The organism is Zobellia galactanivorans (genome assembly GCF_000973105.1).
Lineage (GTDB): Bacteria > Bacteroidota > Bacteroidia > Flavobacteriales > Flavobacteriaceae > Zobellia > Zobellia galactanivorans.
In genome coordinates this window covers 1,573,138-1,803,823 of the sequence record NC_015844.1, presented here as the reverse complement: position 1 = coordinate 1,803,823, position 230,686 = coordinate 1,573,138, and the positions used below count along the sequence as shown (strand labels likewise).

192 protein-coding genes (1 of these 192 cut by a window edge) are annotated in these 230,686 nt (G+C 43.0%); 103 read left to right on the top strand and 89 right to left on the bottom strand.

Annotated features, from left to right (window positions below):
* Positions 1 to 138: 138 nt before the first annotated feature.
* A complete protein-coding gene (dinB, locus tag ZOBGAL_RS07215; protein ID WP_013992882.1) occupies positions 139 to 1,239 on the bottom strand; it encodes a DNA polymerase IV in 1,101 nt (366 codons plus the stop codon).
* A gap of 28 nt (positions 1,240 to 1,267) precedes the next feature.
* Between dinB and ZOBGAL_RS07210 the strand changes: the two genes are divergently transcribed.
* Positions 1,268 to 1,942 (top strand): NAD(P)H-binding protein, encoded by a 675-nt coding sequence (locus ZOBGAL_RS07210; RefSeq protein WP_013992881.1) that lies wholly within the window; start codon positions 1,268 to 1,270, stop codon positions 1,940 to 1,942.
* Positions 1,935 to 2,402, top strand: coding sequence for a CYTH domain-containing protein (locus ZOBGAL_RS07205; protein WP_013992880.1), 468 nt, complete (start codon positions 1,935 to 1,937; stop codon positions 2,400 to 2,402). The genes ZOBGAL_RS07210 and ZOBGAL_RS07205 overlap by 8 nt, the downstream gene beginning before the upstream one ends.
* Before the next feature lie 2 nt (positions 2,403 to 2,404).
* On the opposite strand, the gene ZOBGAL_RS07200 is transcribed toward ZOBGAL_RS07205, so the two are convergent.
* From ZOBGAL_RS07200 to ZOBGAL_RS07105, 20 genes are all read right to left on the bottom strand, one after another.
* Positions 2,405 to 3,013: a TetR/AcrR family transcriptional regulator gene (locus ZOBGAL_RS07200; RefSeq protein WP_013992879.1), complete on the bottom strand. Its 609-nt coding sequence runs from the start codon at positions 3,011 to 3,013 to the stop codon at positions 2,405 to 2,407.
* A gap of 13 nt (positions 3,014 to 3,026) precedes the next feature.
* On the bottom strand, positions 3,027 to 4,430 hold the full coding sequence (locus ZOBGAL_RS07195) for a TolC family protein (RefSeq protein ID WP_013992878.1): 1,404 nt from the start codon (positions 4,428 to 4,430) through the stop codon (positions 3,027 to 3,029).
* Positions 4,431 to 4,437: 7 nt separating this feature from the next.
* Positions 4,438 to 7,584, bottom strand: a complete 3,147-nt coding sequence (locus ZOBGAL_RS07190) for an efflux RND transporter permease subunit (RefSeq protein ID WP_013992877.1) — start codon at positions 7,582 to 7,584, stop codon at positions 4,438 to 4,440.
* 37 nt (positions 7,585 to 7,621) lie between these two features.
* On the bottom strand, positions 7,622 to 8,707 hold the full coding sequence (locus ZOBGAL_RS07185) for an efflux RND transporter periplasmic adaptor subunit (RefSeq protein ID WP_013992876.1): 1,086 nt from the start codon (positions 8,705 to 8,707) through the stop codon (positions 7,622 to 7,624).
* Positions 8,708 to 8,789: 82 nt separating this feature from the next.
* Positions 8,790 to 9,272 carry a GbsR/MarR family transcriptional regulator gene (locus tag ZOBGAL_RS07180; protein ID WP_013992875.1) on the bottom strand — a complete coding sequence of 161 codons (483 nt, stop codon included), beginning with the start codon at positions 9,270 to 9,272 and terminating at the stop codon, positions 8,790 to 8,792.
* 105 nt (positions 9,273 to 9,377) lie between these two features.
* On the bottom strand, positions 9,378 to 9,773 hold the full coding sequence (locus tag ZOBGAL_RS07175; RefSeq protein ID WP_013992874.1) for a hypothetical protein: 396 nt from the start codon (positions 9,771 to 9,773) through the stop codon (positions 9,378 to 9,380).
* A 10-nt stretch (positions 9,774 to 9,783) separates the two neighbouring features.
* Complete coding sequence (gene pheS, locus ZOBGAL_RS07170) at positions 9,784 to 10,803, bottom strand: phenylalanine--tRNA ligase subunit alpha (RefSeq protein ID WP_013992873.1); 1,020 nt, start codon at positions 10,801 to 10,803, stop codon at positions 9,784 to 9,786.
* Positions 10,804 to 10,881: 78 nt separating this feature from the next.
* Complete coding sequence (locus ZOBGAL_RS07165) at positions 10,882 to 12,762, bottom strand: SulP family inorganic anion transporter (protein ID WP_013992872.1); 1,881 nt, start codon at positions 12,760 to 12,762, stop codon at positions 10,882 to 10,884.
* A gap of 91 nt (positions 12,763 to 12,853) precedes the next feature.
* A complete protein-coding gene (locus tag ZOBGAL_RS07160) occupies positions 12,854 to 13,480 on the bottom strand; it encodes a carbonic anhydrase (RefSeq protein WP_013992871.1) in 627 nt (208 codons plus the stop codon).
* Between the two features lie 103 nt (positions 13,481 to 13,583).
* A complete protein-coding gene (locus ZOBGAL_RS07155; protein ID WP_046287392.1) occupies positions 13,584 to 14,213 on the bottom strand; it encodes a carbonic anhydrase family protein in 630 nt (209 codons plus the stop codon).
* A gap of 243 nt (positions 14,214 to 14,456) precedes the next feature.
* Entirely contained in the window at positions 14,457 to 14,777 is a 321-nt protein-coding gene (locus ZOBGAL_RS07150) for a hypothetical protein (protein WP_148560695.1), read from the bottom strand.
* A 120-nt stretch (positions 14,778 to 14,897) separates the two neighbouring features.
* A complete protein-coding gene (locus ZOBGAL_RS07145) occupies positions 14,898 to 15,194 on the bottom strand; it encodes a hypothetical protein (protein ID WP_013992868.1) in 297 nt (98 codons plus the stop codon).
* Positions 15,195 to 15,253: 59 nt separating this feature from the next.
* Positions 15,254 to 16,012 carry an SH3 domain-containing protein gene (locus tag ZOBGAL_RS07140; protein WP_013992867.1) on the bottom strand — a complete coding sequence of 253 codons (759 nt, stop codon included), beginning with the start codon at positions 16,010 to 16,012 and terminating at the stop codon, positions 15,254 to 15,256.
* Positions 16,013 to 16,016: 4 nt separating this feature from the next.
* Positions 16,017 to 17,756, bottom strand: coding sequence for a BatD family protein (locus ZOBGAL_RS07135; protein ID WP_013992866.1), 1,740 nt, complete (start codon positions 17,754 to 17,756; stop codon positions 16,017 to 16,019).
* 38 nt (positions 17,757 to 17,794) lie between these two features.
* Positions 17,795 to 18,652, bottom strand: coding sequence for a tetratricopeptide repeat protein (locus tag ZOBGAL_RS07130; protein ID WP_013992865.1), 858 nt, complete (start codon positions 18,650 to 18,652; stop codon positions 17,795 to 17,797).
* Positions 18,653 to 19,702 carry a VWA domain-containing protein gene (locus tag ZOBGAL_RS07125; RefSeq protein ID WP_013992864.1) on the bottom strand — a complete coding sequence of 350 codons (1,050 nt, stop codon included), beginning with the start codon at positions 19,700 to 19,702 and terminating at the stop codon, positions 18,653 to 18,655.
* A 60-nt stretch (positions 19,703 to 19,762) separates the two neighbouring features.
* The gene (locus ZOBGAL_RS07120; protein ID WP_013992863.1) at positions 19,763 to 20,761 is read right to left on the bottom strand and encodes a vWA domain-containing protein; all 999 of its coding nucleotides are present in this window, start codon (positions 20,759 to 20,761) and stop codon (positions 19,763 to 19,765) included.
* Positions 20,762 to 22,345, bottom strand: coding sequence for a BatD family protein (locus ZOBGAL_RS07115; protein ID WP_148560694.1), 1,584 nt, complete (start codon positions 22,343 to 22,345; stop codon positions 20,762 to 20,764). It lies immediately after the preceding gene.
* Positions 22,346 to 22,425: 80 nt separating this feature from the next.
* The gene (locus ZOBGAL_RS07110) at positions 22,426 to 23,292 is read right to left on the bottom strand and encodes a DUF58 domain-containing protein (RefSeq protein WP_013992861.1); all 867 of its coding nucleotides are present in this window, start codon (positions 23,290 to 23,292) and stop codon (positions 22,426 to 22,428) included.
* An 88-nt stretch (positions 23,293 to 23,380) separates the two neighbouring features.
* Positions 23,381 to 24,382, bottom strand: a complete 1,002-nt coding sequence (locus ZOBGAL_RS07105) for an AAA family ATPase (RefSeq protein WP_013992860.1) — start codon at positions 24,380 to 24,382, stop codon at positions 23,381 to 23,383.
* Positions 24,383 to 24,540: 158 nt separating this feature from the next.
* On the opposite strand from ZOBGAL_RS07105, the gene ZOBGAL_RS07100 reads away from it, so the two are divergent.
* Genes ZOBGAL_RS07100 through ZOBGAL_RS07090 form a run of 3 tightly spaced genes read left to right on the top strand, consistent with a single transcriptional unit; the run spans position 24,541 to position 27,323 of the window.
* Positions 24,541 to 25,416, top strand: coding sequence for an aldo/keto reductase (locus ZOBGAL_RS07100; protein ID WP_013992859.1), 876 nt, complete (start codon positions 24,541 to 24,543; stop codon positions 25,414 to 25,416).
* Positions 25,417 to 25,434: 18 nt separating this feature from the next.
* The gene (locus ZOBGAL_RS07095; RefSeq protein ID WP_013992858.1) at positions 25,435 to 26,190 is read left to right on the top strand and encodes an SDR family NAD(P)-dependent oxidoreductase; all 756 of its coding nucleotides are present in this window, start codon (positions 25,435 to 25,437) and stop codon (positions 26,188 to 26,190) included.
* The gene (locus tag ZOBGAL_RS07090; protein ID WP_013992857.1) at positions 26,187 to 27,323 is read left to right on the top strand and encodes an ATP-binding protein; all 1,137 of its coding nucleotides are present in this window, start codon (positions 26,187 to 26,189) and stop codon (positions 27,321 to 27,323) included. Before ZOBGAL_RS07095 ends, ZOBGAL_RS07090 begins: the two co-directional genes overlap by 4 nt.
* Before the next feature lie 4 nt (positions 27,324 to 27,327).
* Here ZOBGAL_RS07090 and ZOBGAL_RS07085 read toward each other — a convergent pair whose 3' ends face one another.
* The 3 genes from ZOBGAL_RS07085 to ZOBGAL_RS07075 all read right to left on the bottom strand — a co-directional run bounded on the left by ZOBGAL_RS07085 (position 27,328) and on the right by ZOBGAL_RS07075 (position 33,494).
* Positions 27,328 to 28,275 carry a carbohydrate kinase family protein gene (locus ZOBGAL_RS07085; protein ID WP_013992856.1) on the bottom strand — a complete coding sequence of 316 codons (948 nt, stop codon included), beginning with the start codon at positions 28,273 to 28,275 and terminating at the stop codon, positions 27,328 to 27,330.
* 184 nt (positions 28,276 to 28,459) lie between these two features.
* The gene (locus ZOBGAL_RS07080) at positions 28,460 to 30,262 is read right to left on the bottom strand and encodes a RagB/SusD family nutrient uptake outer membrane protein (RefSeq protein WP_013992855.1); all 1,803 of its coding nucleotides are present in this window, start codon (positions 30,260 to 30,262) and stop codon (positions 28,460 to 28,462) included.
* A gap of 19 nt (positions 30,263 to 30,281) precedes the next feature.
* Entirely contained in the window at positions 30,282 to 33,494 is a 3,213-nt protein-coding gene (locus ZOBGAL_RS07075; RefSeq protein ID WP_046287391.1) for a SusC/RagA family TonB-linked outer membrane protein, read from the bottom strand.
* 305 nt (positions 33,495 to 33,799) lie between these two features.
* Here ZOBGAL_RS07075 and ZOBGAL_RS07070 point away from each other — a divergent pair, with 305 nt between their 5' ends.
* From ZOBGAL_RS07070 to ZOBGAL_RS07055, 4 genes are all read left to right on the top strand, one after another.
* On the top strand, positions 33,800 to 34,936 hold the full coding sequence (locus ZOBGAL_RS07070) for an SPFH domain-containing protein (RefSeq protein WP_013992853.1): 1,137 nt from the start codon (positions 33,800 to 33,802) through the stop codon (positions 34,934 to 34,936).
* A gap of 56 nt (positions 34,937 to 34,992) precedes the next feature.
* A complete protein-coding gene (locus ZOBGAL_RS07065; RefSeq protein ID WP_013992852.1) occupies positions 34,993 to 36,075 on the top strand; it encodes a hypothetical protein in 1,083 nt (360 codons plus the stop codon).
* A complete protein-coding gene (locus ZOBGAL_RS07060) occupies positions 36,072 to 36,797 on the top strand; it encodes a metallophosphoesterase family protein (RefSeq protein WP_013992851.1) in 726 nt (241 codons plus the stop codon). The genes ZOBGAL_RS07065 and ZOBGAL_RS07060 overlap by 4 nt, the downstream gene beginning before the upstream one ends.
* A 65-nt stretch (positions 36,798 to 36,862) precedes the next feature.
* A complete protein-coding gene (locus ZOBGAL_RS07055) occupies positions 36,863 to 37,861 on the top strand; it encodes an acyl-ACP desaturase (RefSeq protein ID WP_013992850.1) in 999 nt (332 codons plus the stop codon).
* A 358-nt stretch (positions 37,862 to 38,219) separates the two neighbouring features.
* Here ZOBGAL_RS07055 and ZOBGAL_RS07050 read toward each other — a convergent pair whose 3' ends face one another.
* Positions 38,220 to 38,783 (bottom strand): hypothetical protein, encoded by a 564-nt coding sequence (locus ZOBGAL_RS07050; protein ID WP_013992848.1) that lies wholly within the window; start codon positions 38,781 to 38,783, stop codon positions 38,220 to 38,222.
* Positions 38,784 to 38,806: 23 nt separating this feature from the next.
* Entirely contained in the window at positions 38,807 to 39,724 is a 918-nt protein-coding gene (locus ZOBGAL_RS07045; protein WP_013992847.1) for an OmpA family protein, read from the bottom strand.
* A 344-nt stretch (positions 39,725 to 40,068) separates the two neighbouring features.
* Between ZOBGAL_RS07045 and ZOBGAL_RS23530 the strand changes: the two genes are divergently transcribed.
* The gene (locus tag ZOBGAL_RS23530; RefSeq protein ID WP_158499720.1) at positions 40,069 to 40,209 is read left to right on the top strand and encodes a hypothetical protein; all 141 of its coding nucleotides are present in this window, start codon (positions 40,069 to 40,071) and stop codon (positions 40,207 to 40,209) included.
* A gap of 130 nt (positions 40,210 to 40,339) precedes the next feature.
* Here ZOBGAL_RS23530 and amaB read toward each other — a convergent pair whose 3' ends face one another.
* From amaB to ZOBGAL_RS07015, 5 genes are all read right to left on the bottom strand, one after another.
* Positions 40,340 to 41,893 carry an L-piperidine-6-carboxylate dehydrogenase gene (gene amaB, locus ZOBGAL_RS07035; protein WP_013992845.1) on the bottom strand — a complete coding sequence of 518 codons (1,554 nt, stop codon included), beginning with the start codon at positions 41,891 to 41,893 and terminating at the stop codon, positions 40,340 to 40,342.
* Positions 41,894 to 42,027: 134 nt separating this feature from the next.
* The gene (locus tag ZOBGAL_RS07030; RefSeq protein ID WP_013992844.1) at positions 42,028 to 42,381 is read right to left on the bottom strand and encodes a DUF1304 domain-containing protein; all 354 of its coding nucleotides are present in this window, start codon (positions 42,379 to 42,381) and stop codon (positions 42,028 to 42,030) included.
* A gap of 15 nt (positions 42,382 to 42,396) precedes the next feature.
* A complete protein-coding gene (locus tag ZOBGAL_RS07025) occupies positions 42,397 to 44,010 on the bottom strand; it encodes a CHASE domain-containing protein (RefSeq protein WP_013992843.1) in 1,614 nt (537 codons plus the stop codon).
* Between the two features lie 92 nt (positions 44,011 to 44,102).
* Positions 44,103 to 44,642, bottom strand: a complete 540-nt coding sequence (locus tag ZOBGAL_RS07020) for a 3-hydroxyanthranilate 3,4-dioxygenase (RefSeq protein ID WP_013992842.1) — start codon at positions 44,640 to 44,642, stop codon at positions 44,103 to 44,105.
* Between the two features lie 142 nt (positions 44,643 to 44,784).
* Positions 44,785 to 45,261, bottom strand: a complete 477-nt coding sequence (locus tag ZOBGAL_RS07015) for a CAP domain-containing protein (RefSeq protein WP_013992841.1) — start codon at positions 45,259 to 45,261, stop codon at positions 44,785 to 44,787.
* Positions 45,262 to 45,605: 344 nt separating this feature from the next.
* Here ZOBGAL_RS07015 and ZOBGAL_RS07010 point away from each other — a divergent pair, with 344 nt between their 5' ends.
* Entirely contained in the window at positions 45,606 to 51,119 is a 5,514-nt protein-coding gene (locus ZOBGAL_RS07010; RefSeq protein WP_013992840.1) for an alpha-2-macroglobulin family protein, read from the top strand.
* Positions 51,120 to 51,197: 78 nt separating this feature from the next.
* On the opposite strand, the gene ZOBGAL_RS07005 is transcribed toward ZOBGAL_RS07010, so the two are convergent.
* The 3 genes from ZOBGAL_RS07005 to ZOBGAL_RS06995 form a co-directional block, all read right to left on the bottom strand.
* Positions 51,198 to 51,617: a lipocalin-like domain-containing protein gene (locus tag ZOBGAL_RS07005; RefSeq protein ID WP_013992839.1), complete on the bottom strand. Its 420-nt coding sequence runs from the start codon at positions 51,615 to 51,617 to the stop codon at positions 51,198 to 51,200.
* A 222-nt stretch (positions 51,618 to 51,839) separates the two neighbouring features.
* Positions 51,840 to 52,886 (bottom strand): acyltransferase family protein, encoded by a 1,047-nt coding sequence (locus tag ZOBGAL_RS07000; RefSeq protein WP_013992838.1) that lies wholly within the window; start codon positions 52,884 to 52,886, stop codon positions 51,840 to 51,842.
* 50 nt (positions 52,887 to 52,936) lie between these two features.
* On the bottom strand, positions 52,937 to 53,473 hold the full coding sequence (locus tag ZOBGAL_RS06995) for a CvpA family protein (RefSeq protein WP_013992837.1): 537 nt from the start codon (positions 53,471 to 53,473) through the stop codon (positions 52,937 to 52,939).
* 82 nt (positions 53,474 to 53,555) lie between these two features.
* Between ZOBGAL_RS06995 and ZOBGAL_RS06990 the strand changes: the two genes are divergently transcribed.
* The 4 genes from ZOBGAL_RS06990 to ZOBGAL_RS06975 all read left to right on the top strand — a co-directional run bounded on the left by ZOBGAL_RS06990 (position 53,556) and on the right by ZOBGAL_RS06975 (position 59,670).
* Positions 53,556 to 53,912 (top strand): hypothetical protein, encoded by a 357-nt coding sequence (locus ZOBGAL_RS06990; RefSeq protein WP_013992836.1) that lies wholly within the window; start codon positions 53,556 to 53,558, stop codon positions 53,910 to 53,912.
* A 114-nt stretch (positions 53,913 to 54,026) separates the two neighbouring features.
* A complete protein-coding gene (pbpC, locus tag ZOBGAL_RS06985; RefSeq protein WP_013992835.1) occupies positions 54,027 to 56,372 on the top strand; it encodes a penicillin-binding protein 1C in 2,346 nt (781 codons plus the stop codon).
* Between the two features lie 102 nt (positions 56,373 to 56,474).
* On the top strand, positions 56,475 to 57,956 hold the full coding sequence (gene glpK, locus ZOBGAL_RS06980) for a glycerol kinase GlpK (RefSeq protein WP_013992834.1): 1,482 nt from the start codon (positions 56,475 to 56,477) through the stop codon (positions 57,954 to 57,956).
* 46 nt (positions 57,957 to 58,002) lie between these two features.
* Entirely contained in the window at positions 58,003 to 59,670 is a 1,668-nt protein-coding gene (locus ZOBGAL_RS06975) for a glycerol-3-phosphate dehydrogenase/oxidase (RefSeq protein ID WP_013992833.1), read from the top strand.
* A 93-nt stretch (positions 59,671 to 59,763) separates the two neighbouring features.
* Here ZOBGAL_RS06975 and ZOBGAL_RS06970 read toward each other — a convergent pair whose 3' ends face one another.
* Complete coding sequence (locus tag ZOBGAL_RS06970; protein WP_013992832.1) at positions 59,764 to 60,759, bottom strand: NAD(P)H-dependent glycerol-3-phosphate dehydrogenase; 996 nt, start codon at positions 60,757 to 60,759, stop codon at positions 59,764 to 59,766.
* Between the two features lie 174 nt (positions 60,760 to 60,933).
* Here ZOBGAL_RS06970 and ZOBGAL_RS06965 point away from each other — a divergent pair, with 174 nt between their 5' ends.
* A complete protein-coding gene (locus tag ZOBGAL_RS06965) occupies positions 60,934 to 61,845 on the top strand; it encodes a hypothetical protein (protein ID WP_013992831.1) in 912 nt (303 codons plus the stop codon).
* A gap of 249 nt (positions 61,846 to 62,094) precedes the next feature.
* On the top strand, positions 62,095 to 63,684 hold the full coding sequence (locus tag ZOBGAL_RS06960) for a SulP family inorganic anion transporter (RefSeq protein WP_013992830.1): 1,590 nt from the start codon (positions 62,095 to 62,097) through the stop codon (positions 63,682 to 63,684).
* Positions 63,685 to 63,722: 38 nt separating this feature from the next.
* On the opposite strand, the gene ZOBGAL_RS06955 is transcribed toward ZOBGAL_RS06960, so the two are convergent.
* From ZOBGAL_RS06955 to ZOBGAL_RS06945, 3 genes are all read right to left on the bottom strand, one after another.
* Positions 63,723 to 64,838, bottom strand: coding sequence for a glycoside hydrolase family 88/105 protein (locus tag ZOBGAL_RS06955; protein WP_052725658.1), 1,116 nt, complete (start codon positions 64,836 to 64,838; stop codon positions 63,723 to 63,725).
* Between the two features lie 108 nt (positions 64,839 to 64,946).
* Positions 64,947 to 65,432 carry a c-type cytochrome gene (locus ZOBGAL_RS06950; RefSeq protein WP_013992828.1) on the bottom strand — a complete coding sequence of 162 codons (486 nt, stop codon included), beginning with the start codon at positions 65,430 to 65,432 and terminating at the stop codon, positions 64,947 to 64,949.
* 75 nt (positions 65,433 to 65,507) lie between these two features.
* Positions 65,508 to 66,470, bottom strand: a complete 963-nt coding sequence (locus ZOBGAL_RS06945) for a YheT family hydrolase (protein ID WP_013992827.1) — start codon at positions 66,468 to 66,470, stop codon at positions 65,508 to 65,510.
* A 66-nt stretch (positions 66,471 to 66,536) separates the two neighbouring features.
* Between ZOBGAL_RS06945 and ZOBGAL_RS23035 the strand changes: the two genes are divergently transcribed.
* Together ZOBGAL_RS23035 and ZOBGAL_RS06940 are read left to right on the top strand one after the other, a co-directional pair.
* Positions 66,537 to 66,812 (top strand): UBP-type zinc finger domain-containing protein, encoded by a 276-nt coding sequence (locus tag ZOBGAL_RS23035; RefSeq protein WP_084724340.1) that lies wholly within the window; start codon positions 66,537 to 66,539, stop codon positions 66,810 to 66,812.
* Between the two features lie 3 nt (positions 66,813 to 66,815).
* Positions 66,816 to 68,489, top strand: a complete 1,674-nt coding sequence (locus ZOBGAL_RS06940) for an FAD-dependent oxidoreductase (protein WP_013992826.1) — start codon at positions 66,816 to 66,818, stop codon at positions 68,487 to 68,489.
* Between the two features lie 55 nt (positions 68,490 to 68,544).
* Here the strand turns inward: ZOBGAL_RS06940 and ZOBGAL_RS06935 are convergent, their stop codons facing one another.
* A complete protein-coding gene (locus ZOBGAL_RS06935; RefSeq protein WP_013992825.1) occupies positions 68,545 to 69,519 on the bottom strand; it encodes an NAD(P)H-dependent flavin oxidoreductase in 975 nt (324 codons plus the stop codon).
* A gap of 122 nt (positions 69,520 to 69,641) precedes the next feature.
* On the opposite strand from ZOBGAL_RS06935, the gene ZOBGAL_RS06930 reads away from it, so the two are divergent.
* On the top strand, positions 69,642 to 70,118 hold the full coding sequence (locus ZOBGAL_RS06930; RefSeq protein WP_013992824.1) for an acyl-CoA thioesterase: 477 nt from the start codon (positions 69,642 to 69,644) through the stop codon (positions 70,116 to 70,118).
* Here the strand turns inward: ZOBGAL_RS06930 and ZOBGAL_RS06925 are convergent.
* Together ZOBGAL_RS06925 and ZOBGAL_RS06920 are read right to left on the bottom strand one after the other, a co-directional pair.
* Positions 70,093 to 70,995, bottom strand: coding sequence for a DMT family transporter (locus ZOBGAL_RS06925; RefSeq protein WP_013992823.1), 903 nt, complete (start codon positions 70,993 to 70,995; stop codon positions 70,093 to 70,095). The genes ZOBGAL_RS06930 and ZOBGAL_RS06925 overlap by 26 nt on opposite strands.
* Positions 70,992 to 71,345, bottom strand: coding sequence for an arsenate reductase family protein (locus tag ZOBGAL_RS06920; RefSeq protein WP_046287388.1), 354 nt, complete (start codon positions 71,343 to 71,345; stop codon positions 70,992 to 70,994). Before ZOBGAL_RS06920 ends, ZOBGAL_RS06925 begins: the two co-directional genes overlap by 4 nt.
* Before the next feature lie 87 nt (positions 71,346 to 71,432).
* Between ZOBGAL_RS06920 and ZOBGAL_RS06915 the strand changes: the two genes are divergently transcribed.
* Positions 71,433 to 71,894 carry a DinB family protein gene (locus tag ZOBGAL_RS06915; RefSeq protein ID WP_013992821.1) on the top strand — a complete coding sequence of 154 codons (462 nt, stop codon included), beginning with the start codon at positions 71,433 to 71,435 and terminating at the stop codon, positions 71,892 to 71,894.
* 3 nt (positions 71,895 to 71,897) lie between these two features.
* Here the strand turns inward: ZOBGAL_RS06915 and ZOBGAL_RS06910 are convergent, their stop codons facing one another.
* The gene (locus ZOBGAL_RS06910; protein ID WP_013992820.1) at positions 71,898 to 72,638 is read right to left on the bottom strand and encodes a DUF3298 and DUF4163 domain-containing protein; all 741 of its coding nucleotides are present in this window, start codon (positions 72,636 to 72,638) and stop codon (positions 71,898 to 71,900) included.
* Between the two features lie 87 nt (positions 72,639 to 72,725).
* On the opposite strand from ZOBGAL_RS06910, the gene ZOBGAL_RS06905 reads away from it, so the two are divergent.
* The 4 genes from ZOBGAL_RS06905 (at position 72,726) to ZOBGAL_RS06890 (ending at position 78,592) form a co-directional block, all read left to right on the top strand.
* Positions 72,726 to 73,880: a cystathionine gamma-synthase gene (locus ZOBGAL_RS06905; protein ID WP_013992819.1), complete on the top strand. Its 1,155-nt coding sequence runs from the start codon at positions 72,726 to 72,728 to the stop codon at positions 73,878 to 73,880.
* Between the two features lie 107 nt (positions 73,881 to 73,987).
* Positions 73,988 to 75,331: an NADP-specific glutamate dehydrogenase gene (gdhA, locus tag ZOBGAL_RS06900; RefSeq protein WP_013992818.1), complete on the top strand. Its 1,344-nt coding sequence runs from the start codon at positions 73,988 to 73,990 to the stop codon at positions 75,329 to 75,331.
* 128 nt (positions 75,332 to 75,459) lie between these two features.
* A complete protein-coding gene (gene recO, locus ZOBGAL_RS06895) occupies positions 75,460 to 76,179 on the top strand; it encodes a DNA repair protein RecO (RefSeq protein ID WP_013992817.1) in 720 nt (239 codons plus the stop codon).
* A 1-nt stretch (position 76,180) separates the two neighbouring features.
* On the top strand, positions 76,181 to 78,592 hold the full coding sequence (locus ZOBGAL_RS06890; protein ID WP_013992816.1) for a TonB-dependent receptor plug domain-containing protein: 2,412 nt from the start codon (positions 76,181 to 76,183) through the stop codon (positions 78,590 to 78,592).
* Positions 78,593 to 78,668: 76 nt separating this feature from the next.
* Here the strand turns inward: ZOBGAL_RS06890 and ZOBGAL_RS06885 are convergent, their stop codons facing one another.
* Positions 78,669 to 79,076 (bottom strand): hypothetical protein, encoded by a 408-nt coding sequence (locus ZOBGAL_RS06885; RefSeq protein ID WP_013992815.1) that lies wholly within the window; start codon positions 79,074 to 79,076, stop codon positions 78,669 to 78,671.
* Between the two features lie 191 nt (positions 79,077 to 79,267).
* On the opposite strand from ZOBGAL_RS06885, the gene ileS reads away from it, so the two are divergent.
* The 4 genes from ileS to ZOBGAL_RS06865 all read left to right on the top strand — a co-directional run bounded on the left by ileS (position 79,268) and on the right by ZOBGAL_RS06865 (position 84,418).
* Positions 79,268 to 82,666 carry an isoleucine--tRNA ligase gene (ileS, locus tag ZOBGAL_RS06880; RefSeq protein ID WP_013992814.1) on the top strand — a complete coding sequence of 1,133 codons (3,399 nt, stop codon included), beginning with the start codon at positions 79,268 to 79,270 and terminating at the stop codon, positions 82,664 to 82,666.
* Positions 82,667 to 82,670: 4 nt separating this feature from the next.
* On the top strand, positions 82,671 to 83,054 hold the full coding sequence (locus ZOBGAL_RS06875; RefSeq protein ID WP_013992813.1) for a TraR/DksA family transcriptional regulator: 384 nt from the start codon (positions 82,671 to 82,673) through the stop codon (positions 83,052 to 83,054).
* Positions 83,055 to 83,124: 70 nt separating this feature from the next.
* Entirely contained in the window at positions 83,125 to 83,739 is a 615-nt protein-coding gene (locus tag ZOBGAL_RS06870) for a DUF4097 family beta strand repeat-containing protein (protein ID WP_046287387.1), read from the top strand.
* A gap of 37 nt (positions 83,740 to 83,776) precedes the next feature.
* Positions 83,777 to 84,418, top strand: coding sequence for a lipoprotein signal peptidase (locus ZOBGAL_RS06865; RefSeq protein ID WP_013992811.1), 642 nt, complete (start codon positions 83,777 to 83,779; stop codon positions 84,416 to 84,418).
* Between the two features lie 3 nt (positions 84,419 to 84,421).
* Here the strand turns inward: ZOBGAL_RS06865 and ZOBGAL_RS06860 are convergent, their stop codons facing one another.
* Positions 84,422 to 84,985, bottom strand: coding sequence for a 5-formyltetrahydrofolate cyclo-ligase (locus ZOBGAL_RS06860; RefSeq protein WP_013992810.1), 564 nt, complete (start codon positions 84,983 to 84,985; stop codon positions 84,422 to 84,424).
* A 442-nt stretch (positions 84,986 to 85,427) separates the two neighbouring features.
* Here ZOBGAL_RS06860 and uvrC point away from each other — a divergent pair, with 442 nt between their 5' ends.
* The 11 genes from uvrC (at position 85,428) to ZOBGAL_RS06805 (ending at position 101,423) form a co-directional block, all read left to right on the top strand.
* Complete coding sequence (uvrC, locus tag ZOBGAL_RS06855) at positions 85,428 to 87,215, top strand: excinuclease ABC subunit UvrC (protein ID WP_013992809.1); 1,788 nt, start codon at positions 85,428 to 85,430, stop codon at positions 87,213 to 87,215.
* The gene (locus ZOBGAL_RS06850; protein WP_013992808.1) at positions 87,199 to 89,490 is read left to right on the top strand and encodes a patatin-like phospholipase family protein; all 2,292 of its coding nucleotides are present in this window, start codon (positions 87,199 to 87,201) and stop codon (positions 89,488 to 89,490) included. The genes uvrC and ZOBGAL_RS06850 overlap by 17 nt, the downstream gene beginning before the upstream one ends.
* Before the next feature lie 187 nt (positions 89,491 to 89,677).
* Complete coding sequence (gene hppD / locus ZOBGAL_RS06845) at positions 89,678 to 90,820, top strand: 4-hydroxyphenylpyruvate dioxygenase (RefSeq protein ID WP_013992807.1); 1,143 nt, start codon at positions 89,678 to 89,680, stop codon at positions 90,818 to 90,820.
* Between the two features lie 487 nt (positions 90,821 to 91,307).
* On the top strand, positions 91,308 to 92,087 hold the full coding sequence (locus tag ZOBGAL_RS06840; protein ID WP_013992806.1) for a DUF3108 domain-containing protein: 780 nt from the start codon (positions 91,308 to 91,310) through the stop codon (positions 92,085 to 92,087).
* Positions 92,088 to 92,092: 5 nt separating this feature from the next.
* Entirely contained in the window at positions 92,093 to 93,064 is a 972-nt protein-coding gene (locus ZOBGAL_RS06835) for a tryptophan 2,3-dioxygenase family protein (protein ID WP_013992805.1), read from the top strand.
* A 1-nt stretch (position 93,065) separates the two neighbouring features.
* Positions 93,066 to 94,361, top strand: a complete 1,296-nt coding sequence (locus ZOBGAL_RS06830) for a M23 family metallopeptidase (RefSeq protein ID WP_013992804.1) — start codon at positions 93,066 to 93,068, stop codon at positions 94,359 to 94,361.
* A 79-nt stretch (positions 94,362 to 94,440) separates the two neighbouring features.
* Positions 94,441 to 96,078: a glucose-6-phosphate isomerase gene (gene pgi, locus ZOBGAL_RS06825; protein ID WP_013992803.1), complete on the top strand. Its 1,638-nt coding sequence runs from the start codon at positions 94,441 to 94,443 to the stop codon at positions 96,076 to 96,078.
* A gap of 171 nt (positions 96,079 to 96,249) precedes the next feature.
* On the top strand, positions 96,250 to 98,805 hold the full coding sequence (locus tag ZOBGAL_RS06820) for a TonB-dependent receptor (RefSeq protein WP_013992802.1): 2,556 nt from the start codon (positions 96,250 to 96,252) through the stop codon (positions 98,803 to 98,805).
* A gap of 91 nt (positions 98,806 to 98,896) precedes the next feature.
* Positions 98,897 to 99,337, top strand: coding sequence for a hypothetical protein (locus ZOBGAL_RS06815; protein ID WP_013992801.1), 441 nt, complete (start codon positions 98,897 to 98,899; stop codon positions 99,335 to 99,337).
* A 44-nt stretch (positions 99,338 to 99,381) separates the two neighbouring features.
* Positions 99,382 to 99,975, top strand: a complete 594-nt coding sequence (locus ZOBGAL_RS06810) for a 3-keto-disaccharide hydrolase (protein ID WP_046287803.1) — start codon at positions 99,382 to 99,384, stop codon at positions 99,973 to 99,975.
* A gap of 317 nt (positions 99,976 to 100,292) precedes the next feature.
* On the top strand, positions 100,293 to 101,423 hold the full coding sequence (locus tag ZOBGAL_RS06805) for a toxin-antitoxin system YwqK family antitoxin (RefSeq protein WP_013992799.1): 1,131 nt from the start codon (positions 100,293 to 100,295) through the stop codon (positions 101,421 to 101,423).
* Between the two features lie 56 nt (positions 101,424 to 101,479).
* Here the strand turns inward: ZOBGAL_RS06805 and ZOBGAL_RS06800 are convergent, their stop codons facing one another.
* The gene (locus ZOBGAL_RS06800; RefSeq protein ID WP_013992798.1) at positions 101,480 to 102,526 is read right to left on the bottom strand and encodes an endonuclease/exonuclease/phosphatase family protein; all 1,047 of its coding nucleotides are present in this window, start codon (positions 102,524 to 102,526) and stop codon (positions 101,480 to 101,482) included.
* 121 nt (positions 102,527 to 102,647) lie between these two features.
* On the opposite strand from ZOBGAL_RS06800, the gene ZOBGAL_RS06795 reads away from it, so the two are divergent.
* Both ZOBGAL_RS06795 and ZOBGAL_RS06790 read left to right on the top strand, forming a co-directional pair.
* On the top strand, positions 102,648 to 105,377 hold the full coding sequence (locus ZOBGAL_RS06795) for a carboxypeptidase-like regulatory domain-containing protein (RefSeq protein WP_013992797.1): 2,730 nt from the start codon (positions 102,648 to 102,650) through the stop codon (positions 105,375 to 105,377).
* 10 nt (positions 105,378 to 105,387) lie between these two features.
* Positions 105,388 to 106,767, top strand: coding sequence for a DUF5689 domain-containing protein (locus tag ZOBGAL_RS06790; protein WP_013992796.1), 1,380 nt, complete (start codon positions 105,388 to 105,390; stop codon positions 106,765 to 106,767).
* Between the two features lie 6 nt (positions 106,768 to 106,773).
* Here ZOBGAL_RS06790 and ZOBGAL_RS06785 read toward each other — a convergent pair whose 3' ends face one another.
* The 3 genes from ZOBGAL_RS06785 to ZOBGAL_RS22630 are packed head-to-tail and all read right to left on the bottom strand — an operon-like array spanning position 106,774 to position 109,837.
* Positions 106,774 to 107,169 carry a response regulator gene (locus ZOBGAL_RS06785; RefSeq protein WP_013992795.1) on the bottom strand — a complete coding sequence of 132 codons (396 nt, stop codon included), beginning with the start codon at positions 107,167 to 107,169 and terminating at the stop codon, positions 106,774 to 106,776.
* 57 nt (positions 107,170 to 107,226) lie between these two features.
* A complete protein-coding gene (locus ZOBGAL_RS06780) occupies positions 107,227 to 107,643 on the bottom strand; it encodes a response regulator (protein ID WP_013992794.1) in 417 nt (138 codons plus the stop codon).
* Entirely contained in the window at positions 107,624 to 109,837 is a 2,214-nt protein-coding gene (locus ZOBGAL_RS22630; protein WP_013992793.1) for a PAS domain S-box protein, read from the bottom strand. The genes ZOBGAL_RS06780 and ZOBGAL_RS22630 overlap by 20 nt, the downstream gene beginning before the upstream one ends.
* 349 nt (positions 109,838 to 110,186) lie before the next feature.
* Between ZOBGAL_RS22630 and ZOBGAL_RS06770 the strand changes: the two genes are divergently transcribed.
* The 4 genes from ZOBGAL_RS06770 (at position 110,187) to ZOBGAL_RS06755 (ending at position 113,708) form a co-directional block, all read left to right on the top strand.
* Positions 110,187 to 111,677 (top strand): catalase, encoded by a 1,491-nt coding sequence (locus tag ZOBGAL_RS06770; RefSeq protein WP_013992792.1) that lies wholly within the window; start codon positions 110,187 to 110,189, stop codon positions 111,675 to 111,677.
* Positions 111,678 to 111,822: 145 nt separating this feature from the next.
* Positions 111,823 to 112,296, top strand: a complete 474-nt coding sequence (locus ZOBGAL_RS06765) for an ankyrin repeat domain-containing protein (protein ID WP_013992791.1) — start codon at positions 111,823 to 111,825, stop codon at positions 112,294 to 112,296.
* Positions 112,297 to 112,308: 12 nt separating this feature from the next.
* Complete coding sequence (locus tag ZOBGAL_RS06760) at positions 112,309 to 112,923, top strand: NUDIX hydrolase (RefSeq protein WP_013992790.1); 615 nt, start codon at positions 112,309 to 112,311, stop codon at positions 112,921 to 112,923.
* An 8-nt stretch (positions 112,924 to 112,931) separates the two neighbouring features.
* A complete protein-coding gene (locus tag ZOBGAL_RS06755) occupies positions 112,932 to 113,708 on the top strand; it encodes an amidohydrolase (protein WP_013992789.1) in 777 nt (258 codons plus the stop codon).
* Here ZOBGAL_RS06755 and ZOBGAL_RS06750 read toward each other — a convergent pair.
* Together ZOBGAL_RS06750 and ZOBGAL_RS06745 are read right to left on the bottom strand one after the other, a co-directional pair.
* The gene (locus ZOBGAL_RS06750) at positions 113,692 to 115,287 is read right to left on the bottom strand and encodes an Ig-like domain-containing protein (protein ID WP_316932904.1); all 1,596 of its coding nucleotides are present in this window, start codon (positions 115,285 to 115,287) and stop codon (positions 113,692 to 113,694) included. The genes ZOBGAL_RS06755 and ZOBGAL_RS06750 overlap by 17 nt on opposite strands.
* 53 nt (positions 115,288 to 115,340) lie before the next feature.
* On the bottom strand, positions 115,341 to 116,048 hold the full coding sequence (locus ZOBGAL_RS06745) for a ComF family protein (protein ID WP_013992787.1): 708 nt from the start codon (positions 116,046 to 116,048) through the stop codon (positions 115,341 to 115,343).
* 57 nt (positions 116,049 to 116,105) lie between these two features.
* On the opposite strand from ZOBGAL_RS06745, the gene ZOBGAL_RS06740 reads away from it, so the two are divergent.
* Positions 116,106 to 117,002 carry a hypothetical protein gene (locus tag ZOBGAL_RS06740; protein WP_013992786.1) on the top strand — a complete coding sequence of 299 codons (897 nt, stop codon included), beginning with the start codon at positions 116,106 to 116,108 and terminating at the stop codon, positions 117,000 to 117,002.
* 37 nt (positions 117,003 to 117,039) lie between these two features.
* Positions 117,040 to 118,590, top strand: a complete 1,551-nt coding sequence (locus tag ZOBGAL_RS06735; RefSeq protein ID WP_013992785.1) for a glycine--tRNA ligase — start codon at positions 117,040 to 117,042, stop codon at positions 118,588 to 118,590.
* On the opposite strand, the gene ZOBGAL_RS06730 is transcribed toward ZOBGAL_RS06735, so the two are convergent.
* Positions 118,587 to 120,668, bottom strand: coding sequence for a TonB-dependent receptor family protein (locus ZOBGAL_RS06730; protein WP_013992784.1), 2,082 nt, complete (start codon positions 120,666 to 120,668; stop codon positions 118,587 to 118,589). The genes ZOBGAL_RS06735 and ZOBGAL_RS06730 overlap by 4 nt on opposite strands.
* A gap of 86 nt (positions 120,669 to 120,754) precedes the next feature.
* Between ZOBGAL_RS06730 and ZOBGAL_RS06725 the strand changes: the two genes are divergently transcribed.
* Positions 120,755 to 121,522 (top strand): exodeoxyribonuclease III, encoded by a 768-nt coding sequence (locus tag ZOBGAL_RS06725; protein ID WP_013992782.1) that lies wholly within the window; start codon positions 120,755 to 120,757, stop codon positions 121,520 to 121,522.
* A gap of 130 nt (positions 121,523 to 121,652) precedes the next feature.
* Positions 121,653 to 122,693, top strand: a complete 1,041-nt coding sequence (locus ZOBGAL_RS06720) for an NADP(H)-dependent aldo-keto reductase (RefSeq protein WP_013992781.1) — start codon at positions 121,653 to 121,655, stop codon at positions 122,691 to 122,693.
* Between the two features lie 128 nt (positions 122,694 to 122,821).
* Here the strand turns inward: ZOBGAL_RS06720 and radA are convergent, their stop codons facing one another.
* The 5 genes from radA to panC form a co-directional block, all read right to left on the bottom strand.
* The gene (radA, locus tag ZOBGAL_RS06715; protein WP_013992780.1) at positions 122,822 to 124,183 is read right to left on the bottom strand and encodes a DNA repair protein RadA; all 1,362 of its coding nucleotides are present in this window, start codon (positions 124,181 to 124,183) and stop codon (positions 122,822 to 122,824) included.
* Positions 124,184 to 124,252: 69 nt separating this feature from the next.
* Complete coding sequence (locus ZOBGAL_RS06710; protein ID WP_013992779.1) at positions 124,253 to 125,395, bottom strand: alpha/beta hydrolase; 1,143 nt, start codon at positions 125,393 to 125,395, stop codon at positions 124,253 to 124,255.
* A gap of 27 nt (positions 125,396 to 125,422) precedes the next feature.
* On the bottom strand, positions 125,423 to 126,388 hold the full coding sequence (locus ZOBGAL_RS06705; RefSeq protein ID WP_013992778.1) for a lysylphosphatidylglycerol synthase transmembrane domain-containing protein: 966 nt from the start codon (positions 126,386 to 126,388) through the stop codon (positions 125,423 to 125,425).
* A gap of 2 nt (positions 126,389 to 126,390) precedes the next feature.
* Complete coding sequence (gene panD, locus ZOBGAL_RS06700; protein ID WP_013992777.1) at positions 126,391 to 126,741, bottom strand: aspartate 1-decarboxylase; 351 nt, start codon at positions 126,739 to 126,741, stop codon at positions 126,391 to 126,393.
* Between the two features lie 17 nt (positions 126,742 to 126,758).
* A complete protein-coding gene (panC, locus tag ZOBGAL_RS06695; protein ID WP_013992776.1) occupies positions 126,759 to 127,601 on the bottom strand; it encodes a pantoate--beta-alanine ligase in 843 nt (280 codons plus the stop codon).
* Positions 127,602 to 127,705: 104 nt separating this feature from the next.
* Here panC and ZOBGAL_RS06690 point away from each other — a divergent pair, with 104 nt between their 5' ends.
* The 7 genes from ZOBGAL_RS06690 (at position 127,706) to ZOBGAL_RS06660 (ending at position 139,079) form a co-directional block, all read left to right on the top strand.
* Positions 127,706 to 128,515: a glycogen/starch synthase gene (locus ZOBGAL_RS06690; RefSeq protein ID WP_013992775.1), complete on the top strand. Its 810-nt coding sequence runs from the start codon at positions 127,706 to 127,708 to the stop codon at positions 128,513 to 128,515.
* 5 nt (positions 128,516 to 128,520) lie between these two features.
* On the top strand, positions 128,521 to 130,356 hold the full coding sequence (locus tag ZOBGAL_RS06685; protein ID WP_013992774.1) for a DUF4270 domain-containing protein: 1,836 nt from the start codon (positions 128,521 to 128,523) through the stop codon (positions 130,354 to 130,356).
* 187 nt (positions 130,357 to 130,543) lie between these two features.
* The gene (glmS, locus tag ZOBGAL_RS06680; RefSeq protein ID WP_013992773.1) at positions 130,544 to 132,391 is read left to right on the top strand and encodes a glutamine--fructose-6-phosphate transaminase (isomerizing); all 1,848 of its coding nucleotides are present in this window, start codon (positions 130,544 to 130,546) and stop codon (positions 132,389 to 132,391) included.
* 199 nt (positions 132,392 to 132,590) lie between these two features.
* Positions 132,591 to 135,377 carry a TonB-dependent receptor gene (locus ZOBGAL_RS06675; protein ID WP_013992772.1) on the top strand — a complete coding sequence of 929 codons (2,787 nt, stop codon included), beginning with the start codon at positions 132,591 to 132,593 and terminating at the stop codon, positions 135,375 to 135,377.
* A 20-nt stretch (positions 135,378 to 135,397) separates the two neighbouring features.
* A complete protein-coding gene (locus ZOBGAL_RS06670; RefSeq protein WP_013992771.1) occupies positions 135,398 to 137,041 on the top strand; it encodes an SGNH/GDSL hydrolase family protein in 1,644 nt (547 codons plus the stop codon).
* Positions 137,042 to 137,222: 181 nt separating this feature from the next.
* On the top strand, positions 137,223 to 138,731 hold the full coding sequence (atpD, locus tag ZOBGAL_RS06665; RefSeq protein ID WP_013992770.1) for a F0F1 ATP synthase subunit beta: 1,509 nt from the start codon (positions 137,223 to 137,225) through the stop codon (positions 138,729 to 138,731).
* A gap of 69 nt (positions 138,732 to 138,800) precedes the next feature.
* Positions 138,801 to 139,079, top strand: coding sequence for a F0F1 ATP synthase subunit epsilon (locus tag ZOBGAL_RS06660; protein ID WP_013992769.1), 279 nt, complete (start codon positions 138,801 to 138,803; stop codon positions 139,077 to 139,079).
* Between the two features lie 209 nt (positions 139,080 to 139,288).
* On the opposite strand, the gene ZOBGAL_RS06655 is transcribed toward ZOBGAL_RS06660, so the two are convergent.
* The 12 genes from ZOBGAL_RS06655 to ZOBGAL_RS06590 form a co-directional block, all read right to left on the bottom strand.
* Complete coding sequence (locus tag ZOBGAL_RS06655; RefSeq protein ID WP_013992768.1) at positions 139,289 to 144,274, bottom strand: T9SS type A sorting domain-containing protein; 4,986 nt, start codon at positions 144,272 to 144,274, stop codon at positions 139,289 to 139,291.
* Between the two features lie 4 nt (positions 144,275 to 144,278).
* A complete protein-coding gene (locus ZOBGAL_RS06650) occupies positions 144,279 to 146,342 on the bottom strand; it encodes a fibronectin type III domain-containing protein (RefSeq protein WP_148560693.1) in 2,064 nt (687 codons plus the stop codon).
* A 1-nt stretch (position 146,343) separates the two neighbouring features.
* Positions 146,344 to 151,356, bottom strand: a complete 5,013-nt coding sequence (locus ZOBGAL_RS06645) for a hypothetical protein (protein ID WP_013992766.1) — start codon at positions 151,354 to 151,356, stop codon at positions 146,344 to 146,346.
* A 321-nt stretch (positions 151,357 to 151,677) separates the two neighbouring features.
* Complete coding sequence (locus ZOBGAL_RS06640; RefSeq protein WP_013992765.1) at positions 151,678 to 151,986, bottom strand: hypothetical protein; 309 nt, start codon at positions 151,984 to 151,986, stop codon at positions 151,678 to 151,680.
* On the bottom strand, positions 151,968 to 157,325 hold the full coding sequence (locus ZOBGAL_RS06635; protein WP_046287384.1) for a fibronectin type III domain-containing protein: 5,358 nt from the start codon (positions 157,323 to 157,325) through the stop codon (positions 151,968 to 151,970). The genes ZOBGAL_RS06640 and ZOBGAL_RS06635 overlap by 19 nt, the downstream gene beginning before the upstream one ends.
* 74 nt (positions 157,326 to 157,399) lie before the next feature.
* On the bottom strand, positions 157,400 to 159,832 hold the full coding sequence (locus tag ZOBGAL_RS06630) for a TonB-dependent receptor (protein WP_013992763.1): 2,433 nt from the start codon (positions 159,830 to 159,832) through the stop codon (positions 157,400 to 157,402).
* Between the two features lie 623 nt (positions 159,833 to 160,455).
* Complete coding sequence (locus tag ZOBGAL_RS06620) at positions 160,456 to 160,698, bottom strand: hypothetical protein (RefSeq protein ID WP_013992761.1); 243 nt, start codon at positions 160,696 to 160,698, stop codon at positions 160,456 to 160,458.
* Positions 160,699 to 162,288: 1,590 nt separating this feature from the next.
* Positions 162,289 to 162,711 carry a hypothetical protein gene (locus tag ZOBGAL_RS06610; protein WP_013992758.1) on the bottom strand — a complete coding sequence of 141 codons (423 nt, stop codon included), beginning with the start codon at positions 162,709 to 162,711 and terminating at the stop codon, positions 162,289 to 162,291.
* 2 nt (positions 162,712 to 162,713) lie between these two features.
* The gene (locus ZOBGAL_RS06605; protein ID WP_046287382.1) at positions 162,714 to 163,226 is read right to left on the bottom strand and encodes a hypothetical protein; all 513 of its coding nucleotides are present in this window, start codon (positions 163,224 to 163,226) and stop codon (positions 162,714 to 162,716) included.
* Between the two features lie 244 nt (positions 163,227 to 163,470).
* Positions 163,471 to 163,680: a hypothetical protein gene (locus ZOBGAL_RS06600; RefSeq protein ID WP_013992755.1), complete on the bottom strand. Its 210-nt coding sequence runs from the start codon at positions 163,678 to 163,680 to the stop codon at positions 163,471 to 163,473.
* 274 nt (positions 163,681 to 163,954) lie between these two features.
* Complete coding sequence (locus ZOBGAL_RS06595; protein ID WP_046287381.1) at positions 163,955 to 164,491, bottom strand: GNAT family N-acetyltransferase; 537 nt, start codon at positions 164,489 to 164,491, stop codon at positions 163,955 to 163,957.
* A complete protein-coding gene (locus ZOBGAL_RS06590; protein ID WP_013992753.1) occupies positions 164,488 to 166,299 on the bottom strand; it encodes a M61 family metallopeptidase in 1,812 nt (603 codons plus the stop codon). The genes ZOBGAL_RS06595 and ZOBGAL_RS06590 overlap by 4 nt, the downstream gene beginning before the upstream one ends.
* Before the next feature lie 143 nt (positions 166,300 to 166,442).
* Here ZOBGAL_RS06590 and ZOBGAL_RS06585 point away from each other — a divergent pair, with 143 nt between their 5' ends.
* Genes ZOBGAL_RS06585 through bioD form a run of 3 tightly spaced genes read left to right on the top strand, consistent with a single transcriptional unit; the run spans position 166,443 to position 168,598 of the window.
* Positions 166,443 to 167,594: an aminotransferase class I/II-fold pyridoxal phosphate-dependent enzyme gene (locus ZOBGAL_RS06585; protein ID WP_013992752.1), complete on the top strand. Its 1,152-nt coding sequence runs from the start codon at positions 166,443 to 166,445 to the stop codon at positions 167,592 to 167,594.
* A gap of 1 nt (position 167,595) precedes the next feature.
* Entirely contained in the window at positions 167,596 to 167,979 is a 384-nt protein-coding gene (locus ZOBGAL_RS06580) for a putative signal transducing protein (protein ID WP_013992751.1), read from the top strand.
* Between the two features lies 1 nt (position 167,980).
* The gene (bioD, locus tag ZOBGAL_RS06575; RefSeq protein ID WP_013992750.1) at positions 167,981 to 168,598 is read left to right on the top strand and encodes a dethiobiotin synthase; all 618 of its coding nucleotides are present in this window, start codon (positions 167,981 to 167,983) and stop codon (positions 168,596 to 168,598) included.
* Between the two features lie 6 nt (positions 168,599 to 168,604).
* On the opposite strand, the gene ZOBGAL_RS06570 is transcribed toward bioD, so the two are convergent.
* Positions 168,605 to 170,230, bottom strand: a complete 1,626-nt coding sequence (locus ZOBGAL_RS06570; protein WP_013992749.1) for an ArnT family glycosyltransferase — start codon at positions 170,228 to 170,230, stop codon at positions 168,605 to 168,607.
* Between the two features lie 75 nt (positions 170,231 to 170,305).
* Between ZOBGAL_RS06570 and bioA the strand changes: the two genes are divergently transcribed.
* The 7 genes from bioA to ZOBGAL_RS06535 all read left to right on the top strand — a co-directional run bounded on the left by bioA (position 170,306) and on the right by ZOBGAL_RS06535 (position 177,603).
* On the top strand, positions 170,306 to 171,607 hold the full coding sequence (gene bioA / locus ZOBGAL_RS06565) for an adenosylmethionine--8-amino-7-oxononanoate transaminase (protein WP_013992748.1): 1,302 nt from the start codon (positions 170,306 to 170,308) through the stop codon (positions 171,605 to 171,607).
* Between the two features lie 9 nt (positions 171,608 to 171,616).
* Positions 171,617 to 172,804 carry a beta-ketoacyl synthase N-terminal-like domain-containing protein gene (locus tag ZOBGAL_RS06560; RefSeq protein WP_013992747.1) on the top strand — a complete coding sequence of 396 codons (1,188 nt, stop codon included), beginning with the start codon at positions 171,617 to 171,619 and terminating at the stop codon, positions 172,802 to 172,804.
* Positions 172,805 to 172,876: 72 nt separating this feature from the next.
* Positions 172,877 to 173,455, top strand: coding sequence for a hypothetical protein (locus tag ZOBGAL_RS06555; RefSeq protein WP_013992746.1), 579 nt, complete (start codon positions 172,877 to 172,879; stop codon positions 173,453 to 173,455).
* A 4-nt stretch (positions 173,456 to 173,459) separates the two neighbouring features.
* Positions 173,460 to 174,896: a flotillin family protein gene (locus ZOBGAL_RS06550; RefSeq protein ID WP_013992745.1), complete on the top strand. Its 1,437-nt coding sequence runs from the start codon at positions 173,460 to 173,462 to the stop codon at positions 174,894 to 174,896.
* 140 nt (positions 174,897 to 175,036) lie between these two features.
* Complete coding sequence (gene bioB, locus ZOBGAL_RS06545; protein WP_013992744.1) at positions 175,037 to 176,131, top strand: biotin synthase BioB; 1,095 nt, start codon at positions 175,037 to 175,039, stop codon at positions 176,129 to 176,131.
* A gap of 70 nt (positions 176,132 to 176,201) precedes the next feature.
* Positions 176,202 to 177,068: a cupin-like domain-containing protein gene (locus ZOBGAL_RS06540; protein ID WP_046287380.1), complete on the top strand. Its 867-nt coding sequence runs from the start codon at positions 176,202 to 176,204 to the stop codon at positions 177,066 to 177,068.
* Between the two features lie 37 nt (positions 177,069 to 177,105).
* A complete protein-coding gene (locus tag ZOBGAL_RS06535; RefSeq protein ID WP_013992742.1) occupies positions 177,106 to 177,603 on the top strand; it encodes a DUF6646 family protein in 498 nt (165 codons plus the stop codon).
* A gap of 13 nt (positions 177,604 to 177,616) precedes the next feature.
* On the opposite strand, the gene ZOBGAL_RS06530 is transcribed toward ZOBGAL_RS06535, so the two are convergent.
* From ZOBGAL_RS06530 to ZOBGAL_RS06515, 3 genes are all read right to left on the bottom strand, one after another.
* Positions 177,617 to 178,090, bottom strand: coding sequence for a regulatory protein RecX (locus ZOBGAL_RS06530; protein WP_013992741.1), 474 nt, complete (start codon positions 178,088 to 178,090; stop codon positions 177,617 to 177,619).
* A 133-nt stretch (positions 178,091 to 178,223) separates the two neighbouring features.
* On the bottom strand, positions 178,224 to 179,771 hold the full coding sequence (locus tag ZOBGAL_RS06525) for an Rne/Rng family ribonuclease (protein WP_013992740.1): 1,548 nt from the start codon (positions 179,769 to 179,771) through the stop codon (positions 178,224 to 178,226).
* Positions 179,772 to 180,069: 298 nt separating this feature from the next.
* Entirely contained in the window at positions 180,070 to 180,360 is a 291-nt protein-coding gene (locus tag ZOBGAL_RS06515; protein ID WP_013992739.1) for an HU family DNA-binding protein, read from the bottom strand.
* A gap of 179 nt (positions 180,361 to 180,539) precedes the next feature.
* Here ZOBGAL_RS06515 and mutY point away from each other — a divergent pair, with 179 nt between their 5' ends.
* From mutY to gldD, 4 genes are all read left to right on the top strand, one after another.
* Positions 180,540 to 181,586: an A/G-specific adenine glycosylase gene (gene mutY / locus ZOBGAL_RS06510; protein ID WP_013992737.1), complete on the top strand. Its 1,047-nt coding sequence runs from the start codon at positions 180,540 to 180,542 to the stop codon at positions 181,584 to 181,586.
* Between the two features lie 132 nt (positions 181,587 to 181,718).
* Complete coding sequence (locus tag ZOBGAL_RS06505; protein WP_013992736.1) at positions 181,719 to 182,183, top strand: single-stranded DNA-binding protein; 465 nt, start codon at positions 181,719 to 181,721, stop codon at positions 182,181 to 182,183.
* A 170-nt stretch (positions 182,184 to 182,353) separates the two neighbouring features.
* Positions 182,354 to 183,673 (top strand): gliding motility-associated protein GldE, encoded by a 1,320-nt coding sequence (locus tag ZOBGAL_RS06500; protein WP_013992735.1) that lies wholly within the window; start codon positions 182,354 to 182,356, stop codon positions 183,671 to 183,673.
* Positions 183,660 to 184,214, top strand: coding sequence for a gliding motility lipoprotein GldD (gene gldD / locus ZOBGAL_RS06495; RefSeq protein WP_013992734.1), 555 nt, complete (start codon positions 183,660 to 183,662; stop codon positions 184,212 to 184,214). The genes ZOBGAL_RS06500 and gldD overlap by 14 nt, the downstream gene beginning before the upstream one ends.
* Before the next feature lie 31 nt (positions 184,215 to 184,245).
* Here gldD and ZOBGAL_RS06490 read toward each other — a convergent pair whose 3' ends face one another.
* Positions 184,246 to 184,668, bottom strand: coding sequence for a hypothetical protein (locus ZOBGAL_RS06490; RefSeq protein ID WP_046287800.1), 423 nt, complete (start codon positions 184,666 to 184,668; stop codon positions 184,246 to 184,248).
* A gap of 108 nt (positions 184,669 to 184,776) precedes the next feature.
* Positions 184,777 to 185,187 carry a hypothetical protein gene (locus tag ZOBGAL_RS06485; RefSeq protein WP_013992732.1) on the bottom strand — a complete coding sequence of 137 codons (411 nt, stop codon included), beginning with the start codon at positions 185,185 to 185,187 and terminating at the stop codon, positions 184,777 to 184,779.
* A 231-nt stretch (positions 185,188 to 185,418) separates the two neighbouring features.
* Between ZOBGAL_RS06485 and ZOBGAL_RS06480 the strand changes: the two genes are divergently transcribed.
* From ZOBGAL_RS06480 to ZOBGAL_RS06465, 4 genes are all read left to right on the top strand, one after another.
* On the top strand, positions 185,419 to 186,264 hold the full coding sequence (locus tag ZOBGAL_RS06480; RefSeq protein WP_231854803.1) for a DMT family transporter: 846 nt from the start codon (positions 185,419 to 185,421) through the stop codon (positions 186,262 to 186,264).
* Between the two features lie 160 nt (positions 186,265 to 186,424).
* Positions 186,425 to 187,600, top strand: a complete 1,176-nt coding sequence (locus ZOBGAL_RS06475; protein WP_013992730.1) for an imelysin family protein — start codon at positions 186,425 to 186,427, stop codon at positions 187,598 to 187,600.
* Positions 187,601 to 187,669: 69 nt separating this feature from the next.
* On the top strand, positions 187,670 to 189,094 hold the full coding sequence (locus ZOBGAL_RS06470) for a di-heme oxidoreductase family protein (RefSeq protein ID WP_013992729.1): 1,425 nt from the start codon (positions 187,670 to 187,672) through the stop codon (positions 189,092 to 189,094).
* 4 nt (positions 189,095 to 189,098) lie between these two features.
* On the top strand, positions 189,099 to 190,214 hold the full coding sequence (locus tag ZOBGAL_RS06465; RefSeq protein WP_013992728.1) for an imelysin family protein: 1,116 nt from the start codon (positions 189,099 to 189,101) through the stop codon (positions 190,212 to 190,214).
* Positions 190,215 to 190,374: 160 nt separating this feature from the next.
* Here ZOBGAL_RS06465 and ZOBGAL_RS06460 read toward each other — a convergent pair whose 3' ends face one another.
* Both ZOBGAL_RS06460 and ZOBGAL_RS06455 read right to left on the bottom strand, forming a co-directional pair.
* Entirely contained in the window at positions 190,375 to 192,444 is a 2,070-nt protein-coding gene (locus ZOBGAL_RS06460) for a M16 family metallopeptidase (protein ID WP_013992727.1), read from the bottom strand.
* A 61-nt stretch (positions 192,445 to 192,505) separates the two neighbouring features.
* Positions 192,506 to 193,828, bottom strand: a complete 1,323-nt coding sequence (locus ZOBGAL_RS06455; protein WP_013992726.1) for a M16 family metallopeptidase — start codon at positions 193,826 to 193,828, stop codon at positions 192,506 to 192,508.
* Between the two features lie 170 nt (positions 193,829 to 193,998).
* Between ZOBGAL_RS06455 and ZOBGAL_RS06450 the strand changes: the two genes are divergently transcribed.
* The 6 genes from ZOBGAL_RS06450 (at position 193,999) to ZOBGAL_RS06425 (ending at position 201,373) form a co-directional block, all read left to right on the top strand.
* Complete coding sequence (locus ZOBGAL_RS06450) at positions 193,999 to 194,463, top strand: DUF4199 domain-containing protein (RefSeq protein WP_013992725.1); 465 nt, start codon at positions 193,999 to 194,001, stop codon at positions 194,461 to 194,463.
* 185 nt (positions 194,464 to 194,648) lie between these two features.
* Positions 194,649 to 195,293, top strand: a complete 645-nt coding sequence (gene rplU, locus ZOBGAL_RS06445; protein ID WP_013992724.1) for a 50S ribosomal protein L21 — start codon at positions 194,649 to 194,651, stop codon at positions 195,291 to 195,293.
* Between the two features lie 82 nt (positions 195,294 to 195,375).
* Positions 195,376 to 195,636: a 50S ribosomal protein L27 gene (rpmA, locus tag ZOBGAL_RS06440; protein WP_013992723.1), complete on the top strand. Its 261-nt coding sequence runs from the start codon at positions 195,376 to 195,378 to the stop codon at positions 195,634 to 195,636.
* A 316-nt stretch (positions 195,637 to 195,952) separates the two neighbouring features.
* Positions 195,953 to 197,278, top strand: coding sequence for a tetratricopeptide repeat protein (locus ZOBGAL_RS06435; protein WP_158499719.1), 1,326 nt, complete (start codon positions 195,953 to 195,955; stop codon positions 197,276 to 197,278).
* Positions 197,279 to 197,433: 155 nt separating this feature from the next.
* On the top strand, positions 197,434 to 200,298 hold the full coding sequence (locus tag ZOBGAL_RS06430) for a TonB-dependent receptor (protein WP_013992720.1): 2,865 nt from the start codon (positions 197,434 to 197,436) through the stop codon (positions 200,296 to 200,298).
* A gap of 58 nt (positions 200,299 to 200,356) precedes the next feature.
* Complete coding sequence (locus tag ZOBGAL_RS06425; RefSeq protein ID WP_013992719.1) at positions 200,357 to 201,373, top strand: phytase; 1,017 nt, start codon at positions 200,357 to 200,359, stop codon at positions 201,371 to 201,373.
* A gap of 196 nt (positions 201,374 to 201,569) precedes the next feature.
* On the opposite strand, the gene ahcY is transcribed toward ZOBGAL_RS06425, so the two are convergent.
* The gene (ahcY, locus tag ZOBGAL_RS06420; protein WP_013992718.1) at positions 201,570 to 202,886 is read right to left on the bottom strand and encodes an adenosylhomocysteinase; all 1,317 of its coding nucleotides are present in this window, start codon (positions 202,884 to 202,886) and stop codon (positions 201,570 to 201,572) included.
* 82 nt (positions 202,887 to 202,968) lie between these two features.
* On the opposite strand from ahcY, the gene ZOBGAL_RS06415 reads away from it, so the two are divergent.
* From ZOBGAL_RS06415 to ZOBGAL_RS06370, 10 genes are all read left to right on the top strand, one after another.
* Positions 202,969 to 203,601 (top strand): 4'-phosphopantetheinyl transferase family protein, encoded by a 633-nt coding sequence (locus ZOBGAL_RS06415; RefSeq protein WP_013992717.1) that lies wholly within the window; start codon positions 202,969 to 202,971, stop codon positions 203,599 to 203,601.
* Between the two features lie 101 nt (positions 203,602 to 203,702).
* Positions 203,703 to 203,963, top strand: a complete 261-nt coding sequence (locus ZOBGAL_RS06410) for a thiamine-binding protein (protein ID WP_013992716.1) — start codon at positions 203,703 to 203,705, stop codon at positions 203,961 to 203,963.
* Positions 203,947 to 204,585: a nicotinamide riboside transporter PnuC gene (gene pnuC, locus ZOBGAL_RS06405; RefSeq protein ID WP_013992715.1), complete on the top strand. Its 639-nt coding sequence runs from the start codon at positions 203,947 to 203,949 to the stop codon at positions 204,583 to 204,585. The genes ZOBGAL_RS06410 and pnuC overlap by 17 nt, the downstream gene beginning before the upstream one ends.
* The gene (locus ZOBGAL_RS06400; RefSeq protein WP_046287377.1) at positions 204,540 to 205,106 is read left to right on the top strand and encodes an AAA family ATPase; all 567 of its coding nucleotides are present in this window, start codon (positions 204,540 to 204,542) and stop codon (positions 205,104 to 205,106) included. The genes pnuC and ZOBGAL_RS06400 overlap by 46 nt, the downstream gene beginning before the upstream one ends.
* Positions 205,103 to 206,641, top strand: a complete 1,539-nt coding sequence (locus ZOBGAL_RS06395; RefSeq protein WP_013992713.1) for a DUF4301 family protein — start codon at positions 205,103 to 205,105, stop codon at positions 206,639 to 206,641. Before ZOBGAL_RS06400 ends, ZOBGAL_RS06395 begins: the two co-directional genes overlap by 4 nt.
* A 234-nt stretch (positions 206,642 to 206,875) precedes the next feature.
* A complete protein-coding gene (locus ZOBGAL_RS06390) occupies positions 206,876 to 207,184 on the top strand; it encodes a hypothetical protein (protein WP_013992712.1) in 309 nt (102 codons plus the stop codon).
* A 359-nt stretch (positions 207,185 to 207,543) separates the two neighbouring features.
* A complete protein-coding gene (locus tag ZOBGAL_RS06385) occupies positions 207,544 to 207,822 on the top strand; it encodes a hypothetical protein (protein ID WP_231854802.1) in 279 nt (92 codons plus the stop codon).
* Positions 207,823 to 208,327: 505 nt separating this feature from the next.
* Positions 208,328 to 208,633, top strand: coding sequence for a hypothetical protein (locus ZOBGAL_RS06380; protein WP_013992710.1), 306 nt, complete (start codon positions 208,328 to 208,330; stop codon positions 208,631 to 208,633).
* A 73-nt stretch (positions 208,634 to 208,706) separates the two neighbouring features.
* Entirely contained in the window at positions 208,707 to 209,012 is a 306-nt protein-coding gene (locus ZOBGAL_RS06375) for a hypothetical protein (RefSeq protein WP_013992709.1), read from the top strand.
* A gap of 178 nt (positions 209,013 to 209,190) precedes the next feature.
* Positions 209,191 to 210,573, top strand: a complete 1,383-nt coding sequence (locus tag ZOBGAL_RS06370) for a sigma-54-dependent transcriptional regulator (RefSeq protein ID WP_013992708.1) — start codon at positions 209,191 to 209,193, stop codon at positions 210,571 to 210,573.
* On the opposite strand, the gene ZOBGAL_RS06365 is transcribed toward ZOBGAL_RS06370, so the two are convergent.
* Entirely contained in the window at positions 210,548 to 213,043 is a 2,496-nt protein-coding gene (locus ZOBGAL_RS06365) for a hybrid sensor histidine kinase/response regulator (RefSeq protein ID WP_148560692.1), read from the bottom strand. The genes ZOBGAL_RS06370 and ZOBGAL_RS06365 overlap by 26 nt on opposite strands.
* A gap of 116 nt (positions 213,044 to 213,159) precedes the next feature.
* Here ZOBGAL_RS06365 and ZOBGAL_RS23905 point away from each other — a divergent pair, with 116 nt between their 5' ends.
* From ZOBGAL_RS23905 to ZOBGAL_RS06350, 4 genes are all read left to right on the top strand, one after another.
* Entirely contained in the window at positions 213,160 to 213,294 is a 135-nt protein-coding gene (locus ZOBGAL_RS23905) for a hypothetical protein (RefSeq protein ID WP_013992706.1), read from the top strand.
* A 122-nt stretch (positions 213,295 to 213,416) separates the two neighbouring features.
* On the top strand, positions 213,417 to 215,549 hold the full coding sequence (locus ZOBGAL_RS06360) for a TonB-dependent receptor (protein ID WP_013992705.1): 2,133 nt from the start codon (positions 213,417 to 213,419) through the stop codon (positions 215,547 to 215,549).
* A 133-nt stretch (positions 215,550 to 215,682) separates the two neighbouring features.
* Entirely contained in the window at positions 215,683 to 216,660 is a 978-nt protein-coding gene (locus ZOBGAL_RS06355) for a Gfo/Idh/MocA family protein (protein WP_013992704.1), read from the top strand.
* 56 nt (positions 216,661 to 216,716) lie between these two features.
* Positions 216,717 to 217,376: a hydrolase gene (locus tag ZOBGAL_RS06350; RefSeq protein ID WP_046287799.1), complete on the top strand. Its 660-nt coding sequence runs from the start codon at positions 216,717 to 216,719 to the stop codon at positions 217,374 to 217,376.
* Between the two features lie 5 nt (positions 217,377 to 217,381).
* On the opposite strand, the gene ZOBGAL_RS06345 is transcribed toward ZOBGAL_RS06350, so the two are convergent.
* Positions 217,382 to 217,819, bottom strand: coding sequence for a hypothetical protein (locus ZOBGAL_RS06345; RefSeq protein ID WP_013992702.1), 438 nt, complete (start codon positions 217,817 to 217,819; stop codon positions 217,382 to 217,384).
* 146 nt (positions 217,820 to 217,965) lie between these two features.
* Between ZOBGAL_RS06345 and greA the strand changes: the two genes are divergently transcribed.
* Together greA and ZOBGAL_RS06335 are read left to right on the top strand one after the other, a co-directional pair.
* A complete protein-coding gene (gene greA, locus ZOBGAL_RS06340) occupies positions 217,966 to 218,442 on the top strand; it encodes a transcription elongation factor GreA (protein WP_013992701.1) in 477 nt (158 codons plus the stop codon).
* 14 nt (positions 218,443 to 218,456) lie between these two features.
* Complete coding sequence (locus ZOBGAL_RS06335; protein ID WP_013992700.1) at positions 218,457 to 218,849, top strand: HIT family protein; 393 nt, start codon at positions 218,457 to 218,459, stop codon at positions 218,847 to 218,849.
* Here ZOBGAL_RS06335 and ZOBGAL_RS06330 read toward each other — a convergent pair.
* Positions 218,846 to 219,193 (bottom strand): hypothetical protein, encoded by a 348-nt coding sequence (locus ZOBGAL_RS06330; RefSeq protein WP_013992699.1) that lies wholly within the window; start codon positions 219,191 to 219,193, stop codon positions 218,846 to 218,848. The two genes, ZOBGAL_RS06335 and ZOBGAL_RS06330, sit on opposite strands and share 4 nt — an antisense overlap.
* 85 nt (positions 219,194 to 219,278) lie before the next feature.
* Positions 219,279 to 220,427, bottom strand: coding sequence for a sensor histidine kinase (locus tag ZOBGAL_RS06325; RefSeq protein ID WP_046287375.1), 1,149 nt, complete (start codon positions 220,425 to 220,427; stop codon positions 219,279 to 219,281).
* A 144-nt stretch (positions 220,428 to 220,571) separates the two neighbouring features.
* Between ZOBGAL_RS06325 and ZOBGAL_RS06320 the strand changes: the two genes are divergently transcribed.
* From ZOBGAL_RS06320 to aat, 4 genes are all read left to right on the top strand, one after another.
* Positions 220,572 to 221,456, top strand: coding sequence for a flavin reductase family protein (locus ZOBGAL_RS06320; RefSeq protein WP_013992697.1), 885 nt, complete (start codon positions 220,572 to 220,574; stop codon positions 221,454 to 221,456).
* An 87-nt stretch (positions 221,457 to 221,543) separates the two neighbouring features.
* A complete protein-coding gene (locus tag ZOBGAL_RS06315) occupies positions 221,544 to 222,209 on the top strand; it encodes a hypothetical protein (RefSeq protein WP_013992696.1) in 666 nt (221 codons plus the stop codon).
* 101 nt (positions 222,210 to 222,310) lie between these two features.
* Positions 222,311 to 222,688 carry a DUF3127 domain-containing protein gene (locus ZOBGAL_RS06310; RefSeq protein WP_013992695.1) on the top strand — a complete coding sequence of 126 codons (378 nt, stop codon included), beginning with the start codon at positions 222,311 to 222,313 and terminating at the stop codon, positions 222,686 to 222,688.
* A gap of 107 nt (positions 222,689 to 222,795) precedes the next feature.
* Entirely contained in the window at positions 222,796 to 223,476 is a 681-nt protein-coding gene (aat, locus tag ZOBGAL_RS06305) for a leucyl/phenylalanyl-tRNA--protein transferase (RefSeq protein WP_013992694.1), read from the top strand.
* Here the strand turns inward: aat and ZOBGAL_RS06300 are convergent.
* Genes ZOBGAL_RS06300 through ZOBGAL_RS06290 form a run of 3 tightly spaced genes read right to left on the bottom strand, consistent with a single transcriptional unit; the run spans position 223,447 to position 225,301 of the window.
* Positions 223,447 to 224,133 carry a DUF2490 domain-containing protein gene (locus tag ZOBGAL_RS06300; protein ID WP_013992693.1) on the bottom strand — a complete coding sequence of 229 codons (687 nt, stop codon included), beginning with the start codon at positions 224,131 to 224,133 and terminating at the stop codon, positions 223,447 to 223,449. The two genes, aat and ZOBGAL_RS06300, sit on opposite strands and share 30 nt — an antisense overlap.
* Positions 224,114 to 224,704: a hypothetical protein gene (locus tag ZOBGAL_RS06295; protein WP_013992692.1), complete on the bottom strand. Its 591-nt coding sequence runs from the start codon at positions 224,702 to 224,704 to the stop codon at positions 224,114 to 224,116. Before ZOBGAL_RS06295 ends, ZOBGAL_RS06300 begins: the two co-directional genes overlap by 20 nt.
* Positions 224,705 to 224,737: 33 nt before the next feature.
* Positions 224,738 to 225,301 (bottom strand): DNA-3-methyladenine glycosylase I, encoded by a 564-nt coding sequence (locus tag ZOBGAL_RS06290; protein WP_013992691.1) that lies wholly within the window; start codon positions 225,299 to 225,301, stop codon positions 224,738 to 224,740.
* A 318-nt stretch (positions 225,302 to 225,619) separates the two neighbouring features.
* Here ZOBGAL_RS06290 and ZOBGAL_RS06285 point away from each other — a divergent pair, with 318 nt between their 5' ends.
* Positions 225,620 to 226,246 carry a thioredoxin family protein gene (locus tag ZOBGAL_RS06285; protein ID WP_013992690.1) on the top strand — a complete coding sequence of 209 codons (627 nt, stop codon included), beginning with the start codon at positions 225,620 to 225,622 and terminating at the stop codon, positions 226,244 to 226,246.
* Here ZOBGAL_RS06285 and ZOBGAL_RS06280 read toward each other — a convergent pair.
* The 5 genes from ZOBGAL_RS06280 to ZOBGAL_RS06260 form a co-directional block, all read right to left on the bottom strand.
* On the bottom strand, positions 226,223 to 226,906 hold the full coding sequence (locus tag ZOBGAL_RS06280; RefSeq protein ID WP_316932903.1) for an energy transducer TonB: 684 nt from the start codon (positions 226,904 to 226,906) through the stop codon (positions 226,223 to 226,225). The genes ZOBGAL_RS06285 and ZOBGAL_RS06280 overlap by 24 nt on opposite strands.
* Positions 226,907 to 227,023: 117 nt before the next feature.
* On the bottom strand, positions 227,024 to 227,737 hold the full coding sequence (gene truB, locus ZOBGAL_RS06275; protein ID WP_013992688.1) for a tRNA pseudouridine(55) synthase TruB: 714 nt from the start codon (positions 227,735 to 227,737) through the stop codon (positions 227,024 to 227,026).
* A 42-nt stretch (positions 227,738 to 227,779) separates the two neighbouring features.
* Positions 227,780 to 228,574: an undecaprenyl-diphosphate phosphatase gene (locus ZOBGAL_RS06270; RefSeq protein ID WP_013992687.1), complete on the bottom strand. Its 795-nt coding sequence runs from the start codon at positions 228,572 to 228,574 to the stop codon at positions 227,780 to 227,782.
* Position 228,575: 1 nt separating this feature from the next.
* On the bottom strand, positions 228,576 to 228,845 hold the full coding sequence (locus tag ZOBGAL_RS06265; RefSeq protein ID WP_013992686.1) for a DUF3098 domain-containing protein: 270 nt from the start codon (positions 228,843 to 228,845) through the stop codon (positions 228,576 to 228,578).
* 88 nt (positions 228,846 to 228,933) lie between these two features.
* Entirely contained in the window at positions 228,934 to 229,812 is an 879-nt protein-coding gene (locus ZOBGAL_RS06260) for a cell division protein FtsX (RefSeq protein WP_013992685.1), read from the bottom strand.
* 80 nt (positions 229,813 to 229,892) lie between these two features.
* Here ZOBGAL_RS06260 and ZOBGAL_RS06255 point away from each other — a divergent pair, with 80 nt between their 5' ends.
* A protein-coding gene (locus tag ZOBGAL_RS06255; RefSeq protein ID WP_013992684.1) for a leucine--tRNA ligase crosses the window boundary here: on the top strand, positions 229,893 to 230,686 show its 5' portion. It continues 2,143 nt past the right edge of the window; the window shows 794 of its 2,937 coding nt (coding positions 1-794); it begins with the start codon at positions 229,893 to 229,895; the stop codon falls past the right edge of the window.

The following is a 230,686-nucleotide window of genomic DNA, read 5'->3' as shown; positions in this document are numbered from 1 at the left end:
GTAGTGGATCAAAATGCAATCCAATAGTTGAAATGCCGCCGAATACCCAAAGATTCTAATACAAAACGTTTAAAATATAGGTCTTTTGGTTATTTGTTTGAAATTCCGTCAGTTTTGAAGTGAAATGCGCTTCAATTGCTAGAACTCGAACTTCAGTTGAACTGAAATGGATTCCTTGTCCGTTGTTTTTTCTTTTTTCTCCGTATTGAGGTTGGCGAGGGAAATACCGAGCAGGCGTACCGAGTTCTGTAGCTTTTCTTGATACAAAAGTTCCTTGGCCGTTTCCAATATAAGGCTCTTGGAGGATATATAATAAGCAAGGGTCTTGCTTCTGGTATTAAGGGTAAAATCGCTGTATTTGATTTTAAGTGTGACCGTTTTACCGGCAATATTGGCTTTTTTCAAGCGTTTTTCAAGCTCTTCGGCAATATGGTCTAGCCGTTCGAGCATAAATATTTCGCTACTCAGGTTTTCGTTGAAGGTACGTTCGGCTCCTACGGACTTTGGAATACGGTGTGGTTTTACGGGACTGGTATGAATACCGCGGACCACGTTGTAATAGTAGCTTCCGTTTTTTCCGAAATTCCCTTCCAGAAATTCAAGCGTTTTTAGTTTTAGGTCTTTACCGGTAAAGATGCCCAGTTTGTACATTTTTTCGGCAGTGACCTTTCCCACACCGTAAAATTTCCGGATTTCAAGCTCTTCCAGAAACAGCGATACCTCTTCGGGGTTTACGGTTTTTTGTCCGTTGGGTTTGTTGATGTCGCTGGCGACCTTCGCAATGAATTTATTGATGGAAATACCTGCGGAGGCGTTCAGGCCGATAGTGTCGTAGATTTTTTGCCTAATTTCCTTGGCGATCAATGAAGCGGAGGGATTTCCCTTCTTGTTTACGGTAACATCGAGATAGGCTTCGTCCAATGACAGGGGTTCTACCAAATCGGTATACTCGTAGAATATGTTTCTGATTTGATGCGAGATTTCCTTATAACGCTCAAAACGGGGTTTAACAAAAATAAGTCCGGGACAATTACGCTGTGCCAAAACGCTGCTCATGGCACTACGAACCCCGTATTTTCTAGCTTCGTAGCTGGCCGCGGCAACAACGCCCCTTTTTGAGCTTCCGCCAACGGCAATGGGCTTTCCACGTAAGTCAGGATTGTCCAGTTGCTCTACGGAGGCATAAAAGGCATCCATATCCACATGAATAATCTTTCGTAATGGAAAATCGTTTGGCATACAGCAAAATTAGGTTATATTTAGTTGGATGGAAACACAAAGAAAGACAGCAATAATACTTGGGGCCACAGGTCTTACCGGAGGCATTTTGTTACGGCTTTTGTTGGAGGACGACCGGTACGGGAAAGTTAAGTTGTTCTCTCGTTCCAGCACAGGGCTCTCCCATCAAAAAATAGAGGAGCATTTGGGCGATTTGATGCAATTGGAACAATTTGAAGCCGACTTTACGGGTGATGAGGTGTTCTGTTGTATCGGTACCACAAAGTCAAAAACACCGAATAAGGAAGCCTATAGAAAAATCGATTATGGCATTCCCGTAGCGGCCGCCAAGCTTTCTGCCAAAAACGGCATTTCAAGTTTTTTGGTAATGTCCTCTATGGGGGCAAATGCCAAGAGTAACGTTTTCTACAGCCGTCTAAAGGGCGAAATGGAGGAAGCAGTACTTGGTGAAAATATAGAGAACACCTACCTCTTTCGACCTTCGTTGATCGGGGGGAAACGCGAGGAAAAACGAATCGGCGAGTTGTTGTTCAAACAATTGATGAAAGTTGTGAACCTTGTTTTGGCGGGTCCGCTTGAAAAATACCGCTCCATTAAGCCCGAAACCATAGCGAAGGCTATGATACGTGTGGCCAATGGAGCGTATACGACACCTATAATAGAATCCGATAAGATTAAAAAAATAGCTGGGGAGAGTGATTGAAATTGAACGTAAATTTTTGGTCACGTCAAGGGCGTACCAAGGACAGGCCACATTGAAGGAACGAATTGTTCAGGGGTTTTTGAACACGCATCCCGAGCGTACCGTAAGAGTGAGGATCAAGGCCGATTCGGCATTTTTGACCGTAAAGGGAAAATCGAACGAGGCCGGAACTATGCGATTTGAATGGGAAAAGGAAATTCCCGTGCCGGATGCCGAACGGTTATTGTCGATCTGTGAACCAGGGGTTATCGATAAGGTGCGCTACAATGTTCCCGTGGGGCAACATATTTTTGAGGTAGACGAATTTTATGGTGATAATAAGGGCTTGGTCGTGGCCGAAATAGAATTGGCCTCTGAAGACGAGGACTTTGAAAAACCCGAATGGTTAGGGCAAGAGGTGACAGGTGAGGTTAAATACTACAATTCGCAACTGGGTAAAAACCCCTATACATCTTGGTAGGCTTACAATAGAAAGATCGAGTCGTTTTTGTTGAGGTATTCCTTTGTGGCAATACCTCTTAGGTTGTTGATTATGATGTGGTCCAAGAGCTCTTCGGGCGTAAATTGTTCGTAGAAATTCTTGTTTTCGGCATGCACGATGTATTCCATGCGATTGTAATAAAGTTCATAGGTCAGGTCTATATCGACGTCTTTTCTGATTTGTCCTTTCCCCTGTCCGTTTAAAAGTAGATCTTTCACCAGAACGGAAACGTCGTTTTCACGAAAATCGTTGAACAAACGGTACACATTGGGGTAGTACTTTTTTAAACTTCTTAAAAAGGTGGGACTGAAAGATTTAAAGGTATCCAACCCTATCCTATAAATGGCTATTACAGCTCGGATAGGGTCGGATTTTTCCTTTTCTACACATTCGTTTATTTGATACCTTAATTTGTTCAAAAGGGCTACCAAACTTTCTTGAATGATTTCTTCCTTGCCCTTAAAGTTCTCGTATATCGTTTTTTTAGAGATACCGAGTTCATGGGCCAGGTCATCCAAGGTAAAACGCTTGCTTCCAAATTTTGTAAACTTGGAAAGGGCAAATTCTAAAAAGCGGTCCTTATTGAACATGGGTCAATACATTTTAGTGCCATCCACCACCTAGGGAACGGTATAGCTCTACTGTTGCGGATAATTGGGCCAACTTGTTGCTGACCAAGTTAAGTTCCGCGTTCAGGGAGTTTTCCCTTGCGGTCAACAGGTCCAAATAGGTCAGGTATCCACTGTTCAACAATTCTTCTGAATTGCTTTCCGCACGTTTGAGGGCCACTACCTGTTTGGTAACATAGGCTTCTTTTTCAACGGCAGTGTTATAATCGTATAGCGCATCCGACACTTCTTTACCTGCGGTAAGCAGGGTCTTTTTAAAGTTAAGAAGGGCTTGTTCTTGCTGGGCCTTTGCCACTTCGTAGGCGGTTCTGACTTTTCGGCCGTTCAAAATGGGCTGTGTAAGGCCACCAATAAGGTTGGCGAAAATAGAACTGCTGTCGATCCAATTATCGATTTCCAGACTTTGAAAGCCTCCTTGCGCCGATAAGGTAATGGAAGGATAGAAGTTGCTTCTGGCCACATTCGTCAGCTCAAAACTATTTACCAAACCGAATTCGGACTGCATAATATCGGGTCGGTTGCGCAACAACAAGGCGGGTACCCCAAGTTGCATATCGCTGGTCAGTTCTTGGTCGTCCAATGAACTGCGGTCATAGGTTTGTGGTTGTTCTCCCAAAAGAATGCTCAAGGCCGTCTCGGTCTTAAAAAGCGAGTTTTTAAGATCCAACAGTTGGCTTTGGGCGCTGTACAATTGTGCGGCCGTTTGATCCACACCCACTTGGTTCGCCTGCCCTGCCTCTTTAAGGGCGGTAATGGTCTCCAAGCTTCTCATACGGTTTTCAATGGTCTCCACGGTTACGGCAACTTGCTTGTCTAAGGCCAACAATTGGTAATACGTGGTGGCAATTTGCGACACCAGACTGGTTTTAACGGCTTGGTGGGCCGCTACGGTCTGTAGGTAGCTGGCATCGCTTGCCCGTTTGGTGCTTCTTATCTTTCCCCAGATATCGGCTTCCCAAGATAGGGTTCCCGAGGCCTCGAATTGATTATAGGGTTGGGAAAAAATACTTCCGAACTGACCGTTTTCACTGGTTCTTGCCGTTCTTGTCGCGCTTGCGGCACCGTTAATGGTGGGTAGGTAACCTGCCTTCCCTTGTTTTACATAAGCTTCGGCTGCCGAAATGTTTTCCAGCGCAATACGAATGTCAAGGTTGTTCGCTAAACCTCGTTCGATATAGGTCTTTAAATACGAATCCGTAAAAAGGTCCTTATATGATATCGAAGCAAATGACACGCTGTCTTGTGGCAGCTGGTCGGTGCGATATAGGTTTTCGGTCTCGACGGCCGGCCGCTCATAGTTTTTTGCCACAAAACAGGATTGTAGCAAGAGCGGAAGCATGGCTACCAATAAGAATTTATTTATTGCAAATTTCTTCATGATTTCTCTAGTTCTTTGATTCTTCAATAGTTTCTTGCGGCGCACCGGTGATACGCTCCTGGATGGTTTGGAAGATGACATATAGGGCGGGTATTATAAATACACCAAATATGGTTCCTATCAACATACCACCAACAGCACTCATACCGATCGAGCGGTTTCCTACGGCTCCAATACCTGTAGACAATGCCAATGGCATCAGTCCGAAAATAAAGGCGAAGGAGGTCATTAATATGGGCCTAAGTCGTGCTTTTGCACCATCAATGGCCGACTCAAGGATCGACATGCCGTGTTTTCTTCGCTGCAATGCAAATTCTACGATAAGAATGGCATTTTTAGAGAGCAGACCGATCAACATGATCAAGGCGATTTGAAAATATATGTTATTCTCAAGACCTGCCATACTTACAAAGCCAATGGCACCCGCAATGCCTACCGGAAGCGATAATAATATCGAGAAGGGTAGTATATACGATTCGTACTGTGCACTCAATAGGAAGTAAACGAAGATCAAACTCAATATAAAGATGATGGTCGTCTGGCTACCCGCACTGTTTTCCTCCTTGGTAAGTCCCGAATACTCATAAGTATAGTTGTTCGGCAGCACTTGGGCCGTAACTTCTTCAATGGCTTTAATGGCATCACCTGTAGAATAACCAGGGTTCATGGCTCCGTTAATTTTTACGGAACTTAAAAGGTTGAACCTGCTCACTACTTCCGGGCCGTAAATTTTCTTTAATGAAACAAACTGAGATACGGCAACAGATTCACCATTGGCATTGGTGACAAAAATGTGGTTCAACGAATTTTCATTGGCCCTATCTTCGGGTTTTGCCTGGATCATAACACGGTACTGCTTACCGAATTTATTGAAGTCCGTGGTATATAGTCCACCGTAATAGCCTTGCATGGCACTAAAGACATCGGTTACCGCTAAACCGGCCATTTTGGTTTTCTCTACATCTACCTCTACTTCGTATTGAGGGAAGTTGGCGTTGAAATTTGTAATGGCGTATTTTACTTCTGGTCTTGCGTTTATAGCCGCTAAGAATTCATTGGTAACCTTGTTTACGGTTTGCCAATCGTCGGCATCTTTGCTCTGTAGGTTCATCTCAAAACCGGTGGAGTTACCAAAGCCTCGTATACTTGGTGGCGTAAAGAAGAAGATTTTGGCATCTTTTAATCCGGCTGTTTTAGCGAACAGGCTTCCTACTACGGCATTCACCGATTCGGCATCACCTTTACGTTCGCCCCAATCTTTAAGACGGAGAACCGAGAATGCGTAAGAACCACCGTTAACACTGTTCAAAATACTAAATCCGGTAATGTTCATCCTAGCCTTTATGATATCCATAGATTGATAAATGGAATCTAACTGCTTCACGGTCTTTTGTGTCTGCTCTAAAGTAGTACCGGGAGGCATGGTAACATCGGCAAAGACAATGGCCTTATCTTCGTTAGGTATAAAACCGGTAGGTGTCGATTTGAATAACAAAAGTGCTATTACTACAAATATGACAAGAGACAATCCGGTTACCCATTTTCTTTTGGCGATAAATTTCACCGAACCGACATATTTATTGGTTATGGCGTCAAAGCCGGTGTTGAAGGCCGAAAAGAAACGTTTTGTAAGTCCTTTTTTATGTTCTTCCGATGGATTATGGGGCTTTAGTAAAAGCGCAGCCAAAGCAGGGCTCAAGGTTAAGGCGTTTACCGCGGAAATAAGAATGGCAATAGCCAATGTTATACCAAATTGTTGGTAGAACACTCCTGATGAACCGCTGATAAAAGATACCGGAATAAATACGGCCGACATGACCAAGGTAATGGAGATAATGGCACCTGATATTTCTGACATGGCCGATTTAGTCGCCGTTTTGGCATGGGTGGCACCTTCTTCCATTTTGGCGTGTACGGCCTCCACTACCACAATGGCATCATCCACCACAATACCAATGGCCAGAATCATGGCGAACAAGGTCAACATGTTGATGGAATACCCGAATAGGGAGAGGAAGAAGAACGTACCAATAATCGCTACGGGAACGGCAATAGCGGGTATTAAGGTAGATCTAAAGTCTTGTAAGAATAGGAATACTACCAAGAACACCAATAAAAAAGCTTCGATCAATGTCTGTATAACATGTTCTATAGAGGCACTTAAGAAGTCTTTGGTGTTATAAGGAATTACATAGTCCAATCCTTTGGGGAAATCCTTTGAACTTTCCTGTAGAATCGTTTGAATTTCGTCGATAATGGCATTTGCATTCGATCCTGAGGTTTGGAATATACCAACAGCGGTACCGGGCTTGCCCATACCTTCGTTCTTTGTACCATAATTAAAGGCGCCTAACTCTATTTCGGCAACATCTTTAAGCCTTAAAAACTGTCCGTTTTCTTGAGCCTTGATTATGATGTTTTCATATTCAGCTTCATCTGAAAGGCGCCCTTTATATTTTAGTACATATTCGTAGATTCCATCGGCATTTTCCCCGATTTTCCCCGTTGCGGCCTCAAGGTTCTGTTCCCTAAGGGCATTTTGAATATCTGAGGGCATGAGTTTGTACGCCGCCATCTTTTCTGGGTTGAGCCATACGCGCATAGAATAATCCTTAGAACCGAAAACGGTAACGTTACCAACACCTTCGATACGTTGTAATTTCGGTACGATGTTGATTCTAGCGTAGTTCTCAACAAAAGTGGCGTCATAATCTTCGTTATCCGAGAATAGGGAGAAGAACAAAAGGGCACTCGTCTGGGACTTTTGTGTGATAACACCCGTTTGTACTACGGCTTGTGGTAAAACACTGTTGGCCCTGGCAACCCTGTTCTGAACGTTTACCGCAGCAATATCGGGGTCGGTACCCAATTTAAAGAATACGTTGATCGTAGCGGCACCATCGTTACTGGCACTAGAGGTCATGTACAACATGTCTTCAACACCGTTGATCTGCTCTTCCAAAGGAATAACAACACTCTTTAGTACCGTTTCCGCATTTGCACCTGTATAGGTACTCTTAACCTGTACGGTTGGTGGTGCTATTTCTGGATATTCTTCAATGGGCAAGGTCGTTAGGCCTAGTATACCTAGAATAACTATAATAATCGATATCACCGTAGATAGTACGGGACGATCTATAAATTTCTGAAACATTGTTCTTTATTTATGTATTATGATGAATAGCGGATGCTTACTTGACCGGGCTAATGGTCATTCCGTCTTTGATTTTAGTCACACCTTCAAGAACAATGGTAGTTCCCTTTTCAATTCCATTTTCTACAATGTATCCTTTTTGGGTATTGGCAATGATATCTATAGGCATTGTTGTAATGGTGTTATCGTCTTTTAAGACGTAAACCAGTTTTTTTCCTTGTAAATCTATTGTTGCCGCCTGTGGAATTTCATAGGCATTCTTGTAAATGGTTGGAATCTTGATCTTACCGGTGCTACCGCTGCTAAGAATATTATTTTTGTTTTCAAAATCGGCCCTAGCGGTCACACTACCCGTAGTACTGTTGATAATGGTGTTGATCATGGCGATTCTACCGGGCTCTGGGTATTCTTTACCATTGATCATTACAAGCTTTACCTCTGGGGCCTTTTCAAGATCCATTTGGTTTTTATCGTTTTTGGGCATAGATTCCTTCAACTTTAAAAGCTCTTTTTCATTTAGGGAAAAATAGGCGCGAACCTGGCTTATATCGGAAACGGTAGTCAAGGGCTTGCCCATGTTAGAACTTACCAAGGCCCCGGTCTTAAAAGGAATTTCCCCGATATAACCGTCAACAGGACTGGTAATACGTGAATAACTGATATTGGAAGCTACACTTTCGTAGTTGGCCTTGGCCTGTTCCAATTGGGCTTTTGCAGTTTCAAGCTGAACCTCGCTAATGATGTTCTTTTCAACCAAGGGCTTAAGCTTGTTTACTTCTACTTGGGCCACGTTAACCGAAGCCTTGGCAGCATTGGCATCTTGGTTTAAGGTTTGGGTCTCCAATTTGAAAAGCAATTGTCCTTTTTTTATTTTTTGACCTTCCTCTACGTACACGTGTTGAATGAAGCCAGAAACTTTTGGCCAGATTTCTACGTTTTGCTTGCCTTCTAAGGTGGTAGAAAACTCATTGTAAATGGTGATGTCCTGTGGAGTCAACTCACCGACCTTTAAACTCGGGGGAGGAGGGGTGGCACCACCGGCAGGAGGGGTTGGGGTGGTTCCAAAGCAGGAGCTTAGGAGAAGTCCTGCACTTAATAATCCTAATATAGATAGCTTTTTCATTTTTAGATGGATGTTATAATTCTTGTTAAGGTTTTGTTAATTCAGAATGTTCGGTAGTAAGCGAACTAAAATGGTAAAAAAATTATTGTTTTAGGTTTTTCAAATCGGCGATTGTCTTTCTATAAATTTCACGGGTGTCTTCCAGGCATTTCATGTAGATGCGTTTTTTCTCTTTGTTTTCTTCATGTTTTTGTGGGTTGTGGACTTTATTATATTCCGCAACTTTTTCTATCATCTGAGACTCATTCTCTATTTTTTTGAGCGTTTGATTTAACTTCTTGATAAAAAAGGCATCTTTCTCCGCTACTTTAAAATAGCGTTTCCGGTCACCCGATTTGGTGAAATAATTTATAAATCCAGTTTGTTGTAATAAGTTCAATGACGTGGAAATAGAGCTTTTGCTTGCACCTCTTTTGGTCAAGCAGTCGTCAAAAGTGAGGCCTTCTTCCTCGGTTACCACTAAATTTGCAAAGATTCTAGCGGCCAAAGGAGGTAGGGAATATTCAAATTCAAAGTGAACCCCTAGTTCCTCGATCAATATCTGTTTGCATTCTTCTTTGTCCATAATTAAAAAATTGAAAGGGCAAAGGTAGTATTAGTTCGGTGTCAAACAAACCAAAAGAACTTAAATTTTCTAAAAGAGGGTTAAATATTCGTTAAGAGGGGTGGTTTAGCGAGGAAGTATACCTTCTAAATCGATAAGGGGAATGGGTTGTAGATCCCTTTCGTTTATCGTGTTCTTGGGAAATACGAACCGTTTTTCAAAAAGCTTTCCCTCGGCAAAGAAAGTAACGAAAAACTCATTGTCAAGGGCAAGGATGTCTTCTTGTAGCACCTCTATCTTAGCAAAAGACTTGGCTGCAATGAGGCCTAGGCCATGGCGCATGGTCGAAGTTTTGCGTTCGTCGTCATAGCCCTTTGAGACTATAATGGTCATTTCTATGGCGTCGGTACGGTTGTTTAGAATATAGGCGTTCCAGTCTTTGGAGAGAAACTCTTCGTTCCACTCCCGAACAACCGCAACGTGAACGTCTTTGGCAATAGGTATCTCTATATCTTTTTTCACCTAGATAAAATTACAGTGCACTTTTGAACTGTTCAAGGAAGCGAACATCGTTTTCGCTCAACAGGCGAATGTCCGAAATTTGGTGCAAGAGAAGCGCGATACGGTCGATGCCCATTCCGAAAGCAAATCCGGAGTACTCCTTTGAGTCGATTCCGCAATTGTCGAGTACGTTTGGGTCTACCATACCACAGCCCATGATCTCTAGCCATCCAGTGCCTTTGGTCATTTTATAATCGGTTTCGGTTTCTAATCCCCAATACACATCTACCTCGGCGCTGGGCTCGGTAAACGGAAAGTATGAAGGACGTAACCTGATTTTCGATTTTCCGAAAAGTTCGGTAGTAAAATATTGCAGGGTTTGCTTTAGGTCGGCAAAGGAAACATCCTTATCGATATACAAGCCTTCTACCTGATGGAAAAAACAGTGCGAACGCGCGGAAATAGCTTCGTTACGGTATACCCTACCCGGTGATATGGTACGGATTGGGGGGGTGTTGTTTTCCATGTAACGTACTTGAACCGAAGAGGTGTGGGTACGCAACAATATATCGGGATCGGTTTGAATGAAGAAAGTATCCTGCATATCCCTTGCCGGATGGTATTCGGGCAAGTTCAAGGCTGTAAAGTTGTGCCAATCGTCTTCGATTTCTGGGCCTTCGGAAACGTTGAAACCTATTCTTGAGAAAATCTCTATAATTTGGTTCTTGACTATAGATATAGGGTGGCGTGCACCCAGTTCTATGGGTTCGCCCGGCCGTGTCAAATCACCGTAGATGCCTTTTTCGTCGCTTTTGCTTTCAAGGGCGTCACGTAAGGTATTGAGCTTTTCGTTGGCGGCCTGTTTTAACTGGTTTATGGTCTGACCGAATTCTTTTTTCTGCTCATTGGGAACGTTTTTGAATTCTGCGAAGAAATCATTTAACAGTCCCTTTTTACCTAAGTATTTGATACGGAAGCTTTCGAGTTCTTCCTTGTTGGTAGCGGTAAATTTTTCTACCTCTGTAATATGCTTTTTTATGGTATCGATCATGATGTTCGGCTAATGCCGCAAATTTAGGACATTTGCGGCATTACCGAATACATAATTCATCATAAATTGGTCTAAATTCTACAACGCGGCTTCAACTTTCGGTGCTATAGTCTTCTGTTCCAAGTACTGTATACAGTCGTCAAAGGTGTCGAAAATGTGTTCCGTGGGTATTAAATCGGGTATAAGGTCTACCCGTTCCATCATGTAACGCGGTTGCTTCAGTACGTCTACGAACAATACCTCAATTTTTGAGTTGTGCAGGTCGATCAATACGTCTTCTAACGTGTAGAGTCCTGATTGATCCATATACTGCATACGGTCCATACGAATGATTACTGTTGAGGCGCTACGCGGTATTTGGTCGGCCAGTATTTGAAATTCGCTGGTAGATCCAAAGAACAAGGGGCCTTTAAGGTGTTTGATAAAAACCGATTCTTTTAGGTTTTGGGGGAAACGGGCTTCATCTGCCCAACCTTGTTCTTTTTCCAATGATTTTACATCCGAGCGTTCTGCGGTAAGGTCGCCCATCTTCTTCATGAACATTAAGGAAGCTATGACCAGGCCTACACCTACGGCGTATACCAAGTTCCAAACGGAAGAAAGAACCAATACAATAATCATAATCACTACTTCGGAACTGAATTTGATCGGTCCTAGACTCATGTCTTTTGGTAAACTAGGTATCGCTTTCAATCCTTTATAATCCATTACCCCTATACCCACGGTTACAAGAATACCGGCAAGTACGGCGGCAGGTATCTGTGATGCGACCGGACCTAAGGCCAAAAGAACGACCAATAGCAGAACACCGGCCACCATACCGGATAACTTGGTCTTACCACCGGCATTAATGTTGACAACGGTACGGATAGTTGCGCCCGCTCCTGGGATTCCGCCAAATATGGCCGCAATAGTATTTCCTATTCCCTGACCTACCAATTCCTTGTTGGGTTGGTGCTTGGTCTTGGTCATGTTATCGGCCACCACAGAGGTCAATAAGGAGTCGATGGCCCCCAGTAGGGCCAATGTTAAGGCGGTAAAGATGTAAGGGGTTACCGAGTTGAGATCAAAGTTGGTAAAGATGCCGAGGTTGGGTACGGGAAAACCACTTGGAATTTCTTCAATGGGTCTATAGTTCAAGCCGAAACCATAGGCTACGCCGGAAACTACGATAAGTGCTACCAAAGCACTCGGTATGGCGGTAGTTATTTTTTTGAAACCATAAATAATGATAATCGTGGAAAGGGCCAAGATAAACTCTAGCCAATTGATGTTTTGCAAAGCTCTGGGCATAACTTTAAGGGCCCCTAATACGCCTGAAGCTTCACTTTTTGCCAAAGTACTGGCTTCTTTGAGCATTTCCTCTTGGGTTATGGTCTCCGCACGTTTAATGGTCTCCTCGAAATCTTCTAGAACGAGAATGCCCTCCCCGGCTTCCTCCTTTAGAATATTCTCCAATATAAGTTCTTCGGCCATTGGTTTGTACTGATCTACGAACTCTTTATCCTCATTAGGGTAATAGCCTACTGCAGGCAATATCTGGGTAACTAAAATGATAACACCGATAGCGGTCATAAAACCGGAAACTACCGGATACGGAATGTAGCGGATGTATTTTCCTATGCCGAGCACACCAAGGCCGATTTGCATAAGTCCGGCCAATAAAAATACGGTCAAGATGGCGGGTAGCGCCTTTTCGAGACTACCGTCGTTTATGGCGATAATTCCCGCTATGACGACCATACTTACGGCCGTCATGGGAGCTGTAGGGCCTGAAATTTGCGTATTGGTACCGCCAAAAAGGGCGGCAAAAAAACTAATAAAAATAGCGCCGTAGAGTCCGGCACTGGGTCCGAGACCTGAACTTACACCAAAGGCCAATGCCAAGGGAAGGGCAACGATACCTGCCGTTATGCCCCCAAATAGGTCTCCTTTAAAGTTTGAGAAAAGATTTTTCATACAATTACTTTTAATGCTGATGATTAGTATATATTTTGCTTTCGAATGTATGGGCCTGTTCAACGTTTTGGCCCCTACCGAATGATATGGATCAATCTAAATGATAGATTTCCATAATGTTTTTGAGATAGCCTTCAAAGTCTATTTTTAGATCTATCAATTTTCCGGTATGGACGTCAAATATCCATCCGTGTACTTTCAACCCGTGATCGCGAAATGCTTTTTGCACCACGGCCGTTTTGATTAGGTTTACGCATTGTTCCTTTACGTTCAGTTCAACCAACCGATCGTATTTTTTGGTCTCGTCTTCAATGGCGTTGAGTTCTTCTTTATGAAGGCGGTATACATCGCGTATATTACGTAGCCATGGGTTCAAGACACCTAAATCTGCCGACTGCATGGCGGCTTTGACCCCTCCGCAGGCGTAATGTCCACAAACGATGATATGTTTTACTTTCAAGTAATCTACGGCATACTTTACCACCGAGAGAACGTTAAGGTCTATACTGATTACCATATTCGCGATGTTGCGATGCACGAACACCTCGCCCGGCTTGGCGCCCATAACCTCTTCTGCGGTAACTCTACTATCGGAGCACCCGATGTAAAGCAATTCTGGATTTTGGCCTTCGGCCAATTGACCAAAATAGTCTGGATCTGTTGCTAGTTTTTCTTTGATCCATTCTTCGTTGTTCGCAAAAACAGTATCTAGGTTCATATTGTAATTTTTTACAAAATAGCGTTATTTCTACAGTATTATCTGAAAAAGGCCAATACGCCAACATTGGCCTTTTGAAACAAAGAACTCTTTTGGCCCGTGATTATTCGTAAAAGACCACTTCGCCATTGGACAAGTCGTACATGGCACCAATTATCTTGATTTCTCCCGTTTTTTCCATTTCGGCCAAAACCGGACTTTTTTCGCGTACGTTGTCAATGGTCAAGAGCACGTTCTTTTCTGAAACCTTATCTACAAATTCAAGGTTCTTCGAGTTTCTAAGACTTTCGTCGGCCGGCTCCTTTACGGCTTCCACCGCAGGTTCGATCTTGTTGATCAAGGCGGTAAGGTTGCCCAATCTGGCGTGATCACAAGCGCCTTTGATGGCCCCGCAACTGGTGTGGCCCAAAACAACGATCAATTTGGTGCCGGCTAGTTTACAACCGAATTCCATACTGCCCAAAATATCTTCGTTCACGAAATTACCGGCAATACGGATACTGAAAATATCACCTAGGCCCTGATCGAAGACCAATTCCGCGGAAACCCTCGAATCGATACAGCTCAAGATGGTTGCAAAGGGAAATTGCCCTTCACTGGTGTCGTTGACCTGCTCGAGAAGGTTTCTGTTGGCTTTCAGGTTATTTTGAAAGCGTTCGTTGCCCTCTTTTAAAAAATTTAATGCCTTTTCTGGAGTCATTGTGGCTTGTGTCTCCCTTGTATGTGCTTTCATGCTTATCTAATTTAATGCTTTTTCTAATTTGTTTTGATAGTCGAAGGGGCTATATTTTTAGCTTTCGACCGCTATGATGTCGGGTTGGTTCCCGTTTAAATATCGATTGACTTCCTTTTTGCTTTACCAAAGGTACTTGAATACCGAGTGGATGTGTAGTACGATTCTGTTATGAATAATACATTTTTGTCTTAATTCGAGCGCGACTTGTAATCTCAATAGGCCGGGCATAGCTTGTATTTTTCAATGATTTCCAAACCTTTTTTCGATTGAAAAATGATTGACCTGCACTAGGCTGAGGAAAGTATTCGGAGTTGAAAAATCGCTTTCTTCCGCAAGAAGTGTTTTGATATGGTGTTCCCCATAAGATATACCTTCACTTTGAAGAATATGGGAATTTTGATAGTTTTTTACTGGGGCTCCTCCTTCTACCTGTACCGCTGACCTGATTTTAGATTGGTTTAGTGCATTGATTGAAATACCGATTATCGTTCCCGCAATCGATACGGAAAGGAAGGGTAGGTCAGTGATGTTGGCAAGGCCCATACTTAGAGGTATTGCCATAAAAAATGTTGCGATGCTCGGCTGAATATCGCGGCTTGAAATTTTGAACATATATTAATCCGGTCCCCAATATACATCAAGGACAAATTTGTAGTTAATCGAATAGTTTTATCGAGAGGATTAACTCAAATGTTCTGGAGGGGGCAGAAGAATTTCAATAGTGAAATCGATGTAGCCCATAAGGTGATAGTGTCCCATAACAGACTGTTCTGACTGGGCTATTAAAGAAAAATCAAAGTAGTTTTCGTTGACTATTTTTTCCTCAAAGGGAGATTTTTTCCCCATTTCCTGCTGCTCTTCCTCATTGAGGTTGGTTACTATTACAGGATTGTCAACATCTAGCAAAGTTATAACGCTCGGAGCCGTAATGGCAAATAGCCAAAGAGAAAGCAAAAGAAAACGAGCAAAAATTTTCATAGAAGTTTGTAACAAACGCAAATATAACACCAACCTTTTTAATCCTCGTTAAGGAAATATTAAAAATCTTTTAAGATTTTTATGTCCTCAGTCTGAATCCAACCTGTAGTACCGTCAGGAATGCGAATCTTTTTCCAGTCGTTGAGTTCTTCTAGAACATTGACTTTGGTGCCCTCATGTAGTGTAAACGCTTCAAGGCTTCTTTTATTGGGTTCGGATTTTACGCTGGCCTCTTTTGCAAAGACAATGGCGGGGTCGTCGGCCTCGAATTCACTGTGTTGCAAAAAGGCGAACACGACCGAGGTGAGCATGGCTAAAAGCGAGATCATACTGAAAATAAAGGCCAATCGTTTTCTCGAAGAATAGTGAAAATAGTAGAAAGCGATGTACAGCAGTACAAAGAGTATCATAAAAACAATGGAGGCATAGGCCCATTGGTCAAAAGAGAGAATGCCGATCGTACTGTCGTAGATCTTTGTAAGCCCTGTGGCCGGCATACGGTCTATGGCATCTAATGTCATATTTTGGGCATAGCCTAGATTGTTCTTTATTTCGCTATCATTGGGTTTTAGCAAAAGGGCCTTCTCATAATAGTAGATACTCGGGGCAATTTGGTTGAGCTTGTAATAGGCGTTGCCTAAATTGTAATAGAGTTCCGCAGAGTGTTGCCCGTTCTGCAATATCTCTAAGTAGCTGTCTACCGCTCTTTGATATTCGCCCACGTTATAGGCTTCGGTGGCCTGGTCGAACAATGCCTTGTTCTGGCCTGACACCGTAAGGGTCACAAAAGCTATTACTATGAAAAATATCTGTCTCACTTTATTATAATTGTTTATCTAGATGTGAGATTACCTCACTGGCCTTATCGTAATCTTGCTGCATCTGTACCTCTGAAAAAGGACTGTAACGGGCCATTTCGCAATTCTTCAGCAAGGCGATAAAGCCATCGTTCGTAGTGTCATCAACTTGTTTTTCGTTGAGCAAGGTGGCAATTTTATCTTTGCTGAATTCCGATGTCTCTATCTTTAGCTTAGCCTTTAAATAATTGTGCAAGGCCTTCTCGAGGGCGATGTAAAAGCCTTCTTTATTGCCAAGTTCCTTTTTGGCCTTAGAAAGGTATTTCCGTGCAAGTTTGTTCGCTTTACGTACCTTGTTCCCCACGACATCACTGGCGATGGCCTCCCGTTTTTTACCTAGTATTATGGCAATAGGAATCAATATCAACGGTAGTAGTAACCAAAGATAGTATTGGGTGGAACCAAAAAAGAAATTAGATGTTATAGGCGACAGGTTGGGGTTCAGCTTCAGGAAGTTGAATTGGTTCCCGACGGTAACGGCCTGTTTTTGACCTCCTGTCGCAACGGCAGTGCCGATACTTGAATTGGTCGGTCCCTCTTTTACATTGATCAAGATCTCATCGGAGGTAAGGGTCTTGTACGTTTTTGCTTTGGGGTCAAAATAGGTGAACGATATGCTCGGTATAGGGTATTTCCCCTTAAACGAAGGAACGATAGTATAGTTGTTGCTCACCTTGCCCTGTGATCCCGATAGGGTGGTGCGTACGTTCTCGTTGAACTCAGGTTCGTAAACTTCCAATGCGCTGGGTAGGTTCGGCTCGGGAAGTTGAAAGAGCTTTAGGTTTCCCTTACCGCTCACTTCTACCTTCGCCTGTAAGGATTCTGAAGCGTTCAAAGTGGTTTTGTTGGTGCTTACCGAAAAATCAAAACTACCTACGGCACCACTAAAGTTGACCGGCTTCCCTTTTTCGGGCAGTGGCTTTACATTGATGGTGCGTTTTCCCGCAGAAACGGTTTTGTTCGTTTGGGTATAGATACGTCCTCCGAAAAAATCGCGTTTGTTGGTGGGTACGTCTACCGTAACTTCCAGCGAAAGCGGTTCTATTTCCAATTTACCCGATTTCTGGGGATATAATACCACGCGCTTTAATACTACGTAACGGTAGGGTTTGCCCTTGTAGGTGCCATTTTCCGCCACGGGTCTTGAAACCGGAATGTCTTGGCTCCAAAAGTTGTTGTATTTGGGGTTGTCGAGCGGTTGATAGTTCGATACGCTTATGGAAGGACTCACATAAAGTTTGTAGACTACGCTAAGGCCTTCGTTAAGATAGGGGTCCGTTTTAGATACTTCGGCCACAAGATGAAGGCTTTCGTCGGCCACATCGTCTACGGTCATCTCGTCACTGGGCTTGTCAACGGCCGCGGTTACCTCTACCTTTTTGGGAAGGGACTTGTAGGTTTTTCCCGCGATGACAATAGAGGCCTGCTTAATGGTTACGGTTCCCCTAGTGGTGGGTGCCAAAGTGTAGGAGTATGTTTTTGAATAGCTGCGTACCCCATTGATCCATGACGAACTTATCGATTGTGAAGGTCCCATGAGCACCCGGAATCCTTCAAAGTCGGGAGGATTGAAATTGTCACCGTCTTTGTTCATGGTGAAATCGACCCGTAAGCGTTCGTTGATGCCCAGCTTCTCCTTGCTGAGTTTCATTTCAAAGGTAACGGCATCGTCTTGTGCGTTCATCGAAAAAACGACGAGCAGCATAGCGATGATTGCAATCAGATTTCTATGTACAGCGCTTTTTACCAATCTTTTTCGTTTTTAACCTTAACGCCTTTTACTTTTTGGGCGTCTATTTTTTCTTGAACTTTTTTCTCTTCGTTTTGCATGGCCTCCAACAAATTTTGGATCTGTTGTTTGCTTAACTGGTTAGGCCTGGGCTGTTGTTGCTGTTCTTGGGGCTTATCTCCTTGTTCGGGCTGCTTTTTCTGTTCTTCCTTTTCATCGCCTTCACCCTCTTTGTTTTCGTCTTTCTGTTCTTCGTTCTCGTCGCCCTCGTCTCCCTTGTCGCCTTCGTTTTCTTTATCTTGGTCTTGGTTGTCTTCTTTGTTGTCGCCCTCTTTCTTGTCTTCGTTCTGGTCTTTTTGGTCGTTTTTGTCCTGCTGGTCTTTATTATCTTGGTTTTGGTCGTTCTGCTCTTGTTCTTTTTCGAGCATTTTTTTGGCCAAGGCCAGATTGTAACGTGTTTCGTCGTCGGTAGGGTCGTTTCGAAGGGCTTCTTTGTAGGCCTCTATCGCTTTTTGATATTCCTTTCTTTTCATGAACACATTGCCCATGTTGTGGTAGGCGCGGTGTTTGTCTGCCTTGTCCGTAGCGAGTTCACCGGCTTGTTTAAAGCGTCCGAAAGCTTCGCTATAGGTTTCTTTGGCGTAGTAGGCATTTCCTAAATTGTAGGGTGCGGCCGAATTTTCGTCGCTTTTGGCAATGGCCTTTCTATAATCGGCCTCGGCTTCTATAAAATTGTCTTCCGAAAGGGCCTTGTTGGCCTCCCAGGTCAAGTTTCTCGATTCGTCAAGGGCCTTTGCGCGTTCTTTTTCCCCATCCTGTGCAAAAGAAACGAAACCGATGCAGAACAATACCAGTATAAGTGAATGTTTCATCTATTCTATCTCTTTTTCGTTAAACAAATTCAGCTTTGCAAGCCACTTTGTACGTTTCTCTAAAATAAAGACATCTAAAATCAAGAATAAAAGGCCAATGCCTAAGAACCATTGAAACTGGTCTTTGAATTCGGCAAACTGTTTGGCTTCAAATTCCTTTTTGTCCATTTGTAACAGTTGTTCTGTTATTCTTTCTACCGCAGCTTCGGTATTTGTACCGTCTATATACTCTCCGTTGCCTTCTTCGGCAATATCGATGAGTACCTCTTCGTTCAATTTTGTAATGACCACTTCGCCTTGGGCATCCTTTTTAAGGCTCTCGACCACGCCATTGCGTTTTATGGGAATGGGTGCTCCCTTGGCCTTTCCTACGCCGATGGTAAATATGCGGATACCTTCCTCTTCTACTGCTTTTTCTACAGCGTCTTTGGTATTGCCTTCCGAATGGTCCTCGCCATCGGATATAATGAACAATACCCTGTTGGTCTGCTCTTCATCGTTATAGAACGTAGTGGCCAGTTCAATGGCCTCGTTGATGGCCGTTCCTTGGGATGTAAGCATGTCGGTGTTCATGCTTTGCAAGAACATTTTTGCCGCACCGTAATCAGTGGTAATGGGCAATTGGGGAAAGGCTTGCCCGGCATAGGCGATAATACCGATCCGGTCGCTCGCCAATTGGTTTATGATCTCGGATACCAAGCGTTTGGCCTTTTCCAAACGGTTGGGCGCTATGTCTTCGGCCAACATACTCTTAGAGACGTCTACCGCAAAAACGACATCGACACCTTCGCGTTTTACCGTCTCCAATTTCGTGCCAATTTTCGGATTGACCAATCCGAGGGTGATAAAAGTTAGGCCCAAAAGGAAAAACAAAAGCTTAAGGGTCGATTTAAATGTAGATTTGTCAGGTGACAGCCGCTTGAGCAATTGGCTATCGGCAAATTTGTTTTGGGTTCGCTTCTTCCAAAGTTGAACCACAATGAACAAGACGACAATGACCGGTATAACGGTCAGCAAATAAAAGTAAATCTTTTCGTCTAATTGAATCATTCTTGTTCTGTTCGTTTTCTAAAATTCAGTGAGGTACGATGGGGTTTCAAAAGGACGTGCTTAGATAAAACTTCTAAAAAGTGTATTTCTGAGTAGCCATTCGAACACTAACAAGGCTATTGCCAAAAATATCCAAGGCCTAAATTTTTCCTCGTACTTGTAATATTTAAATTCTTCTATTTCGGTTTTTTCAAGCTTGTTGATTTCGTCGTATATAGCTTCTAACTTTTGGTTATCCGTAGCCCTAAAATACTTTCCTCCCGTAACTTTTGCAATATCTTTTAACAAATCTTCGTCGATTTCCACTTGGCGCATACCGTAGCGGAATGAACCATCGCTGTTGTAGGCAATGGGGGAAAGTGCGTTTCCGTTGGTGCCTAGACCTATGGTGTAGGTCTTGATGCCGAATTCCGTGGCCAAGTCGGCGGCGGTCTGCGGTTCAATAAAACCAGAGTTGTTCACCCCGTCGGTGAGCAGGATGATGATTTTACTGGAAGCCTTGCTTTCTTTCAGGCGGTTGACCGATGTGGCCAGTCCCATGCCTATGGCCGTACCGTCGTTCAACTGCCCATATGTAATTTCTTTTAATGCCCTTAAGACGATTGATTTGTCACTGGTAATCGGGGTCTTTGTATAGGCTTCGGCGGCATAGGCAACCAGACCGATACGGTCGTTGGGCCGTTCCTTGATAAATTCGGCCGCTACTTCTTTTAGGGCGGTCAAGCGATTGGGCTTGAGGTCTCTGGCCAACATACTTGATGAGACATCGATGGCCATGACAATGTCGATACCCTTGGTCGTTTTTGTTTTGGTGGAAATATCCTCGGTCTGCGGTCTCGCCATGGCTACTATTACCGCCGTCAAGGCCAGAAGACGTAGAATGAACAACAAAGGTTTTAGTTTAGAAAGAACATCCGTATGGCCAAAACCCTGTATGGTCGGAATCTTTAGAGAGGCTACATGCTCGTTGCGCTTGTAGAAATACCACAAGATGGCCAACGGAAGCAAAAGTAGCAACCAAAAGAATTCCGGATTTGCAAAGGTTACGTTATCCAACATCTATAATTCCGTTTTTACTTCGACCGAACCTAAAATACGATCGACAATTTTTTGTGCATAGGTGTCTCCGTCCAACCAATTTAGAATAACCTGTTGTTGGAAGCCTTTTCCGCCAAATAGCAAAATGGCATATTTTCCGTCTACAAGCTCTTTCGACTGGGGTATGGGGAACTTTCCGCTACCGAAAACCTTAATGCCCTTTACACCGGTCAAGGTGGTGAACTCTTCCTGTTTGGTAATAATGTTCTTTGCACCTTGTTTTTCAAGGTTTTCTATGAATGACTCAATCGATTTGTTGAATTCGGGTTCTACTTCTTGGGTCAAGGTGGTCGAGCTAGCACCAACGGTAAACAAGCTTTCCGTATTACTGTATGAGAACATTTGAAGGTCTTTTATGTTGGCCTTCATTTCTGGACTGAGCTTGGTCTCCTGTCTTTTCAGTACGTGGGGTGTCTCTAGGTTGATCGGTGGATAACCATATGAACTCGCTACCCATTCGCCTTCCAGGAGTTTTTTGGTCGGATGCCCCAAAAGGGTGTCTTTTACATAGGTGAAACCGTAATACGCGGTAACGGCCGATGTGCCGATTACAAGAAGGCCAAAAAGGGCCAAACTGGCATAGACTAATTTTTTCTTCTGCTTCTTCCTTTCGAGTTCCTCCTTGAATTCCTCCTGTTCCATCAATTCTTCTTCCGTGGGTTCAGGTAAGGCCTCATGTGTTTTTATTACGATTTCCTCTATGGCCTTGCGGTCTTGTTCGGCTACGGAACTTTCGGGTTTTGATTTGGCAAATTTTACTAAATCCGCAGTCTGCAGAATGCGTTTGAACTGAAGCAAGGTGTCGTCTTCAATTTGAAGTTCGCCTGCATCTTTAAGTAGCTCAAGTTTATTGATCAGTTCATCGGTAGTACTCTCCAAGGCCGAAACGTGAACATCTTCCTCTAGGTAAGAACGGACAATGTCGGTAAGTTCGGAGTAGTACTGCTTGTACTCGTCTTGAATGATATATCTCGAGTTTTCCAGTTTTTTTAGCTCTAAGAGGGCACGGTCATAAGGGGGTAACAACGCCACTTTCTCCTCCTCGGTCAAGGGCTTTTTCTTAAAAAAGAACCAATATACTAGGGCACCTATAAGCAATAGGCCTAAAAGAACGCCTAGAATCCATAGCCATAGTTTAGCGTTGCTTTTTTCAACCTCCATTAAAGGTTTGATGTCGTACATCTTTTGCGCCAAGGTATCTACCGCTACATTGGCTACATTGATGGTCGTGGTGGAGTCGGTCAAGAAACCGTTGCCGTTAATGTCTATACGTTGGGCCGGTATTTTGTACGATCCCGAATCAAATTGGGTAAGGGCGTAGATTTTTTGCAGGGTCATTCGGTCGTTCTGCCGTGTTGTATCGGTAGCAAAGGCTTCTACGGTTTCCAAGGGCGAAAAGGTCTGGCCTTCGGGAAAAATAACCTGGGCCGTAGTGTCGGCCTCGACGGTAACGGTAAATCTGACCTGTTCGCCAATTTTAATCGACGTGGTATCGACCTCGGTGCTTACCTTGGGGCTTTTTTGGGAGAATGCTGAAAAAGCCATCAACAAAAAGCATAGCAAGGTGAATCGCCTTATGGGCAATAGTTTGTTATTTCTTTGGTTTAGCAAGTAATTTTTTAGCATTAGCCTCTGCGCTTAAAATAGCCCAATAATTTTTTTACATAACTTTCGTCGACCCTACAATCCAACACGCCACAGCCCGATTTCGTGAACGTTTCCTTGAAGTAATTGACACGCTGCCGGTAGTATTCGCCATAGGCCATACGTACTCTTTTAGATTGGGTGTTTACCAATCTTATCTTGCCGGTTTCGGCATCCTGCATTTGTACCATACCTAAATTAGGTATGTTCTCTTCGCGTTCATCAAAAACCCTGATACCCGTAAGGTCGTGCTTGTTCCCTGAGATCTTCAAGGTCTTTTCATAGTCTTCGGCAATAAAGTCGGATAGTACAAAAACAATCGCTTTTTTCTTCATTACGCTGCTCAAAAACTTCAAGGCTTCGGCAACGTTCGTACGATTGCTTTTCGGTTTGAATTCCAACAATTCCCTAATAATCCGCAGCACATGGCTTTTTCCTTTTTTAGGAGGAATATACAGCTCTACTTCATCGGAAAACAGAATGAGTCCTGCTTTGTCGTTGTTCTGAAGGGCGGAGAAGGCCAAGGTGGCCGATATTTCCGTAATTACATCTTTTTTGAACTGATTGGTCGTGCCAAAATGTTCAGAGCCACTTATGTCGACCATAAGCATCATGGTCAGTTCGCGTTCTTCTTCAAAAACCTTGATGTAGGGTTCGTTGTAACGCGCTGTAACGTTCCAATCAATATTTCGTACGTCATCGCCAAATTGGTATTGGCGTACTTCGCTAAAGGTCATACCCCGACCCTTAAAAGTGGAGTGGTATTCCCCACCGAAAATATGATCGGAAAGACGCCGTGTCTTGATCTCGATCTTACGTACTTTTTTAAGTAGCTCTTTCGTATCCATTCTTCAGTAAACAGTTTTCAGCAAGCAGTTTCAGGGGTAGGGACAAAACGTCAAATACTACCGACCACATCTGCCAACTGCCCACTTTTTAGGGTACTTCGATCTCGTTAACGATCTTGTTGATGATTTCTTCGGAAGTAATATTTTCTGCTTCGGCCTCGTAGGTGATACCAATTCTGTGCCTTAACACATCGTGAACCACGGCCCTTACATCTTCGGGGACTACATATCCCCTTCTCTTGATGAAGGCATAGCATTTTGCCGCATTGCCCAGGTTGATACTACCCCTTGGGGAAGCACCGAAGCTGATCAATGGTTTTAAATCGGGCAAATTATATTTTTCTGGGTATCGTGTGGCGAAAACGATATCGAGAATGTATTTCTCTATCTTTTCGTCCATATACACATCACGTACCGCTTTTTGGGCGCTTAGTATCTGTTCTAGGCTTACTACCGGTCTTACCGTTTCGTAGGCTCCTAGAAGATTCTGCCGCATGATCATTTGTTCTTCGTTTAGCTTCGGATAATCGATTACCGTCTTGAGCATAAAACGGTCGACCTGTGCTTCGGGTAAGGGGTAGGTACCTTCTTGCTCTACGGGGTTCTGCGTGGCCATTACCAAAAACGGCTTGTCCAGTATAAAGGTCTCGTCGCCAATGGTGACCTGCTTTTCCTGCATGGCTTCCAAGAGTGCCGATTGTACCTTTGCGGGGGCACGGTTAATTTCATCCGCCAGCACGAAATTTGCGAAAATAGGACCTTTCTTTATCGAAAAGTCGTTTTCCTTCATGTTGTAGATCAAGGTACCGACTACATCGGCAGGCAAAAGGTCGGGCGTAAACTGAATTCTGCTGAAGCTGCCCTTAACTGCCTTTGATAGGGTGTTGATCGCCAAGGTTTTTGCAAGCCCGGGTACACCTTCCAATAAAATGTGGCCTTGACCAAGAAGTCCGATCAGTAAGCGTTCCACCATGTGTTTTTGGCCAACGATTACTTTGTTCATTTCTAATATCAACAGGTCGATAAAAGCGCTCTCCTGAGCAATTTTTTCGTTTACCGCATTAATATCTACCGTAGTATTTTCTTCCATATAACGCTACAAATTTTGGTTTGGGTCGGTTGTTGTTAGAATAGACATGCAAATTGAAAATTTATTAGTTGCTTAGCTGTTAACGATTGGTTAAAAAAAAAGTACGAGCCCTCTTTTTGTGAAGTTTTTAAGGGATTTCTTTTTAATTTAACGCACCTATGCAAAAGAACAAATTTTATTCTAAAGTTATAGCGGGAACTATGACTTGGGGAAGTTGGGGAAAAGGTTTTTCAAAATCGGAAATGATCGAAGTGATGAATCACTGCGTCAATGTAGGAATCACAACTTTTGACCACGCCGATATTTACGGTGGGTATACGACCGAAGAAGATTTCGGGAAGGCCTTTGTCGAAGCTGGAATTTCTAGGGAAAACATCCAGTTGATTTCCAAGTGCGGTATCCAACTCGATGCCGATGCCCGGCCCAACCGGGTGAAGCACTATCAATATGATGCCGAATACATCGTTTGGTCAGCGGAACAATCGCTTAAAAAACTGCGGACCGATTATTTAGACCTTCTTCTCTTGCATAGGCCCAGTCCGTTAATGCGGCCCGATGCCGTGGCAGAGGCCATCGTAAAATTAAAGGATCAAGGAAAGGTCAGGGCCTTTGGGGTGTCTAATTTTTTGTCATCGCAAATAGCTTTGATAGAAACGGAAACGCCCATTGCGGCAAATCAAATAGAGTTTTCGTTGACCCATAACGGGCCCATGTACGACGGTACGCTCGATGATGCATTGGTAAATAAGAGAATGGTCATGTCTTATAGTCCGCTCGGTTCCTTTTTTAGGGAAAAAGATGAGGTGTATAAGCGCGTTTCAAGAGCAATGGAGCCTATGTTGCCCAAATATGGGGCTACTGAAGACCAATTGCTTTTGGCTTGGGTAATGAGGCATCCTTCAAAAGTATACCCGGTAGTAGGTACCACTACAAAACCACGTATATCGGCGGCGATAGAGGCTACAAAAATAGAAATGGAACTGACCGATTGGTTTGTCTTGTTAGAGGCCGCCCAGGGACACGAAGTACCATAAACGAAAAGAATAAAAACCATGAACAAAACTGTATTAATAACCGGAGCCACGAGTGGCATAGGTAGGGCAACGGCAATTCTCTTTGCCGTTCAGGGCTTTAGGCAGGTGCTCTGCGGAAGGAGGCAAGAACGTCTTGATGCCCTTGAGGTTGAGTTGGGCAAAAATTGCGAGGTGCACACGTTGAACTTCGATGTGCGTGATAAAGATGCCGTTTTTGAGGCAATTGGCTCGCTTCCAAAGGAGTTTTCGAAAATAGATGTATTGGTCAACAACGCGGGTAACGCCCATGGTCTTGATCCTATAGACGCAGGTGATATTGACGATTGGGACGCTATGATCGACATTAATGTTAAGGGACTATTGTATGTTTCAAAAGCGATTATTCCGAGCATGGTGGAACGCAAGTCGGGGCATATCATCAATATCGGTTCAACGGCGGGAAAGGAAGTGTATCCCAAAGGAAACGTGTATTGCGCGAGCAAGCATGCCGTAGATGCGCTTACCAAGGGAATGCGCATGGATTTGAACCCCTATGGAATCAAGGTCGGGGGCATTAATCCGGGGGCTGTCGAGACGGAATTTAGCAATGTCCGCTTTAAAGGGGACGATGATAAGGCCGATTCGGTTTATGAAGGCTTTGACCCCTTATTGCCCCAAGATATTGCCGAAATCATACATTTTGTAGTAACCCGGCCCTATCATGTAAATATTGCCGATTTGGTGGTCATGCCAACCGCACAGGCCTCCGCAACTATATTGAACAGGTCGTTATGATCAATAAACGCTTACTTGTAAAAAACCTACTTGCCCACAATGATGAGAATAGTTTTTATGATAAGAAGCGTTTTATAAGCATTGGGGAAAAAGAAGGTAAGGCCAAGTTTTTAAAGCACGTTTGCGCCTTGGCCAACAGCAACCCTAAAAATAATTCTTTTATCGTTATCGGGGTGGAGGATGAAGACAACAAAATTGTAGGGGTCGATTTCTTTGATGACAGTAAGATCCAAAACTTGGTCAATGCCTACCTAGACAATCCTCCCTTGATTTCGTACGAAAACATTCCCTTTCCTAATTTAAAAGAAGGCAAGGTGGTCGGCCTGGTTACTATCAGGTCTAATGGAAAGGTATGCGCCCTGCGCAAAAACATTTGGAAATACTATGGGGGCATGGTCTTTTTCCGGGAAGGGAGTATCAGTATGCCGAAGGCCTATGGAGTAGAATTGAAAGATATCAATTCCGATACGGTGGCCACCATTGAGCAGCACGCCCGTAACAATATTGAACTAACCTTAGATGGTGTAATCGACTTCATCAATAACCGACATAAAAACCTAAGTAGTAACTACAAGGTTTTTAAAGAGCAGTTTGTGGTCTGTTGGGCAGGGAATAAAAAGAAGGTGAAAAATGAGGTTTATTTTTCCAGGGTCGATATTGAGTTGATCAATGAACAGGTGAAACTGTTTTATTCGGCCTTGGATGAAATCCGTATTGCCTATACGGAAGACTCTTTTACTACTGTGGAATATGTACAATTGGGGCTTGGTACAAAGCAAAGATATTTTCCTTTGGAAGAGATGGTCATTCATTTTTTTGATAACGGAACGTACAAAATAGAGAGTAAACTCATCTTTGAGCCCCCGCAATATGATAAGAAGTCACTTTTTCATATCTGGAATGCGAATAATGCCCTTTTGCAAAAAATCCGAAACAATATAAAACTGACGCCTTCCGATAAAATAGACCTCAAGAGTCTGCCCGATACTTATCTTATTTGTTACCTGAACGGTTTTGACGAAGCCAAGAAGCAGATGGAAGCTTCCCGTTCCTTATTGAGAAAAGATTACCCTAAAGTTTATACGGGCATTAAGGAGTCGTTGCGTATCATTAGAAAGGTGACCTACAACTAGCTGTCTATTCCCCGAAAACCATGCTGTTGTCGGGAAGTGAAGGAATGGCCCCGTAACCGGTAGTGGTAATGGCTCCTGCCTTATTGGCCATGGCAACCATTTCGATCAATTGCCCATAATCGGATAGGATGAGGTGTGGGTCTCCTATGTTGGCAATTTGGTACAACAAACAGCCGATAAAGGCATCGCCGGCGCCAGTGGTGTCTATGGCCCTTACTTTTATACTGGGTACTATGGTCTTCTTTTTAGGGGTGCTGACCAAGGTGCCTTCGCTCCCCAAGGTAAGGGTAATAAGGGGTGACCCTATTTCATGTATGGTGTTACAGGCACGTTCAAGGTCGGACTCTCCCGAGATAAGTTGGGCTTCCTCTTTACTGAATTTGCATAAATGCGATTTTTCAATGAAGCGCAAACACTTTTTAACAAAGGTGCTTTCTTCTCCTTTCCAAAGGTCTTTCCTGAAGTTAGGGTCAAAGCTGATGAAGGTGTTTTGGGTCAGGGCATCGAAGAGGTAGCGGTCGTAGGCTTCCTCTAGCCCTCCTCCTAGCAAAGCGGTGGCCGCCCCAAGGTGTATAATGCCATTCTGTAGCTGTTTTTTCAATGTGGGGTCGTATTTCAGCTTCTTGTCGGCACCCCTGCTAAAAACAAAACCGCGTTCCCCATCTTCGGCCAAGGAAACAAATGCCATGGTCGTAAATGTTTTGGAACGCTGCACCAATGAAGTGTCCACTCGATTTTCTTTCAATACGTTCAGCAAAAAGGTTCCGAAGGGGTCATTACCTATGGCTCCTATAAACTGGCTTTTACCCCCTAATTTAGCTATGGTGCAGGCTACGTTGGCGGGAGCTCCTCCCGCTTTTTTCGTGAATTCGGTCGCCTTTGAAAGGTCGTTGCCTTGTTTTATCGCTACAAAATCTATGAGTAATTCTCCAATGCAGTATACGGTTTTCATAGGCGTTCTTGAAGTGATGGGTGTTTAAAAGGGGCTCTCTTGTTTCGTAAAAGTACTTAAATTATAGGGTTTAAGAAGTATCTTGTTTTTTTGATGTGTGTGGCGATTCGAGAATTCATTTGCACAAAAAAGCCACTTCACGAACGAAGTGGCTTTTAGTGAAAATTTCAAGGTCTTGTTGCGATTAGTACCCTGGGTTTTGTGAAATATTCGGATTTTGATCTATTACATTTTGGGGAATAGGGCTCATGTACTGACGTGCTTCGAACTTAGGGGTGAATTTTACCTCTGGCTCGACACTATAGGTCCAAACTCCCGAATTGTCGGATGGTACTGTGTTTCTAATGACCATGTTGTGTCTAGCAACGCCCATTGTTTCTTCTTGTTGCATCCATCTTTTGTTGTCGTAGTAACGCTTGTTTTCAAAACAAAGCTCGACTCTACGCTCAGTGTGTATGGCATCCCTCATTTCATCCTGGCTTAGACCGGCAGGAAGGTCGGGGAGATCGGAACGGTTCCTGATTTTATTGATGGCGTCATACACCGTTTGATCTGGACCGACCGCTTCGTTCTGGGCCTCGGCGTAATTGAGCAAGACTTCGGCGTATCGGTAAAAAAGGTCGTTTTGCCCACTGGCATCATTACCGGGTGCTGCATCGGGATTCAAACGCTTCTTTTGGTAGTATCCTGAATCGCCCACATCGTTTGAGCCCGCAAGGTCTATTTGGTTAAGGTTGATGCCAGCTTCATCAATACGGGTATAGATGGTGTCTTCTTCTGGCATCCAATCCAATTTGTAAGGAGCCCCATCATAAACGATAAAGTCATAAAACCTTTTTTCCCGGTTTTCGTATGGGTTTTGTGGGTCATATCCAGAGGTTGGGTCGGAAATCGGTTTTCCATTTGCCATGGCAAATTGATCTACAACCTCTTGTGTGGGATTGTAATTTCCCCAAGTCATATATTGGTCTAAGACATATGTTGGGCCTCCACGTCTTTCATAGTTAGATCCCATACCTCCAATATTGGCAACAATCTGTCGGTCCCAAATCACCTCGGAGTTATATTCATTAGAGGCTCTCCACAAATTAGGAAGGTCGTCGAACAAGTCGTAAATGCCTTCGTACTCGTCTATGAATTTCTTGTTGGTAGCAGCCGCAGTCGCCCACCTGTTGGGGTCAGCCGTTGCAAAATGCACAAAATTACCTGTATCGGGAAGATAACCGGACCCACTGTTGAATAACGGACTGGCGCCAAATAACTCGATCCACCCTTTCAGGGCTAGGGCAGCGCCCAAAGTAGCTCTTCCCGCATTTTGGTCCCCACTATTGTATTTGATTTCGAGATGGCCGTTGTCAACTATACTGCCTAGCTCGTTAACTATAAAATTGAAGGTCTCTTCAAAAGTGGCCCTAGGGGTTAACAACTCTTCCTCGGTCATTGTATTTCTGTCGAGGGGTTCGGTTAGAATCGGTAGACCGCCTATATGCATGAAAAACTCGCTATAGAAATACGCCCTTAAGAACCTCAATTCATCCGTTCTTTGGTTGTAGTATTCAGGGGTAAAGTTGTCTTTATTGGCCTCCAGTTCTTTTAATCCGGTATTACATTTTCTGACTTTTACGAAAAAACTCTCCCAGGTATATCCGTTGGTAGGTCCGTAAGTCCCTCCCCATGGGCTGGCATTACTTGAACCCGGCGCTTGGCAAATACCTTGTCGCCAGTTAGATGCTGTGTAATAGTGGCTAATGTTATAATCATCCGTATAATAATCCAGTTGCTCGGCAAGCGTACATATGCGAGGTATTTCGCTGTATACGTCATTTACAAAGATATCGGCGTTGCCTTCGGTTTGCCACTGGGTTTGGTCTGTAAGTTTAGACTTGTTTTCGTTTTCTAGAAATTCTTCCGAGTCGCACGAAAAAGATATCGATATAAGCAGGAGGCAGGCTGCTTTTAAATAAGTTATATTATGTAAGTATTTCATGATTTTTATAATTTTTTGATTAGAAGGAAATATTCATTCCAAATGCCAATGATTTCATTATTGGATAGGAATTTTCGCGATCATCGTATCCCAATTCAGGGTCTATAAAATCTAACTTGCTTATCGTTAACAGGTTTTGGCCTGTAAGGGTGAAACCAATTGAAGAAACGTTGAGTTTTTCACTTACACTCTGTGGCAAGGTGTAACCCAAAGACGCGGTCTTTAAACGAAGATAGCTCGTGTCTACCATCCAAAAATCAGAACTCTGAGTGTTGTTAGAGTAGGGAGATGGGGTAGCTCTTGGGTATCTGGCACCTTGGTTATCTGGAGTCCATCTATTATTGAAATATTCATAGGAAGTGTTACTTCCGTTATTCGCAAATGGAGAGGTCAAGAATGTCTGAATATTAATATCTGAACTGGCCGTGCCTTGAAAGAATAAGGATAAATCAAATCCTTTGTAGCTAACAGCGGTATTAAGTCCGTATGTAGTGGAAGGATATACAGGTTTTCCGATTACGGTCTGGTCATTAGAATCAATTTTTCCATCAGGAACACCATCTGGTCCGCTCAAATCCGCATACTTAACATCTCCAGGGTGTAAGTCTCCGAATTGCTCTACGTTATATCCATCGGCTGCGTTTATAATACCATCATTATTGATGTCTTCTGCGGTAGAGAATAGACCTAAAGATTTGTACCCATATGGAGTTCCAAAAGGTCTTCCTACTTTGGTTCTGTTTGGGTTATCACGTTCGGCATCACTTTGGAAAACTTCGATCATGTTATTTTCGGAATAGCTCATGTTGGCGTTTACCGACAACTGCAGGCCGCTGTCCCATTGTTTTAGCGTTCCGATGCTGAATTCAAAACCATCGTTGTTCATTTCCCCCTTGTTTTCTTGAGATAAAGAGAGACCGTATTCAACCGGCAATGTTACTTGAGGCGTTAAAAGCATACCTGTTCGGTCTTCATGGAAATAATCGAATTCTACGTTCAGTAATCCATTGTACATAGTAAGGTCAAAACCAATATCTAGTTTTGTGGAAATCTCCCAGGTAATATTAGGGTTAGGTTCATTTTCAATTTTGGACCCCTGAACTAAAACGCCGTTGCCATAAGCATAAGCATTTCCTCGTAAATCATATCCTGCGAGGTATTGGAAATCAGCAAGCTCGTTATCAATGTAAGGAAGGTTTCCTGATTTACCCCAAGAACCTCTTAGTTTTAAGTTGTTTACGTTGTTTACGTTTTGCATGAATTTCTCTTCTGAGATACGCCATGCTGCGGAAAAGGCGGGAAAATAGCCCCATCTATTTCCTGGCGCAAAAGAATAATGTCCGTCATACCTACCTGAAGCCTCAAAAATATATTTGTTCTTATACGTGTACCCTAAACGGTATACATAGCCAAGTTCAGAGGCTGTGCTTGAAGATCCGGCATTGTCATAATCTAGCTTATCGGAACTACCCAAACTCAACTCGTCTATTTCAATGGCAAAATTATTTCTTCTTGTGTTGAAGTAGTCGCCTTTGGTTTCACGTGCTTCCGCTACGAACAAGGCTGATACCGCATGGTCGCCAAAGGTTCGGTTGTAATTGATGTATCCTTGGTACGTGAACTTTTTGGATCGCTCATTTTTTAATTGAAGCCAAGTATAAGGAGCCCCGTTACCTTCTTGCAAGGAAATGGCTTCTGTGTAGGTGTATGGCTGTTGGGAAAGGTCTATATTGTAATATTTATAGGGAACGTGCCAAAGTTTGTCGTTTCCTTGTTCGTTGTCAAAGCTGAAGACGCCCTTTATACTCAATCCTTCTATAAAAGGCAGTTGTTGTTCTATGTATACGGAACTTAGAAGGGTATTGTCTTCCTCCCTATTATAGCCATCCGAATTAAGGACACCTAGAGGTGAATTGGCTGAAGATTCGCCCCACTTGTCTCCTTCTGGGTAAAGTAAGGTTTGGGTAGGGACGAATTTGTAGAAACTTCGCATTAGGTGGGTCGGTGACTCATCGGCATCGATACCGTCTGTGTTTTCTATCGTACCGAGTAATGACATACCTACTTTGGTATTGGCACTTAGGTTGGCATCTATATTAAGATTGTACGAATATCTTTTGTAGCCTAAGGGTTCAAAAATACCTCCTTGGTCATAATAGCCTAATCCGGCATGGTATTGAATATTGTCGGTTCCACCGCTTATTTCGGCATTGGTAATTTGAATACCTGAGTTTTTCTTGAATATTTCAGGGAAATTGGCATCGGGATACCTGTAAGGGTCTTCTTTGTGCAAAGAGGGGTAATTGGCAATTAAATTTGGGTCGTTGGGAGGCGTAGAACCAGTGGGGTTCAGGTTAAAGTAGCCTTCGTTCTGCAATGCCATATAATCTTGGGCATTTAGCATTTCAGGAAGATAGGTGGGTTTTTGAAAGGCATAAGAGGTGTTGATACTGACCACGGGTTTTCCTGATTTCCCTTTCTTGGTGGTAATTAATATTACACCGTTCGACCCGCCAATACCAAAGGGAGCTACCGCAGCTGCATCCTTTAAAACGGTAATGGTTTCAATAACGTTGGGGTCTATCTGTCCAATATTGTCCCTTCTAATACCGTCTACCACTATTAAAGGTTTATTGTTACCTGTAGTTACAATACCTCTAATATGAATATCAGGATTGTCATTTCCAGGTGTACCGCCATTGGGGCGCATACTTACCCCGGCCATTCTACCCGCCAAGGATTGTGTAATGTTTGCCGCGGGCACCTCTGCGATGTCGGAACCCTTTAGGGTACTGATGGCCCCGGTTACCGTGGCCCTTTTTTGGCTGCTGTAACCTACTACTACAATTTCATCAAGGGCGGCCGCATCTGAGACCATGGTGATGTCGACCGTAGTTTTGTTGGAAATGTCAACTTCTTGGGTCTTATACCCAATGTAGGAAATACTTAGAATGGTGTTTTCTCCATCTGTCTTTATGGTGAAATTACCGTCAAAATCAGATGTCGTACCCGTTGTAGTTCCCTTTAAGACAATACTGGCCCCGGGTAAGGGTGCGCCCATATCATCGTAAATGGTACCCGATATGGTGGGTTGTTGAGGTGAGGTTTCACCTTCGGTGGTTCTGGCATGTGCGCTCAAAATAGTCAGTAAGCAGATTGCTGTAGTGAGCATTTTTTTGGGTCCACTGGCTAAGAATCGAGCCATAGAGGATAGTCGCTCTTTGGTTTTCATGTTGAGAAGAGTTTAGTTGTTGAATGTTCGTGTTAGGGTATAAACCTAGTTAAATTCTTGTTAATTATGAAAATAATCATGCAAAAAATTCCGCTTGGGGCAAAAAATTGCACCTTATTTTACGGGCTTGACAATTCAATTTTATTGGGAAGCGTCCATTTTTGTGCAAAAAAGTGATTGCTTTGGAAGCCACTTTTGTAAGTAAGATGGGGTGTTTTGTGGTATACCCGCCTAAATTGCCCTTCCCTTCTTTGTGCCTTTTCTAGAAATCCACTACCTTATTAAAAAATTTAAAACAGGGTGTAATGGACATATTCAACGAAATAAAAAACAAACTAAGTCATGAGTTTATCGATATCATTGAATGGTTAGACCCGACCAATGATACTATTGTACACCGTTTTGAACGCTATCAGAACGAAATAAAGAACAATGCCAAGCTTATCGTTCGAGAAGGGCAGACCGCGGTATTTATAAATGAAGGCCAGCTGGCCGATGTGTTCAAGCCCGGTACCTACACCCTAAACACGAAGAACCTACCTATATTGACTACCCTGAAAGGTTGGAAATATGGTTTTGACAGCCCTTTCAAGGCTGAGGTCTATTTCGTGAATACCCGTTTGTTCACCGATGAAAAATGGGGGACCAAAAACCCCTTTATGCTGAGCGATGATCGTTTCGGACTAGTGGAAATACGTGCCTTTGGAACCTATAGCTTTAGAATAAGCGATGCGGGGAAATTTGTTGTAGATGTAGTCGGAACGGATGCTAATTTTACGAGTTACGAGATTAATGAGCATTTAAAGAGTTTGATCGTTACCCGTTTTACCGATACGGTCGGCGAGGCCAATTTGCCTATAGAACTCTATGCGGCCAATACGAGCGAATTATCGGAAACCTGTCAAGAGGTGATGCAACCCGAATTCGGAAGGGTCGGTATAGCGTTGGAGCGCTTCTATATTGAAAATGTTTCTATGCCTGAAGAGCTTAAAAAAGAGATTTTCGAGTATAGTAGGTTAGATAAGTTGGATATGGTGAAGCTTTCCCAATTTAAGGCCGCAAAGGCCATGGAAGCCGCGGCGAAAAACGAAGGAGGTACGGCAGGAGCTGGAATGGGCATGGGTATGGGCTTTGTTCTGGCCCAACAAATGGGCAATATGATGGCGCCACAAGGCCAAAACCCCGTCTTTGGAGCGCAAAAAACCGATGCGCCCGCCCCTCCGCCAATGCCTGCCCATACCATGTATTATTACGGACTTAACGGCCAGCAGAGTGGCCCCGTGACTTTTGATAGGCTCAAAGAACTGTTTGCCAATAGAACGATTAACAGGGAAACCTTGGTTTGGAAACAGGGCATGCAAAACTGGACGGCCCTAAAAGACGTGGACGAACTCAAATCTTTTTTGGGAGGTAATACACCTCCACCCCTGCCAACGGCCTAAAACGTCATTTCTTTAGGGTGAACTCTCTTGTTTAGTGGAAATGACCTAAAATACCAATGGAAGATACCAAACGATCCGAACATAAAAAGGCATGCGCCAACTGTGGTGCAGAACTTAAATTCAAGCCAGGTACGCACCAGCTTGTTTGCGAGTATTGCGGGTACGAAGAGTTTATCGAACAGGCCAAAAGCAGCTTAGAGGAACTTGAGTTACAGCATTATTTAAAAGTGGTGGGCGATAACGCCTATACCAAAACCATTGATGTACTGCACTGTAAAAATTGTGGGGCCAATCAGCATGTTCAAGAAAATTATAAATCGCTACAGTGTATCTATTGTAGTGAACCCCTGATTATAGAAGATGTTGAAGAGGAAGGCTGGATACTGCCCATGGCCTTGGTTCCTTTTCAAATCGATGCCCAGAAGGCGAAAGTCTTGTTTAAAAACTGGGTGAACGGTCTTTGGTTCGCCCCGAACAAGTTAAAACGTGCCGCACTCGACCCCGAAGGTCTTCATGGTTTGTACGTGCCCTATTGGACTTTCGATGCCAATCTTTCTGCCCGGTATGAGGGGCAGAGGGGCGATTATTATTACGAAACTCATCGGGTTAAGACGAAGAATGGAACGCAGACCCGGCAGGTTCGAAAAACCCGATGGTCTAGGGCGTCGGGTTCCGTTAATGGTTTTGTAGATGATATCTTGATCAATGCTTCCCAAAAGAAACGACAGGAAATCCCCCCTAAGGTGGCCCAGTGGGACGTAAAGGAGCTGGTAGCCTTCAATTCCAAATACCTCTCGGGCTTTGTAACGGAAAAATATTCGGTTTCCTTAAAGGAAGGGCACCACTTGTCTTTTCAAGAAGCCAAGGAAATAGCATACAGCTGGATCCGTCGTGATATCGGTGGTGATACCCAACGCATTACGCAGTCCGATATCACTTTGACCGATGAAACCTTCAAACACATTCTGCTGCCGGTATATATCAGCTCGTATCGGTACGACAACAAAGAGTATAATTTCTATATTAACGGCCAAACCGGAAAACTCAGTGGTACTCGACCCTATTCTTTTTATAAAATATTTTTTTTGGTACTTTTTATTGTGGTAATCATTGCTATTATTTCGATTTTTGCAAAATGAGAACTTTTGTAGTAGGTGATATTCATTCAGGATTAAAAGGATTAAAACAAGTATTTGAACGGGCGGGTGTAACACCCGACGACCAACTTATTTTTTTGGGCGATTATGTCGACGGGTGGAGCGAAGCTGTCGAAACCGTCGATTTTTTAATTGAATTGGGCAATTCCCACAATTGCATTTTTATACGGGGAAATCACGATGAGCTTTGCTTGGAGTGGTTGCGCGATGGCAAAGACAACCCACTTTGGCTTCAACATGGCGGCGGGGCTACCTTGGCTTCGTACGAGAAGGCCGATGCCCAAACTAAACGGAACCATATTCAGTTCTACGAAGGTTTGAAAAACCATTATGTCGATAGTAATAAACGTTTGTTTTTACATGCAGGATTTACTAACTTGAAGGGGATTGAATACGAGTATTTTAAGCAGACCTTCTATTGGGACCGTACACTGTGGGAACTGGCTCGTTCGCTCAATCCGAAATTGGAGCGGTCTAACCCAGACTACCCCAAACGGTTGACGCACTACAAAGAAATTTTTATTGGCCATACCCCTATTTCCAAAACCACGGTTGCCCAGCCTACAAGGGCCGCCAATGTTTGGAACGTAGATACGGGGGCCGCATTCAAAGGCCCGCTTTCTATGCTCGATATCGATTCGAAAACTATATTTCAAAGCGATCCGGTACATCAGCTATATCCTGGTGAACCCGGAAGAAATTGAAATTAGATATCGTATTTTTATATTTTAATTATATTATTGACGAACTTTGTTAAAAACACACACATATGCCTGAAAAGAATATTCGATTAGAGGTGATGCAGGCGATAGAGCCACAAGTTGAGGGATTTATGGATTCTTTTCTGATTCCCGTAGAAGATATTTGGCAACCTAGTGACTTTTTGCCCGATTCCGAAAGTGAAGGCTTTCTTGAAGAAGTTCGCGAACTTCGGGGCGAGTCTAAGGAACTAGGATACGATTTTTGGGTGACCATGGTTGCCGATACCATAACGGAGGAAGCATTACCGACCTATGAATCTTGGTTGATGGATGTTGAGGGAATTGACCAACACGGACCAAATAAGACAAATGGGTGGTCAAAATGGGTAAGGGCCTGGACGGCTGAAGAAAATCGTCATGGTGATGTACTTAATAAGTACCTCTATCTATCGGGTAGGGTAAATATGAGGGAAATTGAATATACTACCCAGCACCTGATCGCCGATGGTTTTGATATCGGAACCGATAGGGATCCCTACAAAAACTTTGTATATACTTCCTTTCAAGAGTTGGCTACCAACATTTCGCATAAAAGGGTAGGCCAAATGGCAAAGAAAAAAGGAAACGCCCTATTGGGTAAGATGTGTACCATAATTGCAGGCGATGAAATGCGACATCACTTGGCCTATAGGGAGTTTGTAAAAACCATTTTTGGTGAAGACCCCTCGGGTATGATGTTGGCTTTTGCCGATATGATGAAAAAGAAAATTGTTATGCCGGCCCATTTCTTACGTGAATCCGGTGGAACCATAGGTGCGGCTTTTGAAAACTTCTCTAACTGTGCACAACGCCTTGGGGTATATACCGCTCAAGATTATGTGGATATTCTTAGAAAATTGAATGCTTATTGGGAGTTGGAAAAAGTAAGAAGCCTTAATGATGAGGCAGAAAAAGCTCGTGATTACCTGATTAAATTGCCAGAACGATTGGAGCGTATTTCAGAGCGAATGAAATTTCCTGAAGATCAATACCGGTTCAAGTGGGTTGAGGCCAACGGTATGATATAGGTTTTATGGTTCGTCATAAAACAAAATAAGAAAATCCGGTCTATCTCTAGGCCGGATTTTCTTATTAAGTAGGTTTTAACTTGTTGTAGGTCAAGCTCCGATTTGGGATACGTAACTTGTTTTCGGTTAAGCTCTAGGATTGATTTGGGGTCATTACTATCACTTAATTACAATGTAAATCTACCTTGACATTTTCTTTTTTCTAATTATTTGTTGTGAACGGAGCCCAATTTGTTGTGAAAAATATGAGCGGTTCGCTTTCTTCGATAAACGGTATGGTCCGCTTGTTATGGAGCGATATGATGGGGTATAAAAAAACCCCGCATAGCGAGGTTTGGATTTGAAATATAAGGAAGGTTTATAACTTTCCGTGGTCGTGTTCATCTTGCCATTTTGCAAGTTCCGTCCATTTTCCTTCATAGCACATCTTGGCCTGCATTGGCCAAGACGCCGGGTCATGGATCTTGTAGCGATCACCACCGCCTTTTAGAACTTCTTGGCAGCGGGCAACGGAGGTTTCCGAAAGATCCTTCCATGTTTTGATACCCTCGGCATGAAAGAGCCCTTCTATTTTAGGTCCAATGCCCTCTACGACCTTTAGATCGTTTTCTTTTACGGTTTTACCGATTGCCGCTTTTGCCGCAGCAGCGTCGAAGGGAATAAGGATTGGAACGGCGGCCATGGGCGTAGCGCCCAATGAAGATGAAACATCCTTGGTTTCGGGCATGGTGATCAGTTGTTGCTTGCAGGCCTCAAGTTGGGCCCGTAGTCTCGAATTATCGTCATTACAGCGCTTTAACTCGTCAGAATTATCGATAACCTTCGTGTTCGACTTGCCTAAGAGATACCCTAAGATTCCACAAATGATCCCGACAAGAAGTGGGATCAACCAGCACATCATATTTATATTTCCAGATTCCATTTTATTTTAGTTTTAATTATTGATTATTTAATAGATATTACGGTTCTTCTGTTCTTGGCCCTTCCCTCTTCGGTAGCATTACTGGCTATGGGGTCGTTGGGTCCCTTTGATGAGCTTGCTATTCTATCGGCGGCAATCCCGTTTTGAACAAGATAGGCTTTGGCAAAATCGGCCCTACCTTGCCCGAGACGGAGGTTGGTCTGTCTACCTCCCTTGCTATCGGTATATCCCACGATGTTGCATTTGGCATTTTCGACCTTGTCAAGGTACCTTACGATGTCCGCGATTTTTTGGCGCTGTTCTTCGGAAGGATTTATAGAGGCTTCCGCCGTATCAAAATAAAGCACCAAAGGATCTGATGTTATTTTTTCGTAAAGTGCCTTTATTTCATCATCGTCATTACCTGATTTTTCGCTAAAAGCATAGGCAATGGGGCCTTTGAATATGTTGCCGTCGGCTACCATATCGCCCATCAATTTCCCTTGAATGTCGATTTGTGAGGACGGAATTTCAAGTGATGTGAGGTGGTTTTTGACCGAGTTTGCCCGTGCGAGGCCCAAGTTCGGAAAAGCGGTGTTGTTGTCTTCGTCACTTTGGTAATATCCGGTAAGGGTCAATACCTTGTCTTTATGGGTGGCCAAATAGTCCTTTAGGCCCGGGCTGATACCACGGGTAACGTTTTCCGATACCGGTTCTAAAAAACGGGGGCTAGATCGATTAAAGTTATAATTGTCTTGGGTCTCATAGTTAAAGTCGCCGTCACTCAGGGCAAAAGGATATGAACTGGCCTTAGGAGGTGCCGGGGTAGGTGCTACCTCTTGTTTAGCTTCCTCTTGTTGTTGAACCATTGGACTACAATAACTACAGCAGTTGATGTAAAAATAGATACCTACTATTATGGTAATGATGATACCAAGTAGGTATAGGGTTGAACGTTTCATCGTAATGGAGTGTTAAGTGTTTAGACTACAATGTATTAAAAAAAACAAAACAAATGTTAAAACCGACTAATTAATAAGTAAAGTATTACAAAATGCATTTCGGTTTTCGATGAAATACGGTTGTAGAAGGGGAGATATGTTAACCTTTTCTATTTAGGCCACATTAATAGGTGGAAGATAGGGTTGCCGATTGCTATTCCCAACGGATTGACACGGCGACCGATTATACAGGAAATCTAACTAGTTGTGTATCTAATGGATGGGCCTATACATTATTACTTTGGGGACAAGACTTAGATATATACTTTTATAAGGCAGAAAGGATAATTCTAAAACGAGAAGTTATGAAAACTGAAATTATCAAAATAGCGAATTTTATGTGCATGTTCATTGTGTTGGGCACGCAAGCTCTACTCCACGGAAGTTGGAAAATGCCCAAGACCGCAACCGTACGCGGTAATAGGGAAGGAATTAAAGGTATGTAATGAAAAAGGAAAGTGTATACAAAGATGTTTGAGTTAGTCTAGTGTTTAAAAACCCGCTATTTTTTTGCTTGTCTATTCGGGGGAAGGTCAAGTAATTAACGGCGGGTTTTCACATAAACACATTTCACTTCTATAAATCGAATTTGATGCCTTGCGCCAAAGGAAGCTCGGTAGTATAGTTAATGGTATTGGTCTGCCTGCGCATATAGACCTTCCAGGCATCGGAACCTGATTCGCGACCGCCACCGGTTTCTTTTTCCCCTCCAAAAGCACCTCCAATTTCAGCACCTGAAGTACCTATATTTACATTGGCAATACCACAATCGCTACCTGCAACCGATAAGAAGTACTCGGCTTCACGAAGGTTGTTGGTCATAATGGCCGAAGACAGGCCTTGGGCCACGTTGTTTTGAATATCGATGGCGTCTTCAACGCTTCCCGAATATTTCAAAAGGTAAAGTACCGGGGCAAAGGTTTCGTGTTGTACGATTTTAAAATCGGGTTGCGCCTCGGCAATGGCCGGTTTTACATAGCAGCCACTTTCGTAGCCCTCGCCTTCGAGAACACCTCCATCCACAATAATTTTTCCTCCTTCTTCAACTACTTTATCAAGGGCATTTTTATAATGGGCCACCGCATCGGTATCGATTAGTGGGCCTACATGGTTGTTTTCGTCCAATGGGTTGCCGATTCTAAGTTGTTTATAGGCTTCTACAAGGGCCGTCTTGACCTGGTCGTAAATACTTTCGTGAATGATGAGCCTTCTGGTGGAGGTACAGCGTTGACCTGCCGTTCCTACCGCACCGAATACCGCGCCGATTACCGTCATCTTAATATCGGCATCGGGGGTGACGATTATGGCGTTGTTGCCACCCAGTTCCAAGAGCGATTTGCCTAAGCGGGCCGCTACGTTCTGGGCTACGATTTTGCCCATACGGGTAGACCCTGTGGCCGATATCAGGGGGATTCGTGTATCGGTGGTCATCATCTCACCTACGCGGTAGTCACCGTTGATCAGGCAAGAAATACCTTCGGGCAAACCGTTGGCCTTAAAGACCTCTACGGCAATATTTTGACAGGCCACCCCGCATAAGGGTGTTTTTTCAGATGGTTTCCAAACGCAAACATCACCACAGATCCATGCCAAGGCCGTGTTCCATGCCCAAACGGCAACAGGAAAGTTGAAAGCCGAAATAATTCCGACCACACCCAGTGAATGATATTGCTCGTACATTCGGTGACCTGGGCGTTCGGAATGCATGGTAAGACCGTGCAACTGCCTCGAAAGACCTACGGCAAAGTCACAGATGTCGATCATTTCCTGTACTTCTCCCAAGCCTTCTTGGTAGCTTTTTCCCATTTCGTACGATACCAATTTGCCTAAGGCTTCTTTTTTCTCCCTTAACTTTTCTCCAAATTGCCTTACGATTTCACCTCGTTGCGGTGCCGGCTTGCTTCGCCATACCTTAAAGGCCTTGGTCGCGGCGGCCATCACTTGTTCGTAATCTTCTTTAGCGGTCGTCTTGACTTTAGCGATCAGGGCCCCGTCTACTGGCGAGTATGATGAAATAATTTCTCCGGAACCAAAATGTGAGGAGCCTGTTGAGGTACCGTGGTTTATATCCATTACACCTAAATCCTTAAGTGCTTTTTCGATACCGAATTGCGATGCTAAATGTGACATTTTATAACTTTTTATTGCGTTATTGTTATATTTTTTGATAAAGGTACTGCAACTATTCCAGAAAAGTAAATTTTAATCGCATGTATACCGGCTAGGAATGCAATCAAAACTAAGGGACCATTATGCGGCCTAGTTTAGATTAAGATAAGGACAATGGCCAATAGGGCGGGAAGGGCCTGTATGTATAGGATTTTTTTGTCTACCGAATAGGCTCCGTAGATTCCGGCGATAGCAACACAGCTTAGAAAGAAGAGCGCGATGTTTTGTTGCCAGAGTGGGTCGGTTATAAAAAAGGTCCATGCTAATCCAGCGGCGAGAAAACCATTGTAGAGCCCTTGGTTGGCGGCCATGGGTTTGGTGGCCTCAAAGAGTTCGGACGGAAACTTTCTAAAAATATTTTTCCCCTTGGTTGTCCAAGCGAACATTTCAAAATACAGGAAATAAAAGTGTAGGATCGAAATAAAACCAATAAGTATTTTTTCAGCCATAACGCTTCTGTTTTTCTATGTTTGGTTATTAAAAATAACACTAAAGTTGGTGCCGGTACTGTCTGAATTATACGAAAGCTCGGCTGAAATCTGTCGGCAAAGTGCCTTTATGATATCGAAACCTATGCCTTCGGCGTTTTCGATGGCAAAGCCTTCGGGAAGGCCTTTACCGTTATCGCGTATGGTCAATGAGATATTCGATTTGTCTAATTTTTTTACGTCGATACGGAGTTCGTTGTAATTTTTTTTGTCGGGGTAGGCGTGCTTTACCGCGTTGGTCACAAGTTCGGAAATGATCAAGGCCAGCGGAACCGCCTTATCTAGGTCAATCGATATTTCCGGGCAATCGATCTTGTAGCTGAAAGAGGGTGATATTTTATTCTGGTACTCCATAAGGTCTTTCAGGTACTCATGCAGGTTCACGGCCTTTGAATCTTTGTCTTGATAGATTTTTTGATGGGTGAGCGCTATGGCCGATATGCGCGCTTGACTGTCTTCTAAGGCCGTTATGGCCTCTTTGCTTACCAATTTGCGTTTCTGCATGTTGATCAAGCTAGAGGTGATCTGAAGATTGTTCTTTACCCTGTGGTGGATTTCCCGTAACAAGTTTTCCTTTTGTTTGTTCGATTCCTCAAGTTCGGCCGTACGCAATAGTACACGGGCTTCAAGGCGGTCGTTATGATTGTCCCTCCTTCTGGCCAAATGGGCCAAGAGCAGTGTTGTGGCCAGGCCGAGGATAAGAACTACATAAGATTCGAAGACGTGCGGAAAGGAGAGGTACTCTTGTTTGGGCACGAAATGAACGTCCCATTTGCGATCTATTGCATTGATGCTTTTTTTGATAACGGTTTTCTCGTACTGATCTTTATGGGTCTTGCTGGTGTGTACATTTGAAAACAATAAGGTGTCGCCGGCTTCGTGATCGTGGATGCATAGGTTGAATACCTTAATTTCAGATTTTAAGGTTTCGGAAATCAACTTATCCATGCGGTATACTCCAAGAACAATTCCCTTGTTTTCGGGAGATATGGCCGAGCTTACCGATTTTAAGGCAAGGATTCCCCCGACCCCGTCAGCTTCCGAAATCAATTGGATGGGGCCTGAAATGGCAGGTTTGCCGGTTTCTATGGAACGTAAGATGGCCTCTCTTTTTGTACTATCGGAAAAAACGTCGTAACCCAAGACCTGTTTAAATGGTACTACGGGGTTTAAGGTGGTAACCGGGTAATGTACATTATTTGATGTTGTGGGAACGAGCTGACCGCTAGAGTCGATTTGGGTAATCGTTCTATATTCTTCAAATTTTGTCCTCAGCGAGTCTTCGACCTTTGGAGCCCAGGCCAAGGCCTTGATACCGTTGAGTTCTTTGATAAAAGGGTCGGTAAAGCGCTCAAAAAGCTTTTGGGGTATATAGCTTTTATTCTCGTAGAAAAAAGCCATTGACTCGACTACCAAATTTATTTTGTTGAGCTCGTCTTCAAGTTTTATCACCGACTTGGTAACGGCACTGTCTACGGCCGACTTGTTTTGAAGTAGGTACCTGTTATTGATCGAAAAGAAAATAAATAAGGCTAAACTACTTCCGATAAGGAGAACGGCCAAGTATTTTAGAATTTGCAGAGTGGTCATAAGAGGTTGGTATGGGGAATCCTAAAAACTTCGGCGACGCTAATGCCATTACCAAAGAACGACAATTTTATGTTGATAAGCCAACAAAAACGTCAATCATCAGCGATAAATCTCTCATCTACGGGCATTACCGTCCCACAATTGTCGCAAGTGCGAAGTGTTTCAGAGTTGTAAAAATGCTTGAAGTGTTTTAGGAAATCTACTTCAATATCATTGAGTTTAAAGTAAACGTCATAAAGCTTATGGTTGCAATTGTCACAGAACCATAGAAGTCCATCCTCAACATCCATGTCGGCGCGCTTTCTTTCGATGACCAAGCCTATGCTTCCTTCATGGCGAACCGGGGAATGCGGTACTTTTGCGGGGTGTAGGTACATGTCGCCAGGACCGAGCTTCATGGTTTTCTTTTGTCCGTCTTCTTGTATGTGTACTTCTATTTCGCCCTCCAATTGGTAGAAGAGCTCTTCGGTTTCGTTAAAATGATAGTCTTTTCTGGCATTTGGGCCAGCTACTACCATAACAATATAATCACCGGCGTCTTTATACAGGTTTCTATTGCCTACCGGAGGTTTTAGGGTATGTCTGTTTTCATCAATCCAGCGATTGAGGTTGAAGGGAGCTTTTATGGGCATTTTGTTCAAAATTTACGATCACTTCTCCTTCCCAAATAAAATTGAAAATGGGAATAGTGGTTGTTACAATCTCAAATTTATGAAAAAACTCGTCCTTATCCCTATAAATATCAGACGATAATGCTCGTTTAAAGCTGAAAAATCACCTATAAAAGATTTGTGTAAAGTACATTTTGCCATTGCTGCCTTTCTTGACACTTACCGCGGTATGGGTAAACTCCCCTTCTATGGTTCGCTTATGACTGGCACTGCTTAGCCAGCCATCTAAAGCCTGTGAAGCGTTGGCGTAATCCCGACCTACGTTTTCGGCAACAAATTTAGCAGCTTCTTTCGCGGAAATATCCGAAGCCCTAGTACTAAAATTATCGTGGTTAAGGGTGCCTTTGGCAATCATGTAATCGGTATGTGCGTTGGCGTGGGTGTAGGCCACGGCGCTGAACTCCAGTGAGTTTTGTCCAATGGAGACGCGGTGTCCGTTCACGGCTTCCAATAATTCTTTTTCTACTGCTTCGGCAGTCTCGGCCTCGGTAATATTTGTAGTGTCAACAGACTCTTTACTGCAAGAGGCCAAGGTACATACAAATAAAACGAGTGCAGCAAAGTGCATTCTCATTTTCATACAAAGTTCTATTTGTAAGTAGGCGTATTCTAGAAAAGTAGGAAGGAAGAATGGGGTATTCTCGTGTTCTAAACGTGATAAGGGGAGTTATCGTCTGGCTAATATCTAAAATATTATGATTGCTAGGCTCTATAATTTACTCTTTTCGATGAAATACACCCTTCAATTTTGCGTTGTAAGTCAAACCGTACGATAGGCCCGTTATTTGATCTACGGTAGAAATTTTAATTGTTCGGCGAATTTGAAATGCTTGGTACGGTCCTTGTTCAGATGCGACTTAATTCACGGTAAACCGTGATGGATTCCATAATTCTATCCGCTAATTTTGTAAGAAATAGGTTTTTATGAAAATCAACATCCGTTTTTACGTTTTGCTCCTTTTGTTAGGAATCGCTTCTTGTACTTCAAAGAAGGAAGGCGCCCATATGCAATTAGACGATATCAGCAAGTTTCAAGACTATGTTACCCAAGTCTCACATGGAGTTATTTCGGCGCATAGCGATGTTCGCGTGGTACTGACCGAACCTGTAGCGTCTTGGGAGAGCGGAAAGGAGCTTGAACCTGACCTTCTTACCGTGGAACCGAAAGTCAAAGGAAAGATCGTGGCGCTCGATGCACGAACTATTGCCTTTACCCCCAACACCCAATTTGAACAAGACACCGAATACCGTTTTACGCTCGATCTTGAACGTATCAAGAAAGGGCTTCCTGAAGAACTCGAAGAGCTTAATTTTAGCGTAAAAACGTTAAAGCAGCAATTTAATGTTTATACCAACGCCCTTCAGTCTTACTCTTCCTCGTTGCAATATGTAACGGGGCAGCTTCGTATGGCCGATGTTCTTCCTCTGGAAAAAGCAAAACAACTTATAAGCGTAAAACATAATAGTAAGTCCATTCGTGTACGCTTCGACGATGCGGTACAAAAGGGAACCCTGTTCGCTTTCACCATCGATAGTATACAGCGACTTGAAAACGATTCGGAACTTGAGGTAGAGTGGAACGGAGATAAGTTCGATATTGAAAGTAGCGGCAGTAATACCATACGAATACCGGGAAAAAACAACTTTACGGTCTTAGATGCAACCGTAGAAACCGGTGAAAATGCCCGGGTCTTGATCAATTTTTCAGACCCCATAAAAAAAGGACAGAATTTTAAAGGTTTGGTGGTGTTGGAACAGGACGATGATCCCAAATACTCCGTTGACGGCAATACGCTTAGGGTGTATCCGTCCAAAGATATACAGGGTACGGTCAATATCGATGTTTTTGAAGGTATAGAAAGTACGGAGGGCCGTAAACTGAAATCGAAATTTACCGAGCGCGTGGCTTTTGAACGGTTAAAGCCCCAAGTGCGACTGATTTCCAACGGTACCATACTTCCTTCTTCAAATAATCTAAAGATCAATTTTGAAGCGGTAAGCCTGAAATCGATAAAAGTTTCCGTATTTAAGATTTATGAAAATAATGTCTTGCAGTTCCTTCAGGGGAACAATTTAGGGGGGCAGGGCAATTTACGGGCCGTAGCTAGGCCGATTGCACGTAAAAAAATTGTGTTGGACAACGCCGCCGGCCATAGCGAAAAATGGAGAGCCCATGCCATAGACTTAAAAAACTTGATTTCGCCCGAAACGGGTGCCATGTACCGCGTTGAATTCGACTTCGGCCCCGAAGACAGCGCCTTTAAATGCGATAGTACCAATTTTGACCTTTCGTCCGATGAAGAGGAAAATTACGATGAGGAAAGCGAGGACAGCTCGTGGGACAATGTAGAGGATTATTATTATAACGATTACTACTACGATTATAACTGGAACGAACGTGATAACCCTTGCGATCGCTCCTATTACTACAATAAGAAGATCGGGACGAATATTTTGGCTTCCGACATAGGCCTTACCGTTAAAAGGGGAACGAATAAAAGTTACTTTGTAGTGGCAACAAATATTCTGGATGCCATGCCTATGGCCGGGGTAAAGGTCACCTTTTACAACTACCAGCAACAAGCCCTTGGACATGTGATTACCGATGCGGAAGGGAAGTCCATTTACGATGCCGATGCCATGGCCTATTTTGCCGTAGCCGAAAGCAACGGTCAAAAAACCTATGTAAAGCTCAATGATGGCAATACGCTATCGGTAAGTAAGTTCAAAGTGGCCGGAGTGCAATTGCAAAAAGGATTGAAAGGCTTCATTTTTGGCGAACGCGGGGTCTGGAGACCGGGCGATGAAATTTACCTATCCTTTATCTTGAACGACAATGCGAACAAGCTTTCCGCGGGGCACCCCGTTAAATTGGAGCTGTTTGACCCCTACCACAAGGTGGTGCACCGGGAGATGAAGACGAGCGGCCTCAATAATTTCTATCAGTTCAATGTCAAGACCGATGCAAACGCGCCTACGGGAAATTGGATGGCCAAAATATCCGTCGGAGGGGCCTCCTTTAGTAAGACACTAAAAATAGAGACGATAAAACCCAATAGGTTAAAAATAAAGACCGATTTTGACGAGGACCTTCTTAAGGGAGACAAACCTATTTCGGTAGACATGTCGGTCAATTGGTTGCACGGCGCCGTGGCCAAAAACCTCAAGGCCGATATTACGGCAAAGTTCAGCCCTGCCTTAACGGAGTTCGATAAGTTTCCTGGCTATGTTTTTGATGATCCTACCCGCAATTTTTCGGTAGAGGATCAGGTCGTCTTTACCGGTAAGGTAGATGAACAAGGTAAAGCCCGGTTTACGATTGCCCCTCAGCTGAAGAGCAAGGCCCCGGGTATGTTAAAGGCTGCTTTTATTACCAAGGTTTATGAAAACGGAGGCGATTTTAGCACCGATGTCTTTACTAAAAAGTACGCGCCTTACAGCACCTACGTAGGTTTGAACGTGCCCAAGGGAGATAAAAGCAGGGGAATGCTGCTTACCGACACCCCGCATAATTTTGAAATCGTTACCGTTGATGAAAACGGAAAAGCCAAAGCGGTCAAGAACCTGAACGTTACGGTGCACAAGGTCAATTGGCGATGGTGGTGGGATACTTCTGCCGATAACCTGTCGAATTTCAGTAGCAGTCAATACCACGAAAAAGTTTTTGAAAAGACGATAAGCACAGGTTCGAACGGAAAGGCGGAGTTTCAGTTTGAGTTAAAATATCCAGAATGGGGTAGATACCTTGTTTACGTAGAAGACCCGAACGGAGGGCATGCTACCGGAAAAACAGTATATATCGATTGGCCGGGATGGGCCGGAAAATCTAGAAAGACCGACCCTTCGGCCGCAACCATGTTGGTTTTTTCAACCGATAAGGAAACCTACAATGTTGGGGAGTCGGCTACGGTTACCTTTCCGAGTTCCGCCGGTGGCCGGGCCTTGGTTACGGTAGAAAACGGTTCTGAGGTGCTTGAAAGCCTATGGGTAGGGACAACCCAGGGCGAAACCAAGTTTCAGTTGCCGATAGAGGCGGCTTACACGCCTAACATTTATGTGCACATCTCCTTGCTACAACCCCATGCCAGTACGTTGAACGATAGCCCTATTCGATTGTACGGGGTGGTGCCGGTTTCCGTAGAGGATCCCGAAACAAAGCTAAGTCCGGTAATATCAATGCCCGAAGTGCTTAGGCCCGAAGAGACCATCACGGTAAAAGTAGCGGAAAAGAGCAAAAAAGCCATGACCTATAGCATTGCCATTGTCGATGAAGGACTGCTCGACTTAACACGATATCAAACACCGGATCCATGGAATACATTTTATGCGCATGAGGCATTGGGGGTAAAGACCTGGGATGTTTTTGACGAGGTCATAGGTGCGTTCGGGGGCAAGGTCAACCAAGTCTTCGCTATCGGCGGCGACGGGGAACTGGCAGGAGCCAAAAATAAGAAGGCCAACCGCTTTGAGCCCATGGTGGTCCATTTAGGGCCTTTCAGCCTTAAAGAGGGGGAAAGTAAATCGCATCGGATCAAGATTCCGAAATATATAGGTTCGGTACGTACCATGGTCATTGCCGAAAACGAAAAGGCCGAAGCCTATGGTATGGCCGAGAAAACCGTTCCGGTGCGCAAACCTTTAATGGTACTTGCATCTTTGCCCAGAAAGATTACACCAGGTGAAAAAGTGACTTTACCCGTTACGGTTTTTGTTATGGAAGAAAAGGTGAAGAACGTAACCTTAAGGTTGAAGCCCGACCCATCTTTTGTTATTTCGGGGGATGCGCAACAATCGCTTAGCTTTGCCCGGCCCGATGAAAAGATGGCCTATTTTGAACTGAAGGTTGCCGATTTCAAGGGAATAGGAAAAGTAGTGGTGGAAGCTTCCGGAAACGGGGAAAAAGCCTCTTTTGAGATTCCTATCGATGTGGTCAATCCGAACCCGGTAACATCCGACAAGCAAGAAGTAGTGCTGGAAGCGAATTCCTCAAAAAACATTTCCTTGGAAACCTTTGGCATATCTGGAAGCAATTCGGCCCAGATAGAATTTTCTACCCTACCGCCAATGGACTTCAACGGGCGTATGCAATACTTGATACGATACCCACATGGATGTGTCGAACAAGTTACTTCGGCCGCATTTCCGCAACTCTATCTGAACGATATTTTTGATTTGGACGGAAACAAAAAGAAAAGGATCCAACAGAATATCGTACGTGCGGTAAAAACTCTGGGAGGCTATCAAAATGCCACGGGCGGTTTCTCTTATTGGCCCGGTCAGAATTATTCTAACGATTGGGGCACAAGTTATGCCGGCCACTTTTTACTGGAGGCCGAAAAGAAAGGCTATGTTCTTCCCTTGGGTTTTAAATCGAGTTGGCTTCCCTATCAGCAGAACAAGGCCAAACAATGGCGTTCGGGTTCGGGTGCGAGTGCCTTGGCGCAGGCCTATCGCTTATATACCTTGGCCTTGTCGGGTAATGCCGATGTGGCCAGTATGAATCGATTGCGAGAGCAAAACGGCCTGTCGAACGATGCGAAGTTTCGTCTTGCGGCAGCCTATGCCCTTATCGGACAGCATAGTGTGGCCGAAAATATTCTAAAAACGGCCCAAACCAATTTTAACGACCATAAAGGGAATACCTACGGTTCTGAAGATAGAAATCGCGCTATGGCCCTAGAAACCTACGTGCTCTTAGACGAAAAGACAAAATCACATAGCCTTGCCGATGATTTGGCCAAGCGGCTTTCGTCGAATCAATGGATGAGCACCCAAACTACGGCATACAGTTTGATCGCCATGGCCAAATTTGCAAAAATGGTGGGCGGTAAAGGTATAAAAGCGAGCTTGACGGTCAACGGAAAACAGGAAGATGTGAGTACTTCCAAAAGCTTGGCCAATCGTGAAATCGCCATTAAAAAAGGAAGCAACCAGCTCATCCTTGAAAATAAGGAATCGAATACCTTGTTCGTAAGCCTTGTCAACCAAGGGGTACTGCCGGTAGGTGAAGAGAAGGCTATCCAAAGAAACCTAGGGGCGCGGCTAACGTTCAAAGGGAGAAACGGCAATGTTTTAGATGTATCGCAAATAACCCAAGGAACTGATTTTGTTGCGGAGGTGAGCTTGACCAATACTACGGGGCAGGCAATCAAAAACATGGCGCTTACCGAAATATTTCCGAGTGGATGGGAAATTGTAAACACCCGCTTTACCGATTTTGGCGACTTTGCCGATAACCAAGTCACCTATACCGATATTAGGGATGACCGAAGTAACTTCTACTTTGATATGGAAGCCAATGAAACCAAAACGTTCAGGGTACTTTTGAACGCCTCGTATTTAGGACGTTATTATTTGCCCGGTATACAGGCCGAAGCCATGTACGACAACGATTATGTAGTGCGAACCCAAGGTCGATGGGTAGAGGTGGTGCAATAAATGTACCTTCTGAAATTCAACAACAAAAAAAGACCTTCCAGAAGGTCTTTTTTTTGTTTAGGTGCCGTAGTTAGGGGGCTATTTCTTTTTGTATTTCTTTTTATATGTTCCATTTCCTTCATCAAAGGTAAGGGTCAGGATGTCACCTGAAATACTGAATTTGGCAACAGTAATATCTGGGTTGTTTTCGGTACCATAGTCCAATCGTACCTTGCTGTCGAATTGATAGGTCCAAGAGCCCGAGGAATGGGTGCCTTCTATGCACTCATCGCCTGCTGTACTGGCAAAGTGGTATTCATAATCAAAAACATTACCGTTTTTAAAGCGAAGCAGGTCCATACGCGCACATTCATCGGCGGGTTCTTCGCCATTGTCATCGGCATAGGCAATATATGACCAAGTACCCAAAATGTCGCCATCACCTCCGGAGTCATCTTTTTTACATGAAGTAAACATACAGCCTAGGGCTATGGCGAATAGTAAAATCGGTTTTTTCATCTTGTTTCCGTTTGGTGAGGCCTTAAAACGGACCAATTTTTGGGAAATTATATATGAAGACGTCTTTTAGGGGAAATACAGGGTTTTATGGGTGAAGTCGAAATGAAAAATCGATGTCTTGCACACTGTCTAGCCCTAGGCCACATTTGTATTTTTATATTTGAGAGAGGTCATTTAGGCTTCCCAAGTGTTGGAAAAGGTAGCGGAAGGTCAAAAAAATGTTTAATAGCCCGTAATGTATCTCGCATATTTGGGCATGATTTTCTTAAGCAATAAGGCCAAGAACATACTGCCAAATATGAGGGCGGTCCATACCAAGAAATAGGTAGCCCAGGGGTGCGGAATCGGAATTTGGAATTTTGCCTTTAAAACCGTGAATAATTGCAGTACATAACCATGAAGAAAATAGATGGCAAAACTTGTGGAGGCCAATATTGACAATAATTTGTTTTGATTGTTTTCAAAGCGATGTAAGAAAAGCATAAAGAAAACACACAGTATTGACTTTTGAAGTAATATAAGGTCGATGCCATCATATTCAAACGCGTGTTTTTGATAGTTGTCGTACCTGCCGAGCGATGCCTGTAATGCCGCAATCGAGAGAACGATTGTCAGGAGTAGTAGTTCTTTGTTTTTGAGGTTTTTGTAAATAAAGGTTTTGTTCTGTGAACAGAGGATGCCCAATAGATAGGGGGGCGTAAAGTATACCACGGACTGAAGTACGTTAAGTTCGTCTACCGGTCTGTGTATGAGAAGTGCGATTACAAATAATAGAAAGAGTATTGAAAGCTGATAGGTCGGTTTCAGTTCAATAAATTTGATATGGATGGGATACATTATAAATAAACAAACGGCAAAGGGAATGTACCAATAGGCTACCAAGTGTGCACCCGTTATGTAATAGAGGATTGTAGGAATGAGGTATCCGTTTACAAAACCGTCTGATCCTAAAGGGAAATATTGGCCCCAGAAGTTGGGTTCTAGCTGTAATTTGAGGAAGATGGGGACAATCGATAAAATGGTATAGGGAATTAAAAGGCGTCTTAGTTTTTGTGTCAAAAATTGCCTGGTTTTTTCCCTGAGATAAAAAACGTGATGAAACAAAAAGCCTGAAATAAAAATAAAATTTATGGTGCTTCCTGCGGTAAGATTGGCAAATAGGGCTTCCGGGAAGGTGTCGATTTTAATCTCTGAAATAGAATAGCAATGTGCCGAGACAATAAGCAAAATAGAAATCCCCCTATAAATATTGATTGAGTTTAAGTACATAGAAAAGTCGATTGTGGGGGGAGCACATCATGGGTATTGAAAATTCGGTTTTAGATAACTACACTTTCGATTTCTTCGGTTTCTTCCTTTGGTTCAATGGGGCTATCTTCCTTTAAAACCTTCGAAAATACGAAAGCCCCAATTTCTTTAATGGGTCCGTATAATACCGATTCTTGCATGGTCTCATCTTTTACGACCCCGGCAGAATTGTTGACGCGTTCAAAGAATATAAGCAAGGCCCCTAATATCACGGCCACTTTAACCACGCCAAAAATGCCTCCAGCAACTTTGTTAAGTAGTCCTAACATGGCAAAGTTGGCAATTTTGGTCAAGAACTTGCCGGCCAGTTGTACTGCCAATACGATTACGATAAAAGTAATGACAAAGGCGGCAATATTAATGTACCGTTCGTTCCAATCCATGTTTTGTGAAAGGTAGTCGCCGGCGTAATATGAAAAATGAATGGCGCCATAAATTCCCGCAATTAAGGCGACAATAGAGGCAAGTTCCACAAAAAGCCCGTTTTTTAAGCCTTTCCAAAGGCCGTATAAAAGCAGTAATCCTAAAATAATATCCAAGAAACTCATAAGGGTAGTCTTTACACAAAAGTAGTGTTTTGATTCGTACCTTTGTGGGCTACAGCGAAGTAAACAAAAAACGCGAGAATAGATGTCTAGAGATGAAGAATTAAAAGGAAGATGGAGTGCATTGGTAGAGAAGTTGTCGGCCCAGTTCGCCGATGGTGACCCCTTAGAGCTCGATGCCATTATCTATTTGGTTGGCGTACAGGAATTAGGACAGTACCATCGAAAATACAGGAAAGACGACAAATTAGACCTGATGCACATTGCCATCTGTCGTTTGTTGGAGCCCTATGGCTATTATGAATTCGATTATTTTGATGAGGAAGGATGGCCTCACTACCATGTCAAGGAAGAATTGCCGCCTTTGAAAGCGGGGGAACAGGCCGTATTGATGAAGGAAGCCGTTGTCGGCTATTTTCTAGAGAAGGAATACATTGTTTGATGCCTTCGAAAATACGTCCTATAGGCGACTTGTCTTTAGGGGTGCATAAGGGAAGTAAAGGTTTCAAAAGATAGGCCTTCTGTTAGTTTGATGGCGCAAGTACGATTTTAAGAGATGAAAGGTTTGATCCAGTTTTTTAAGAGACACCCCATAAAACTTACCTTGTTGTTTGTGGCTGTGGTGGCGTATTACTTTTGTCTTCCCCGGAACCTCTTTGATGCACCAACGGCCACAGTAGTGGAAAGTAGGCAAGGAAGCTTGTTGGGCGCCCGCATTGCCGACGATGGCCAGTGGCGTTTTCCTGTTGCCGATAGTGTTCCGGAGAAGTTTGAGCAATGTATTTTGCAGTTTGAAGATGCCCATTTTTATGAGCACTTTGGCTTCAATCCGATTTCAATGCTAAAGGCCCTACGGGAGAATGTTGCCCAAGGAAAGGTAGTGAGGGGCGGTAGTACGCTCACCCAACAGGTCGTACGTCTGTCAAGGGGCCAAAAAAAGCGTTCGTATTTTGAAAAGCTTATCGAGTTGGTATTGGCTACCCGCCTAGAAATACGGGAGTCAAAACGGAACATTTTAAAACTCTACTGTGGGCATGCACCTTTTGGGGGCAACGTTGTAGGACTTGAAATGGCGGCGTGGCGGTATTTCGGACTCAGGCCTTATCAGTTGTCTTGGGCGGAAAGCGCAACATTGGCGGTGCTTCCTAACGCCCCAGGCCTTATTTATCCGGGAAGGAATCAAGATCGACTTTTAAAAAAACGCAATCGGCTGCTGAAAAAGCTGTTTGACAATAAGATCATCGATCGAGTTACTTACGACCTTTCCTTACTTGAGCCACTTCCTGCCAAACCTTTTTCCTTGCCCGATAAGGCTCCGCACCTAGTGCAGTATATGTCAAAAATCAATAAGGGAAAACGTATGGTAAGCAGTGTTGATGAAAAATTGCAACAGCATGTGAACGCCATCGTTAAAAAACACCATGCCAACCTCAAGCAAAATCAAGTGCACAATGCTGCGGTAATGGTAGTCGATGTACACACACGTAAGGTTTTGTCATATGTGGGGAATACGCCTACCGATGCTGAGCATCAAAAAGATGTCGATATGGTACGGGCCAACCGCAGTACCGGAAGTGTACTCAAACCATTGTTGTATGCGGCTATGTTAGATGCAGGAGAGCTATTGCCCGATATGTTGGTGGCCGATGTGCCTACCCAAATAGCGGGGTATACCCCTGAGAATTTCAGTGAAAATTATAGTGGGGCGGTCGCGGCCAAAAAAGCGTTGGCACGTTCGTTGAATATACCTGCGGTGCGACTTCTACAAGCGTACGGATTGGAAAAGTTTAGAGACCAACTCGATGTTTTTAAGCTAGGGGGTATAACAAAATCTGCCGACCATTACGGACTTACCCTTATTTTGGGAGGGGCCGAAAGCAATCTGTGGGATCTTTGTAAAACCTATGCGAACTTGGCCGGAACCCTTAACCATTTTAATGCCACATCGAGCGAATATTACACCGGGGAGTTTACCGATTTGGACTTAAAAACCGACGCAACGGTCGATTATGGAAAAAAATCCCTTGAAAAAACGGTTTTCGATGCCGCAAGCATTTACCTCACTTTTGAAGCTATGAAGGAGGTAAACAGGCCCGAGGGCGATGAATCTTGGCAGTTCTTCGATAGTAGCAAGGAAATTGCCTGGAAAACCGGAACGAGTTTCGGTAACAAAGATGCATGGGCCATAGGTGTTACTACCGACCATGTGGTCGGTGTGTGGGTCGGGAATGCCGATGGCGAAGGACGGCCCAACGTAAGCGGTGTTTCAAGTGCCGCTCCACTTATGTTCGATGTTTTTGATGTCTTGCCCCGTAGCCAGTGGTTTCAAAAACCCTTCGACGAGTTTACCGAAATCAACGTATGCGCCGAGAGCGGTTATTTGGCAACCGACCTTTGTCAAGTAAAGCGGATATCTATTCCTAATAAGGAGAATTATGTAAGTTCTTGTCCGTATCATCAAATGGTCCACTTAAATGCCCAACGGCAATTTCAGGTCAACTCTTCATGTGCCGACGTGTCGAATATCGTCTCGGAACCATGGTTTGTGTTGCCTCCCCTAATGGCCTATTATTACCGCTCGGCAAATCCTTCGTATCGCGAGCTACCTCCTTTTCAGGCCAATTGTCGCAATGACGGCGACCCGCCCATGCAGTTTATCTACCCAAAAAACGGAAGTCGTATCACGCTCGCCAAGAATTTTGAGGGGAAGACGAACGAATTGGTCGTAAAATTGGCCCATATAAAAGCGGGCGCCGATGTTTATTGGTATCTCGATGAAACTTTTGTGGGGCAGACCCATACCTTTCATGAAATCGCCCTATTACCCAAGAAAGGCCGTCACAAGATTATGGCCCTAGACGGTTTTGGTAATGAAGTTTTCGTTACCATTACCATTGAATAAAATTCCTACTTTGTAGTTGCGTAATATTCGAGTATATTTATATATCTTTGCTGTGCTACACTATGCTACTATTGTGTGGTTTTGGCTTTAAAACTTTCGCAAATGAAATACATTATATCTCTAGACCAAGGTACCACCAGTTCTCGCGCATTGCTTGTAGACCAAGAAGGCAAGATTCAGGGCATGGTGCAGAAAGAATTCAAACAGATCTTTCCAAAGTCGGGTTGGGTAGAACACGACCCCAAAGAAATTCTTGAAACCCAATTAGGGGTGTTAAAAGAATTGTTGAAGAACGAAGGTGTTGCCGCAAGTGACATTTTGGCCATTGGGATTACCAATCAGCGTGAGACCACAATGGTATGGGACAAAACTACGGGCGAGCCCGTTTATAACGCTATTGTTTGGCAAGATAAACGTACGGCAGATATTTGTGAGCATTTAAAAAAGAGTGGATTATCAGAGCACGTTGGGCAGACTACCGGACTTGTAATTGATTCTTATTTTTCCGGAACCAAGGTAAAGTGGATTTTAGATAATGTAGAAGGGGCACGTGCAAAAGCCGAAAATGGTGATTTGTTAATGGGTACTGTAGATACTTGGTTGGTATGGAATATGACCAATGGTGCAAACCATGTTACAGATTATACCAATGCATCACGTACCATGATTTACGATATCGTAAACCTAAAATGGGACGATAAGATGCTCAGGGCCCTTGGCATTCCAAAATTGATGCTTCCCGAAGTAAAACCATCGGCACATCATTTCGGTGATTATGAAATCGATGGGGTTAAAATTCCGATTGCCGGTATTGCCGGTGATCAACAGGCCGCTTTGTTCGGACAGGCCTGTTTCAATAAGGGGACGGCAAAAAACACCTATGGAACCGGTTGTTTTATGTTGATGAATACAGGGGAAAAACCTCAATTTTCCAAAAACGGACTCCTTACTACCATTGCTTACGGATTGGATGGAAAAGTGAACTATGCACTTGAAGGAAGCATATTTATTGCAGGTGCAGCCATACAGTGGCTTCGCGACGGATTGGAAATTATTAAAGATGCCAAGGAAACAGAAGCGCTTGCCGATTCCGTTGAAGGTGAAAACCCGGTTTATGTGGTTCCCGCTTTTGCAGGTTTGGGAGCGCCCTATTGGGATATGTACGCCAGGGGAGCGGTATTTGGATTGACCAGGGATACGGGTAAGGCACATTTGGCCAAGGCTACTTTAGAATCATTGGCTTACCAGACCAAAGATATTTTAAAAGCGATGGAAGATGATTCTGGAATTCAGTTGAAAAACCTTCGTGTAGATGGTGGTGCTTGTGCCAATAACCATTTAATGCAATTTCAGGCCGATATATTAGATTCTGAGGTTCACCGCCCAGAGGTAATAGAGTCTACAGCTATGGGTGCCGCGTTTTTGGCAGGCATTCAAGTGGGGCTGTGGAAACAAGAAGATGTGGATCAAAATAGACCTATGAACAGAATCTTTAAGCCTACCTTTGACCGCGTAAAACGGAAACGTCTTTACAAAAAATGGAAGCAGGCCGTAGAGCGAACCAAAGGATGGGAAGAACAATAAAAGAAAGACACAGCAGTATAATACCGCAATACAGTAAAAGAATATTATGAAAAATATTAGGTTTTCAAATTTGGATAGGGCAAAAACGATTGCCGAGCTTACCTCCAGCACCTACGATCTTGTCGTTATCGGTGGAGGTATTACAGGCGGGGGGATTGCCCTTGATGCCGCCTCACGTGGACTCAAAGTGGCCTTGGTCGAAAAAGGGGATTTTGCCTCCGGAACCAGTAGTAAATCGACCAAATTGATACATGGCGGACTGCGATATTTAAAGCAATTCGATTTTTGGCTGGTAAAGGAAGTCGGATCTGAACGTGCCATCGTCCATAAACTGGCACCACATTTGGTCCTTCCCGAAAAAATGTTGCTTCCCCTTATTGAAAATGGTTCATACGGTAAGTGGCTGACTTCAATCGGTCTGAAGGTATACGACATTTTGGCCCAGGTAACCGGTGACGATAAGCGTCAAATGCTTGAGAAAAAAGAAGCTTTGAAGCTTGAACCTTTGCTTCCGAAGAAAATATTGAAAGGCGCCGGCTATTATGCCGAATACCGTACCGATGATGCGCGATTGACCATTGAGAATATCAAGTCGAGCCTATTGTTCGGGGCACAGGCCTTAAACTATGCCGCGGTTGAGGATTTTATTTACGAGGATGAAAAAGTAGCGGGGGTTCAAGTAAAAGACGGGGTCTCAGGGGCTACTTTCAATATTAAATCGAAATACGTGATCAGTGCTGCGGGCCCATGGGTCGATGAATTGCGAAGTACCAATAACTCTAAAAAAGGAAAGCAATTACATCTGACCAAAGGGGTGCATTTGGTCTTTCCTAAAAAGAAATTACCGATAAAGCAATCCGTTTATTTTGATGTGCCCGACGGTAGAATGATGTTTGCAATACCGCGCGGTAAGGTGACCTATATCGGTACTACCGATACCAATTACAATAAGGACAAGGATAACGTTCGCACAGACTTGGCCGATGCCATCTATCTCATATCCGCAGTGAACAACATGTTTCCCGATATCAATCTGGAAATGGACGATATTATATCATCGTGGGCAGGTCTGCGTCCCTTGATCCATGAAGAGGGAAAATCGGCTTCCGAACTTTCTAGAAAAGATGAAATATTCACTTCCGATACAGGCCTGATAAGTATTGCCGGAGGTAAGCTTACCGGGTATAGGAAAATGGCGGAAAGGGTCGTTGATCGCATAGCCAAAAGAATGGAAGAAGAAGAGGGTACCGAACTAAAAGAGTGTTATACCGAGAAGATATTTCTTTGTGGCAACGTAGATTTTAAAAAGTTCAAGCATGTTGAAAAATACATCAGTGAAGTTTACGGCCGTATCAAAGGGGATGGTTTTACCAAACACGATGCTTGGTTCTTGGTTACCACCTATGGAAAGCAGACCGAAATGATTCTAGAAAATTACGAAGGTTTTAGCGATACCGATAAATACGTACGTTTGGCAAAGGCCGAACTGCGTTTCTGCATCGACTATGAAATGGTGCAGAATCCCATGGATTTTTTCATTAGAAGAACGGGCCGACTGTACTTTGATATTGATAGCGTGAGAACGCTAATGGAGCCTATTCTGGAAGAATTTAAATCCATTTTTGCCGTAACCGATGAACAACTGGTCTCATGGCGAAAGATTTTGGAAAACGAATTAGACGAGCATTCTAATTTTTCCCTAGATCGTGGATAACCTATTTGGGTAATTTTAAAAATAAGTTGAGTTGGAAATCGGGCCGTAGTTGTAAACTGCGGCCCGATTCTTTTTTACCTTTATCTGGTATGGTTAATCTAATTTATCGGTAAGGCCCTTGAAGACTTTACTGGCACTTTTTCCTTCGTAGAGAACGGCGTATACGGCATCGATAATCGGGGTTTTGACCTTCTTCTTGAAGCTCGATTTCAGTTTGTAGGCACTGGCCGTGGCATAATAGCCCTCGGCTACCATACGCATCTCCATTTGGGCGCTTTTTACGGTGTATCCCTTGCCGATCATATTACCGAACATGCGGTTACGGCTAAAGGTAGAATAACCGGTTACTAACAGGTCTCCCAAATAAGCCGACTCGTTGATGTTGCGGTCTATTTTGTGTATGCGCTTGGTAAAGCGTTTCATCTCCCGAATGGCATTGCTCATGAGTACGCTCTGAAAATTGTCGCCGTAGCCAAGGCCATGGGCTATACCGGCTGCTATGGCATAGATGTTCTTTAGCATGGCCGCGTATTCCGTACCGATGATATCATTGGTGGTCTTGGTCTTGATGTAGCTACTGCTCAGGTTTTTGGCTACAAATTTGGCTTTTTTCGTATCTGCACAGGCTATGGTCAGGTACGATAGACGTTCTAGGGCAACCTCTTCGGCATGGCAAGGCCCGGCAATAACGCCAATGTTCTCAAAGGGTATTCCGTATTTTTTGTGAAAATGCTCGCCCACGATCAATCCTGTTTCGGGTACAATGCCTTTGATGGCCGAAAACACGATTTTATCTTTTAGCGAACCTTTGATTTTTTGCAACTCGCCCTCAAGAAAAGCCGAAGGTATGGCAAATATGAGAATGTCAGAATTGCTGACCGCCTTGTTGATGTCGTCGGTAAGCTCAAGTTTATCGGTGTCAAATGTTACCGATGTTAGATAATTGGGGTTGTGTTTTTGAATGTTGATAAAACCTACGGCATCTGAATTTCGCATGTACCAACCCACTTTTTCTTGGTTCACACAAAGCATTTTTACAATGGCCGTAGCCCAGCTTCCGCCGCCTAATACTGTAAATTTTTTGGTCATGGTGCTATGATAAATGACTTAGTTACTATGGTATGGTTGGTTGTGGGTATTGGGGTTTCACTAGGTACAAAACTAGTTAATTTAAAAATTGAAACCTTAAGTGCTGATTAACAGTTTGTTAAAAAACTTGGCACGGTGATTGATTTTTGAAGTGTGAACTATAATACCAAGATTATGAAAGCAAAACTACTTTTGACCTCCGTACTTATGGGCGTTTTAATGACGTCATGCTACACTGAAGTTATCGTTGAAGATGAATATATAGATGAACCCGTATACAATACAAGTCAAGTGCTACACGCATATGACCTGTGGTATGTTGATATAAACGCTACTAGGGGAAATGGGGAAGTACCTTTTTTACAACGGGCGTTTACGATTTCCTTTGATAGGGGGACCTTGTACGCTAACAATAATATTGTAGGGATAGGAAAGACCGGAAACGGTTTTGGAATCGATGTAGGTTTTTACGATACGGTACGTGGTGCCGTGGAAATCGATCACGATGTAGATGGACAATGGTTTTTAGATGTGTTTGCCGTAAACGGTAATACCATAGAACTCTATGATGCACGCTCCGATACTTCGTATTTTTTAAAGGGATATCAGGTGGGTAACTTTGATTATGACATGGTGTTCTATGATAACATCAACTATTTCTTACAAGAATATGATGCTTGGGAAAAGACATATACAAGTCTTGAAGGTGCCTTGAACGAATTTGACAACGAGAACTTTTTACAGTTTAATCCGGGCTATTTTAGATCGTCGATCGATGCCCCTGGAACACGCTTGGTAGACCTTCAGTGGGATTTTGAAGGGAATTACTCGGTGTATGACATAGAAAACGATGAAACGCTCAAAACTTTAACACTGGACTACCGTTTATCGAGCAATGATTATTTTGAATTGTACGTTATTAATGATAGTACTATCGAGCTGTATCACCCCCGTAGCAAAACGGTTTACGAATTTAGGGGAAGAGGCTATCAACAGTACTTAAAAGCCGGAAAAGGCGCAGTTGAAAAAAAGAGAAAAAAGACTTCCAATCCCATTATGAAGGTGAAAAGAAGTAGAGATATATAAACGTTTTTTGGTTGGTTATTTAGTTAGGAATCGCCCTGGGCAGCAATGCTTGGGGCGGTTCTTTTTTTATAGGATCGGTTTTTCTGTTATATTTCTTACGGGCTATTCTTTGTAAGGAAATAAGCTTAAATAGTAATATTTTGATGTTCAGATATTTATAGTTGTAATTTCTTCAAATGCATTTAATCCCCTAGTCTATGGCTTATAGGGTATTTTGGTGTATTTTTGCCCGCTCAAAATCCTACTGTCGTGAAGAAGTATTTCAATTTATTCGATTTTAAGCAAAAGGTAGATTACAAGACCGAGATTCTATCGGGTCTTACCGTGGCCTTGGCCTTGGTTCCCGAGGCCATTGCATTCGCCCTTATTCCGGGGTTTTCTCCGTTAACGGGTTTATATGCGGCCTTTATTCTTTGTTTGGTAACTTCTATTCTCGGAGGTCGTCCTGGTATGATTTCCGGAGCCACGGGCGCCGTAGCCGTAATTTTTGTCGGATTGATTTTAGAGTTGAAACGCACGTTTCCGGGTATTGAGCCCGAAACCATATTGAACTATGTTTTTGCTACCGTCATCATTGCGGGAGTACTACAGATTCTGGCCGGTGTACTAAGGTTGGGTAAATTCATTCGCTTGGTGCCGCATCCGGTAATGTTTGGATTTGTTAATGGTTTGGCCATTATCATTTTTATGGCACAGTTTCCTAACTTCTATCAAAAGGGTACGGATCAATTGTTGACCGGGCCATCTATGTATATTATGCTAGGACTTACGTTGTTGACCATGGTTATCATTTGGGGTTTTCCAAAGTTGACCAAGGCCATCCCCTCTTCATTGTTGGCCATTGTTGTAGTCTCTGCAATAGTTATCGGTTTTGGCGTTGACACCCTTACCGTGGCCGATACCATGGGTGAAGGAGAAACGATCAAAGGTGGTTTTCCCCCGTTGTCCATTCCCCAATTGCCAATGACGCTTAAAACACTTAGTATAATTTTCCCTTACGCCGCCATTGTTGCAGGTGTTGGCTTGATTGAAAGTTTGTTAACCTTGAATATTATCGATGAAATTACGGATACCAGGGGTAGCGGAAACAAAGAATGCGTTGCCCAAGGAACGGCCAACATCCTTTCCGGTTTCTTGTCAGGAATGGGCGGTTGCGCTATGATCGGTCAGAGTTTGATCAATACCTCTTCAGGAGCTAGGGCACGTTTGTCAGGTATTACTGCAGCGATTATGCTATTGGTTTTTATCATGTTTGGCTCTAGTCTTATCGAACAGTTGCCTATGGCCGCATTGGTCGGGTTAATGTTTATGGTGGCCATTGGTACTTTTGAATGGGCGAGCTTTAAGACTTTTGGAAAGATGCCAAAGTCCGATGTAGTGGTTATGGTCTTGGTAACCTTGATTACCGCCATTACCCACAACTTGGCCATTGCCGTTCTATTAGGTGTGATTATCTCTGCATTGGCCTACTCTTGGGAAAATGCCAAGCGTATTCGGGCTAGGAAATATACCGATGAAAACGGAGTAAAGCACTATGAAATATACGGCCCCTTATTCTTTGGCTCAACGACCTTATTTTCTGAGAAATTCGATATCGCGAACGACCCCAAGGAAGTGGTTATAGACTTCAAGGAAAGCCGTGTGGCCGACATGTCGGGTATAGAGGCCTTGAATAAGATTACCGAACGTTACGCCAAAGCTGGTAAAAAGGTACACCTTCGCCACCTTAGCAAAGATTGTATCCGTCTATTGGCGAACGCCGAAGATATTATCGACGTTAACGTTATGGAGGACCCTACCTACAAGGTTGCCGTTGACAAGCCTGAAATCGAAATCTAATATTTAGAGCGGCCGTGATCTATATGATACGTTGGTGTTTATTCGCCTCCGTAAAGTTTATATACTTCAGAGCCTGCACTTAAGAAAGCCCCTGTTCCGTATACTTCGGTTTTATCGGGCCAAGCTTTTCCTGGGGCTGCGCCAATAGGTTGCACATAGCCTAGCATACCGTCTTTTGTTACATGGCTTACCATGGCGTTCCAGCCTTTTTTTACGGCCGGTTCGTAAGTCTTTTTGTCCAGTATCCCATTGTTGATACCCCATGCCAGGCCGTACACGTAAAAAGATGATCCGCTTGTTTCTGGGGTAGGGTAAAACTCTTGTCCCAACAGGCTCATGGCCCAATGCCCTTCAGAAGTCTGTATCGCAATTAATTTTTCGGCCATTTTTTTATAGATGTCCAAGAAATAGGCGTAGGCTTCACTCTGTGGTTCAAGTTCGTTCATGATATTGACAAGACCGGCAAATACCCAGCCGTTTCCTCTAGACCAAAATACTTTAGTGCCATTGTCCAATTTGTCGAAGTATCGTTCGTCACGGTAATATAGGCTCTCTTCCTTATCAAAAAGAAAATCGGTGGAAGCCTTAAACTCGGAAAGCATGAAATCTAGGTATTTTTCTTCGCCCGTAACCTTATACAATTTAGCCCATACAGGGGGAGACATAAAAAGGGCATCACACCAGTTCCAACGGTCTTGGTGGTATGGGGTAGCCCAATTTAAGACACTTTGTGAGGGGTGGTACATTAAAAAGTTGAATTGCTCTTTGGTAGGGGCAATCATTTTTTCGTCTTTGTATTTTCGATACAGCTCAATATACATTTGACCAACCGTATGGTCGTCTGCGTGGTATTTTCTTCTGTACAATTGCCAGGCGTTTTCTTCACCTATCTTCTTTAGCCATTCGTAATAACTATCGTTGTCTGCCATAGCGGCCCATTTGACCATGCCTACATAGAGTGCGCCATTGGTCCAGTCCAATGGGTGATGTGGCTTCTTATGGTCGCTGTACAATCCGTCAAAGTGGTCAATTTGCCAATCGGCAACACGTTGCATGGTTTCCTTTACTTTCTTTGGCTTTATCTTTTGGGAAAAAGACGTGCCCGTACACGAAAAAATAATAATGGCAGTAAAAAAATGGCGTAGTAGTTTCAATGTAAATGTTTTTTTGGATGGGTTAAGAACCTCTAATATATTCAAAAAAAGTATGCCGTTACCCTAAGATAGAAGGATAACGGCATAATAGTATAAAAAATGTCGACCTTACAGGGTGCGCAAGTATTCCGCAACCGCTCTTGTATCTTCGTCAGAAAGATTTTGGTTCAACATTATGGCGTTGTTGTATTCTTTTAGAAGTGCTTTAGCAATCGGGTCTTCTTTCAACATTTTATCAGGGTTGGCGATCATGTTCATAACCCAAGCCGGACTCCTTCTTTCGTAAACACCTTTTAGTGCTGGGCCTATCAAACGTTTATCGACCATGTGACAAGCCGTACAAACCGCTTTGAACTTGGCTTCACCGGCAGTGGCCAACTCGGCATTGATATCGGCATCAAAGGAAATATCTTTATACGGGCCTACACCTTGGTTGTCCATGTCTACCGGAACACCTTCGGATTTAGCTTCTACCGCTTTGGTTTCGGTTTTGGTACGGTTCATTTCAAAACCGCCCTTTTTTTCTTCTTTTTTTTCTTCGCCACAACTGGCTAGTAGTGCACCTAGTGCCAATACGCTTAATAATTTTTTCATTTTATGCCTTATTTCAATATTCAAGCCTTTATTGTGGCTTTTTGTTTGCGGCACTAATATAGCGAATCACTAAATTTAAACCATGTCTTGCACAAATTTAATTGCTGTTTTTTCGGAGTAATAAAAGTTTGAAGAGCTTACGAAGCCCACATGACCCCCATAATCGGGAAGGTTTAAATACAGATGCCGATTTTTGTTGGCTTCGGCCACCGGATAACATTCCTCGCCCAAAAAAGAATCGTTTTTGGCATTGATGATTAAGGTAGGGATTTTTATGTCGGGCAAGAACTGTCTGCAACTGCATTGTTGGTAATAATCAATGGCGTTTTTAAAACCGTGTGCCCTGCTCGTATAGATGTCGTCAAAGTCTTTTAAGGTTTTAATATTCGTGATATCCTCCATTGATATGTTATTGGGAAACATCTTTTGTTTGGGATATAATTTTTCGACCAAATGTTTTTTGAAACGTTTGGCATAGAGGTAGTTGTTGGGCGATAGGAGCGCTCTGAGCGAGCTGTAAAGGTCACAGGGAACCGACACACCGATTACCGCTTTTAGCTCAGGGGGCAAGTCCCTTGCTTCTCCGGCATATTTTAGGGCCATATTTCCGCCCAGACTAACGCCTTTTATATAAATTTCAGAATAGTTTTTGTTTTTTACGATATGTTGAACAACGGCGTCGAGGTCTTCGGTGGCACCGGAATGGTACGAACGAAACAAGCGGTTGGTTTCACCGCTGCATCCCCTGAAATTTACGGCGCATGCATCGATACCATCTGCATTAAAGGCTTTGGCGCTTCCTGTGATATAGGGGCGTTGGGCATTGCCTTCTAGGCCGTGCAATAGTATCACCACTTTTTCTGAGGCAATTTTGGCATAGCTCCAGTCCAAATCCATAAAATCCCCATCGTCAAGCTCAATGCGTTCTCGGGTTTGCTGTACTCCTTTTATGCGTCTAAAAAGACCGGAATATACTGTAGAGAGATGTCCGTTCTTAAATATAAAGGGGGGATTGTAATGTGAGGTAACTAAAGGCATTTTGGCAAGATATATAAAATGATATTAAGGAAAACGGCCGTGTGAAACTTTATTGTAAATTTAAGCATGTCAAAAATAGCCCAAAAATGTGGTCATTTAAATCAGATCACGGAAGTAAAACAGGCAAAGGCACAGGAATGTGCCAAATGTTTGGAAACCGGAGATAGTTGGGTTCATTTACGTACCTGTCAATCTTGCGGCGTTACACTTTGTTGTGACAGTTCACCCAATCGACACGCCAGCAAGCACGCCCATTCAAGTGGGCACCCCGTAATAAGTAGTGCAGAACCTAACGAAAGATGGCTTTGGTGCTATGAAGATGAACAAATCGCTAGATATTAAATTATGAATGATCCCAGATTTCCGCAATTGCCCCAAAGCCATGTCAATATTTTAAAGGGATATGGGAATATTGAACACTATAACGAAGAAACGGTAGTATTCGATTTAGGCCAACTGAGGTATGATTTCTTTGTTGTACTCGAAGGAGAAATTGCCATACTCAACCCTAACAATGAAAAAAAAGTAATAGTTGTACATGGTAAGAACGAGTTTTCGGGAGATAGTGGAATGTTATCTGATCGCGGAGCGCAGTTTAGGGCCGTTGCCAAAGCGGGTTCGGAGCTTCTTAAGGTGAGTCCCTATAAATTAAAAGAGGCCATAGCCAAACATAGTAATCTAAGTGATTTGCTGCTTAATGCTTTTTTGCAGCGTCAAGATACCATTTTGAACGAGTACGTAGGAGGTATCAAGTTGGTAGGGTCGGGCAACTCAAAAGAGGCCTACGCCATTCGCGATTTTATGGATAAGAACTATATCTGGTATAACTTTTTAGATGTAGATCAAACTTCGGAAGCCAATGATTTGCTCAAAAATTTTGACCTTTCCGAAAAGGATCTGCCTCTTATGATCTGCAACGGAGGCCAGCTTCATATGAAACCTTCCTTAGATGAAGTGGCCCGTTTTTCTGGGGTGTTAATGGATTTTGAAGACAAGATATTCGACCTGTTGGTCATCGGCGCAGGTCCATCGGGCTTGGCGGCCAGTGTCTATGCGGCTTCTGAAGGATTAAGTGTCGTTACCATAGATAGCAATGCCCCGGGAGGCCAGGCCGGAAAGAGCTCTAAAATCGAGAATTATTTGGGATTTCCTACGGGAATATCGGGGCGTGACCTTGCGAATCGGGCCTATGTACAGGCGCAGAAGTTCGGTTGTAATATTTCCATTCCCCATAGGGCGGAAAAAATAGAGCATACGGGCAACCATTTTGTGCTTTCGGCCACTAACGGAAAAGTAATAAAGGCAAAGTCGTTAATGGCGGCTACGGGAGCCAATTATCGGCAATTACCTATTGATGCCATTCAAAAATACGAAGGTAGCGGGGTGTATTATTCCGCTACGGGGATGAACGCATCGGCTTGCAAAAGTGAATTGGTAGGCGTTGTGGGAGGAGGAAATTCGGCGGGTCAGGCTGCATTGTTTCTTGCCGATTATGCCAAAGAGGTACATGTGGTATTACGGGGAGGTGACCTCGGGGCGAAAATGAGCGATTATCTCGTACAGCGCATTGAGGCGGCACCTAATATTTACGTGCAATTGAACGCCCAAGTAACCGAATTGAAAGGAGATCATCATTTGGAATCGCTTGTATTGCGTAAAAAGGATGGCCAGGAAACCGAAATGAACATTACCAACCTGTTTACCTTTATAGGGGCCAAACCATGTACCGAATGGTTGGAGGGCATTGTGGCCACCGATGAAAAAGGTTTTGTTTGTACAGGGCCGGGAATTAATGAAGAAGACCTGTATATGTGCGATATCTACAGCCAACGGAAACCACAGTCCCTAGAGACTAGTATACCGGGTTTTTTCGCGGTGGGCGATGTGCGCAAGGGTTCTGTAAAGCGGGTTGCTTCCGCGGTAGGCGAAGGGTCGATGGCGGTAAGTCAAGTCCATCGGTTTTTGGCCGATTTGAGGGCTAGGGAATCGGCAGGTGTAAAAGCCTGGTCAATAAAATAAGGGACCGCCGAGAGAGTTGATTCCACGAGGGTCCCTTGCAAACTTTTAATTGGTTTTACTTCGGATATTTTTCCAATACCTTTATTTGTTCTTCAATGGCCGATTTGAATTCGCTTTTTAGTTGGGAAATCAACTCTGAAACCGGAAGCGTATTGTCGATCAAGGCCGAACCTTGACCTGCCGACCAAATGGTCTTCCATGCTTTGGCCTCGGTATCGAGCTCTTTCCCAAAATCGATTTTCCTGTCCTTTTTAAGGTCTTCCTCGGTCAGTCCCGCCGCTTTTAGGCTTGCCCCTAGAAAATTGGCATGAACCCCTGAAATGGCAGCCGTATAGACTACGTCATTCGCTCCGGCATCAATGATCATCTTTTTGTATTCGGGAGATGCCTTGCTTTCTTCGGTATTGATAAAGCGCGTGCCCATATAGGCCAAGTCGGCGCCCATTTGTAGTGCAGAGGCAATATCGCGCCCCGTACTGATACATCCTGAAAGAATGATGGTCTTGTGAAAAAATTTCTTTATTTCGGAAACCAATGGCATTGGGTTGGTCGTACCTGCATGCCCGCCTGCACCTGCGGCAACTAGGATCAAGCCATCGACCCCAGCTTCCTGGGCCTTTTCCGCATGACGTTTTTTGATGATATCGTGAAATACGAGTCCGCCATAACTATGAATGGCATCAACCACCTTGGAGACCGCCCCAAGAGAGGTGATGACCAGGGGGACTTTATGTTTTATGCAGAGTCTTACATCGGCCTCGAGCCTTGGGTTGGTCGGGTGTACAATAAGGTTTACGCCATAGGGCGCTGGCTTCTTACCGGTTTCTTTTTCAAAATTTTCAAGTTCGGTTTTGATCTCGATAAGCCACTCTTCAAAACCCTCGCTAGTGCGCTGGTTAAGGGCGGGAAATGTTCCGACAATACCGTTTTTACAACATTCTACAACTAGTTTTGGGCTTGATATCAAAAACATGGGGGCTGCAATGGCTGGCAGCGCCAATTCGTCTATAAATGAAGGTTTAGCACTCATATGTATCGGTATTAGATAGAATTAAATTAGCAGTAAACTTTAAGGCTAGAAATTCCTTTGTTTTTCAAAACTATGGTATTTTTGCTATTCTTATGCATGCATAAGAAATTAATTCGCAAAATATGTATCTAAAAGAGTTTGAAATTCGCTGGAGCGATGTTGACGCAAACCGGCATTTGGCCAATTCTGCTTATCTGAATTTTATGAGCCACACACGGATGAGTTATTTGACCGAAATCGGTTTTAGCCATCGAACACTACTGGAGAGAGAGATCGGTCCGGTGGTTTTTTACGAACATATGTACTACTTCAAAGAGGCTTTTCCCGGTAAGCCCGTAAAGGTTTCCATGGAAATTATGGGAATGAGCGAAGATGCACAGTTCTTTGAATTCCATCATAATTTTTACGATTATAAGGGAAGGAATTTTGCCCATTGTGAAATGATGGGTGCCTGGATCGACCTGAAGACCCGTAAGCTCACCGGTTTGACCAACGATTTGTTGGAAAAATTCAGTGCTATTGAAAAGGCCGAAGGGTTTAAGGTATTGACCAAAGAGGATACTAGAAGGTTCGCTAAGGCTCCAAGGGATTTGGTTTAGGTTTTTTACTGGCCAAGTATACGCCTAAAAATACCAAGCAACCAGCGAGTATTTTAAGTGTCGTAAGTTTGTCCTGCCCTGTGGCCACCGCAAAGAGTATGCCTATTAAGGGTTGAATGTATACAAAGGCACTTAGGGTAGAGGCTTTCAACTGGGTCAAGGCAAAAATGTTGAACAGATAGGTGCAAAATGTAGTTCCTAAAACTACAAATGCAATTTTCCACAAGGCTTCAAAAGGTAGGTTGGGCCAGTCTATGGCCATAAGTTCATGATATCCGAACGGAAGACAGATAAATATGCCGATGGTAAAAAGCCATTTCATAAAGGTAAAGGGGTGGTACTTGGCAATTAAGGTTTTTGCTCCGATCAGGTATGAACCGTAGAATACCGAATTCATAAAAATCAGAAAATTTCCCAAGGGAATATTGGGGGCGTCCGCTCTTAGTTCCGTTCCGAAAAAGATAAGTCCAAGTGCGCCTAAAAGGCCTATCAAGATACCTATCATTTTTTGGGGTATGATTTTTTCCTTGATCAAAACCGCCGAGAGCAATACCACTATAATCGGTGTGGTGGTGATTAAGACAGCGCTATTGATAGGGGTAGATAAAGAAAGGCCCTTGAAGAACACCAGCATATTGAGGCCCATGCCCAAAAGCGCGCAGATGAACATTCTCGGATAATCCTTTTTTTCAATCTTTTCCTTGGGGCCAAAGAAGGAAACGCTCCAAAACAATATTGATGCGCCAATGACCCGCAACATGATAAACCCAAAGGGCTGTACATGGTTCGGCATTACCCCTTTGGCAATCGTATGGTTCAAGGCGTAGATTATGGTTGCGCCGATGGCGGCCAATATGGCTAGTGTGCGCCGGCTCAATGGTGTAAGGCGACTTTGGCTTCTTCAACTGTTTTTTTGCTGTTCCCCACAAAAATTTGCCCGTCTACAATGATGACCGGCCGTTTTAGAAAAGTATAGTGCTTTAGGATCAAATCTTTCAACTCGCTTTCCGAAGGCTGCTTTTCGTGTAGTCCCAGTTGTCGGTAAAGGCGGGCGCGTTTGCTGAACAAGGCTTCGTAGCTTCCGGCAAGTGCTTGCATTTGTTCTACCTGTTCGGGCGTCATGGCCTCCGTTTTGATATCTTGAAGGGCAATGCCATCTAAGGGCGCTAATTCCTTGAGTATTCTTTTACAGGTGTCACAGGTGGAGAGGTAGTAAATCTTTTTCATTCTTCTTAACATAAATTCACTTTGCAAAGAAACCCAATTCAGTTCAATTGTACTATTTTTGGGGCCTACTATTAAAATTCAATTGCCGTGGAGAAAATTTTTGATGTTACTCTAGAGAACAGAAAACGTCTTTATAAGATACTTACCGAAACCCCTAAGGAGCAACTGCTTGAAATACCCAAGGGTTTCAACAATAACGTTTGGTGGAATATTGCCCATACCGTAATCACTACACAAATATTGGTATACAAATTGGGTAAGCTTCAAATGCGGGTTCCCGGTGAGCTTGTTGAAAAGTTTATGAAGGGCACCAAGCCTGACGGAACTGCCACCGAGGAAGAAATGAAGCTTATTGCCGATTTCTTGATCTCTACGGTAGAATGGGCCAAGGAAGACTACGAGGCAGGTCTTTTTCAAGACTACACTACCTATACTACCAGTGCGGGGGTTACCTTAACATCGGCTGAAGATGCACTTACCTTTAACTTGTATCACGAAGGATTGCATGCCGCTGCCATTATCGCCTTGCTCAAAGTGGTAGGAAAGTAATATTTACGATTTGTTTTTGGCCAAATACGGTTTTATTTCTGAGAATGGTAAGGTTAGAACTATGGGGCCATCCGCATAGGACGCCACCTCATAAGGGTTGTATAACAACCTTATGCCTTCTTCGGTAAACCCGATGTTTTCAGGCAAGTGGAATACATCGCTCTCGAACATAAACCCGGTACTATTGATCGGACTGTCTTGGGGGATGTGTTCTTGGTCCCTGAATTTTTGTTCGGCGAACTTTTCAAAATCTTTACGGTCTTGAAAAAGTTGCCAGTTCTCCAGTTCTTTGGCTTTGTGCTTGTCAAAATTCAAAAAACGCTGAGAGCCGTAACCGTGGGCGCCTCCGGTGAAAATATAGGAATTTAGCTCAATGGTAAGAAAGTCGTTGTCTTCATACGACACCTTACCTTCTATATTGGCCTCCCAACGGGTAGCCTCTTCGGGGTATAGCTTTTTAAGCTCCCAATAGCCATTGCTAAAAGATTCAACGGCATCTTTTATCGATGATGCCTCTAGCTCATCGTCGTAGTTTAGGGTTTCAATGATTTCTTCTTTCAGGGCGGTATTGATCGTCTTGGCCATCTTTGAATTCTCAAGGGCTTTTGGAATCTGTATTTCAACCGTCGGACACTCCGAACAGCGTGTCTCATCGAGGTTTAAGGTCTCAAAGGTCAGTTTGTTTTCTTTTTGGCAGCCGACAAATACCAAAAGTAAAATGATATAGGTAACTTGGGTTCTCATAGTGAAATTTAGTTGGGGTAGAATAAAAATAAGCTGGATTGTCCAGCATCAAAGATAATGATAGATTTGAACGAATAAATATAAAAAATGGGCGAAAAAACGTTAAAATTCAACAGTAAGACAATACACGGAGGGCAGCAGCCAGACAAGGCCTATGGCGCCGTTATGCCTCCTATTTATCAAACATCTACCTATGCACAGACCACTCCTGGTGGACATAAGGGCTACGAGTATTCGCGAAGTGCCAACCCCACCCGAACGGCATTGGAGAATTCATTGGCCAGCATTGAGAATGGCACCTATGGTTTGGCCTTTGCAAGTGGCTTGGCGGCTATTGATGCCGTTATAAAATTACTTGGCCCGGGTGATGAGGTGGTTTCAACAAACGACTTATACGGGGGAAGCTACCGATTGTTCAAACAGATATTCGAGAAATATGGCATAAAATTCAATTTTGTCGGCATGCAAGATACCGATACCATCGAAGCGGCCATTACAGGAAATACGAAGTTGATATGGGTCGAGACCCCGACCAACCCTATGATGAATATTATAGATATTAAGGCGGTGGCCGCAGTTGCCAAAAAACACAATGTGTTGTTAGCGGTAGATAATACATTTGCCACACCGTATTTGCAGACTCCCTTGGATTTGGGGGCGGATATCGTTATGCATTCCGCGACCAAATATTTAGGCGGGCATAGCGATGTGGTCGCAGGGGCCTTGGTCGTTAAGAACAAAGAACTGGCAGACCAACTTTATTTCATCCAGAATGCTAGTGGGGCGGTATGTGGACCTATGGATAGCTTTTTGATTTTGAGAGGTATAAAAACATTGCATGTGCGTATGCAGCGCCATTGTGAGAACGGCGAAGCCGTTGCGCGATATTTGGAAAATCATCCCAAAATCGAAAAGGTGTATTGGCCCGGTTTTGAGAGCCACCCCAACCATGAAGTCGCCAAAAGTCAAATGAACGGATACGGGGGCATGATTTCCTTTGTAACAAAGGGCAGTAGTTATGAGGAGGCTATAAAGATAGTTGAGCGGCTTAAATTGTTCACCTTGGCCGAATCCTTGGGAGGGGTGGAGAGTTTGGCAGGACATCCGGCCAGTATGACCCATGCGAGTATACCCAAAGAAGAACGGGAGAAGAGCGGGGTGGTCGATGCTTTGATCCGCTTGAGTGTGGGTATCGAAGATAAGGACGATTTGATAGCCGATTTGGAGCAGGCTATAGGATAAGCGTCACGGGGGATTTTTTGAAAAATCGGCTTTTTTATTCTTAATAATAACATAATTTTACCGAGACTATCAAAATCTAACAAAATAATTCTATAGGACATCTGTTTATGGATTCAAAAATTAAAGACTTCATGGATGAAGTCAAAAAGCGAAACGGACATGAGCCCGAGTTCATTCAAGCGGTGCAAGAGGTTGCTGAGACGGTAATCCCATACATTGCGGAAAATGAAATATACAAGGGCAAAAATATCTTGACCCGAATGGTAGAGCCCGAAAGGCTGATATCGTTTAGGGTGGCATGGGTAGACGATGAAGGTGTTATCCATGTGAACAGGGGATATCGCGTTCAGATGAACTCAGCCATTGGTCCATATAAAGGAGGTTTGCGTTTTCATCCTTCCGTAAATGCCAGTATCTTAAAATTCCTAGCTTTCGAACAGGTGTTCAAGAACAGTCTTACGACCTTGCCTATGGGCGGTGGTAAAGGAGGCTCCGATTTTGACCCGAAGGGCAAGTCAGACGATGAGGTTATGCGCTTTTGCCATGCGTTTATGACGGAGCTTTGCCGTCATATCGGCCCGAATACCGATGTGCCTGCGGGAGATATCGGTGTTGGCGCCCGTGAAATCGGGTTCTTGTTCGGTATGTACAAGAAAATTAGAAATGAGTTTACCGGGGTATTGACGGGAAAGGGACTCTCATGGGGAGGCTCTAGGATCCGTCCGGAAGCTACAGGGTATGGAACCGTATATTTTGCAGAAAGTATGCTCAACACCAAAAATGAAAGTTTTGAAGGTAAAACCGTGGTTATTTCGGGATCCGGTAACGTGGCGCAATACGCGGCGGAAAAAGTGTTGCAGCTAGGCGGTAAGGTGGTTACACTTTCCGATTCTGCCGGGTATATCTACGATCCAGAAGGTATCGATGTCGAGAAATTGGACTATGTAATGGATCTTAAGAACAATAAACGCGGTAGGATTTCGGAATATGTGGAAAAATACAGTGGGGCGCAGTATCATAAGGGTAAGACGCCTTGGAACGTAAAATGTGATATAGCCCTTCCTTGTGCTACCCAGAACGAGTTAACAAAGCACGATGCGGAAGCTTTGTTGAAAAACGGTTGTATCTGCGTGGTCGAGGGAGCCAATATGCCGTGTAATGCGGATGCCGTGCATAAATTCCACGAAGCCAAAATTTTGTTCGCACCAGGCAAGGCTTCTAATGCCGGGGGCGTGGCAACCTCAGGTCTGGAAATGTCGCAAAACTCATTGCGTATCAGCTGGACAAGGGAAGAGGTCGATGAACGACTCCGTGATATCATGAAGGAAATTCACGATTCTTGCATCAAATACGGTAAAGAAGACGATGGCTACTGTAACTATGTAAAAGGCGCGAACATCGCTGGTTTTGTAAAAGTTGCCGATGCCATGTTGGCCCAAGGGGTGATTTAATAGGTAACTTAATAATAGTAAATAGACGAGACCCGTAGCTTTTGAAAGTTACGGGTCTTTTTAGGGTTGACCGTGTTTTCCACTACGTAGATTTTAAAGCTATATTTGTGCTAAACCCTATCACATAAATGCAGCTAACCACCAAAGCTATAGTACTTTCTTCGCTTAAATATGGCGACACGAGCTTGATCGTAAAGGCTTTTACGGTTTCCGATGGGGTAAAACCCTATTTGCTGCGAGGGGTTCTGGCATCTAAAAAGGGAAAATTGAAATCGGCCTATTTTCAACCCTTGACCCAGTTGGAGATTGTTGCCAACCATAGAAATAAGGGAGCCCTCGAAAGTATACGGGAGGCGAAGATACATTATGCGTACCAGACGCTGCATTCCGATATCTCAAAAAATGCCATGACCATGTTTCTCTCTGAAATGTTGGCCAACAGCATTCACGAGGAAGAGCCCAACCCTTCGCTTTTCGAGTTTATAGAGGTAAGCTTGCAATGGCTTGATACACAGGTTGATTTTGCTAATTTCCATATTTACTTTTTGATTCGGCTTACCAAATATTTGGGCTTTTACCCAGATACCGAACAGATGGGCGCAAGTAGTTTTGATTTGCTCGAAGGGGAGTTTACCGATACGCCATCGTTGAACCCTATTCTTAGTGGGGAAAATCTTACCTACTTTAAAACCTTCTTGGGCATAAATTTTGATGGGATACATCATATCAAAATGAATAAAGGCAACCGTCAAGAACTTTTACAATCGCTTGTGCTGTTTTACGAGTTGCATTTACAGGGGTTTAGAAAACCAAAATCCCTGGCCATCTTAAACGAAGTATTCAGCTAGTATGAACAAAGTTCTGTTTTTGCTTATTTTTTTGTGTACCCAAGTTGTCTTTTCCCAAGAGGTAACGGTCTTGGATTTTGATACCCGTGAACCTATTTCCAATGTGGCCATATATAATTACGATCGAACGAAAACGGCATTGACCGACTTTGACGGTAAGGTAGACTTGAAGGTGTTCGGGGTTGACGAACGTATTACCTTTCGGCACTTGAGTTATCAACTCGGAAGAACTACAAAAGCCCAGATACAAAGGCATGGAGACCGATTTTTTTTGAGCATGAAGGCCGAAGAGCTTGATGAGGTGGTGATGTCGGTGTCGAAGTGGGAACAGCAGAAAAAAGATATTCCCAACAAGATTGCGGTCATCAACGCCCGTGATATCGCCTTTACTAACCCACAGACTTCGGCAGACCTGTTGCAAAGCAGTGGAAAGGTATTCGTTCAAAAGAGTCAATTGGGGGGAGGGAGCCCTATGATACGGGGCTTTGCTACCAACCGCTTGTTGTTGTCGGTAGATGGGGTACGTATGAACAATGCCATTTTTAGGGGAGGGAATCTGCAGAATGTAATCTCCATTGACCCATACACCATACAGAACACTGAAGTTATCTTTGGTCCGGGCTCTGTAATTTATGGTAGTGATGCCATAGGCGGGGTAATGAATTTTTATACCAAAAAGGCCGAATTTTCAACCTCCGACAGTCTTTCGTTCTCAGGTGGGGCCAAGTATCGTTTTGCTTCGGCCAATTCTGAGAATACCTTTCATTTCGATTTTAATTTGGGAAAAAGGAAGTGGGCGTTTTTGACCAGTGCTTCCTATAATGATTTTGGTGATTTAAAAATGGGGGCCCACGGTCCGGAATCCTATCTTAGAAAAAACTTTGTCGGCAGCTTGAACGGTACGGATGTCTTGCTTCCTAATGAAAATCCTAAAAAACAAACCCCAACAGGCTATAGTCAACTTAACCTAATGCAAAAAATAGCCTATACACCTAACAATACTTGGGAGCACAAGCTTGGGCTACACTATTCCGAAACCTCCGATTACGCTAGGTACGATCGCTTGATACGCCCGAATAAGGCAGGTGACGGACTTCGGTCGGCGGAATGGTTCTATGGGCCACAAAAATGGTTTATGGGCAATTTGCAGATGAGCAAAAGGGGGAAAGGTATTTTTTACGACGGATTAAAAATAACTACTGCCTACCAACATTTTGAGGAGAGTAGAAATGATCGTGATTTTGGAGATCTGCTACGTTACACCACCGAAGAAAAAGTAGATGCCCTTTCTGCGAATGTCGATTTTGAAAACAAGAAAATCGGAGACCTTCGCTTGTACTATGGAGGGGAATATATCTTCAACAAGGTCGGGTCAACGGGAGAGCAGGTAAATATTGAAACCAAGGAGCTGGTCGAGGGCGCTTCGCGCTATCCCGATGGCGCCACTTGGCAAACCTTGGCCGGTTATGTGAACGGGGAGTATAGGGCAAAGCCTAATTTTACCCTTTTGTCGGGCCTTAGGTACAGTCACGTCTGGATCAATGCCGTTTTCGACAAAACCTTCTACCCCTTCCCTTTCGATGATGCAATGCTTGATAATGGGGCATTGACGGGAAGCATCGGTTTTAGTTGGTTCCCAAAGGCCGATTTACAGATTACCTTGAACGGCTCTACCGGTTTTAGGGCGCCGAACCTTGACGATGTAGGCAAGATATTTGACTCGGAACCTGGGGCGGTAGTGGTGCCCAATCCCGATTTGGAACCGGAGTATGCCTATAACGTGGAACTGGGGGTACAGAAAAACTTTAATGACCGGGTGGTGCTTAAAAGTGCCGCTTTTTATACCTACTTGGTAGATGCATTGGTACGAAGGGACTATAAGTTCAATGGGGAAGATGCCATTATGTACAATGGGGAACTCAGTAGTGTGCAGGCCATACAGAATGCCGCTAAGGCCTATGTATACGGGCTTGAGTTTGGGGCTGAGGTGTTTTTTGGGGATAAGCTCTCGGCCGTGGCCAACCTTACGCTTACGGAGGGTATCGAAGAGGAAGATGACGGTACGGAATCTCCGGGAAGGCATGTGGCACCTACTTTCGGCGATTTGCACTTCATTTACAAAGGCCAGAAGCTAACGGCCGATTTGTTCCTGAATTATAATGGCGAGATTTCCTATGGTGATTTGGCGACTTCCGAAAGAAGTAAAACATATATCTATGCGGTCGATGAAGAGGGCAATCCTTTCTCCCCTTCTTGGTACACCCTCAATTTACGCGCACAGTATGCTATTACCAACGCATTAAAAACTTCCCTTGGAGTTGAAAATATTACGGATCAGCGTTATCGTTCATATTCTTCGGGTATTGTGGCGCCAGGTGTTAGCTTGGTATTGGGAGTCGACTATCGGTTTTAGTGCTGGCCTGTTAAAAAAAAATAAAGCCCCCCGACCAATGGCCAGGGGGCTTTCGTTGTTATATGTATAAGGTATATTAGTTGACGGCAGCCTTGGCTTTGTCAGCAGCACTGTTGGCGGCGTCTTTGGCCTTGTCCGTAGCATCGTTGGCGGCATCTTTAACATCACTGGCAGCTTCATTGGCTTTTTCCTTGATGTCGTCACCAGCTTCTTCAGCTTTTGATTTTAGGTCGTTGGCGGCATCTTCTGCACCAGCTTTGATTTCTTCACCGGCTTCTTCGGCCTGCTCCATAGCTTCGCTACCAGCTTCTTTGGCGTCTTCCATGGCTTCGGTGCCCATTTCTTTGGCATCCTCGCCAGCTTGTTCCATTGCGGCACCAGCTTCGTCGGTAGCGCTTTTTGCTTTGTCTGCGGCGTCTCTACAAGAAACGAAAGAGATACTTAGGGCAAGCATCAAAACGGAACTTAAAATTACTTTTTTCATGATTTTGTGTTTAAAGTTTTTGTTTAATTGTTTTCTGAATATACGTATGAAACGACATTTTAGACGCTATATTTTAACATTTTCTTACAAGCTTGTTTAATACGGCGTATTTCAATTCTTTCAAATCGACTTAATTCGGGTAAAAATTGCTAATTTTGCAGCCTTAAATTAATGCAGTAGAGCCACTTATTATGAAGTTTGCGGAATATAAAGGATTGGATTTGCCCAAAGTAGCTGAAGATATACTCGATTATTGGAAGCAAAACCAGATTTTCGAGAAAAGTATTTCCTCTAGGGAGGGTAAACCTAGTTATGTTTTTTATGAAGGTCCGCCGTCGGCAAACGGTATGCCAGGGATCCACCATGTCATGGCGCGAACGATCAAGGATATCTTTCCGAGGTACAAGACCATGAAGGGTTTTCAAGTGAAGCGTAAGGCCGGTTGGGATACACACGGATTGCCTATTGAACTGGGTGTAGAGAAAGAATTGGGGATAACCAAGGAGGATATCGGTAAAAAAATATCCGTAGAAGAATATAACGCGGCCTGCAAGAAGGCGGTTATGCGCTATACCGATGTGTGGAACCGAATGACCGAACAAGTAGGCTATTGGGTAGACATGAACGACCCATATATTACCTACAAGCCAAAATATATGGAGTCTGTTTGGTGGTTATTGAAGCAGATATACGACAAAGGCTTGATCTATAAGGGGTACACGATACAGCCGTATTCACCTAAGGCGGGTACGGGCTTAAGTTCGCATGAGCTTAACCAACCGGGTACATATCAAGATGTGACCGATACTACGGTAGTGGCACAATTTAAGACGATAGAAGAATCGCTGCCCGATTTTCTCCAGAATGAGGGTGATGTATATTTCTTGGCGTGGACGACCACCCCATGGACACTGCCTTCGAACACCGCGTTGACCGTAGGGCCCAAAATAGATTACGTTTTGGTGGAAACTTATAACCAGTACACTTTTAAGCCCATGAACGTAGTTCTGGCCAAAAGTTTGGTAGGGAAGCAGTTTTCAGGGAAGTTCGAGCAAGTGGAAGCCAAATCCGATTTGTTGGCGTACCAAGCCGGAGATAAGAAAATACCTTTTTACGTAGTAAAGGAATTTGTTGGTAAAGATTTAGTGGGTATTCGATATGAGCAACTCCTTGAGTATGCCCTTCCTTATCAAAACCCTGAAAATGCATTTCGTGTAATTGCCGGTGATTTCGTAACTACGGAAGACGGTACCGGTATTGTACATACGGCCCCTACTTTTGGTGCCGATGATGCCTTGGTGGCCAAACAGGCTGTGCCCGAAGTTCCGCCCCTATTGGTATTGGATGAAAATAAAAATCCGGTTCCATTGGTAGATTTGCAAGGGAAGTTCCGTCCTGAAATGAAAGAGTTCGGGGGCAAATATGTTAAAAACGAATATTATACGGCAGGGGAAGAGCCCGAACGTTCGGTCGATGTGGAAATTGCCATAAAGCTCAAAGAAGAGAACAAAGCATTTAAGGTGGAGAAGTACGTACACAGTTATCCCAACTGCTGGCGTACCGATAAGCCTATTTTATATTACCCCTTAGATTCATGGTTTATTAAGATCAGCGATGTGAAGGATCGTATGTTCGCCTTGAACCAAACCATTAATTGGAAGCCGAAATCTACCGGGGAAGGCCGTTTTGGTAACTGGTTGGCGAATGCCAATGACTGGAACCTTTCTAGGTCTAGGTATTGGGGTATACCACTTCCTATTTGGAGGACCGAAGACGGAAAAGAGGAAATGATCATTGGATCTGTGGCCGAACTGAAGTCGGAAATGGCAAAGGCTGTGGCTGCCGGTGTAATGGAAAAGGATATTTTTGACGATTTCGTGGTTGGTGACCTATCTGACGAAAACTATGAAAAAATAGACCTTCACAAGAATATCGTTGATCAGGTGGTTTTGGTTTCCACTTCGGGCAAACCGATGAAGCGCGAAAGTGATCTGATCGATGTTTGGTTCGATAGTGGTTCCATGCCTTATGCCCAATGGCATTATCCATTTGAAAACAAAGACTTGATCGATGAGGGCAAGACCTATCCTGCCGACTTTATTGCCGAAGGGGTCGACCAGACAAGAGGGTGGTTCTATACCTTACACGCCATAGCTACAATGGTTTTCGATTCCGTAGCCTATAAAAATGTAGTGTCTAACGGACTTGTGTTGGACAAGGAGGGCAAAAAAATGTCAAAGCGCTTGGGCAATGCCGTGGATCCCTTCGATACCATGAACGAACATGGGGCGGATGCTACACGTTGGTACATGATTTCGAATGCGAACCCTTGGGATAATTTAAAGTTCGATACCGAGGGTATCGTTGAGGTGAAGCGCAAATTCTTCGGAACACTTTACAATACCTATTCGTTCTTTGGCCTTTATGCCAATATCGATGCTTTTGATTATTCAGAGGCGGAAATTCCGCTGAACGAAAGACCTGAAATCGACCGGTGGATCTTATCGGAACTACATTCGTTGATTAAAACCGTTGACGAAGCCTATGCCGATTACGAGCCTACCAAGGCTACACGTGCCATTTCAGATTATGTTCAAGAGAATTTGAGCAACTGGTACGTACGCTTGTGTAGAAGACGCTTTTGGAAAGGAAGTTATGAAAAGGATAAGATATCGGCTTACCAGACTTTATATACCTGTTTGGAAACCGTAGCCAAACTTTCGGCACCCGTGGCACCCTTCTTTATGGACCGATTGTACAAAGATTTAACGAATACGACCAAAAAGGAAGCATTTGAAAGTGTACATTTGGCCGAATTCCCGAAGTATGATGAGGCAGTCGTAGATAAGGACCTAGAAAGTAAGATGGAAAAAGCACAGACCATTTCGTCCTTGGTACTCTCGATCCGTCAGAAAGAAAAGATAAAGGTCCGTCAGCCCTTACAAAAGATAATGATACCTGTTCTTGATGAAAATCAAAAGCACGAGATCGAAGCGGTGGCCGATTTGATCATGTCGGAGGTGAACGTAAAGGAAATAGAATTGCTTGATGATGCATCGGGCATTTTAGTGAAGCAAATTAAGCCGAATTTCAAGGTGCTAGGCCCTAAATACGGTAAGGATATGAAGAAAATTGCCCAGGCCGTTGCGCAATTGGGTCAAGATGATATCCAAAAAATTGAGCAGAATGGCGAAATTTCGCTTGACATTGACGATAAAATTATTACATTACAACTGCAAGATGTAGAGATAGCCTCGCAAGATATCGAAGGTTGGTTGGTTGCAAGTTCTGGTACGCTTACCGTAGCGCTGGACGTAACAATCAATCAAGATTTGAGGGAAGAAGGTATAGCTCGAGAGCTTGTAAATAGAATTCAGAACTTGAGAAAAGATTCTGGGTTCGAGGTGACCGATAAGATTGATATCAAGATTCTTAAAGACGGTTTTGTTGAAAAAGCGGTATCGAATAACCTCGGTTATATCAAAACCGAAACGTTGACTGCCGAACTTGTTTTTGAAGAAAGCTTGGATAGGGGGACTGAGGTTGCCTTTGATGAAGTTAAAACTAAATTATTTATTGAAAAACATTAAGATAATGGCAGAAGATTTAAAAGTTAGATATTCGGACAAGGATCTGGCCGAATTCAGGGAGTTGATCGAAGACAAGATCGAGAAGGCTAAGAGTCACTTGGAGTTATTGAAAAGCTCATATATGAACGACGGTAATAATGGTACGGACGATACTTCGCCTACCTTTAAGGCTTTTGAAGAAGGGTCCGAAACCATGAGCAAAGAGGCGAACACCCAATTGGCCATCCGTCAAGAGAAATTTATTAGAGACCTTAAGAATGCGCTTTTGCGTATCGAGAACAAAACATACGGCATTTGTCGGGTTACCGGTAAGCTTATCGCCAAGGAACGTTTGAAGTTGGTTCCCCATGCTACTTTGAGCATCGAGGCGAAGAACATGCAAAAGTAATTTTCTGCTCTGTAAAAATTATCGAACCCACGAGAAGTGTATTCTTGTGGGTTTTTTTATATCTGTACCTATGAGGTTGTTCGTGTTTTTATTTTTGTCCTTCCATCTTTTGTCGGCCCAAAAGGTGGTGAGAAAATCATTGGTAAACAGCGAAATCACCTCAATTAACATTGATGTGACCAATTGCTACAAATTAGCGGTGGAAACGGCACCAGGGGCCGAAATGTCGGTAGAGGCCACCATAGACGGGGAGTACATGAAAGACCTTTTGGTTTCGGTAAAAAAAGAGGGTAACTCTATTATGGTCAGTAGTGGGTTCCAACCCAATTTTCACAATCCTAACGATAAGCTTAGTGCCCATAAAGTGGTTTCAATAGAATTGAAAGTGGTGTTGCCTCAGTACAAATACGTGACCGTGTTCGGTACAAGCTGTAACGTGTTGATGAGTGGAGACTATACGGATCTGAACGTTTCTTTAAACGACGGCCGCTGTGCGCTTTCAAACGTTTCTGAAAACGTGAACGTGCATACCCAAAGCGGGAGCATATTGCTTGCCGCGAAAAGCGGGAATATCCATGTGATTAATAAATACGGTAGTGTTGAAAGGGATAATATTCCCGTTGGGGATACGAAGTATACGCTTACTACCGTTACAGGGGATATTCAAATTACGAAAACCGAATAATATACTTATTTTTGCGGATTCAACTTGTATACGTACCATGAACTTAAAGAAATCGTTGCTCATTATTATAGCTGTTTTAATCATAGATCAGCTGAGCAAAATCTATATCAAGACCAATTTTCAACTGGGCGAGTCGGTTGAGGTTTTCAGTTGGTTCAAAATATTGTTCATTGAGAACTCTGGTGCGGCCTGGGGAGCTAAACTAAGTGATTTCCTTCCTATATCGGAACCTTCCGGTAAGTTGGTGCTGACCGTATTCCGTTTATTTGCCGTTGCCGGAATCGGATATTGGCTGTACGATACCGTACGTAAAAAATCTTCCCAAACACTCGTTCTTGCGGTGTGTCTGATCTTTGCCGGTGCATTGGGCAATATAATAGATTCGGTTTTTTACGGCGTAATATTTAGTGATAGCTATCAACAGCTGGCTACTGCCTTTTCCGATGAGCCTTACGGAAGTCTTTTTTACGGAAAGGTCGTAGATATGCTCTATTTTCCTATGGTAGATACTACCTGGCCTTCATGGGTACCCTATTTGGGCGGGTCTAGTTTTCGCTTCTTTGAACCTGTCTTCAATATTGCCGATATGGCTATAAGTACAGGTGTAGGTATACTTTTGGTATTTAATAAGAAAGCCTTTGGCAAAGCAGGTGATGAGTCTGTAGAAGAAACGGAGTAGTTTTTAAAAAGAATACGTTTTTACGGGCGTTACGCAGTAATCTAAACCCACATCGTTGCTATTGGTGTCCTCTATTAATTCTTCTTCTGGAGAAAACAGGGATAGGCCTATCTTGATGACATCGGGTCGGCATTGGGCTAAAAAGCCATCGTAAAAGCCTTTGCCGTAGCCCACTCGGTTGCCTTTTTTGTCAAAGGCCAGCAAGGGAATGAAAACAACATCGATTTTATTTAGCGGTACCTCAATACCGTCAATGGGTTCGGGTATATTCCAATGGTTTTTCTGGATACGGGTAGAGTCGGTCAGCAGATAGTGTTGTAAAGTTGCGCCATCGGCCATTTTGGGCAAGACGATATTCTTGTCTTTCCCTTGAAGGATAGTCAGAATGAAAGAGGTATCTATTTCCTTATTTTCGGTAATCGGCAAAAAGATATGGTAATAACTGAAAGACCATATCGGCAAGTGGAGTAATGCGTTGGCAATACTTAAACTAGAATCGGAGAGGGATTCTTGATCTAAAGAAGCTCTTTTGGTCTTGTAAAGAGATCGTAAATCGTTCTTAAGCATTGAGCGTAATCTCTTTTGAAATGGGAAACTTCGAGTACGTCTATTCTTTTACAGACACTGCGTAATATATCTTAAAAGATATCATTAAGATAAGATACAGGCCGAGGGTTATGATATATTTATCCATGTGGTATGTGATTTTGATGTTTAAATCTAAATAAAAAAATGATTGAAAACACTTTTAAGTGCAAGTTTTTATCGGTGAAATACATTTTTTAGTGTTTTTTTAACAGAAATGGGTCAAATCATGTGCAACAGTGTGCAAATATTTTCTTAAAACAAACAAAACAAAGAGGTTTCCTACTTTTGCTTCTTACGTTAAAAATAGCCTTAGATGTTTCGTTAAAAAAGCGTAAAAGACCTAGTCCTTTTAATAAAACGTAGTAATTTAACGTGGTAGAACCACGATGGTCTGCCGCTACAATTGATAAACGAATTTATAATGCCCCAAGTACCTATAGACGTACAGCTTAGTACCTTGCCCAAAAGTCCCGGTGTTTATCAATTTTATGATGCTGACGATAAAATATTATATGTAGGAAAAGCAAAAAACCTAAAAAAAAGGGTCTCCTCTTATTTTACCAAAAATCACGAGTACGGTAAGACGAGAGTGCTGGTCAAAAAGATCCGAAGGATCAAGCATATCGTTGTGCCGACCGAATCCGATGCCTTGCTTTTGGAGAACAACCTTATTAAAAAATATAGGCCGAGGTACAACGTCTTGTTGAAAGACGATAAATCGTATCCGTGGATATGTATCAAAAATGAACGCTTCCCCAGAATATTTCCTACGCGGAAAATGATTAAGGATGGAAGTGAATATTTTGGTCCGTATACCAGTATGAAAACGGTTCGGACCTTGCTTGATTTGGTCAAGGGGGTGTATCCCCTGCGAACATGTAACTACGACCTTTCCAAGGAAAAAATAGAGAGTGGCAAGTATAAGGTCTGTCTCGAATACCACCTCGGCAACTGTAAAGGTCCCTGTGAAGGCTTGCAGGATGCCGAAGAGTATCACGCCCAAATTGAGGATATCAGAAAAATCATAAAAGGTGATTTTAAATCATCGTTGAGCTATTTTCGAACGCAAATGAAATCCTTGGCATCGGAAATGAAGTTTGAGGAAGCCCAGCAAGTAAAGGAGAAAATAGAGATACTTGAAAACTATCAGGTGAAATCTACTATTGTTAACCCGAAAATCAATAATGTTGACGTGTTTTCCATTATTTCTGACGAATCCCACGGTTATGTGAATTTCTTGCAATTGTCGCACGGGTCCATAATACGTTCGCATACGCTCGAAATGAAGAAGAAACTCAATGAGACCGATGCGGAGTTGTTGGCCTTGGCCATTATAGAAATCCGCCAGCGGTTTAATTCCCTTTCAAGGGAGATTTATCTGCCGTTTGAAGTGCCGGTCGAGTCTCATCTTAAAGTTACGATACCAAAATTGGGTGATAAGCGGAAAATTTTAGATCTATCGGAGCGGAACGCCAAATTCTATAGGCAAGAACGGTTCAAGCAGATCAAGATCATCGATCCCGATCGGCATACCAACCGTATTATGGCCCAGATGAAAAAGGACCTGCACCTGTCCGCAGAGCCAAGGCATATAGAGTGTTTTGACAATAGCAATATTCAAGGAAGCAATCCTGTGGCCGCCTGTGTAGTCTTTAAGGATGGAAAACCTTCAAAAAAAGATTACCGGCATTTCAATATTAAGACCGTTACGGGGCCCGATGATTTTGCTTCTATGGAGGAAGTGGTTTTTAGGCGCTACAAGCGTTTGTTGGAAGAAGAAGAGCCCTTGCCGCAACTCATTGTTATCGATGGGGGAAAGGGGCAATTGTCGTCGGCCTTGAAAAGTCTCGATGCTTTAGGGCTTAGGGGGACAATTGCGATTATAGGCATTGCCAAGCGTTTAGAGGAGATCTTTTTTCCAGAAGATCCGATTCCGTTGTATCTTGATAAAAAATCGGAAAGCTTAAAAATAATACAACAGCTCAGGAACGAAGCCCACCGTTTTGGTATAACTTTCCATAGGAATAAAAGGAGTAAGGCCGCTATAGATTCCAAGTTGGAAAGTATAGATGGTATCGGGGCAAAAACAGCGGAAGAGCTGTTGAAAAAATTCAAATCGGTAAAACGTATAAAGGAAGCATCCATAGAAAACTTGACCGAAGTGGTGGGTGTGTCTAGGGCCAAAAAAGTTTATGAAGCATTTCATTAAATATTACTGTGGGTTGCGTTTCGTGAGAACATGTATGTTCTTATTATGCCTGTTTTTTGTGGTTGGGCCTGCTATGGCGCAGCCATCAGGGGAAGATGGTATAAAGGTAGGCCTGGTTCTCAGCGGTGGTGGGGCCAAGGGTATGGCACATATCGGCGCGATAAAGGTGATAGAGGAAGCGGGTATAAAAATCGATTATATCGGGGGCACCAGTATGGGGGCTATCGTCGGGTCTTTGTACGCGGCGGGTTATACCGGTGATCAATTGGATTCCATTTTTAGGGCAACGGATTTTACCAACCTGATACAGGACAACCTGCCCCGTAGCGCAAAAACGTTTTATGAAAAGGAAAATTCCGAAAAATATGCAATAACCCTTCCGTTCGATGGATTCAAGGTTTCCGTGCCTCCGGCCTATTCAGGTGGACAGAACGTGTATAACGAACTTGTGAAGTTTTTGTACCCGGTAAGAAATATAACCAAGTTCGACGAGTTGCCGATCCCGTTCGTTTGTATCGCAACCGATGTCGAAACGGGCAATGAGGTTATTTTAAAGGAAGGCTACCTTCCGGAAGCGGTAATGGCAAGCGGAACCTTGCCCTCGCTTTTTGAACCGGCAAAAATTAACGGAAAAGTGTTGATCGACGGTGGGGTGGTCAATAATTACCCTATTGACGAGGTGAAAGAAATGGGGGCCGATATCGTCATAGGGGTCGACGTGCAGCACGGACTCAGAAACCGTGAATCGCTATTGACGGCAACCGAAATCTTATTACAGATAAACAATTATAGAACGGTGCTCGATATGAAGGAAAAGTCTAAAAAGACCGATATTTATATCAAGCCCAACATGAGTGAGTTTTCTATGATGGATTTCGATTTGCACGATGTGCTGATTAAAAGTGGGGAAGATGCGGCGCTCAAAAATATAGATGCCTTAAAAGCATTGGCCGAAAAACAAAAGGAAAAGCCTTCGGAGCGGGCTAAAATTGTGCCTTCGGATACCTTGTCCATAGACCGTTTGATCATTCGTGAAAGTCCTAATTACTCTCGAGGTTACGTAAAGGGTAAGCTTAGGTTCGATACCGATAAGCCTACTACGTTCTCTAAACTTCAGCAAGGGATCAGCAATCTTGCGGCGACCGGAAATTTTCAAACCATTCACTATCAATTACGCGATAATGACGATGAGCGAATAATCGAGCTTGACCTCGACGAAACCAAGACCAAATCGTTTATCCGCCTCGGGGCCCATTACGATAATCTCTATAAGACCGCTGCAATACTCAATTATACAAGGAAAAGCCTGATTACCCGAGATGATGTTTCTTCCTTTGATTTTATTGTAGGCGATAACCTTAGGTACAATCTACAATACTATGTCGATAAGGGGTTTTACTGGAGTTTTGGCTTCAACTCAAGGTTCAATAAGTTTGAAAAGGAGGTTAATTTCGATTTATTGCGCGAAAACTTTGATGTTCAGGCCGGATTGAATGTAAATACCATTAACATGGATGTTACAGATCTTACCAATCAGGTGTATGTCCAAACCGTACTTCGGGAAGAGTTTGCCTTTAGAATGGGCTTGGAACACAAATTTTTAAAATATACCACTAAAACCTTGAGGCGAGATGTAAATTTACCTGCCGGTCAAGACCAAGATGAGCGGACCATATTTGAAAAAAGTAATTTTTACAGTGCTTTTGGGCAGTTGACCTTTGATACGTACAACGATAAATACTTCCCCTCCAAAGGACTGTATTTTGACGGGGATTTCCACTTTTATGTATTGTCTTCCGATTTTAACGACAACTTTAAGGAGTTTTCAATAGCCAAGGCCAGGGCGGGCTTGGCCATACCCTTGATCGGCAATCTGTCTTTGAATACGGAAATTGAGGGAGGTTTTAAATTGGGGACCTCAAATGTCACCTCTTTCGATTTTGTACTTGGGGGTTACGGAACGAACCTTATCAACAACTTTCGGCCCTTTTTCGGCTATGATTTTTTATCGTTGCCCGGAAACGCCTTTGTAAAGGGGTATGGTCGCCTCGACCTTGAGTTTGCGCCCAAAAACCATTTTATGTTCACCGCCAACTATGCCAATGTTGATGATGACCTTTTTAGAACTGGCGAATGGTTTGACCTGCCCATTTATTCGGGGTATGGTGTCGGTTATGGATGGGAGTCTTTTTTAGGTCCGCTACAAGTACACTACACCTGGACCCCAGAGGGTAGTCAGGGGAATTTCTTCTTTAGTTTTGGGTATTGGTTTTGATGAGGTTTGCCGGTCTTTATTATTTTTTGCGATATTTGTAAGTATGTTAGAGCTACGAGTTGATATTACCTCGCACTTGAGGGCTATGTGGTAAGTGAAATGAATTGGGGCGGGTTTCCGCTAAGGGCATTTTATTGCCTTAAAGGCCTTTGGTTATATTATTTCACTTTCATTTAAAAATACGCTTATGTCAACTTTAGATAATACCTCGTTACAATTACCAAAAGAAAACCCGCAGGCAGAAGATTTTCTTCCGTTATTGGGAACCGATTATGTAGAACTATATGTGGGTAACGCCAAACAGGCCGCCCATTATTATATGTCGGCTTGGGGCTTTCAGCCACTAGCGTATGCCGGTCTGGAAACGGGCCTGAAAGACCGTGTCTCTTATGTATTGGAGCAGGGGAAAATACGTTTGATACTTACTTCGCCTTTAAAACCTGGAGGCGAGATCAATAAACATATAGATTCTCACGGTGATGGCGTAAAGGCCATAGCCCTTTGGGTAGATGATGCGCGCCATAGTTTTAATGAGACCGTGAAACGTGGGGCGGAAGCCTATTTTGAGCCTAAGACCTTACAAGATGGGGAAGGGGAGGTTGTACTATCGGGTATTCACACTTATGGGGAAACCGTACATGTTTTCGTAGAACGAAAAAATTATAAAGGGGTATTTATGCCAGGCTTCAAAGCTTGGAAGCCTTATTACCAGCCAACCAACGTAGGCCTGAAGTATGTGGACCATATGGTCGGTAACGTGGGTTGGAACGAAATGAACAAGTGGTGTGAATTCTACGCCAAGGTCATGGGCTTTGCCCAGTTGGTGTCTTTTGACGATAAAGACATATCTACGGAATACACGGCCTTGATGAGCAAGGTTATGAGCAATGGAAACGGTCGTATAAAGTTTCCGATAAACGAACCTGCGGACGGCAGAAAAAAATCACAAATAGAGGAGTATATAGAATTCTATAATGGTGCGGGGGTACAACACATGGCCCTTGCTACGGATAATATTATAGAAACCGTCTCTTCTTTACGTGACCGCGGTATTGAGTTTTTGACCGTACCCGCGAGCTACTATGAAGACGTTTTGGATCGTGTGGGTGAAATTGATGAGGATTTGGTACCGCTTAGTGAGCTGGGGATTCTTATCGATAGGGATGATGAGGGCTACTTGCTTCAGATTTTTACAAAGCCTATTTTGGATCGCCCGACAATGTTCATAGAAATTATTCAACGTAAGGGGGCCAAATCGTTTGGCAAAGGAAATTTTAAAGCCCTTTTTGAAGCGATTGAAAGGGAGCAGGAATCTAGGGGTACCCTGTAAATTCGAAATTTTTCCACGGCCAAACTTTGAGCTTTGAAGGCCGCTATTTTAAGGCATAGCACAGCACAACTTCTTAATGAAATGCCAAAATCCTTGCTGTAAGTAAAAAGAACTGTTAATGTAATAGTTAAAGTAAGTTAAAAGGGTTTGAGGTTTAAAGGTTTGCCTTAAATTTGTTGGCGTAAGGGGTGGTTCCCTTACAACTTTAAGTATTGGTTTTTCATAATTTAAAGTTTGGTTGGTTATTTAGGAAAAGCCCTGACATATAATGTTGGGGCTTTTTTTCTGTATAAAGGGGTCGTTCCTTTGTTTTCGCCCCGAGGAGTTGTTTTATGTAAATTCGGGACCTAGTTTTTAGGTCGCGTCAAAAACTAAATAGTCAGGCATAGCGATACATGCAATACTTTGGAATAAATTTTGTTTAAGTAATTGTGAGTCCGTGATAATATACAAGTGCATTTTGTATTTTTATCGTAATACTATAGCTATGAAAAACGCCTTTGCCCTATTTTTGCTCTTTACTGTTTTTTCTTCCTATTCCCAGCAAAGTAAATCTGCTTTTCAACCCGGTGAGTGGTTGAAGTTTAGAATGCATTACGGTTTTTTGAATGCCAGTTATGCGACCTTGCACTTAAAGACTTCTGATATTGATGGAATTCCGGTATATCACGTCGTAGGAAAGGGCCGAACAACTGGGTTTGCCAGTGTGTTCTTTAAGGTAGACGATACCTATGAAAGTTATTTCGGGAAGGAAGACGGTCGCCCGTATAGGTTCATTCGTAAAATTGACGAAGGTGGTTATACCAAGGATATTGAGATAAATTTCGATTATAAGGAAGATAAAGCTGTCCTGTACGATAAAAAACACAATAAAAAGTATAAATTTGAACTAAAGGACAGTATTCAAGATTTGCTATCTGCCTTCTATTATCTTCGAAACAACTACGAACCAAGCGATTTGGTAGTTGGGGAAGCCATAAAATTGAAAATGTTGTACGATGATGACGGAATTTTCAATTTTAAGCTTAAATATTTGGGAACAGAAATACTTAAAACCAAGTTCGGTAAGGTAGAATGTTATAAATTTAGACCCTTGGTGCAGTCCGGTCGTGTTTTTAAAGAAAGGGAGAGCCTTTCGTTATGGGTTTCGGCAGACGATAATAGGATTCCTATCCGTATACAAGCAGATTTGGCGGTGGGGTCTATTAAAGCCGACCTTGACGGTTATAACGGACTAAAACACCAGTTCAAGATAATAATGGACTAAGCCTGATGAGAGATAAAGAGCGAATAGATTCACAAATTTCAAAACTAGAAGAAAAATATAAAGATTCTGGTCAAGATTTGAGCTCTTATTTAGATGGCCTTTTGTACCAACGTTACCTTACCTATTGGGATTATATCCATCTTGATACGCTGTTAAGTCTACAAGTTCCCCGTACCTACTTTCCCGATGAGGAAATTTTTATCATGTACCATCAGATTACCGAGCTTTATTTTAAGCTTATTTTGCACGAACAAAAGCAGTTGGTAGATGATAAATCACAGAATATTGATTTCTTTATAGAAAAGGCCAGGCGGATCAATAGTTATTTCAAAGCCCTGATTTCTTCTTTCAGTATTATGATCAAAGGTATGGAGCGCGAGCAGTTTCTACAGTATAGAATGGCTTTGTTGCCTGCTAGTGGATTTCAGTCGGCCCAATACCGAATGATCGAGATTTATGCCACGCCTTTAGAAAATTTGGTGCATCACACCCAACGCGACAATTTTTCGTCGGCGAACAGTATAGAGGAACTGTACGAGGAGATATATTGGAAAAAGGGGGCTACGGATTTGGCTACCGGGGAGAAGACCTTGACATTGAAGCAGTTCGAGTACAGATATACGCCGCGATTGATACGAATTGCCAAACAAATAGAAGGAAATACCATATATCAAAAATATCTGCAATTGCCTGAGGGCAAGAAAGATAATAAAGAGCTGATAGATGCGTTAAAGACTTTGGATATGAATGCGAACGTCAACTGGCCTTTGATGCATATGGGCTCTGCCCATCGTTACTTGGCAAAGGACAAAGAGGAAATAGAGGCCACTGGTGGAACCAATTGGAAAAACTATTTGCCGCCAAGTTTTCAAAAAGTCATATTTTTTCCTGAGATATATTCTAAACAAGAGTTAAATGATTGGGGCAAAGAGTGGGTAGACCATATCTTTAACCCAGAAAAGAAACAAACACATTAGCATGCAAAAATATTGGGGCCTTTTTTTAATCGTTTTATTATCCTTATCCTGTAAAGATGATCGGCCAGTCCTTAAGGAGCCGGTCGATAAAGAGTTGGCTGTTGTAGTACCCGAAAAACCCGTAATGAAACAGTTTGGGTTCAATCTAGATGAGTTCACCGTGCAATTGGACACCGTGAAAAATGGTGATAGTTTTGGGGAGCTCATGTTACAGCATAAAGTGGAATACCCCAAGATTGCCAAGATAACCCAAGATTTTAAAGATACTTTCGACGTTCGGAAAATCCGTGTGGGCAAACCCTACCTGATTTTAAAGTCGAAGGATACTACGGAAGCGGCTCAGGTCTTTATTTATGAGAACGATGCGATCAATTATACCGTTGTCGATTTAAGGGATACCGTAAAGGCCTATAAAGACAAAAAGGAAGTTACTTATGTAGAGCGTGAAGCTTCTGGGGTAATTGAAACTTCTTTGTCGCAGGCTATTCTAGATCAAGGGATAGACTATACGGTAACCAATAGCCTTTCTGAAGTGTATGCTTGGACCATTGACTTCTTCCGTCTTCAAAAAGGAGATAAATTCAAGGTAATCTACAAGGAAAAATACATAAACGATTCGATATATGCTGGAGCCGGCCCAATTGAAGCAGCTTATTTTGAGCATAATGGAAGACCGATTTATGCCTTTTCTTACGAGAACGATTCTTTAAAAAACATTCGTGATTATTTTGATGAGGAAGCAAATAATTTAAGAAGGACCTTTTTAAGGGCTCCGGTTCAGTTTAGCCGTATCTCATCGAGGTATAACCTTAAGCGTAGAATAAAATATTACGGAAACCGCATCAGGCCCCATAAGGGAACCGATTATGCTGCGCCTTTAGGAACGCCTATTTTGGCCACTGCCGATGGTACGGTTACGGAATCTACAAGAAGGGGTGGTAACGGTAAGTATGTAAAAATCAGGCATAACGGAACCTACTCTACGCAGTATCTGCACATGAAAAAGCAGAATGTAAAACGTGGTCAGTATGTAAGACAAGGCGATGTGATCGGTTGGATCGGTATGACAGGTAATACCAGTGGTCCACATGTTTGCTATCGTTTCTGGAAAAACGGTAGGCAGGTAGATCCGTTGAAAGAAGAACTTCCTTTGGCAGAGCCTTTGGACGAATCGTTGCAGCCCGAATACTTCGACTACATCGGTCCGATAAAGGATCAACTTGACTGTATGTCTTACCCGGAAATTCCAACGGAAGAAATTATAGAGGCCGAAGATTTGGCGTCGGCAGAAAAATAAGGTCTGTAGAGGTTTTGGTTTAGTTTGAATATGGCTTATTTTCGCCATGGACAATTGCTAACACCTAAAATAAACCAGAATGTCTTTACAGAGCACGAACCCTACGGAAACTCCTATTTGGGAGAAACTTACCCAACACTATACAAACAGTCAGGCGGAAAAGGTAAAAGACCTTTTTGCGTCCGATCCGTCGAGGGCGGAGAAGTTCACTTTAAAGTGGAACGATTTCTTGGTCGACTTTTCAAAAAACAGAATCACGGAGGAAACGATGGAGTTGCTTTTGCAGCTGGCCGAAGAAGTGAATTTGGCCGAGGCGATTAAAAAACAATTCGATGGTGACCTGATCAACCAAACCGAAGGGCGTGCGGTACTACATACGGCATTAAGGGCCAAAAAGTCCGATACCATTCTCGTTGACGGCAAGAATGTTGTAGAGGAGGTCTATCAGGTGAAGGAACATATAAAGGCGTTTACTGATAATGTAATTTCAGGAACAGCCACAGGATATACCGGCAAGGCGTTTACCGATGTCGTAAATATTGGTATTGGTGGGTCTGATTTAGGTCCCGCAATGGTCGTTGAGGCCTTAAAATTCTATAAGAACCACCTGAAACTTCATTTCGTCAGCAATGTAGATGGCGACCATGTCAACGAGGTGTTAAAAGACCTAGATCCAGAGACCACTCTTTTTGTTGTGGTGTCGAAGACCTTTACCACGCAGGAAACCCTCAGTAATGCTACTACCATAAAAAAATGGTTCTTAAAACATGGCAGACAAGAAGATATTGCCAAGCATTTTGCCGCGGTATCTACAAATACCGAGGCCATTGCCGAGTTCGGTATTGCTGCCGAAAATGTATTTCCGATGTGGGATTGGGTCGGTGGCCGTTTTTCCTTATGGAGCGCTGTAGGACTTTCGATTGCTTTGGCAGTGGGTTTTGATCATTTTGATGAGCTGCTATCGGGAGCCAATGAAATGGACGAGCATTTCAAAAACACCGATTTTAAAGATAATATTCCCGTTGTATTGGCGCTATTGAGCGTTTGGTACAATAACTTCTATGGGGCCGAAACCGAGGCCATCATACCCTATGCCCAATATTTGAGTAGGTTTTCCGCCTATTTGCAACAAGGTATAATGGAGAGTAATGGTAAAAGCGTAGATCGCAATGGTAAACGTGTTGGTTATGAAACCGGCACCATTATATGGGGCGAACCGGGAACCAATTCACAACACGCCTTCTTTCAGTTGATCCATCAGGGAACAAAAATCATCCCTGTTGATTTTATTGGTTATAAGAAGTCCTTGCATGGTGATGTGGATCACCACAATAAACTCATGGCCAATTTCTTTGCACAGACCGAGGCGTTAATGAACGGTAAAACCGAAGAGCAGGTGCGTGAAGAGTTGGAAAGTAAGGGAATGAGTGAAAACGAGATGGAAAAATTATCGCCTTTCAAAGTCTTTGAAGGTAACAAGCCCACCAATACAATTCTGATAGACCAATTGACGCCTAAGAGCTTGGGTAGCTTAATTGCGTTGTACGAGCATAAAATATTTGTTCAAGGCGTGATTTGGAATATCTTCAGTTATGATCAATGGGGTGTTGAATTAGGCAAGCAGTTGGCGGGTACAATTTTGAAGGATATTCAAGGTTCGGAAATTGCTGATCATGACGGTTCTACTTTGCAACTTTTAAGATATTTTAAGAGTTAAAATGAAGTTTTCTCAGTTTTTGTAAATGTGGGCGTAACTTCCTGTTTTTAAGGGGTAATTCGTCTTCATATTAGTATATTTGCGAAAAGGTTATTTAACCTTCCCTTAACATTCGTACACCTAAAATGCAGCACTTTTGCAGCAAACTGAAAAAACGTAAAAACAGAACAAATGAAAAAAATGTACTTCGCTTGGGTCGCATTTCTAATGACGACTATCGCATTTTCACAGGGAACCATTACAGGTACTGTTATTGATGGCGAACTTAATGAACCACTTCCAGGGGCTAGTGTTGTTCTGCAAGGAACGACCAACGGAACCTCGACAGATTTTGATGGTCAGTTCAAAATTGAAACGACCAAAAACACAGGAACGCTTCTCGTTTCTTATATTGGATATACATCTAAAAAAGTGGCCTTTACCAGTGCTGGTGATATCGGTCGGATTGTGTTGGAACCAGATGCGGAGCAATTAGGTGAAGTTGTTGTAATTGGTACAGGTATTATCGATTTAGCAAATGATAGAGAAACTCCTATAGCAGTATCTTCTATTCCTGCTAAGCAAATTCAAGAGAAGATTGGGACGCAGGATATTACCATGACAATGGTCAACACTCCATCTGTATACGTCGCTGGACAATCTAGTGGTTATGGGGACTCTCGAATGTCAGTTCGTGGTTTTGGTCAAGATAACACCGCCTTTTTGTTAAATGGACAACCAATAAACGGTATGGAAGATGGATTAATGTACTGGTCTAACTGGTCTGGTCTGGCTGATATAGCGAATGGTGTTCAGATTCAAAGGGGGCTTGGTTCTTCTAAACTAGCAATATCTTCTGTTGGTGGTACAGTTAATTTTGTTACCAAGGCTACTGATAAAAAAGAAGGTGGTTTTGCTTCTTTTGGTATGGCAAATGATAGTTATTATAAAGGTACTTTAGGTTATAGTACAGGAATGAATGAAAATGGTTTTGGAGTAAGTGTTATGTTGAGCCATTGGCAGGGTAACGGGTATAATGATGGTACCGAAGGGTATGGTCAAAATTATTTTATTTCCTTTGGCTATGCCCCAAGTGATCGTCATAATTTGAACTTTTTGTTGACCGGAGCCCCACAATATCATGACCAGAATTACTCAAAACCTATTTCTACATATTTGGAGTATGGACGAAAGTATAATAATAATTATGGTTATCTGGGGGATAAGTTTATTTCTGAGCGTGGTAATTACTATCATAAACCTGTAGCTAATTTAAACTGGGATTTTGATATAAATGATAAATCACAGCTTTCAACAGTTTTATATGCTTCTTGGGGTAGAGGAGGAAGTGTAGGTAATGTTGGTAGCAGAGTGCGTACGGAAGACGGTTATATAAATTGGGGAGCTATAGTCGCTAATAATGAGGCAAGTGCAGATGGATCGTCAACTTATGCTTTGCGTAACTCGGTCAATAATCATTCTTGGTATGGTTTGGTAACCAACTACAATCTTGAATTGAGCGATAATCTTGATTGGAATGTAGGTTTTGATTTGCGTACTTACAAAGGGTCTCACTTTAGGCAAATTCACGATTTGTTAGGTGCTGATTATTTTGAAGATAATGGAAATGTAAGGTATCCTTCTGGAAATCAAATTACAGCAACTTTTAAAGCTAATCCATGGAGCGCGCTTACTAATTATGCGGATGAAGGTGAAAGGTATGCGTGGGATTATGATGAGAGAATTAATTACGGTGGAATATTCACCCAACTTGAGTATGCTGTTGATGATTTCTCATTGTTTGTGCAAGGAGCAGCATCTTCACAGTCACATGTTCGATGGGATAGGTATCAATATGATGAAGCTAACGAAGAGTCTGAGAAAGTGACTAATCCTGGCTTCAATGTAAAAGCGGGAGGAAGCTATAAAATTGATGGGGTTCATAGTATTTATGCAAATACCGGATACTATTCAAGACAACCTTATCATGATAATATTTATCTGAATTTTGGAAATGAGATAAACCCACTTACAGAGAATGAGAAAATATTCGGTTTGGAAGCGGGTTATGGACTACGTCTGAATAATTTCTCTGCTAATATAAACCTATATAGAACTTCTTGGGAAGATAGAGTGGTTACTTCTGCGACTACCGACGATATAACTGGTGAGCAAATCTATACATCTAACTATGGGGTAAAACAGCTGCACTCGGGTATTGAGATAGATGCTAAAGGTCATATCAACCAATTAATGTTGCGAGGGTTTTTATCCATAGGTAATTGGGAATACTCGGGGGATTCAAGAACTGTTGTGAGAGACGAGGATAGAAACCTTTTATCTGAGGTAACTGAAGATGTTGATGGAGGAAAAGTTGGTGATGCTGCTCAATTAACTTTTGGTTTAGGTGCTGATTACCAAATACTGGAGAACTTTTCGGCAGATGCTGATTATAGATTTTATGATAAGCTTTACGCGGATGTAGGTGCTGTCAAAGAGAATTTGGAACTACCTAGTTTTGGTATTCTTGATTTAGGGGCTACCTATAATTTCCCAATAAGTGCAGAAAATAATCTAAGTTTGAGGGTTAATGTTAATAATGCATTGCACAAAATATATATATCTGAACTAACCTCTGCAGATTTGCCAGTTGCGGGTGAGCAAACCTATGATGGGATTGCATTATCTAACTATGCTTATTTTGGTTTAGGTAGAACTTGGAACGTAAGTCTTAGGTATAGCTTTTAATTAAAAAGTAATACGGGATATAACCCTGCCCATCGGCAGGGTTTTTTTATGCTCAAAATTCAGTACATTTAAAGCTTAAAATATAACTACTATGTACGAAATTATTCAAGTTGTTCACTCTTACTTGGCTTATGTTGTTCTTGGCCTTTTATTCTTTGCGGTCGCCAATGCCATAATGGGCTTGGTAGGCAATAAAATGTTTACCATGGAAAAGGACTTGCGCCTAAGTCTTTTTACCTTGATTCTAGCCCATATTCAGCTGTTGATAGGCCTAATCTTATATTTTGTCTCTCCGAGCGGATTACAGGCAATTCAAACCCTTGGTATGGGAGGACTAAACGCTGCGTCACGATTATTGGCAGTAGAGCACCCGTTCATTAACATTATCGCCATTGTCTTGATTACCATAGGTTGGTCACGTCATAAAAAGTTTGTGGAAGGGAATAAAAAATTCAAGAGCATTGCCATTTTCTATGGTTTGGGACTTGTATTGATTCTCAGTCGTATTCCTTGGGGCCAATGGCTCAATTAGTTCCAGGCGAATATCACTTTAAAAACCAACTTAAATTTTATAAAATGAAACACATTACCCTAGCCGTATTGCTGCTTTTTACGTTCACGACCTTTGCTCAAGAAAAAGAACTTTTTAACGGGAAGGACCTTGAGGGATGGACCGTCTATGGCACCGAAAAATGGTATGTAGAAGACGGGCTGTTGATTTGCGAAAGTGGTCCCGATAAACAATATGGTTATTTGGCCACGGATAAGCACTACAAAAATTTTGAGTTGACCTTAGAATTTAAACAAGAGGCAAACGGTAATAGTGGTGTCTTTATTCGCTCAACGGTCGATGGTACCAAGGTAAGCGGTTGGCAGGTAGAGGTAGCTCCTCCTGGGCATAGTACCGGAGGTGTGTACGAATCATACGGTCGTGGCTGGTTGATAAAACCTGAAGCCGAGAAAGATAAAGCCCTGAAAATGGGAGAGTGGAATACCATGAAAATTAGGGTCAATGGAGATACCATTACCTCATGGTTGAACGGTACCGAAATGATTACGCTTACCGATGAGACCATTGGTGCGGGAGAAGGTTCTGTAGCACTTCAGATTCACGATGGTGGTGGTATTAAAGTGAAATGGAGAAATATTAAGATTAAATTACTTCAGTAAAAACGAGTCTACAGGCTTGATTAGATGCTCCGTCGAGAGCGGAATAATCAATTTTTTTTAAGTAGAATAGCATTTGGTCGATGTCTTGAAGGTAGGGTCTTCTAAGGGTGCTTTCAAATACCGGTAAAAATTATTTTTTGCTAGAATCCCTAAAATATTTTCAGACATTAAGACGTTATCCAATAGGTGTAAGCAGAATAAACTTACACCTATTTTAGTTTTTTATGTCAAATTTGTAAAGGAAGGGCAAATGTGAGTTGTTCGGCCTTTATTATTTACTGGCCTTTTTATAAATAACAGATAATTGTAATCTCATTATGAAATCCAATAGTAAAAAATCACCTAAAGGTATTTTGGTTTTATTTTTAGTAATGTTCGTAACGACTATGGCTATTGCCCAGAAGAACGGGGCAAAGACTATAGAGTATGTGCGTACGGCTAAATTTGGGAAGGAAATCGTTTATTACGGGGAAAACAATGAGGTGCTCAATGGTACTTTTAAAATAGCCGAAAGGTCGGGTGCTTACAGTGAAGCCAATTTTATAGATGGAAAACCGGATGGAAAATGGATGGCTTACGATAGTTCTGGGAAACTTGAGTTTTACTCTACTTTTGCTATGGGAGTGGGTCATGGTAAAGGAGAATCATATGCCCAAGATGGTAGCGTACTTAATACATATATGTATAAGAATGGGGAAAATGACGGGGAATGGACCTATCGAAATGCCAAGGGAGTATATAAAATAGAGAATTACAAAGAAGGTTCAAAAGAGGGAAAATGGACAAGTATTACTCGAGATTCTAACGGTAAGGTAACTTCAACGACAACGGAGTATTATAAGGCAAATCAACCAACTGGAAAATGGGAGAGCAAAAATGGAGACGGTAAGAGTATTTGGTTAAAAGTATATACAGGTCCCAAATCATATACCGAAACCAAATATTTTGAAAATGGAAAAGTGCGATCGTTGGAGACTTATGCCGACGGGAAGAGAAACGGTAAACAGGAATCGTACTATGCTAACGGTTTTAAAAAAGAAGAATCCAAATACGATCAAGGTCTCAAGGTCATGGAAAAAAAGTACCATGACAATGGTAAATTGGCCTTTTCCGCTACTTATAATGCTAATGGACCTATTGGGGTTAGGGAGGAATATAATAAGAAAGGGATAAAAACAAGGCATACCCCTTATGTTGACGGACGTTTGCAAGGCGTAGATATTACCTATAATTTCAATACAGGTAACAAATATATTGAAAAAGAATATAAGGTTGACATCGTAGATGGTATCTATAAGGAATATTATCCTAGTGGGGAATTGGCCAAGGAAGGGCAATATGTCAAGGGGCAGCGAGAAGGGAAATGGAAGTATTACAAAGCGGGAAAAGTAACTAGAGAGATTCAATTTGAAAACGGCAGTCAGGTTTCCGAAAAAAGATTTGATTAGCGGCAGTCCCTAATGTCATACATTGAGTACTTTAATGGCCTTTCCGGTTCGTTTTTTTAGGGGTGTAATATCGGTTTGATTAAATATATATAGACCGGAAAATGGTCCGAATACCCGCCCGTATAACTGCCTCCCGAATAGGTCCGTTTCGGATACCCTTTGTATCGACCCTTTTTTGTGACCAGGTAAGGGGCGTTGAAAATCCCTGCTTTCCAAAATTTATAACCTCCTTCCGAAGCTTGCAACAGGTTTTGGGTGAAGAATATCTGGTCAAACAAATTCCATTGGTCCCTATAGGCCAAAGAACCTATTCCTTTTTTGTATAATTTCTCCATGGGGTTGTATAGGTCGTTACCTTTCAGTTGACTGACTTTGCCAACGGTTTTGAGCACTTTTTTGAAGCTGTCGTTGGTCGGATCATCGTTAAAATCGCCCATGCTTATAATTTTGGCATTCGCATCTAGCCGCTGAACCGAATCCATAATGTGTTTGTTGAGTTTGGCGGCGGCCATTCGGTTGGGTCTACTTCTCGCTTCTCCCCCACTACGCGAGGGCCAATGGTTTACGATAAAAAATAGTTGCTCGTCATCCAATAGGCCGCCGACTATGAGTTGGTCCCTAGTATAGTTTCTTTCGCCGTCCTCGTTAGTCAATACCAAACGATGACTTGAAGATGAGGTGGGCAAGAATACCTTTTTTTTGTAGAGTAGGGCAACATCTATACCTCGTTCGTCGGGCGAATCGTAATGTACGACGCCGTAATTTTTTGTAATCAAATTTGGGTGATGTAGCAGGTCTTCTATAACCTTGCGGTTTTCAACTTCACAAACACCGATGATATCTGGTGAAGTCTTACTGATGTTAGATCCAATTTCCGATAGAACCTGGGAAAGGTGGTCAAGTTTCTTTCTATAACGTTCCGGGGTCCATTGGTCTTTTCCTTCGGGTGTGCGGTCGTCATCGAATGTAAGACTGTCGTTTTCGGTGTCGAATAGATTTTCGAGGTTGTAGAATGCAATGGTGCGAATACGGTAGGGTTTGTTTTGCTGTGAATTGGCCAAGAATACGAGCAAAAGAAAAACAAGGGTAATTCTAAATTTCATAGTATCAGCGATATAAAAATTTCAATTAACGAAAAAACAGTGATTATTGTAGGGTATTTTTGTAGGAATTTATAAAATTTTTATATATTGAAAGGGTTTGTGGAATATTAAATCTTGGTTAATGCGATTTTCCTTTGTCGCTTTTTTCATGGTTTTCTGCTATGGCCCCGCATGGGCTCAAACGAGCTTTTCCGTAGAGGGAAAAATTGTCTCCCGTCGGTCGGAATTGCCAATCACCAATGCTAAAATCGGTCTTGAGGGACTTCTGATATCTACCCAAGCGGATGACCAAGGAAGGTTCGGGCTTAAGGTTCCCGACGCAGGCGAATATATTCTAACGATTACGGCCGCCGACTATTCGGTAAAACGGCTTCCTATTTCCATAGAAAATGAAAATATTGATTTAGGAGCACTTTATTTAGAAGAGGATATTCGGGCGGAACAAGCCGATAACCTCATTTCCTTAAGCGATTCCGAGCTGTTGGATGATGAGGTCAACTCTAATTCTTCGGCCTTGCTAAGGGCTACTCGAGATGTATTTCTTAATAGGGCCGCCTTTGATTTTGGACAAGCTTTTTTTCGTGTACGGGGCTATGATTCGCAATACGGAAAAGTGCTTTTGAACGGAATCGAAATGAACAAATTTTACGATGGCAGGCCCCAATGGAATAATTGGGGAGGAATGAACGACGTTACGCGAAACCAACAGTTCTCAAATGGCCTGGAAGTATCCGATTATACTTTTGGAGGTATTTTTGGGAGCACCAATATAGATACACGTCCTTCCGGTTTGCGGCCGGGCACCAGGTTGTCCTCTTCATATTCCAATCGAACCTATGCCGGTCGCCTTATGGCTACTTATACATCGAGACTCCATAAAAATGGCTTGGCCTATACGGTATCGGGTTCGAGAAGATGGGCAAAGGAAGGGTATATAGAAGGGACCTTGTACGATGCTTTTTCGCTTTTTGGCGCTGTGGAATACCAATTCGACCAAGACCATAGCATTGCGCTAACTGCGCTATGGGCTTCAAATCGTAGGGGGCGTTCATCGGCCATTACCCAAGAGGTTTTTGATTTAGGGGGGAGTACATACAACCCTTATTGGGGAGAACAAGACGGTGAGATCCGAAATTCTCGGGAACGTATGATCGCAGAGCCTATACTTATGTTCAACCATTACTTCAGTTCCGATAAGTTTAATTTAAATACGGGCGTTGCCTATCAGTTTGGAACAAATTTTAGAAGTAGATTAGGTTACTTCAACGCCCCGAACCCCGACCCGACATATTATCGCTACCTCCCCAGTTTCTATATTAATAGTCCTATTGGGGCCAATTTCATCAGTGCCCATACGATAAAGGAAGGTTTTTTGAAAAATGCGCAAATCGATTGGGACCTGCTCTATAGTGCGAATGCACAGGGGCAGGCGGCCTATGTGTTGTATGACGATGTTTCCGACGACACTCAATTGAGTTTCAATACCACTGGAAACCTGTCTCTGGCCGATGGGCTTTTTGCTGATTTTGGTGTGAGCTATAAAAATCTGGAATCTCATAATTATGCAAGGATCGACGATTTGCTGGGCGCGGATTATCATATGGATGTCGACCCCTTTTCAAATACCTTGAACGATAGTAATGGTACGGTCGAGAAACGGGAAGATGATGTGTTCGGTTATAACTATCGAATGACGGCCGATGCCCTTGAATCGTTTGTTCAGTTTAGGTATGAGCGTAAAAAATGGAATGCCTTTGCCGCAGCAAAGTATGCCGCTACCCAATACCGTCGTAAGGGATTTTTTCACAATGGGCGCTATCCCGATAGTTCATTGGGGGAGAGTGATGAAATTACATTCAATACCTATGGCCTTAAATCGGGGTTGGCCTATAAATTGACCGGAAGGCACTGGTTTGCCGCACACGGGGCATACCTTGTGAAGCCTCCGGTATTGCAGAATGTTTTTGTCAACCCGCGTGAGAATAATAGTGTCGTACCCGACATTCAGGCTGAAACGAATACGAGTCTTGATCTTAATTATTTTTATCGCCTTCCCCAAATGACCGGTAGGCTTACGGGTTTTTATACCCGCTTTCAAAATACCACCGATGTGAATTTCTTTTTTGTCGATACCGGTGTGGGGTCGGACTTCGTTCAAGAGGTCCTCACGGGGCTTGACAAACTGCATATGGGCGCCGAACTAGGATTGGAGTATAAAGTGTCGTCTTCTGTGAAATTAAGCGCTGTAGCGGCCGTAGGTAAATATGTCTATGCGAGTGACCCGAATGTAACGATCAATTTTGATACCGCGGGCAGGGAAGAGGATCTGATCAACCTAGAAGGTGCCGTGGATTTAGGGGTGGCCAAAATCAAAGATTACAAATTGGCACAGGGGCCGCAACAGGCCTATGCAATAGGTATAGAGTATCGTGACCCGAAATATTGGTGGGTAGGGGCCACAGCAAATTATTTGGCGAACAACTACACCAATATTTCTACGGTTTCCAGAACCCGAAGCTTTTATTTGAACCCTGAAACAAATGAGCCTTTTGTAGATGCTACGGAAGAAAATGTTCATAAGATATTGGCGCAAAAACCCTTGGACAATTTTTATCTTCTGAATCTAGTCGGAGGCAAATCTTGGTTAAAAAACGGAAAATATATCAGTGTTTTTGCCAGCATCAACAATGTATTTGACGGTGTGTTCAGAACAGGTGGGTATGAACAAAGTCGCAATGGGAATTACGGACAGTTCAAACAGGATAATTTGAGTGGCACCCCATCTTTTGCCCCAAAATATTGGTACGGTTACGGTCGCACTTACTTTTTGAATTTAGCGTACAGCTTCTAAAATACAGTAAATGAGAAACACATTTTGTTGGAAGAGGGTGTTTATGGGATTTTCGGCGCTTATGGTCGTATGGCTTGCCGCTTGTGTAAAAAACCGCAGTTATGATGTGCCTCCTGTCGCTTGCCTTTCCAATGTAAAGGCCAATGCCACTTATTCCGAAGTGAAAAATTTGTATAAGGGTGAGACGATCCAGATTCAAGAGGATCTGATCATAGAAGGCTTTGTCGTTTCTTCCGATGCGGCGGGTAATTTTTTTAGTGTATTGTATTTTCAAGACAGTCCCTCAAATCCGACACAGGGCTTTCAAATTGAGATCGACCTCCGTGATTCGCATTTGTTTTATCCGGTAGACAGTAAGATCGGAATCAAATTAAAAGGCTTGTACTTAGGTAAGAGTAAAGATGTGTTCAAATTGGGAGGAAGCTTTATGTCTTTCGGGAATATTTCCGTGGGGAGACTGCCTGCAGCTGTCGTAAATGAACATATTTTTAGGTTTTGTAATGGGGATGCCGTCATCGAACCTACCCAGATTGTTATTTCGGATATAGAAAAAGAACAGACCAATACCTTAGTGACCTTGAACGATGTGGAGTTTGTGGAAAATGTATTGGAGCAGAATTTTGCCGAAGTCGGAGAGGAGACCGAACGTCTTTTAACCGATTGTGCCGATAAGGAGATTGTGGTCTTGAATAGCGGTTTTTCCGATTTTCAGTCAGAGACACTTCCTGATGGTAGGGGTAGATTAACGGGAGTTTTGTTACGTGAGAACGATAGTTATATGATGCGTATCCGGAACTTGGACGATATCGACTTTGATCAGGAACGATGTGCTGAGTTGATAGATGAGTTTACTTCTGAACAAATTCTTATTTCCGAATTGGCCGATCCCGACAATAATGCTTCCGCCCGGTTTGTGGAGCTCTACAACGCTTCCGATGGGGCACTGAGCCTAAAGGGATGGACGTTGGAACGATATACCAATGCAAATACCGAAGTGGGGTCGAAAATCGACTTGTCTCCCTTGACCATAGATGCTGGTGGTTATGTGGTGATTTCCCCTAATGCAGCGGAGTTTAAGTCCGTTTATGGTTTTTCGCCCGATTTGGCCGTAGGTACGAATAGTCCGGCAGATTCAAACGGTGACGACAACCTGCGATTAGTAGATCCCTTTGATACCGTTATTGATGTTTTTGGGGTTGTAGGGGAAGATGGTTCTGGGACCGATCATGAGTTTGAAGATGGCAGGGCCGTACGGAAACCGGAAATCTTAAAGGGTAGTACCACCTACGATTTTAAGGAATGGCACATATTTAACGACTCTGGAGATGCGGGAACAACCCGTCTGCCCCAAAAGGCCCCCGATGATTTTACCCCAAAGAATCAAGGTTGATGGTTGTTAGGGTAGCAGAATACGTACTAGGGTTTCTGCGAAGACCGGTTTAATAAGGTAGTTTTTCTCTAGATTGAAGGTTCTGGCCTTTTCAACATCTTGGTCGCTGATCGATGAGGTCATCATATAAATGGTCGGTTTTTCCTTGTCTTTAGGCCAAATCTCGTTCATCTGCGAGATAAAATCCCAACCGCCCATAACGGGCATGTTTATATCCAATAGAATAAAGGTGGGAAGTTCGGCATCTTCTTCTATCATTTTTTTAAAACCTTCAATAGCCTGAAGGCCGTTTTCATAAATAAGGGGGTCTGGTATAGACTTCATGGATTGTAGCCCCCGTTTGAGGCCGAAAACCGCAATGGCGTCATCGTCTATGATACATATTTTTTTATAATTGCTCATTTTTTGATATGGTTTGGATATGAAAAATAGACTGGTTTTATGTCATACCAAATAACATCAATTGAATCCACCGGTATTCTTGAGAATTTTGTGGAGATCCTCAATAGTGATGGGCTTTAGTATATAATTGTTGACAATGTCATAGTCCTGAATTCTTGCAATATCACGAGGGTCTACAGATGAACTGATTATATAGATTAGGATATCTTCTTGGTTGTTGTTGGGCTTTTCGGTGAAGTGGTCTAAAAATTCCCAACCGTTCATTATGGGCATATTTAGGTCGAGAAAGATGATCGAAGGGAGTTCCTTTCCATTATCCGTTATTTGCTGTAATCCTTCTATGGCGTCTTGCCCATTGTTGTAAACAATAATTTCGTCGCTGAAATCAACCTCTTTCATAATGCGCTTGGTGCCATAGATGAAAATAGGGTCGTCGTCAATAATACAGACACTTCTAATTTTTGTAATGTTCATGGTTCTCAAAATAAAGTTTAAATGTACTGCCTACACCTACTGTGCTTTCGACCTCAATCTTTCCGTTCATGGCTTCTATTTGGTTTTTGGTAATGAACAAACCAATGCCCTTGGCGTCTTTATTGCGATGAAAAGTTTTGTACATGCCAAAGATTTTTTTTTGGTGTCGGGTCAAGTCGATGCCCATCCCGTTGTCTTTGAATGATATTATTATAGCATCGTGAGCTAACTCGGCACTTATTTGTATAAGCGGCTTTCTTTTGGGCGAACTGTATTTGAGCCCATTGGAAATTAGGTTAAGAACAATGCTGTCAAGATACGCCGGTATAGCTTTGATGGTCAAATCCCTAGGTATCTTAAGTTCAAAGGTAGCGTTCTTTTCCTGAATCAATTGACTGAGGTTGTTTTCCACATTTTTAAGCGTGTCGTATAAATTAACGGGCTTCTTTTTTTCATGTGCCCCGATTTTCACTTGTACCACCTCGTTCAAGTGCATTATGGTCTCATTAAGGCTGTCTGACGCGCCTCTTAGCATGGTCAACAGATTCTTCCGTTCCTCATCGTTCTTTTCTTTTGTCAAGAAATTGGTCAACATAGATAAATTGCTTGAGTGCGACCGTAAGTTATGGGAAACGATATGCGCAAAATTTAAGAGTCTCTCATTCTGTTCAGAAGTGATGCTCACCAAACGGGTGAGTTTCTTTTCCGTTCTTATTTGCGGGGTAATATCGGTAACCTGGGAGACATAATGAAGCACTTTTCCGTTCATATCGGTAACCGCTGTTGCCGTTAAGATGCCGTAAACGATATGGCCGTTTTTATGAATATACCTCTTTTCAAGTTTATAGCTTGGTTTCAGGCCGCTGACAATTTGTTTTAACAAATGGACATCGTTTTTGAAATCATCGGGGTGGGTGATTTCTAGAAAACTCATTTGGGTCAATTCGTCCATAGTGTAGCCAAGGCAGTCACATAGGCTCTGGTTGACCTTTTCAAAGGAACCGTCTAATGCCACAATGGCCATACCTGTGTTCGAATGCTCAAATGCGCCGTAAAAAGAATCTTCACTCTCTTTGAGCCTCATTTGGGTATTCTTCAATTCGGTAATGTCATAGTTGGCCCCGACTATTTTTACGACCTTCCCGTTCGAATCTTTTTGCGTTACGCCGATGGCGCGCATATGGCGTATATCGCCGTTGGGCCAAACCGCCCTATATTGGGCGTCTAAATTTTTTGTTCCTGATATGGCCTTGGCAATTTCAATGTCTCCATCCCTTCTATCGTCTGGGTGAATACTATTTTGCCAAGTCTCATAGCTCAGGTCGTTTGGGTTGTACTCTAGTCCAAAAAGCCTGAACATGATGTTGTCCCATACCATGGTCTTTGAAACTAGGTCGTATTCCCAAATGCCAACACCTGCTCCTTGGGTGGCCAAAGCAAGGCGTTCCCTTACTTTTTTAAAACCAAGCTCAATCTTCTTTTTGTGATTGATATCTTGAAAGGTGCCGAATATCCTGACACACTTTCCGTTGGCCATTTCTACCTCGCCCTTGGCCCTTACCCATATTTCGTTTCCCTTAGCGGTAACAAGAATGAGTTCCGTGTCCCAAGGTGTGCCATCGGCAAAAGCGTTTGATATAAGGCGGGTAATCTCTTCCCGATGTATGCCTTCCTTGTAAAAATTGATTCCCGTTTCAATATCGGGTTGAAAATCGTTAGGCACTTCGTGAATTTCTCTAGTGATATCCGTCCAAAAAAGTTGGTTCGTAGACAAGTCAATTTCCCAGCCGCCGATCCGGCCAACGCGTTCAGCCTTTGCTAATATTTCTTCCCGTCGCTTTGCTTCGGTTACGTCTTCCAAGAGTATAATAAGGCCTCCGATCTCTCCGGAGTCATCCGTCCAAGCATTGATTTTCCATTTTAACCACTGAAGCGTACCATCTGGATAGATGAATTTTTGGCCTTCACATACGTTTTTTGCTCCCTTTGATAAGCACTCTTCCAATATCGAGTTGAGGGCCTCTGGTGTACGGGGCAAGACATCAAGGTAATTTTTTCCGGCAATCGAGCTTTGATCTTTACAAAAATCGTTGAGCCAGACCTGGGAATAGGCAACAAAGCATAGCTCGGTATTTAAAATGGCAACTGCGCTAGGGGAGTCTTTTATTAGGGATGTGATTGATAGTGTTTGCAAGTTGGGGGGTTTATGTTAAAAATATGAGCGCTACACTTTGTTGTGAGAATTTACCGTCCCAGTCGATGTCTGTATTCCAACAAGAGTTATGTAGCTATAATCTAAAAAGATACTGAAAAACTTTCTAATCTGTATGAACAAAGCCTGAAAACCTTCAATAGGGGCAAATTCATGTTCTATTAACGCACTGCTTAGTATCTTATTTAATAGTAAAAATCTATGTCAAGATAATTATTTAATATAAAAATTTTATAGTTGTCTTTGTGTTTTAGGTAAATTTACAAATAGAATTGCTTGATTATCAATTTAATCACTCATTATACAACATATATAAACAACAATTAGAACCATGAAGAAAAAACTAACTACATCAGCAGGAGCACCGGTATCTAATAATCAACGATCAAAAACCGCAGGAGAACGAGGTCCGGTAGTCGTTCAAGACTACAAGCTTTTAGAGAAACTTGCACATCAGAATAGGGAAAGAATACCCGAACGTGTAGTGCATGCCAAAGGTTGGGGCGCCATGGGTACCTTCACCGTAACACACGATATATCAAAATATACTTGTGCGAAAATATTTTCCGAGATAGGAAAGAAGACGCCCGTTCTCTCAAGGTTTTCTACCGTGGCCGGAGAAATGGGAGCAGCCGATACCGAACGTGATGTTAGGGGGTTCTCGGTCAAGTTTTATACCGAAGAAGGCAATTGGGACATGGTGGGTAACAATACCCCCGTTTTCTTCTTAAGGGACGGTTATAAATTCCCCGATTTTATCCATACCCAAAAAAGACATCCTAAAACCAATTTGCGTTCGCCGGAAGCCATGTGGGATTATTGGTCACTTTCACCTGAAAGCCTTCATCAAGTAACCATATTGATGTCGGACAGGGGTATCCCTATTACGCCAATGCATATGAATGGCTACGGCTCACACACGTATAGCTTTTGGAACAATGATGGCGAGCGGTTTTGGGTAAAGTTCCATTTCAAGACCCAACAAGGACATAAGCATTATACGAATGAAGAATCGGCGGAAATCATCGGTCAGACCCGGGAAAAGTATCAAGAAGAACTTTTTGGGGCCATTGAAGCGGGCAATTATCCGAAATGGACATTGAAAGTGCAGATTATGCCCGAAGCCGATGCCGAAAAAACACCTTATAACCCTTTCGACCTTACCAAGGTATGGCCACATGCCGATTACCCTTTAATCGAGGTAGGTGAGCTAGAGTTGAACAAGAATCCCGATAATTATTGGCAGTTTGTTGAGAATGCGGCGTATTCGCCCTCTAATGTTGTACCGGGTATAGGCTTTTCTCCCGACAAAGTATTACAGGCCCGTATTTTTAGCTATGCCGATGCACATAGGTATCGTTTGGGAACCCACTACGAGGCACTGCCTGCAAATGCACCTATCAACGAACTGAACCACTATCATAAAGACGGGGCAATGCGCTTTTTTACGAATGATTTTGGTAATCCGGATGCGTATTATGAGCCTAATTCAAAAGGAGGGCCGGAAGAGGTGCCAAGTGCAGAGGAGCCGCCAATGAAAATAAGTGGTGATGTGATGCGATATGAAGAAAACGATACTCTGGGCGACTATAAGCAGCCGGGAGATTTGTTCCGTATGTTCGATGAAGGCCAAAGACAACGTTTGTTCAATAATATTGCTACGGCCATGGAAGGCGTTTCCGAAGAAATAGTGCAACGTCAATTGAAACATTTTTACGCAGCCGACCCAGCCTATGGGGCAGGGGTTGAAAAGGCGCTAAGTGACCAAAAAGGAGGACTCGACCCTAATTCAAATGTAAGGCCCGAAGAGGTCGGGGCATAGTTCCTGAACCGAACGGGGATTTCCAAAATAGAAATCCATTAAAATAACACTAGGGTCACGGCACATACCGTGGCTCTTTTGTTTAAATTTATAAAACGAAAGTTTATGGTTGAATACCATAAGACAAATAAAGACAAGTGAGATTATGAGCGATAGGTTTTTTAATGAAATACGCCTGGGCAACCTAGAAGCGGTAACCCATATGTTAAATGATAATCCCGAATTGGTAGATGCCGTAGATCAAAGGGGCTCTACCCCCCTTATTTTGGCTACGTATTACGATCAAATGGAAATAGCCGAATTGTTGTTGGACAAAGGTGCTAAGATCGATGCCATAGATGGGTCCGGGAACACCGCGCTAATGGGGGTGTGCTTTAAGGGATTTGCGGGCATTGCAGAAATGTTGATCGAAAGAGGGGCGAATGTGAACGAACGGAATTCTATGGGGGCTACCAGCCTTATTTATGCCGCTACCTTCAATCGGCCGGAAATTGCCAAACTCTTGCTGGAACACGGGGCCGATACTACGGCTAAAGATGCTAGGGGCAACACGGCCCATGATCATGCAAAAATGCAAGGTGTGCCCGAATTGATAGAGTTGTTGGCCGCTGAGCTTTAATTTAGGGAGGGAATGAAGCAATTAGAGCAAATTAAACGTATAAAGGCGCTGGCGGAAACGGGACTTGTATATGCCGAAGATGAATACAACCGCGAACGCTATACCGAACTCAAACAGCTTGCCCTTGAACTTTTGGCCTCGGTAGCTGATAAACCTTTGTCGGTTTTAGATGATTTTTATATGCCGGTTACGGATTATCCCACCCCTAAAGTCGATGTACGTGGATTGGTCCTTAACGAGAAAAATCAGATTTTGATGGCCAAGGAAAGTGTAGACGGCAAATGGACCATACCCGGTGGATGGGCGGAGGTGGGTTATTCGCCCTCGGCTTGCATTATGAAGGAGATAGAAGAAGAAACGGGGTTGATTACCAATGTGGTAAGGCTTATGGCCGTTTATGATAAGCAATCGCATCCGCATCCGCCACAGCCTTTTTACGTATATAAACTGTGTTTTTTATGCCGACTTAGCGGGGGCAAGCTTATCCCTGGTTTCGATATGCGTGGGGCCGCTTTTTTTGATATTGACGATTTGCCCGAAATATCAAAAGACCGTATTTTGGTTTCCCAACTTAAACAATTGCACGCCATGGCAATTGAAAATAAAACGGAAGTGTATTTTGATTGATGTTTTCTATGGATAAACTATTGAAGGTAGCCTTGGTACAAACCGCACTGGTATGGGAAGACCCCCGTGCGAATCGATTGGAACTGGAAAAGAAATTAGGGGGGCTTGCTTCAGATGTTGACCTGATTGTGCTTCCTGAGATGTTTACCACCGGTTTTACCATGAATCCGCAGCACATAGGAAAAGAAGAAGGGCCCAAGACCCTTGATTGGATGAAAACGATGGCGCGACAAAAAAACGCCGCCATCACCGGTAGTTTGGTGTACTTCGATAATGCAGTCTATACCAACCGACTCTTCTTTGTAGAACCTGATGGTACAACTTCGGTCTATGATAAACGGCACACCTTTACCCTTGCGGGGGAAGATAAGGTGTACCATGCGGGCAATGAACGTTTATTGGTGCGTTATAAAGGATTTAGAATATGCCCGTTGATCTGTTATGATCTCCGTTTTCCCGTATGGGCCAGAAATACCGAAGACTATGATGTATTGCTCTATGTTGCCAATTGGCCGGAGCCTCGAATCAATGCGTGGGATGCTTTGTTAAAAGCACGGTCTATAGAAAATATGGCCTATTGCATTGGTGTAAATAGAATCGGGGCTGATGATTCGGGACATCAATACCCAGGGCATTCTGTGGTTCTTGACGGTTTGGGACAAGAGATGGTGTTTAGCACAACTGAAGAAGTCGTGACCGTTACCTTGTCGAAAAAACATATTAAGGAAGTTCGCGACAAACTAAAGTTCTTGAACGATAGGGATTCTTTTATTCTGGAAGAATAAAGGTTTGTTCCATTTCCCAATTGGCCCTTACCTCAATAATGTCGGGGTAGTAACTAATTTTTTCGGGTTGTCGTTTTTTAAGAAAATTACCGGTATCCCATTTCCCGTTACCGTTGGCATCAAAAATGACCCGAATTAGGTATTTAGCGGGTTCAAGGTGGTTGAATTCAAAAACTTTTGGCTCGGTGGCTATAATTTCCCTTTTTAAGACGCCTTTTTCGTCGGTCAACTGAACGATTAAAGGGTAGTCTCCTCCTGTGATATTAAACCTCAAGTTTCCGTAATCGGCATAGCTTCCTGTAGATAGGTAATATGATATGGTGTCATTCGACTGTCCGAATAAATCGCTGATGGCCCCGGGAAGAAGGTCCAATTGGTAGCTTTGGTTCGGTTCAATGGTAAAATCGATATCTATTTTATTCTCTACCGTGTCTAACTCGGTTTTGAAATTGACGGCAAGTGAATCTTGGTCCGTCATGAAAAATAGGGTTGAGTCGATTGTGGTGATAGGGGTATTGGCGGCAATGTAGAAAGGGTCGCTGAAATTGAGTGTGCCGTTCTGATTGGGGCGCAACTGTAAAGAGTCAACACCTACTTTTCGACTCTTTACGGTAAAGGTGTCTATTACTTTTAATTTTTCGTTGGTGGCCGTAAACACGATAGAATCCATTTCATAGGGCGTAAACCAAAAATTAAGGGTGTCTTTGTTTTTTTCCTTTAATATTTTGGTCTTTACGGTATCGGGCAAGACGGTTAAGGGCTTGATCTCGACCCCGGAGGCATCCCCGTAATAACCGAAAATGATACGGTTTTTGGCCACTAAACTCGGTACGGACATACTGTAGTTGGGTACTTCCTTAAACAGGGTCAACACATAGGTAGAATCTGTGGGAAGGGTGATCGTGTCTTGAAGAAAGGCTATTTTGTCTACGTTTTGATCGAAGATGTTATTTTTTGCCTCGTCTTTTAGGGCAAATAGTTTGTACTGTCCTTCCTTTAGGTTTTTCAATCTAAAAATAACGGCACTGTCCAAGGTATTGGTGATGTAGTTGGGCGGTTTTTTAAAGATGGTAGAATCGGTATAGGCCGTATCGATTTTGTAGAGCATCACACTGATGAACTCGTCCGCTTTTTTCTTAAAGGCATCTTTTACCGCACCCGTAAGGGCAAGGGAATCGATATAGTCTCCCGTGGAAAAAACATAGGTTAGAAAACTACTGGGATTGCCTTCGTTGTTGTCTTGAATACTTTGACCGAAATTTAAGGTGTAGGTGGTGTTTTCGTGTAAGGTGTCCTTGAATTTTATCTCAACATATTTACTGGCCCCGCCCTGTGGTGTTATGTCGGGTTGGTATTTTAGCGGAGGCGAGACGATCAATTGTTCCTGAATATCCTTTAACTTGATGAATTCATCAAAATAAAGACGAATACGACTGGCCTTAAAGTTGGTAGTCATACTGTCGGGCTCCGTCTTGGTAAGCGTAGGTGGGGTAATATCTTTCGGGCCACCGCTCGGGCTACCTCTTCGCGCGCACTGCCATAATACCGCAACGATTAAAAATAAAAATAAAAAAGACACAAAACGACGCACCATATTGCTCAACTATGACACAAAGAAACAACTAATTTTTCTTAATTCCATAACTTGTGTACTACGGCCATACTGGCTACGTACAAGGTGGTTCCCGGCGCTTTGGCCAATGCCCGGGCGCACAGTTCCATAGTGGCGCCGGTGGTGATTACGTCGTCTACCAACAGAATATGTTTGTTCTTGATGAATTCAATATCGGTTACCGTGTAAAGCATCTTGTCGCTTTGCCATCTCCCGATTCTACTTTTTTTAGTCTGGGTTTTGGTGTTTGCGGATTTGACCAAAATATGGTCGACATAGGCCGTTTTAAGGTGAAAGGCCAATCGCTTGGCGAAGGAGGCAACCTGGTTATAGCCGCGTTTCTTTAGTTTTTTTCGATGTAGTGGAACAGGTATGACCATGTCGATGGTATCGGTGAGCTCGTGGTTGTCTTTCAAGATTTGCCCGTACCAATCCCCGAGAAATGTGCCTATTTGCTCTTGATTTCTGTACTTTAGGTAGTGAATCAGTTCGCGGACGATGCCCCTGTTTGAGAAAAAAAGCATAGAACTGGCCTTTTTTATGTTAATTCTACCGTAAAATATACGGTCTACGGGGTTTTCATCGTTAAAAGAATAATCGGTAAGCGGCAAATCGTTTCGGCAAATGGTACAGAGGAGTTGCTCTCCTCCGTATAAATGAGCATTACATCCAAAACAGACCCGTGGAGCTAAGATTGAATTGATATCATTTAGTATATTTGTTAACATTTTAAACTTCAATTTCTTAGCCAAACCAAGCTTACCATAAAAGCCCAACACGCCCCAATGGACGTTCAAGATACTAAATTCAACTATAAAATAATACTTACTGCATTGGTTGCCGTTATAATAGGCATTTTGATAGCCTTTTATTACAGCTATGCCCAATCAAGAAGTCAAATTGCCTTTTTGGAGCAAGAAAAGGAACTGCTTGTAAAAGATTTGACCTTAATGAAGACCGACGTAGATCGGCTTTCGGCACTTAACGAGGTCAACGAAATAGAACTGGAAAGCTCTAAATATAGGGTGCAACAATTGTTGGATTCTGTTGGGAGGTTAAACTTTACGGTAGAGAAGCTAAGGGAGTACAAAAGCGAACTTAGGCGCTTAGAGGCCAAGAACGATAGCCTGAAGTTAAAGAACAACTTCTTGAAATATAACAACATGGTGTTGTCCGAGAAGTATCAAGAAACCAAAAAACAGATAGAGTTACTGCGCGGAAAGAGCAGTTCTTTGGCCGAGGCCGAGGCCATGCAGCGCAAAAAAATAACCGAACTGAACAAAGAACTTAAGGCGAAGCGATATTTGGCCTTGAACAATCCCGAAGGAAGCGGTTTTCGCTTGCGTTCGGGCAAACCCATAAAGACCAACAAGGCCTCCTTGATCGAAAAATTACGCGGCTGCGTTACTGTAGCGCCCGATGGCAATGAGCCTAATTCGGAAAAAGTCATCTATTTCCAGTTTTTGGATCCCAATATGCGCGTACTGGAAGATAATGCCAATACCATTTCGGTCAACGGAAACATTTACAGCAAGAGGGTGCAGTTTTTATTCAGTGGCGAAGAGACCAATATTTGCGACTTTATTACGCTTCCTCAAGGCTCTCTGAAGGAAGGGGTCTATAGGCTGAATATTTTTGAAAATCAAAAACTCCTCACTTCATCCGAATTTGAGCTAAAATAAATTTTCTGACATTGGGCTAATATCCTATTTTTGCCGCATGGCAAAACAAGAAGACGATTTTAAGAAAGTAATATCCCATGCAAAGGAGTATGGGTACGTATTTCAATCAAGTGAGATTTACGACGGACTTAGTGCCGTTTACGATTACGCACAAAACGGTGCGGAACTCAAAAAAAATATAAGGGAGTATTGGTGGAAAGCCATGGTTCAGCTCAACGACAATATTGTCGGGATCGATGCGGCCATATTTATGCACCCCACTACTTGGAAGGCTTCAGGACACGTTGATGCTTTCAACGACCCATTGATCGATAACAAAGACTCCAAAAAAAGGTATCGTGCCGATGTATTGGTTGAAGACCATGTGGCAAAAATCGAGGCCAAAATAGAAAAAGAGGTGGCTAAGGCGGCCAAACGCTTTGGCGATAAGTTTGACAAGGAACAGTTTTTGGCTACCAACCAAAGGGTAGTCGATTACCAAGAGCAGGCCACTGCCATTTTGAAAAGATTGGGCAGGTCTCTCGAAAACGAAGACCTTGCCGATGTTAAGAAGTTGATAGAGGAATTGGATATTGCCTGCCCTATGTCAGGTTCAAAGAACTGGACCGAGGTAAAACAGTTTAACCTTATGTTCGGTACAAAATTAGGGGCAACGGCAGACAGCGCCATGGATCTGTACCTTCGCCCCGAAACCGCACAGGGTATTTTTGTCAACTTTTTGAACGTTCAGAAAACCGGACGGATGAAAATTCCTTTTGGAATCGCACAAACCGGAAAAGCCTTCCGAAACGAAATTGTTGCCCGTCAGTTTATATTCCGCATGCGTGAATTTGAACAAATGGAAATGCAATATTTCATTAAACCGGGTACGCAGCAAGAGTGGTACGAAAAGTGGAAGGAGAATAGAATGAAGTGGCACCTTTCATTAGGTCTTGGTGAAGATAACTATCGTTTTCACGATCACGAAAAATTGGCCCACTACGCCGATGCCGCTGCAGATATAGAATTCCGTTTTCCATTCGGGTTCAAAGAACTGGAGGGAATTCACTCACGAACCGATTTCGACTTGTCTAGCCATGAGAAATTCTCAGGAAAGAAACTTCAGTATTTTGACCCGGAAACAAGGGAAAGCTATGTGCCTTATGTGCTAGAGACTTCCATAGGTCTTGATCGTATGTTCTTGGCGGTCTTTTCAAACTCTTTGGTCGAGGAAGAACTCGAGAACGGATCAACTAGAACCGTACTTAAGCTTCCTGCGGTCTTGGCACCGACCAAAGCGGCTATCTTGCCATTGGTAAAAAAAGATGGTCTTCCCGAAGTGGCCCACGAAATTATTGAAGACCTGAAATGGGATTTTAACGTCACTTACGATGAAAAGGATGCGGTAGGACGTCGTTATAGGAGACAAGATGCCAATGGTACTCCTTTTTGTATTACCGTCGATCACCAGACCTTGGAAGACCGAACGGTTACCATTCGTCATCGTGATTCTATGGAACAAGAACGTGTGTCCATTTCTAGCTTAAAAGAAATTATTCATAAAGCCGTAGATATGAAGACCTGGCTTATGAAAATGCAGAAACTCTAGAGTTTCAGCTTAAGGTTAAGGCCCCCGTACCAATTTCTTCCGTTTCCAGGGTAGAAGTATCGGGGCTCCCTTCCTCCAAAACCGGTAGCGTTTATAAGTACCGATTGGGCATATGCGGTATCGAAGATATTGTTCACGCCCAAGTTTAGGCCTAGGTCCAAACGGTCTGAAAGCTGCCTTCTATAGCCTATTTTCATATGTGCTAGTTGAAAAGGGGCACTGTATAGGGTGTTGGCGTCCGTCAATGAAATTTTATCCACATACTGGTAGGTCGTGTTCCAGAAGAAGCCGTTCTTGAGCTGAATTTGCAAGCCAGAACTAATTCGGTGTTTTGGTACGCCGGTCAAGGGGTTTCCCGAATAATCATTGTCGCCGTCAATGAATTCCATAAAACTAAAATCGCTGAGCGTATAGTTGAAAAATGGGCGTAGACGTATCTGGCGACCTAGTTCTATGGTGTAGTTCAACTCTGTGTCGATACCTTGGTGTCGGGTACTTCCGGCATTTTTTCCAATATATTGGTCTTCGCCAATGCGTTGGTCTACCAATAAGTTTTTTATGTTCATACGGTAGAGGGCTATATTGATGTAGAGTTTCTTTTTTAAGAAATAAGTATCTCCGCCCACTTCATAGTTTGTACCCGTCTCTTGGGCAATATCTGGGTTGATAACTCCATCCGGGGTCAGTGATTTTTCTAAACTGGGGTTCGAGAACCCTTTACTTATATTGGCAAATATATTTAAGCCTGAGGGGAGGCGATAGTTTAGGTTTAGGTTAGGGAGGGCAATGGTATTGAAATCTCGTTTTGCACTTTTGTTTTGGCTTCCTAGGTTGAACTTATCGCGAAAATCGTAATGGGTCTTGTTGATATTCAGGCCGAATTGGGCCTTAAAAGCTTCCGAAAGGGCCAGTGTGAGCGTTCCGAATACGTTGAATTGCCTTCTGAACTCTTTGTTGTCGCTAATGCGGCTTCCTTCTAGGCTTCCCTTACCGTTGTTTTCCTCGTATAAATTTTCAATTGTGGCCCACTGGTATTCATCTTTGTAAAGCTCTCCTCCAAAAGTGTATTCGGCTGGGCGCCGAAGGAGGTCGAATGTTCCATAAAATCGGGTTCTGAAACCATAGCCGTTCGTAATTTCATCTAGAATATTGAACGGTCTGGGTTCGTAGTGGTCGAGATAGGTGTAGAAGATGCTAGTACTGTTTTTGAGATGGGGGCTGAGGTCATGGGTGTACGACAGGCCTGCCAAGGTGTATTTGTTGGCTTCGTAGCCTTGGGCGGCATTCCAAGTGAAATCGGCTTGTTTGGGATTTGTTTCAAAGGCCGTTTGGCCCAATGAACTTGGAATTTCGGCGGAATAATCGATATGGTTCAGTAAGACGGAAATCTTTTGGTTCGGTTTGATTTTATAGGAAGCGTTTAAAAGGATACCGTCTCTTTCGAAGGCATTGTTTTCACGATAGCCATCGTTTTCCATATGTCCATATTGTAACTGAAGGGAAAGTTTGGAATCGGTATGTGAAAATTTGAGGTTGTCTTTTAGAAGTCCGTAAGAGCCCACGGTAAGTTTGTTGTTCAAGAAAGTGATATCGGCGTCGCTTTCTTCGGAAACAAGTATGATGGCACCTCCAAGCCCTGCGCCATAAGCCGTGCCCTTGGGCCCTTTTATAACTTCAATGGCCTCTAGGTTTTCAAGGTCGTAGGCTTCAATGGTAGAGGCTCCTGTGCCATTGGTAATGGGAATATCGTTGTAGTAGAGGTGTAGCTTGTCCGTACCGAATTGTGAGCGGGCGCCAATGCCCCTAATAGTAATCCTATTGGTATTGAGGGCTCCGGAAAGAACAAAGACCCCGGGAATTTGATTGATGGCCGACACCATGTCTACCGGACTGTAATTTTGAAAGGTTTTTGGTCCGATCAAGCTGGAGGCTACTATGCCTGTGGCGTTCTTGACGGTGAGGGTATCGGTCAGTACAATTTCATCAAGTATCGTAACACGGTCTTTTTGAACGTCGTCTTGTGCGTGAATATGAAGAGGTAAAAGGAAGGAAAGGAAAACAAAAAAGAGATGCTTCATAAAGGCTTTTGTTGTGGGAAAAGTAAAAATAGGAAACTTAGCGGCCATCTTTGTCAACAATGTGTATTTTCGTAAAAAGCATACCTGTGAAAATAATTTCTTATAACGTAAATGGCATTCGAGCCGCATTGAACAAAGGTTTTTTAGATTGGCTGCAAGCCGTAGATCCCGATGTAGTCTGTCTACAGGAAATCAAGGCCATGGAAGAACAATTGGACCTTTCGCTTTTTGAGGAGGCGGGCTATAGTAATAACTACTGGTTCAGTGCCCAGAAAAAAGGTTATAGTGGTACTGCGATTTTATCAAAGAAACAGCCTGATGCGGTTCAGAAAGGGACAGGTATCGATTATATGGATTTTGAGGGGCGCAATATCAGGGCCGATTTTGGGGATATATCCATCATGAGCATGTATTTGCCCTCGGGGACCAACTTGGCGCGTTTGGAACATAAACTCATGTATATGGCCGACTTTCGGAAATATACCGATGAACTTAGAAAGACCCACCCGAACCTTATTGTTTTGGGTGATTATAATGTCTGTCATCAGGCCATAGACATTCATGATCCGGTGCGCAATAAGAATGTTTCGGGCTTTTTGCCAGTCGAGCGTGAGTGGATCGGTAATTTTATGGATAGCGGTTTTATCGACAGTTTTCGTCATTTTAATAAGGAACCCGATAATTATACCTGGTGGAGTTACCGCGCCAATGCGAGGAACAACAATAAAGGGTGGAGGTTAGATTACGGAATGGTGGCCGAACCTTTGAAAGATAGGCTAAAGCGCTCCGTGATACTTTCAGAGGCAAAACACAGTGATCATTGCCCCATTTTGGTCGAGGTGGAAACGCCCTGATGGGGGGCTTTTAGGTCTACTAAGGAAGACTGTGTGTATTCGAATTTTCGGAAACATGCGATTCGCTTTGTTTGCTAACCTATGAATTGCTTAAATTTGAGACTTTTTCAATCAATACCCCAAAGAATACATGGAATATACTACTTTGCCCCACACCGATATTGAGGTCAGTAAAATTTGTCTCGGCACTATGACCTGGGGCAACCAGAATACGGAAGCGGAAGGTCATGAGCAGATGGATTTTGCCTTGGATAAAGGGGTCAATTTTTTTGATACGGCCGAATTGTACCCGGTTCCTGCGCACCCAGACCGTCATTCCGATACCGAAAAGATCATCGGTACCTGGTTTAAGAAAAATGGCAATCGCGATAAGGTGATTTTAGGAACCAAAATTGCCGGAAAGGCCGATTTTACGAAATTTATCAGAACCACAGGCTTTACACCTGACTCCATCCGTAGTGCGGTCGATGCCAGTTTAGAGCGTCTTCAGACCGATTATATCGACCTTTATCAACTGCATTGGCCGGAAAGGAATACCAATTACTTTGGAAAAAGAGGGTATACGCACGATGTTTCCGACCATTGGGAAGATAACATTCACCAAGTTCTTGAGACCTTGCGAGATTTGATACGCGAAGGAAAGATCAGGCAGGTCGGGATTTCGAACGAAACGCCATGGGGAACCATGCGTTTTTTAACCGAAAGCAAGGTGCATGCCAGTTTGCCTAGGGCGATTACCATTCAAAACCCCTATAGCCTGTTGAACCGTCAATTCGAAGTGGGACTGTCGGAAATATCCATTCGCGAGAAAGTCGGACTTTTGGCTTATTCCCCTTTGGGTTTTGGTACCTTGTCAGGAAAATATTTGGGAGGTATGCAGCCGGCCACGGCAAGAATTACCTTGTTCCCCAATTATAAGCGGTATAGTAGCGAGCAGGCGGTAAGGGCCACTGAAAAATATCATAAACTGGCCCAAGAACACGGGCTCTCAATGGCACAAATGGCTTTGGCTTTTGTAAATACACGACCGTTCGTTACCAGTACCATCATCGGTGCTACCTCAATAGAGCAGTTAGACCAAAATATAGCAAGTATAGACTTGACCCTAAGTGAAGAGGTGCTCAAGGGCATAGATGAAATACATAACGCCATACCCAATCCGGCACCCTAAACCGTAATTATGTTTTTTTTAAAAGTAGGCCTCGGGCAATTGATCGTAATCGTTGCGGTAATCTTGATTATCTTGGTTACTGCCCGTATACTCCGCGATAAGCGATAGAGGAAGATATAGTTTCGGGATTAGCCGAACAAAGCGCTGACCATGTCTTCGATTTTTGAAACGAGATGGATTTCGATTTTCGTGTTTTTCAGGGTGATTTTGTTATTCTTGGAGACATAAATTGATGTGAAGCCAAGTTTTTCCGCTTCCGAAATCCGTTGGTTGACCCGTTGTACGGGCCGTATCTCGCCTGCAAGTCCTACTTCCGCAGCAAAGCACACCCCTTTTTCAATGGGTATATCCTCGTTGCTCGATAGTATGGCGGCGATGACCGCAAGGTCTATGGCGGGGTCGTCTACAGATATCCCTCCGGTAATATTCAAAAAGACATCTTTCGCCCCCAATTTGAATCCGGCCCTTTTTTCAAGTACAGCCAATAGCATATTGAGCCGTTTGGCGTTATAGCCCGTGGTAGAGCGCTGAGGCGTACCGTAGACGGCCGTACTCACCAAGGCTTGTATTTCTATCATCAGGGGGCGCATACCCTCTACGGTGGAGGCTATGGCCGTTCCGCTTAATCCTTCGTCGTTTTTGGAAATCAATATTTCGGAAGGGTTGTTGACCTGTCTGAGTCCTCCTCCCTGCATTTCGTAGATGCCTAGCTCGGCCGTTGACCCGAAGCGGTTCTTCAGGGCCCTAAGAATGCGGTATACGTAGTTGCGGTCACCTTCAAACTGCAATACGGTGTCGACCATGTGTTCCAGGATCTTTGGTCCCGCAATAGAGCCGTCTTTGGTAATGTGGCCAATTAAAATGACGGGGGTGTTGGTTTCTTTGGCAAACTTGATGAGTTCAGCGGTGCATTCACGTACCTGCGATATGCTTCCTGCGGCCGATTCTATATAATCGGAATGAAGGGTTTGAATGGAATCGATGACGACAATGTCGGGTTCGGTGGCCTCTATTTGCCTGAAAATGTTCTGGGTCTTGGTTTCTGTTAAAATGAAACAGGTTTCGCTATTGGGGTGGATCCTATCCGCCCGCATTTTGATTTGTTTTTGGCTTTCTTCCCCTGAAACATAAAGCGTTCTGTACGGAAGTTTTAGTGCGATCTGCAAAAGCAAAGTACTTTTACCTACGCCGGGTTCGCCTCCCAGTAAAACCAATGCCCCTGGAACGAGCCCCCCTCCAAGAACACGGTTGAATTCTAGGTCAAAAGTGTTTAGGCGAAGCTCCTTGTTCGTGCTTATTTCGTTGACACGTAAGGGTTTAGCTATTTTTGAAACAGTTGTAGTGTTTGCCTTCCAGCTTGTTTTTTCTTCCTTTTGAATGACTTCCTCAACTACGGTATTCCATTCTTTACAAGCGGAACATTGTCCCACCCATTTGGCGTACTGAGTGCCGCAGTTCTGGCAGAAAAAGGCTGTTTTTGTTTTGGCCATACTTAGTTTTTAAGTTGGCCTTAAAGGTAAAACTTTGTTTGATATTTGCGGGGTGTACCTTGTTGTTATTTAGTATCCGAAATCAGCCTTCAAGGCATCGATTTTTTCCAAGGCCATCTCTTTGGTCAAGAAATCTATTTCATCCATGGCAAAGGCCTTTTCAAAGGTTTTGAACGCTTTTTTGGGTTCGCCGATCTGCTCGTAGTATTCACCCTCAAAATAGAAGCCCATCATGGTTTCCGGAAACTCTTTTTTACAAAGATCGGCAAGAGGTTTTAAGGATTCTACGTCTTCCTTTTTTCGGCATGCGGCGTATATGGCCATGATGTCGTTAAGGTCTACTGTTTTTTTGAATCCGAATAAATCTTCTATGCTTTGATACTTGGTCTCTAGATATTGAAATGCAGGATCTTCGGAAGTCAATATTTGCGTTTTATACTCTTTTGGACTAATAGGCTTGAACATGCCGAAAATGTTGTCGAATGCTTTTCCTAGTCCGTAAGTGGCTATAGAAATATGGTCGGCACCTTCGTATTGTAGAAAAGTGTAATGGAGCGATTCTTTGTCAATGGCCTTAATGGCCTTGTCCATTTGAAGAATGCGCGGGGTGTTTTCGTTTTTCTCGGTTTCGACTATTAGCTGATAGAATATCTGTTTGTCAAAAGAGGCCAAGCGAGCGGGCACCCTAGTTTCCATTTCGGGGGCCAAGTCGGGAGATATGTTTATATAGGCGTTGAAGAGGGAACTCTCTTTAAATAACCAGTAGTTGGTGAAATTGGCCGTAATATCATATCCGACGATCATTTTGAACGGGGCTGTGCTATAGGTGAGGTCGAGGAAGGGTATCATTTCCATCCCCAAAAACTCAAAGAAATTCTTGGCTTTTTCAGAAGGGAGTCCGGTGTCGGGTTCATAGGCGCAATCGTCAAGGCGAATGCTCTTCTTGCCTTGTTGTATACCTACAATGATACTGGCGGGCATACCGTGGAATTTATTGTAAAACTTAGCGTTGGCCACTACCTGGTCGAACAGGTATTCGCCATCCAGTACCACGATTAGGGGGTATTTTTTTTCTTTGTCGTAATCTTCTGGAATGTAGTATTTTACATCTCTTCGTTCTTGTAGTTTGAACGATTCGAAAATCTCTTGGGTAACCTGGGCATTCAGGCTAGCGCATAGTAGGAATGCAAAAAAAGTAAGTTTGCGTAACATGGTTTAGTTTTTGGGTACAACGAAACCTTATCGGTTTCTGTTGAATAACGGTAATACCAGAAAAGATATTGCCCCAAAAACTACGATCATGAGAGTTTGTGCGATCCACATAATCCAACCGAAGGCATCGCCCGATACGGCGCTGATGCCAAAAATGGCCAATGCACTGCTCACGGCAATGGGGTAAAGGCCTATACCGCCATTGGTGGCGGTCATTGCGAAGGAGCCCGCTACAAAAGCAACCATAAGTTGGCTCAGTGATAAATGTATGGTTTCGGGCACGGTAAATTTAATTACCCACAGCATACCGACATAACAAGCCCAAATGAAAAGGGTGTGGAATACGAAGGCCCACTTTTTTTTCATTTTAAAGATGCTAAAAACACCTTCCATCAGTCCCTTGATAAAGCCTTTGATCTTCAGGGCGATCCTATGTGATGATTTTTTGATGAAAATAAAAAAGAGAACCAGTCCGAACAGTCCCGCGCCCATTAAAAGCAGCAGTCCTTTTAAGTTAAATCCTTTGTTTTGTAAAAAGCCTAGAATGCTGTCGGTCTGTAAGAGTAAGGTGAGGCCAATAAGCATTAACAGCATGATGACATCTATGACCCGTTCGGTTACAATGGTGCCAAAGCCTTTTTCGAAGGGTACGTCCTCGTAAGTGGTCAAGGCGGTGGCCCGAAGGATTTCCCCGGTTCTGGGGATGCCTAAATTTGCAAAATAGGCCATTAGGATAATAAAAATGTTATTGATGATTTTGGGCTTGTACCCCAAGGGCTCCAGTAGGTAATTCCAACGTACGGCACGGGAAATATGCCCGAGTATGCCGAGTACGATTGAAATGCCGACCCAGAAAAGGTCCGCGTCCTTAATGTAATATAATATCTGCTCCCTGTCTTCTGGTGAAGTCTTGTAGTAAGAGTACCAAACTAAAAAAACTCCCAAGGCTATTGGGAGTACTGTTTTTAGTGTTTTTTTGAGTTTTTGGTTCAAGTCTACTTCAACAAATTAGTCTCTTCATTGGGGAAAACCAACGCGGGGTTGAACGTTTTGGCTTCTTCGATATCCATACGTGCATACGTAATCAGAATAAGTATGTCGCCTACGGCTACCTTTCTGGCCGCGGCCCCGTTCAGTGTAAGTTCTCCACTGTTTCGTGGGCCCGGTATGGCGTAGGTCTCTAGGCGTTCGCCATTGTTGTTGTTGACGATCTGTACTTTTTCGCCACGAATAATATTGGCGGCATCCATCAAATCTTCATCAATAGTTATGCTGCCGATATAGTTCAGGTCGGCCCCGGTAACTTTTACACGGTGTATTTTAGATTTTACAACTTCTATTTGCATGTGACAAAGATAATTAATTATAGGGCAATATTGTCTATAAGTCGGACTCCGCCAGCATAAACGGCGATAAATGCCCTATATTTTAGGTTTTCGTTTTTTATTGTAATCGGACGTAGCGTGTTTACATCGGTTATTTCTATGTATTCCAGTTCTAGGTCTTCGTGTTGGTCAAATTCTTTCTTGACCCAATCCACTACATAACCAGCACTTTTCGTGCCAAATTTTTCCTTGGCAGCAAGTAGGGTGCTGTAGATGAACGATGCCTTTTGTCGCAATTCGGGCGATAACCTTTCATTGCGCGAACTCATGGCCAGTCCGCTAGGTTCCCTGACAATCGGGCAGCCTATGATTTCTACGGGTATTTGTTGCTGTTCGACCAGTTTTCTGATAATCTGTAGCTGCTGGAAATCTTTTTCGCCAAAATAGGCGCGATCGGGTTTTACGAGCAAAAGAAGTGCCTCTACTATAGTGCCTACGCCATTAAAATGGTCTTCTCTAAAGGCACCTTCCATAACTTGGTCCAATCCTTCAAAATCATAAGTCTTGGCTTTGACGTTCTTATCGTAGACTTCTTCGGCCGATGGGGCGAATATGATGATGTTTTCGGAGGTAGCTGACAGTAGGTCGAGGTCGGCCTGCAGCGTTTGTGGATATTTTTCTAGGTCTTCTTTGTTGTTGAACTGGGTGGGGTTTACAAAGATGCTCACCACCACGGTCTCATTTTCGGCAATGGCCTGTTCGACCAATGATACATGACCTTTGTGGAGTGCTCCCATGGTAGGAACCAATGCTAAACGGTTCGTTTTTGGGAGTGCTGAAACGTGCTCGGTCAGCTCTTTTTTCGTTTTGAATACCAACATAGGTTTGTTTTAAAAGCGAGCAAACTTACTATAATTACGGCTAATGTGCATAATTTTTGTAATTTTGCACGCACGTTGCACCAAATACATAAAACATTGCAAATATGAATGGTAAAAAGATATTGTTCGTATCATCGGAGTTGGTACCCTATCTTCCGGAGAACGAAGTTTCCCTAATGTCTTATGAAACGCCAAGGATGGTCAACAGCAATGGTGGCCAAATTCGCATATTCATGCCTCGGTACGGAAATATTAATGAGCGAAGGCATCAACTTCACGAAGTTATACGTCTGTCAGGGATGAATCTTGTGATCAACGATATCGATATGCCGCTTATTATAAAAGTCGCTTCCATACCGAGAGAGCGTATTCAGGTGTATTTCATAGACAATGACGAATACTTCAAGCGAAAGGCGACCTTTACCGATGCTGAAGGCACTTTGTTTCCAGATAATGATCAGCGCGCCATCTTTTTTGCAAAGGGTGTAGTTGAGACCGTCAAGAAATTGAATTGGTCTCCCGATATTATCCATGTCCATGGTTGGATGGCTTCTTTATTGCCATTGTACCTAAAGAAATACTATGCAGACGAACCTTTGTTCAATGCCAGTAAAATTGTGACATCGGTATATGGTAAGTCCTTTGAGGGCGAGCTTGATTCCGACATGATCAAAAAAGTGGCTTTTGACGGTATTGCCGAAGAAAGTATAGCTCCGCTAAAAACTCCTACATATAATAATTTGTTAAAGGTTGCTGTAGATCATTCCGATGCCATTATTTTAGCGGCGGAAGATATTCCAGAAGATTTACAAAGCCATATATCCAACCTTGAAAAACCTGTGTTGCCGTACGTTACCCTTCAAGAATTTGAAGAGGCATACGCCAATTTTTATAACACTGAAGTTTTAAATTAGCCCGAATGATTTTTTTGAACAGATTGAAGCTCCCTGCGCTGGCAGTAATAGTATTTGTCACCATTTTTGCATCATGTGAAGAAGACTTGACAACCATCGGCTCGGGCGTAGTCGGGGGTGAACCGTTCAAAAATAATAAGGCTAGCTACGATGTCTTTGCCTATAATAAAAAAATAAAGGCCGTATCTGCGAACCGGTTGGCCATTTACCAATTAGGTGTATACGATGATCCCCTTTATGGGAAAACCGAGGCAAGTGTGACCTCTCAAGTGTTATTGCCCAGTGCGAACCCTATTTTTGGTTCGTATACCCAGGAACAAGAAGAAGAGGAGAATCCGAGTTCCGTTTTGCAGATTCCCGAAAATGAAACGATCGATTCGGTGTATCTTTATATTCCTTTTTTGACCAACCCTTCAGGTGATGCCGATTTAGACGGACTTATAGATGCATTGGATAAAGATCCAACGGATCCCAATAGCGATACCGATGGTGGTGGTCTTACCGATAACCAGGAAAAAACAAAAGGTTCGAACCCGTTAGACCCCAATGATGACGAAGACGATGCCGATTTTGTAAAGGACCAGTTTCGTAAGGCTTTCGATTTGGACAGTATTTACGTAGGTGGAAAACTGTACGATGAATTGGAAGATCCGGTGCCTAGCTTTAACCTGAAAGTGCAGCGGTCTACATTTTTTATGCGAGACCTGGATCCTTCGGCTAATTTTGAGGAAGCGCAAGAGTATTATTCAAGTCAGGAATTTGCGCCGACTTTTGTTGATGAAGTGATTTATGATAGTGCCGAGTCGGAACCTATCGTGGTCAGTTCAAAGCAGATTCAATTGAAGAAGCGAGACGATGAATCAACTGAAGATGTTGATGAATCTACCCAGTATAGTTATTTGTCGCCTGGTATCCGCGTGGCTTTGGACAAAGATTTTTTCCAGGAAAATATCTTGGATAAGGAAGGGTCGACCGAACTCTTCAGTCAAAGCAATTTTAAGGAGTTTTTACGAGGCTTGCATTTTTCGGTTTCCGGAGTGGAGAGCGATGTTATGTTCTTGTTCAACATAAGGGCGGCGAACATTACAATTTCCTATAGTTATGATAGTGCCGATTCCGAGGGGAATGTTACTCCTCAGGGTAAGCAAAAAGACGTTGTCTTGGGCTTTGTAAGGGAATCGTATAGTTCTCAGGGCCAGCTTACCGGAATAGATGGTAATGCGGTGAATACTTTCGTTAATGAGGCCTATCCTACTGAAATAGCGGAAAGTCTTGATACGGGCGAAAATGCATCGAAGATTTATTTAAAGGGTGGAGCGGGTAGTTTTGCCGAAATCAAATTGTTCGATAGTGCAGGTAGTCGCGAGGTAATCGATGAGATCAAGTCTAAAAATTGGATTATCAATGAGGCCAATCTTGTATTTCATGTGGCCGATGATAATCTAGGGGAAGAGCCTAGCCGACTTTATTTGTACAATATGGATACCAATACCGGACTGCCTTTGTCGGCTAGTGATGCTGATGGTCAATCTGCTGAATATGACGGGTATTTGGTCAAATCGAATTCAGATGGGAGTTCTACGTATACGATAAATATTACCACCTACCTTAATAGTTTGGTGTCGGGCAGTGCCGAGAATGTGAGCTTGGGACTTACCGCTACGGCCAATGCGTTTATTACGGCAACTGGCAATGCAATGCTAGAGAATGGTGGCGAACAACAATTACCCGTGGCAAATACCTTGACACCTTTGGGTACCGTTCTTTACGGTAGCTCAGTCGACGGTGCTGACTCCGATAAGAAATTGGAGCTTGAAATTTTCTATACTGAAACCAACTAATTGTTTTTAAGTCGACTACGATAACAATAACTCGTGAGTTTGTTGATATGGGGCATGCTTTTTGCTTTATCATACCAATTAACGATAAATTACGTTTTATAGGAGTATTCTGAGGGGATTTGGGCAGCATCCATTACATTTGCGCCGAAGTATATGTATTTCCCCAACTTTAATTAACTTAGATAGTATGTGTGGAATAGTAGGTTATATAGGTCATAGAGAGGCTTATCCGATTATAGTAAAAGGTTTGCAACGTCTTGAATATAGAGGTTATGACAGTGCCGGTGTTGCAATCTTTGACGGCGAAAAAATAAACTTGGCTAAGACCAAGGGTAAGGTGGAAGACCTTAAGAAAAAGGCGGAAAGTACCATTTCATTGAAAGGAAATCTAGGTATAGGTCATACACGTTGGGCTACCCATGGGGTACCCAACGACATCAACTCCCACCCACATTATTCCAATTCGGGTGATTTGGTAATCATTCACAACGGAATTATCGAAAACTACGAATCGGTAAAGAAGGAGCTCACCAAAAGGGGCTACACTTTTGAATCGGATACCGATACCGAAGTTTTGATCAACCTGATCGAAGAGGTGCAAAAAACCGAAGGTGTTAAACTGGGTCAAGCGGTTCAGATTGCGTTGAACGAAGTGGTTGGCGCATACGCCATTGCCGTTTTTGACAAAAAGAAGCCCGATGAAATCGTGGTGGCCAAATTGGGAAGTCCATTGGCAATAGGTGTTGGTGACAATGAGTTTTTCATTGCTTCCGATGCTTCACCCTTTATCGAGTTTACCAACAATGCCGTATACCTTGAAGATGAGGAGATGGCAATTATTCGATTGGGAAAGGAAATCAAACTTCGTAAAATAAAGAATGACGCCGTAGCGTATCCGAATATTCTTGAGTTGAAAATGAACCTCGAGGAAATTGAAAAGGGAGGTTACGATCATTTTATGTTAAAGGAAATTTACGAGCAACCAAGAGCTATTTTAGATACGTATAGAGGAAGGTTACGTGCATCGCAGGGTCTTATAAAGATGGCGGGTATTGACCAAAACCTTGAGAAGTTCATGAATGCCAATCGCATCATTATTGTGGCGTGCGGTACCTCATGGCATGCAGGTTTAGTGGCCGAATACATTTTTGAAGATTTGGCAAGGATTCCTGTTGAGGTCGAATATGCTTCTGAGTTCAGATATAGAAATCCGGTGATTACCGATAAGGACATTCTTATTGCCATATCACAATCGGGAGAGACGGCAGATACCTTGGCCGCCATTAAATTGGCTAAAGAAAAGGGAGCCTTTGTTTTCGGTGTATGTAATGTAGTAGGTTCTTCTATTGCACGAGAGACCGATGCGGGTGCTTATACCCATGCCGGTCCTGAAATCGGGGTGGCTTCAACTAAGGCTTTTACGACCCAGATCACGGTACTTACCTTATTGGCCTTGAAATTGGCGAAAGAAAAAGGAGTGTTTTCCGAGTCTAGGTTCCATGAGTTTTTGACCGAGCTTGAGACCATTCCGGCTAAAGTAGAGAAGGTTTTGGAGAGCAACGCCCTTATAGAGATTATTGCCGATGTGTATAAAGATTCTACCAACTGCCTCTATTTAGGTAGGGGGTATAATTTCCCAGTGGCCTTGGAAGGAGCGTTGAAACTTAAGGAAATTAGTTATATCCATGCCGAGGGGTATCCAGCCGCAGAAATGAAACATGGACCTATCGCGTTGATTGATGATCAAATGCCGGTTTTCGTTATTGCTACTAAAAAAGGGCATTATGAAAAGGTGGTCAGTAATATTCAAGAGATAAAGTCGAGAAAAGGAAAGATAATCGCCATAGTTACTGAAGGTGATACGCAGGTGACCGAACTCGCCGATCATGTGGTAGAAGTTCCAGAGACCCTTGAAAGTCTTTCTCCCTTATTGAACACCATTCCATTGCAATTATTGTCTTATCATATTGCCGTTATGCGTGGCTGTAATGTAGATCAGCCTAGAAACTTGGCAAAATCGGTTACTGTAGAGTAGGCGCTTAAAACCATATAATTATCAGCATTTAACAGGCCTTGACGTACGTCAAGGCCTGTTTGTTTTGGTAAATATGTAATTTCAAGGGGTGTTTTTTAGCAAATATATACTATGCATGCATAATTTTTTTCATTTTATGATTATTGGTCGAAAAAAAAATGTAACTTCGGGTTACTAACATATTTAACTTAAACTTAACATGAGAGCAATACTATTTTTAGCCTTGCTGTTGGCGACTAGCTTTGGATTTTCGCAAACGACGGTAAACGGAAAAGTGGTAGATCAGAACAGTCAACCCGTACCAGGGGCCAATATCGTTATCGAAGGAAAGGCGATTGGTGCCACAACGGATTTTGACGGAAATTTTAGCTTACAAACCTCTGAAGTACCCCCTTTTCAGTTAAGAATTACGAGTATCGGATATTCCGATGTTACTGAGGAAGTCACCTCGAACAATCAAACCTTGACCATTGTAATTAATGAGTCGCAAACATTTTTGGATGAAGTGGTTATTTCTGCTTCAAGAACGCCCGAGCGTATTTTTGAATCTCCGGTTACAGTAGAAAGAATTGGAGTTTCTGAAATAAAGAACGGTACTGCCGCAGATTTTTATGGAGGTCTTGAGAATCTAAAAGGAGTTGATGTTAACACCAACAGTTTAACCTTTAAATCTGTCAATACAAGAGGGTTTGCGTCTTTTGCCAATACGCGTTTTATGCAGTTGGTAGATGGTATGGACAACTCAACACCGGCATTGAACTTCCCTATCGGGAACTTGGTGGGTTTAGTTGAACCTGATGTTTTAAGTGTTGAATTATTACCGGGAGCATCATCTGCACTTTATGGGGCAAACGCCTTTAACGGTATTTTGTTTATGCGAAGTAAAAATCCTTTTGATTATGAGGGTATCAGTGTATCCATCAAACGAGGGATAACTTCCCAAGAAGCTGCCGGTGACAATGCGTACACCGATGTCGGTATTAGGGCTGCATATAAATTCAGTGATAAATTTGCGGGAAAAGTCAATTTCGGATATTTGAAGGGAACCGACTGGGCGGCGAATAATATAGATGATAAGAATACACCGGGAGGTACAAGGGATAACTTGAACTATGACGGTGTTAATGTATATGGAGATGAGGTTGCTACAAACATTAAGGATGTTGCGCTTACTTTAGAGGGCTTAGGCATCTTGCCTGCCGGTGCCAATGCCTTGGTTCCTTCGGAAATCGTAAGTAGAACGGGTTATGATGAAGGTGATCTTACCCAGTATAATGCAGAAAGTATAAAGGCCGATTGGGGTTTATATTATAGACCGATTGAAGATAACAGTTTGGAGATTTCTTACGTAGGTAAGGTGGGTACAGGTACTACTATTTACCAAGGTACCAATAGATATAATATTGATGGATTTTTTCAAGAACAACATAAGTTTGAAGTCAAGAATGACAATTTTTTCGTAAGAGGGTATTTAGTTGGTGATAAGGCTGGAGATTCTTATGATATGGTGTTCACCGGTATCAATATTAACCAGATTTGGAAAGATAATAATACTTGGTTCGGAGAATATACAGGGGCCTATGTTCAAGCAACCTTGGCAGGGGCTACAGATGCCGAGGCGCATGCTGCAGGTAGGGCACAAGCGGAGTCGGGAAGATACTTGCCCGGTACCCCTGAATTTGAAGCGGCCTTCAATAAAGTTATTAAAGACCCGGATTTGAGCAAGGGGTCCCAGTTTTACGACCAATCTAAATATTATCATGCAGATGGTAATTATAACTTCAGTCATTTGATTGATTGGGCGGAAATTCAAGTCGGTGGTTCTTTTAGGGAGTATAGTTTAAATTCCTTAGGTACGATTTACACCGATATAGATGGCCCAATTGATTACTCCGAATTTGGAATTTACTCGCAGGTTCAAAAGACCTTGCCTTTTGAAGGGGAAAAAAGTTTGAAGCTAACGGGATCTATCCGTTATGATAAGTCTGAGTTCTTTGACGGATTTTATTCGCCAAGATTGTCCGCTGGTTATACCATCAGTAGAAACCATAACATTAGGGCTTCTGCCCAAACCGGATTTAGAAACCCGACTACCCAAGATCTTTTTATTGGTCTAGATGCGGGAAGGGCCATTCTGGTGGGGTCTGCGCCGGAGAATTTGAATCGATATTCAAGAGATTACGATATCAGCGCTACCGGGCAACTTCAGTATCAACAACCATCATCGATTACGCAAACTGGTGCGGCAGCATATAATAATTCGTACTCTGCGGCTTCTGTAGCGGCTTTGGGTGAAACAGGGGATCCTTCGGTTCTGGAAATTGCCAATCCCGATTTAGTTAAACCTGAAAAAGTTACTTCTTTTGAAATTGGATATAGAGGTAAAGTTGATAAGTTGGTAATTGATTTCAGTACATACTATAACACATACAAAGATTTTATTTCCCAAGAAGTTGTGGTTTCCCCTTTCTACGGAGAAGTTGGGGATGGGGGACTCTCTGTCGCGGCAATAGCCAATGGAGATTACCAACCATACAGTACGTATACCAATACTGATGCCGATGTTAGTTCATACGGCGCTTCTTTAGGTCTTAATATGAAAGTATTTGGCGACTATAATTTAGGAGGTAGTTATACCTATACAAAATTAGATTTTGACCGTGATGCCAATCCAGATGTAATGCTGAATTTCAACACTCCGGAGCACAAGTTCAAGGCGTCTTTTGGAAATGAGCAATTATTTAAAAATTTCGGATTTAACGTGTCGTACAGATTCAGTGATGATTATTTCTGGGAAGCTACTTTTGGTAACGGTGTTATTCCAGAATTTCATGTAGTCGATGCACAAATCAATTATGAAGTTCCAAGTATTAAATCCTCTTTTAAATTAGGGGGTACAAACCTAACCGGTAAAGAGTACTACACTGCATTCGGTACCGGACATATCGGGTCTATGTACTACTTGTCTTGGACAATTAATAATTAATTTTTTAATCTAAAGTCGAAATGAAAAACTTAAAATATATATACATCTCTTTGGGTATCTTGGCTTTTACGGCCTGTAATGATCCTGAAGATGTTGACCTTGAGCCAGAAGTAATAGCGGAAGCGCCCGTTGAATTAAATGCGGGTTCAGCGGATTTTTCAACTTATGTTTCCTTAGGGAATTCCTTAACCGCAGGTTTTACGGACAATGCCCTTTTCAAAGCGGGTCAGGCCAACTCTTTTCCGAATTTGTTATCGACCAAGTTTGCCTTGGTAGGTGGCGGTTCTTTTACGCAGCCCTTGATGAACGACAACGTTGGGGGGCTTTTGGCTGGAGGGGCCCAATTGGAAGGTTTTGATCCAAGATTGGTTTTTTTTAGTGGAAATGACGAGCAATCTGCTGGTCCTGTTCCCTTGGCATTTTTAAATAGTGAGGCAACTGTTACTACAGATATTATTTTAAACAACCCAACAGGTCCTTTTAATAATTTAGGGGTTCCTGGGGCAAAGAGTTTTCATTTATTGGCTACCGGTTACGGTAATGCCGCAAATTTGGAAGCCGAGTTGGCCAATCCTTATTTTGTTAGAATGACAGGTGCTACGCCAGATGCCAAGGTTTTGGAATTGGCCATGGCGCAATCACCTACCTTTTTTAGTCTGTGGATCGGTAATAATGATGTATTGGGTTATGCGCTTTCGGGCGGTGACGGTAGCAATCCTATTACCGATAAGGCCACTTTTGATTCGGCCATAGGGGCCTTGGTGACCACATTGACTTCCGGCGGGGCGAAAGGTGTGATGGCGAATATTCCCTATGTTACCTCTATTCCCCATTTTACGACCGTTCCCCATGATCCTATAGATCCGAATGAGAATGATTTTGCGGAGCAAGTGCCGACATTGAATAGGGTTTACGGTGCCTTGAACCAAGTGTATGATGCTCTTGGTGAAACCGAGCGAATGGTTGTTTTTTCAGATTCCTTAAATAATGCGGTAGTTATAAAAGATGAAGCCCTTGCTGATATATCGGCGCAAATTACCGGGGCCTTTAACGCCAATCCGAATTTTCCAATATTCGTTCAGGGCTTAGGTTTGCCTGAGGCGGCAGCACCTTTGGTGGCTACGCTCTTAGGAAATGCCTATGGACAGACAAGGCCTGCTACCGAAAACGATTTGTTAGTGTTGTCAAGTAGCCAGGTAATCGGAAAGGTTAACCAAGAATCTTTTGCTGCCCTTTCTGCTGAAAATCTTCCACCGGCAGTGGCCGGTCAGTTTTCTGTGGAGGGTATAACGCTTCCTTTAGCCGATAAGTGGGTTTTGACGCCTGAAGAACAAGATGAGATCAAGGCGGCAACCGATGAGTTCAATGCTACGCTTTCGTCGGCGGCCTCAGGAGCTGGTTTGGCCTTTGTCGATGCGAACCGATTATTGCAAGACCTGGCGCAAGGTGGGGTTACCGATGGGGATTTTACCCTTACGGCCAACTTGGTCACCGGCGGGGGCTTTTCCTTAGATGGAGTGCACCTTACGGCTAGGGGCTATGCCTTAATGGCCAATGAATTTATGAAAGCGATTGATGCTACTTACGGATCTAACTTTGAAGCTTCGGGTTCATTGTTCAATATTGGAAACTATCCAACAAATTATTCACCTGCATTGCAGTAGATGTTGTTTTTGTAACATTTTATAGGGCGCCTTATCAAGGCGCCTTTTTTTATGCGAAAAAAGAACAAAAAGTAGTTTTCAATTCGAGTTGAAAAACATACCTTTGCAGCCTGAAAAACACGGCTGTATAAAGGTGTTTTTCAATACAGTAAGTAATTTGAATTCATAAACTAATAAAGTAATGTCAAAAGTTACAGGTAAAGTTTCCCAGATTATTGGGCCGGTAGTCGATGTGGAATTCCAATCGGGAGATGCCCTTCCAAAAATATACGATTCTCTGGAAATCGCTGGTAAAGATGGTTCTAAACTAGTTTTAGAAGTGCAATCCCACGTTGGTGAAAATACAGTAAGAACAATCTCCATGGATTCTACTGATGGTCTAAGTAGAGGAACAGATGTGCTTTCGACAGGTAGCGCAATTCAAATGCCGGTCGGTGATGATGTATATGGTCGTCTTTTTAATGTGATCGGTGATGCTATCGATGGTTTGGGCGATTTGCCTAAATCAGGTAAAGATGGTCTTCCAATTCACAGGGAAGCACCAAAATTTGAAGATCTTTCCACTTCTACAGAAGTTCTTTTCACTGGTATCAAGGTTATCGATTTGATCGAGCCTTATGCAAAAGGTGGTAAGATCGGTTTGTTCGGTGGTGCCGGTGTGGGTAAGACCGTATTGATTCAGGAATTGATCAACAACATCGCCAAAGGCCACGGTGGTCTTTCTGTATTTGCAGGTGTTGGTGAACGTACCCGTGAAGGAAACGATTTGCTTCGTGAGATGTTGGAATCGGGTATTATTAAATACGGTGACGACTTCTTGCATTCAATGGAAGATGGCGGATGGGACCTTTCCAAAGTGGACAAAAAGGCCATGAAAGACTCAAAAGCAACCTTCGTGTTCGGTCAGATGAACGAACCACCAGGAGCACGTGCCCGTGTGGCATTGTCAGGTTTGACCATTGCCGAGTATTTCCGTGATGGTGCCGGGGAAGGCCAAGGTAAAGACGTACTTTTCTTTGTAGATAATATTTTCCGCTTTACACAGGCAGGTTCAGAGGTGTCGGCCCTTTTAGGTCGTATGCCGTCTGCAGTGGGTTACCAACCAACTTTGGCAACAGAGATGGGTGCCATGCAAGAGCGTATTACATCGACCAAAAGAGGTTCTATTACATCTGTACAGGCGGTTTACGTACCTGCGGATGATTTAACGGATCCGGCTCCGGCAACAACGTTTGCCCACTTGGATGCTACAACGGTACTTTCACGTAAGATTGCGGAATTGGGTATTTACCCAGCGGTGGATCCATTGGATTCAACTTCCCGTATCTTAACGGCGGATATTTTAGGTAACGATCATTATAACTGTGCACAACGTGTAAAAGAGTTGTTGCAACGTTATAAAGAGCTACAGGATATTATCGCCATTCTTGGTATGGAAGAACTTTCAGAAGAGGATAAATTGGCGGTAGGACGTGCAAGACGTGTTCAGCGTTTCCTTTCACAGCCTTTCCACGTAGCGGAACAGTTTACCGGTATACCAGGGGTATTGGTTGATATTAAAGAAACCATCAAAGGATTCAATATGATTATGGACGGTGAATTAGACCACCTTCCTGAGTCGGCTTTCAACCTAAAAGGAACCATCGAAGAAGCTATCGAAGCCGGTGAGAAAATGTTAGCTGAAGCTTAATTAGTACAAGTACATAGTATTTAGTATCCTATACTAACTACTTATTACTAACTACTCAATACTATAAGGATGTATTTAGAAATTGTATCACCAGAAGCCACATTATTTTCAGGCGAGGTAACGTCGGTAACCGTACCTGGGGTAAATGGGGAGTTCCAGATTTTGAACAATCACGCACCCATCGTTTCCTTGCTTCAAGAAGGTAGTGTTCGTGTTGAGGGAAATATAACAATAGATGAAGCGTACGCCTCTAAGTTCTCTAAAGACGCTAGTGGAAAGGTCATTCTTCCCATAGCTAGTGGAACTGTTGAAATGAGTGATAATCGGGTAATTGTATTGGCCGATTAAAAAGCGCAATCATATTATAATTTCTAAAAGCCGTACTTAATTGTGCGGCTTTTTTTTGTTTTGGCATGAATGAAAAATGAATGGAATCGTTCCAGAAGGCAATCATGCATTTTACAATAGTGTTGGCCGCTTACGGCAGTTTAAAAAATTAAAAAGCCCAAAGGATAAGTTTTGGGCTTTTTCTATGGGGATTTATAATTGATGTGGTTTTATTTGATAATCACTTTTCTTAAGGTTTTTCCATAGGGGGTTTCAAGTAATACGGCATAGACGCCTGCGGGAAACCCCGAAAGGTCAAAAGGAATGTTGTACGATGATTCCCCACGATCTTTTTTAGAGGCTATAAGCGCATTATTTGCCAAGCTGAATACTTTGATACTGATGTTGCCCCTTTCGGAGAGTGTAACGTCTGCAGTGAACTCACCGCTACTGGGGTTCGGGTATACGATAAACTCATCGATAAGTTTTTTACCGTTTTCGGTATTTTCCTTTTTAATTGTGGCGTCGGCCTCCAACACAATTATTTTTTTAGTCTGTTGTGCCCAGCAGTCGCCTCTTGAGGTTATGATTCCTATCTCGTATTCACCAGGTTGATCGAACCTAAACTCCGCCTCATCGTTATCGGTCTTCAATATGGTCGCCTCATCAGGTAGTATCCATTCCGATTTATCGGGCAGGGGATAGCTGATATCAACGGCAACGACCGTTTCGTTGACAAATACTTGGGTAGAAGCCGCAAATTCGGCATCTATTTCTTCGGGACTTACATCTACCCTTACGCTTCCTTCTGCCGAGCAACCTGTTGGTGTCGATACCCTGACCGTATATGTACCGCTCTCCACCAAGCTTACCTTGGCTTCATTGCTCGTAAACCCATTATCGGATGACCAAGTGTAAGATGCTTGCCCATCTTCCACACTGGCATCTAAAACTAATTCTTGACCTGCACATAGGGTGCGGTTTTCCCCAAGGTCTACCTTTAGGGGTAAGGGGTCTTCAAGAATATAGGTCCGGGTTAAAGGGCCGTCACCAAATCCGTCTATGGTTACCGTGTAACTTCCCGCACCAAGGTTTTCAATATTGCTAGTGGTGGCCCCGGTACTCCATTCGTAGGTAAACACGCCATTGCCTTTGTTTACCAAAATGGAAATACTACCGTTGGTATCGCCATGGCAGCTAGGCCGTACAATAGTCTCCTCTACGATGTCGGGCTGGGTAATCTCATACGTTTCGCTTATAGAGCAGTTGTTATCGTCGGAAATAGATACTAGGTAAAAACCGGCAGATAGCCCGGAAATAGTCTCTTGGTCACCGATAGGGCTATTGTCGGATAAGCGTAGCCAGCTGATGTCGAATGGAAATGCACCACCATCAAGTTGTAGGGAGATGCTACCGTCATTGGCTTGGTATTCAGAGGTATGGGTTATATTGGTGTCTGTGATCTGCAAGGGGTCAGGTGCTGGTTTTACTATAGCCGTAGTCGTAGCGGAACAACCATTATCGTCGACTACCTCAAGGATATACTCCCCTGCCGTTACTCCGACTAGGTTCTGATTGCTTTCCCCATTGCTCCATATATAGATGTACGGGGGCGTGCCCCCTTCAACTTTTACGGTCACGGCACCTGTTGCCTCTCCATCACAAAGTATATCAGTGGTGTCTTCTATAGAAACCTCTAGCAGGTCAGGTTCGGCAATGGAAATAGGATTAGAGTCCTTAATTATACCATTGGCATCGGTTACCCTTAAAAAATAGGTTCCTGCGCTTAGGTCCCCCAAGATTGGTGATTTTTCGTTTAATAGATTGTCGGAGCCGAGAGAGCTTTGGTACCATTCAAGGGTGTAGGGCTCGACCCCTCCTTCGATACGGGCCATGATTTCGCCGTAGTCATCGCCATGGCACAATAAGAATTCGGTTTGTTCAAGAACGACGGTCAGTTCTCCGGGTTCTAAAATCTCAAAGTTTTCTTGAAGGGTACACCCGTTACTGTCCGATACTGTAACGGTATAGGAGCCTTCCATTAGGTTATTGATGTCTTTGGTGGTCGTTCCATTTATACCAGGGCCTGTCCAGTTATAGCTGAAAGGAGGTGTTCCGCCTGTGAATACCGGGGATATGGCCCCATCACTCCGACCGGCGGCACTTATGTGAACGACGATGGTATTATCGGAATCCCACGTTATTATTGGGTATTGGTCAACGGTAACATCGGTCTGGACGAATTCACATCCATTGCCATCGCGTACTATAACGGTATAATTACCTGCGGGAACATTTTCGAACAGGGGAGAGTTTTGAAAGGAATTGCCGTTGTCGATACTATAGGTATAGTCTTGCAAGGCTCCGGGCGTACCCCCCGTAACGTTAGAGATACTAATCGTACCCCTATCGATACCGGAACAGGTAGAAGAGCTGGCGACATCGGCCATTAGGGTACTCGGAGCGACGAGTTCAATGATAGTACTCTCTAGGGGTGTTGGCACGGATGGATCTTTTAGGAAAAGTTGATACTCTCCGGGTGGCAGATCGGAGATGGTATTTTGGTCGACCAGCACGTCGTATAGTGAGCCGTTGCGCCACCATTCGAAGGTAATGGGCGTATTACCGATAACATCGGCTCTTATAGAACCGTCATTGGAAGCGGAACAAGTTATCTGGTTTTCAATTTCCACATTGTTTATGGCCAAGGGACCGGGTTCCGTAATTTCAATCGACAAGGTGGCGGATGTACAGGAATTGGCGTCGGAGACGGTTACTTCGTAGAATCCTGCGGTAAGTCCGCTTATATTTTGAGTGTTACTAGAGAACGAGGTGTTGTTAGGTCCTGTTCCTATCCAATTAAAGGTGTATTCTTCATTAGGATCGATTTCCGGTAGTCCTCCCGAGACGTTAATGACTATGGAGCCATCGTTACCTCCGTTTGAGCTAACATTCATGTGTGCATCGGTATTTTCCGAGACTATAATTTCGGAAGGCTCTTCTACGAGGAAGGAGTCTAGCAATGGAGTGGCCTCACACTGGGTATCCTTGTCCCGCAAGTATAGGTCGTACACCCCTCCCGTAGCGATGGGGATGGTAAAATTGACCAAATCTTGCCAATCGTCATAGGCATCGAGCTTGTATTCATAGTTTGTCGCACCCGATACGGCCACGAGAATACTTCCATCTTGGGCACCGAAACAACTAATAGGTGTAATCGACGTATTTCCTTGATCTATAACAACTGCTACAGGGGCTTCAAGTTCGATGGAAGTGCTAACGTAGCCTGAAGCATCGTCAAAATCAGTAAAACCATCGGAGGCGACTTTTAGAACATACGTCCCTGGTTCGGTTAAGTTGTTAAGCGAAATTTGAGGGGAAGAAGTCGTTTGTGTTGCGGAAACGCTACCATTAATGGTCCATTGGTAGTTATAAGGGGTTAGACCGCCGGAAACCGTTACTGCTATGGAAGCTTGGTCGCCAGAGCACGACATAGGGAAAGATTCGACCGTTTCAATGGTTGGGGGAGGAGATGCGGTAACAATGGTATTGTCGGAGGTTTCGGTGCATCCATTGCCGTCGGTGATTACGATTCTATAAGTGCCGATTTCCAGACCGGAAAATTGGGCACTTTTATTAATTGAATTATGCAAAAAATCAGGGTTTGCGACCACTTCAAAACTCGAGGTGGACGTATTCAGTTTTTCGAGTTGAAAGATATAATTCGGTACTCCACCTTCGTAGTTTAAGGTAATGAAATAATCGGGACCTCCGGCAGAGGGAGCAACACCTGCCTTTGTCTCCAAAATTTCCAAATTGGGGATAGCGGCATTTATTTTGGTATCTAAAAGTATGCTTTTACTGGGGCAATCATTTATGGAATAGATGGCTTGTATGCTAACTGTTTGCTCCGTGTCGGTAGGGGTGATTTCCGCCTCGTCCCCAGTTACCTCAAACCAATCACCGGCACCATTAAGTTGGTATCTATAGGAGTAGGTACCACCTCCGTTTAAATTATTTCCCCCTACTGCCGAGAATTTTATGACGGCATTGGGATTGTCGCATGAGGCTTGGGTTATGGTGGCCGAGGGGATGATTTCGGAGGGTTGGTTGATGGTGAATGATCCTGATTTTGGATAGAGTTCACCACTTTTTACGGTTACATCGTCACCCTCATATTTTACTTCTTGGTATAAAATATAATAGGATTCTTCTCCCAAGATTTTACCGGAGTTTCCTCTGTAACTCCCATCTGTGGTATTTAGCTCTAAGGGGCCGACCTGATTCGGACTACTACCATTGCTGAACCTTACATTGGCAACGGCTTGCGGAAACTGTGCGGTATTTGGATTTTCGTTTTTTTCTTCTCCCTGGGGAAAGGAAGAAGAATTCCCTTGATATATAAAATATCGCATTTCATAACCTTCCTGTACATCAGATTTAAAATTTAAGGTGACACTACCATTTGTTCTATCGTAGCATTCAGCATCGGTTGTTTCTATGGGGTTCGTCTCTCTTAGTTCTATGGAGCAATTTTTTACCTCAATATCGAAATTTTGAGTGTAGGAGCTATTGTTAAAAACGATGTATCTTAGTTGAAGGTTTTTGTTAATGAAATTTTGCGAACTTGTGCCAAAAATCTCTTCGATAGTTTTATTTAAGGGAAATAAGGATGAAAATTTTGGTATTTTTTCCCATTTTGAACCATTCAAATATTCCCAAACTATATCTGCGTTTTCTAAATTTTGAGAACCTCCATTGTATGGGGAGAACAAGATCTCTTCGGGACATACAACCCCCCCCTTATTTAAACTCATGTGAGGTAAGAACACTGCGGTATAATTGACAGGTATGGTTAGTGTTCTTGGACATGTAATGGGGTTTGGGCCTTCATAGTCTAAAATAAACGTATCAAAGAATTTTAATTTGGCACTGGATTCTATTGGATCATACCATCTGAAACCTCCGCAAGGACCTCCGCATCCATAACTAGGGTCGTCATCATAGCCTTCTTGAAATGAAATTGTTACATCTACGGAGGAAGAAGTGATATTATATTTTCCAGTTGAATGAGAGATATTGTATTTTGTTGTATAATCACCTATTCTACAATCAATATCAATGGGAATACGTTCAGAATTCACGTAAAGAATACCTTGAGAAAAAGAGTTAATAAAGCAGAATAAGAACAATACGGATGATAATAACTTCTTCATATTCCTAATATTTTAATTCCAATTTCTTGAAGGGAGAGAGAGTGCCAGATATTAAAACGAATTGTAATCCATACGTATATTCGGAGTTTACCTTCAAATCGATATCGTTAAAACTAGTTACATTTTTATTGAATGTTTTAAATAGTTTAAGGTCGTTTTCCATTGTTCCTCTATACAATCGATATTCAAGGACTTCTTGATCCTTTATTTTCCAAGAAAGATGAATAAAGCGCAATTCCCGGTTTACCGTACCGGAAAATTTAAAGTCGTCGTCCTTGACGATTTTGCCGCTCCAGGCTACTGTGAGAGGGTCCGAAGGGGCACTCTCCAGTCCCGCGGAGTCTTTTGCCACTACGATGTAGGAATATTGATTTCCTTCCAATTTCTTGGCGTCTAAAAAAGAATTGTCATTTCTTATGCCAGTTTCATGAATTTTCTCCCATAGTTCTTCCTGTTTGCCCATAGCTTTTCTAAAGATTGTATGGGATGCCACATCAGGGCTGCTACTAGGAGACCAGTTGATTTGGGTGCCTTCTGGCAAAACCTCATACTTTGTAAGTACCGGGGGAGAAGGAGGGTTTAAATCGGGTTTGTTTACCTCCAGTATTTTGGAAAATGTTGATCTGTTGTACCTTTGGTCCTCCGCCTGGAGTTTGTAATACACCTTGCTGTTCAGATTACGGATAGGAAGGGTGTCGTTGTAATTTTCTGTGATGTAGGTTTCTTTTGTAACTTCAGTGAATTCTACATTAGGATTGTTTGACCTAAAAATGCGATATCCTTTTAAATCACCTTCCAGGTTTTTGTCCCATGAGAGTCGCACCACTCCGGTAGTGTCCATCACTCCCATTAAACCCTTGGGTGCTGCAGGAGGTACTGAATCGACAGGTTGTACCATTACTGGTAAGGACTCACTTTTGGTTCCGTTTTTATCCACTGCCGACACTGTGAAGTAATTAATACGGTCCAATTTGTCGTAAGAGATGCTTCTGCTTGTTGGCGGGATATTGTCTATTACGGTTTTAAAAGGCCCATCGTTGGTATTTGCTCTATTTAACTGAAATTTGGAGATCAGTTCGTTTCCTTCTTCCTTAATTTCCCAATAAAGGGTAGCTCTATTGTCGGTAGGGATTTCTTTTTTATAAATTCTTGGTACATATTCCAATGATTTTTTGCCCTTCCCCTGTACTATTGAACTGGCTGGACCAACTTCGTCGAATGCGGTTTTACCTTTTATGCGATAATAGAAGGACTTGTCGTTGGGTATGGAATCGGTGTAATAAAGGGCAATGTTATTGTCATTTGGATATGGTGAAGCATTAAAGATAGGTTGTTGGTTCTGTTTTTCAAAGTTGAGGCTGTCAGCTGACTTTTCAACGATATAACTCGTATAAATACTACTTAGAAGGTTATAGTTCCAGCTTAGTACTACATGGGAGTCTTTAAAAATACCTGCCAAGCCAATAGGTTGGGGCAATTTTTCGTAAAGATGGGTTCCTGCATATGTCGACCCCTCCTTAATTTTTATGTTTGCATCTTCGGGAAGGGCTACTGTAACCTTATAAACGTATCCTTCTCCTGGAACTATGGAGGTGTCCTCTAATCCCCAACCTGCTAGTTTGGCTCCTTCAAAGCTTTGTTCGGCAGCCAGAAGGGCAAAGGTGAAGCGCTGTTCCAATTCGTCGTTAACAGCGGTTATTTTTCCCAAAACCCCGGTTTTTGGAGCTAGGGTTTTAAAAGTTTCCCCAAAAAGGGCTTGGGTCAGGACAGCTATGTTCTGGTCTTGGTTGGCCAATGTTTCCCATTCCTCCAAAGGTCTTGGTTTTAGGGGTCGCTTAACAAGCATTTTTCGTTCTATGGGAACTACAGCCTCCCCGTTGCGGGAAATGGTAGACCGTTCTATGTAAAAGCCGTATTCGTTACCGATTTTCCAGCCCAAAGCTTGGTCTACGGCCCATCTGAGCATCACCTTGTCCGGAAGCGACCTCGAAATAAGTTGGACCGAGGTTGAGTCTTGTCCCCAACAAAAGCTAAAGAGTAGGTATATGATGAAAGATATTTTTTTCAAACTATTGATTTTTGTATTTTATGGGATATCCTTTTTGATATAATTGTCCAGGCGTTCTATAAATTAATTTGGCATTATAGGTCCCCAAGGGTAAAGGAGGGAAACTCGTCATCAAATACTTGAAGTTGTTGTATATTTCTTCATCACCTTCTCCTTCAGAGTATTTTTTTATAAGCTTCTTTCTCAAAACGACCATATCATTTTTGTATTGGTAAGGCAAATTATAGATATGGGGTATTCTGTTTTTAACCCAGAATGAGCCTGGGTTCGTGGCTAGGTTGGCCATATACTCGTCACCGATAACAAAAGATCTAATAGGGGGAGCCCCTAGGATTGTTGTGTCCCTATCTAATTCTATATTCCCGTCTAGTGGATAAACATCATCAGCATATAACATGGGCCCTATTTTTTTCTTATAATAACTGTCATTTAAAACCGCTTCAGCATAAACCAAAGGCTTTGTTTCAGTGTAAGAATTCCCAATTACTTCTAGTATATCCAGATATTCATAATCTGCGACCTGAATTGATAATGAATGAACATCGGAAGATATGGATGCATTAAGAAGATAGTTTGTGGGTTCCAAATTCTTGATTTTCTCCCCAAAAGTCTCATGTCTACTTGTTTTGAAGGTATAATCAAAAATGGATTTTGGTGCGGCATTCGAAATGGTAACATTGGACGCTTTTTTATTGGCTACCACAGCACTGGCCGATACGTTTTTGACACTTTGGGTTTCTGTGTCCGGGTCGAACCACGTGGTGTCCCCAGCTTCTTCATCGTCCAACAACTCGGTTTCCTCAACCACGATTTCGGTAGGGATTTCTTGTCCCGAAGGAAAGACCATTAGGTTTAGGTCGTATTCTGCATCAAGGACCATATCAGGAATATCAAAAAAGACCATGCCCTTATTTTTATCATAACTTACAGGGGTTCGGACACCTTGCCCTGAAGCCCTGGATACAAATTCGGCCCTAATTTCAAAGTCTTTGTTAAAGAGATTGTCCTGGGGCTGGATCATTTTGACATAACCTGTCTTGTATTCCTTTGGATAGAAATTTCGCTGCTCTTTCACAGGATACAAATAAGCCACGTTTTCCCATACAATATGGTCAGGTGCCTTATCGGTAACAAAGGAGATTTCTTTTTTTTCTACAACAGGCTTGCCATCTTCGGTCATGGTTTTATATGTACCGTCAATTTTTTCGTCAAAACTCACTTCGATTATCACTTTTACTTCTTTTTCCGAAGGCAAAGGCCGTTCCGGTTTGAACGTAACCGCATCGTTAGTGTCGTTCCATTCCAAGGTGCCTTTTATTTTTTTTCCTTCCGAAGTGACGGTAAAGTTTTGCAGCTGTAACTTAAAGGTCCTGACCTCCTCTTCTATGTCAACGGTAAAGTCTGAATTGACGGCGTAATTGAAAACGGCTTGGGGTGCGGCAAACACCGAAATATCATCGTCTCCATCCCTAGGTGTAAGATCGGATATCATCGGCACCCCAATAGTGTCGTTTATGTTCTCTAATTCACATTTTTCCCCTAATTCTACCTTCATCCTCATCCTTCCCTTAACACGTCCGCCTAAGATTTTGTAATACATGCCCACATAGCCTTGAATATAAACGGGGTTTGGAAATTGACCTCTTAACGCGGTAGCAACGCCGGCCTCTACGATCTTGAAATTTCCTTTGATAAAGGCGAGGTCTACCTTAACACCAAATTCACCGTAGAGATAGGCGTATACTTGTCCCATACTGTACCACCCATTGTTTCCGACAGGCCCTGGTCGGCCAACACATTTGGCATTCGGGTAATAGGCATGCATAACATCGAAACCGGCACCGATTTCTACCATTGCGTAGAATAAGCCCCAATCAAAATTATAGCCGTAGCCGAAATTCATACCGAAGGCGAAGCCTTTTCCGGATACCAGTTGATTGTCTTTGCGTTCGCCCCTAAGCATATCATCGCCTAGAATTTTGGTGACTATTGGGTGGGGACTGATGTCACCTGGGGCCGGTAATTTTGTTCCCGTCATAAAGTAACCGCCGACTCTTACCTGAACACCGGAGTTAAACAATAAATCTATCCGTTGGTCGGGCGTACCGATGTACATGTACCAGTCGTTGGGGCCAGTGTGTATTTTGGCATAGCCGGCCAAATTATTGGCTCCACCCCCTTTAATGGCCCCAAGGTCTAGATAGAGTTCAAACTCCCCATCAAAGGTGTCGTTAACAAAGTCTTTTTCGATACCCACGTAAACTCCAACCTTGCCCGATGCGGCTACATCGTGTATGGGAATCGATTCTTTGGCAGTGGTCATAAAATTACCGTACCGTTTATTTGCCGCGGCGGCGGAGTTGTCCCGTAGCGACTTGTCAACTTTCTCCGCTACTTCGGCCGATTTCTTCAAGTCACCGGGGCCTGATTCGTCCTTGCCCATTATGGCCCCTTCGCCCATAAATCCGATTCGGTTGAGTCCGCCATGGGCATTGAACTCCATTTCCAAGTATGCTTTGCAAGAGAAGGCATCGGCATTTTCTGTGGTAATCTTGACTCCTGCGCGTACTCCTAGGCCGGTATTGACGTCGGGTTCGTAAACTGCGGTTCCCGGTTCAAAACCGGAACTGTTGCCGCTGACCTTTTGCATTTTGTACGATAGACCACCAACAAAGGCTTTAATGGGTAGTTTTGTTGTTCCTTCATTTTGTATGGAGTTAGTGGCGATGTCCACGGTCCAATATCTGAAATCTGTATTTCCAAAGATGGCATTCCCTTCTGCACTAAACTTTAATTTTTTAAAAGTGGCGGTGAGGTTTCCTTTAAACCCATTGCCGTAGACGGGGTCGTCTTCCATTACGTCCAATTCACCCTTAATTTGAAAATTGGCTTTGGTGTAGTCGATCTCAATTCCATCGACCGATACTTTTTCAAATTTCCATTTGTGGATTTTGGAACCGTCTTCCAACTTGCCGATAATGTCCATGCTGGTAGTGGCATGTGATCCATCGCCATCAAGGTTGATCTTTAGGTCAAAGGATAGGCCCACTTGATTCTTTGGGGTGACCAACTTCAGGTTTTCTACGGAGGCCGGAAAGTTCATGAGTTTCATTTCTCCCGTAAAACCGAACTTGTCGGCACTGATGGTTTTTTTGCCGGGCTCGGTCTCCAATTTTAGTTCTTGAAACTCGATTCCTGGAAAGCTGAAGCCTTTTCCACTCGCTTCCGCTTCTTCGGCGCTAGGGGATGCTTCCCCCTCTTTTTGGCCTATTTCACCGATAACGGATAGCTGTCCGGTCAGGTTGGCCGAGGGGTAAACATTGCCATCTTTCACATTAATGGCTACGCTAGAGTTGCGTTCCAGTTGCATTTCACCCAAGAATACAGGGGTTTTGTAATTGCTCTTGAGTCCCACTTCCAGACCATATCCGTTTTGGGCTATGTATCCCTTGTAGTCCATGGGCTCTTCGAAGATGGGAACGGCAATATCTCCGCCGATGGATCCGTCGGTCAAGGAATTTCTGGAGAGGGAAATGCTTACGTCGTCAATGGTAAAGGCCCATTTGCCAGCGGCGCCTTCGCCTGTTTTTAAGACGTTTTCTCCGTGGAAAGTGCCCGAGACACCTTGACTGTCCAATACCAAATTTTCGGCTACGAATTCAACCCTGCCATTCGATTTTTTAGTGTTCTCTATACCTTTGGGTAACATGATTTTCACTTCTTCGGCATAGAAGCCCCGCCATAGTTTTTTGTCTTCACCGGGGTAGATCTGGTCATACTCCTCGGGGAGGTCTAGTTTGGGCGCGTTTCTGCTATCGCTTAAATCTAAGACTACCTTAGTTAGGTCAAAGCCCCAGCCTTTGAGGCCCACCACTTCAAAACGCGGTAGATTGACATCGACCAACAGGTCGTTCCAACCTTCGGCCTTGACACTGAACGAGGTGCCCACATAACACTTGTTGTCGACAGCCTCTTCATTGTCTTCCATGTATTGGTTTTCACTGCTGTCCCCACAGACGTAGTTCCCATTCTTGTCAATGGGCAAGAGCACGTTTCTGGAAACACGTAAATCCCCTTCAAGGCTGATGCCTTTTAGTTCGGAGCAGTCAAATTCAATATATGATTGGTCGTCGAAGGTATTTTTTTTAAGGTTGATACCCCCTTTTAGGGTCAATAGCCAGTTGTCGCCTTGAATGGGGATGGCCTGATTGCCCAAAAGCACCAGTCTCATGTCGCCTGATAGGCCGCCGTCATAGGATAGTTTTACGTTTTCGGCCCCAAAAAAGAGTTCGCGTTCGATGCCACGATCTTTTTCGTTTTTAACTTCACCCTTTTCGGGTATGATCAATCGGGCCCATACTTTAAGAAGGGCATAGCCGGGGGTGAACTGTACCTCGGTAATGGCGAGCTCCACGGAGTTGTTGGAGGTCTGGTCGGTCTTTTTGAGTCCCACCGGCAGCTCCAACAGGTCTTTGCCGGTTATGATGTCTACAAAGTTGCCTAGCTCCTTGACGGCATCGAGGGCGCCTTTGGCATTGTTGATCAGTTTTTCTACGGCAGGGTTTTGCTGGAAGTTTTCGGCCAGGTAGGCTTCGTTGAATTCAGGTGCGCGATTGGCAAAGGATACGTTAAAATCTTGGCTTTGGGCCAACTGCTGGTCTAAGGAAGGGAAGGAACGGAACACCTTTTCTTCCTCAACGGCTGCTTCTTCTGTTTTTTGGGGGATAGGGGCCGTTACGGCGGGTGTCAATACCGAGCCGCGAAGGGCCGCCAATTGTTGTAAGTGGGCCAATTGTTGTGCCTTGATTTTTTTGAGTTTGACGCTGTCCTTTGGACTTGCCGAGGTCGAGTCTTTTTCCGTTAGGGGTGTCGATAGGCTTTTTGACCCGATATTGTTGGTCGGGAGGGAATAGCTTGAATGTGCCCAAGGGTTGCCATGGGCGTACGCCGATTGGCCGAACACGACGGCAGCAAGGCATAGGAGTGAAACTATGTACAGGTAGTTGTTTTTCATACTACGTTGGTTTTTCGTGTTGTTGACCCCACTGAAATCGTTGGGGCTATATCGTTTTTTCTCTTTCCTTCCGTTTTTGTTTTACCTTTTTCTTTTGTTTACATCGGTTCGATCCTACATCCCCCGCTCTTCAGGCACCCCCTTCGAAGGGGGGTATTGTCCCTTTGAGGGGACGGTAAAGTAGTGGGGCACTACTTTACAGGGGTGTTTTGAACATGGCACGAGCGTGATGCTCGCGCTAGTGGGGGAATTATTATTTCCTTCATATGATGTATATTCCTATTTCTTAATTATGACTTTTCTTAATTTGAATGGCATTTTTTATTCCAAAAAACTTTTCAGAATAGACAATTGAAAAAGTATGTTTTTGTCTGATGTTTTCTGATAATTATTAACACTACGGTCATATTGCCATAAATCATATAAATCTCCATCAATGATGATTTCGATGTAAAACCCTATATCCCCCTTGACGTTTATAGTTATATTGTTTTTCATATATTTTACGCCCCAAAAAGGACCATGAGCAGTTTCCTCTAATAGAATAAAATCCGGAAAATTATTTTGAAAATAATCTTTTACCACCCCATTGTTTTCTAAAGCCCAGTTTCCTACCATAATGCTTTCCATAAATCATTTTCTTTAACAAAATCTGTAACCCCTAAATCAATTAAATAGTTAATCTCTCTTGCATAAAACTGTTCGTTTTTAGGAGAGAAAGGGTCATGGGAGAACCAAAATTCTTTATTGGCTGCTCTTTGTCTGTCAATAAATTCCTTGTTAATTCTCCATATTTCATCATCATTCTCATTTACAAGCTTATAGACTTCGTCCCATTTTTCTCCAAAATCAAAATAAGTATAATTGTTGCCAGCTCTTGTAATATATGAAGAAGGCCCTCCGCCGTCCCACATTCCTAACATAACTTTCTTAGCATTTCCATTTTTTGTTGCTAGTTTAATATAATCACCTATTTGAACTATAGTAAACCTAGGAATAGTACCTCCCGTATATTTAGTGATTTTACCATCCTTTACAGTTAGTCTTGGCGTGTTTAGGTCAGAAGCGTCGATTCTTCGTATCCATATATTTCCATTTCTTGTGTAAAACTGATACCCCTTAGGAGGCAGAGTCAAATCATTAATATTTTTGTCCAAAGCTGATGTCCAATCATTGGTACTGGGATAATCTCCTAACAGCTTTTTAGCCTTAGCAATTTCTTCTTCTAATAATTTAGGAGATAACTCGGACTCAAGCTTGTTCATTGCAACCTTTACGTCATCTATTATTTCCTTGACCTTGGCTTCTGACAAGTTAGGTTGGTCCCTACGGATACCGCTTTCAAGTAATTTATAAAAATCATCATCACCTATGACTTTTTTACTGGCAATACTGGCAGCAGCATTCTTTGGAGTCGTTTTTATTAAATCGGCGGCGCCTTTCGCTGCAAAAATGAATTGTATCCCATCTAGGCCATCATATAGAAAGTCAGAGATTTTTTCACCAAATTTTTTCTTTACATCTTCTCTGAATAATTTCAAGAAAGGGGTAGAAAAAGTATATGTTAAGTCAGCAGCTGCCCAGTACCATGCGGCTGTAGTAGCTTTTGCTGCTGCGAGTTCTCCCCCTGAGAGAATCGTTCCTGCCACGGTAATAATATTGAAGCCTAGATTTTCAAACTGTTGACTTTCTTTTTTTGTTTTTAGATACTCTAAAAATATGGCGGGCACTACAATTGCTTGGCCACAAAATTGGGCGTTTTGATTATTGCATAATGAGGGAAGAATGTTAACACTTTCAATGAGAGTAATTTTGACAAAATCTTTGAAAGGGTTAAGCGGAACATTATTTATTAAACAGTTTTCGTTTTCGATAATACCTATTCCAGTTGGAGAAGGTGCATATGATGTAGTACACTTGCCTGTAAGCTGTATGTTATTATTAATATAAGAAAAACGATAATCTCCTAAAGTATTAACCCATCTGAGGACAAAGTCAACATTTTTAACACCCCAATTGAATGTATATTTGGGTTCGATTTTTGAGGGATCTTCATTTCCATAGGCTAATTGGGCTAATTTGGTGAGTTTAACTATAAAATCAGTAAAATTTGCTTCACCCAAATTATCATCTAATCCAGCTTGTAAATCATTATATAAATCATCATTTGTGATGAATTTATCCATGAAATTTTTCGCTTCGGTCTTATTTTCGCCAACTGAATTAAGAACCTTGATAATTAGTGATTCATCATTGTTGGTAATGCCATAAAGACCTGATGTAATGAAGGTATCTTCTGCAAATATGTGAGCTAGTATTCTAGCTTTATCAATTGATGATAGTGACCGGAGGAACTTATCGTTCAAATAATAAATTGCGTTGTAGTATTGTTCTTTTGAAGCATTTGTTTTTAATACCTTCTTAAATCTTTCAATATTACTAGCGACACTTTCTAATGCATTTAAATAAGAGGGTAAAGCATCCTTATTCTGCCAAAATTGTTCTCTTGCTAAATCAAATAAGTATTTGTCAGTTCCCCACCAGAAGCTATTTTTGGTGTTAATGGCATCCTTACCAATTTGTGTGACCAGAATATTATAGTCTATGGCATCGGGACCGGTAGAACATATTAATTTGCTGATACCTAAAAGAGCCGTAAGACCTTCTTCATTCTTTACCAAATAGGTGTAATCTTCGTAGAACTTTTTCCCTTTCTCACATAAATCCGGAAGGCAATTCGTAGAGATATTAACTTGCTCAATATTGTTGTTAAACTCGTCAAAGGATATGTTGTTAGTTGCAGAGCTTACATATGCGTAGGTGGACCTATAAGTTTTATTACAGTCCCCAGGGACATATTCAAATAAGTAAACGATGTCATTTTTGTCAATGGTCAATTCCTTGTTCTGATATTCAGTCTTTGTTATTTCTATCCCTGAATCATTGTAATAGCCTTTAAATTGCCCATCGGAACGATATGCTGCCCAATATTTGGTCCCGTTACTTAATTTAAAGCCAGGGACAGTCCCTTTGGGGCTTATGTTTTCTGAATTGGATATGATGGTTGTTGAATTCTTAATGGTAAATGGCTTCCAATCCGGTGTAAACCAAGTTTTACCGGCAATCTCCCCATCCTCCTCATCTTGAAAAATGTAGAATTTAAGGGCCGGGTCATGGATTTGCGCCCAATGGGTATGGGGCAGTTGGTCTCCACTGCCATAATCCATGAGCCAATCGGTTTGATTTTCAGACATGTCATATTCAGCGAAGGGGTGCTGTAGGGCGAAAATACCATGGCCTATTTCGTGGGCCAAGGTCTTGCTCTTGTCCCCGTTCTTGTCTTCTTCTTTATCTGGGTCACCGGCAAATACAAAGCCCATTTGCCTCTGTAGGGGCATGAATCCACCGATGGAGCGTGATGGTTCTATGTCGTTGAAGACCAAGATGTAATAGGTGTCGGTCTTATAGTTGGGCAATTGCTTCACCTTGTTTACGAGCATCTTCTGTTCCTCGTTATAGGCCGCGGCCCATGCACTTTCGCCTACATCCAATTTTTGGTTGCTTCCTAGTTCGTCCTTGGTGACGGAAAGGGCAAGGTTCTCGCCAAACTCAATATGGGCCACCGCTTTTTTGAAGATGTCGGAAACGTTGGATTCGATATTGCCCAAAGAGGCGCCGTTAACGGAAACCAGGGCCACATTTACGGTACGTTCGGATAGATGCCATAGGGTAAACGCCCCGGCCGTAAGCTGTTTTGTGCTGTCGTCCTTGTTGGGTACGACTGCATAGATTACTTCGTTTTCAAAGGTGAACCTGCCTTTCAAGGTCAAGGTGGCCTCATTGCCCTTGAAGGTCGTGGGAATGCTATCCCCGTGCTTGGTCTTGAAGATAACATCCGATACATCGTAGGCATCGTTTTTAATGTCGATTTTGGCCTTTATTTTGGTGCTTGCCCTATTCTTTACGGCATGGTGGGTAAGCACATAGTCGTTGCCATCGGCGTCCTTTATAATGGTGTATTCGTCCTTGAGCTTTCCTATCTCGCCCTTGGGCATTATATCCATGGCATACGTACCCGCTTCGTTAAAGGTCACCAGAACACCTTCTGCCGTCAAGGCTTCTATTTGGCCGTTGTTCGAGACACCTTCTACGGTATCTGGGCTTATGGCCCCGCCAGTAGCAAGTGATCCCCCTTCGGTTATTTTACCTTCGGCATCTACGTAATAGGTCTTTCCTTCACTGTCGGTTATTACCATATCGTCGCCTAAAGGCTCCGATTTAGTTGCTCCTGTATTGGGGTTGGTGATAACGACTTTACCACCTTTGATTTTTATGTCTTTCTTAGATCTAAGGACCCAGTTGACCCGAATTTCATCTAGGTCGTTATCACCTTCAAAAAATTCCCCCACCGCATCGGCCGCATCTTCTACCGTATCGACCGACTCATCAACATCCAAGATGTTCTTTAAACTCGGGTCGTAGGTGGTGACTACCGTGCCTTCCGCCAATTTCTTGTCGGTGTTGATAAGCACATTGGTAAATTCTACGCCCACTCGAATGCTGTTCAGGTAGGGGATGGTCACGTATCCTTTACCCGTAAAACGGCCATTTTTACCGCTTACCTTTAAAATATTTATGGGGAAGTCGCCTGCGATAAACTTTTCGCCGGAGGAGATGCTAGGCAAGGGCTCTTTGTTCGAAACGTCAAAATCGGGCGTAATGCCACAATCGTAGACACTGGCTTCGTCATCGGCGATAAAGGTGGTAAACTCCTTGGCCGTGCTCCAATCGCTTCCGGTTACCGCACATTGTTTCTGCACCTGGTATTCGTAGGTAGTGCCTGCCTTTAGGTCCCACAGGGTGGTTTGGTTCGAAGTGGTCTTGTTCATAAACCACTCCGCTCCCTCTATGTTTTTCTGACGGTACCGCACCGTATATTCGGGCACATCGGTAGCGAAATCGTCCCAAAAGATATTGGCATTGGTACTGCCCTTTACCTCGTGGTTGATACCGATGGGCAGGTCGCAGGTGCCGGCATAACTGAAGGAATAAATCTCGCTATAGCCTTGGTTTTTAAAGAGTCCGATTTCCTCGACCCCTTGCTTGGCCTTGGCCTGTACACGCCAGGCGTAGTTTTTTCCCGAAAGAAAAAGCGGGTCGGCCGGACCGTATACGTAGGTGGTGGCGGTAGTCGTGACCTGAAAAACGGGGGGCGAGCTTAAAAAGGCCTGTTGCGGGTCTACCTGGGTGTCCCAGATTTCCACGATGCTCAGTTCGTATTCCACATTGCTCACGTTGATGTGGCGTGGCGTCCATTGGAAGACGATGTTCTGCGGATTGGTTTCCGTTAGGTTGGACTTGTTTCTCGGTGCGACCAGAAAGGGCGGTTCGTTTTGAAAGACTACGCTGGTGGCGCAACTTTTCTGCGACAGGCGGTTGCCGGTCAGGGCGTCGTACACCTCAAAACAAAAGGAGTAGGCGCCTTCGGGAATGGCCTTTCCGTATACGTTGGGCGATATTCCGCTAATGTTCTCGAACCTAAAGTACGGGGCCAGTTGTACGTTGGTGAGTATCAGGGGAACGCCTCCTTCCAAATAGTGTTTTTCGGCACCTGCTACAACGTCGTTGCTCTGAAAACTGATGCCCCCGCCCTCAAAATAGGTGCGCAGGCGTATCTCGCGGTTGGCGATCTCAAAATCGTTCAAGACGATCTGCACGCGCAGGGGACTGCTCAAGGTACTCGCGTCGGCATAATCGGAAAAATAGATGGGCGCCGGCGGGGTAACCTGTGGAATCACCTGAACGGGGAAGGACTGGGCGGATGCGGGGAGGCAGGTCAGGGTCAATAGAAAGAAAAAGAGGGCATGAAAAAGAACAGTTTGCAGTCTGCAATTTATGTCTCGCAAGAGGCCACGGTAATTTGTCAGCGCTTTATTGAAATGCTGCAATTGTAACCTGCTGTTTTTCATGTTTTTTAGAACTCTGTAAACCATTAACTACTCAATGTTTTTTAATTTTCTTAGCACTAATTACTGTCCACTGCCTACTGCTTATTAATATATCTCAGTTCAAACAGTTCGGGGTTGACTGTTTTTAGCGATTTTTTATAATAGAAATCGATAATCTCGTTTTCTAGATAGTATTCCAGTTTTTCTTGATTTTTGGTTTTTTCATAAAGCTCAAAGGCTTTTACGGCTTGATTTTCCTTAAACTCTTGCAAAAAGCCTGTGCCTTTCAGTATGGCTTCCTTAGAGGAGAACTCGTCGAACTGGGTTTCCATCCACCTATGCCCTACCAGTTTTTGTAAACGGGTCTCCCGTTCTTCTAAAAGTGCTTCGTACCGTGGCACCAGTGCTTTGTCCTTGTTCGTATAGTCTTTCGGGGCCTTTCCGTTCAATGGGTGTTTGTCGGCTTCCAGTTTTTTGACTACGAAGAGCTTTTCCAAGGCCATGTCTATTTTCTTCATATCGTCTTTTATCGACATTACTATGTTATAAAGGGCATCGTCATAAATGGTTTGAAAATCGTCATAGGCGTAGAGTTCCTTGAGAAAGATGAGGGCCTGCTCCTTATACTTTTCCTCTCGTTTTTGCTCTTTAACAGTGGCCAAAAGGATTTTAAGCTCGTCTTTTTTAAACTGGGGAATATTAGCAAATTGTGAACTTTCGTATACGTTGGTCAGCTGCTCGTTCAGTTCGGGTATTGTACCCCTGTAGGATACATTGCGGTAACGGAAGCTCAAGGTGTTCTCCCTGCTGCGGGGGTCGCGTTCGTTGGGACTGCGCCTATGGGAATCAAGGTCGAGCTTAAAGTTGTCAAAGGCATAGCTGTAGCCGAAGGTTAGGGTCAGGTCCCGCCCTGTATTGAGTTCCGAATTCCTGAAAAGCATCAGAAAATTAAGGCTGAGGTTGTGTTTTTTGTACAGGGTATAGTTGCTGCCCAGCCTAAAATTAAATACGTTGTTCTGCTGCTCCCCATTGGCGAAGCTCGTGTTGTATGAACTTGAAAAATTGGTTCGGAGTTGCTTGTCGAAAAACTGCTTGCCGACAGATAGGGTGGGGCCAAGGGTCATGTTGTCGTCCTCGGCTACGGTGTTGTACGAAACGTTGGCGGCCAAGGAAATATTCAGGGCCTGTTTGGGGTATCCCAGGGTGTAGCCCGCCATACCGTTGTAAAACGAATTTTCCCCGCCTTCTATGGTTTCGCCTTCTTGTTGGTTGGTACTGTTTTGATAGATGAGGTTAAGGTTGGCACTGTGCTGTTTGGTCTCAGTTTTTTTTAGGATATAGTTGATGCCCAAGTTGGCATTTTGAGAGACCTGGCGATAGTTTAGTGTATCTACATTGTCATAGGTCCCTACTTGGTTGATGTAGTCGAACTGGTCGCGAATATTGGTGTACGATTGAAAGTTGCTGTACGATGCATTGAACCCCAAGCGGTCGGAGGCCGTGTAATTGGCGTTGACGGCACTTACGACGCGCTGTTGGTCCGATGATTTGGTATTGTCTAAGTTATCACGTTGCAATCCTGCGTTTACGCTGAGGTTGAGTTTGTTGTCGAAAACCGACTGGCTCGCGTTTACCGTAATGTTTTCGAGGTCGTTGTTGAAATAATAGGCTCCCAAGGTCTTATATTCGGGGTCGATACGTTCATATCCTAGTCCCAAGGTTCCGTTGCCCGCGGGATAATCGAAAGAAGCATTGAGGGCCTTGTAGTATTGGGTGCTTATGTTTTCTTTTAAGAGGAAGGACAGCAGGCCGGTAGATGAAGGATCTTCGGTCAGTCTAGTGTCCTCCGTAACACCTGAAATAGCGTATTCTACGTGAATCCTAGCCTTTTCGAAAAGTCGGAATTCCGATTCGAACGAGAGCACCGCATTGTCTTTGGGGGAAAGTCCGAGTTCCAAGGGAAAGGGAGTTTTCAGGGAGTTCTCCTGGTCGTTGGCCTTAAAGAGAATAAGCCCTAGTTTCATAAAATCAAAATCATAGGCGGTCTTTACCCCGTAGCCCATGCGTTTGTAGGCGGTAAGGGCTTCGGGATATTCTTCGTTGTATTCGGTGGCCTTTAAAAAGCGGCCGTACATGGCGCTTATTTGAAATTTCCCTTCGGGATTCAGGTCGAAACCGCCACCCGTAAATTGGTGGCCGGCCAAGGTATATGGTGAAAAGGTCATGCTTACATCGCCGATATGTGCAGTAGCCCATTTGTAGGACGGATGTAGGCTTAAGCGGTTAAAGTTAAAGGGGTTGGGAAAATTGAACTCTTGGTTCGAATAGGTGAACGAAAGCGGAATATTGTACACCCCGGCAATGTTGAAGTTTAAGCTTCCGGTGAGATAATAGGTCAGTGCCTGTCGGTTGGCGGTACCGTCATAGTATACAGCATTGGCGGACACACCACCATTATATCGGAGCCATTTCTCCTTGCCCAATTGATCAAAATTGATACTTTGGGAAAAACCAAGTGTACAACACATAAGAAGGGGGACTAATAATCGGTACAATGATTCGTATTCTTAACGCGTTAAATTTAAGTTAAAAAGCGAAAAATACTACAAAAATTTCGATGAAATGTAATGAATTTCAGATTTTTTATAATTAATATATCGTGTTTATAATGAGAAAAGTACGTGTTGTGTATTGTAAATATGGGCCTTGTGGGGACTACAAAAAAATTAATGTTTGTGTAGGAAGTGTTGTTTTGTTGTAAGTATTTAATACGCCCGGTTTTCCAGTCCCGGGCCCCCTTGCTGGCGCCGGTGTCACGCTTGTGCGGTTAAAAATTTGTTGCAAACCCATATTCGTTTTGCTTTTATAGCCTACTGGGTATTATCGCTGTAGCGGGTACGGTCGTGAAACTGCGGTAAGCTTAGTTCAAGTGTTCGCGCTAGCGGGAGTTCTAGTTCAATTTTGTTCGCTCCCAAAAAGTATATATACCACATCTTGTCTATGTTTCCTTTAACAATTTGAGTTTTATTGTGTTCATATAAAAAATTTAACTGTTCGGTAGTATTTTTTACTAAATCCGAAGAAGCTCTTGCATGTATTTTAGAAACTTGAAAAACAAAAAAGAACATGAACAGAAAAAAACGTGTTGCCCTCATTTTTTCTTTATTATTTTAACAATTTTATATAGTGAAAAACAACCAATAAAAATGAGACAGCCCCTTAAAAGCCAATAGGTGACAATATTTGAATTGAGTAATCTAAATATTAAGCTCAACATTCTAGACTTATAACCACTGCCATGGCCAGAACCATGGGCGATATACAAGAGTATAGAGGCCAATACCAGAACAATAATCCATTCTCCAATACCAAGTTTATTTTTATCCTCTTTCATAGCAAAAATCTGGTAAGTTGTCTATCAATGTTAGTGTTGTGTTCTTGGAATATACTTTATGAGATAGTCTTTTTATATATTTTTTGCGGTAGGTTGCTAATATGGCCCATTTGCTTTCCAATCCATTTTCCTTAGATCCTTCCCATCCAGATTCAAATTTGAGCCGTCCTTAAACCTTGCGATTTTGCCCCGTTCGAAGTCTGTACGGCACTTGTCGTAGTGGGGGATTGAGGACGCCATAGCGTAAGCTATGGGCGAGATGGCGCGCTGGCAAAGCAACGCAAGAGTTGCTTTATAGGGGTGTTTTGAACATGGCACGAGTGTGAGGCTCGCGCTGGCGGGGCATATAGTAGAATTGATAAGTAAATAAGCTTAATTTTCATTAGTTTAAATTTTCTAATATTTTATTTTTTGCGTTTTTGAATTTGATAACGAATAATATACCATGTACAAGGCAAAAAGAGAATCCACGTTATAATATTGACATAAGCGTCAATTTGTCTTATTGAATATAGTTTGGGAAATTTTTCGGAAGTTCTTATCGATATTGCACCGTCGATAGTATTGTACCATACGGGTATTTTGAACTCATTCTCAGGATAACCATCCGTTGTCCATATTTTTTTCATTGACTTTTCATTAGCAAAAACTCTCTTTTTTGTTTTAAATTTTTTTAATGTTCCATTGAAATAGTAAAAATCTCTACCCCCGCTGCCAGCTTCCTTGCTCTGGCTCTCATATATTAGGACATCCTTCCTAAAGTACTCTGTAGGGTACAAGGATGCGTATAGCCATTTTAATTCCGAATGATCGTGTAATACACTATCTAATAGTCCGGAAAGGGCAAAAAAAAACGACTATCCAACTAAAAACGTATTTTGTTCCTTTACTCATAGTTAGGTCCGATTGAGGAAACCCCTACGGTGCCATTATCAGATGCCTTTAATCCCATTTTTGGGTCTAATCCCATTTTTGCGTTAAAGTGATTTCTGAAGGGATGGCATGTTAAATATAAATTTAACGGAGAAAAATACTACAAATTATTCGACAAAATACAGGAGGTATTGTCTTTATAATGAGGTGAGTATGTGTGGTGTGCCATTCGTATGGCACTAACAAGGATTACAGTTTTAAAAAAATATGCAGGAATTTTGTTTTTTAAAGGTGCTGAAAACGGACGTTTTTGGCGTTTGGAAAGGAATCGCACCTACCGGGATATCTAGGTCTACTAGAAGGTTTGTGTTAGGGACTCGATCATTTAGTTCTGCTATTGGAGTAGAGGGTATCTACAGATATTATTGTAATCTTTTATAATATCCTCATCTAAGGATTTAAACAATTCGGGATTTAGATTCCATAATTCTTCTGCTTTCTTAGGGTTTTTAAATATATTCTGAAAAGCTAGTTTGGCCTCCTCTGCATTGCCATTATAATAGTACCTAAATTCATTTTTACTTTTGACATACTGGTAAAACTGACTTGTTTCATCCGCGGCAATCGTTTTTACCTCTTTCCAATTTTTAAGTTCTACAGATCGGTAAAAGTTGGTTGATGGATTTCTGAATAACGCATCTAGTTTGTGGCCCGTTTCTATATCTGGTATACTACCCTCAAACCTTGTGAAAGTGTAACCGCAGTAGGAACACCTCCAACATCAAAAGTGAGTTTATGAGCCAATTCAAAGTAATTTTTATCCTTATCCATAGTCATTATTTTGTCGAAATGACTTTGCTTTTTTTGTGATGCCTTTTCGGCACCTCCCAAAGTATTGTAATTGACCCATTCTTGATTCGTAGCTGAAATAATGGACTCTAATAATTGTTCTGGGTATACATTAGTCGCCTCTGCCTGACTGTTATAGATTGCTTTGACAAAAGTTCTTTCAGGGTATTGAAAAAAGGAAATTTCGGATTCCTCAGGGTAACTTAAAATTAAGTTAGCATTATTATCTTGTGAATAACAATAAGTGTAAGCCACAATGAGAAAACAAAAGATAATTGTTGAATTTTTCATACTTATTTTTTCTTTGCTTTAAGTTCATTAATATGATAATGTAAACAGCCAAAACCTATTAGGCACAGTACAATAAAGAGGATTCCTTGTAGCCAGAATGCTTTTGTGTTAAACATTTTTTCATGAGGCAAAGCATAAAAATCTTTAGCTTCTTGGTTATGCCAAACCCAAATTGAGTCATTTTTATCAACAGGTTTAAAGCCTCCGAAAATGCTATCTTCTTTGCCGGCATTCATAAAATGCACAAATTTGTCATTGGATTCTCTCAGGTCTACTTTTGATTCTAAAATTTCACCATTTTCCACAACATCATATATCAACCGGTATTTAGTATATTCTAAACCTCTTCTACCTGATGATAAATCAACCACTTCCTTTACTTGAACTTTTTTTAAGCGATAATTACTTTTTTGACTAATGAAATAAAAATTTTGGTATACCATGTACAGGGATATTGGTAAAGCAAATACGTTGCCTACCAATAGAAAAATTATTATTTTTTTAATGATTTTCATACGCACTAATCCCTTGGGTATATTTTAATTTCATTAGTTACAGTTATGCTTTTTTGCCAGTCTACCAGTGTGAAATTTAACATACTTGAATCTTTTGTTTTAATTGCTGCTCTGCCAGATAGTACAACAGGAGGGATGGACACGTTTCCTTCAAATTCTTCCGTGTCAAATTTATATTTTAATGACCCTTGCAGACACCCAATTGCGCTACCCAAAATTTCAATGTCCACTAATACCTCTGCAACTAAGAGTTTTGCACCAAGTTTCCCCCGCTGCCAGCTTCCTTGCTCTGGCTCTCATATATTAATACACCCTTGCTAAAGTATTTTGAAGGATAAAATGATGCATATAGCCATTTTAATTCCGGAAAATCGTAGAGCAACCCAAAGAATAGCCCAGAAAGTTCAAAATAAACTACAATCCAACTAAAAACGTATTTTGTTCCTTTACTCATAGTTAGGTCCGATTGAGGAAATCCCTACAGTGCCATTATCAGATGCCTTTAATCCCATTTTTGCGTTAAAGTGATTTCTGAAGGGATGGCATGTTAAATATAAATTTAACGGAGAAAAATACTACAAATTATTCGACGAAATATTGTGTTTTCAACGATTTTTGGCTAGGGTTTATTGTGTTTGTAATCAGGTGGGTATGGTTAATAAATCAAAAATATGGAATTGGTAAGGACGACGGGTCAAATAAGCTACATGTAGGAGTGTTCGGGTTTTTTACAGGTATCGAAAACGTACGATTTTCCACTCCCGGGCTCCCGACGTATAGCTGTGCAGTTCTTTGAAGCCAACGGCGAAATGCGCCTGTAAGGAGCGGGTGTTGACCGCGTCGATCTCGGTGATGATACTGCTAAAGTCCTTTTTTGTCTTGGCCTGCATGGTTTCGTACAATTTTCTGAAAACGCCCTGCCTGCGAAAGTCCTTGTCGATACAGATTTGGCCCATGACGATATAGTTTTCCTCGGGGGGAAGAATGCCTTCGATCTCGTCGAACATGGGCTTTAAGACCTCGATGGCATCCGAAAACCTAGGATGCATACAGAGGGCATAGCCGATGACCGCATGCTCCAATTTGGCAATGATATGGGGGCAGGTATTGTTCATCGCCTTTAAGGTGTCGAAGGTATGCGCTACCGTTACAAAGCCTTCTTTTTCCTTTTCGGGGGATGACACCTTAGAGGCCAGGTTTCTTTCCTGAAGGGCGAGGATCTGCTTCAGTTCGTCATCGGTCGATGCCGTGCCGTAACGTATCACCGCGTTTCGGTTTTAAGCCATTCCTTTCTTTGGCGCATTTGTTTTTTCGATGGCTTTCCGCCTTCCTTCTCCATTAACGATAGCCGGTAATCGGGATTTGCCCCTAGAACGACCGTACAGTGCTTTTCTGTCCCAAAACGCTCGAAGGTGATCTTTAGGGTGTCGCCGACCTTGAGCTTTTCGATGTAGGCGCTGAATTGCTGTCCGTCCGGAAAACCGCTCCCGTTGATATCGGTAATGATATCGCCCTTGTCGAGTCCGGCTTCATAGGCCGGTGTGCCTATTTTGGGGTTGGACCGGATTTCCCCGTGGCCATCGCCATTTAAGGAAACGGCGGCACCAAAATAGGGGCGTTCGGAATCCTGTTGCAAAGTAACCCCAACGGAACCTAAGAGCGATGCATAATCGGGCATTTCGCTACGGTAGATGTACTTGTCGAAATAGGTCTCGGCAAAATCGCTTCCGGCATATTCGGCGAGTGATTGCCGAAGGTTTTCCAGGGTATAGGGTTTTTCGGTTTTTCCGTACTGCTTCCAAACCAGCTTCATAAAATCGTCGAGGTTCAGTTTTTCCTCGCGAAGCGATAGATCCAAGGCAAGACCGAGGACGCTTCCGTACGAATAATAGGAAATAAAGGTATTTTCTCGGTTCACGGGATCTACCGAGGTAGCGGCGTCCACAAAGGGGGCTTGATAGCTCATTTCTATGGGATTGAAGAATTGGCGGGCCGGTGAGTTCCATACATAGTTGAAGGTGCCCGAAATGCCCTCTACGTATTTTTCGGGGGAGATGATGCCGGCCCTGCAAAGGATGAGGTTGGTGTAATAGCTCGTAAAACCTTCGGCAAACCATAGGGCCCCGCTCATGTTGGCTTCCTCAAAATCGAAAGGTTCCAAGCATTTGGGGCGGATGCGCTCTACGTTCCACGCATGGAAGAATTCGTGGGAAACCGTGCCGATGTTGCCTTCCATACCCCCGCCCGAAAGACTGCGTGTACTGGTCAAAACGGTCGAGTTGCGGTGCTCCATCCCGTCGCCCGATGCATTGGGCACATAGCACGCCAAAAAGGTGTAGGTGCCGTAGTCGAAATCGGGCAGTTCACCATAAACCTCTTTTTCGGCGAGGACCACCTTTTTAACCTGTTCAAAATAGGCGTCGAGTTCTTCGTCCGTGCCGTTGTGGTGCAGTACAAATCGTATGTTCTGCTGCTTTCCGTTATGGTCTACTTCAAATTCACGAACGGCATGGTCGCTTATCTCCGTTGGGCTATCCATAAAATAATAGAGGTTAGGGGCGGAATAGGTAGTGCCTGACACTAAGGGGAGCTGGGTGGCGATTTTCCAGTTTAAATCTTCCCGAAGCTTAAAATCCACTTCAATTTTTCGATCGCTTAGATCGGGGGCATACATAAAGGTGGCCGGAATGTTCAGGTGGGCGTGGGTCTCGTCTACCTGCGAATAGGTGCCGCCGCCCCGGTTGGCGAACAAGGTGTAGCTTATGGCGATTGTGCCGTCGTGCCCGATTACCTGCCACGAATAGGGGTCGGGGCGTAAGACCTCAAGAGCCTTCCCCTTGCTGTCGGTGGCTTTGAAATTGTACACGTTCTTTGCGAATTCGTGCAGGGCATAGCGTCCGGGTGAAGTGCGGCTCATACGAAAAGCGACCGTGTCGGCTTTCAGCTCTATAAAAGTACCCTTTACTACCGCTTCGTGGTGTACGGCATTGTCAAAGGAAATTTCGTAGCGGTTGGTTTGGGCATAAAGAATGCTGGCGGTAATACACAGAAGGAAGGATAAAGAGAATTTCATTAAATCAGGATTGTGGATGTTCAATAGGTTAAAGGTATAATATTCGTCAAAAAAACGGTAGAATAGGGTAAGGAATAGAAAGGACCTCGATCCGGATGCCCGCCGTGGTTTTTCTATTCGTTCAAAGATGCTACATTTGGGTTATGGTAGACCTTCCCGAAAAATTAGCGAAAAAGCTAAGCGATAGAAATGCTGTTAATGCCTTAAGAAGCTTGCCCGTATCCCATGGTTTGGTCGATTTTTCGTCCAATGATTATTTGGGACTTTCAAGGAGCCAATCCGTTTCTAGCGAAGCCTTGCGTCTTATGGAAGGGCATAAGGTCTTGCAAAACGGGGCAACGGGTTCGCGTTTACTTTCGGGGAACCACTCTCTTTATCAGGCCTTGGAGGCTGAGCTATGTCAATTTCACCAAACCGGGGCGGCCTTGGTCTTTAACTCGGGTTACGACGCCAATATCGGCTTTTTTAGTTCGGTGCCCCAACGCGGCGATGTCGTTTTTTATGATGAGTACATTCATGCGAGTATTCGCGACGGTATTCGTATGGGCAATGCCAAGAGTTATAAATTTAAACATAACGACCTCGACGACCTGAACAACAGATGCCGGATGGAACGGAGTCGAAATCTCGCCGACACCGAAATATACGTGGTGACGGAATCGGTTTTTTCGATGGATGGCGATACCCCCGATTTAAATGATTTAGCGGCCCTATGCAAAGCTCAAAATTGCCGTTTGGTGGTCGACGAGGCCCATGCCTTAGGGGTTTTGGGGAAACATGGGGAGGGATTGGTGCAAGTCTTGAACTTGCAGGACAGTGTATTTGCCCGCCTGGTTACCTTCGGAAAAGGTGTGGGCTGCCATGGTGCTGCAATTTTGGGCAGCGAAGGCCTAAAATCGTACCTGGTGAATTTTGCCCGTAGTTTTATCTACACGACAGGGCTTCCGCCTCATTCGATAGCCTCGGTACTATCGGCATATGGCCATTTGAAGATGCCTAGTGATGGATTGGAAAAACTGAAGCACAACATTTCCTATTTTAACCGTAGACAAAGCGATTTGGGCCTGAAGGAACAATTCATCATCAGTGATTCGGCCATTCACTGTTGTCTGGTCCCAGGGAACCACAAGGCCCGGAACATGGCCAAGGCCATTCAAGATAAAGGCTTCGATGTTCGCGCGATCCTTTCGCCCACCGTTCCGGAGGGGCAAGAGCGATTGCGGATCTGTCTGCATAGTTTTAATACCGAAAAAGAGATTGATAACCTACTGGAAGAAGTGGCCAGCCTATTGTAATATGAAAGAGAAGTTTTATACCATAGCCTCCTTTGAATATCCCTCCGACGTTCAAATACTTAAAGGAAAATTAGAGTCCGAGGGCATTCCTGTTTTTCTGAAGGATGAGCATACCTTAAATTCCGACCCGCTCATCAGCAATGCCATTGGTGGGGTCAAATTGCAGGTGTACACCGAAGATAAAGAGAAGGCCATTGAAATATATAACGAGGTTAGGGCTTATGCCCTAGATGATAATGGGAATTTAGTGGTCTGTCCGAATTGTAAAATGCAAAAATCTGAGGTGTATTATAACAGAAAAGGAATTTTATATAAACTTTTTCCTTTTTTTGAAGAAAAAAAATACAAATGCCTACATTGTAACATGATAACAAAACCTCAATAGCATGCAGCAAATTTTTGTGACAGGAATATCTACCGAAGTAGGAAAGACCATAGCTTCCGCAATTATTGCCGAAGCCCTTGAAGCGGATTACTGGAAACCCGTTCAGGCGGGAGAGCTGGATTATACCGATAGTGACAAGGTGAAGTCTTTGGTTTCAAATGATAAAACGGTCATTCATAAAAGCAGCTATGAACTGAAAACACCTATGAGCCCACATGCGGCGGCGGAAAAAGAAGGGGTAAGTATAGATCGACTTGATATTGTTTTGCCCGAGACGGATAATGCCTTGGTGATCGAAGGGGCAGGGGGGATTTTGGTTCCTTTGAACGAAAACGACACCGTGCTAGATATCATTATGCCTACTTATCATGTTGTAGTAGTTTCGAGACATTATTTGGGCAGTATCAACCACACCTTGTTGACCGTGGGTTGGTTACAACAAAAAGGATATGATGTTTCCATACTCTTTAGTGGGGATGCCGATCCGGAATCTGAAAATATCATCCTGCACAAAACAGGGGCATCCTTGATCGGTCGTATAGATGAGGAGCCTGTTTTTGACAAGGCCGTCGTTAAAAGATACGCCGATAAGTTCGCTTCCATATTGAAAACGCTCTAGGTAGACTCAGTCTATTTTTACCAAGGCCAAATCTACCTTGCTTATGGTGAATTCGTATAGGGGTTCGCGGCCTTCTAGGTTCTGCTTGTTGAAAATATAGTAGCCGGGCAACTCACACTGATCCGTATTCATTACGATTGACTTGCGCGACATTTCTAGATATGATGCCGTTTCGTATAATTTGAACGGCGTTTGGATGTGGGTCCGTAAATCTTCCTGTGTAAATACGTAAAGCGGAGTTTCGTCCTCGCCTATAATCTTATAAATGTCCTCGGCATAGCTCTTGTGTGCTGCCCCGGATGAGGTCAAGGCCTTCATGGGTAGGGCCACATGGTCAAAGACCAATCTACAGAGTACGATAAAGGTAATAACGAAAAGGTGTTTGGTGTATCCGATGGTCTTATGGTGAAACACAAGGGTGAGCACAAGAAGCAGTCCGAAAAGTGGCATGGTGTATTTTAGATGGGGTAAAATGGAAAAATAGCCCACAAACGGAATCACCATACAGGCAAGGGCGGCAATGGCCATGATTACCTTAAAAAGAGTGTGATAGGCCTTGTGTTTCCAGTTGGTTTCTTTTAGCCGAAGAAACAAAGGGTAGCTCAATACGGTTACTACCATGGGGAAGAACATATAGGTGTACCTGATTCTAGCTCCGGGAGAAACCCAATACACCAAAAAGTTGGCGATAAAGGCGATGACCAGAAAAACAAGGTAGGGTTGTGCCTTGATGTTTTGTATCTGTTCTTTTTTCCAAATAAACAATAGGAACAGGGTAGAGGGAAAGATCACGCCTAAGAAATTCAAGGGAAACATGAATAGGTGTTTTACGATTCCATCAAACCGGTCGCTGAGTAAGGTGCGCTGTTGTGTTAGGCCCCACATTTCCGAAATATACCTGCCTAGGTTCTCATAACTTCCGTAAATATAAAAGTAGAAATAGACCGCAGCCGCAGATAAGAGGGCGCAAAAGATATGTGGCCAAGAGAAAAGTCGCTTGAGGTCTTTTTTATACAATAGGTATGAGCCCAAGGTGATTATTATAAAGGCGAAAGAGGCAAAGCCCTTGGTCAAAAAGGCAAGGGTAATAAAAAAATAGGCAGCACCAAAAAGACGGTAAAACTGTTTCTGTTCGTAAAAATGAAAGATGCTGAATATGCTAAGGGTGACCAGTAGGGAGTAAAAGATATCGATTTCGGCGGTTACGGAAAAATAGAAATAAAGGTCGGCACAGACCAAGTAATAGAAGGCGCTTAAGATGCCGAATTTGGTGTTAATGTATTTTCTGCCCATGTAAAAGGCAAGAATGCCCGTGAGCAGAAGTGAAAATGCCGAAGGAAAACGAAGGGCAAAGGTGTTGTAACCAAAGAGCTTTATGCTTCCGGCGAGTACAATGTTCCATAATGGCGGGTGGTCGTAAAAGGTTTGTTTTAGAATGGTGGTGACTACAAAGTTGTTGTTCAACAGCATTTCCAAGGCTACCAATGCACGCCGTGGTTCTTCCGAATACAAGGGTGCGAGGTGCAGATTGTAAAAAAGGGATATCGTGTAGAGGACAATGATTAAAAACGATAGCCGATATAGGTTTTTTGTATTGGTCGGGTGTAAAAATCCGACATCAAAAAATTTCATTTTCCTTTGATTTTTCTAGGCTAAAGATCAACAAAATACTTCAAAAAAAAAGTTTTAATTTCTCATCTTTGCATTATGAAGAAGGCAAACGCGTCAGAAACCCTGGTAAGGGAAAGTTTATCACTTAGGGATAAAAAGCACTTATGGCACCCTTTAACACAGCATAAGTTGCATCCTGATATGTTAGGGATCGCCAAGGCGAAAGGTGTGGTTTTGTACGATGAGGATGGAAAGGAGTATATAGATGGTATCGCTTCTTGGTATACCAGTGCCTATGGTCATTGTAATACCTATATCACCGATAGGGTCTACGCCCAGATGCAAAAATTGGATCAAGTGGTCTTCAGTGGTTTTACCCATGAGCCTGCCGTAAAACTGTCGGAAGAACTGATAAAGTTACTGCCCGAAAACCAAGAGAAACTTTTCTTTTCCGATAATGGCTCTACGGCTACGGAAATCGGGATCAAAATGGCCTTGCAATTCCATTTTAACCAAGGCAGAAAGCGCAAGACCCTTCTGGCCTTTGAGGAGGGGTTTCATGGGGATACCTTCGGGGCGATGTCCGTTTCTGGACTATCGGTTTACAACGGTCCATTCGAGGAGTTTTTTATTGATGTGGAGCGAATAGCCGTGCCCACCGATGAAAATATAGAAAGCATTCTGCTACAATTGGAAGCCAGGTTGCAACAAAACGATATTGCAGGGTTCATTTACGAGCCTTTGGTACAAGGCGCCGCGGCCATGAAGATGCACAAGGCCGAAAACCTAGACCGCATATTGGTGCTTTTGAAAAAACACGGGGTACTTACGATCGCCGATGAGGTAATGACGGGCTTCGGTAAGACCGGAAAGGCTTTTGCTTCCGACCACATAGCTTCCAAACCCGATATCATATGTATGTCGAAAGCCCTAACGGCGGGACTGGTGCCTATGGCAATTACGAGTTGTACCCTAGAGGTTTACAACGCGTTTTATAGTGATGACCTGGCAAAAGGCTTGTTCCACGGGCATACCTATACGGCCAATCCCTTGGCCTGTACGGCAGCTTTGGCAGGCTTAGACCTGCTACGGTCACAAGAGATCCAAGACAGTATCAAAAGAATAATCGCCTCACACCAGGGCTTCGATCTTAAAATAAAGAATCACCCCAAGGTGGCCCGTACACGACAGTGCGGAATCATATATGCGTTGGACCTGAACGTGAAAATGGAGCGTTATGGCAATTTACGCGACCAAATTTTCAGGCATTTCATGAATAATGGGGTATTTTTGCGGCCTTTGGGTAGTACCGTTTATATTTCTGCACCATATGTCATTACCGATGCGCAGCTGCAGAAAATATATGCTACCATAGAGGATCTACTGAACCGTATTTAAATCCAACGCTTGAAAGAACAACCGATATCCATTACCGCAATAGGCTCAATTTCCCCGTTGGGAAAAACTTCAGGGGAAACCTGGGAGAGCTACCTTAAAGACAGCCATCTTTTTGAACAAAAGGATTTTGGTGAAACCAAGGAATGGGCCGCCCCCTTGTCAAAGGACTCAAAGGAGGAGATAGAACAGCTAAGAAATTCCGACAACAAATACAAAAGCCTTGACGATTCGGTCTTGTTCGCACTTTATGCCTCGAGGGATGCAATTGCCAAAGCCGGATGGAAGGCGGGCGATGATTTTGGCGTCAATATCGGTTCATCACGTGGGGCAACGGCACTCTTCGAAAAATACCATCAAGAATTCCTTGAAAACAATAGAACGGCAACACTCTCGTCGCCTACCACCACCTTGGGGAATATTTCGTCTTGGGTGGCACACGACCTAAAGACCAAAGGTCCCGAGATTTCGCATTCCATTACGTGTTCTACGGCCCTTCATGCCGTTTTAAACGGAGTGGCATGGCTAAGAAGCGGTATGGCCAACAAGTTTCTGGTAGGGGGAAGCGAGGCTCCATTGACCCCTTTCACCATTGCGCAAATGAAGGCTCTCAAAATTTATTCGCAGTATCGGGAGGAGAACGCTTCCGAAGGAAATGGAGGTTTCCCCAGTCGTGCTTTGGACTTTGAAAAGGAAAAAAGTACTATGATCCTCGGTGAAGGGGCTTCTGTAATCTGCTTGGAAAAAGGGTTGACAGAGAAGACCTTGGCCGTTATCGAAGGAGTGGGCTACGCAACGGAACCCTTGCGCCATAATATCTCTATTTCTACAGATGCCGAGTGTTTTCAGGCCTCCATGAAGATGGCCTTGGGCGAAATTCATCCCGATGAGGTAGATGCCATCGTAATGCATGCACCGGGTACTGTCAAGGGCGATATATCTGAATATAAGGCCATTGAAAAAGTATTCTGTAACAACTTACCGTTTTTGACTACAAATAAATGGAAAGTAGGGCATACTTTTGGAGCGTCGGGAGCGTTAAGCATAGAACTGGCGGTCTTGATGTTGCAAGAACAACAGCTGATAAAAGTACCATTTGTTACGAATGCTTCAGCACCGGGAAAGCTTGGGAAAATACTGGTAAATGCAGTAGGTTTCGGTGGTAATGCGGTTTCCATTCTGTTGTCCCGTAAGGTCTAGCCTGCTTTTTGAATTCGATTGAAGTGAGATTATTCTTATCTTTAATCGCCAACCTAAACTTTTTTTTAGCTTATGGAACTAGGGTTCGAAATGATGACGTTGTTCGAAAAAATCTACTGGGTCACAGCCATAACGGCATCCATTATTCTCATTATTTTATTGATAATGACCTTTATCGGAGGGGAGATAGACGACATCGAGGGTGATGTCGATGTTGAGATAGAGGGCGACACCGGTATAGAATTTCAATTTTTATCCTTTAAAAACCTTGTCGGCTTTTTTACCATATTCGGATGGTCGGGCATTGCTTGTTTAGACGCCGGAGTAGCAAAAGGCCTTACGGTGGTTATATCTGTCATATGCGGTTTGCTTATGATGTTGGCCATGGCTTCGCTGTTCTATTATTTAGGCAAATTGCAGAGCAGTGGAACCCTAAAACTAAAGAATGCATTGAACCAGATCGGCGAGGTGTATTTGACCATTGGGGCCAATCGCAAGAGCATCGGTAAAGTAAGTATCAATGTGCAGGGCACGCTACGTGAATTGGAAGCATTGACCAACGCCGATAAAGACCTGGTGCAGGGCGATGTGGTCGTCGTAAAGGAAGTGACCGCGAACGGAATTTTAATTGTTGAACCCATAAATAATTAACTAAATGCTATCAGTACCCCTACAACTTGCGGGAAGCGCTTCGTTGCTTGCCATTGGCTTTGCCATTCTTTTCTTTTTTATCATTATCATATCGTTTATCAGACGGTACAAACGCTGTCCTTCCGACCGTATCCTTGTGGTTTACGGAAAGGTGGGAGAAGGTAGTTCTGCCAAGTGTATACACGGTGGTGCAGCCTTTATCTGGCCGGTTATCCAAGATTACGAATACTTGGACCTGACGCCTATTTCAATCGAGGTAAACCTGGTAAATGCCTTGAGTAAACAGAATATTAGGGTAAACGTACCTTCCCGTTTTACCATCGGTATCTCTACCGAACCCGGAATCATGCAAAATGCCGCCGAACGTCTTTTGGGTCAGGGTATGCAAGAAGTGCAAGACTTGGCCAAGGAAATTATTTTCGGTCAGTTGCGTTTGGTAGTGGCTTCAATGGATATTGAGGAAATTAACTCGGATAGGGATAAATTTTTGACGAATATCTCTCAGAGTGTAGAATCGGAATTAAAGAAAGTGGGACTAAAACTCATTAACGTAAACATTACGGATATTGTTGATGAGTCGGGCTATATAGAAGCACTGGGTAAAGAAGCTGCGGCACATGCCATTAACGCGGCAAGAAAATCCGTTGCGGAGAAAAACAGGGACGGTTCCATTGGTGAGGCCAATGCCGTTCAAGATGAGCGTACCCAAGTGGCCGCTGCCAATGCCCAGGCCGTTGAAGGGGAGAACATTGCGAAAATTAATGTGGCGAATTCTGATTCCTTGCGTCGTCAGCGCGAGGCCGAGGCCGAAAGAACTGCGATCGCAGCGGAGAAAGTACAGGCGGCAAAAGCTTTGGAAGAATCGTATGCTGCTGAAAAAGATGCGGAAATTGCAAGGGCCGAAAGGGTTCGTAGCTCACAAATGGCCGATATTGTAGTTCCTGCGGAAATCGATAAAAAGAAAGTAGAGATCGCTGCCGAAGCCGAAGCGGAAATGATCCGTAGAAGGGCAAGAGGTGAGGCCGATGCAATCCTTTTCAAGGCACAGGCCGAAGCGAAGGGTCTTTTTGAAATATTGACCAAACAGGCACAAGGTTTCGATGAAATCGTAAAAGCGGCAGGTAACAGTCCTAAAGACGCCGTACTGTTGTTAGTGGCCGATAAGCTTCCTGAACTGGTGAAAACCCAGGCCGAAGCTATCAAGAATATCAAAATAGATAAGGTGACCGTATGGGATTCTGGCGCCAAGACGGGTGATGGAAAAGGCTCTACCGCCAACTTCATCTCTGGAATGTACAAGTCCGTTCCACCTTTACAGGAAATGTTCAATATGGCCGGAATGCAATTGCCCGACTACTTGAAGGGTAAGGAAGTGGCCGAAGCCGCCAGGGCACAGGAAAACGAAGCGAACGAGATCGATAAGGAATCCGATAAGGAGTAACGCGATTCTAAATCATAAAGAACAAAAGCCCGTGGATTCATTTTCACGGGCTTTTTTATGGGCTTGGGTAGGATTGTTGGGGCGAATTTGGAATATCAATTTTAGAAAGGTTATTTTTGAACCGAGATTTCAATAAGACTATGAGCGAAACAAGACATAATTGGACGAAAGAAGAAATTCTTGATATATATAATAAACCTTTGATGGAACTGCTTTACGATGCGGCCACCATTCATAGAAAACATCACGACCCGAATACGGTTCAGGTTTCGACCCTACTTTCGATAAAGACCGGGGGCTGTCCCGAAGACTGCGGCTATTGTCCGCAAGCGGCCCGCTATCACACCGATATCGAGGGCAATGACCTGATGTCGGTTTCGCATGTAAAGGCGCAGGCGCTAAGGGCCAAGGCCTCGGGAAGTTCGCGTGTTTGTATGGGGGCGGCTTGGCGTAATGTAAAAGACGGACCCGAGTTCGATCAGGTCTTAGAAATGGTTCGCACCATCAACAAGCTTGATATGGAGGTTTGCTGTACCCTAGGTATGTTGACCGAAAACCAGGCACAACGTTTGGCCGAAGCAGGTTTGTACGCTTACAATCACAACCTGGATACTTCTGAAGATTATTATAAGGATGTAATCTCTACCCGTGCTTTTGAGGATCGCTTAGAGACCATAGATAACGTTCGTAAGAGCAATGTAACGGTTTGTAGCGGTGGTATCATCGGTATGGGCGAGGCTATTGAAGACCGCGCCGGAATGTTGGTGGCCTTGGCCAGTTTGAATCCCCAGCCCGAATCTGTTCCGATTAACGCTTTGGTGGCCGTAGAAGGTACTCCGATGGAGGATATGGAGCCCGTTTCTATTTGGGATATGATCCGTATGGTGGCCACTACCCGTATCGTTATGCCCGAAACACAGGTGCGTTTGTCCGCCGGCCGTACCGAAATGAGCAGGGAAGGGCAGGCTATGTGCTTCTTTGCGGGGGCCAATTCGATTTTTGCGGGAGACAAGTTGTTGACCACTCCGAATCCTGACGTAAACGAAGATATGGAGATGTTCAAAATGTTGGGTCTGAACCCCCAGAAGCCCTTTACCAAAGTTTCCCAACCCAAGACGGTGGAAGCTGCGGAATCAAAATTGAAGCCCTTGGGCGAGAAGCCCAAATGGAGCCGACCGGGGCATACCATAGAACGTAACGAAGAAGCCAAGGCAAAGAGCAAAGTGGTAGATTAGTCATTTAAATTAATTTTAATAAAATCTTTCCACAACGTTATTTAAATTTGCCGCTTAAACTGCAATAAAGATTCCATTGAAGTTAACTGCTGTTCCTAGGGTATCTACTATAACCAAGGAAGACTTTTTAGAGCATTATTTTAAGCCGCAGAAACCTGTGGTGATAGAGCGTGCGATAGAAAATTGGCCCGCTTTTGAAAAGTGGAACCTTGATTATATCCGTGAGGTCGCGGGAGACAAGGTCGTTCCCCTGTACGATGATCGGCCCGTAAGCCATAAAGATGGTTTTAACGAGCCCCACGCCCAAATGAAAATGTCGGAATACATAGATTTGCTAAAGGCAGAGCCTACCAAATACCGCATTTTTCTTTGGAATGTACTCAAGGAAGTGCCCCAGTTGCAAAAAGACTATCAATTTCCCGATTTCGGATTGAAATTAAAGAAAAAGTTACCGATGCTTTTTTTTGGAGGAAGGGAATCGTATACTTTCATGCATTACGATATTGATATGTCGAATATCTTTCATTTTCACTTTGAAGGAAAAAAGGAGTGTATCTTATTTGCACCATCCGAAACGAAATACCTCTATAAGGTTCCTAATTCGCTTATAGCGCACGAAAGCATAGACTTCTCCGATCCCGATTATGAAAAATGGCCGGCCTTGCGGAATGCCAGAGGTTTTAAGGCGGAACTCAATCACGGGGAGGTGCTCTATATGCCCGAAGGGTATTGGCATTATATGAAATATAAAACCCCAGGTTTTTCCATGAGCCTAAGATCTTGGCCAAAGAATCCTATAAATTTCGCCGAGGGGCTTTATAATGTTTTCGTAATGCGTAATTTTGACGTTTTAATGCGAAAGATACAAGGTCAGAAATGGATAGACGGTAAAAATAAAAGGGCGATTGAGCGAACCACCAAGTTAGCAGCTAAATAATTTTTTTGAATATCCTTTTCCTTAAAAAACACTTTAAATGAAATTCTACGTTTTATCCGTTTGCTTACTTCTTACGACTACTTTTGTTTCTGCACAGGCTTATGAAGGTAGAGATGATCAAAAGTTTCAGGTAGGTGCCAATTTGCAGAATAATGGTACCGGAATAATGGCGTCATATGACTTTGGTCTGGGCGAAAATATATCTATTGGCGCAACTTCGACCTATTTGTTGGGTATAGATGAAAGCGTTTCGGCCAGTACTTGGGACCGGTTTGATCTAAAGGCCCGCTTTAGTGCTCATTTGGGGAATATCATCGGCCTTAGCGATGAAGTCGATATATATCCGGGTTTGGATCTAGGACTTAAGAATTTCGGGTTTCACACAGGGGCGCGTTTCTTTTTCTCCGACGGACTGGGTATTTATACCGAAATCGGTTTCCCTATAGCAAAGTATAAAATAGAAGATTTGGAACCTGCCGAGAAATTACACAACCAGTTTATGGTGAATATCGGGGCAGTGTTCAATTTTTTATAGGAGGAATTTGTTGCTAGGGTACGAGCTCTTTTAGCTTTTCATAGACCAAGTGGCTTTCCCATCCTCTGTACAAGAGGTAGTCTGCCAATTTTTTCTTTCGTTTTTGCGGATTGCGTTCCGTAATCTGGGCCAATCTTTTCTCTGCTAGGGCGTCTAAGGTCTTTAGGTAGTCTTCAGGGTCTATTTCCTTAAGGGCCGTGGCAATGTTGTATTTTGAGATATTGCGTTGCTTCAGCTCGCTTACAATGCGGTTTCTGCCCCATTTCTTTATGGAAAACTTGCCTCGGGCAAAACTTTGGGCAAAGCGTTCTTCGTTCAAAAAATTTTCTTGGATCAAATGCACCACGATTTGGTCGATCGCTTCGGGAATCATGCGCATTTCACGAAGCTTTGCGACCACTTCCTTATGGCAACGGTCTTGATAGGCGCAGTAGCCTTCCAGTTTTCTTTTGGCTTCTTCTATGGAATAAGCGCGTTCCGTTTTCATGGGGGTATTGGGTTGGATTGAAGTGTTTCTTTATGCGAAAATACACTTTACGCACCAAACGGTTGGGGTGGTGATCGTAAAATAGTGGGCATAAAAAAAGCGACCATCGTAGTCGAAGGTCGCTTTTAAATTCTTAATATATGGTTTTACCGTCTTTATCCTTAAAGCGGTATTCAAGATACGTATACGCATCCCTAGGTTGAATTTTAATCCATTTTTTATGCTCTAAGAACCACTTAGAACGTATGGAAGGAAAACCTTTAGTAATATAGGCCGCGATAAACGGATGAATGTTAAGTGTAATTCCGTTATCTTTCTTGGGTCCTTTCAACAACTTTTCAAGGTCGGCGTTAATTTTGTCTATCAAGACAATTGGGGCTTCTATTTCTTTGCCCCCACCATTCGGATTCTCCTCGGTGGTCTTGATGTTCATTTCGGGCCGTACCCGTTGTCTGGTAATCTGTATAAGTCCGAATTTACTCGGAGGCAATATTTTGTGCTTGGCCCGGTCATCTTTCATCTCATCGCGAAGATGGTCAAAAAGTTTTCTACGGTGCGGCGCTTTTACCATGTCTATAAAATCGACTACGATAATTCCGCCCATATCGCGCAAGCGCAACTGTCTGGCTATTTCTGAAGCTGCCAAAAGGTTGACTTCCAAAGCTGTGTCTTCTTGATTCTTGGCCTTGTTCGAACGGTTACCGCTGTTTACGTCTATAACGTGCAATGCTTCGGTATGTTCTATAATGAGGTACGCGCCCTTGCTCATGCTGGCGGTACGGCCAAAAGAAGTTTTTATCTGCCGCTCGATCCCGTATTTTTCAAAAATAGGAACGGTCGAGTTATACAGTTTTACTATAGATTCCTTTCCAGGTGCAATCTCTAGCACATAATCTTTGATCTGCTCGTAAAGGGTTTCGTCATCTACGTGTATTCCTGTAAAGGAATCATTAAAAACATCCCTAAGGATGGAAGATGCCCTATTGAGCTCGACCAACACCTTTGAAGGTGCTTGTGCCTTGTACAATTTTTTACACATTGTCGACCATTTGGCCAACAAGTTTTCTAGGTCTTTGTCTAATTCCGCTACTTTTTTGCCTTCGGCCACTGTTCTGATAATGACACCGAAACCTTTAGGTTTTATACTTCTTACGAGTCTTTTTAACCTGTCTTTTTCTTCGTTGCTTCCAATTTTTTGGGATACGGAAACGCGATCAGAAAAGGGTACCATCACCAAATAACGCCCCGCAATGGAAAGTTCGGAGCTAATTCTGGGTCCTTTGGTAGAAATGGGTTCTTTAACGATTTGAACCAGTAATGATTGATTTGCTTTAATGACGTCTGTAATAACGCCATTTTTGTCAATGTCTTTTTCGAATGGAAAGTTGGCAAGTGAGTAATCCTTGATTTTGTTGGTACTCACGCCCTTGATGAATTTAAGCATAGTGGCCAATTGTGGCCCGAGGTCATGATAGTGCAAAAAGGCATCTTTTTCATAACCTACGTTTACAAAGGCAGCGTTCAAACCGGTTACCGGCTTGCGTACCTTTGCCAAGAATATGTCACCAACAGAAAAATTGTTGTTGTCTTCTTCTTTATGCAATTCAGTGAGCTTTCCATCTTTTAACAGGGCAAAATCGACGGCATCGGAACTAGATCTTACGATTAATTCTCTATTCACCTGAATGTATTTGTATTCGTTCGGCCCCTATATAAAAATAGATATATAGTGTGAACGAATAGATTAAACAATGCTTGAAACGGACTATAAAATCCGCCGAAATTTTCTTAAATCTCTATGTCAATGAACGTATGTGATGAAAAAACAAGCAAAGGGGCTGAAAATTTTTTCAACCCCTGGCAATTATTTTTTCTTGTGTCGGTTAGCTCTCCTACGCTTCTTGCGTTTATGGGTAGCCACCTTATGTCTTTTTCTTTTTTTACCGCTCGGCATAAAATTCTACTTTTAGTTAGTATATTTATTTAACTTGTACGTTGCTTTTGACACCTTCTACAAAGACCTTAGCGGGCTTAAATGCAGGAATATTGTGTGCCGGTATTTTAATGGTGGTGTTCTTGCTGATGTTTCTTCCGGTCTTCTCAGCTCTTGTTTTAATGATAAAACTGCCAAAACCACGAAGGTAAACATTATCTCCACCTTCCAAAGAAGATTTTACCTCTTCCATAAAACTCTCAACTGTGGCCTGTACATCTCCTTTTTCAATTCCCAGCTTGTCTGAGATTTTCGATACAATTTCTGCTTTCGTCATCTTTCGTGTTAAATTTTCAGTATAATTTTTTTGGGATGCAAATATATAAATTAAAATTAATCTTTCCTGCTAAAGACTTAATTTTAAGTCGTTCACCGTTTCTTTTTATTTCTGGCGCCTTCTTGGCAATACATATCGATCGCGAAACCATTAGTTTTGTGGTTTAACCTTAGGGCATAATGAACTTTTCAGAGGAAATTCTCAAGTGGTACCAAGTTAATAAAAGGAGCCTGCCTTGGCGTGGTTCTACGGATCCCTACAAGATTTGGTTGTCAGAGGTCATATTACAACAAACTCGGGTGGTACAGGGTATTCCCTACTACCTTAAATTTGTTGAGACCTACCCGAAAGTAGATGATTTGGCCCGTGCTTCGGAGGCTGAAGTCTTGAAGCTTTGGCAAGGTTTGGGCTACTATTCAAGGGCTAGAAACTTGCATGCCGCGGCCAAGATGGTGAGTGAACAATATGGGGGTGTTTTCCCTGAAACCTATGGCGGATTACTTGGGTTAAAAGGGGTGGGCGACTATACGGCAAGCGCTATTGCAAGCATTTGTTTCAATGTGCCCGAACCCGTTGTAGATGGTAATGTTTATCGGGTATTGGCGCGTTACTTCGGAGTCGATTTGGCCATCAATAGTACCGAAGGTGTTAAATATTTCAAAAAATTGGCGAGAGAGGTGATGGATGTGGGCCAAATTAGGGATTATAATCAGGGTATCATGGAATTTGGGGCCATTCAATGTGTGCCTAAAAGTCCTGATTGTGAGGTGTGTCCGTTGAATGAAAGTTGTGTGGCGCTTCAAATGAAGCGCGTGGGCGATCTTCCGTTAAAATTAAAAAAGACCAAGGTCAGGTCGAGGTATTTTAATTACATTGTTTTTGTTTCCGAAGATGGTCGAACGGTGCTTGAACAGCGCAAAGGGAAGGGAATCTGGGAAAATTTATGGCAATTCCCGCTTATAGAATCCCCCGAAAAACTTTCGCCATCCCATTTTCAACGGTATTTTGAGGGGATGAACCATAAGGTAGACCCGGTTTCCATAGACCTTTTCAATCCAGAGGCCATTGTTCATAAATTGTCGCACCAGCATTTGTATACCAGCTTTTGGGTGGTACGTACAAAGGAACTTCCTAAGAATGGAATTTCGTTCGAAGAAGCCGACACATACCCCGTACCCGTGTTAATTGCAGACTTTTTAAGAAGCTTTAAAAAATCGTATTTTTGAAAGGGTCCTTTGTTGTGAATTTCTTTTGGGGCAGGGTTATCCCGTAAATTTTAGGCTCCCATAGGAAACACTTGGTAGCGAAGGCCAAAAAACGAGTATATTTGTAGATTCAAATTGCAAAAAAGGAAGATTATGAGTGGTACGTTGAATAAAGTTATGTTGATTGGGCATTTGGGCGATGAGGTTAAAATGCACTATTTTGAAGGAGGAGGATGCATTGGCCGCTTTCCTATTGCCACCAATGAAACCTATACCAATAAGCAGACCGGAGAACGCGTAACCAATACGGATTGGCATAATGTCGTGGTCAGGAATAAAGCTGCCGAAATATGTGAAAAGTACCTGAGCAAGGGTGATAAGGTGTATGTTGAAGGTCGCCTTAAAAATAGGCAGTGGCAAGGTGAAGATGGCAATACACGCTATAGTACCGAGGTTCACGTACAAGATTTTACATTTCTTTCTACCAAAAAAGAAAGTATGGCAAATCAGCAATCGGGAGGGCAACAAGCTCGCCAAAATACCGTTTCAAATACATCGAGTGCCCCTAAAGAGGCTCCGTTAGTTAGACCAGAAGAAGACGATGATCTTCCATTCTAAATAAAAATGAGTAATTTTAGTAAACAAGAGGTATAGCCAAACATTATGATACGATTGTTTTCAGACCGATTTAGTGTTAAGAAGTATCGCAACTTTACTTGCTCTTTTGAAAAGGGGTGTGGATCAAAGTGTTGTTCACGAACCTCCGTTTATTATTAAATTACTGACCGTTGGACCCTGACCCCCTTAGTTTACAGCCTTACTTTATCAATTTCGGAAGTGCTTTTGCACTGGAAATTACTATTCTAATACTCCTACTGATATGCTCGGCCCTTATTTCGGGTGCTGAAGTGGCCTTTTTTGGCCTTTCGCCGACCGATGTAAACGAGATTGCGGAAAAGAAAAGTGTGCGGGGCAATATTATAGCCAAGCTCTTGGAAAGGCCCAAAAAGCTTTTGGCTACCATTCTTATCGCTAACAATGCGATCAATATTGGGGTGGTACTGCTGTTCAGTACCATTGGCAACAGCCTTTTTGCCAATATAGAACTTGAATGGCTCAGGTTTTTATTGGAAGTTGTAGTCGCTACTTTTCTTATATTGATGTTCGGTGAAATCTTGCCTAAGGTGTATGCCAATCGAAACCGGGTGCTCTTTGCACATTTGATGGCCTATCCGTTGAAAATGCTCGATTTCCTGTTTTCGCCGTTGAGCCTACCTATGAGGGCCGGTACCCTATTTCTCTACGATAAGTTGGGAAAACAAAAATCCAATCTTAGTGTAGACCACCTTTCACAGGCGTTGGAGCTTACCGTAGATGGCGATACCACTAAGGAGGAACAGAAGATCCTACAAGGAATTGTTACTTTTGGCAATACCGATACCAAACAGGTGATGCGCCCGCGTATAGATATTTTTGCGGTTAGTGAGGATATGAAGTTTATAGAGGTCTTGGCCGAGATCAAAAAGCATGGATATTCGCGTATTCCCGTCTTTTCCGAAAACATGGACAATGTATTGGGGGTGCTCTACGTTAAAGACCTGTTGCCCTATATCGATAGAAAGACATTCAATTGGATGTCGCTTATTCGGGAACCTTATTTTGTGCCCGAGAACAAAAAGCTTGACGATCTTTTACTTGAATTTCAAGAGAAGAAAAACCACCTGGCCGTCGTGGTCGATGAATATGGAGGTACTTCGGGGATCGTAACCTTGGAGGATATTATTGAGGAAATAGTAGGTGACATCAGTGATGAGTTCGATGATGAGGACTTGGTGTTTTCAAAATTGGATGATTTTAATTTTGTTTTTGATGGAAAGACGGCATTGAAAGATTTTTACCGTGTGACCAAAATTGAAAACGAGAACGAATTTGAAGAGCAAAAAGGAGAGTCGGAGACCATTGCCGGTTTCGTACTCGAAATAGCGGGAAGCTTCCCTAAGCGGGGAGAAACCGTGGTGTTTAAAGACTATCGATTTGTTGTGGAGAGTTTAGACAAGAAAAGACTGAAACAGATAAAAATTACCTTGCCCCAAAATGTTGAAATGTAGCCCATTGCTTTTTATTGTTTTTTTAATGGCCATCGGCTGTAAGGAAGATGTGTTGCCCAAGCCCAAGGCGCAATTGCGTTTGGAGTACGAGGCACCGAAGTTAGGCGAGCTGCAAACCGACCATTTCGAGTTTACGTACAACACCAAGGCCAAGATCAAGACACGTACCGAAACCGCGTTGACCCTTGAATATCCTGAAATGAAGGGTGAAATCTATATCAACTATAAAAAGGTGGATGGCAATATCGATAAATTGCTTTCAGATGCCCAAAAGTTGAGTTATGAACACTCGGTAAAAGCCGACGGAATCACGGAACAGCCTTTTGTAAACGATGAAAAAAAGGTATACGGAATGTATTATCAAGTCAGTGGGAATGCCGCTTCGCAGGCGCAGTTTTACGCCACTGATAGCACCGATAACTTTGTGATGGGTTCTTTGTATTTCTATACAAAACCCAACTACGATTCCATTTATCCGGCAGCGGCCTATCTTCAGAACGACATTCGCGGTATCATGGAAACCCTTAAATGGAAGGAATAAGGGGGTAAAATTTAAAATAAAAAGATATTTCTTATTCTATGCCTAAGGTAGTTTTTGCTTGGGCGATACTCAAATCTATCTCTTCGTCGAGCAAGGCAACTTTCTTTTCCTCTTCCAATAGCCATTTTTTCTTTTGTGCGCTTAGCTTTTTGCCTTTGAACATTTCGTCGGCCGTAAAACGCTTACCGAAATTCTCCATCCAGGTCATCATGGATTTATTGGCATTTTTAAGGTCGGCTATCGCGTTCTCGTATTTCATTTTTTCGTAAGAGGCATTGGCCTTGGTCTGTAATTTGCTTATGAGTTTAGAGACCATGGGCATTTTGTCCATGACCCTGTCGTGCGATTCCATAACCTCTTCCATTTTAGTGGGTTCGGCAGCGTCATTTTGTGCACTAACGCTAGGTGTACCCAAAACCAAAACAGTGGTAAGTAGTAAGAATAAGTTTTTCATAGCCATATAACCGTTGTAATTAAGCAAGGTAAAAATACGGTTTCGGTAGAGCCAAGGCCCTGTTTGTCCGTTAACGCTATGTTTTTTCGTTGTACGGTAGCTTTTGCCCTACTTTTTTAATAATTCTTCGGCATTTTTGATGCTTCCGTTTATCTGGTCGCGCACTTTTTCAATGTTCGTTTCTTCCTCGTCCAACCAGGCTTGCTTTTCTTTTGATAGCGCTGCTCCGTTCAAGATTTCATCTGAGGTAAATCTAGAGCCAAAATTCTGCATCCAGTCCATCATAGATTTGTGGGCCGCTTGAAGGTCTTTACGGGCTTTTTTGTATTCGAGGCCTATTTCGGTGCTGTCTTCCTTGCTGCTCAACTCGCCAACTAATTTGCCTATTTTTCCCATTTCGGGCATTACTTCATCGTGAATGGCCATCACGGTTTTCATTTGGTTGCTTTCTTCTTTTGACTTACATGAAACCGTAATTACGGTACATGCTATGACCAATGCCATTATTATTTTTTTCATTGTTAGTTCTTTTTTGCAAATATAATACTCCTGCGATGGTTAAGGTGTGTCTGTGGCCCGAATTGATCTTTTTGTTAGGGGTATATCTAATTTTTTTGAATAAAAAGGCATGTAGATACGGGGCTAAATTCGAAAGCTTCTCAATAAAAAATCGCACTTTTGTGGCTTATTTCCAATGACGGGATATAATACGGCAAGACCTTGAGCGATTACAACAAAAAGTGGCTATACTTGATTCTTTTATCGTTGGTCTGGGGCTCTTCCTTTATTTTGATAAAGAAGGCCTTGGTTGGGCTTACGCCTATGCAATTGGGAGGTCTGCGCATTGTATTTGCCTCCTTGGTCCTTTTTTTGGTGGGTTTTAAATCGGTACGTTCCTTAAATCTAAAAGATTGGAAATGGATAACCTGGGCCGGTTTGTTAAGTTCTTTTTTTCCTCCTTTTTTATTCGCCTTGGCGCAAACCCAGATCGATAGTGGGGTGACTTCTATTTTTAATTCGGTAGTACCCTTGTTGACCACTATCGTTGGGGTGCTTCTTTTTGGCGCAATTATTACCAAACGACAGGTGCTTGGCGTGTTCATTGGTTTGGGCGGAACGATAGCCCTGATCGTTGCCGGAATGGACTTTAATCCGGATCAGAATTATTGGTATGCCATATTTATATTGTTATCGGCCTTGGGCTATGCCTTGAACATCAATATTGTTAAGAAGCATTTGTCTCACTTGAGTCCTTTGGCGGTTACCACATCTAGTTTTGCCATTGCGTTTCTACCTGCCTTGGCCTTGGTCGTTTATTCCGGTTTTTTTAATGAGGTCCAAGGAAACCCGAGTATGCAGACTTCCTTGTGGTATCTGTTGGCCTTGGCCATCATAGGGACGTCGATAGCCAATATCTTTTTTAATAAGTTGATATACTTGTCCAGTCCGGTTTTTGCGGCTTCCGTAACTTATACCATTCCTTTGGTGGCCATTTCTTGGGCCGTGCTGGATGGAGAGTCTTTAAACGCTTACCAGCTTATTGGAGGGGTAATTATCTTGTTGGGGGTATGGATGGTCAATAGACGAAAGAAGTAGTCGAGTCCTGATTTTCCTTGTTTCAGTATGCTCTCTCTTGTTTAGGCGGGCTTTTTGCTCTACTCCGCACTATCTGTATTTAATCTAAATAAATATTGTTTAATTCGTTTTGAAAAAATATATTTGCGTTGCTATTTAAAAATGGTCTAAATAAAATCAAATGATAAAGCGAATTCTAAAGTTGTATGTATTAAGTGTGTTTGCCCTAGTAATATTGGCATGTTCAAGTGATGATAACAGTACTCCTGGTGATGGGGGAGAAGAACTTTTAGTGCGTGCCGATGTGATGGAAAATTATGCAGATATAGTTCAGGCTAATTATGCACAGGCGCTTGCCGATGCTAAAGCGTTACAAACGGCAATTGAAACATTCGTTGCCGACCCAACAGAAGTTAATTTTGAAGCATCTAAAACAGCTTGGTTGGCATCTAGGGAGTCTTATGGTACTACGGAAGCTTTTCGTTTTGCGAATGGCCCAATAGATTCTGGTGATACCGAAGATTTAGAAGGCTTGTTGAACTCATGGCCTATGGATGAGGCCTATGTAGATTATGTTGAGGGAGACGATACTGCAGGTCTAATAAATGACGATGGGGCCACTTTTGAGATTACCAAAGAAAATTTAGTTGTTAAGAACGGTGAAGGTGATACGGAAGAAAATGTTTCTGTAGGGTATCATGCTATTGAGTTTTTGCTTTGGGGCCAAGATAATACGGATCCCTCTGAAAAATTAAGTGGGCAAAGACCGTATACTGATTTCGTAGATGACGGTACCGCAGCCAATCAAGATAGAAGAAGAGTGTATTTACAAGTTATAGCGGAATTATTGGTGGACAACCTTGAAGAAGTGGTAGATGCTTGGTCGACAAGTTATAGAGCTACATTTTTGGCTTTATCAGAAGAAGAAGCTTTAAGTAATATGCTTACTAGTATTGCTGAGTTGTCAAGTAGCGAATTGGCTGTAGAGCGAATGGCAGTTGCATTAAATAAGCAAGATCAAGAAGATGAACATTCTTGCTTTAGTGATAATACGCACCGTGATATTAGATTGAATCTACAAGGAATCAAGAATGTATACACGGGGTCTTATGGAGCTGTAGACGGACTCTCATTGGCAGATTTGATCAGTGAAGCAGATGGGGATTTGGCTTCGGAACTAGATGCTCTGCTAGCGGCTGCCGAAACAGCGGTTGGCGCAACGGCCATTCCTTTTGACCTTGCCATTGCTCAGGGCGTGACTGGAACTGAGGGTGCAAAGGTGCAACAGGCGGTTGTAGCGCTTACCGATTTTGGAAATAAATTGCTAGAAGCAAAAGCGCCGTTGGGAATCAACTAGTGTCGGCTGTTCACAATATTTAAGACAGGGTTGCTTTGTTGCAGCCCTGTTTCATGTTTTACATTAATTATGAAACCATCAAGCCATAAAATCGGAATTGCTGCTGTCAATTATGGGTTAATATTCGGTCTGTTGCTCTTCGTGTTGACTACTTCTTGCAATAGCGATGATTATGCTCCCTTGGTTGCAGAAGAAGGGGAAGAGCTTTCCGGCGGAAAAGCAACCTCTTTTATATTTTCTCCAGATGCCTTCGGTTTTTCGGTAGACGGTCTGTCTTTAGAGAAGCAGATTGCTTTTGGTGTAGGGAACTCCTTGTTCAATCAAAGTTGGGTTACTGCCCCGGCCTCAACAACGGCACGAGATGGATTAGGGCCTTTTTTTAACGCACGTTCGTGTTCGGGTTGCCATTTTAAAGATGGTAGGGGGCGTCCACCTGCTTTTATAGGCGAGTTGGCACATGGTCTGTTATTACGTTTGACCTTACCGGGAACTAATGCCAATGGGGGTACCCTTCCTGATCCTGTATACGGCGGACAATTTCAAGATAATAGTATTCTGGGTGTTGAAAGAGAAGGAACTTTAAGGATTACCTATGAAACTGTAGCTACAACCTACCCTGATGGTAGTATTGTAGATTTGCAAAAACCTATTTATGAAATGTTTGACCTAAACTATGGAGCCTTGAATCCAGCAGTTCAGATATCGCCGAGAGTGGCTAATCAAATGGTTGGTCTTGGACTTTTAGAGGCCATTCCTGAATCGGTCTTGCTAAGTTATGAAGATGAAAACGATGCTGATGGCGATGGTATTTCCGGTCGTGCGAATTACGTGTATGATGTTGAGTCGGCAGGCTTAAAGTTGGGACGGTTCGGGTGGAAAGCCAATCAACCTACAATAAAACAACAAGTGGCGGCTGCATTTTCGGGAGATTTGGGCATTACTTCTTCTTTATTCCCGGAAGAGAATTGTAATTCAGAATTAGACTGTGATGAAATTGCTAATGGTGGAAGCCCAGAAATTCCCGATGAAGATTTAGATAAAGTAGCTTTTTACTCATCTACCTTGTCAGTTCCGGCTAGACGTGATTTTGATAACGAAGATGTGCTTCACGGAAAAGAACTTTTTAACGCCATTAATTGTTCGGGCTGCCATGTGGCAACTTTTCAAACTGGTGCTTCTGATGTCGAAGTCTTGTCAAACCAAACTATTAGACCATATACGGATTTGCTTTTGCATGATATGGGAGACGGCCTTGCCGATAATGCCCCTGAGTTTAAGGCTGGCGGAAATGAATGGAGAACACCGCCTTTATGGGGTGTTGGGTTGATCAAGACTGTTAACGACCATACAAATTTGCTCCATGATGGCCGAGCAAGAAATATTGAAGAGGCCATACTATGGCATGGAGGGGAAGCGGAAACTATAAAGAAGCGTTTTATGGCCCTTGACAAAGTGGAACGTACTCAAATCATAAAATTTATTGAAACCTTGTAATCTAATGGATAAGATGGAATACCCAAAGGGAATAGTATATATAGGTTTATTTTTTGGCGTCCTGGTCCTGAGCATGTCCTGTGGGTCTGATGATAACCAGGCTGTAGCAGAAATGACCAGTGTTGAAGAAGGGCGTAGCTTGCAACTTGAGAATTTGTACGATACTCAAATTGAGCCGCTTCAGGAGGAACATATTGCTTTGACCGAAAACTTAATAGAGGTCGCCAAGGCATTTAAAGAAATGCCTACGACAACATCGTTAGCGAATCTAAAGAACAGCTGGTCGCAAGCTTTTATGTTTTGGGAGCAAGGCGAAATTTATAACATAGGTGTGATTAGAAATTCTTTTGTGCATGCGCAAATTCATGAGTGGCCGGTAAACGTCCAGGCTATAGAAGGGAATATAGCTGGTGCTGCTGTTATTGATGAAGCTTATATTGCCAGTTTAGGGGTTTTGTCAAAAGGGTATGGAGCTATGGAGTATTTGCTTTTTCATACTTCGGAAAAGGGAATTTTAAGTGAAATGAGTTCCGATGAAAATGCTACAAACCGTTTAGATTATTTGGTGTCATTGGCCGAAAACCTAAATACGAATGCCAAGAACTTGCAAGAATTGTGGAAGGCTACGGCATCATCTTTTAAGACCCGACTTGAAAGTGGGGTGAACGGGAGTCAGAATTTAGCGGTAAACGCCGTCATAGCGGAATTGGAGACCATTAAGTTGAGAAAGCTAGAGCAGGTAATTAACGCTCCTGATAGTCCGGAATTAGGTTTGGAGGCTTTTTTTAGCGAAACTTCAAGAGAAGCCATTCTTGTGAATTTGGAAGCGCTAAAAGAGACCTATACCGGTAATTTTGAAGGGGAAGGCTTCGGAATGGAAGATTACTTGGTCGACGTCTTGGACCGGTCGGATTTAAACGATTTAATACTTGCGAAGTTTGATGAAGCCATTGCTTTGTTCGGGGATACGGAATCGAGCTTAAAAAAGCTTACGAAGAATGACCCTGAAAAAATCGAGGTATTAAGGGATGCGGTTACGGAGATTATTGCTTTGCTGAAAAATGACTATTCTAGTGCAGCTAATATTGTGGTTACTTTTAATGATAACGATGGAGATTAAAAGTGATAGTTGGCTTTAGGTTGTTATCTATTATGTGACAAGGGTTTAGTGTTGCTCAGCCCTTTGCGAAAGATGCTAAGGTCATGAAATAAAAAACGGTCGAGGAATGGGAAAGAACCCACACCCTCGACCGCGTAAAAATTTTATTCTATAGTCGCCTCTACTCAAAATCGGAGTCTGAAACCCCTTCGTTGATTTTAATTTCGGAAACTATAAATTCAAAACGTTGTGGCCCGACGGCCTGGGCCATGATAAACGGAAATTGTACGCCGGAAACCTCTTTGTAATCCATATAGTTTATCGTGCTGGTGATGGTCTGCTCTCCCATTTCTGCGGTGGTCACCTCTTGTAGTTTGAGTCCGCTTTCCACATCGTAGAAGGCCGTTTTTTCTTCCGACAATTTAATTTTATAGGCTTTTTTATCTTCTACGACCTCAATGCCTTCTAAAGTGATATCGGTGCTGAGGTAGTTCAATTCGGGAAAGGGTGCCGATTCGGCTTTTACCTTTTCGATTTCATCGTCGCCCATATCTTTTCTTTGCCCTTGCATGACCATATAGCCCTTGCCTCCGTTAAGGACCTGTTTGCTCATGGAATTTCCGGCTACCTTTATATCTTGCATAAACTGGGCTTCGGTCGTTTTTTTAACCTCTAGGTTCAGTTTTGTGCCCTGCATTTCGGCTTCTGCCAAAAGGAAGTACGATTTTACGCCCTCTAGTTTTTCCTTGCCACCTATGGCCTCAATGTACTTGTTCAGTACTGTAGTGGCCGAAACATCAGAGGGTACATTCGCACTATAGTCTGGTTTTTCTACGGCATTGGCATATTTGTCAAAGTACCAAACCGGAATTTTTTTGCCTTTGAAGCTTATCTTTTCAAGGTTTTCGAGTACCTCGCTTCCTTTTCCTGCCACAACAATGCGGATGTTGCCCGGTTTCATGTATTTCTGTGCCGCCCGTTGTACATCTTCAATGGTAATGGCGTTGATTTTTTCAAGATAGGTTTTGTAAAAATCCTTGGGGAGGTTCTCGGTTTCTATGTTTAGGGCATAATTGGCAATGGTAGAAGGGTCTTCCAAAGCCATTACGAAGCGACCGGTATATTTGGCCTTGGTGTTTTCTAGCTCTTCTTTGGAGACCGGTTCGGTGCGGATGCGATCGATTTCCTTGAGGATCTCTACTACGGAGCTATCGGTAACGGCGTTTCGGACACTGGCGGTAGCCCTAAAGCGTGCCGGAGCATATTTGTCGTTGCCCAATCGGGAGTAGGAACCATAGGTGTAGGCCTTGTCTTCTCGTAGGTTTAGGAATAAGCGGCCTTCCCCGCCACCGCCTAAGATTTCGTTTACCATTAGTGCCGGAAGGTAGTCGGGATCTTTCATTTCTAGGTTGACCAAGTTTCCGACGGTGATTTCAGATTGAACCGCATTAGGTACGTCTACAAAATTGATTTGTGCATATTGGGCATCACTGGGTTTGGAAAAACCAAAAGAAGGCGGTACGGCCTTGGTCCATGGGGTAAAATGTTCTTCTACCAAGGTCTTTACATCGTCGAATTTGATGTCTCCCACAACCACCAAATATGCGTTAGCGGGAACAAAATAATCCTCATAGAATTGAATGACATCGGTAAGGGAAACCTTGTTCAGGGTCTCTTCGGTCATAAATTCCCCATATGGGTGTTTTTTGCTATAGGCCAAGGCCAGACCGACCCGTTGGGAGATGGCGGCCACACTTTTTTCTTCCGACTTGAGTCCGGTGATAATCTTTTGTTTTTCCTTGTCGAACTCATCTTGGGTAAAGTTCGGGTTTAAAGCGGCGTCTGCCATCAGCTCTAAGATTCTAGGAAAGTATTTTGAAAGCGAAGAAGCATAGGCCCCTTGGTAATTGAAATTGATACGGGCCCCGAGAAAATCGACTTCCTCGTTAAAATCGTCTTTTTTAATGTTTTTGGAACCCTTGCCCAACAGGCTTCCCATCAAGGAGGAAACCCCGGCCTTGTCAGCCTCCAATACGGGGGGGTTGTCAATGCTCAGTTGAATGGAAACCCGAGGTAGTTTGTGGTTTTCCACGACTAAGACCTTGAGTCCGTTCCTCAGTTCAAAACGCTGTGCGTCTTCGAGCTTGATTTCTGGTGCCGGACCGGCTTCGGGCATTTGACTACGGTCTATCTGTGCTTTTGCAACAAAGGCAAAAGCGAGAAAGAATAAGCTTGTAAATATATGTTTCATGAATAGTGTTTTTGCTTTTTAAAAAGAAAAAATAAGGTGGCGAGTGTAAAGCACGCCCTGATTAGTTTGATTGCGGTTCTTTCGGAAGGTAATCTATGATTACGCGCTGATCAGGTCTTAGGTATTTGTTCGCGACTTCCATGATTTCCTCACGGGTAATGGACCTGAAGATGTCAATTTCCTTATTGATCAGCTCCGTATCCCCATAGAGTAAGTAATATTGGGCCAATGAATGGGCTATTCCTTCTACTCCGGAATTGGAATTGACGAATTGGTTTTCAAACTTGTTCAGCAGTTTTTGGTGGTCTTTTTCAGATATCAAGCTGTCCCTTACCTTGGCTACTTCCTCTTCCATTTCGGTAATCAGGGTTTCAAGGTCGGTTTCCCCAACGGGAAGCGCATATACCAAATACATGCCATAATCTTCTTGGCCTACATTAAAGGCGCCTACCTGTATCGCCTGTTTCTGCTCGTCTACCATTTTTTTGTAGAGTTTCGAGCTGCGCCCGTCACTTAGGTAGGTGGAAATCATATCGAGAACATAGGCGTCCCTTTCCTTAAAGCCTGGGGTCCGATAGGAAATAACCGAGGCGGGAAGCTGAATATTAGGGTCGTAGGCCTTGGTCCTTACCTCTTTTAAGATAGGGTCTTCTTTTGGGTAGTTGCGCACTACGTCTTTTCCCTTGGGTATCGGCCCGAAATAGTCTTGGATCATCTTTTTGGTTTCGGCTAGGTCAATGTCGCCCGCAACTACCAAAACGGCATTGTTGGGTACGTAATATTTGTGGTTGTAGGCAATTACATCGTCTAGGGTGGCTGCGTCCAAATCTTCCATATACCCAATGTTAGGGTCTTTATAAGGATGCTTTTTAAACAGGTTTTTGCCAACTTCCGAAATCAGTTGGCCGTAAGGCCTATTGTCGTATCGCAGTCGTTTTTCTTCTTTTACCACTTCTTGTTGGGTCTCTACTCCCTTTTGGTCGATCACGGGGTGCAGCATACGCTCCGATTCGAGCCAGAGCCCGAGTTTTAGGTTGTTCGATGGAAAAACTTCGTAGTAGTAGGTGCGGTCTTGGGAGGTGTTGGCGTTGTTTATTCCGCCGTGGGAAGAAACGATTTCAAACCATTTTCCGCGTTCTATATTTTTAGTGCCCTCAAAGAGTAGGTGCTCAAAGAAATGGGCGAAGCCTGTACGGCCTTCGGTACGGTCTTTGCCCCCAACATGGTACATGACCGAAGTAGTGACCAAGGGAGCCGAGTTGTCTTGATGGAGAATGACATGGAGGCCGTTATCGAGGTCGTACTCTTCATATTTTACTTCTTGCGCTTGCAGGCAAAGCCCGATGAGAAGGAGAAAACCTCCTATAAGTAATTTTTTTTTCATGATATAGTGTGTTAGTTGCATTATTAGTGGACGATTGCCAAAGATCGTTACACGAAGATATTCATTTTTTGTAAGAAAAATAACCTGCAATAACATCCTTTAACACGCTTTTGTGGTGTTGCTTTATTTTTTTTATTAACTTAAAGAATTGAACTTCAAAAACTTAGAAAATGAAACAATTTGCACAACCCATTCGATTCGGAATCGCTACGAGCGGTTGCCTAATTGCTTATTTTTTAATACTCTCTTTGTTTGATTTGCACACCAATATATTCTTTAGTCTGTTTAACGGTTTTATAACCGGTTTCGGAATTTACGAGGCCATTAAGTATTTTAAACTGAAGAATCCCGATAGCTTTAACTACGGGAAAGGCTTTACGGCCGGACTTGTGACCGGTTTTGTGGCTACATTGGTGTTTACCATTTTCTTTGCATTTTACAGTACGGAAATCAACTTGTTGTTTTTAGAACAACTTTCTACGGTGTGGTTTAAAGACTACAAAAGTTTTGAGGGAATCGTATTTTTTACCGTTGCGATAATGGGCTTTGCCTCTACTTTGGTGTTGACACTTTCGTTTATGCAGTTGTTCAAAACAAGCCGTAATCTTAAAAGAAAATTGGTTAAACATAGTTGAGGATTACCTCGAATAAAGTAAAGTTGGAGCCGCAAAGATGATTTGCGGCTTTATTTTTGGACTTTCAGCGTGAAAAATGAGGGTAAAATATATAAAAAACGCTTGTAGGTTAACGATTTAGGCGTATATTTGCATCCGCTTATTGAAAAAATGGGCGGAAACAATAAACTAATATATACACAATTATGTACGCAATCGTAGAGATGGCAGGGCAGCAATTTAAAGTTGCGAAAGACCAAAAAGTGTATGTTCACCGTTTACAGGCAGAAGAAGGAAAAAAGGTAACTTTTGACAATGTACTTCTTTTAGCTGACGGATCGGACATTACTGTTGGCGCCCCGGCTATAGATGGAGCCGCTGTTGAGGCAAAAGTCGTGAAACACCTAAGAGGTGACAAAGTAATCGTCTTTAAGAAAAAGAGACGTAAAGGGTACCAAGTGAAAAATGGTCACCGTCAAGCTTTGACCGAAATCGTAATCGAGAGTATCGTTGCGAAAGGTGGAAAGAAAGCTGCTGCTCCTAAGAAAGAGGAGAAGCCTGCCAAAAAGGAAGCTGCGCCAAAAGCCGCTCCCAAGAAAGCAGCAAAAGCAGATGATTTGAAAAAAATTGAAGGTATCGGACCGAAAATCGCCGAGACCTTGATTGCAGCCGGTGTTTCTACCTTTGCCGAATTGGCAAAGACTGATGCCGCCAAAATTTCCGAGATCATCGCCGATGTACGTGGTAACCACGTAACCGATACTTGGCCTGCACAAGCTAAATTAGCTGCTGAAGGTAAGTGGGACGAGTTGAAGAAATGGCAAGACGAATTAGACGGTGGTAAGGCCTAATCGCCAAACCCCACAAAGTATAATCAATATAGTGTATCCTTTAAGTGATTACTGAGGGAAACACTTTTTAAAACCTAATATCATGGCACACAAAAAAGGTGTAGGTAGTTCTAAAAACGGTAGGGAATCGGAATCGAAACGCTTGGGCGTTAAGATTTTTGGTGGCCAAGCCGCTATTGCCGGAAATATCATCGTTAGACAACGTGGTACAAGACACAATCCAGGTGAGAATGTGTATGCCGGTAAAGACCATACATTGCATGCCCGTGTAGACGGACTAGTAAAGTTTGAAAAGAAAGCTGGTGGAAAATCTTATGTTTCCATAGAGCCGTTCGAGGCTTAAGAAGTTTTTCTTTTATCGTATAAAACCCTTTCCAAGATTCTTGGAGAGGGTTTTTTTGTTTGAATGTTTGTACATTAAGATAATGTTGGGGTAATATAAAGGCAATGTTAGCAACGTAACTTGCTCGATTCTTACCTTCCTTATGTACCATAATGTACCATAAAATTAGAACTACGTTTTTTCTTTTTAGTTTCTTGGCAATTCCGTTTTTGATGGTGGGGCAATATTCCGATGATAAGGGTATTGATGCTATTTCTGTCAAGAAAACGGTGTTTATATAGAGGCTTTAGATCAATTTAATAAAGCTCTTGTCTTGTTGGAGAACGAAGTCCACGATACGCTATACGTTGACCTGGTCAATCGTTTGGGCTCAATTCATCTGGGGCTAAAAAATTATGAGGCCGCCATTACCCATTTCGAAAAATGTATTCTAGAAGCGCAGATTATAGATGCGGGATATATTGTCGCTACCGCAAAAAGTAATCTAGGTACCTGTTATGAAAAGAAGGGTGATTACGCCAAGGCTTTAGTCTATCAGAATGAAAGTCTTAAAATGTATTTAGAGTTAGACGATTCCAATGGTATTTCCTTGGTAAATGAGAGTATTGGTAGTATTTATGAAGATTTAGAAGATTTTGAAACGGCCCAGGGTTATTTTGAAACAGCATTAAAATACCATTCCACTCTCGATAAAGGACGGGCCAATATTTTGAACAATTTAGGTGATGTCCATAGAAAAACGGGCGCCCTTGATGAAGGACTGCAATTTACCCTAGAATCTTTAGACGTAGCTACACGTGTTGGTCATACTGGAGAACAGGCAAGTGCGCACAAAGATTTGTCTAAAACCTACTATCTGATGGGGGAAGGGGAAAAGGCATACGAAGAACTTACCGCCTTTTTAGAATTGGACGAGCGAAACAAGTCCTTGTACAGAAGTAATCAAGCCAGTGCCTTACAAGTAATCTACGATACCAAGGAAAGGGAAGCCAAAATACAACAGCTTTTACACGAAGGGGAAATAGATCGCGCCCAAAAGTATCTGTTGGTCTGTGCTATGGCGACCTTCGGTATACTCGGTATACTCTGGTTGTTATATGTTAAACGAAAAAAAAGGGAAGGTCAAAAAATAGCGGATTTTGAAAAGCGTATTCTTGAGGCGGAGCTTGAAAATAAGCGTATGGAAGAAATAGGCTTGCAGAAAGAGGTGTACCTTAAAAATGCCGCACTATCACGGTACAGTTTGCATCTCGCACAAAAGAATAAGATGTTATCAAGACTTTCTCATACCTTGAAAAATAGTCTTGGGCGTTCCAATATAGATTTAAAACGAAAGTTGCGGGAAGTAGTCAATGAAATTGATTTTAGTTTATCTCAAGAACATGAGTGGGACGAGTTCTTGGTTCTTTTCAATGAAATCCATCCAGATTTTATAAAGCAATTGCATGCTAAAGTTTTAGGCCCCCTATCGCCTGCAGAATTACGGTTGTCTATTTTGTTGCGCCTTAATTTATCTTCCAAGGAAATCGCGGCAATCTTACGGCTGACTCCAGACAGTGTACGTGTATCTAGATACCGGCTTCGTAAAAAATTACCTATTGGTCCAAAAGAAGAATTGAGCCGTTTTTTGTTGACTTTTTAGTCCTGTGTTTCCGGAAGGTTACTTCTATGTAAACCCAGTATTATTGTTGCCTTGTTGTTTCCTTCTTTTTTTCGATTGTTGCCTATTTGTTTCCTTTTAGAAAACATTGTATGTGATTGATATCCATATTTTTGGAATCGTAAAACCAATCAAAAATGAATTCGAGAAAAGCATTTAAAAGTCTAGTGCTATTACTATTTGTTGCCTGCTCAAATATGGTTGTTTCGGCTCAGTTAGGAAATGTAGAGGGGACAATTTCAGATGAAAACGGTATTAATGTACCTGGGGCCAATATTATTATTTCTGAACTAAAAAAAAGGGCTATTTCAGATTTTGACGGTCGTTTTTCACTTGTTGGTATTCCTGCTGGTAACTACACCTTGAACATTACTTATTTAGGGTATGCTGATATTACCCAAGAAGTAGTGGTCAAAGAAAGGGAAACGGCATCGGTATCTATTTTTATTACACCTAAGACCTTAGAATTGGATGGAGTGGAGGTTACTGGTTTCGGGTTGGGTAGCCAAGCTAGGGCGTTGAATACACAGAGAACCAATATGAATATTACCAATGTGGTAGCAACCGATCAAATCGGGAAGTTTCCCGATGCAAATATTGGTGATGCCGTAAAGCGTATCCCCGGTATTACCATGCAGGTAGATCAAGGGGAGGCTAGAAATATTATTGTTCGCGGACTTTCACCGCAGTTAAATTCCGTTTCGCTTAATGGGAGTCGTGTGCCATCGGCCGAAGGCGATAATAGAAATGTGCAGATGGACTTGATTCCTGCCGATATGATACAAAGTATTGAAGTGAGTAAAGCGGTCACTCCCGATATGGATGCAGATGCCTTGGGAGGTTCCGTAAACTTGGTTACTAGAACGTCGCCGCAAGGTTTTCGGCTTTCTTCGACCTTAGGCTCAGGCGTGAACTTTATAACGGATAAGCCAATTATTAATGGGTCTTTCCTGTTGGGCAATAGAAGTGATAATGGCAAATTTGGGTGGATGGTCAGTGCTTCGTATAATGATAATGATTTTGGTTCCGATAATGTCGAGGCAGAATGGTCGGATGAATTTGAATATTATACGGGTTCAGATGATGTTGACGGTGAACCTATTTTAGAAGAGGTTGATGTGAATCCGTATACAAGTGCCTTTGAGCAACGTGAATACTTGGTGCAGCGGGTGAGGCGTAGTCTTTCGGCCAATTTTGATTATAGGTTCGATGCCAATAACTCCATCTTTCTTAAATCGATATACAATTGGCGTGACGACCGCGAGAATCGATTTGTACTGCAGAGTGAAATACTGGATGGCGAAGATATAGAAATAGGTGATTTTACGGTAAATCAAGGCAATTTGACACGGTTCCCCGCTGAAATTACCAGAGAGACAAAAGGCGGAATTGATAATAGCCGTAACAAGAACAGACGCCTAGAAGACCAACGAATGCAAAACTACAGTCTTGGAGGTAACCATTTATGGGGAAGTTTAAAAATGGATTGGATGACCTCCTTTGCAAAGGCTTCCGAAGAGAGGCTAAATGAACGGTATATTGTATTTGAAAATGAATATGCCGTACGAAACGACAATAGTAGTTCTAGATACCCTTTAATGACTGCAGAAAACAGTGCCGATGCAGATTTGTCGAATTTTGAATATGACGAGGTGACCGAAGAAAATCAATTCACTAAAGAAGAAGATTTTAATGTTTTTGTAAACTTTGAAGTCCCTTCCGATTTTTTTGGAAACGGAGATGGGAGTATAAAATTCGGCGGAAGGGCAAGAATGAAAACCAAATTAAGGGATAATGATTTTTTTGAATATGACCTGGAAGATGATTTTCCCACATTGGCAGATGTTGCCCAAAGAGACCTTTCCGACACCAAATTTCTGGCCGGTAGCCAATATGTAGCTGGGTCTTTTGCTGATGAAAAATGGCTTGGAGCATTGGATTTGGTAGATGGGGAGTCCGTTCCGGACGAATTTTTGAGAGCTAATTTCAATGTAGATGAAAATGTTTTCGCGGCCTATGCCATGACCAATCAAAAGATTACTGAAAAACTAAGTGTTCTGTTTGGGCTTAGGTTGGAGGCGACTAAAGTCACCGCGGTCGGTAACAGTATCATTGATGAAGAGGATTTAGTAGGAAAAATAACAGAGGAGAGTTCGTATACTAACGTCTTGCCGGGCTTGCATCTCAAGTATGACCTTAGTGATGCAACTATTCTGCGCCTTGCATGGACAAATACCTTGGCTAGACCCAACTATGAAGATTTGGTGCCTTCTTTGGATGTTGTTTCAGGCGATGAGGAAATTTATTTAGGTAATCCGGAATTGGCGGCGACCACATCGATGAATTTTGATGTTATGGCCGAACATTATTTTAGGAGTGTGGGTATTCTTTCCGGGGGACTTTTTTATAAGAACATCGATAACTTTATATACTTGTCCAGAAGTGAGACTAGTGATGATTTTTACGGAGATGATACAGCGGGTTTTGAAATTTTTCAACCCTTAAATGGAGATGGTGCCCGAATTTTTGGAGCGGAGATTGCTTTTCAAAGGCAGCTTGATTTTCTGCCAGGTTTCGCACGAAACTTTAGCTTATACTTAAATTACACTTTCATTTCTTCTTCTGCAGAAGGTATTAAGAACGAAGATGGAGAGGATCGAGAAGGTATAGATTTGCCCAATACCACTCCAAATACCTTTAATGCTTCTTTGGGGTATAACGATAAAAAATTCTCGGCTCGTATGTCCGTTAATTTTTCAGATGCATATATAGATGAGCTTGGGGGCAACGAATTTGAAGACAGGTATTACGACACACAGCTTTTCTTAGATTTTAATGCTAGTTATAAGATTACCAATAGCCTAAGTGTGTATGCAGACCTAAATAATATAAGCAACCAGCCGTTGCGTTATTTTCAAGGTGTTAAAGGCCGCACGCAACAGATTGAGTTCTATGGAAGACGATTGACATTTGGTCTTAAATATGATCTCTTTAAAAGGTAGCTCCTAGATCGAAAGAACAATTCCAAAATCTAGTCTAAAATATCAATCTCCCTATACGATGAAAAATATATTCTTATTTCTTTTGGCCCTTATGGCCATGCAGTCTTGTAACACTTCACAGCTACCTGCTGTAGCCCCAAATGTGATTACCGAAAAAACGGTTAACGATACAGATGATCCCGCTATTTGGGTCAATCCTATGGACGCATCGAAAAGTATTGTTTTTGGAACTGATAAGGAAACCAATGGGGCTATCTATGCTTTTGATCTTAATGGTAAGATACTTGAAGAAAAATCCATAAGCGATATTCGTCGACCTAATAATGTCGATATCGCTTATGGCTTTGCAATAAACGATACAACAAAGGTCGATATTTTAATGTTTACGGAGCGAGAGAAAAGTCAAGTTCGTTTGTTTTCGGTGCCGGATATGAAGCCGTTGGATAATGGAGGTTTTCCGGTTTTTGCAGACGAGAAAAACCCTGAAATGAGGCTGCCTATGGGGGTCAGTTTGTACAAATCCTCAAAAGACCAGAGCATATACGCCATAGTGGGACGAAAGACGGGGCCTACGCAAGGCTATCTGTACCAATATAAAATAGTGGCTAATGACAAGGGCCAGGTAAATGCCGAGTTGGTGCGTAAGTTTGGAAAATTTAGTGGGAAAAAAGAGATTGAGGCCATAGCGGTAGATCATGAACTAGGCTTTGTCTATTATTCAGATGAGCAACATTGTATACGGAAATATTATGCTGAGCCGTCCATGGGGGATGTGGAGCTAAGTTGTTTTGGCGGCGAAAATTTTAAAAGTGATATAGAGGGCATTGCTATCGCACAATATCCGAATGGTGAGGGGTATATTATTGTTTCCGATCAACAACGTGGACAGTTCAATATCTATTCAAGAAAAACGAATGCTTTTGTAAGGGCGGTCAATCTTTCAACTTTGGAAACCGATGGGTGCGAGGTTGTAACCGTCCCGTTGAATGATACGTTTAAGAGCGGCCTATTTGTCGCTATGAACGATGAAAAGAATTTTTATTTCTACGATTTGGAAAAATTAGGAATAGAATAGGCCATTTCCTTTATCCGGTTAGGCATGATTGGGTGTTAAGATTTGGCAGTTATGGTAAACGATGGCAGGGGTTTTTGCTTTATGCTAAAAGTCAGGTTCGGAAAAACAAAAAACCCTCACATTGCTGTAAGGGTTTGGGGTTTTATATTAGGATTGGGCCCTTGGCCCTGTATTAAGACCGAGTGCAGTCGAAGGCCTAATATCTGTAATAGTCCGGCTTGTAAGGCCCTTCTACGGTTACGCCGATATATTCGGCCTGTTCCGGTTTAAGCTCCGTTAATTCGGCTCCTAAACGCGACAAGTGCAAGGCGGCTACCTTTTCATCCAAGTGCTTGGGCAACATGTATACTTCGTTGTTGTACTTTTCGCTGTTCTTCCAAAGTTCGATTTGGGCCAAGGTTTGGTTTGTGAACGAGTTGCTCATTACAAAGCTCGGGTGTCCCGTGGCGCAACCTAGGTTTACCAAGCGACCTTCGGCCAAGACGATAATGTCTTTTCCGTCTATGGTGTACTTGTCTACCTGTGGTTTGATTTCGTCTTTGGTGTTGCCATAGTTCTTGTTTAACCAGGCCATGTCAATTTCATTGTCAAAATGGCCAATGTTACAAACAATGGCTTTGTCTTTCATTGCCTTAAAGTGTTCGGGGCGAATGATGTCTTTGTTCCCTGTAGTGGTAATGACAATATCGGCCTTGCCAACAACAGTTTCCAATTTTTTTACTTCAAAACCGTCCATACACGCCTGTAGGGCGCAAATAGGATCGATTTCGGTAACGGTAACGATAGAACCGGCGCCTCTGAAAGAAGCGGCAGTACCTTTACCGACATCACCGTAACCGGCAACTACTACTTTTTTACCGGCTAGCATGGTGTCGGTTGCACGGCGAATGGCATCAACGGCACTTTCGCGACATCCGTACTTGTTATCAAATTTCGATTTGGTAACCGAGTCGTTTACGTTGATGGCCGGCATAGGCAAAGTACCGTTCTTTACGCGTTCGTACAAACGGTGAACACCGGTAGTGGTTTCTTCGGAAAGACCTTTAATGGCCTTGGCCAATTCAGGATAATCGTCCAATACCATATTGGTAAGGTCGCCACCATCGTCCAAGATCATATTCAAGGGCTTGCGCTCCTCGCCAAAAAACAGGGTTTGCTCGATACACCAGTTAAATTCTTCCTCGCTCATGCCTTTCCAAGCATATACAGGTACGCCCGCAGCGGCAATGGCGGCGGCGGCATGGTCTTGTGTAGAGAATATATTGCAAGAGCTCCAAGTAACATCGGCGCCCAATGTCACCAAAGTTTCTATAAGAACAGCGGTTTGAATGGTCATGTGAAGACATCCGGCTATTCGTGCACCTTTTAAAGGTTGCTCTTCTCCGTATTCTTCGCGCAAAGCCATAAGGCCAGGCATCTCGGCTTCTGCAAGTTCGATTTCTTTTCTTCCCCAGTCCGCCAAAGAAATATCTTTTACCTTATAAGGCACATAAGAAACAGTTTTGGTATCCATATTCTTTTTTATTTTTTACTTTCGTTATATTAGCTATACAGCTATTTGTGGTTGCAAAGTTAAGAAAAACGTATAGAACCCTATGCCTCTTTATAAGATAGTCAAGGTAAATAAAGACACCAAGGTGTATATCTGGAAGGTTACCGAGTCGGAACAGGAACTTTCTAAGGGTATAGACCTGACGCCGCATTGCCAAAAAAGAATGCGGGGCATGAAATCTGAAATGCATCGTAGGGGGTTCTTGAGCATCAGGCACTTGATGGCCGAAGCTGGATATGTAGATGCCGATTTGTATTATGATGAATTTGGAAAGCCCCATTTAAATGATGGTAACAAGATAAGTATTACCCATTCAAACCATTTTACGGGAATCATCGTAAGCAGTAAGGACGATGTAGGGATCGATATTGAAATGCAAAGGGAAAAAATCTTGCGAATAGCACATAAATTCACCCCTATAGAAGAATACCGGACCATAGCCAATACCGACGCCCTTATACGAAAATTGACCATTGTATGGGGAAGCAAGGAGGCCCTCTATAAAATATATGCCCAGCAAGGTCTAAGTTTTATGCATCATATTGATGTAAAGGACTTTGTTTTCGACAGTGCGGCGACCACTGCGGAAATATTGTACCAGGGCGACCTCTCTATGTACCATATAAGGTTTATGGAGTTCGAAGGGTTTACCTGTGTCTATGCCTTAAAAGGCTAGCCAGAATAAAGAGGGGGCAAAAACATATTAAAAATTGAAGGTGTACGTGATTGTTGTAACGCTTGCGGCCATAATCGACGAACAACCAAATATAAAATAGAATGAACATATCGGTAGAGCTTACCTTTTCTCCCTTACAGGATGATTTTGAAGAACACATTATCAACTTTATTAAAAAGTTACGGGCTTCAGGACTTACTGTTTTGGAAAACCCTTTAAGTACCCAGGTCTATGGTGAGTATGATGAAGTAATGGACCTTCTTAAAGAAGATATTAAGGAAGCTTTTGAATTGATGGACAAAGGGCTGTTGTATATGAAAGTGGTAAAGTCTGACCGAAGCGATTATGAGCCACATTTTTGATTGGATTTTTGCACAGTACGAAGGTGTTCCCATCCATTTGGTGGTCTTGGAAATCATAGGTGTAATCTTCGGGTTTTTAAGTGTATGGTTTTCAAAAAAGGAGAATATCCTGGTTTTTCCTACCGGTATAATTAGCACCGCTATATTTGTTTATATCCTCCTGATTTTTGGCTTGTTGGGCGATATGCTTATCAATGCCTACTATTTTTCAATGAGTATATATGGATGGTATTTCTGGACGCGAAAAGTAGACCAGACCCATTTTATACCGATTACACGAACGACAAACAAAGAGAAGCAATGGTCGGCCCTGTTGTTTGTGGGGACCGTCATTTTCGTGTGCTTGGTCTATTACCTTTTTGATAAGTTCAACAATTGGACAGCGTATGTAGACACCTTTACCACGGCTATTTTCTTTGTAGGAATGTGGTTGATGGCAAAGAAAAAGCTTGAAAACTGGGTGTATTGGATTATCGGGGATATTATCAGCGTTCCCCTTTATTGGTACAAAGGCCTTATATTTACCTCCCTGCAATATTTCTTGTTTACGATTATTGCGGTTTACGGTTATCTCGCATGGAAAAAAAGTTTGAACAAGAGCCCTCAGATGTTGTTAAAATAGTACTGTTCGGTCCTGAATCTACAGGAAAGACCACGCTTTCCGATCAGTTGGCCCGCGAGTACAATACGGTTTGGGTACCCGAATACGCTAGGGAGTATTTGCAAAACAAATGGAACAACGAGCGAAAGACCTGTGAGCCCAAAGATTTATTGCCGATAGCCGAAGGTCAGATGCGGCTTGAAAACGAACTTGCCAAAAAGGCTACAGAGGTGCTTATCTGCGATACCGACCTGCTTGAGACCAAGGTATATTCGGAAGCCTATTATCTGGGCTATTGCGATCCGGTCTTGGAAAAGTACGCGTTAAATAATCATTATGATTTGTATTTTCTTACGTATATAGATGTGCCCTGGGTGGGCGATGATCTAAGGGATAAACCCAATGAACGTGAGCGTATGTTCAATTACTTTAAAGAAACCCTTGAAAAATATAATCGTAATTTTATTATATTGACCGGAGGAAGGGAAGAACGCTTGGCGACCGCCGTAAAACATATAGATAACTTATTGAAGAATAAATGACACTAACAGAAAATGATTTGGCCCTGCTGGCCAAAAAGGGAATTTCGGAGAAAAAGGTAAACGAGCAAATAGAGACCTTTAAAGAGGGTATTCCGTTTGTACAACTTGAAAAGGCCGTTACAATAGGTGAAGGGCTTTCAAAATTTACCCCATCCGAAGAAAAGGATTTGATTCAAAAGTTCGAAGCCTCGAGTACAGGGCTGTCTTTGTTGAAATTTGTGCCTGCTTCAGGGGCCGCATCGCGTATGTTCAAGGCTTTGTTCAATTTTTTGGATGCTTACGACCCTAAGGAAGAATCGTTGGAAGCGTATTTTGAACGTACGGACGATAAGGCCATGAAAGCCTTTTCGGAGGGTATAACCGACTTCGCCTTCTACGATTTGGTCAAACAGCGCATTGCGGGAAAGACTTCTTCCAAAGATGAGGAACTCTATCTTTTTGTAAAGGAAATGATGTCTGAAGATGGTCTTAATTACGGGTTTTATCCAAAAGGATTATTACCTTTCCATAACTATGGGGACCATACGGCTACGCCTTTTGAAGAACATTTAAAGGAAGCATCGGTGTATGCCAAGACTGGTAATACCGCAGAGTTGCACTTTACCATTAGCGAACAGCATGGCGATATGTTCAATGCGGAGTTCAACGCCGTAAGTGAAAGGGTGTCGAAGGCTACCGAGACCTCTTTTAAGGTGAGTTATTCCTATCAAAAACCATCGACCGATACTATTGCGGTAGATATGCGGAACGAACCCTTTCGAAACAGTGATGGTTCCGTCTTGTTTAGACCTGGAGGCCATGGTGCCCTAATCGAGAATTTGAACGAGCAAGATGCCGATATCATATTTATCAAGAATATCGACAATGTTACCGTTCCAAGATTTGCAGGCGAGGTAGCGGATAGTAAAAAGATATTGGCAGGGGTGCTCTTAAGTGTCCAAGAAAAGGCCTTTGCCTATGCCAAAAGTCTCGATAACGATGAACTGACCTCAAGTCAATTAGACGAGATCAAGAGCTTCTTGGAGAACGAACTTAACGTGCGTTTCTCAGATAATTTCGCAGGATTCAGTATCGGCGAACAAATTGAAGTGTTAAAAGATAAGATTGATAGGCCCATACGTATCTGTGGGATGGTCAAGAACGAAGGAGAACCCGGAGGCGGCCCATTCTGGATCAATGACCGAAAAGGAAATATTTCGTTACAGATCATTGAGTCAGCCCAAATTGATATGGATAACGCGCATCAGGCCGCGATCCTCAAAAACTCGACCCATTTCAATCCGGTCGACTTGGTCTGTGCCGTGAAGAACTATAAAGGGGAAAAATACAACCTGATGAACTACATCGATACCAAGCAAGGGTTTATTACGGGCAAGACCAAAGAAGGCAGGGAGTTAAAGGCCCTGGAACTTCCAGGATTGTGGAATGGCGCCATGGCGTTTTGGAACACCATATTTGTAGAGGTACCATCTTCAACTTTCAACCCGGTAAAAACCGTAAACGATCTATTGCGGCCCGCACATCAGGTCAAATAGCGCGTCATAAGCTGAAGTACAGTATAAGGTTTACCTAAAAAAGTGTGTATTTTTTACACACTTTTTTATGTTTTTACACACCTGTATACAAGTGATGTATGAGGTGGTTTTAAATTAGTTATCTGTTAATCAGGTGTTTAGTGTGTTTTAGGTGGGGGTGTTTCGAGTTGGCATCATTTTCTCTTAGTACTAAGAGATTATCAAAACAAATCAATAATTTAAAACACACACAAAATGAAAAACTTAATGTTTGCTGCAGTATTGTCTTTAGGTACAATGACTGCTTTTGCACAAGAAGAAGAAACAGTAGTAGAAGAAACAGTAGCAACTGAGGTTGTTGAAGCTCAAGATGCTTTTGCTGAAGTAGCAGTTGAAGAAGTTCCTGCCGCTATCTCTGAAGCTTTAGAGGCTGCCCACCCAGGTGCAACTATTTCTAAAGCCTTCATGAACGAAGATGCCCAGTACAAATTGGAAGTTGCCAAAGAAGATGGTGAAACTGCTGAATTGTATGCTGACGCCGAAGGTAACTGGATCGAAAAATAAGCTAATACTTTTATTAGTAGCATAGTTAGATAGTTAGTAAAAAGCCTCATCTTCATTTGAAGATGGGGCTTTTTTAATATATCTAGCTATAGGGTTTCAGTTCGAAAGATGCTGTATGCGAAGGAAGGTGTTGCTGATACTTCGCTCGGGTGTGGATCATGGGTATTCGTATACATTTTACACACCAAAGTACTAGAAATACACACAATTACACACTTTACATATTTTAAAAATATGTTATATAACTGTAAATCAAATATTTATGTTTGTTTTGCGATTTTGGTATCATTATTTCTTTAGAGTATACAGTTATTAATTCTAAAGAACACATCATGAAAAAGATATTTATCACAGCAATATTGGCATTAGGAAGTCTTTCGGCTTTTGCCCAAGAGGAGTCTACGGCAGTTGAAGCTGCAGCCACTGAGGCCGCAGCGACTCAAGATGATTTTTCTGAAGTATCTGCCGATGAGTTGCCCGAAGCGGTGACCGCAGCAGTTGCTAAAAACTATCCTACTGCATCTATTGATAAAGCATACGTGAACGAAGCAAAGCAGTTCAAGCTAGAGGTTTCCCTAGAAGATGGTACTGCCGGTACTTTGTACGCTGACGAAAATGGTAACTGGATTGAAATGTAAATAACTTGAGTTATTTGTTTTGTATCAAGTTGGTTTGGTCAGAAAGGGGTTGCATCTGCAGCCCCTTTCTATTTTGTATAAGGTCATAATTTTTTGAGTGTTCGAAAATATAAAGTAATAGGGCATCGTCTAATTTATAAAGAAGGGAGAATAACGATATTGATGTAGCTTCCTAGAGTACCGATACCGGCTTATCGATTAAAGGAAAAAAGAAGAAGGTCTTAATGTAAAATGGTCCGGCATAAGTTGCTCGGATTTTTTGCTTTTAGACCTGATCCATCCCAACAAATTAAAAAAAGCCCAAGGCTAGGGTTTTACATCGCGATGGTTGAGTTGTGAAATTATTACCCAAATGAAACAGAATTTTACAATAATACACAGTTTTGAAAATCGACAAAATATATAACCAACTGTTTTTTAATTGATTAGGGGTTTTAGCTGTTTTGGTATCATATTTTCTATATACTAACTGAAATTAATTAATAACACTTAAAACCTGAATATCATGAAAAAATTATTTATCACTACCGTTTTCGCATTAGGAAGTTTAACTGCATTCGCTCAAGAAGAGCAAGCTACTGACGCTACAGAAACAGCTACTGAAGCTGTAGCCCAAGACGCTTTTGCCGAGGTTGCTTTGGAAGAAGTTCCGGAAGCCGTAACTACAATGGTTGAAACCAACTACCCTGGAGCTACGATCAACAAGGCTAGCAAGAATGAGGCTAACCAATACAAATTGGAAGTTTCTTTGGAAGATGGTACTTCTGGTGCCCTTATCGTTGATGAAGAAGGCAACGCCGTTCAACAATAAAAAGCGCCTAGCGTTTAGTTCCCCTACATTGAATATTACCATTAATTAGTTACACATATAAAATAAGAATATTATGAAAAAATTATTTATTACCACCGTTTTCGCACTAGGAAGTTTAACTGCATTCGCTCAAGAAGAGCAAGCTGCCGACGCTACAGAAACAGCTACTGAAGCTGTAGCCCAAGATGCTTTTGCCGAGGTTGCCTTGGAAGAAGTTCCAGAAGCCGTAACTGCAATGATCGAAACCAACTACCCAGGTGCTACGATCAACAAAGCAAGCAAGAACGAAGCTAACCAATACAAATTGGAAGTTTCTTTGGAAGATGGTACTTCTGGTGCCCTTATCGTTGATGAAGAAGGTAACGCCGTTCAACAATAAGAAGAACTAAATTGTCGGAAGAAATTCCGAACCAATTTTGAGAAAGGAACCGTGATATAACGGTTCCTTTTTTGCGTTTTGGCCCTTTTTTAAAAATATCTTTTATGATAAATTTAGAGGAGAGACAGCTTTCTTGTACTATTTTTACGTAGATAGATACAGAATACTAAACAGCTTTATGCCAAACCTTTTAATCATTGAAGATGACGCCGCTTTTTGTCAGATGCTTCAAAAGTTTTTGACGAGACACGGCTACGAAGTAGAGACGAGCTTTACAGCCCCAGATGCCAAGGAAAAATTCGGGAAAACCGATTTTGATTTGATATTAACCGATTTGCGTTTGCCCGATTATGACGGTATACAGTTACTGACCGATATAAAAGGAGTGAGTCCAAAGACACAGGTAATCGTTATGACCGGTTATGCTGAGGTTGGTACGGCCGTAAATGCCATGAAAAAGGGGGCCTTCGACTACATTTCAAAGCCTTTTACCCCTGATGAAATCGTAATGATCTTAGATAACGCCTTAAAGGTGGAGGTCAGTATGGCCCAAACCGCCCCAACAGAGGGAGACGGGTCTAAAAAGGACTCAAGGCAAAATGGTTCCAAGGCTACCCGCCCAGTGGGAGGAACGAATACTATAGTTAAAGGAGTGAGTGAGGCTTCCAAAAAATTGGAAGACTATATAAAACTGGTAGCCCCTACCGATATGTCCGTTTTAATTACCGGGGAAAGCGGTACGGGTAAGGAGGTGACGGCCAAGGCCATTCACGATAACAGCAAGCGCAAGGACTTTAATTTTATTGCTGTCGATTGTGGTGCCATACCCAAAGAATTGGCGACAAGTGAGTTTTTCGGACATATAAAAGGAAGTTTTACCGGAGCGGTAGAAGATAAGATAGGGAATTTTGAGGCTGCCAATAAAGGGACCTTGTTCTTGGATGAGGTGGGTAACCTATCGTACGAGAACCAAATACAATTGCTTCGGGCCTTGCAGGAACGAAAAATAAAACGGGTTGGTAGTACGAAAGAGATTGATGTAGATGTGCGTATCATTACGGCTACTAACGAAGATTTGACCGAGGCGGTGGAGAAAGGTACTTTTAGGGAAGACCTTTTTCATAGATTGAATGAATTCTCCATACAGATTCCTTCCCTAGAGGAACGATTCGAGGACTTGATGTTATTTGCCGAGAATTTTTTGAACAAGGCAAATGCAAGTCTGGATAAAAACGTTGACGGATTTTCTTCGGAAGTTTGGGAAGCTTTTCAGCAATACCACTGGCCGGGTAACCTTCGTGAACTACAGAATGTAGTGAAAAGGGCCGTGTTATTGACCACGGGCGATGAGGTTCAAATGGAAGCCTTGCCACGAGAGGTGCTTCAACCGCAAGAAAAAACGACTACCATAGAGAATTTTTCAAAATCGGAATTTGAAAAGGACCGTATTATCAAAGCCTTGAAAAAAACCAATTTCAATAAGTCGAAAGCGGCAAAATTACTTCAGGTGACACGGAAAACGCTTTATAATAAAATCAATCATTATAATCTGGACTTGTAGTTAGGCGCTCTTTGAGTTCGCTTGTTAAATCCGCTACATCTGATTTCAAATTCGCAAATGAATCTGAAAGGGTCTTATGGTCCATGGCTTCAGGGGTTGCAACTTCCATGTGTTCCAATGCAACTACACAGCTTTCGGCTTTCAGTTGCCTGAACATGGGCAGCATACGGTGTGCTACTTGATTTACTTGGGGGTAGTCTTGTGTGCCTACCGTTTCCTCAAGAAGTTTCATGTTGGTTTCTGTATCGCTTAAAAAGGTGCCCAGTACGTCTTGTATCGCATCTTCGTTCCTTCCTAAAAAAGAATGGATGATGTCAAGGTTGTATAATTTGGGTTCACGGTCAAGGGCCTCTGTCTTTCCTTCTTTGGGCGCTTCGTCTTGGGTGGTAATGCCCAATAGCTTGAGTGTGGCAATAAGTTCCCCTTTTGGAAAGGGCTTTTGTAGCACTTGGGAAAATCCGACCCCAATATAGGCTTCCGGCCCTAGGTCCCTTCTGCCGGTCATGGCAACGATAGGTTGGTCGGTATAGTGCTTGTAGGCCCCCGATTTGAGTTTTTTCAATACTTCGAACCCCGTTACCTGTGGCATTTGAATATCGGTAAGTACTATGTCATAGGCTAAATGGGAGTCTTTTTCAATGGAAAGAAAATTGGTAAAGGTATGTGCCGTAATGCCCATACTCTCTGCCAGTTCGCGTAGCATATGTAATAAGGCCGTATCGTCGTCAATGATCAGCATACGTAGTTTGGGGGCCAAATAGGGCATTTCCTTATTTGGTTTTTTTACCGCATCGGTAATTTCAAGGGGTAGCTGTAGGGTAAAGGTACTTCCTGAGCCCAATTGGCTTTCAAGGGTCAAGCTGCCCTTTAGGAGCTCGGCCAATTTTTTTGAAATGGTGAGTCCCAGACCGTGACCGCCAAACTTTTTATCCGTATCACTGTCGGCTTGGGTGAATTCCTTGAATATTAAATGTTGTTTTTCCTTGGCTATGCCTATGCCTGTGTCGACCACTTGAATACGTGCCGTTATGGCCTTGTCCTTGCCCTTGGTTGCGGTGGCTATGATCTTGATTTGGCCCTGCTCGGTAAACTTAAAGGCGTTGCCCATAAGGTTGGTCAGTATTTGTCGAATCCTGAACGGGTCGCCCAATACGGTTTGTTGAAGTTGTGGGGCGATTTCCAAGACCAATTTTAGGCCTTTTTGCATGTTTAAGGCCTGAAGGTTTTCGGCGGTTTCTTGAATCAGATGGGCCGGGATAAAGGGAACCTTTTCGATTTTGAGCTTACCTGCTTCCAGTTTTGAGAAATCGAGTAGGTCGTTCACTAGATTGCCGACATATTCCGAGGCCGATTTTACATTCTTTATATACCCGTTTTGCTTGCGGGTCAGTCCCGTGCTTTCGAGTAGTTCCGAATATCCACTAATGGTGTTTAACGGTGTGCGCAAATCGTGGCTTACGGTAGAGATCAGCTGCTCGCGACTCTTTAAAATCGACTCGGAGAATTTTTTCTCTTTTTCTAACCGCATTCGATAGGTCTGTACTTTCCAATAATCCCTTGTAATCAAAAAAGAAAAGATGCCCACGATCAAAAATCCTAATAGTGCCGCCAAACCGGCGATCCGGGTAGTTCTTTTTAGGGTTTCCCGTTTTACGATACTGGTGTTGTAACTGCTGGCTATAATTTCTTTTTCAAAGGCGGCAATGATATTTTGGAGCTGGCGCGAGAGTTCAAGGTCGTTACGGTTTACCTCGATTTCCTTTTGCGCCAAGGAGCGTTGCGATCGGGTATCGGCCAATTTGGCCTTTCTCAACATGGCTTTTGAAACGTTCAAGATAGAATCTACATAGGCGGCGTTCTTGGTGTTATCGCCTGAATTCGGAACGTTTTTACTGATCAGGTCGGCATAGTCCCTTAGGGATTGCTGCACCTTTGGGGACAACTGGTCGAAGTCGGTAAAAAGGTTTTCTGCTGAAAACTTGCCGAAAGATTCCTCTATTTTTTCAAATTCCTTTAAGGCCTTGTCCAACGAATTGGCCGACTTGCTTTTGACTTTCAATTTTCGCAACTCGTTGTTGTTGCTTACTTTTTGGCTCAATAGAACCTGCAGGCTATCTAACAGGCTTTTTTGTTCTTCGCCCAACATTAGCTGCTTTAGGGTGTCGATTTCTATTTGTATGGAGTCTATTTTAAGGGCGTAGGCGTCAAAATTGATTTTCTCGTCGCTCTGTAAGGCGAGCTTAGAAAGACTTTCGGCCTCGTAAAGATTGGTCATCAACGAACTTGTCCGTAGTAATTTTTCATCGTTTACATCGGCGGTTTCGGTTGAAATATAGGTTTGTATCTCGGTATATACGAAATAACCAACGGCTGCCGCCAGTATAGCCAAAATGAGATAGCTGGCGACAATTTTTAAGGTGAATTTGTTTTTAGATTTTTTAGAGGCGTTTACCATGTTCGTATGTTGCACAAAAGTCTTTCTAAAAATACGGATATAATGTTGATAGGGTTTACCGATAAGCGTTAATTGTTTGCAGGCTATGGCACGATCGATGAACGAAGCCCTGTCTTTTGATCAAATTAGTTATGAAATGTAAAAGGGCCGAGCTATATTTGCGCCATCTCAAAGGGGTGCGAACCCTTGAAACGGTCAAGGCCAACATAGGGCCTTGGTTGAATCAAGATAAGCTGAGATTATACCCAATGAACCTGGGCGGGTAATGCTGCCAAGGGACAGTGATTTTTTTTCACTTCTTGGATTTTTTATGCCGGTCCATAATTGGACGAATTTTCAAAACAACATATAGAATAAGGCCCCTTTTATTCGTAGCTAATTTATACGAATGAAACACATTGTAATGCTTTTGGTCGGCCTGTTGATTACGGGCCAGGTTTTTGCCCAAGAAAAGGAAGTCGATTCCCTTACCGGCAAAGAAATAAACCTAGATGAGGTTTTTGTTTCTGCTATTAGGGTCAATAAGGCTACTCCCGTAACTTTTTCCAATCTTAAAAAAGAAGAATACGCTTCGCGTAATTTGGGTCAAGATATTCCTATTCTCATGAATTTTCTGCCTGGGGTGGTAACTACCTCCGATGCGGGAGCCGGAGTTGGCTATACGGGTATTCGCGTACGTGGTAGTGACAATACGCGCGTTAACGTTACCATAAACGGTATACCTTACAACGATTCTGAGTCGCATGGTACCTTTTGGGTCAATATGCCCGATTTTGCCTCCTCTACCGAAAGTTTGCAACTTCAGCGTGGTGTGGGTACGTCTACCAACGGTTCAGGAGCCTTTGGAGCTAGCCTGAACCTATTGACGGATGCCGTTTCTGAAGAAGCCTATGGCCAGGTTTCATCGTCCGTAGGGAGCTTTAATACGCTTAGGAACAATATCAAGTTCAGTACGGGTCTACTCAATGATCGGATAGAGATTTCCGGTCGATTGTCGCGAATAACTTCAGATGGCTATGTGGATAGGGCTTCCTCCAATCTGGATTCTTACTTCTTGCAAGTGGCCTACAGCGACGGTAAAACACAATTGAAGGCCTTACTCTTCGGTGGGCATGAGGTGACTTATCAGGCATGGAACGGCGTTGATGCGGAAACCTTATTAGAGGATAGAACTTATAATTCGGCGGGGGCCTACACCGATGAAAACGGAGACGAGCAATTCTATGACAATGAGGTGGATGACTACAAGCAAAACCATGCCCAATTTCTTTGGAATCAGAAGCTTTCTGGGAATTGGAGTTCTAATGTAGCCCTTCATTTTACCAAAGGGAGCGGATTTTTTGAACAGTACAAACAAGAAGATGACTTTGCAACATACGGCTTTGATCCCATAGTGGTGAATGGTGATTTGGTTGAAACGACCGATTTGATACGTCGTCGCTGGTTAGATAACAAGTTCTACGGCCTAGTCTTTTCGGCCAATTATACCAAAGACCGTTTAGATGTTATTTTAGGGGGAGGATGGAATTCGTATCAAGGGGATCACTTCGGTGAAGTTATTTGGGCACGATATGCTACCGATAGCCATATTCGCGATAGGTATTATGAAGACGATTCCAATAAATCGGATTTCAATGTGTATTCAAAGGTGAATTATGGTCTAAACGATAAATGGAGCCTCTTTGGCGACCTTCAATATAGAAGGGTGGGTTATTCGGCCAACGGGGAAGATACCGGACTTGTTGATGATACCTTTGGTTTTTTCAACCCTAAGGCGGGGGTGGTATTTAACTTGGATGCCAATAACAATTTCTATTTCAGTTATGCCGTTGCTAATCGTGAGCCGAATAGGAACGATTACGAAGGGGGAAGCCCTAAATCGGAAAAATTGAACGATTTTGAGTTGGGGTGGCGTTATGTCTCCACTTCGTTCCAACTGAATGCCAATGCCTATTATATGAAGTACAAAGACCAATTGGTGTTGACAGGGCAGCTCAACGATGTAGGGGCTCCGTTGCGTGCCAACGTTGGGGATAGTTACAGACTCGGATTCGAGTTGGATGCAAATGTTCAGATCGGGAAGAAGTTTTTTTGGCGACCGAATTTAGCCGTAAGCTCTAATAAGAACATAGATTTTTTTACGGAGAACAATGGCGTCTTAGAAGAATTGGGCAATACCACCATCGCATTTTCCCCTAATATCATTACGGGTAACGTTTTGGGCTACAATCCCCTTTACAACCTGCAGTTGTCGTTGTTGAACAAATACGTGGGAAAACAATACATGAACAATATTCATAACGAAGACTCGGTGTTGGATTGGTATTCCCAGACCGATTTCAATATTCAATATCAAATTGATGTAAATACTTTTGTTAAGAGCATCACCCTATCCGGTTTGGTGAACAATATCTTTGATTCAAAGTTTGTTTCGAACGGAGCGGATTATGGAGGTGGGTATATCTATTACTATCCACAGGCAGGAACGAATTTCTTATTGGGAGCTACGGTTAGGTTTTAATGCCGAGGTTGTTTTTCTTCGTAATCGGATGGCGTTAAAAACTTATGGAATTAGTTTCATCGCGGCTTAGAAGCTGTTCTTAAATCCGTTATTTTTACTACGGATTCAAAGTAATGGCTATATGAGTGAAACGATGAATAAAACTAAAATTCGCTGGGGTATTTTAGGTTGCGGAAATGTAACCGAAGTCAAAAGCGGACCGGCCTATCAAAAAACGGAAGGTTTTGAAGTCGTGGCCGTTATGCGGCGCGATGCCGGGAAAGCTGCTGATTACGCCAAAAGGCATGGTATTCCTAAATACTATTCAGATGCCGATGCCCTTATAAACGATGAAGAGGTAGATGCCGTCTATATCGCCACGCCTCCCGATAGTCATAAGCGATATGCGCTAAAGGTCGCTGCTGCGGGAAAGCCTTGTTGTATTGAAAAACCGATGGCTCCGAGCTATGCCGATAGTCTTGAGGTCGAGCAAGCATTTGCAAAGAAAAACATACCCCTTTTCGTAGCGTATTACCGTCGTTCCTTACCGCGTTTTTTAAAGGTGAAGGAATGGTTGGATACCCATCAAATAGGGGAAGTCCGCCACATTCGTTGGTTTTTGGGAAAACCGCCCAATGAAGTCGATTTAAGCGGGCAGTACAATTGGCGTACCGATGCCCAAGTGGCCCCGGGCGGGTATTTTGACGATTTGGCCAGTCACGGCCTAGATCTCTTTGCCTATTTGTTGGGTGATTTTGACGAGGCTTACGGAACGGCACTGAACCAACAGGGCTTGTATACCGCCAAAGATGCCATAACGGGGCATTGGCTTCATAAAAAGGGCATCACGGGTTCGGGTACATGGAATTTTGGAACCCACCAAAGGGAAGACTTGGTCGAGATTTACGGAAGTGAAGGTAAGATCGGTTTTTCCGTTTTTGAGGAGGCCGATGTGGTCTTGGTCAATGCCAAGGGCGAAAAGCGCTTGTTTATAGCCCATCCCGAACATGTGCAGCAATTTCATGTTGAAAATTTAAGGGAGGATCTGTTCGGGGGTAAAAGCCATCCGTCAACAGGAAAGACGGCCTTGCATACCAGTTGGGTAATGGACCGTATTTTAGGTAGTCTATAGACGGCCTGGCCCTGCAGTTTTACTGAAGTATAATGGTTAAAAATACCCAAGAGCATATGAAAAAAGTACCGGCCTTTGGAAGTAAGCTGCGGAAGAATATCGTAGCCGTCCCTGAAATTATAGACGAGTGCTCGGGTATTCGTGTTTTCGGGCAATTGTTAAAGTCTTTTTTGTTCAGTACCGATGTGGCCATCATACGCAATACCAATGCCAATGCCATTATTGCGGTCTACCCGTTTACACCACAGCCCACCATTTCCAATGCCTTGATTTTGGCGGCCGATAAGCCTATTTTTTGTGGCGTAGGGGGAGGAATCACTACGGGTAACCGGTCTATTGAGTTGGCCGTACATGCCGATTTTCAAGGGGCCTTAGGGGTAGTCTTGAACAAGCCGGCCCCCAATGACCTGATCCGGCAGTTGAAAGACCGAATCGATATTCCGGTAACCATTACCATTGTATCTGAAAAAGATGATATTAAGGGAAGGATACGGGCCGGTATCGATATCTTTAATGTTTCAGGGGCGGGTAAAACTACCGATATCATTAAGCGTATAAGGGATATCGATGATGAGGTTGCGATCATTGCCACTGGGGGAAAAACGGATGAAACCATTGTGTCGGCCATCGAGGCCGGGGCCAATGCTATTTCTTACACCCCGCCTAGTACGGGTGAACTTTTCAAGGCCATTATGGAGCGCTATAGAAACGAGTAAAAGTGCTAGTTGGTGACCAGTATGATCCTGCCGCTGCGTGTAGCGCGATATTCGAGCATGTCGTAATACCGTTTGCCCTCTTCCGGTGGGTTGATCAGTTGACCGGTGAATAGGTTGTAAACAAGGTCGTCGCACGAACAGGTAACCTCTAGGCCGTTCTGGGTCATGGTAGAGCAATCGTTGGGCACGTGGTTGGGGCAGGTGGCCTCGAAGGCACGGTATTGGTCAATACCCGATTGAATGACATAAATGCCTCTTATGCCCACACCCGCATTGTCGACGAAAACGATACTTCCGATATTGGTCAGCTGACTGTACTTGGGAAGGTTGAGGTTCATATCGAACCGAAAACCCACCTCTTGCAAGTAGGGATTGCGCACAACCCCATCTTTGCTACACGATAAGGTTGATAAGACAATAAGTATGCTGAACAAACGCTTCATAGAAAAGGATGTAGGTTAAAAATCCGTACAGCAAAAGTGAACAAAATTTATGTATATTTGCGTTAAATCCTCTCTAAAATGGCTGCAATGTTACGGTCTATGTAGAGGATTTTCCTATTTTACCTGATATATTAAACGAGTATCATATGAGTAACGTATCTTACTATACAAAAGAAGGACTACAAAAATTAAGGGACGAGTTGAATCAATTGAAAGATGTTGAACGACCCAAAGCTTCCCAAGCCATCGCCGAAGCACGTGATAAGGGTGACCTTTCCGAAAATGCGGAGTACGACGCGGCCAAAGAGGCCCAAGGCCTATTGGAGCTCAAGATCTCTAAGATGGAGGAAATCCTTTCCAATGCGCGTCTTATTGATGAATCTCAATTGGACACCTCTAAGGTACTGGTGCTTTCTACCGTTAAATTGAAGAACCAGACCAACGGTATGGAAATGAAATACACCTTGGTAGCCGAGAGCGAGGCCGACCTGAAAACAGGCAAGATTTCGGTAAGCTCACCTATAGGTAAAGGACTGTTGGGTAAAAAAGTAGGCGATACCGCTGAGATAACCGTACCGAACGGAACCTTGAAATTCGATATTTTAGAGATTACAAGAGCATAAAATTTTAGAGCGCTATGGCATCGATCTTCACAAAAATCATCAACGGCGAAATTCCCTGTTATAAAATAGCGGAAGACGATGACTATTTCGCCTTTTTAGATATCAACCCCAACGCCAAGGGGCATACTCTTTGTATTCCGAAGAAAGAGGTAGATAAGATTATGGATCTTGACGAGGCTACCTATATGGGACTCATGGCCTTTTCACGAAAAGTGGGGAAGGCCATTGAAACTGCCATCGATTGTAAACGGGTAGGAATGACGGTCATTGGCCTTGAGGTGCCGCACGTTCATGTTCATCTTATACCTTTGAACAGTATGCAAGAGGCTACTTTTCAGCACAAGGTCTCACTTGCCAAGGAAGAATTTGAAACGATTGCCGCGAAGATCCGCGCCGAACTAGGCTAGGTCTGCTGAATCGTAAAATAAATACCAGCGGCCACTATGGCCACGATAAGCAAGATTAAAACCCAGAATAGGGGAGTAAATTTTAGGGTGTTGCGATCAGGGGTCACCATTTTTTGGTAGTACTTGAAACTACGCTCAATATCGTCCGTCCAACTTACAGGATAGATTTTCGACTCACATTTATTGCATACGATTTCATGCGTAACCTCATTCGTAATGGAATGAAAGAGTTTGCCATACTTGTGTTTTTGGTAAAAAGAAACCTTTAAATCTTGATTGAAGCATTCCGGGCAATTGTTTGTCAGTTCCGCTTCCTTGATCATCACTAATTTTTCCTTTGCCATTTCAACTGCTTGTAAAAAATAAAATCTCTTATTTCTGAATATACTCTTTTTATACGAAAATAGAGGTCTTAGGGTTTTCGACCTTCTAACTTAAAGCCTTTAGGGTAACCTGCATAACTGTACCCTGCTTATTCGACGAAAGTACTTTTATCTTCCCCTTATGGTACTCTTCAACGATTCTTTTTACCAACGAAAGGCCCAAGCCCCAACCTCTTTTTTTGCTGGTTACCCCAGGGTTGAAAATGGTCTGGAAGTCACTTTTGGGTATGCCGTGGCCGGTATCCGAAACTTGTACGTGTACTTGTTTGCCCTCGCTTCGTATCTCTATGTGGATGCTTCCCTTGCCCTTCATGGCGTCGATACCGTTTTTGACCAGGTTTTCTATCGTCCAATTGTAGAGGGAGCGGTTCAGTAATACCGGAAGCTGACCTACATTTGAAGAGAACGAGAAATCGATCAGTTTTGAGCTACGCAATTTTAGGTAGTCGTAGGCATCTTTGGTTTCTTTTACAATATCGTGGGGGTCGAGCTTGGGTAGCGAACCTATTTTTGAAAAGCGTTCGGTAATGGTCTCTAGCCTAGAAATATCCTTTGAGATTTCCTTGGTAATCTGGGGGTTGATGTTTTCGCTTTTTAAAAGTTCGTTCCATCCCAATAAGGAAGATAAGGGCGTACCGATCTGGTGTGCCGTTTCCTTGGCCATGCCTGCCCATAGTTTGTTCTGTTCAGAGGCCTTGTTGGTCTTGAAAAAGAAGAAGATTACCGCCCCGAACAAAAACATGATCAATAAGAGGGCTATGGGGTAGTATTTCAATTTGTTCAAAACCTCCGAATTGCCGTAATAAAGCGTAGCCAAATGTTCGCCCTGTTGGTTTATTGAAATGGGTTTGTTCTCGCTTTCGAACTTCCGTATTCTATTTTGAACATAAACAGAGTCGCTTACTTTCTGCTTATCCATGTTATTGGTCTTGTACGAACCGTCTTTGTTGACCAAGATCATGGGGGTCGAGGTGTTGTTCTGGAAAACTTTGAGGTGTAGGTTGCCCAGATCGGTATCTTCCGACGATTGTTGGAATTCCGATTGTGCCGTGGCCCAAATTTCCATCTTAAGCCGTTCTTCTTCCTTGAACTTTTTAAAGAAACTGTTCGTATTCCACAGTATAAGGCTCACAATACCAAAGGAGGTAATGAGTAAAATGAAATTCGATGTTTTATTTTTAGGATTGAAATTCATCCGCATAAATACCTATTGAATGGGTCCAAGCCCGTATTTCGTTAAGGGTTGAACCCGTCAAAGATAAGGTAAATATGAAGAAAAAGATGTAGGGTAGATGGGCATCGGTGTTTTTGATGGATTCTATTTTCTTATCTTTATGCTATGGCAAAAGAAATGATTTCAGTACTACCCGAAGCGGTTTCTACCGCTCAGTTGCATGCTTATCTTTTGGGGGCCGTAGGTCCCAGGCCAATTGCGTTTGCCAGTACGGTAGATGAAAAGGGAAACCCCAACCTGTCTCCCTTTAGTTTTTTTAATGTGTTCAGCGCCAAGCCTCCTATTTTGATTTTCTCACCGGCGCGTAGGGTGCGTGACAACACCACAAAGCATACCTTGCAGAACGTGTTGTTGACCAAAGAGGTGGTTATAAATGTCGTCAATTACAATATGGTACAGCAAATGTCTTTGTCGAGTACCGAATACGCCAAGGGAGTGAACGAATTTGAAAAGGCGGGCCTGACTATGCGATCTTCAGATATCGTAAGGCCTTTTCGTGTGGCCGAATCGCCTGTACAATTTGAATGTAAGGTAAGCAAGGTGGAGGCCTTGGGGCGTGAAGGCGGTGCGGGTAACTTGGTGTTTTCCGAAGTGGTAAAAATACATGTCGACCCCGATATTCTTGATGAAAACGGGGTAATCGATCAATGTAAGATCGATCAAGTGGCGCGTATGGGAGGCAATTGGTACAGCAGGGCCAATCTAGGATTGTTCGAAGTGCCCAAGCCCTTGTCTTCCTTGGGGATCGGCTTTGATCAAATACCCGAACATATTCGTTTGAGCAAGACCCTCACCGGTAACGATTTGGGAATGTTGGGCAATATCGAGGAAATACCCGACCGTAAATCGGTAGAAGATTTTGTAGCGGAGCATATCGAAATAAGGTCTTTGCTCAGTGGAGGGGAAAGAAAGCCGCTAGAGTTAAAGGCCCAAGAATATTTACATAAGAACGATGTGCTTTCCGCATGGAAGGTATTGTTGGCGGAGTAATCTACAGGAAAACCAGTATTTTAGTAGGGTTTATATGGGTTGAAGTGTTTCAGGTGAAATTAACGATCATCTATTCCTTTGCGTATTATGAAAACCCACCTGTCCGTTTTGCTCTTGTTACTTCTGGTCGTGCCCCATGCATTTTCGCAGGAAAATGACGTGGCCCGTCAAAGTGGGGCCTCTTCGTATATTACTGTTAGTCCTTTTTCATCTTTGGATATTTATGCCCCTAGGTTGCGGCTTGGCTATATCCAGCATGTAGCGCCCCATGTGAAAATGGGTGTCGACATCGGTTATGGCAATAAGGGAATAGGCTTCTTGAGCAATCATCTTGGGGATAGTTACCGCTTATGGGAAATAAGGCCCGAGTTTCATTATGTGCTCAACCCTAAGGCGAGAACCCTAAAATATATTTCTGCCGAACTGTTTTATATCGACCAGGCCAATATCTTTTCCAATGGGGAGTACCAGACTGAAAACGGTGAAGATTTTCGTTATGACCGGGCTCGGTTCGAACGTCAAAAATATGGAATGCACCTTAAGTTTGGTTTGTTTTTGAACTTGGGACAAAAGGTCGGATTGAACTTTTATGGAGGAATCGGTTTCCGTTGGCGCAACAGTGAATATCTCGATGTGGAAAACCTAGAAAGCACCGATGTTTTTCGCGAATGGTATTCTTCCTTGTATGATAAGGAAGGCCGGGATTTTGGTCCCAACCCATCTTTGGGGGTAAAATTCTATTATCGCTTATAGCTGATAACCTTTAATAACTTCTATTTGTTTTTTTAGGTGGATTATGCGATTAAAACTACTTTTATCCACTATAAAAATTAGTTCACATATAATTCATAATCATGGAAGTTCAAGGAAAAGTAAAAATGATCGGGGAAACCCAAACCTTCGGGAATAACGGGTTTAGAAAGCGCGAGATAGTGGTAACTACCGAAGAACAGTACCCACAACATATAATGGTAGAGTTTGTACAAGATAAAACCGATTTGTTGAATAACTTTAGTGTAGGTCAAGACGTAAAGATCAGTATCAACTTAAGAGGTAGGGAATGGACCAACCCACAGGGTGAGGTTAAATATTTCAATTCTATCCAAGGTTGGAGAATCGAGGCTGTTCAAGCGGAACAAAGCGCGCCTGGAATGCCGCCTGTGCCACCAGCGGAAGCGTTTCAACCTGCTGACAACCTAAATGAGGAAGATCACGACGATTTACCCTTTTAAGTTTTACATGGGCTGATCAGGCCCGTGAAGAAAATTATAAAAGCCCCGTTAGCTAGACTGCCTAACGGGGCTTTTGGCTATTTTTGCAATATCTCTAAAACGAAAGGGTGAAAGGAAACGAAGCTCAAAACAGTTTATTTTTTCTCGGCGAAGCCTTGGTGTTTCCTCCGGTGGAATATGCCCAAGACGATGGCCTCTTGGCGGCCGGGGGCGATCTGTCGGTCGAACGTTTGTTGTTGGCCTACAAAAGCGGTATTTTCCCCTGGTTCAATACTGATGCGCTATTGCTGTGGTGGAGCCCCGACCCTAGAATGGTGCTTCGTCCAAAGGATGTGAAAATCTCTAAAAGCATGCGTAAAGTATTGCGCGACGACAGGTTTAAGTTGACCAAAAACCAGTCTTTTGAAGCTGTCATCGAAGCCTGTTCCAGCATTGAAAGAGAAGGCCAAGACGGCACGTGGATAACCGATAAGATGAAAAGGGCCTATCTGCAACTGTATGAAAAAGGATATGCCACCTCGTACGAAGTCTGGGAAAACGATAGGCTCGTGGGCGGACTCTACGGTGTAGACCTAGGGACTGTTTTCTGCGGGGAAAGCATGTTCAGCAAGGTGAGCAATGCCTCAAAGTTTGCCTTCATCAAAATGGCTCAGGAACTGGAAGCAAAAAACTATAGGCTCATCGATTGCCAGATCTATACGTCCCATCTTGAGAGTTTGGGCGCCCAAGAAATCCCCCGTTCTGAATTCATTCAAATTCTAAAGGCTGAAAATAAGCGAGGTGAGTAAGAAGAAGATATGCTGTGTCGCCTGTGTATAGTCTTCTGCGCGATACTCGGCACCGATTTCCAATTTTGTTCCGTGGTCGAGCAACCAACCGAAGTGCGATGTGAGACGTTGGTCGTATATGGGGCTCTCGCCTTTGGAGACACTAAGGAGTGGTTCTGCGGAAGCGGAAAAATATGGGTCTCCTACGTCAAGTTCTTCACCTTTTAAAGGAAAGTCGATCGCGAAGCGATACCGAAAGCGATGAACGGTCAATGAAGGCGTGATGCGCTGTTCGGCCCGAAAACGGCTACCCATGTTTAGGTTTTTGTTGCTATGCGAATATTTGTACTGCTGTACCGTTCTTAGTTCGTTCTCTTCCGGTTCATCGAAAGTGTGCCTGAAGCGGTACTGTACCCCAAGGGCCAAACTTTGTTTCGGGTCGATTTTAAAAGAGGAAAAGTGAACAAGGTCAATTTGTCTGATACGATATGAAAAATCATCTTCGTAAATATAGGCGCGCTGGGCTGCCTTGAAACTATGTGAATAATTGGTGCTCACCTTATATTTCAACGAAATATCGGGCTGAAAATAGCCTGTGAGATTCTCTTGGCAGAACCCCAAACTGCTCAACAACAAGCTAAAAAGAACAAAGAGCTTTTTAATATAGTATATGGTCATAGTTTGGAGGTAGGGCCTTTTTGATCAATTCCAATTTACCTTCGGCATTAAAGATGATTTCAAATTTTTCAACATCCTTACCGTTCTTCCTGCCTTTGACGGAAAATTTGTAGGTAATGGAGGGAAGCATCAGGTTTTGAAAGGCATCTTTCAGGCTTTGGTCTATGTCGTTACCTTCGGTAAGATATTGTTGTTGTATTTTTTGTACGCGGTATTTTTCGAAATTATTTTCCAGATAAGCGATGATTTGGGAATAGGAATCGTTGGGGATGTCTACCGGCTTTATTTCAAATTCAATGGCTTCGATATTGCTGTCGTTGTTGAATTTTATACCGTATCGCAAACGGTCTTTTTTAAACTTAACCTTGTAGCTGACCTCGTTGCTGTCTATTTCCTTGTAAAAACGTATTTGCCTCGCATTTTCCAATTTTTCCTCGATGCCCATAAGGGCCTTTTCCGGAAATTGTGATTTTCGAATACGGTGTTCGCGCTCACTTTTGACTTGGGCGAAGAGTGTACCGGTACCAAAGGAGAAAATAAATACTAAAAGGAAAATAGACTTAAAATTCATATCGCTATACTTTCTGTAAGGTTCATTTTTTAACTACACTTGCTCATACCTAAAACATGAGATTTCATGGTCGTTGACCATACCTACGGCCTGCATAAAGGCATAGGTTACGGTACTGCCCACAAACTTGAAACCTCGTTTTTTCAGGTCTTTGCTCAGGGCATCCGAAATTTCTGTGGTGGCAGGGCCATTTTTGTAATTTTCTACCCTGTTCTTTATGGGGCTATGGTTAACAAAACTCCAGACATAATCGCTAAAACTTCCAAATTCATCTTGCACCTTCATAAACGCCAAAGCATTGGAAACTGTTGCTCCTACCTTTAATTTGTTTCTGATGATTCCGGCATCGTTCAGTAAGGCTTGTATCTTACTTTCTTCGTACCGGGCTATTTTGCGGTAATCGAAATTATCTAGGGCCTTTCTGAAATTTTCGCGCTTCTTTAAAATGGTAATCCAGCTCAATCCGGCCTGAAAGGTTTCCAAGACCAAGAACTCGAAAAGGGTATCGTCGTCCTTTACCGGTGCCCCCCATTCTACGTCATGGTAGGCCTCGTAAAGGGGGTCGCCTTTGCACCAACCGCATCTTTGTTTTTCCATTTTGTTTTTTGAATCGCGAAAATACGTCTTTATGAACAAAAGGTTATGCTTGTGTTACTTTCAATCGATGTTTTGCAGTCCAATATTAAGAAATTATGAATCAAGGTTTGTCTAGTAATCGTTTTTTAGTGGAAGGTGCCCTTTGGATCAATGCATTGAAAGTGTGTTTTAGTATCGTAAATCGGACTTTGTTCTTGTTGAGGCCCCTTTCAACGAGGCAGATGTAAGTTCTTGTGGGAAAGTGCTACCAATGTTACCCAAGTTACGCAAGCTGTACCGACAGAGTGTTAACTTTGTAACGAATTAAAGAAGATTGAAATGGCAATACCTACAACATTGAACAATACGCAGCAATTACTTGAAAAAGCCTTGTCGCAAGCAATTTCGTACGACGATTATCGTGCCATGGTTAGCCAATTGGCCATAGAGGGGAAGTCTACCGGACCGAACCAGACGGAAGCCTTGGCCAATTATACCATGCTTAACGATAGACGGATGAAACGTTTTGATAAGACCGTTAAGCTTAGTGATGAGCATGTTGCGCAAATTGCCAAGCTCGGCAAAAAATTGCAAATGATCGTTTTGACCGAAAGTTGGTGTGGGGATGCTGCGCCGGCCTTGCCCGTTATCAATAAGGTGGCCCAGTTGAACGAACATATCGATTTTAAAGTGGTTTTGAGGGATGAGAATATAGACCTTATGAACCAGTTTTTGACCAATGGCGGAATGTCTATCCCTAAATTGATTTTTTGGGATCGTGAAAACCAAGAAGTACTTGCTGATTGGGGACCGCGGCCTGAGCCTGCCGCAAAATTGGTGGCCGACCATAAGGCAAAACACGGAACGCTGTTACCTGAAATCAAAGAGGATTTACAGCAATGGTACAATAAAGATAAGGGGCAAACAATGTTGAAGGAACTCTTAGCGCGCCTTCCCTTGAAATAGGTAGGTAATCGTACCTTTTTGTATGGACTTTTCACCAGAGCTAAATTTCGCCTTTAAAGCGTAGGCTATGGCGTTGTCTATGAGACAGCCGTTTGTAGTTCCGGAACTTTTGGCGTTGTAATCGGCATCGACAACATTGCCTGTGGCATCTACTTGAATGTTTATGACCACTTTTCCTCCTTCGATACAGGTGTATATGGGAGGGGGTAACTTGTAGTAGCTACGGTTTACCAAAGAATAGGAAACCGAAGTTCGGCGTTTGGCCAAGTTATTGGTGAATTCTTTCTTCTGTGCTTCTTTTTCGCCTAATAGTTGCTTGGCTTCCTGGCGCTTCTTTTTAAGTTCCTTTACGCGTTCCGCGTATTCGGAATCTGAAAGCATGCCCGTTGGGTCGTCGTTATTCTCGGCGGCCAATTTTTCCTCCATCAACTCCTCAAGGGTTTTTAAGGGTTCTGGGTTGCCGTAGCTCGGCTTTGCCGTTTCGTTGTACGCCATGTGGCTTTTAAGGGGCTCCGATTTTTCAATTTCTTCTTCCAGCTCTTCCTTTTTTTCGAGAAGCTCTTCAATATCTTCTTCCAGCATCATTTCCACCACGTACTCATCCTGCTCCTTGTCTTGTCCTAAATGAATGTTGTACAAGGCCAACACGATTATGGACATCGAAAAGATGGTGATAAGAAACGATAAGTGTTTACGGTTCAAGGTCATGGTGGTATAACCACAATTTTAAAAAAATATTTTAATTATTCGTTGAACGGAAAGACTAAGGTGTTCTTTTTACGATTTTGTCGTTTTTCCCAGTAGATTTTCCGCAAAAACATTAGGATCTGTGGCTGTATTTACGTTGTATTCTCCTATTTTGGTTCTCCTGAGTTCAGATAAATGGCCTCCGCTCCCTAATGCTTGCCCCAAATCGTGTGCCAAAGATCTAATGTAGGTGCCTTTACTGCAAACAATCCTGAATTTTAGCTCGGGCAGCTTCATTTGGGTGATTTCAAAAGTCGAAACGTTTACGATCCTTGTTTTTATTTCCACGTCCTTTCCTTCGCGGGCATATTCGTAAAGGCGCTTGCCGTCTTTTTTTAGGGCCGAAAATACAGGGGGGCGTTGCTCGATATCGCCTATAAATTGTAAGAGGGTCTCGTTGAGCAAGGCTTTGGTGATATGTTCGGTAGGGTAGGTTTGGTCGACTTCGGTTTCCAAATCGTACGAAGGGGTGGTGGCGCCGAGGGTTATGGTGCCCGTATATTCCTTTACCTGGCCTTGAAGCTCCGGTATTTTCTTGGTGAACTTTCCGCAGCAAATGATGAGTAGTCCTGTAGCTAAAGGATCTAAGGTTCCCGCATGGCCGATTTTAAACTTCTTGAGTTTGAATTTTGAGCGAATGGCCCATTTTAATTTGTTTACGGCTTGAAAAGACGACCATCCTAGCGGCTTGTCTATAAGCAATATTTGTCCGTCAAGAAAGTCTTCTTTGCTACGCGAATCCATGTAAAAAAATATTAATCCCTTTTTAGCGAAACTGAAATCGCTCTAACTCATAAAACCGTAGGCAATGGCGATCAGCCCTACAACAAAGCAGTAAATGGCGAAGTAAGAAAGCTTGCTCTTCTTGACCAATTGGATCATCCAGGTGCAGGCAGCGAGACCGGCTACAAAGGCGGCGATAAAACCTGCGCCCATGGCAACATTGTTTCCGCCGTCAAAGTTAAGGTCGCCGCTCATAAGGTCTTTTGCTATTTTTCCAAAGATCAGGGGTACGACCATCAAGAACGAAAAACGGGCCGCCTTGGTCTTGTCTACGCCCAAAAGTACCGATGTGGAGATGGTGGCGCCACTTCTTGAAATACCTGGTAACATGGCTATGGCCTGTGAGATGCCGACGATCAGTGCGTTGCCGAAGCTAACTTTTTTATCCGTGTCCTTGGCTTTGTCCGCAAAATATAAAAGAACGGCCGTTATCAATAGCATAAAGCCTACAAAGCGAACGTTGCCCCCGAAAAAGGCTTCCAGTTGTTCCTCAAAGAAGAGGCCCACAAAAACGGCGGGCAACATAGATATGATAATCTTTACCGAGAATTGCGCTTCTTCGTTCCATTTAAAAGTCAAAAGACCGCTGATGATTTCCCATATGTCTTTCCTGAAAACAACAATGGTGCTTAAGGCGGTGGCAAAATGCAGTACCACGGTAAACAAAAGGCTTTCTTCGGGTACGGAATGGTCGCCTAAAATGGCTTTTCCCAATTCTAAGTGTCCACTTGATGATACGGGTAAAAATTCGGTCAATCCTTGAATGATACCGAGAATGATGGCGTCTAGCGTCTCCAAATTAGTCTTTCTTCTTGTGCGGATTCAACAATATGGCGTATATCTCAATACCTAATCCAATTAATACTAGGGTAGGTGCTAAGCGTATCCTTCTGAAACTGTAGATGTCTTCGTTGAATACATTAGGGTCATCACTACCGCCGCCGCTCATGAGTATAAAGCCGATGGCTATAAATGCAAGACCGACGAAAAAGAAGGTGTAGTTCTTTTTCTGAAAAATGAATTCTTGCGTGACCTGTTTGCCTGTGTGTTCTTTTTGTTTCTTACCCATGCTGCAAATTTAACGAAGTTCTATTTAAAAAAGTTTATGGTCGTAAAGGTTTATTGTTTCAAGGGTATTTCTGCCGATATTGGCGGGCTTAATAATAGAGTTCATCGGTCCTGAGGTTCAAGAACCGTTGTGTTGCGAAAAAGGTGCTGATCAGTGAGATGAAAATACCCAAGACAAAAATTGCCGCATAGAGCATGCCCAGTTGTTCCATATCTTTAAAAAGTTCCAGTTCCGGAAAGTTTTGGTCTAAATAATACAAGATCCCGGTCAAGGCCAAAAGCGCGGTTAGGGCCCCGAACATACCCAGTTTGATATTCATCCATATAAAAGGACGACGAATAAAGGTCTTGGTGGCCCCTACCATTTGCATGGTCTTGATGATAAAGCGTTTGGAGTAAATACTCAATCGTATAGAGCTGTTGATGAGTAAAATAGCGATAAACGTAAGTACGCCACTGGCGATCAAGATCCAAAAGCTGATCCGTTTTACGTTCTCGCTCAACAGGCCGACCAAGGGCTTGTCGTAACTTACTTCTTCTATATAGGTCTTTTGGGCAAGGGTGGTGGCCAATGAATCGATTTCTTGGGGGGTGACATAATCGGCCCGTAATTGCAGGTCGATGGAGTTTTTAAGCGGATTGTACCCTAAGAAATTCTGAAAATCCTCGCCTATTTCCTCGCTGTGCTGTTCGGCGGCCTCTTCTTTTGAGACGAATACCGCACTTTTGGTGTGTTCGGCCTGTAAAAGGTTTTTTTGTAATTGGTCTATTTCAGACTCTTTGGCTTCATCCTTTAGGAAAATGGAAATGGTAATCTGTTCTTTAAAGTGATCGGCCATCTTCTTGGTGTTGATGACCAAAAGACCCAAAATTCCTAATAAAAATAGCACCAAAGCAATGCTCAATACCACCGAAAAATAAGATGATATCAATTTTTGTTTCTGATATTGTTCAAAAGACTTACCCATAATCGCGTATACGGGCGTAAATTTAGGAAAGTAAATTGAATAAACTTATTTTTGCGCCACATTGAAAAGAAAGATATCAGATGCACTACGATTTTAGGAAAATAGAGAAAGATTGGCAAGACTTTTGGGCCAAGAACGAAACCTTCAAGGCCGAGAACAATTCCGATAAACCAAAGTACTATGTGTTGGACATGTTTCCTTACCCTTCGGGTGCCGGATTACATGTGGGGCATCCGCTCGGGTACATCGCCAGTGATATCTATGCACGCTATAAAAGACACAAAGGTTTTAATGTCTTGCACCCGCAAGGCTACGATTCTTTTGGCTTGCCGGCGGAGCAGTATGCCATCCAGACCGGACAGCATCCTGCCATTACTACGGAAGCCAATATAAAAACCTATAGGAGGCAACTGGATCAGTTGGGCTTTTCTTTTGATTGGAGCCGTGAGGTACGTACTTCCGATCCGCAGTATTACAAATGGACGCAGTGGATCTTTATTCAGTTGTTCAATTCGTGGTACAATAAAGCTTCCGATAAGGCGGAAGCTATTGAAGATTTGATTTCCATATTCGAACAAGAGGGGAATGCAAATGTACAGGCGGTTTGTGATGAAGATATAACGCAGTTTTCGGCGGCCGATTGGAAGGCCTTTTCAGCTAAGGAAAAGCAAGAAATTTTATTAAAATACCGCCTGACCTATTTGGCGGAAAGCGAGGTCAACTGGTGTCCCGCCCTAGGTACGGTCTTGGCCAATGACGAAATCGTCAATGGGGTCTCCGAACGCGGGGGGCATCCGGTAGTCCGTAAAAAAATGACCCAGTGGAGCATGCGTATCACAGCCTATGCCCAGCGTTTGCTAGATGGCTTGGATAC

What these genes read in the sequence shown, in the direction of transcription:
- dinB (WP_013992882.1), bottom strand. Translation starts at nt 1,239, where the DNA reads ATGCCAAACGATTTTCCATTACGAAAGATTATTCATGTGGATATGGAT.
- ZOBGAL_RS07210 (WP_013992881.1), top strand. Translation starts at nt 1,268, where the DNA reads ATGGAAACACAAAGAAAGACAGCAATAATACTTGGGGCCACAGGTCTT.
- ZOBGAL_RS07200 (WP_013992879.1), bottom strand. Translation starts at nt 3,013, where the DNA reads ATGTTCAATAAGGACCGCTTTTTAGAATTTGCCCTTTCCAAGTTTACA.
- ZOBGAL_RS07195 (WP_013992878.1), bottom strand. Translation starts at nt 4,430, where the DNA reads ATGAAGAAATTTGCAATAAATAAATTCTTATTGGTAGCCATGCTTCCG.
- ZOBGAL_RS07190 (WP_013992877.1), bottom strand. Translation starts at nt 7,584, where the DNA reads ATGTTTCAGAAATTTATAGATCGTCCCGTACTATCTACGGTGATATCG.
- ZOBGAL_RS07185 (WP_013992876.1), bottom strand. Translation starts at nt 8,707, where the DNA reads ATGAAAAAGCTATCTATATTAGGATTATTAAGTGCAGGACTTCTCCTA.
- ZOBGAL_RS07180 (WP_013992875.1), bottom strand. Translation starts at nt 9,272, where the DNA reads ATGGACAAAGAAGAATGCAAACAGATATTGATCGAGGAACTAGGGGTT.
- pheS (WP_013992873.1), bottom strand. Translation starts at nt 10,803, where the DNA reads ATGATCGATACCATAAAAAAGCATATTACAGAGGTAGAAAAATTTACC.
- ZOBGAL_RS07165 (WP_013992872.1), bottom strand. Translation starts at nt 12,762, where the DNA reads ATGAAAAATCTTTTCTCAAACTTTAAAGGAGACCTATTTGGGGGCATA.
- ZOBGAL_RS07160 (WP_013992871.1), bottom strand. Translation starts at nt 13,480, where the DNA reads ATGAACCTAGATACTGTTTTTGCGAACAACGAAGAATGGATCAAAGAA.
- ZOBGAL_RS07155 (WP_046287392.1), bottom strand. Translation starts at nt 14,213, where the DNA reads ATGAAAGCACATACAAGGGAGACACAAGCCACAATGACTCCAGAAAAG.
- ZOBGAL_RS07150 (WP_148560695.1), bottom strand. Translation starts at nt 14,777, where the DNA reads ATGGCAATACCTCTAAGTATGGGCCTTGCCAACATCACTGACCTACCC.
- ZOBGAL_RS07145 (WP_013992868.1), bottom strand. Translation starts at nt 15,194, where the DNA reads ATGAAAATTTTTGCTCGTTTTCTTTTGCTTTCTCTTTGGCTATTTGCC.
- ZOBGAL_RS07135 (WP_013992866.1), bottom strand. Translation starts at nt 17,756, where the DNA reads ATGCTGCTCGTCGTTTTTTCGATGAACGCACAAGACGATGCCGTTACC.
- ZOBGAL_RS07130 (WP_013992865.1), bottom strand. Translation starts at nt 18,652, where the DNA reads ATGAAACATTCACTTATACTGGTATTGTTCTGCATCGGTTTCGTTTCT.
- ZOBGAL_RS07125 (WP_013992864.1), bottom strand. Translation starts at nt 19,702, where the DNA reads ATGATTCAATTAGACGAAAAGATTTACTTTTATTTGCTGACCGTTATA.
- ZOBGAL_RS07120 (WP_013992863.1), bottom strand. Translation starts at nt 20,761, where the DNA reads ATGTTGGATAACGTAACCTTTGCAAATCCGGAATTCTTTTGGTTGCTA.
- ZOBGAL_RS07115 (WP_148560694.1), bottom strand. Translation starts at nt 22,345, where the DNA reads ATGGCTTTTTCAGCATTCTCCCAAAAAAGCCCCAAGGTAAGCACCGAG.
- ZOBGAL_RS07110 (WP_013992861.1), bottom strand. Translation starts at nt 23,292, where the DNA reads ATGGATACGAAAGAGCTACTTAAAAAAGTACGTAAGATCGAGATCAAG.
- ZOBGAL_RS07105 (WP_013992860.1), bottom strand. Translation starts at nt 24,382, where the DNA reads ATGGAAGAAAATACTACGGTAGATATTAATGCGGTAAACGAAAAAATT.
- ZOBGAL_RS07100 (WP_013992859.1), top strand. Translation starts at nt 24,541, where the DNA reads ATGCAAAAGAACAAATTTTATTCTAAAGTTATAGCGGGAACTATGACT.
- ZOBGAL_RS07095 (WP_013992858.1), top strand. Translation starts at nt 25,435, where the DNA reads ATGAACAAAACTGTATTAATAACCGGAGCCACGAGTGGCATAGGTAGG.
- ZOBGAL_RS07090 (WP_013992857.1), top strand. Translation starts at nt 26,187, where the DNA reads ATGATCAATAAACGCTTACTTGTAAAAAACCTACTTGCCCACAATGAT.
- ZOBGAL_RS07085 (WP_013992856.1), bottom strand. Translation starts at nt 28,275, where the DNA reads ATGAAAACCGTATACTGCATTGGAGAATTACTCATAGATTTTGTAGCG.
- ZOBGAL_RS07080 (WP_013992855.1), bottom strand. Translation starts at nt 30,262, where the DNA reads ATGAAATACTTACATAATATAACTTATTTAAAAGCAGCCTGCCTCCTG.
- ZOBGAL_RS07075 (WP_046287391.1), bottom strand. Translation starts at nt 33,494, where the DNA reads ATGAAAACCAAAGAGCGACTATCCTCTATGGCTCGATTCTTAGCCAGT.
- ZOBGAL_RS07070 (WP_013992853.1), top strand. Translation starts at nt 33,800, where the DNA reads ATGGACATATTCAACGAAATAAAAAACAAACTAAGTCATGAGTTTATC.
- ZOBGAL_RS07065 (WP_013992852.1), top strand. Translation starts at nt 34,993, where the DNA reads ATGGAAGATACCAAACGATCCGAACATAAAAAGGCATGCGCCAACTGT.
- ZOBGAL_RS07060 (WP_013992851.1), top strand. Translation starts at nt 36,072, where the DNA reads ATGAGAACTTTTGTAGTAGGTGATATTCATTCAGGATTAAAAGGATTA.
- ZOBGAL_RS07055 (WP_013992850.1), top strand. Translation starts at nt 36,863, where the DNA reads ATGCCTGAAAAGAATATTCGATTAGAGGTGATGCAGGCGATAGAGCCA.
- ZOBGAL_RS07050 (WP_013992848.1), bottom strand. Translation starts at nt 38,783, where the DNA reads ATGGAATCTGGAAATATAAATATGATGTGCTGGTTGATCCCACTTCTT.
- ZOBGAL_RS07045 (WP_013992847.1), bottom strand. Translation starts at nt 39,724, where the DNA reads ATGAAACGTTCAACCCTATACCTACTTGGTATCATCATTACCATAATA.
- ZOBGAL_RS23530 (WP_158499720.1), top strand. Translation starts at nt 40,069, where the DNA reads ATGAAAACTGAAATTATCAAAATAGCGAATTTTATGTGCATGTTCATT.
- amaB (WP_013992845.1), bottom strand. Translation starts at nt 41,893, where the DNA reads ATGTCACATTTAGCATCGCAATTCGGTATCGAAAAAGCACTTAAGGAT.
- ZOBGAL_RS07030 (WP_013992844.1), bottom strand. Translation starts at nt 42,381, where the DNA reads ATGGCTGAAAAAATACTTATTGGTTTTATTTCGATCCTACACTTTTAT.
- ZOBGAL_RS07025 (WP_013992843.1), bottom strand. Translation starts at nt 44,010, where the DNA reads ATGACCACTCTGCAAATTCTAAAATACTTGGCCGTTCTCCTTATCGGA.
- ZOBGAL_RS07020 (WP_013992842.1), bottom strand. Translation starts at nt 44,642, where the DNA reads ATGCCCATAAAAGCTCCCTTCAACCTCAATCGCTGGATTGATGAAAAC.
- ZOBGAL_RS07015 (WP_013992841.1), bottom strand. Translation starts at nt 45,261, where the DNA reads ATGAAAATGAGAATGCACTTTGCTGCACTCGTTTTATTTGTATGTACC.
- ZOBGAL_RS07010 (WP_013992840.1), top strand. Translation starts at nt 45,606, where the DNA reads ATGAAAATCAACATCCGTTTTTACGTTTTGCTCCTTTTGTTAGGAATC.
- ZOBGAL_RS07005 (WP_013992839.1), bottom strand. Translation starts at nt 51,617, where the DNA reads ATGAAAAAACCGATTTTACTATTCGCCATAGCCCTAGGCTGTATGTTT.
- ZOBGAL_RS07000 (WP_013992838.1), bottom strand. Translation starts at nt 52,886, where the DNA reads ATGTACTTAAACTCAATCAATATTTATAGGGGGATTTCTATTTTGCTT.
- ZOBGAL_RS06995 (WP_013992837.1), bottom strand. Translation starts at nt 53,473, where the DNA reads ATGAGTTTCTTGGATATTATTTTAGGATTACTGCTTTTATACGGCCTT.
- ZOBGAL_RS06990 (WP_013992836.1), top strand. Translation starts at nt 53,556, where the DNA reads ATGTCTAGAGATGAAGAATTAAAAGGAAGATGGAGTGCATTGGTAGAG.
- pbpC (WP_013992835.1), top strand. Translation starts at nt 54,027, where the DNA reads ATGAAAGGTTTGATCCAGTTTTTTAAGAGACACCCCATAAAACTTACC.
- glpK (WP_013992834.1), top strand. Translation starts at nt 56,475, where the DNA reads ATGAAATACATTATATCTCTAGACCAAGGTACCACCAGTTCTCGCGCA.
- ZOBGAL_RS06975 (WP_013992833.1), top strand. Translation starts at nt 58,003, where the DNA reads ATGAAAAATATTAGGTTTTCAAATTTGGATAGGGCAAAAACGATTGCC.
- ZOBGAL_RS06970 (WP_013992832.1), bottom strand. Translation starts at nt 60,759, where the DNA reads ATGACCAAAAAATTTACAGTATTAGGCGGCGGAAGCTGGGCTACGGCC.
- ZOBGAL_RS06965 (WP_013992831.1), top strand. Translation starts at nt 60,934, where the DNA reads ATGAAAGCAAAACTACTTTTGACCTCCGTACTTATGGGCGTTTTAATG.
- ZOBGAL_RS06950 (WP_013992828.1), bottom strand. Translation starts at nt 65,432, where the DNA reads ATGAAAAAATTATTAAGCGTATTGGCACTAGGTGCACTACTAGCCAGT.
- ZOBGAL_RS06945 (WP_013992827.1), bottom strand. Translation starts at nt 66,470, where the DNA reads ATGCCTTTAGTTACCTCACATTACAATCCCCCCTTTATATTTAAGAAC.
- ZOBGAL_RS23035 (WP_084724340.1), top strand. Translation starts at nt 66,537, where the DNA reads ATGTCAAAAATAGCCCAAAAATGTGGTCATTTAAATCAGATCACGGAA.
- ZOBGAL_RS06940 (WP_013992826.1), top strand. Translation starts at nt 66,816, where the DNA reads ATGAATGATCCCAGATTTCCGCAATTGCCCCAAAGCCATGTCAATATT.
- ZOBGAL_RS06935 (WP_013992825.1), bottom strand. Translation starts at nt 69,519, where the DNA reads ATGAGTGCTAAACCTTCATTTATAGACGAATTGGCGCTGCCAGCCATT.
- ZOBGAL_RS06930 (WP_013992824.1), top strand. Translation starts at nt 69,642, where the DNA reads ATGTATCTAAAAGAGTTTGAAATTCGCTGGAGCGATGTTGACGCAAAC.
- ZOBGAL_RS06920 (WP_046287388.1), bottom strand. Translation starts at nt 71,345, where the DNA reads ATGAAAAAGATTTACTACCTCTCCACCTGTGACACCTGTAAAAGAATA.
- ZOBGAL_RS06910 (WP_013992820.1), bottom strand. Translation starts at nt 72,638, where the DNA reads ATGAGAACCCAAGTTACCTATATCATTTTACTTTTGGTATTTGTCGGC.
- ZOBGAL_RS06905 (WP_013992819.1), top strand. Translation starts at nt 72,726, where the DNA reads ATGGGCGAAAAAACGTTAAAATTCAACAGTAAGACAATACACGGAGGG.
- gdhA (WP_013992818.1), top strand. Translation starts at nt 73,988, where the DNA reads ATGGATTCAAAAATTAAAGACTTCATGGATGAAGTCAAAAAGCGAAAC.
- recO (WP_013992817.1), top strand. Translation starts at nt 75,460, where the DNA reads ATGCAGCTAACCACCAAAGCTATAGTACTTTCTTCGCTTAAATATGGC.
- ZOBGAL_RS06890 (WP_013992816.1), top strand. Translation starts at nt 76,181, where the DNA reads ATGAACAAAGTTCTGTTTTTGCTTATTTTTTTGTGTACCCAAGTTGTC.
- ZOBGAL_RS06885 (WP_013992815.1), bottom strand. Translation starts at nt 79,076, where the DNA reads ATGAAAAAAGTAATTTTAAGTTCCGTTTTGATGCTTGCCCTAAGTATC.
- ileS (WP_013992814.1), top strand. Translation starts at nt 79,268, where the DNA reads ATGAAGTTTGCGGAATATAAAGGATTGGATTTGCCCAAAGTAGCTGAA.
- ZOBGAL_RS06875 (WP_013992813.1), top strand. Translation starts at nt 82,671, where the DNA reads ATGGCAGAAGATTTAAAAGTTAGATATTCGGACAAGGATCTGGCCGAA.
- ZOBGAL_RS06870 (WP_046287387.1), top strand. Translation starts at nt 83,125, where the DNA reads ATGAGGTTGTTCGTGTTTTTATTTTTGTCCTTCCATCTTTTGTCGGCC.
- ZOBGAL_RS06865 (WP_013992811.1), top strand. Translation starts at nt 83,777, where the DNA reads ATGAACTTAAAGAAATCGTTGCTCATTATTATAGCTGTTTTAATCATA.
- ZOBGAL_RS06860 (WP_013992810.1), bottom strand. Translation starts at nt 84,985, where the DNA reads ATGCTTAAGAACGATTTACGATCTCTTTACAAGACCAAAAGAGCTTCT.
- uvrC (WP_013992809.1), top strand. Translation starts at nt 85,428, where the DNA reads ATGCCCCAAGTACCTATAGACGTACAGCTTAGTACCTTGCCCAAAAGT.
- ZOBGAL_RS06850 (WP_013992808.1), top strand. Translation starts at nt 87,199, where the DNA reads ATGAAGCATTTCATTAAATATTACTGTGGGTTGCGTTTCGTGAGAACA.
- hppD (WP_013992807.1), top strand. Translation starts at nt 89,678, where the DNA reads ATGTCAACTTTAGATAATACCTCGTTACAATTACCAAAAGAAAACCCG.
- ZOBGAL_RS06840 (WP_013992806.1), top strand. Translation starts at nt 91,308, where the DNA reads ATGAAAAACGCCTTTGCCCTATTTTTGCTCTTTACTGTTTTTTCTTCC.
- ZOBGAL_RS06835 (WP_013992805.1), top strand. Translation starts at nt 92,093, where the DNA reads ATGAGAGATAAAGAGCGAATAGATTCACAAATTTCAAAACTAGAAGAA.
- ZOBGAL_RS06830 (WP_013992804.1), top strand. Translation starts at nt 93,066, where the DNA reads ATGCAAAAATATTGGGGCCTTTTTTTAATCGTTTTATTATCCTTATCC.
- pgi (WP_013992803.1), top strand. Translation starts at nt 94,441, where the DNA reads ATGTCTTTACAGAGCACGAACCCTACGGAAACTCCTATTTGGGAGAAA.
- ZOBGAL_RS06820 (WP_013992802.1), top strand. Translation starts at nt 96,250, where the DNA reads ATGAAAAAAATGTACTTCGCTTGGGTCGCATTTCTAATGACGACTATC.
- ZOBGAL_RS06815 (WP_013992801.1), top strand. Translation starts at nt 98,897, where the DNA reads ATGTACGAAATTATTCAAGTTGTTCACTCTTACTTGGCTTATGTTGTT.
- ZOBGAL_RS06810 (WP_046287803.1), top strand. Translation starts at nt 99,382, where the DNA reads ATGAAACACATTACCCTAGCCGTATTGCTGCTTTTTACGTTCACGACC.
- ZOBGAL_RS06805 (WP_013992799.1), top strand. Translation starts at nt 100,293, where the DNA reads ATGAAATCCAATAGTAAAAAATCACCTAAAGGTATTTTGGTTTTATTT.
- ZOBGAL_RS06800 (WP_013992798.1), bottom strand. Translation starts at nt 102,526, where the DNA reads ATGAAATTTAGAATTACCCTTGTTTTTCTTTTGCTCGTATTCTTGGCC.
- ZOBGAL_RS06795 (WP_013992797.1), top strand. Translation starts at nt 102,648, where the DNA reads ATGCGATTTTCCTTTGTCGCTTTTTTCATGGTTTTCTGCTATGGCCCC.
- ZOBGAL_RS06790 (WP_013992796.1), top strand. Translation starts at nt 105,388, where the DNA reads ATGAGAAACACATTTTGTTGGAAGAGGGTGTTTATGGGATTTTCGGCG.
- ZOBGAL_RS06785 (WP_013992795.1), bottom strand. Translation starts at nt 107,169, where the DNA reads ATGAGCAATTATAAAAAAATATGTATCATAGACGATGACGCCATTGCG.
- ZOBGAL_RS06780 (WP_013992794.1), bottom strand. Translation starts at nt 107,643, where the DNA reads ATGAACATTACAAAAATTAGAAGTGTCTGTATTATTGACGACGACCCT.
- ZOBGAL_RS06770 (WP_013992792.1), top strand. Translation starts at nt 110,187, where the DNA reads ATGAAGAAAAAACTAACTACATCAGCAGGAGCACCGGTATCTAATAAT.
- ZOBGAL_RS06765 (WP_013992791.1), top strand. Translation starts at nt 111,823, where the DNA reads ATGAGCGATAGGTTTTTTAATGAAATACGCCTGGGCAACCTAGAAGCG.
- ZOBGAL_RS06760 (WP_013992790.1), top strand. Translation starts at nt 112,309, where the DNA reads ATGAAGCAATTAGAGCAAATTAAACGTATAAAGGCGCTGGCGGAAACG.
- ZOBGAL_RS06755 (WP_013992789.1), top strand. Translation starts at nt 112,932, where the DNA reads ATGGATAAACTATTGAAGGTAGCCTTGGTACAAACCGCACTGGTATGG.
- ZOBGAL_RS06745 (WP_013992787.1), bottom strand. Translation starts at nt 116,048, where the DNA reads ATGTTAACAAATATACTAAATGATATCAATTCAATCTTAGCTCCACGG.
- ZOBGAL_RS06740 (WP_013992786.1), top strand. Translation starts at nt 116,106, where the DNA reads ATGGACGTTCAAGATACTAAATTCAACTATAAAATAATACTTACTGCA.
- ZOBGAL_RS06735 (WP_013992785.1), top strand. Translation starts at nt 117,040, where the DNA reads ATGGCAAAACAAGAAGACGATTTTAAGAAAGTAATATCCCATGCAAAG.
- ZOBGAL_RS06730 (WP_013992784.1), bottom strand. Translation starts at nt 120,668, where the DNA reads ATGAAGCATCTCTTTTTTGTTTTCCTTTCCTTCCTTTTACCTCTTCAT.
- ZOBGAL_RS06720 (WP_013992781.1), top strand. Translation starts at nt 121,653, where the DNA reads ATGGAATATACTACTTTGCCCCACACCGATATTGAGGTCAGTAAAATT.
- radA (WP_013992780.1), bottom strand. Translation starts at nt 124,183, where the DNA reads ATGGCCAAAACAAAAACAGCCTTTTTCTGCCAGAACTGCGGCACTCAG.
- ZOBGAL_RS06710 (WP_013992779.1), bottom strand. Translation starts at nt 125,395, where the DNA reads ATGTTACGCAAACTTACTTTTTTTGCATTCCTACTATGCGCTAGCCTG.
- panD (WP_013992777.1), bottom strand. Translation starts at nt 126,741, where the DNA reads ATGCAAATAGAAGTTGTAAAATCTAAAATACACCGTGTAAAAGTTACC.
- panC (WP_013992776.1), bottom strand. Translation starts at nt 127,601, where the DNA reads ATGTTGGTATTCAAAACGAAAAAAGAGCTGACCGAGCACGTTTCAGCA.
- ZOBGAL_RS06690 (WP_013992775.1), top strand. Translation starts at nt 127,706, where the DNA reads ATGAATGGTAAAAAGATATTGTTCGTATCATCGGAGTTGGTACCCTAT.
- ZOBGAL_RS06685 (WP_013992774.1), top strand. Translation starts at nt 128,521, where the DNA reads ATGATTTTTTTGAACAGATTGAAGCTCCCTGCGCTGGCAGTAATAGTA.
- glmS (WP_013992773.1), top strand. Translation starts at nt 130,544, where the DNA reads ATGTGTGGAATAGTAGGTTATATAGGTCATAGAGAGGCTTATCCGATT.
- ZOBGAL_RS06675 (WP_013992772.1), top strand. Translation starts at nt 132,591, where the DNA reads ATGAGAGCAATACTATTTTTAGCCTTGCTGTTGGCGACTAGCTTTGGA.
- ZOBGAL_RS06670 (WP_013992771.1), top strand. Translation starts at nt 135,398, where the DNA reads ATGAAAAACTTAAAATATATATACATCTCTTTGGGTATCTTGGCTTTT.
- atpD (WP_013992770.1), top strand. Translation starts at nt 137,223, where the DNA reads ATGTCAAAAGTTACAGGTAAAGTTTCCCAGATTATTGGGCCGGTAGTC.
- ZOBGAL_RS06660 (WP_013992769.1), top strand. Translation starts at nt 138,801, where the DNA reads ATGTATTTAGAAATTGTATCACCAGAAGCCACATTATTTTCAGGCGAG.
- ZOBGAL_RS06655 (WP_013992768.1), bottom strand. Translation starts at nt 144,274, where the DNA reads ATGAAGAAGTTATTATCATCCGTATTGTTCTTATTCTGCTTTATTAAC.
- ZOBGAL_RS06645 (WP_013992766.1), bottom strand. Translation starts at nt 151,356, where the DNA reads ATGAAAAACAACTACCTGTACATAGTTTCACTCCTATGCCTTGCTGCC.
- ZOBGAL_RS06640 (WP_013992765.1), bottom strand. Translation starts at nt 151,986, where the DNA reads ATGGAAAGCATTATGGTAGGAAACTGGGCTTTAGAAAACAATGGGGTG.
- ZOBGAL_RS06635 (WP_046287384.1), bottom strand. Translation starts at nt 157,325, where the DNA reads ATGAAAAACAGCAGGTTACAATTGCAGCATTTCAATAAAGCGCTGACA.
- ZOBGAL_RS06630 (WP_013992763.1), bottom strand. Translation starts at nt 159,832, where the DNA reads ATGTGTTGTACACTTGGTTTTTCCCAAAGTATCAATTTTGATCAATTG.
- ZOBGAL_RS06620 (WP_013992761.1), bottom strand. Translation starts at nt 160,698, where the DNA reads ATGAAAGAGGATAAAAATAAACTTGGTATTGGAGAATGGATTATTGTT.
- ZOBGAL_RS06610 (WP_013992758.1), bottom strand. Translation starts at nt 162,711, where the DNA reads ATGAAAAATTCAACAATTATCTTTTGTTTTCTCATTGTGGCTTACACT.
- ZOBGAL_RS06605 (WP_046287382.1), bottom strand. Translation starts at nt 163,226, where the DNA reads ATGAAAATCATTAAAAAAATAATAATTTTTCTATTGGTAGGCAACGTA.
- ZOBGAL_RS06600 (WP_013992755.1), bottom strand. Translation starts at nt 163,680, where the DNA reads ATGAGTAAAGGAACAAAATACGTTTTTAGTTGGATTGTAGTTTATTTT.
- ZOBGAL_RS06590 (WP_013992753.1), bottom strand. Translation starts at nt 166,299, where the DNA reads ATGAAATTCTCTTTATCCTTCCTTCTGTGTATTACCGCCAGCATTCTT.
- ZOBGAL_RS06585 (WP_013992752.1), top strand. Translation starts at nt 166,443, where the DNA reads ATGGTAGACCTTCCCGAAAAATTAGCGAAAAAGCTAAGCGATAGAAAT.
- ZOBGAL_RS06580 (WP_013992751.1), top strand. Translation starts at nt 167,596, where the DNA reads ATGAAAGAGAAGTTTTATACCATAGCCTCCTTTGAATATCCCTCCGAC.
- bioD (WP_013992750.1), top strand. Translation starts at nt 167,981, where the DNA reads ATGCAGCAAATTTTTGTGACAGGAATATCTACCGAAGTAGGAAAGACC.
- ZOBGAL_RS06570 (WP_013992749.1), bottom strand. Translation starts at nt 170,230, where the DNA reads ATGAAATTTTTTGATGTCGGATTTTTACACCCGACCAATACAAAAAAC.
- bioA (WP_013992748.1), top strand. Translation starts at nt 170,306, where the DNA reads ATGAAGAAGGCAAACGCGTCAGAAACCCTGGTAAGGGAAAGTTTATCA.
- ZOBGAL_RS06555 (WP_013992746.1), top strand. Translation starts at nt 172,877, where the DNA reads ATGGAACTAGGGTTCGAAATGATGACGTTGTTCGAAAAAATCTACTGG.
- ZOBGAL_RS06550 (WP_013992745.1), top strand. Translation starts at nt 173,460, where the DNA reads ATGCTATCAGTACCCCTACAACTTGCGGGAAGCGCTTCGTTGCTTGCC.
- bioB (WP_013992744.1), top strand. Translation starts at nt 175,037, where the DNA reads ATGAGCGAAACAAGACATAATTGGACGAAAGAAGAAATTCTTGATATA.
- ZOBGAL_RS06535 (WP_013992742.1), top strand. Translation starts at nt 177,106, where the DNA reads ATGAAATTCTACGTTTTATCCGTTTGCTTACTTCTTACGACTACTTTT.
- ZOBGAL_RS06530 (WP_013992741.1), bottom strand. Translation starts at nt 178,090, where the DNA reads ATGAAAACGGAACGCGCTTATTCCATAGAAGAAGCCAAAAGAAAACTG.
- ZOBGAL_RS06515 (WP_013992739.1), bottom strand. Translation starts at nt 180,360, where the DNA reads ATGACGAAAGCAGAAATTGTATCGAAAATCTCAGACAAGCTGGGAATT.
- mutY (WP_013992737.1), top strand. Translation starts at nt 180,540, where the DNA reads ATGAACTTTTCAGAGGAAATTCTCAAGTGGTACCAAGTTAATAAAAGG.
- ZOBGAL_RS06505 (WP_013992736.1), top strand. Translation starts at nt 181,719, where the DNA reads ATGAGTGGTACGTTGAATAAAGTTATGTTGATTGGGCATTTGGGCGAT.
- gldD (WP_013992734.1), top strand. Translation starts at nt 183,660, where the DNA reads ATGTTGAAATGTAGCCCATTGCTTTTTATTGTTTTTTTAATGGCCATC.
- ZOBGAL_RS06490 (WP_046287800.1), bottom strand. Translation starts at nt 184,668, where the DNA reads ATGAAAAACTTATTCTTACTACTTACCACTGTTTTGGTTTTGGGTACA.
- ZOBGAL_RS06485 (WP_013992732.1), bottom strand. Translation starts at nt 185,187, where the DNA reads ATGAAAAAAATAATAATGGCATTGGTCATAGCATGTACCGTAATTACG.
- ZOBGAL_RS06475 (WP_013992730.1), top strand. Translation starts at nt 186,425, where the DNA reads ATGATAAAGCGAATTCTAAAGTTGTATGTATTAAGTGTGTTTGCCCTA.
- ZOBGAL_RS06470 (WP_013992729.1), top strand. Translation starts at nt 187,670, where the DNA reads ATGAAACCATCAAGCCATAAAATCGGAATTGCTGCTGTCAATTATGGG.
- ZOBGAL_RS06465 (WP_013992728.1), top strand. Translation starts at nt 189,099, where the DNA reads ATGGATAAGATGGAATACCCAAAGGGAATAGTATATATAGGTTTATTT.
- ZOBGAL_RS06460 (WP_013992727.1), bottom strand. Translation starts at nt 192,444, where the DNA reads ATGAAACATATATTTACAAGCTTATTCTTTCTCGCTTTTGCCTTTGTT.
- ZOBGAL_RS06455 (WP_013992726.1), bottom strand. Translation starts at nt 193,828, where the DNA reads ATGAAAAAAAAATTACTTATAGGAGGTTTTCTCCTTCTCATCGGGCTT.
- ZOBGAL_RS06450 (WP_013992725.1), top strand. Translation starts at nt 193,999, where the DNA reads ATGAAACAATTTGCACAACCCATTCGATTCGGAATCGCTACGAGCGGT.
- rplU (WP_013992724.1), top strand. Translation starts at nt 194,649, where the DNA reads ATGTACGCAATCGTAGAGATGGCAGGGCAGCAATTTAAAGTTGCGAAA.
- rpmA (WP_013992723.1), top strand. Translation starts at nt 195,376, where the DNA reads ATGGCACACAAAAAAGGTGTAGGTAGTTCTAAAAACGGTAGGGAATCG.
- ZOBGAL_RS06430 (WP_013992720.1), top strand. Translation starts at nt 197,434, where the DNA reads ATGAATTCGAGAAAAGCATTTAAAAGTCTAGTGCTATTACTATTTGTT.
- ZOBGAL_RS06425 (WP_013992719.1), top strand. Translation starts at nt 200,357, where the DNA reads ATGAAAAATATATTCTTATTTCTTTTGGCCCTTATGGCCATGCAGTCT.
- ahcY (WP_013992718.1), bottom strand. Translation starts at nt 202,886, where the DNA reads ATGGATACCAAAACTGTTTCTTATGTGCCTTATAAGGTAAAAGATATT.
- ZOBGAL_RS06415 (WP_013992717.1), top strand. Translation starts at nt 202,969, where the DNA reads ATGCCTCTTTATAAGATAGTCAAGGTAAATAAAGACACCAAGGTGTAT.
- ZOBGAL_RS06410 (WP_013992716.1), top strand. Translation starts at nt 203,703, where the DNA reads ATGAACATATCGGTAGAGCTTACCTTTTCTCCCTTACAGGATGATTTT.
- pnuC (WP_013992715.1), top strand. Translation starts at nt 203,947, where the DNA reads ATGAGCCACATTTTTGATTGGATTTTTGCACAGTACGAAGGTGTTCCC.
- ZOBGAL_RS06400 (WP_046287377.1), top strand. Translation starts at nt 204,540, where the DNA reads ATGGAAAAAAAGTTTGAACAAGAGCCCTCAGATGTTGTTAAAATAGTA.
- ZOBGAL_RS06395 (WP_013992713.1), top strand. Translation starts at nt 205,103, where the DNA reads ATGACACTAACAGAAAATGATTTGGCCCTGCTGGCCAAAAAGGGAATT.
- ZOBGAL_RS06390 (WP_013992712.1), top strand. Translation starts at nt 206,876, where the DNA reads ATGAAAAACTTAATGTTTGCTGCAGTATTGTCTTTAGGTACAATGACT.
- ZOBGAL_RS06380 (WP_013992710.1), top strand. Translation starts at nt 208,328, where the DNA reads ATGAAAAAATTATTTATCACTACCGTTTTCGCATTAGGAAGTTTAACT.
- ZOBGAL_RS06375 (WP_013992709.1), top strand. Translation starts at nt 208,707, where the DNA reads ATGAAAAAATTATTTATTACCACCGTTTTCGCACTAGGAAGTTTAACT.
- ZOBGAL_RS06370 (WP_013992708.1), top strand. Translation starts at nt 209,191, where the DNA reads ATGCCAAACCTTTTAATCATTGAAGATGACGCCGCTTTTTGTCAGATG.
- ZOBGAL_RS23905 (WP_013992706.1), top strand. Translation starts at nt 213,160, where the DNA reads ATGAAATGTAAAAGGGCCGAGCTATATTTGCGCCATCTCAAAGGGGTG.
- ZOBGAL_RS06360 (WP_013992705.1), top strand. Translation starts at nt 213,417, where the DNA reads ATGAAACACATTGTAATGCTTTTGGTCGGCCTGTTGATTACGGGCCAG.
- ZOBGAL_RS06355 (WP_013992704.1), top strand. Translation starts at nt 215,683, where the DNA reads ATGAATAAAACTAAAATTCGCTGGGGTATTTTAGGTTGCGGAAATGTA.
- ZOBGAL_RS06350 (WP_046287799.1), top strand. Translation starts at nt 216,717, where the DNA reads ATGAAAAAAGTACCGGCCTTTGGAAGTAAGCTGCGGAAGAATATCGTA.
- ZOBGAL_RS06345 (WP_013992702.1), bottom strand. Translation starts at nt 217,819, where the DNA reads ATGAAGCGTTTGTTCAGCATACTTATTGTCTTATCAACCTTATCGTGT.
- greA (WP_013992701.1), top strand. Translation starts at nt 217,966, where the DNA reads ATGAGTAACGTATCTTACTATACAAAAGAAGGACTACAAAAATTAAGG.
- ZOBGAL_RS06335 (WP_013992700.1), top strand. Translation starts at nt 218,457, where the DNA reads ATGGCATCGATCTTCACAAAAATCATCAACGGCGAAATTCCCTGTTAT.
- ZOBGAL_RS06330 (WP_013992699.1), bottom strand. Translation starts at nt 219,193, where the DNA reads ATGGCAAAGGAAAAATTAGTGATGATCAAGGAAGCGGAACTGACAAAC.
- ZOBGAL_RS06325 (WP_046287375.1), bottom strand. Translation starts at nt 220,427, where the DNA reads ATGAATTTCAATCCTAAAAATAAAACATCGAATTTCATTTTACTCATT.
- ZOBGAL_RS06320 (WP_013992697.1), top strand. Translation starts at nt 220,572, where the DNA reads ATGGCAAAAGAAATGATTTCAGTACTACCCGAAGCGGTTTCTACCGCT.
- ZOBGAL_RS06315 (WP_013992696.1), top strand. Translation starts at nt 221,544, where the DNA reads ATGAAAACCCACCTGTCCGTTTTGCTCTTGTTACTTCTGGTCGTGCCC.
- ZOBGAL_RS06310 (WP_013992695.1), top strand. Translation starts at nt 222,311, where the DNA reads ATGGAAGTTCAAGGAAAAGTAAAAATGATCGGGGAAACCCAAACCTTC.
- ZOBGAL_RS06300 (WP_013992693.1), bottom strand. Translation starts at nt 224,133, where the DNA reads ATGACCATATACTATATTAAAAAGCTCTTTGTTCTTTTTAGCTTGTTG.
- ZOBGAL_RS06295 (WP_013992692.1), bottom strand. Translation starts at nt 224,704, where the DNA reads ATGAATTTTAAGTCTATTTTCCTTTTAGTATTTATTTTCTCCTTTGGT.
- ZOBGAL_RS06290 (WP_013992691.1), bottom strand. Translation starts at nt 225,301, where the DNA reads ATGGAAAAACAAAGATGCGGTTGGTGCAAAGGCGACCCCCTTTACGAG.
- ZOBGAL_RS06285 (WP_013992690.1), top strand. Translation starts at nt 225,620, where the DNA reads ATGGCAATACCTACAACATTGAACAATACGCAGCAATTACTTGAAAAA.
- ZOBGAL_RS06280 (WP_316932903.1), bottom strand. Translation starts at nt 226,906, where the DNA reads ATGTCCATAATCGTGTTGGCCTTGTACAACATTCATTTAGGACAAGAC.
- truB (WP_013992688.1), bottom strand. Translation starts at nt 227,737, where the DNA reads ATGGATTCGCGTAGCAAAGAAGACTTTCTTGACGGACAAATATTGCTT.
- ZOBGAL_RS06265 (WP_013992686.1), bottom strand. Translation starts at nt 228,845, where the DNA reads ATGGGTAAGAAACAAAAAGAACACACAGGCAAACAGGTCACGCAAGAA.
- ZOBGAL_RS06260 (WP_013992685.1), bottom strand. Translation starts at nt 229,812, where the DNA reads ATGGGTAAGTCTTTTGAACAATATCAGAAACAAAAATTGATATCATCT.